126 protein-coding genes and 1 pseudogene are annotated in these 163,755 nt (G+C 51.4%); 64 read left to right on the top strand and 63 right to left on the bottom strand.

What is annotated here, in order from left to right:
• Positions 1 to 184: 184 nt before the first annotated feature.
• Positions 185 to 1,309: pseudogene (locus EHT25_RS26320) on the bottom strand (IS3 family transposase).
• Between the two features lie 137 nt (positions 1,310 to 1,446).
• On the opposite strand from EHT25_RS26320, the gene EHT25_RS26315 reads away from it, so the two are divergent.
• Entirely contained in the window at positions 1,447 to 1,905 is a 459-nt protein-coding gene (locus EHT25_RS26315) for a DUF6896 domain-containing protein (protein WP_374756173.1), read from the top strand.
• Positions 1,906 to 2,078: 173 nt separating this feature from the next.
• On the opposite strand, the gene EHT25_RS26310 is transcribed toward EHT25_RS26315, so the two are convergent.
• On the bottom strand, positions 2,079 to 2,615 hold the full coding sequence (locus EHT25_RS26310; protein ID WP_124878212.1) for a hypothetical protein: 537 nt from the start codon (positions 2,613 to 2,615) through the stop codon (positions 2,079 to 2,081).
• A 112-nt stretch (positions 2,616 to 2,727) separates the two neighbouring features.
• On the bottom strand, positions 2,728 to 3,108 hold the full coding sequence (locus EHT25_RS26305) for a hypothetical protein (protein WP_124878210.1): 381 nt from the start codon (positions 3,106 to 3,108) through the stop codon (positions 2,728 to 2,730).
• 99 nt (positions 3,109 to 3,207) lie between these two features.
• Here EHT25_RS26305 and EHT25_RS26300 point away from each other — a divergent pair, with 99 nt between their 5' ends.
• On the top strand, positions 3,208 to 3,411 hold the full coding sequence (locus EHT25_RS26300) for a hypothetical protein (RefSeq protein ID WP_124878209.1): 204 nt from the start codon (positions 3,208 to 3,210) through the stop codon (positions 3,409 to 3,411).
• Positions 3,412 to 3,424: 13 nt separating this feature from the next.
• On the opposite strand, the gene EHT25_RS26295 is transcribed toward EHT25_RS26300, so the two are convergent.
• From EHT25_RS26295 to EHT25_RS26285, 3 genes are all read right to left on the bottom strand, one after another.
• On the bottom strand, positions 3,425 to 4,033 hold the full coding sequence (locus EHT25_RS26295; protein WP_124878208.1) for a hypothetical protein: 609 nt from the start codon (positions 4,031 to 4,033) through the stop codon (positions 3,425 to 3,427).
• Positions 4,034 to 4,504: 471 nt separating this feature from the next.
• On the bottom strand, positions 4,505 to 4,753 hold the full coding sequence (locus EHT25_RS26290; RefSeq protein WP_124878207.1) for a hypothetical protein: 249 nt from the start codon (positions 4,751 to 4,753) through the stop codon (positions 4,505 to 4,507).
• A 151-nt stretch (positions 4,754 to 4,904) separates the two neighbouring features.
• Complete coding sequence (locus EHT25_RS26285) at positions 4,905 to 5,561, bottom strand: DNRLRE domain-containing protein (RefSeq protein ID WP_124878206.1); 657 nt, start codon at positions 5,559 to 5,561, stop codon at positions 4,905 to 4,907.
• A 104-nt stretch (positions 5,562 to 5,665) separates the two neighbouring features.
• On the opposite strand from EHT25_RS26285, the gene EHT25_RS32815 reads away from it, so the two are divergent.
• Complete coding sequence (locus tag EHT25_RS32815; protein WP_185731498.1) at positions 5,666 to 5,842, top strand: hypothetical protein; 177 nt, start codon at positions 5,666 to 5,668, stop codon at positions 5,840 to 5,842.
• Entirely contained in the window at positions 5,839 to 6,033 is a 195-nt protein-coding gene (locus EHT25_RS26280; RefSeq protein ID WP_124878204.1) for a hypothetical protein, read from the top strand. Before EHT25_RS32815 ends, EHT25_RS26280 begins: the two co-directional genes overlap by 4 nt.
• A gap of 228 nt (positions 6,034 to 6,261) precedes the next feature.
• Here EHT25_RS26280 and EHT25_RS26275 read toward each other — a convergent pair whose 3' ends face one another.
• Positions 6,262 to 8,373 carry an outer membrane protein assembly factor BamB family protein gene (locus EHT25_RS26275; protein ID WP_124878202.1) on the bottom strand — a complete coding sequence of 704 codons (2,112 nt, stop codon included), beginning with the start codon at positions 8,371 to 8,373 and terminating at the stop codon, positions 6,262 to 6,264.
• 414 nt (positions 8,374 to 8,787) lie between these two features.
• Between EHT25_RS26275 and EHT25_RS26270 the strand changes: the two genes are divergently transcribed.
• The 4 genes from EHT25_RS26270 to EHT25_RS26255 all read left to right on the top strand — a co-directional run bounded on the left by EHT25_RS26270 (position 8,788) and on the right by EHT25_RS26255 (position 13,778).
• On the top strand, positions 8,788 to 11,229 hold the full coding sequence (locus tag EHT25_RS26270) for an ABC transporter permease (protein ID WP_124878200.1): 2,442 nt from the start codon (positions 8,788 to 8,790) through the stop codon (positions 11,227 to 11,229).
• 206 nt (positions 11,230 to 11,435) lie between these two features.
• A complete protein-coding gene (locus EHT25_RS26265) occupies positions 11,436 to 11,801 on the top strand; it encodes a VOC family protein (RefSeq protein ID WP_124878198.1) in 366 nt (121 codons plus the stop codon).
• A gap of 273 nt (positions 11,802 to 12,074) precedes the next feature.
• On the top strand, positions 12,075 to 12,710 hold the full coding sequence (locus EHT25_RS26260; RefSeq protein WP_124878196.1) for a peroxiredoxin: 636 nt from the start codon (positions 12,075 to 12,077) through the stop codon (positions 12,708 to 12,710).
• Positions 12,711 to 13,115: 405 nt separating this feature from the next.
• The gene (locus EHT25_RS26255; RefSeq protein WP_124878194.1) at positions 13,116 to 13,778 is read left to right on the top strand and encodes a response regulator; all 663 of its coding nucleotides are present in this window, start codon (positions 13,116 to 13,118) and stop codon (positions 13,776 to 13,778) included.
• Positions 13,779 to 13,874: 96 nt separating this feature from the next.
• On the opposite strand, the gene EHT25_RS32810 is transcribed toward EHT25_RS26255, so the two are convergent.
• The 3 genes from EHT25_RS32810 to EHT25_RS26240 all read right to left on the bottom strand — a co-directional run bounded on the left by EHT25_RS32810 (position 13,875) and on the right by EHT25_RS26240 (position 16,493).
• Complete coding sequence (locus tag EHT25_RS32810; protein WP_185731497.1) at positions 13,875 to 14,609, bottom strand: caspase family protein; 735 nt, start codon at positions 14,607 to 14,609, stop codon at positions 13,875 to 13,877.
• A 469-nt stretch (positions 14,610 to 15,078) separates the two neighbouring features.
• The gene (locus tag EHT25_RS26245; RefSeq protein WP_124878190.1) at positions 15,079 to 16,023 is read right to left on the bottom strand and encodes a hypothetical protein; all 945 of its coding nucleotides are present in this window, start codon (positions 16,021 to 16,023) and stop codon (positions 15,079 to 15,081) included.
• Positions 16,023 to 16,493, bottom strand: a complete 471-nt coding sequence (locus EHT25_RS26240; RefSeq protein ID WP_124878188.1) for a hypothetical protein — start codon at positions 16,491 to 16,493, stop codon at positions 16,023 to 16,025. The genes EHT25_RS26245 and EHT25_RS26240 overlap by 1 nt, the downstream gene beginning before the upstream one ends.
• Positions 16,494 to 16,749: 256 nt before the next feature.
• Between EHT25_RS26240 and EHT25_RS26235 the strand changes: the two genes are divergently transcribed.
• Positions 16,750 to 18,726 carry a sensor histidine kinase gene (locus EHT25_RS26235; protein ID WP_185731496.1) on the top strand — a complete coding sequence of 659 codons (1,977 nt, stop codon included), beginning with the start codon at positions 16,750 to 16,752 and terminating at the stop codon, positions 18,724 to 18,726.
• A 9-nt stretch (positions 18,727 to 18,735) separates the two neighbouring features.
• On the opposite strand, the gene EHT25_RS26230 is transcribed toward EHT25_RS26235, so the two are convergent.
• Positions 18,736 to 19,434 carry a LuxR C-terminal-related transcriptional regulator gene (locus tag EHT25_RS26230; RefSeq protein WP_185731495.1) on the bottom strand — a complete coding sequence of 233 codons (699 nt, stop codon included), beginning with the start codon at positions 19,432 to 19,434 and terminating at the stop codon, positions 18,736 to 18,738.
• A 73-nt stretch (positions 19,435 to 19,507) separates the two neighbouring features.
• Between EHT25_RS26230 and EHT25_RS26225 the strand changes: the two genes are divergently transcribed.
• From EHT25_RS26225 to EHT25_RS26210, 5 genes are all read left to right on the top strand, one after another.
• Positions 19,508 to 20,116, top strand: coding sequence for a hypothetical protein (locus tag EHT25_RS26225; RefSeq protein ID WP_124878182.1), 609 nt, complete (start codon positions 19,508 to 19,510; stop codon positions 20,114 to 20,116).
• A gap of 88 nt (positions 20,117 to 20,204) precedes the next feature.
• Complete coding sequence (locus tag EHT25_RS26220; protein ID WP_124878180.1) at positions 20,205 to 20,870, top strand: sigma-70 RNA polymerase sigma factor region 4 domain-containing protein; 666 nt, start codon at positions 20,205 to 20,207, stop codon at positions 20,868 to 20,870.
• A complete protein-coding gene (locus EHT25_RS26215) occupies positions 20,858 to 21,733 on the top strand; it encodes a hypothetical protein (protein ID WP_124878178.1) in 876 nt (291 codons plus the stop codon). The genes EHT25_RS26220 and EHT25_RS26215 overlap by 13 nt, the downstream gene beginning before the upstream one ends.
• On the top strand, positions 21,730 to 21,852 hold the full coding sequence (locus EHT25_RS33320) for a hypothetical protein (protein WP_262707855.1): 123 nt from the start codon (positions 21,730 to 21,732) through the stop codon (positions 21,850 to 21,852). The genes EHT25_RS26215 and EHT25_RS33320 overlap by 4 nt, the downstream gene beginning before the upstream one ends.
• A gap of 12 nt (positions 21,853 to 21,864) precedes the next feature.
• On the top strand, positions 21,865 to 23,352 hold the full coding sequence (locus tag EHT25_RS26210; protein ID WP_124878176.1) for a C1 family peptidase: 1,488 nt from the start codon (positions 21,865 to 21,867) through the stop codon (positions 23,350 to 23,352).
• 39 nt (positions 23,353 to 23,391) lie between these two features.
• Here EHT25_RS26210 and EHT25_RS26205 read toward each other — a convergent pair whose 3' ends face one another.
• Entirely contained in the window at positions 23,392 to 24,171 is a 780-nt protein-coding gene (locus EHT25_RS26205; RefSeq protein WP_124878174.1) for a hypothetical protein, read from the bottom strand.
• 280 nt (positions 24,172 to 24,451) lie between these two features.
• On the opposite strand from EHT25_RS26205, the gene EHT25_RS26200 reads away from it, so the two are divergent.
• The 9 genes from EHT25_RS26200 to EHT25_RS26160 all read left to right on the top strand — a co-directional run bounded on the left by EHT25_RS26200 (position 24,452) and on the right by EHT25_RS26160 (position 39,138).
• On the top strand, positions 24,452 to 24,946 hold the full coding sequence (locus tag EHT25_RS26200) for a hypothetical protein (protein ID WP_124878172.1): 495 nt from the start codon (positions 24,452 to 24,454) through the stop codon (positions 24,944 to 24,946).
• A gap of 14 nt (positions 24,947 to 24,960) precedes the next feature.
• Positions 24,961 to 28,107, top strand: a complete 3,147-nt coding sequence (locus EHT25_RS26195; RefSeq protein WP_124878170.1) for a virulence factor SrfB — start codon at positions 24,961 to 24,963, stop codon at positions 28,105 to 28,107.
• A gap of 3 nt (positions 28,108 to 28,110) precedes the next feature.
• On the top strand, positions 28,111 to 28,986 hold the full coding sequence (locus tag EHT25_RS26190; protein WP_124878168.1) for a hypothetical protein: 876 nt from the start codon (positions 28,111 to 28,113) through the stop codon (positions 28,984 to 28,986).
• 63 nt (positions 28,987 to 29,049) lie between these two features.
• Positions 29,050 to 31,857, top strand: a complete 2,808-nt coding sequence (locus EHT25_RS26185; protein WP_124878166.1) for a virulence factor SrfC family protein — start codon at positions 29,050 to 29,052, stop codon at positions 31,855 to 31,857.
• A gap of 20 nt (positions 31,858 to 31,877) precedes the next feature.
• Positions 31,878 to 34,073: a S8 family serine peptidase gene (locus tag EHT25_RS26180; protein WP_124878164.1), complete on the top strand. Its 2,196-nt coding sequence runs from the start codon at positions 31,878 to 31,880 to the stop codon at positions 34,071 to 34,073.
• On the top strand, positions 34,070 to 35,479 hold the full coding sequence (locus EHT25_RS26175; protein WP_124878162.1) for a carboxypeptidase-like regulatory domain-containing protein: 1,410 nt from the start codon (positions 34,070 to 34,072) through the stop codon (positions 35,477 to 35,479). Before EHT25_RS26180 ends, EHT25_RS26175 begins: the two co-directional genes overlap by 4 nt.
• 87 nt (positions 35,480 to 35,566) lie before the next feature.
• Positions 35,567 to 37,198 carry a hypothetical protein gene (locus EHT25_RS26170; RefSeq protein WP_124878160.1) on the top strand — a complete coding sequence of 544 codons (1,632 nt, stop codon included), beginning with the start codon at positions 35,567 to 35,569 and terminating at the stop codon, positions 37,196 to 37,198.
• Positions 37,199 to 37,296: 98 nt separating this feature from the next.
• On the top strand, positions 37,297 to 38,358 hold the full coding sequence (locus EHT25_RS26165; RefSeq protein WP_124878159.1) for a hypothetical protein: 1,062 nt from the start codon (positions 37,297 to 37,299) through the stop codon (positions 38,356 to 38,358).
• Between the two features lie 180 nt (positions 38,359 to 38,538).
• Complete coding sequence (locus EHT25_RS26160; protein ID WP_124878158.1) at positions 38,539 to 39,138, top strand: hypothetical protein; 600 nt, start codon at positions 38,539 to 38,541, stop codon at positions 39,136 to 39,138.
• 85 nt (positions 39,139 to 39,223) lie between these two features.
• Here the strand turns inward: EHT25_RS26160 and EHT25_RS26155 are convergent, their stop codons facing one another.
• From EHT25_RS26155 to EHT25_RS26070, 18 genes are all read right to left on the bottom strand, one after another.
• Positions 39,224 to 40,486, bottom strand: a complete 1,263-nt coding sequence (locus EHT25_RS26155; RefSeq protein WP_124878157.1) for a caspase family protein — start codon at positions 40,484 to 40,486, stop codon at positions 39,224 to 39,226.
• Positions 40,487 to 40,505: 19 nt separating this feature from the next.
• Complete coding sequence (locus tag EHT25_RS26150) at positions 40,506 to 42,257, bottom strand: M48 family metallopeptidase (protein ID WP_124878155.1); 1,752 nt, start codon at positions 42,255 to 42,257, stop codon at positions 40,506 to 40,508.
• A 53-nt stretch (positions 42,258 to 42,310) separates the two neighbouring features.
• Positions 42,311 to 43,813 carry a DUF4384 domain-containing protein gene (locus EHT25_RS26145; protein WP_124878153.1) on the bottom strand — a complete coding sequence of 501 codons (1,503 nt, stop codon included), beginning with the start codon at positions 43,811 to 43,813 and terminating at the stop codon, positions 42,311 to 42,313.
• A gap of 19 nt (positions 43,814 to 43,832) precedes the next feature.
• Positions 43,833 to 45,404: a caspase family protein gene (locus EHT25_RS26140; RefSeq protein WP_124878151.1), complete on the bottom strand. Its 1,572-nt coding sequence runs from the start codon at positions 45,402 to 45,404 to the stop codon at positions 43,833 to 43,835.
• Positions 45,401 to 46,420 carry a hypothetical protein gene (locus tag EHT25_RS26135; RefSeq protein ID WP_124878149.1) on the bottom strand — a complete coding sequence of 340 codons (1,020 nt, stop codon included), beginning with the start codon at positions 46,418 to 46,420 and terminating at the stop codon, positions 45,401 to 45,403. The genes EHT25_RS26140 and EHT25_RS26135 overlap by 4 nt, the downstream gene beginning before the upstream one ends.
• A 10-nt stretch (positions 46,421 to 46,430) precedes the next feature.
• Positions 46,431 to 47,432, bottom strand: coding sequence for a hypothetical protein (locus EHT25_RS26130; RefSeq protein ID WP_124878147.1), 1,002 nt, complete (start codon positions 47,430 to 47,432; stop codon positions 46,431 to 46,433).
• A 10-nt stretch (positions 47,433 to 47,442) separates the two neighbouring features.
• On the bottom strand, positions 47,443 to 48,069 hold the full coding sequence (locus EHT25_RS26125; protein ID WP_124878145.1) for a hypothetical protein: 627 nt from the start codon (positions 48,067 to 48,069) through the stop codon (positions 47,443 to 47,445).
• 23 nt (positions 48,070 to 48,092) lie between these two features.
• Entirely contained in the window at positions 48,093 to 48,728 is a 636-nt protein-coding gene (locus EHT25_RS26120; protein WP_124878143.1) for a hypothetical protein, read from the bottom strand.
• Positions 48,729 to 48,757: 29 nt separating this feature from the next.
• Positions 48,758 to 49,984 carry a caspase family protein gene (locus tag EHT25_RS26115; RefSeq protein ID WP_124878141.1) on the bottom strand — a complete coding sequence of 409 codons (1,227 nt, stop codon included), beginning with the start codon at positions 49,982 to 49,984 and terminating at the stop codon, positions 48,758 to 48,760.
• 788 nt (positions 49,985 to 50,772) lie between these two features.
• Positions 50,773 to 52,329: a RagB/SusD family nutrient uptake outer membrane protein gene (locus EHT25_RS26110; RefSeq protein WP_124878139.1), complete on the bottom strand. Its 1,557-nt coding sequence runs from the start codon at positions 52,327 to 52,329 to the stop codon at positions 50,773 to 50,775.
• Between the two features lie 172 nt (positions 52,330 to 52,501).
• The gene (locus tag EHT25_RS26105) at positions 52,502 to 55,717 is read right to left on the bottom strand and encodes a SusC/RagA family TonB-linked outer membrane protein (RefSeq protein WP_124878137.1); all 3,216 of its coding nucleotides are present in this window, start codon (positions 55,715 to 55,717) and stop codon (positions 52,502 to 52,504) included.
• Between the two features lie 708 nt (positions 55,718 to 56,425).
• Positions 56,426 to 59,515: a leucine-rich repeat domain-containing protein gene (locus tag EHT25_RS33585; RefSeq protein WP_124878135.1), complete on the bottom strand. Its 3,090-nt coding sequence runs from the start codon at positions 59,513 to 59,515 to the stop codon at positions 56,426 to 56,428.
• 489 nt (positions 59,516 to 60,004) lie between these two features.
• Positions 60,005 to 60,532: a hypothetical protein gene (locus tag EHT25_RS26095; RefSeq protein WP_124878134.1), complete on the bottom strand. Its 528-nt coding sequence runs from the start codon at positions 60,530 to 60,532 to the stop codon at positions 60,005 to 60,007.
• 48 nt (positions 60,533 to 60,580) lie between these two features.
• Positions 60,581 to 61,540, bottom strand: coding sequence for an MBL fold metallo-hydrolase (locus EHT25_RS26090; RefSeq protein WP_124878132.1), 960 nt, complete (start codon positions 61,538 to 61,540; stop codon positions 60,581 to 60,583).
• A gap of 47 nt (positions 61,541 to 61,587) precedes the next feature.
• Positions 61,588 to 62,433 carry a serine/threonine-protein kinase gene (locus tag EHT25_RS26085; protein ID WP_124878130.1) on the bottom strand — a complete coding sequence of 282 codons (846 nt, stop codon included), beginning with the start codon at positions 62,431 to 62,433 and terminating at the stop codon, positions 61,588 to 61,590.
• 30 nt (positions 62,434 to 62,463) lie between these two features.
• Complete coding sequence (locus EHT25_RS26080) at positions 62,464 to 64,245, bottom strand: ABC transporter ATP-binding protein (protein ID WP_124878128.1); 1,782 nt, start codon at positions 64,243 to 64,245, stop codon at positions 62,464 to 62,466.
• Complete coding sequence (locus EHT25_RS26075; RefSeq protein WP_124878126.1) at positions 64,245 to 65,573, bottom strand: hypothetical protein; 1,329 nt, start codon at positions 65,571 to 65,573, stop codon at positions 64,245 to 64,247. Before EHT25_RS26075 ends, EHT25_RS26080 begins: the two co-directional genes overlap by 1 nt.
• Before the next feature lie 355 nt (positions 65,574 to 65,928).
• On the bottom strand, positions 65,929 to 66,252 hold the full coding sequence (locus EHT25_RS26070) for a hypothetical protein (RefSeq protein WP_124878124.1): 324 nt from the start codon (positions 66,250 to 66,252) through the stop codon (positions 65,929 to 65,931).
• Positions 66,253 to 67,147: 895 nt separating this feature from the next.
• Between EHT25_RS26070 and EHT25_RS26065 the strand changes: the two genes are divergently transcribed.
• On the top strand, positions 67,148 to 67,795 hold the full coding sequence (locus EHT25_RS26065) for a sugar transferase (RefSeq protein WP_124878122.1): 648 nt from the start codon (positions 67,148 to 67,150) through the stop codon (positions 67,793 to 67,795).
• A gap of 122 nt (positions 67,796 to 67,917) precedes the next feature.
• Positions 67,918 to 68,274 (top strand): LytR/AlgR family response regulator transcription factor, encoded by a 357-nt coding sequence (locus EHT25_RS26060; RefSeq protein WP_124878120.1) that lies wholly within the window; start codon positions 67,918 to 67,920, stop codon positions 68,272 to 68,274.
• Between the two features lie 178 nt (positions 68,275 to 68,452).
• On the opposite strand, the gene EHT25_RS32805 is transcribed toward EHT25_RS26060, so the two are convergent.
• The gene (locus tag EHT25_RS32805) at positions 68,453 to 68,599 is read right to left on the bottom strand and encodes a hypothetical protein (RefSeq protein ID WP_185731493.1); all 147 of its coding nucleotides are present in this window, start codon (positions 68,597 to 68,599) and stop codon (positions 68,453 to 68,455) included.
• A gap of 62 nt (positions 68,600 to 68,661) precedes the next feature.
• Here EHT25_RS32805 and EHT25_RS26055 point away from each other — a divergent pair, with 62 nt between their 5' ends.
• Positions 68,662 to 70,620, top strand: a complete 1,959-nt coding sequence (locus EHT25_RS26055; RefSeq protein ID WP_124878118.1) for a heparinase II/III family protein — start codon at positions 68,662 to 68,664, stop codon at positions 70,618 to 70,620.
• 702 nt (positions 70,621 to 71,322) lie between these two features.
• Here EHT25_RS26055 and EHT25_RS26050 read toward each other — a convergent pair.
• The 6 genes from EHT25_RS26050 to pyrR form a co-directional block, all read right to left on the bottom strand.
• The gene (locus EHT25_RS26050; RefSeq protein ID WP_124878116.1) at positions 71,323 to 77,286 is read right to left on the bottom strand and encodes a putative Ig domain-containing protein; all 5,964 of its coding nucleotides are present in this window, start codon (positions 77,284 to 77,286) and stop codon (positions 71,323 to 71,325) included.
• 889 nt (positions 77,287 to 78,175) lie between these two features.
• On the bottom strand, positions 78,176 to 78,655 hold the full coding sequence (locus EHT25_RS26045; protein ID WP_124878114.1) for a group II truncated hemoglobin: 480 nt from the start codon (positions 78,653 to 78,655) through the stop codon (positions 78,176 to 78,178).
• A 42-nt stretch (positions 78,656 to 78,697) separates the two neighbouring features.
• Complete coding sequence (locus EHT25_RS26040) at positions 78,698 to 79,420, bottom strand: LytR/AlgR family response regulator transcription factor (RefSeq protein ID WP_124878112.1); 723 nt, start codon at positions 79,418 to 79,420, stop codon at positions 78,698 to 78,700.
• Positions 79,421 to 79,423: 3 nt separating this feature from the next.
• Complete coding sequence (locus EHT25_RS26035; protein WP_124878110.1) at positions 79,424 to 80,554, bottom strand: sensor histidine kinase; 1,131 nt, start codon at positions 80,552 to 80,554, stop codon at positions 79,424 to 79,426.
• 978 nt (positions 80,555 to 81,532) lie between these two features.
• Entirely contained in the window at positions 81,533 to 81,898 is a 366-nt protein-coding gene (locus EHT25_RS26030; protein ID WP_124878109.1) for a DUF1304 domain-containing protein, read from the bottom strand.
• A 24-nt stretch (positions 81,899 to 81,922) separates the two neighbouring features.
• A complete protein-coding gene (gene pyrR / locus EHT25_RS26025) occupies positions 81,923 to 82,462 on the bottom strand; it encodes a bifunctional pyr operon transcriptional regulator/uracil phosphoribosyltransferase PyrR (protein ID WP_124878108.1) in 540 nt (179 codons plus the stop codon).
• Between the two features lie 119 nt (positions 82,463 to 82,581).
• Here pyrR and pth point away from each other — a divergent pair, with 119 nt between their 5' ends.
• Positions 82,582 to 83,142, top strand: a complete 561-nt coding sequence (gene pth, locus EHT25_RS26020) for an aminoacyl-tRNA hydrolase (RefSeq protein ID WP_124878107.1) — start codon at positions 82,582 to 82,584, stop codon at positions 83,140 to 83,142.
• A gap of 549 nt (positions 83,143 to 83,691) precedes the next feature.
• On the opposite strand, the gene metG is transcribed toward pth, so the two are convergent.
• On the bottom strand, positions 83,692 to 85,773 hold the full coding sequence (gene metG / locus EHT25_RS26015; RefSeq protein ID WP_124878263.1) for a methionine--tRNA ligase: 2,082 nt from the start codon (positions 85,771 to 85,773) through the stop codon (positions 83,692 to 83,694).
• A gap of 143 nt (positions 85,774 to 85,916) precedes the next feature.
• Between metG and EHT25_RS26010 the strand changes: the two genes are divergently transcribed.
• The 5 genes from EHT25_RS26010 to EHT25_RS25990 all read left to right on the top strand — a co-directional run bounded on the left by EHT25_RS26010 (position 85,917) and on the right by EHT25_RS25990 (position 91,046).
• Positions 85,917 to 87,020, top strand: coding sequence for an AAA family ATPase (locus tag EHT25_RS26010; protein ID WP_229311794.1), 1,104 nt, complete (start codon positions 85,917 to 85,919; stop codon positions 87,018 to 87,020).
• The gene (locus tag EHT25_RS26005) at positions 87,013 to 87,513 is read left to right on the top strand and encodes a hypothetical protein (protein ID WP_124878259.1); all 501 of its coding nucleotides are present in this window, start codon (positions 87,013 to 87,015) and stop codon (positions 87,511 to 87,513) included. Before EHT25_RS26010 ends, EHT25_RS26005 begins: the two co-directional genes overlap by 8 nt.
• Positions 87,494 to 88,525: an SDR family NAD(P)-dependent oxidoreductase gene (locus EHT25_RS26000; RefSeq protein ID WP_124878106.1), complete on the top strand. Its 1,032-nt coding sequence runs from the start codon at positions 87,494 to 87,496 to the stop codon at positions 88,523 to 88,525. The genes EHT25_RS26005 and EHT25_RS26000 overlap by 20 nt, the downstream gene beginning before the upstream one ends.
• Positions 88,526 to 88,707: 182 nt before the next feature.
• A complete protein-coding gene (locus EHT25_RS25995; RefSeq protein WP_124878257.1) occupies positions 88,708 to 90,111 on the top strand; it encodes a tetratricopeptide repeat protein in 1,404 nt (467 codons plus the stop codon).
• A 101-nt stretch (positions 90,112 to 90,212) separates the two neighbouring features.
• Entirely contained in the window at positions 90,213 to 91,046 is an 834-nt protein-coding gene (locus EHT25_RS25990) for an RHS repeat protein (protein ID WP_124878105.1), read from the top strand.
• A gap of 3 nt (positions 91,047 to 91,049) precedes the next feature.
• Here EHT25_RS25990 and EHT25_RS25985 read toward each other — a convergent pair whose 3' ends face one another.
• Complete coding sequence (locus tag EHT25_RS25985) at positions 91,050 to 91,916, bottom strand: mechanosensitive ion channel family protein (protein ID WP_124878104.1); 867 nt, start codon at positions 91,914 to 91,916, stop codon at positions 91,050 to 91,052.
• Between the two features lie 82 nt (positions 91,917 to 91,998).
• Positions 91,999 to 92,997 carry a glycosyltransferase family 9 protein gene (locus tag EHT25_RS25980; protein ID WP_124878103.1) on the bottom strand — a complete coding sequence of 333 codons (999 nt, stop codon included), beginning with the start codon at positions 92,995 to 92,997 and terminating at the stop codon, positions 91,999 to 92,001.
• 329 nt (positions 92,998 to 93,326) lie between these two features.
• On the opposite strand from EHT25_RS25980, the gene EHT25_RS25975 reads away from it, so the two are divergent.
• From EHT25_RS25975 to EHT25_RS25965, 3 genes are read left to right on the top strand one after another with little or no spacing between them, the layout of a single operon-like run.
• Positions 93,327 to 93,653: a PadR family transcriptional regulator gene (locus EHT25_RS25975; RefSeq protein WP_124878102.1), complete on the top strand. Its 327-nt coding sequence runs from the start codon at positions 93,327 to 93,329 to the stop codon at positions 93,651 to 93,653.
• Positions 93,650 to 96,367, top strand: coding sequence for an ABC transporter permease (locus tag EHT25_RS25970; protein WP_221622335.1), 2,718 nt, complete (start codon positions 93,650 to 93,652; stop codon positions 96,365 to 96,367). The genes EHT25_RS25975 and EHT25_RS25970 overlap by 4 nt, the downstream gene beginning before the upstream one ends.
• 15 nt (positions 96,368 to 96,382) lie before the next feature.
• Positions 96,383 to 96,730, top strand: a complete 348-nt coding sequence (locus tag EHT25_RS25965) for a hypothetical protein (protein ID WP_124878101.1) — start codon at positions 96,383 to 96,385, stop codon at positions 96,728 to 96,730.
• 44 nt (positions 96,731 to 96,774) lie between these two features.
• Here the strand turns inward: EHT25_RS25965 and EHT25_RS25960 are convergent, their stop codons facing one another.
• Complete coding sequence (locus EHT25_RS25960) at positions 96,775 to 97,395, bottom strand: hypothetical protein (RefSeq protein WP_124878100.1); 621 nt, start codon at positions 97,393 to 97,395, stop codon at positions 96,775 to 96,777.
• A gap of 123 nt (positions 97,396 to 97,518) precedes the next feature.
• Here EHT25_RS25960 and EHT25_RS25955 point away from each other — a divergent pair, with 123 nt between their 5' ends.
• From EHT25_RS25955 to EHT25_RS25935, 5 genes are all read left to right on the top strand, one after another.
• Complete coding sequence (locus tag EHT25_RS25955) at positions 97,519 to 98,766, top strand: M16 family metallopeptidase (protein WP_124878099.1); 1,248 nt, start codon at positions 97,519 to 97,521, stop codon at positions 98,764 to 98,766.
• Between the two features lie 137 nt (positions 98,767 to 98,903).
• Positions 98,904 to 99,569, top strand: a complete 666-nt coding sequence (locus EHT25_RS25950; RefSeq protein ID WP_124878098.1) for an O-methyltransferase — start codon at positions 98,904 to 98,906, stop codon at positions 99,567 to 99,569.
• Positions 99,570 to 99,575: 6 nt separating this feature from the next.
• Positions 99,576 to 101,873 carry a LysM peptidoglycan-binding domain-containing protein gene (locus EHT25_RS25945; protein ID WP_124878097.1) on the top strand — a complete coding sequence of 766 codons (2,298 nt, stop codon included), beginning with the start codon at positions 99,576 to 99,578 and terminating at the stop codon, positions 101,871 to 101,873.
• A gap of 12 nt (positions 101,874 to 101,885) precedes the next feature.
• Complete coding sequence (locus EHT25_RS25940) at positions 101,886 to 102,449, top strand: DUF3109 family protein (protein WP_124878096.1); 564 nt, start codon at positions 101,886 to 101,888, stop codon at positions 102,447 to 102,449.
• Between the two features lie 15 nt (positions 102,450 to 102,464).
• The gene (locus tag EHT25_RS25935) at positions 102,465 to 102,791 is read left to right on the top strand and encodes an MGMT family protein (RefSeq protein WP_124878095.1); all 327 of its coding nucleotides are present in this window, start codon (positions 102,465 to 102,467) and stop codon (positions 102,789 to 102,791) included.
• Positions 102,792 to 102,799: 8 nt separating this feature from the next.
• Here the strand turns inward: EHT25_RS25935 and EHT25_RS25930 are convergent, their stop codons facing one another.
• From EHT25_RS25930 to EHT25_RS25915, 4 genes are all read right to left on the bottom strand, one after another.
• Positions 102,800 to 103,279 carry a response regulator gene (locus EHT25_RS25930; protein ID WP_124878094.1) on the bottom strand — a complete coding sequence of 160 codons (480 nt, stop codon included), beginning with the start codon at positions 103,277 to 103,279 and terminating at the stop codon, positions 102,800 to 102,802.
• Between the two features lie 198 nt (positions 103,280 to 103,477).
• A complete protein-coding gene (gene mtgA / locus EHT25_RS25925; RefSeq protein WP_124878093.1) occupies positions 103,478 to 104,278 on the bottom strand; it encodes a monofunctional biosynthetic peptidoglycan transglycosylase in 801 nt (266 codons plus the stop codon).
• Between the two features lie 77 nt (positions 104,279 to 104,355).
• Positions 104,356 to 105,504, bottom strand: coding sequence for a radical SAM family heme chaperone HemW (hemW, locus tag EHT25_RS25920; RefSeq protein ID WP_124878092.1), 1,149 nt, complete (start codon positions 105,502 to 105,504; stop codon positions 104,356 to 104,358).
• A gap of 57 nt (positions 105,505 to 105,561) precedes the next feature.
• Positions 105,562 to 106,014: a GNAT family N-acetyltransferase gene (locus EHT25_RS25915; RefSeq protein ID WP_124878091.1), complete on the bottom strand. Its 453-nt coding sequence runs from the start codon at positions 106,012 to 106,014 to the stop codon at positions 105,562 to 105,564.
• Between the two features lie 348 nt (positions 106,015 to 106,362).
• On the opposite strand from EHT25_RS25915, the gene EHT25_RS32800 reads away from it, so the two are divergent.
• Positions 106,363 to 106,773 (top strand): DoxX family protein, encoded by a 411-nt coding sequence (locus EHT25_RS32800; protein WP_185731492.1) that lies wholly within the window; start codon positions 106,363 to 106,365, stop codon positions 106,771 to 106,773.
• Here EHT25_RS32800 and EHT25_RS25905 read toward each other — a convergent pair.
• The 3 genes from EHT25_RS25905 to EHT25_RS25895 form a co-directional block, all read right to left on the bottom strand.
• Complete coding sequence (locus tag EHT25_RS25905) at positions 106,770 to 107,570, bottom strand: PhzF family protein (protein WP_185731491.1); 801 nt, start codon at positions 107,568 to 107,570, stop codon at positions 106,770 to 106,772. The genes EHT25_RS32800 and EHT25_RS25905 overlap by 4 nt on opposite strands.
• A gap of 15 nt (positions 107,571 to 107,585) precedes the next feature.
• Positions 107,586 to 108,272, bottom strand: coding sequence for a hexitol phosphatase HxpB (hxpB, locus tag EHT25_RS25900; RefSeq protein WP_124878089.1), 687 nt, complete (start codon positions 108,270 to 108,272; stop codon positions 107,586 to 107,588).
• Between the two features lie 136 nt (positions 108,273 to 108,408).
• Entirely contained in the window at positions 108,409 to 108,696 is a 288-nt protein-coding gene (locus tag EHT25_RS25895) for a YciI family protein (protein ID WP_124878088.1), read from the bottom strand.
• Between the two features lie 133 nt (positions 108,697 to 108,829).
• On the opposite strand from EHT25_RS25895, the gene EHT25_RS25890 reads away from it, so the two are divergent.
• The 3 genes from EHT25_RS25890 to EHT25_RS25880 all read left to right on the top strand — a co-directional run bounded on the left by EHT25_RS25890 (position 108,830) and on the right by EHT25_RS25880 (position 113,105).
• The gene (locus tag EHT25_RS25890) at positions 108,830 to 111,319 is read left to right on the top strand and encodes a S9 family peptidase (protein ID WP_124878087.1); all 2,490 of its coding nucleotides are present in this window, start codon (positions 108,830 to 108,832) and stop codon (positions 111,317 to 111,319) included.
• A gap of 105 nt (positions 111,320 to 111,424) precedes the next feature.
• Complete coding sequence (locus tag EHT25_RS25885) at positions 111,425 to 112,648, top strand: lipase family protein (RefSeq protein ID WP_124878086.1); 1,224 nt, start codon at positions 111,425 to 111,427, stop codon at positions 112,646 to 112,648.
• A 127-nt stretch (positions 112,649 to 112,775) separates the two neighbouring features.
• Positions 112,776 to 113,105, top strand: coding sequence for a hypothetical protein (locus EHT25_RS25880; RefSeq protein ID WP_124878085.1), 330 nt, complete (start codon positions 112,776 to 112,778; stop codon positions 113,103 to 113,105).
• Between the two features lie 99 nt (positions 113,106 to 113,204).
• On the opposite strand, the gene EHT25_RS25875 is transcribed toward EHT25_RS25880, so the two are convergent.
• Positions 113,205 to 114,338, bottom strand: a complete 1,134-nt coding sequence (locus EHT25_RS25875; protein ID WP_124878084.1) for an endo-1,4-beta-xylanase — start codon at positions 114,336 to 114,338, stop codon at positions 113,205 to 113,207.
• Positions 114,339 to 114,489: 151 nt separating this feature from the next.
• On the bottom strand, positions 114,490 to 115,668 hold the full coding sequence (locus tag EHT25_RS25870) for an aldose epimerase family protein (RefSeq protein WP_124878083.1): 1,179 nt from the start codon (positions 115,666 to 115,668) through the stop codon (positions 114,490 to 114,492).
• A 231-nt stretch (positions 115,669 to 115,899) separates the two neighbouring features.
• On the opposite strand from EHT25_RS25870, the gene EHT25_RS25865 reads away from it, so the two are divergent.
• Positions 115,900 to 116,907: an FHA domain-containing protein gene (locus tag EHT25_RS25865; protein WP_124878082.1), complete on the top strand. Its 1,008-nt coding sequence runs from the start codon at positions 115,900 to 115,902 to the stop codon at positions 116,905 to 116,907.
• Here EHT25_RS25865 and EHT25_RS33045 read toward each other — a convergent pair.
• On the bottom strand, positions 116,898 to 117,053 hold the full coding sequence (locus tag EHT25_RS33045; protein WP_221622334.1) for a hypothetical protein: 156 nt from the start codon (positions 117,051 to 117,053) through the stop codon (positions 116,898 to 116,900). The genes EHT25_RS25865 and EHT25_RS33045 overlap by 10 nt on opposite strands.
• Between EHT25_RS33045 and EHT25_RS25860 the strand changes: the two genes are divergently transcribed.
• From EHT25_RS25860 to EHT25_RS25830, 7 genes are all read left to right on the top strand, one after another.
• Entirely contained in the window at positions 117,053 to 118,471 is a 1,419-nt protein-coding gene (locus tag EHT25_RS25860) for a PP2C family protein-serine/threonine phosphatase (RefSeq protein ID WP_124878081.1), read from the top strand. The genes EHT25_RS33045 and EHT25_RS25860 overlap by 1 nt on opposite strands.
• A complete protein-coding gene (locus EHT25_RS25855; RefSeq protein ID WP_124878080.1) occupies positions 118,471 to 120,054 on the top strand; it encodes a serine/threonine protein kinase in 1,584 nt (527 codons plus the stop codon). Before EHT25_RS25860 ends, EHT25_RS25855 begins: the two co-directional genes overlap by 1 nt.
• Before the next feature lie 4 nt (positions 120,055 to 120,058).
• Entirely contained in the window at positions 120,059 to 121,345 is a 1,287-nt protein-coding gene (locus tag EHT25_RS25850) for a serine/threonine protein kinase (protein WP_124878079.1), read from the top strand.
• Positions 121,346 to 121,361: 16 nt separating this feature from the next.
• Entirely contained in the window at positions 121,362 to 125,345 is a 3,984-nt protein-coding gene (locus EHT25_RS25845; protein ID WP_124878078.1) for an FtsW/RodA/SpoVE family cell cycle protein, read from the top strand.
• 20 nt (positions 125,346 to 125,365) lie between these two features.
• Positions 125,366 to 126,265 (top strand): FHA domain-containing protein, encoded by a 900-nt coding sequence (locus EHT25_RS25840; RefSeq protein WP_124878077.1) that lies wholly within the window; start codon positions 125,366 to 125,368, stop codon positions 126,263 to 126,265.
• 2 nt (positions 126,266 to 126,267) lie between these two features.
• Positions 126,268 to 126,516: a MoaD/ThiS family protein gene (locus EHT25_RS25835; RefSeq protein ID WP_124878076.1), complete on the top strand. Its 249-nt coding sequence runs from the start codon at positions 126,268 to 126,270 to the stop codon at positions 126,514 to 126,516.
• Between the two features lie 108 nt (positions 126,517 to 126,624).
• Positions 126,625 to 127,035, top strand: coding sequence for a molybdenum cofactor biosynthesis protein MoaE (locus EHT25_RS25830; protein WP_124878075.1), 411 nt, complete (start codon positions 126,625 to 126,627; stop codon positions 127,033 to 127,035).
• Between the two features lie 60 nt (positions 127,036 to 127,095).
• Here the strand turns inward: EHT25_RS25830 and EHT25_RS25825 are convergent, their stop codons facing one another.
• Complete coding sequence (locus tag EHT25_RS25825) at positions 127,096 to 128,265, bottom strand: endonuclease/exonuclease/phosphatase family protein (RefSeq protein ID WP_124878074.1); 1,170 nt, start codon at positions 128,263 to 128,265, stop codon at positions 127,096 to 127,098.
• Positions 128,266 to 128,508: 243 nt separating this feature from the next.
• On the opposite strand from EHT25_RS25825, the gene rimP reads away from it, so the two are divergent.
• From rimP to EHT25_RS25795, 6 genes are all read left to right on the top strand, one after another.
• Positions 128,509 to 128,988, top strand: a complete 480-nt coding sequence (gene rimP / locus EHT25_RS25820) for a ribosome maturation factor RimP (RefSeq protein WP_124878073.1) — start codon at positions 128,509 to 128,511, stop codon at positions 128,986 to 128,988.
• 105 nt (positions 128,989 to 129,093) lie between these two features.
• Entirely contained in the window at positions 129,094 to 130,338 is a 1,245-nt protein-coding gene (nusA, locus tag EHT25_RS25815; protein ID WP_124878072.1) for a transcription termination factor NusA, read from the top strand.
• A gap of 122 nt (positions 130,339 to 130,460) precedes the next feature.
• Positions 130,461 to 133,826 (top strand): translation initiation factor IF-2, encoded by a 3,366-nt coding sequence (gene infB, locus EHT25_RS25810; RefSeq protein ID WP_229311793.1) that lies wholly within the window; start codon positions 130,461 to 130,463, stop codon positions 133,824 to 133,826.
• A 79-nt stretch (positions 133,827 to 133,905) separates the two neighbouring features.
• Entirely contained in the window at positions 133,906 to 134,619 is a 714-nt protein-coding gene (locus tag EHT25_RS25805) for a metallophosphoesterase (RefSeq protein ID WP_124878070.1), read from the top strand.
• 118 nt (positions 134,620 to 134,737) lie between these two features.
• Entirely contained in the window at positions 134,738 to 136,813 is a 2,076-nt protein-coding gene (locus tag EHT25_RS25800) for a BatA domain-containing protein (protein WP_124878069.1), read from the top strand.
• A 35-nt stretch (positions 136,814 to 136,848) separates the two neighbouring features.
• Positions 136,849 to 137,460, top strand: coding sequence for a Uma2 family endonuclease (locus tag EHT25_RS25795; RefSeq protein ID WP_124878068.1), 612 nt, complete (start codon positions 136,849 to 136,851; stop codon positions 137,458 to 137,460).
• Between the two features lie 3 nt (positions 137,461 to 137,463).
• Here EHT25_RS25795 and EHT25_RS25790 read toward each other — a convergent pair whose 3' ends face one another.
• Both EHT25_RS25790 and fmt read right to left on the bottom strand, forming a co-directional pair.
• Entirely contained in the window at positions 137,464 to 137,958 is a 495-nt protein-coding gene (locus EHT25_RS25790) for a dihydrofolate reductase (RefSeq protein WP_124878067.1), read from the bottom strand.
• Between the two features lie 3 nt (positions 137,959 to 137,961).
• On the bottom strand, positions 137,962 to 138,888 hold the full coding sequence (gene fmt / locus EHT25_RS25785) for a methionyl-tRNA formyltransferase (RefSeq protein ID WP_262707854.1): 927 nt from the start codon (positions 138,886 to 138,888) through the stop codon (positions 137,962 to 137,964).
• A 296-nt stretch (positions 138,889 to 139,184) separates the two neighbouring features.
• Here fmt and greA point away from each other — a divergent pair, with 296 nt between their 5' ends.
• Positions 139,185 to 139,658, top strand: a complete 474-nt coding sequence (gene greA, locus EHT25_RS25780) for a transcription elongation factor GreA (protein ID WP_124878065.1) — start codon at positions 139,185 to 139,187, stop codon at positions 139,656 to 139,658.
• 81 nt (positions 139,659 to 139,739) lie between these two features.
• Positions 139,740 to 140,129 carry an HIT family protein gene (locus EHT25_RS25775; RefSeq protein ID WP_124878064.1) on the top strand — a complete coding sequence of 130 codons (390 nt, stop codon included), beginning with the start codon at positions 139,740 to 139,742 and terminating at the stop codon, positions 140,127 to 140,129.
• Positions 140,130 to 140,131: 2 nt separating this feature from the next.
• On the opposite strand, the gene EHT25_RS25770 is transcribed toward EHT25_RS25775, so the two are convergent.
• The 3 genes from EHT25_RS25770 to EHT25_RS25760 all read right to left on the bottom strand — a co-directional run bounded on the left by EHT25_RS25770 (position 140,132) and on the right by EHT25_RS25760 (position 144,373).
• Positions 140,132 to 141,130, bottom strand: a complete 999-nt coding sequence (locus EHT25_RS25770) for an NAD(P)H-dependent glycerol-3-phosphate dehydrogenase (protein WP_124878063.1) — start codon at positions 141,128 to 141,130, stop codon at positions 140,132 to 140,134.
• Positions 141,131 to 141,313: 183 nt separating this feature from the next.
• Positions 141,314 to 142,735, bottom strand: a complete 1,422-nt coding sequence (locus EHT25_RS25765) for an efflux RND transporter periplasmic adaptor subunit (protein ID WP_124878062.1) — start codon at positions 142,733 to 142,735, stop codon at positions 141,314 to 141,316.
• 123 nt (positions 142,736 to 142,858) lie between these two features.
• Entirely contained in the window at positions 142,859 to 144,373 is a 1,515-nt protein-coding gene (locus EHT25_RS25760; protein WP_124878061.1) for a TolC family protein, read from the bottom strand.
• A 67-nt stretch (positions 144,374 to 144,440) separates the two neighbouring features.
• On the opposite strand from EHT25_RS25760, the gene EHT25_RS25755 reads away from it, so the two are divergent.
• Complete coding sequence (locus tag EHT25_RS25755) at positions 144,441 to 145,262, top strand: aminotransferase class IV (RefSeq protein ID WP_124878060.1); 822 nt, start codon at positions 144,441 to 144,443, stop codon at positions 145,260 to 145,262.
• 7 nt (positions 145,263 to 145,269) lie between these two features.
• Here the strand turns inward: EHT25_RS25755 and EHT25_RS25750 are convergent, their stop codons facing one another.
• A complete protein-coding gene (locus EHT25_RS25750) occupies positions 145,270 to 145,959 on the bottom strand; it encodes an ABC transporter ATP-binding protein (RefSeq protein WP_124878059.1) in 690 nt (229 codons plus the stop codon).
• A gap of 38 nt (positions 145,960 to 145,997) precedes the next feature.
• Here EHT25_RS25750 and EHT25_RS25745 point away from each other — a divergent pair, with 38 nt between their 5' ends.
• Positions 145,998 to 146,444: a hypothetical protein gene (locus tag EHT25_RS25745; protein WP_124878058.1), complete on the top strand. Its 447-nt coding sequence runs from the start codon at positions 145,998 to 146,000 to the stop codon at positions 146,442 to 146,444.
• Between the two features lie 43 nt (positions 146,445 to 146,487).
• Here EHT25_RS25745 and EHT25_RS25740 read toward each other — a convergent pair whose 3' ends face one another.
• Both EHT25_RS25740 and EHT25_RS25735 read right to left on the bottom strand, forming a co-directional pair.
• Positions 146,488 to 148,872, bottom strand: coding sequence for an ABC transporter permease (locus EHT25_RS25740; protein ID WP_124878057.1), 2,385 nt, complete (start codon positions 148,870 to 148,872; stop codon positions 146,488 to 146,490).
• A gap of 218 nt (positions 148,873 to 149,090) precedes the next feature.
• Complete coding sequence (locus EHT25_RS25735; RefSeq protein ID WP_124878056.1) at positions 149,091 to 150,134, bottom strand: DUF4097 family beta strand repeat-containing protein; 1,044 nt, start codon at positions 150,132 to 150,134, stop codon at positions 149,091 to 149,093.
• A 473-nt stretch (positions 150,135 to 150,607) separates the two neighbouring features.
• On the opposite strand from EHT25_RS25735, the gene EHT25_RS25730 reads away from it, so the two are divergent.
• A complete protein-coding gene (locus tag EHT25_RS25730) occupies positions 150,608 to 151,309 on the top strand; it encodes a LytR/AlgR family response regulator transcription factor (RefSeq protein WP_124878055.1) in 702 nt (233 codons plus the stop codon).
• A 33-nt stretch (positions 151,310 to 151,342) separates the two neighbouring features.
• Here the strand turns inward: EHT25_RS25730 and EHT25_RS25725 are convergent, their stop codons facing one another.
• From EHT25_RS25725 to EHT25_RS25715, 3 genes are all read right to left on the bottom strand, one after another.
• Positions 151,343 to 153,769 (bottom strand): ABC transporter permease, encoded by a 2,427-nt coding sequence (locus tag EHT25_RS25725; protein ID WP_124878054.1) that lies wholly within the window; start codon positions 153,767 to 153,769, stop codon positions 151,343 to 151,345.
• Between the two features lie 93 nt (positions 153,770 to 153,862).
• The gene (locus EHT25_RS25720; protein WP_124878053.1) at positions 153,863 to 156,256 is read right to left on the bottom strand and encodes an ABC transporter permease; all 2,394 of its coding nucleotides are present in this window, start codon (positions 156,254 to 156,256) and stop codon (positions 153,863 to 153,865) included.
• A gap of 96 nt (positions 156,257 to 156,352) precedes the next feature.
• Entirely contained in the window at positions 156,353 to 158,737 is a 2,385-nt protein-coding gene (locus EHT25_RS25715; protein ID WP_124878052.1) for an ABC transporter permease, read from the bottom strand.
• A gap of 499 nt (positions 158,738 to 159,236) precedes the next feature.
• Here EHT25_RS25715 and EHT25_RS25710 point away from each other — a divergent pair.
• A partial coding sequence (locus EHT25_RS25710) for a beta strand repeat-containing protein (RefSeq protein ID WP_148095907.1) occupies positions 159,237 to 163,755 on the top strand: 4,519 nt, incomplete at its 3' end.

Raw genomic sequence — 163,755 nt, 5'->3', positions numbered from 1 at the left:
ATCTACCTAAATGCACATCATAATTTTTTTCTCCTATCCATTAACATGAAGTTAGTTACTGAATCACTGTTGAAGAAATTGCATTTATTCAACAACACCTAATTGGTATTTAGTAAAGAAATCGTCCGAATCACAACTTATTAACCACTCGTTTATTTGACTCACTTTGTAAGTACCCCTAATTTCAGACAGTAGCAATTAGAGTTTCTTCATTTTCAAGCACCCTGTTTTTCCACTCTTCGGGCGTGAGATTATCCAGTGATTCATGAGGTCGTCTTAGGTTATATTCTTCCATCCAGTCGCTAGTCAATTGCCTTACCTGATCAAGATCAAAAAATAGATACGCATCCAAAACCGTTTCCCGATATAGCCGATTGAACCGTTCAACATATCCATTCTGCATCGGTTTGCCGGGTTGGATGTACTGAATCTCAATCTCTTTACCCTTACACCAAAGCTCAAAATCACCGGAAGTAAACTCCGGGCCATTGTCAGTTCGAATCGTCTTGGGCTTTCCTCGTTCTTTAATCACCCGTTCCAAAGTTCGGATGATCCTTTTGGCGGAAAGAGAAGTGTCAATCTCGATCGCCAGCACCTCCCGTGTACAGTCGTCGATGACGTTGAACGTCCGGAATTTGCGGTTACCCACCATCGTATCACCGCACGGGCGGCCCCGTCATAAAATCCATACTCCAGCTACTATTAATGACGGTCTGTTGTTGCAGCGGATGCTTCACACGAACTGGCAGTCTGCGTTTGCCCTTCCGTTTTCTATTCAGTTTGAGCAGTTTGTAAATCCTATACACCTTTTTATGATTCCAGGATTTACCAGATCGTCGGATATAGGCAAACAATTTCCGAAACCCGTACGAAGGATGGGCAAAAGCCAGATCCTGCAACACCTCAATCACAGCCGTATCGTCCTTCTTAGTGCTGTAATAGAATTGCGAACGCGGTAAAGACACTAGCTGACAGGCCCTGCTCACGGGAATAGCTTGCTCACGAACAATCTCTTCGGCTAATTGCCTTTTGGTGGCAGGGCCCAGCCTTTTTTTGTGAATAGGTCCTTTAGGATTTGATTGTCCATCGCCAAATCGGCATACATTTTCTTTAAGCGAGCGTTCTCTTCTTCGAGGTCTTTGAGCCGTTTGACATCGGAAGCCTCCATGCCCCCATACTTGCTTTTCCAGTTGTAAAAAGTGGCTTCGGAAATGCCATGTTCGCGGCAAATTTCCTTAGTAGGGATGCCATTTTCCTGCTGCTTGAGGATCTTGACAATTTGGGATTCAGTAAATCGGGTCTTTTTCATAGGATCAGTTTAAAATTAGCATTTTTCTCTAATTCTAAACTGTCCGAATTTTAGGGACACTTACAACTTGCTTACAGTTGGTATTTAGGTAACTTGGGCAACATAATTCACACTTAGACAACAAGATTTTTATATAAATGGGTAGCGAGCAAACTTTACTTTACGACCTTATTTTACTTTATCGGAGTAAGCTAGCGTTGGCAATATCCTATCTAAACGAAAAATCTATGCACAGTAAAGGTTTTCAAGCTAAGTCTCGGACTGGTTTTTTAGATTTAAATGGTAAAATTCCTTATTTTTTTCATGGTAAAGGGTGTACGATTACTGTAGATGGAGGTATAAGCTTAAGTATAGATTTTGATGTAAAGGGAAGATGTGATGGATTTACAACTCATATTTTAGAATCTTACCTCTATTTCAATAGAAGCCTTGAAAGTAAGTTTTCTAGCATTAACGATTTTGCAAAAATTCAAGCACTTTTGAAAGAGTTGGAAAAAGATGGTTTCGTATTAAGCAAGGAATATTATTTGTTGGGGCCAATGTATGTATTGCCAAATGATTTTTTTGCTGATCAACCACTATCTTGGGTTCAATAAGAATTTAATATTTTTGGACAATTCTAGCTATATCCTGCCAGTAGCTTGCTGCCTTATTATTATTTAAATCACTTTACATAAAGTTAGTTATCAAACCACTACAGGAGAAATACAATTTCTTCAGCAACTCCTCATTGGTATTTAGTAAATCAAACGTCCCAATCATTAACCACTCATCTTTTGGAGGTAAATAATTGCTGTTCTTGGGGAGTCCAATGCCGAATGATATATGCTTTAAATTTCCGTTCTTGAAAGAACTTCTGAATAACTTCCAAAGCCCGATTCGTAATTGTATCCGAGGGCGACTTGATACAAGTAAAATAGTTTCGGTAGTTGGTCGAATCCAAATTCCTGTATTCTGATTTCAGAAAATCCGGAAGGCTATCTAAATCAATGTTTTGAATATCCGCTTGGGTCAAATCCAGGTGCATGGGAATAGTTGGATTATCGTGAACCGAAGCTGCATTTTCATCAACCCGATGCACGAAAACGGATGACTGGCCCATCAGGATAATATTAATCCTACCATAAAAAGGAGTTGGTGGTGGTGGTGGCTCATTAGGGTCGATAACCGCAGGAGGTTTTTCCGTCTCAATCATGTAATAGATAGTTTTTCCCTTTTCTTCACGGTTGGAACAAGAATTTATGCTCAGAAAAGCGATCACAATCGTCAGGTGTGTAAACAATTTGCGCGAGTAAACTTGTGCCATGAATTCCAGTTGGAATATAACTTTAGGGTTACTGGTTAAATAAGTTTAGATAAAAGCTAAATGCCAACCAAATTTTAATCAATCAAACCTCCCAATTTCTAAAGCGAAACTGTTAATCTTCATCTATCATCCACTGAGATAAGTCTTCAACTGGTCTTGGTAGCCTGCCTTCTAACCACTCAACCAGTAAGGCAGGAGTGAAGGCCTTGTCGGTTGTCTCAATTACCCAAGATAGAAAATTTTCCGGCCCACCATTTAAGTAGGGAGCTGGCGAAACAGGAAAGAATACGGTTGGTAGACGTTCATTTAATGATAAATAATTACACACACAACCGATCTCTTGTACGACTTGCCAGGCAAGTGCATGTCTTATATCAATTCGAAACTTTGCCCACCAGAGACTATTATCGTTAAATCCAAAACTGATAGATTTCCCAATGGCTGGAACCCTATAAAGATAGTTTTCTAGCATTTTCAAGGTTGTGTCGTCCATCCCCATTTTTAGTTTTTATGCACAATATATGTAAGAAATATTAGCATGCTATAATATCACCTGTTCACAAAACGTCCGAAAAAATGGCAAAGCAATGAAATGGCTGTTCTGGAAACAAAGTTTCAGGATTGGGCGAACCGGTTAAAAATCATTAGCGACGAAATCGGAAAGGAAATGCAGAGAATTAACGACGAACATCCGTATGGAGGGATTGAGGATGTAGGCTGGAAAGTTGATGAAGCCCTTGAAATGATTGAAGTAACGTGCGGTGTGAAGCCGAAAAAAATTAAGAAGTCAAAATAACGTCCGAATACTGTCAATTGATAGTTAATGACATATCATCATAAAATGCAGTTCCTGTCGTCTTGGGAAGATAAATCAGATCAGCATATACCGCGTAGAGATCTTTGGGTGCCGAATCACAAGTAAGCGTGTATTCTGTAAACTCCTTGGAACCTGTAATGGAAACCTTGCCTTCTGTAGATGACTTGAAATTGGTTACCACGGTACCGTTAATATACCAAAAACCCCCAAAAAGGATGGATATACCATTCCCTTGAATATTAGCCGTTTTAATTTTGACTTTCAGGGTCAACTTAGCTCCCTCTTTAATGGGGACATCCCGGGTATAAACAACCCGTTCCAGAACCTGGTAAGTAGAGTCGCTTTTTACGGCCTCACAACTGACTTTAATCGAATGAACAGGTGACGTAGCCGCTTCAGTTGAATAATCGACGGTATAGCTAGTGGGATTCGTTTTTGAATTTTTAAGGGTGGCTGAATACCACAGTGGAAACGGATTGACTTCAAAATCACCATTGGTAAGTACATTAGCCGGTGCTTGGGGCTGGGCATTATCCTTTTTGCACCCATTAAAAAAAATAAAAAGGAACGCTAAGGATACGGCTAAACGAAAAGAGTTCATGGCGGCTTACAGAGTAAGATGTGATAAAATCAAATGTATTAAAAGTAAATAAAACGTCCAATCCATGACAATAAAGGAGCAATGCGACAAACTCGCTGAGCAAATCTATAAGCAACTCACAACCCATATTCCGGGGAAGTGAGGACCATCTTGGGATAAATACGACGATCAGCGGATAATTAACGAAGTCTCTCAGCAGATTTCCGATGTGGCACGAAATGCCTATGTAGCCGGTAGTAATTCAGTGAAAATCAATTAACGAAATCGTCCGAAAAACAGAACCCGGCGAAAAACCGGGCTGTCCATCTACCAATCTCTATTATGAAGCATGCTTCCAACGCAAAATTACCTTTTTCATTTTTTTTGAATTGATACGATCCTACGATTTTTCCGCACTATTATTCCATTATTAATTGTCCCAATCATTAACCACTCGTTTTATGTTCGTATAAATCCATAAAACGGAGAGACCTATTTATTCGAATTGTGAATTCGATTTTGAATGGTCTGCCAGATTCGCTTTTCCACTTCTTTCTTACCGGTGTTAAGTGAATCCAGACTGTGTTGATCAAACCATGAATCTACAATTTCTTTCTCTTGGCTACTTGCAGAGCCTTCTAGATACTTATCCAGAAGGGATAACAGGTCCTCAGGTTTAATTTTTGTATTACCCATAAACGCTTTGCGGGTCGACTGATGTAAATCGACATCAATTTGCATTTGATGGCAAATCTACTACATGGATAGTTGAATAACTACAAACGTAGTAATAAAATATCTTAAAATACATTGATCCAACAAACCTCCGTTTATTAACTCCACGTTTTTCGTAATGCAAGCTAATCAGCTTCAAGGCCGAATAGGTCAGCACTTACTTTGCAATATAATTGATTTCAAGCTTGGGATGTAAGGCTGCATTTGGATGATCACTCGATGCTATAAAGGTTACTTTGAAAAGTTCTTCTAATTGATGTCTCATGAAAAATCCATAACTGGTCGCTTTATTGTCAACCATATCCTGCACCAGCTTCGTAACATCGATAACATAGTCCTGAGTCGGAGATGTAGCAGCTGGCACTGCAACCTGATTGACGGTTGTACTCTGCGGTTGTGTGTTCCAAGTAACAGTGCTTTCATCCCAAAGCGAAGTCGTTCTTTGTATAAAAAAGGCATTATCGCCAATATGCCCGGGGTATCCTGGATACCGGTAGGGAGAAGTCGGATTAAAATATAAATATATATAAGCCTGTTGTATCGTGGAATTTTCCGGAATGCTACCTAAGTCAAATTGGACCACAGATCGGCTAATTGGATCAAGGGGAACAGGTTTTTCAGTGTGTACAGCAGAGAAAAAAAGGTCTTCTTCATTTCCATACTTAGCATTGGGAGACCCATTGGAAAAAAGAGCATCCTGACCTTTGGCTGCATCCGGTTGAAGTACCAGATGTGTAATGGGTAGGTGATCCTGCATGCAAGCCTGCAAACTGAGGGCAAGTACTATTGTTGTTAGTTTAAAAAAGCACTTCATAAGCGTTGAGTTTGTCTGATAAATAGTAATGATAATGGTTCACTGGCACATCGACAAACTTAGGTATGACTATATTGAAATAAGTCAAAAAAAATCTCCGAATAATGCCCGACACTATCAATCAGCAATTTGTGCACATCAACGCCAGGCTTCGAGCAAAAGAGCGTTTGATGGAAGAAATGAAGAATAAACACCTGGCGGCTGAAAATCGGCTGCAAAAAGAAATTGATAATTTATTCAAAGAGTGGGAACGTCTTAAAAAACTAAATGAGGAACAATGACAACGGAGGAACGAGCAACCGACCACATGAAGAGTCTGGACAAGCAGATTCTCGAAAGTAGCGCAACTGAAAAGGAGAAAGCCGCCATGCGTTCAGTCCTGAGCAAACTCCACGGCAACCTGAGCAAAGTTTATGAGCAGGGTTTCAATAAATGCCGACGGGCATTCGAGCGAAAAGGTCACTATCTATAATCTAGGGTTTCCTTTAGTCGCATGGTAAAAGTGTTGCGTTTAGTACCTTGCGATTCTTGATCGCCCGATGAATGAGATAGCGGAAAGATAGAGTTTTTATAATAAAGTCAGAATGAGTTAACTTATTTTAAGGGTTACTTCGTTCAGGTAAGGATCGCGATTCCCCGTCTGCCGGTTTTTACGGCAGCCTGCGGTACCTCATGAAATCGCAAACAACTTTTGAACTGCTTACGGCAACGCAAACGCCACATACCGGTCCCCCGACTTCGTTTTGAGTTTGCCCCCCCCGCAGGCAATCACAACGTATTGCTTGCCATTGACGGCGTACGTACTCGGCGAAGCATACCCGGCAGCGGGCAGCTTGGCGCGCCAGCATTCACGCCCCGTTTTTCGGTCGAAAGCCCGAATCAGTTCGTCGCGGGAAGAAGCGATGAAGAGCAAACCGCCCGCCGTGACGGCCGGGGCACCATAGTTGTCGGTACCGGTCGGAGGAATGCCCTTGGCCACCAGTTCGGGGTACTCGCCCAGTGGAACTTGCCAGCGGTGTTCGCCTGTATTCAGGTCGATCGCCGTCAAAGTGCCCCAGGGTGGGCGGCTTACGGGGTATCCGGCCCGGTCGTACCAGCGGGTAAATCCGGTATGGTGGTAGGGCGAGGTATTCAGATTGGCGTTGCCGGCACTGGCGACGGACGTTGTTTTACCGAATAAAAAATCCACAATGGCCTTGCGCTCACCCTCTTTCAGGTGGGTAAAGGCTGGCATCATGCCCTGCCCTTTGGCCAGAACCTGAGCCACAGAGGTCTCGTTGCGTTTTTGGGAAATGCTGATCAGGGCCGGATAGCTACCGTCGTGACTGCCTTCGCGGTTTGGTCCGTGGCAGGTGGCACAATGAGTTTGATAGAGTTGGCTACCGCTGCGGTTACCGGATCCGACTGATAACGGACCGGTTTTAGACGGAACCAGCGCCATAGTAACCGGAATTTGCTTGGAGGGAACGTACATAATTCCGGCTTCGTCCACTGCTGCCCCGCCCCATTGCGCGCCCCCATCGGTACCGGGAAAAAACACGGTACGATTGGGACTCAGGGGAAGGGGAATGAACTCCTTCCCTGTTTGCCAGCGCCGGAGCTGGGCCACTATCGTGTCGCGGTCGGTTACAAAATCGTTAATATCACTTTCAAGAAACGATTGCCGGGTAAACGGCGCGGGTTTCAGGGGAATCGGCTGGGTGGGCCAGGCTTTTTCTCCCGGAACGCTGGAAGCGGGCATGGGGCGTTCCTCAATTGGAAACAACGGCTTCCCCGTCACCCGGTCGAAGACAAACAGGAAACCCTGTTTGGATAAAACCGAAACGGCATCCACTTTTTTCCCGTCATGAACGACGGTGAATAAATTGGGCGGAGCCGGAATATCGCGGTCCCAGATGTCGTGATGGATCGTCTGAAAATGCCAGAGCCGCTTGCCGGTAGCCGCGTCGAGGGCAATGAGGCTGTTGCCAAACAGATTCTGGCCGGGCCGGGTACTGCCGTATAAATCGAAGGCCGCCGTTCCCGTGGGTACATATACGATGCCGCGTTGCCGGTCGATGGCCATGCCCATCCAGTTGTTGGCTCCTCCGAAGTTGAGGTGGCCATCTTTCGGCCAGGTGTCGGCCCCATACTCGCCGGGATGGGGAATGGTGTGGAACGTCCAGACGATCCGCCCCGTGCGCAGGTCGTAGGCGCGCACATCTCCGGGCAGGGCAGGAGCAATCTCCGACACCCGATGGCCCATGATGAGCAGATTTTTATACACCACGCCCGGCGTGTTGCTCACCACGTATTCGTCGGCTCCGGGTCGATCAAGGCCCTCTTTTAAGTTGATTTTTCCACCTTTCCCGAAACTCGATACCGGTTTTCCCGTTCGGGCGTCGAGGGCGTAGAGCAGCGAGCCGTAGGCGAAGAAAATTCGGGACTCCCGACCATCGGTCCAATAGGTAACGCCCCGGCTATTCATGGCAAAGGTATCGTCGGTAAAGTTTGTTTTCCAAAGCTCCTTACCCGTGGCCGCATCGAGCGCAAAAGCCTGCGACCCCGCCGAAACACCGTACAGGACACCACCGATGATGAGCGGATTGCACTGAATCTGGGTATTGTTTTTGAGCGTATCGACTCCGCCGGAAGCATACTCCCAGGCGACCTTTAAACCCACAACGTTGCTGGGAGTTAGCTGCGTAAGTGTCGAAAAATGGTTGCGATCAGGCCCGCCGTTGTATTCGGGCCAATCCGTGGTGACGGGTTTTTCGGTCAGGCTGAGCAGACCAACGGTCAGGAGCAGGGCTGGGAAGGTGAACCGTTTCATGAACAGGTTTAGAGGGAGGTACAAATAAACACAAAGTTGTCGAAAGTTATGGTGTGGACTATACTGAAATAGCCTTTCAAGGCCAGGGTCTAATTATTTCCGCACACTCTCGTATTGCAAGCCGTCATTATTCAAGGCCGGAAGGGGGTATTTATGGCTATCTAGCTGATATTCAAATTAAAGTGCCTATTAAAATCTGACTAAAAACTCTCCAGTCTCAAATGAGTCAATCCGTGCTTAACGCCAACGCCCTCACTCCTTCGTCCCATTTTTTGCCCCATTCACCCCATTTTTTCATTCTTCCCGTACTCGCCCGGTATTTTGCCGTAGATTACTCGTGCCTGCTTTGAAACGCCCTGCGTTTTTCGGAAGGTCGTTTCAAACCCAATTTATTGACCTTTAATCAACCGGACCATGATCGGAAGCTACCTCAAAACATCGAGACGCAACTTACTGCATAACAAGCTCTTCTCGTCCATCAATGTAATTGGTTTAGCCATCAGTATGTCCGTTGGATTGCTGCTAATCGCGTTCGTTCTCGACATGCATTCGTATGACAAATTCCACAAAAATGGCGAGCGAATCTATCGCATTACGAATGTTGTAACCGAAAATAGTAAACAAAGCCGATCGCAGTCCGGCAGCAAGTTTGCGACTACTTCGATAAAAACCGGTAAGCTGATCCGGCAGAAAGTGACCGGCATTGAAGACGTGGCGATTCTGCGCACCGACTTTTCGCAGGACGCGAAGATTGGCGACACCAGTTTCCCGATCAAGGGTTTCTGGGCAGATCCGTCCCTATTCAAAATCTTCACCTTTCCGATGCTGGCAGGCAATCCCGAAACAGCCCTGAAAGCGCCTTACTCGATCGTTCTGACGGAAACGACCGCCAAAAAACTATTCGGCCGCGAAGATGCACTGGGCAAAGTAATCCGATTCGATACACTCGACTATCAGGTGACCGGCGTCATGCAGGATGTTCCCTTTTTTTCGCACCTCACTTTCGAAGCGTTGGTATCGCTGTCGACAGCCGAGCAACTCAACCGGAATAACGACGATTTCGAAAAGTGGACCAACATGTCGTCGAACTTCGTGTACGTTCTGCTGCCCGAAACCGCCGACATCGCGTCCATCCAATCGCAACTGGGTGCCATTGCCAGGGAGGAAAACCGGGTCGACGAAACCACCAAAATCCGGCTCGAGCTTCTTCCTTTATCCACTATCGTGGTCGGCGAAAACTTCCGTGCCTCGGAGGGCGGGCCCGGTTCCGTAGGTCCCCACATGTCTCCGGTGGTGCTTTGGATACTCGGCGGATTGGCACTCATTGTGATTCTGTCGGCGTGTTTTAACTACACCAATCTTTCAATGGCAAGAGCCATGCGACGCTTTAAGGAAGTAGGGATTCGCAAAGCGATCGGTGCCGGAAAAAGCCAGGTATGGCAACAATTCCTGGCCGAAGCCATCATGATCTCCCTGACCGCGCTTTTTCTTTCGTTTTTCCTGTTTCTCCTTTTAAGGCCGATGGTGATCCATCTCGCGCCGGAGATGCAGCGCACGGTGAAGCTCGAGCTTACGCCGGTTATGGTCCTAACCTTTCTGCTCTTTTCGGTTACCGTGGGGGGTGTGGCCGGTTTGCTGCCCGCCCTGTTCTTTTCGAAAGTCAGCGCGATCAGTGCGCTCCGGAATGTATCGACGGTAAAAGTGTTCAAACACCTCACCCTCCGTCGTGCCCTGGTGGTGGTCCAGTATACGCTCACGCTGATCTTTATCACCACAACGGCCATCGGCTATGTGCAGTATAAAAACATCCTGGCTTTCGATTTGGGATTCAATACCGAAAACATCCTGAACATTGATATGCAGGGAAATAAACCCGATGCGTTTCTCAAAGAGCTGAGCGAGATGCCGGACGTAAAGGGCGTATCCCGGTCATTGATCGTCACCAGCGTCGGAAATGCCTGGGGCGGATTTATTAAGTACAAAGATTCGCGCGACTCGGCCCTGGTCATGACCAACCACGTCGACGAAAACTACCTTTCTCTGCACGAACACAAGCTCCTTGCCGGAGGAAATTTCAGAACACGACCCACGACTGCCAGCGCTTCAACCGAACTGATCGTTAACCAGCAGTTCTTAAAACGATTTAACATTGCGGGCGGTGACCCTCAGAAAGCAATCGGGGCCGTGGTTTCGTTCAGTAGTTTCCGCGTAAAGGAACGCAAGATGACCCTTGTTGGCGTCATGAAAGACTTTCACTATGGCAAGGTCGACAACCTCATCCAGCCGACCGCATTCCTGGCCTGGACCCCCGAAGACCGGGCAGTCCTTAATGCCAAAATACAGAGTGCTGACCTGCTATCCACCCGAGCCAGGATCGAGTCCGCCTGGAAGAAAATCGATCGGATTCACCCCTTTAAAGCCGAATTCTTTGATGAATCGATCGAAGAAGCCTACAGTGAATTTTCCATCCTGATCAAGATTATTGGCTTTCTGTCCATTCTTGCCATTTCGATCGCATCGATGGGCTTGTTCGGCATGGTTGCCTACACCACCGAAACCCGGCTGAAAGAAATCAGCATCCGCAAAGTGATGGGGGCCAGTTCCGGTAACCTGATCTACTTGCTGAGCCGCGGTTTTCTCGTCCAGCTTTCCATCTCGGCCCTCATCGCGCTGCCGATAACGTACCTTTTCTTCGAAAATTGGGTGCTTACCAATTTCCCGTATCACACACCGGTGCGGATCGTCGAGTTGTTTGTCGGTTTACTGGTGGTGTTGCTGATTGCGTTTCTGATGATCGGATCGCAGACGATGAAAGCCGCCCGAAGCAATCCGGCGGAAGTCCTGAAAAGTGAATAAGCGTGATTAGTAGCCGTTTGCATTGGACCATAATGCTGCCGTTCTGCCCAGTGACACAGCCCATTCGCTACGCTCAGGTTGGCGAAACTCAAGTTGAAAACCGGTTTTAGATTTATCGTTTACGGTTTCAGAAAACCGCAATAATCTCCTTATATTCACGCAAGTACCGTAGAAACAGGGAGATGCCAGGCTATTTTAACGCGTGAATGATGAAATTTACCAAACTGGTTCCCAACGTGTTTTACCACGATATTCACGACGGTTTAAACTTATTTGTCAACTGCCTCGGGTTTTCGATTGAGCACGATGAACTAGCTACTGTTCATCCATTTTGCGTCATTGGAAAAGATGGATTGCGTATCAACCTGTTTGAAAACGGAGCCTTCGCTCAGGAACATCATCCCGAATTTAGGTTAGAAACCGACAACATCGAAGAGGTGTACCAAACCGTTGCCTCCAATTACCCCGAATTTCTTCATCCCAACCTGAATAAAATCACGCTTCGGCCCTGGGGAGCGCGGGAATTTGCGGTGATGGATAAGCAACTGGGCGTTATTATTCAACAATGGTAAATCGTAAAACAACGCATTTGAACCTGCCTGAACGTATACTTATAGGGGTTACATTTTGAGATCGTGCAATTTCCCAGACAAGCCAGTTGGGGCGTTTTTTGGGTTAAAACCCGCGCGTTGGGAGAAATTTGATAGTGATTGGGAGAAATTTGATAGCCGAATCGCGGGGAATCGGCCAGCTTTGTGAGCAACTTATTACCCGCCCGAAAAACCGGACAAGGCAGGTAATAAAACCGGTCATTCATTCTTAATCATTACTAAACCAATCCAATTATGGCACTCCGATTAGGCGACATTGCACCCGATTTTACCGCACAATCCACCGAAGGAACCATCCATTTTTACGAATGGCTGGGCAATTCCTGGGGCATGATTTTCTCCCATCCGGCCGATTTCACCCCCGTCTGTACCACGGAATTGGGCCGTACGGCTTCGTTGAAAAGCGAATTTGAAAAACGGGGCGTCAAGGTCATCGCCGTCAGCGTTGATCCGCTGGAATCCCATTCCGAATGGATCAAAGATATCAATGAAACGCAGCAGACGACCGTCAATTTCCCGATGATTGCCGACCAGGATCGCCAGGTGGCGGAGCTGTACGACATGATTCACCCGAACGCCAGCGAGAAGGCAACGGTGCGCTCGGTGTTTGTGATTGGCCCGGACAAAAAAGTGAAGCTAACGCTGACGTATCCGGCATCGACGGGCCGCAATTTCAACGAAATTCTGCGCGTCATCGATTCGCTGCAGCTGACGGCAAATTACCAGGTGGCGACGCCCGCCGACTGGCAGGCCGGGGAGGATTGCATCGTCGTTCCGGCGGTGAGTACGGAAGATGCCATCAAGAAGTTTCCGAAAGGCGTTACAATTGTTAAACCGTACCTGCGGACGACCCCTCAGCCCAATCTGTAACGGCCAGACGGCGGTTTTAAACCCGCCGGGGAGTAATCATCAAACCCACATCTTTATCAAAGGCTTTGTAACATTTAGGCTGTTCGTTAAACGCCTGGAAAGTGCCGGTTCGCTGGTCAACTTCCGGGCGTTTGTCATTTCACCCGGTGCTAATCCGCAGAACGCAGGCGGGTGTTCGCACGTTTCTGCCGGTAACGGGCAGCGAACCCAGTCACCGATAAAATCCCCTTTTCCCGGAGCCTTGCCCACCACACCGTCCCCCTCCCATCCGGTTTTGCCGACGGGCAGACAAAACCGTTCCCAAAAGTGATAGCGAATGACCCATTTTTGACAGGGTCTTAACGGTAGGAAGCCGACCTTTGAATCATCCAAAACGGACAACTCAACCAAACTTAACCCCTGTACATGAAAACAAAAGTGCTCCTGGTGGATGAAAAAGCCGAGCTGGAAGGATTCTTCCGGCGGCATTTCCACCAAGCAATCCGGAACGGTTCGTACGAGTTTGTCTTTGTCACAACGGCTGGCCAGGCCCTGCAACTACTGGAAGAACAAGCTGATATTGATGTGTTGCTGACCAATCTGAGCGGTCTTTCACTGCTGGACTACCTGCCCCGCATCAACCCGATTGTGCGTACGGTTGTTTTCAACGCCAACGGGGATGTAACGACGGTTCGAAAGGCCATGAACCACGGCGCTTTTGCCCTCCTGACCACTCCACTTAATTTTCAGGAGCTGAAAGCGACCATCGACAAAGCCCGGCAATATGCCCACCAATTGCGGGAAACCCAGGAACTGATGCAGGTCGATGCCCACAAAACCCACTTTTTCAGTCACCTCACCCACGAATTGCAATCGCCCCTGTCGCTGCTGGTGTCGACCGTGAACCGGCTTTTCGAAACCGCCGATTTACCGCTCACGCAACCTCTGCTCGCGGTGCGTCGCAACGCCCGTCAGCTCCTGCGCGCCATCAACGAGCTGGAAGCCATTGCCCAACAGGAAAGTCTGAAGATAGAACTGATCGGCCGGGACGGAATTTTATCCGGTTTTACCGAGCAGCTGGCGGAGTGATACAAGGTTTTTGCAGGTTGAGTTTCACCCCCCTAAAAGCCTTTCACAACCAATGTAACAGGCTTTTAGGGCGGTTTTTACACCCTTTCACTTCCGTTAAAAAATCAATTTTGTCCGCAGACTCGAGGTCTGGAAAGGGCGCTGGGCGTTGCCGGTCAGGGTCAGCACTTCGTTGGTCGTGTCCTGAAAAATATCGTCGAACCGTTCGCCTTTTCGCAGGTATTTCAGGAGAGCTGTGGTGAAAGTTCCGTTGCGGCCCACGCCATTCCGCGCCACGCTGCCCGGCGCCGTTGCATACCCGATGAAGAGGTTATCGATCCGGGCCTGCGCCAGATCAATGGTTTTAAAACCGCGGTCTACTTCCCCCCGGCTCCAGCTGCGGAACGGGTTTTCGCGGCAGGCATCCAGCAAAACAATGCTGTTTTTGGCACCCAGTTCCCGAAACTCGTCGAGCACCCGGCTCACCGGAAAGGCTTCGTAGCGCACGTCGTCTTTCTGCTCCAGTTTGGCGCCGGTCGGAATCATGTAGTTTTCACCGGCAACTTCAATCCCGTGTCCGGCGTAAAAAAACAGGGCTGCATCCGCCCCTTTGGCCTGACGATTAAATTGCTGAAACGCCTTCTCAAAGCTCTGTTTATCCGCCAGATCTTCGTGCCGGGTCACTGTAAAACCCAGAGACTGCAGTCGCTCCGCAATGTCGCGGGCATCGTTGAGCGGTCGACCGCCCAACGCCAGGCCTTCCGAATAACCGGAATTCCCAACGATAAACGCGTAGCGTTTTTTTGAAATGGAAGGTATTAAAACCGGTTGAGTCGTAGATGCCGCTGTCACTTGGTTTCCATTCTGGACAGAATGGTCTTCTTTCCTTTCGGAGTAAGAAGTGTAGGATCTGTCAACATAGGTTTTTTTATTCCAGAACGACGGTTTTTTATCAAGAAAAACCGAGATGGGTTTCATTTCACCCAAATTTGCTCTTTCAAAGACGTATTCAAGGGTAAAATATCCTTCTGTACGAACAACAATAACGGGATCAAACCCCCTTGCCTTGATATGTAACTTATATTTCCCAAAACTATCAGTTGTAGTATTATTCAGAGCTCCTTTTTCTATAATGGACACACCCGACATAGGAGTTTTATCTCGATAACTATAAACCGTACCCGTAACCGTAATATCCTGAGCATTTAACACACGCTGGCCGAAAACCACTGTCACCAAAAACAGTAAACAAAAGCGTATCATTTTGTTAGAATCGTAAAAATCTCCCGAATCGTTAATACAGTACAGTTTATGCAAGGTACTAATTCACAAAAGCTTGCGGAGGAGAATACCGCATCTTTTTGTCAGTACCGTAGCGCTTCACCCACAAATCATGCGGCAGCACATCCAGAATCAGGTGCAGGTGCCGGGCTTCCATGTTATCGGCATCGCCGTGGCCGAGCCAGAAGCCGAAATCAAACGAGCCCTGATTGTTGTTGGTGTCGGTCGCGGTGCCCCTCAGGAGCGTGCCCCGGTCGTAGACACACTGGCAGCCGGAATAAGCGCCCTTGCCCCGGTAGGAGTTATTAAAACCGTGGTACACCCAGGAATTGGGCCATTCGCGAACCCAGCCGTTGCCGTTCCGATCGGTGTCGCCATCTCCCGGTTCTTTCAACGGACACTGGTTGAACTGGTTGCGGTTCACGTGGTGAAATTGCTTCAGGACAAAAATCCGCACCTCGTACTGCGCACTGTTGTTGTCGACCTCCTTGTCGTTGATGTCCAGAAGCAACTCGCCTGTCGACTTGCTCAGGAAGTAATCGCCCGCTACGTAATTGGTCAGGCCATCGTCCGTGATCATCCGGTCTTTCGACACCATAAAGATGTTTTTTACCGTCTCATCGTAACTCTGGAACAGCTTCCGGCAACTGCCACTTCCGGGACCAATCTGCCACATCAGTGCCCCGTGCTGCACGGAAGCGCGCTTATTGTACCCATTATTGAGGCTCTCGGGAAGACCGACCGCATAGGTGGACCCGTAAAAAAAGCCGACCCGGATTTTGCCTAAGGCTTCAATGTAAACATAATCGTCGAACCCAACCTGAATACCGGTTCTAAAGGGTTGTTTCAGATTCCCCGGAACCGATACGGTTTTCGCCACAAAATAGCTGTCTGGTGATTGTGCTACGGCTTTTTTTGCTCCCGTCACCAAAAAGGCAAGCAGGAGACAGCCAATCGTTTTGACTATAAACGGTACGGTTTTCATCAGTTTCCTTTGCTCAATTCATCTGCTGCTACATTGATCAGCGTACCGATCATCAGCCCCTGCAAATCGTGCCCCAGGGCGCAATCGTTCACCCGTTCCATCTGGTATTGCGGGTTGGTCCCGTCCCGGTTGACGTACAGGTATCCCCTGGCTTCGACCTGGCACTCGTCGCAGATCCAGCACCCCCGCCCCATCCAGGTGGAGGTCATGTCGATCGTGTACCGCTGCGTGTCCGGATCGTAGCTCCAGTCGTTGGTTCTGGCCCGAAACTCCCGGCCCGTATTGGGGTAATACTGGTTCATCAAAAGACCGGCAAACTGAGCTGAAAAAGCACTGGCTTCCTGGTAACTGCCCTGATAAACCGGCTCTCCGCTGCCGTTGGGAAAATTACAGGCGAACAACAAAAGCAGGCTCAACACGCTGATAGCCGAAATTCCGGTTGGGATTCGAAAGGTGAATAGTGATTTCATGGCGGAAATGGGATTGATGATTGGCCGCTTCACCCGAAGCGTTTGTCCATCTATTCCGTTTCTGATCGAAGGTTATCAGTCCTCTTTAAAAAATACGCTTGAACTACGTCAAAAGCGGTTTTTAAAAAAATACCCACTTTCTGCTATTTTGGCTCCAGCCAGCCATGATTTTAGGTCGTTTAGTTGGATTGAATAGCAATTTCTGCGTAAACTTCTGGCAGCCAAAGACGTAGAAATGCTTTTTCGCACCAATCGTATGCCCTTCCGGTTCCTCTTTTTAGTTTTTTTTGCCGGTATCTGTGGTACCAGTCTCTACGCCCGTCCCCCAATTTTGCTTTCTCCCTCCGCTTCAAAATACGTCATTGGCCAGCAGGTCGATTACCTGACCGACACCCTCGGAAAACTGACGATCGACGAGGTGCGGAATCCGGCCCGGGAGCGGTTTTTCAAACCCGGTTTGCAGACCGTGCCGAACATGGTTTTTTCAAACAGCAGCTACTGGTTCCGGTTTCAGGTTTCGAACCGTGACTTCCGGCCCGACAGCCGGTATCTGTTTGAAATTGGCTTCGGCAATATTAAAGAAATCAACCTCTACCTGGTGGACAGCAAAGGAAAGACCACGGTTTTTCGGGCGGGCGATCAACTGGGCCGGGCCAGCCGTCCTATTTCCTTCAATACGTACGTTTTTCAGTTGCCGCTTCAGCCCGGCGAATTGTATACGGCCTACCTGCACATCAATAACCGGAAGCTGCACAGCTATTTTCCGCTCATCATCTGGGAAGAAAAGCGGTTTCAGGACTACGCCCAGCCAGCCTCACTCCTGTGGGGATTTTACTGGGGAACCCTGTGTCTGATGTTTCTTTACCACGTTGTCATCTGGTTATTTACGCACATTCGCAGCTATCTGTACCTGGCTTTGTATCTGCTGTCGTATATGTTTTACGAAGCCTGCCGGGGCAGCAACCTCGGTCCGCGCTACCTCTGGCCCGATTCGGTCTGGCTCGCCGAACACGGTCTGGGGCTCTTTTCGGCGGGTGTTTTCCTGACATTCATTATCTTTTATGCCCAGGCACTGAACCTGCGGAAAGCGACACCCCGCCTGTATTACGCCCTCTGGATTCTGTGCGGAATCAGTATTGTGCTGGTGGTCGTCAACCTGCTCGAACTGTTTCCCCTGTCTCTTCAGCTCATCGCCCTGGTCAGTTCCTGCCCGCTGGTGGTCGGCATGTTTGTGGCCGGTTTGCTGACCTGGCGGCAAGGCCAGACCGCCAGCCGGTTTTACGTCATTGCTTCGATGTGCTACGCCCTGGGCTTTACGTTTTTTGTCCTCAATCGGGTGGGCATTATTCCCGGAACCGGTTTTTTGATTCACTATTCCCAAAACATCGGTTCATTGTTCGAATTTACGTTCATGTCGGTCGGTCTGGCCGCTTACATCCGCAACGAACGCTGGGCCCGGCGATTAACGGAACGCCAGCGCGAAATCGAAGCCCTGGCGGCTTATGAACAGCAACTCCGCAAAAAAATCGAAATGGAAGAAGCCCTCATTGCCGGGCAGATTCAGGAACGGCGACGGGTGGCCGACGAACTCCACGACCAGTTGGGCAGCGTTCTTTTCAGTATCCGGACCCGACTGAGCGAGTTGAGCAATTCCGAAAAACCGCCCACCATCGACCGGCCCGCCCTGCATTCCTTACTCCAATCCATTCAGGATGCCTACGATGGGATTCGGCTGATTGCCCACAACTTCTGGCCCGACGAACTCGAAGAACGGGGCCTGGGCAGCAGCCTGCAACAACTGACGAGTAGTTTGAACCGGGCCGGAAAAACCAGCTTCGTGTTGCAATTGAGCGGTCTTGAGGAACAACTCCACCGGCTGGCTAAATTTCACATTTACTGCGTGTGCCTGGAGTTGGTGACCAACATTCTGAAACATGCCCAGGCCAGCGAAGCCACGATCCGGTTTACGGCCGACGATGCCCGTCAATTTCTGAAACTGAGTGTGCGGGACGATGGCACCGGTTTTGAACCGGAACAATTTCCGCAGGGAAAAGGCATCCGCAGCATTCACGAACGGGTGGAGCAAATGAACGGCACCCTCGCCATCTCGAATCTGCCCGACGAAGGCGGCACCTGGGTGCAGATTAAAATACCGATGGCCACAAGCCCTGAATTCCCTACCCCGGCCCTCGGCTACCAGCTCACCGGGCCGGTAGTTGTTCCGGCCCGGTGAAAAACCGGCTTACACCAATCCGTTCCGAATGGCAAAATTGGCCAGTCCAACGATGCTTTTCACCTTCAGTTTCTGGATCATATTCCGCCGGTGGGTATCCACCGTGGCTTCGCTGATATTCAGTTTGTCCGCAATTTCGGCGGTGGTAAACTCCTGGGCAATCAGCCGCAGTACTTCAATCTCGCGGGATGTCAGCTGGCGGATTTGCTCCGGCTGTTTTTCTTCCTGCGAATCGACGAATGTACGCAGAACCTCCTGGCTCATGTACGGCCGGTCGTCGCGCATCACTTCGTGGATTGCTTTCCGCACCAGATCAACATCCTGACTTTTAAAGAGATACCCCGAAACCCCCAACCGAACGGCGGCATGAATGTCTTTGGCATCTTCGGACATGCTCAGAATAATAACCCGGGTTTTGGGGGCAATGGAGCGTACCTGCACGGCAAACTCCAACCCGCTAATCCCCCGGCGCATCCGCAGATCGGCAATCGCCACGTCGACGATCGGTTCTTTACTCGTTCCGTTTCTCATGAACTGCAGGGCTTCTTCCCCGTTGGTAAAAACCGCTTCAATCTCAATCTGAGGGTCGTCGCGCAATAGACTCAAAAGACCGTCGATCACCACCTTATGATCATCGAGCAGCAATACCTTGATTTTGTCTTTCACCAGAATAATGTAAGGTAGGAGCTTGGTAGAGGGATTTTTCAAAAATACGTAATCAGGTTGATAACTTCTTGTGCCGAACGCAATAGATGGATGAAAATTTAAACCATCTGCGATCATGTTACAGACGTTTTTGCTTCAAAGTCCGGCCGATCATCAGCTTTTCATCGACACGTATCGGCAACGTAGTCAGGGAATTACCGTTGATCTGGCCTTCCTGAAAAACACGACGGTTCGGGTCTTTCAACACAGCGATCAGCCCGGCGAATGGATTGCGGGGTATTTTGTCAATGATCAGCGGCCCCACCGGTATTTCTCGGTCATACCCGCCGAAATCAAAGCCCAGATGCTGGAAGACAACGGCATTTCGGAAGATGACGTAGCCGAAATCGGGGCCATCTGGATGGACGTCAAAGCGCTGGGGCGGCTGGGGCGCTGGCAGGTCTATCTGTTCATGCTGGCCGATGCCTACTCGACCAACCGGTCCTACATCGTCGGCGGAACGGTTCACGCCCAGATCCGGGATTTCCAGATGCAGGTCGTCAAACACCCGCTTTTCGAGGGCAAAGTCGAGTTGTCGGGACAGGTCCAGCAGATTTGGGAATACTACGCCAACCGCGAAGAAATCTGGTTCGACTTCCTCAATTTCACGGTGCCGGAAATGCGTCGACACGTTTCCCGCGAAACTGTTCGGCTGGAGCCATCACCCTATCGTCAAAGTGCCTGATATGAAAAGTTTATAAACTACAAATGGTCAGATGGAGAGATTTTAGTAGTTTTAACTGCTACTTGACCTCCATCTTATCATCTGTTCTATGTCTAATCCGCCACGGAAGCCCTCTCCCCCAGCCTCTGTTGACCCTTGCAAATACCTCGACGATCATCCTGAGGAATTCTGTAAATCACTTACCCTGACCAATCCCCGGATCGATACGTCCTGGGACTGCCTGACCAAGCGGCTGTACAAGTTTTTCGAGAAATACGCACAGAGCTACGGCACCAGCACGGAAGACGTCCAGGATTTAATTCAGGAGACCCTGATCCAGTTCATGATGGATATTTCCACGAGCAAATTCAGGTGCCTGGGTTACAAACCCATTGGCTACGTCGGGCGGATTTGTCTGAATAAATGGAAGTCGTGGTGGAAAAAAAAGAAGAAAGAACTACCTAACCAAGTACCCTGGGATATGCTTTTCAGTGAATTCAACGATGGTTCCAGCCTGGAGCCCGGGATGCCCATCAAAGAAGATGAGGAAGAAGATTGCAGCCGGATTGCAGCCCAAAAAGCCTTTAATGAACTCACGCCCGGTCAACAGAAACTGATGTGGGCACACTATGTAGAAGACATGAAACTGAATGATTTTGAAAAAATGGAAGATAAAGCCGACGGTTTCGGAAAATTGCTCCACCACCGCGCCAAAAAAAAATTCGCCGAGCTCTTCAGGAAATATTACAACGACTGTCAATCATGGAAGAACTGACGGAGCAACAGCACGACGACATCGCGGCTTACCTGTCTGACCAGATGACTTCCGCGCAAAAAACCGTATTTGAGGAGCAACTAAGCCAGAATCCAGCCCTGCAGGAGGAACTGGAACTTCAGCAACGAATCAGGCGCGGGATGCAATTTTTATCGTTCGAGAAGGAGGCCGCAGCGATGTTTGCCCGGGTCAAGAAAGAAGTCGAACAGGAATCGGTACAGGAGGATAAGCAGGAGGAAGAGGAAGTTGAAGAGAAGCCACTGGTCATCATCGTGGTTCGACCGTTGTGGAAACGCCCCGCTTTCTGGTGGGCTGCGGCCACGGTTGTGCTGCTCCTCGGCCTGTTCTGGAAGTTATATACCGACGATATTCCGGGGGGTACCGGCACGCCCATTGCCCAGAAGGATTCGACGAAAAAACCGCCGGTGTCGACGGATACCACCAAACCGGATAACCCAACCCCATCGCCCACTCCGCCAACCGATCCCGGACTTTTGCTGGCCGACGCGTTCTTCTCGCCGACGCCCAAAGCCAATCCCGCCCCCGTCGATTTACCCGTAGAAACCGACGCCGGAACCACGCCCGACTCGGTGATCATTGCGCAGGACTCGGTAGCCGTCGTTCAGGGAATTGAGTTGCTCCGGCAAAAACAGGAACGCAAAGCCATCGGTATGCTGGAAAAAACCGTCGTGGAAGGGTATCCCGGCCACTGGCGGGCCTGCGCGGAATGGTACCTGAGCCTGGCCTATCTGCGGGATCGCCAGTCGGCCAAAGCCCTCCCGATCCTGACCCGCATCGTCCGAACCGACGGCCATCCGTATCAGCAGGAAGCCCGTCAGCTTCGTAACCGGTTGAAAAAATGAAACGGTTTGTCGTCCGACATACACTCCTGGTTTCGCCGGCGGTCCAGCAAAAGCGGCTGGCGCTGGTCCAGACGACGCAGGATGTGAGCATGCTCCGAGATGATTTTTATTTCCGTTAACCCGCACTGCCCATGAAGCTGATTTGTGTTGTATTCGGTCTGTTGTTCAGTCTGCCGCTGTTTGCGCAGGAGGAGTTTACCTACGGACTCATTATGGACGACGAGAGCTACCTGCGCATTCCGGCCAAACCCCCGGTTATTCAAAAGCGGGGCCTGCGGCAATTACCGCCCAGCCTCTCCTACGAAGCCTATTGCCCGCGCCCGCTCGATCAGGGAAAGCACGGCACCTGCCTGGCGATTGCGCTGGGGTATTACCTGCGGACCATCATGGAAGCCCGCCGGCTCGATCTGAAAAACCCAGCGGAAATCAACAAACTGGCGTTTTCGCCGACCTACCTCTACGAAGAAGCCAAACTCCAGAACGATCCTTATTGCCAGAAAGGATTGCCCATCGATTCGGCGACGAACGTGATCCGGAACCTCGGCATCATTCCCTACAGCGCGCTGGGCTATCCGGCTTGTAGTCAGGCCAATATCCGCAAATTCCGTTCGCAGGCGAAAAACTACCGGGTGGCGGAGTCGCAGCGGTTTTTCCGACTCGACGATCCGGTGACTGAAAAGGTGAGTAAATTAAAAAATACGCTGACGGAAGGGCTGCCGGTGGTAATCAGCATGCTGGTGCCGCCTTCCTTTTTCCAGTTAAAAACCGCACTCTGGGAGCCTAAAGACGCCGACGTTGCGCTGTTGAAAACCCGATTAGGGGAATTGCAGGCCAGTGGGAAATCGGGAATGGGCCACGCCATCTGCGTATTGGGATACGATGATCAGAAATTTGGTGGGGCTTTTCGCATCGTCAACAGCCAGGGAACGGGCTGGGGCGATAAGGGTTTTGGCTGGGTGAAGTACAACGACCTGGCCACGTTTACCCGCTACGGCGTGCAACTCTACCAACCCATGACCGAAACCGCTACCTACCAGATCGGCGGGTTCAAGGCCGATGTATCGTTTGAACAGGTAGGTCGGGGCGACATGCCACTTCACTTCGACGAAGCGGCCTCCAAAACCGCTGGTATGCTGGTGTATCGCATGGACAAGCCCAATGTGTCGGGCGACAAATTCAAGTTTCTGATCAACAACGACCGCCAGGCTTATCTGTTTGCCTTCGGAACCGACGAGCGTCCGAACAGCGACCTGCCCCAGCTTTTTCCCTACAGCGAAAACCGCCCGGATGGCATGGTCGTCGATTTCAGTCCGTTGATGCCCGCCAACGCCACTGTGGCCTACCCGCCCACCAGCGCCATCGAACTCGACTCCAACACCGGAACCGATTATTTCCTGCTCCTGTTTGCCAACCACCCGGTCGAAACCAGCCGGATCAGCCAGGCTTTTCAGCGAGCCACGGGTGGCAGTGTGCCCGAACGGCTTCGGAAAACCCTGCTTCCGGAAAAACCGATCGATTATGCCCGCATCCGGTACGAATCCAACCGGATTGCATTCACCGTCGAACCCGGTGCTTCGGGCAACCTGGTTCCGGTACTGATCCTGATCGATCACCGTTAAAAAGTCGCCAGCCGCGGGGATCGGCTGGCGACTTTTCGGTTATAATTGGGGAGCTCGCACCGCTTTTTTACAGCGGGGATCGCCGGGCTCCAGCGGTTTCTGTCTTTGAATTCTCCCCTGCCGATCGTACACTTCTTCGACACATCGGCCTCCCCGATTTACTACATAAGGAATACCGGGTTTAAATGGTGGCGGACCGGGCTTGTGAGTCTCTGGTTGTGGACAGTCGGGGCTGTTCGCTTTCTTAAGTTTCTCAACGTATCCGCCTTTTCCATCGCATACCTGCACATATTGATCACCGCCTTTACAGAACGTCTTCACAACGGTTCCGCTATCACAAACCGGCACACAACTACCGATTTTATCTCCTTTATCAAAACCGCCCTTCCCATCGCATATGATGGCGTATTTAACCTCATTGATACAGGTATCTTTTCCCGCAACAACGGTGCCCTGTTCGCAGAATTTCTGAAACGGATAAAGCCAGTAAATAAGTCCGGCAATTAACACCAGCAAAATCACAAGTAACCACCCATATTTTCGAAACCAGGATTTTGGTTCCGGCTGACTAACAGGCGGTTTTATCGTCGGTTCAACGGCTTTTGGGGGGGGCGGTGGTGGAACGATCAGTTTTAGTTTCCGCTCACAGGTTGAACAGTAGCTGTCCGTAAAATCCAGCATGGACTGGTTATCGAAATCCGGTGGATGCAACTGGGGCGGCATCGATTTATACGGGCAATTCGTCCGTTTTCCGCATCCTTCCGGCTCAGGCAGGTAATAGGGATTGTATTTCCCGGGTGGGGTTGGTGATCGCTCCATGTAATTATTTTCTGAAAATAATGATAACCTAAAGTGAGTAGGCGGAATAAATCAGCAGTTCGGATAAAACCGGTAGGCCAATATTACACAATCTGCCTAAAAGGTCAGTAATCCATTCGCAAAATCATGAATATCCTTAGAAAGAATCATGGATTATGGTATTGCGCATGAATCCTTATCCGAGCAATTTAGCCGTTTTAAAATTTGATTTAAAGCGGCTGATTATTCCCATAAAATTCATTTTTTTCTATCGTACCCAGAATTAAAACGCGATCATTTTATGCCACAGATTATCTGGGAGCAACCCGCCCAAAATCTCAAAAAAGTCACCCTCACTTTTCCGCCACACAATCAGCAGTTTGATCTGGTTCAGGAGGAAATTATCAATCAGCTCGCCGGGAGTGCGGGTAAATCCGTTCGTATTCACTGGGATGCCAATCTGTATGAGGCTGATTTTACCAACCTGCAATCCGTTCCGCAAAAAATCGGTATTCCGCTCCGGAAAACCGCCGGTTCCGGGTCGTTTCCAACGGGGGATGTCTGTACCATTGAGCAAAACGGTCAGTGGCTGAGCATCGACGGCTGGCAGCCGCAACAGCAGTACATCCGTCTGAAACGGTTGAACAGCACCCCTCCTCCCCCGATTGCTGAAAACAAAATCTGCAAAAATGTGGTGGATGGCCAGGCCTGCAACTCGCTGAACCGGCTGGATGCTGTCGTTTGCCGCAAATGCGGATCAGGTGCCCATTTTGAAACCGTTTACCGACCCAATTAAACCGACCTATCCCGATGAAAACGGTTTCCCTGATCGCCAATTCCGGCATCCAGTTTGTAGAAATTCCCCTCAACCTCGGTGATGCGAGTGCCGCTTCCAAACTCCGCTTTGAGTATGCCGAACGCGAAGACCCCGAAAACGACCGGGTCTATCTGCTCAATCCTTACCTGCTCGAAAACGGGCGCTACGTCAGTCGGCTGGATTTGAACGCCGAAGCCTTCCGCCCCGACCGCTCCATCGACGAGAGCCGGATCCGGCCCGAGAATCTGAATTACATTCGGGAAGATCACATCATCAATCTGCAGGGCCGCAATGCTCTCGACATTCTGGAGGACGCTTTTCTGCCGCTGCCGTATTTCCGGACGGATCATTATGACCCCGGAAAACTGATGCCCGGCCCGCAATCCTGGGCACGGATGTATCTCGGCCGAGTCAGTTCGCAGGAAAAAGCCGAGGGGAGTCCGTATACGCACAAACTGATTCTGCTGTTTGATACGCACTGCGACGACAAATACGATCCCCGACTTAACCACACCTATTACGTCGTACCGGATTCCAGCGATCCGGAAGGCGGCAACACCCGGTTCAAATGCGCGACCCATGAAGATACCAACGGTTTTTTCCTGTCGCAGAAACGCATCACCGACTGGCTGGAAGAAGTCATCACGAAGCGAAAGAGCCGGATTCCGCGCCAGCTGACCAGCGAACCGCACCACCTGCTGCACCTGGGTTTGTATATGACGTTGCTCAAACTGATCGATCAGGCCGGGGGCTGGCCCGTCATAACGCTGCAAAAGGATGCGCTGGGTCGGAGCATCGACGTCAATCTGGTACTGGATGTTGGCAACTCCCGCACCTGCGGACTGGTGCTGGAAAGCAGCTCCCGCGAGCGCGACGCCGAACTGGCCCTCACGGACGCCCGGCGGTTGAAAATCCGCGAACTTCGCAATCCAACCCACAGCAGCAACAAACCGTTTGAGATGAAGCTGGCCTTCATGGAAGCCTCGTTTGGCAAGAAGGAAGGACTGACCGATGATTTTCTGTTCCGCTGGCCCAGCATGGTCCGGGTAGGTGCCGAAGCGAGTCGCAACGGAATTATTTTTGGGGATAGCCAGGCGGCCAATGACCAGTACGACATGACGTTTTCCAGCCCGAAGCGGTATTTGTGGGATACGAAAAAACGCGAAAAGCCCTGGGGTTATTTTCCGGAACAGGCCGAACTGATGCAAAATTCAGCGTCCAGTCTGCCGCTGGCCAATCTGTTTACGAGCGAAGGGTTGCTGGTCGATAAAGCCAATAAGCAGGCGCAGGCCAACGGGCCCGGGCTCATTTACCGGGGAGGTCAGAATCCACTGTACGCCCGGAGTGCGCTGATGACGTTCGCCCTGACGGAAATCCTGCTCCAGACCCTGAGCTACATCAATAGTTTCGAGTTTCGGAATGAGCGGGGCGAAGCCGGGGTGCCGCGCCGGTTGCGCCGGATTGTGCTGACCTGCCCCACCGCCATGCCCAAAACCGAGCGGGTGAAACTCCGCGAATGCGCCTACGATGCGCTTCAGGCACTGCGGACCTATTACGGCGATAAATACAACCTGATTTCGCCCGATCTCGAGATCATTCCCGACTATGAAAAACTGGCCGAAAACGATCCGGGCGTCGACCGCATTCCGAAGAACCTGAAAGACATGCGGGAAAATCACGACCCCGTCCGGCTGCGAACCAGCTGGGGGTACGACGAAGCGACCTGCAGCCAGCTGGTGTTTATGTACAACGAGATTGTACACCGGTTTGGGCCCGAAAATGCGCCCCGGTTTTTTGAAACGATGGGTCGTCGCCGGAGCGAAGACCTCGATCCAACCCGCAAATCCCTGATGGTCGCCAGCGTCGACATTGGCGGAGGTACGACGGACCTGATGATCGGGCATTACGAATACGAACCGGGTGCCACCACCAGTCTCTACCAGAACCCGGTTTTCTGGGAAGGCTTCAACCTGGCCGGTGACCACATCATCAAGAAACTGATTGAAGAGTGCGTTCTCCCGCAAATTGCCCAGGAAGCCAAACGGCTGGGTTGCGGGCGCGCCGGGCAAGTCTTGTATTCGCTTTTCGGACCTTTCCAGAGCACGGATACCGAATCGAAACGCACGCTGAAAAAGCATTTTGCCAATCAGGTGGCCACGGTGATCGCGCAGGGCATGCTGGAGCAGATCACGACGCATCCCGACGAAATCCGGCAGGTGGCTTTCGATGAGTTTTTTCAGGAACACGAAGCTCCGATTCCGAGTGTGTTGCAGTACGTCAACGACGGTTTCCGGCGCGAAGGTGCCACGGGTTTCGACATTCGGCTGATGAGCTGGGAGGTTTCGCCGGAAGAGATCAATCAGAAGGCCATCCGCAACGTGATCGGCACGATGCTCCGCGACCTCTGCGGGATCATTTCACAATACCAGTGCGACTACATTCTGCTGTCGGGCCGCCCCTCGACCCTGCCGGTAATTCTGGATCTGTTTCTGGAAAACATGGCGGTTTCGCCCGACCGCATCATCCCGATGAACCGCATCCGGGTGGCCACGAGCGAGAAGTTCTGGTATCCGTTCAGCGATCCGCACGAATACACCATCAAAGATCCCAAAACCTGCGTTTCGGTGGGAGCCGCCATCGCCCTGCTGTCGGAACTGGGTCACCTGAACGGTTTTCGGCTCGACACGCGCCTGCTGGCTTCCCGGATGACCTCCACGGCCGATTACATCGGGTTGTTGACGGACGGCCAGACGCCCCGCATCAAAAACGAGCATGTCGTGGCCGTTCCCGACGATTCGTCCATTGAACCGGTTGACGAAATCGAACTGACCGGTGCCAAAGACACCTTCCTCGGCATGCGGCAAATGGCTACGGATCAGTGGATTGCCACGCCGTTGTACAAAATCGAATTCGACAGCGAACGCGCCCGGACCCTGCTCATGCCCAAACTCCCGCTCAAGGTCCGGATCGCCCGGCCAAGTCTGCGCGACAAGGAAGGGCTCATTTTGCGGAATAACCTGACGGTGCTGGATCCGCAGACGGGCAAGGACATTCCGGCCCTGAAACTGTCGGTTTGTACGCTCACCGATCCGCATGGATACTGGCTCGATACGGGAAACTTTTACCTGAATCTGTACTAGGCCATGATCCCGCAGTCAGCCTCCACGCCTTCCGACCCGTTGGCAACTCCGCTCGATCAGTTACTCAATCACCTCCGCGACCTGCTGGGTCCGGAGGTGATTACGCGTCTGCGGCAAAACCCGAACCTGGTCTTGCCGTATGCCGACGAAACCGGTTCGGACAGCGACTGGCTTCGTCGCGGATTGCAAACCATTTTGTCGACGGAAGATATCAAAACCGTTGGCGATCGGGTGGGCCAAATCACCCGGGACCTGCAACGTCCGTTGCTACAGTCCATTGAAAATCTTCACTGGGAGCAGCAAGAGCAAAAACTGGCTTTCCAGCAGCTTGCTGAGCAAAAACAGACCGCCGAAACCGCCCGGGAACAGGCTGAGATCGAAGGATTCCGGTTGCGGAAAGAAGTGGCCAACCGACTTCCGACGGAGCAATTTGTCCGGCTGTTTTTCAGTCGGTCCGATGAAACCGGCATCCGTAACCTGCTCCTCGAAGCCGCCGACTCGCCCACCCCCGACCTGCCCGCCTTTCTGACGGGTTTTGTGGGCGGCTGGAATCACCTGCGAATGAACGAAACTGCCCCCGCTGAGTCTCCGCTGGATGCGGTTCGGCAGCGGCATCAGGCCCTCAGCAAGCTCCTGGAATCCATAGCGGGGCTCTACATTCCCCAGCGCCGGACGCTGTTGGATCAGGTGGCCCAGTGGGCGTCGGATCGCTTTGACGATTATGTTTTTGTCTCCCCCGAAGAAACCCGGCAGGTCGATCCGGCCATCCACAACCTGGCCGGTTTGGAGGGACATACCGTCCGCGAAGGCCGGTCGTTTGCTGTCATCCGGCGACAGTCGCGGACGGTCGTGATCTACGCCGACATTATTACCGAATAAACAGTGATAACCTGACGACCCTTTCAGGAATAGATTAACGAACCAGCTCGAAACCCATACAATATGTTCCCTTCTCTCTCTCAGGAAAGCAAACAGTTACAGGAAATCATTCGGCGCGGTACCGAATGGCTGACGCAATACGAAGAACCCGAAAAACGGCTGAGCACGATCGATGAGTTAGGAAAACTCCGCCGACGGGCCAAAAAACTGGAGCAAGCTGCCAAAATGCGCCCCGCCCTCGCCATGATGGGCATCAGCCAGGTTGGAAAATCATATCTGGTAGCCGGTGTCGCCCGCACGCCCGAACAGACCACCTTACAGATCGAATCGGCGGGCATCCCGTCCGAAACCGTTCGGCAGATCATTGGCCACAACGGCCCCATCAGTTTCATTGACGACATCAATCCGGTGGGTGGCGGCACGGAAGCCACCGGCGTGGTGACGCGGTTTACGACCAACCACCAGAACAACGAGGGCGGTTATCTGCTGCGGTTGCTGAGCCAGTCGGACATTGTCAAAACCATGGCCATCGGCTATCAGTACAACATCATCAACTCCAAATACCCCGAAAAGCTCACGTTTGAGCAACTGGATCAACGGCTGAACCAGCTGGAATCGCTGCGCCAGCCCGCCAAACAGGGCGGTATGCAGGAAGATGACGTGCTGGATTTGCGCGATTACCTGGCCAGCTATTTTCAGGGCATGGACCTGATCGGTACGCTGCGCCGGTATTCGTACTGGGAAAAAGTGGCGGTTATTGCCCCTTTCATTCGCCCCGGCGACCGCTGGCTGATTTTCGCACCGCTCTGGCACGAAGACTCGTTCATGACCAATCTGTTCAACAAACTCACGCAGGGACTGGTTGAACTGGGTTTTGAAACCGAAGGTTGGGTGGGGCTGGAAGCTGTTGCTCCGCAAAAACAAACGATTGTCGATGTGATGCGGCTGTATGAAATGGACGACGCCACTAGCCTGACCAACACGGTGACAGTTACAACCCGGGACAAAAAGCGGGTCTCGCTGAGCCGGAGCGTACTGACCGGTTTAACGTCGGAGCTGGTGCTGCCGCTGCCCAAATCCGTTGAAGAACACCCGCAACGCCGGTTTTTACAACACGCTGACATTCTGGACTTTCCCGGTGCTCGCAGCATGGAAGGCTCTCCGGAAAATGTGTTCCAGCAGGAAACGGAAGTCGCCAAAAAAATGGACCCGTTTCTGCGCGGAAAAGTTTTTTACCTGTTCAATGCCTACAACGATTCGTTCGGGATCAGCAGCCTGCTGTTCTGCATGCACAACATGCAGTCGGAAGTAAAAGGCACCCTCAACATCAACAGCATGATCAGCCAGTGGATCGGCCGAAACGTGGGACGCTCGGCCGAAGAGCGCGACAAACGCGAACGAACGCTGAACGGCCTGGTTCCGCAGGAGTTTCGGGTGGGCGTCGATCGCATCAATCCGTTTTTTCTGGTGCTGACCAAGATCAACGTGGAGATTGATGAATGCAACCCCAACCGGGTTGGTCAGACGGATCAGTATGACCACATCTGGGAAAAACGGCTGGACCGGTTTTTCGACAAGGAATTCGACAAGGTTTCGACCGATAAATGGACCCGAAGCTGGAACGGTGCCAGCAACGGGTTCAAGAACACGTTCATGATTCGCGACCCCAGCTATTGCCGGGTATCGTATCAGGTGGTGGAAGGCGTTGAAGCTTACAATCCACGCTACGAACCGGCTTTTGCGGATATGGCCCGGTCGTTTACGAACAGCGACCACATTGTCCGGCATTTTCACGATCCGATGACGGCCTGGACCGAAGCGACGCAACCGGGCCGGAACGGCATCGATTACCTGCTGAAATACCTGCTGCCAGCCTGTCATCCGGCTATTAAAATGGAGCAGATCCGGGACGCACTTCAGGTGGTCCGGCAGGAAACCGGTGCGGCTTTGTGCCATCACTACGAGGGCGGTTCGGTCGAGGAAAAACTCATCAAAGCGCGGGAACGCCGGGATCTGCTGCGCAAACCGATAGGGCGCCTGATTCGCGAAAAAAAATTCGGACGGTTTCTGGCTTCGCTGACGGTGGCCGAACAGTTTGTCAACGGAAAAGATAACAGCCTCTGGGACCGTGAACTGGTCCGCCAGGTGATGAGTCAGCCGGATTTGTTCCTGCAACAGATCGAATCAACGCAGGCCGTTCGCGAGCAATCGAACGAATCCGCCGATCTCGACCGGTTTCTGGATGACCTGTTAAATTTTGAATCGGTCAGCGACTTGCTCCCCCCCCAGGAACCACCGGGAGCGGTTTTGGCGACGCGTTACGCTGAAACGCTGCTCGGCCAATGGATCTCGCAGCTAAAAGACCTGCGCACCGACCGCCAATTTCAGAGCCGGTTCGGCCTGGCCGAGAACGAAGTCAAAACGCTGCTCGACGAAATCGAGCGGAGTCTGGAACGGGATGAGTTAAAGCTGCGGCTGGCCGGGGAAGTCAGCCCGTACATCCAGCAATCCGACAGCCTCGAAATGGTGGTAGCGCTAAGCCGGGCGGCCATTAACGAGTTCGTCAATACGCTCGGATGGTCGCGGGTCAGTACGGACGACAAGCTCAGCAACAAGGCCATGTACCAGTCGGCGCCGAACGTTGCCAGCCCCATCTACGACGGCCAACTGGCGGAGGTTCCGGCGAAGGATCAGCTGATTCCTACCGTCGACGATCCGGCCCGGTCGTTCTACAGCCAGTGGTTCAGCGGTTTTGATAAATCGTTCGAGTACAATGTCCTGCGCGAAGCCAACCTGTCCGATCCCGAAAAAGCCCGCGTCAACGGATTGCTCGATGTGATCATTAAAGAGCTTGGTTTCCAGTGTCAATAACCGGTTAGCCTGTCATTCTCATGCCCGCCCACTACCCCATTTTCAGTACGTTTCTATCCGCCTACCGACCCGTAATCTGGCTGGCCCAACCGGTTTATACGCGTTATAACCAACTCCGGGATTTGCTGCGCAGCCACCTCGGAAACGAGTATGCGCAACTGCTGGCGGAACCGCTCATTCCACCGCCCAACGAGCGTATGCGCACCGAGGCTCAGTGGTATTCCGACCGGTTTCAGCAGGGAACGCCCCTGTCCAGCCTGCCAGCGCCCGATCGGGTTCGCATCAGCCAGTTGCTCGACAGCCAGCTTTCGGCCATTCGCGACCTGGCCGATAAACTCGAAAAATCGACGCAGCAGGAAACCCAGCAGGTGGGAACACTGCTGCGGCTGTCCATCGAAGTGCCGGGCCCCGAATGCGTGCTGACCAATGGCGATCAGGCCGTTCTGGTGCTTTGGGGGTTCGAATCGGATCGCAGTCGGCAGGAGCGGTTTCGGGTGAATCAATACCTGAAACACCAGATTCCCGAACCGCCGGTGGTGCCGCCGGTGGTCAATACTCCCTTAAAGTCGGAGGCCACTCCCCCGCCCGTTCCGGTTTTGCCCGTGGAAAAAAAGGACGAAAAAAAACCGCCGTGGTGGAAACCCCGCTGGTTCTGGTGGCGTCGGCAATCCGACGGATCGTTCGGTTGCGGCTGCTTCGGATGGTTGCTGGGCTTATTGCTGCTTCTGTTGTTGCTGGCGTTGGCCTACTGGTTCTGGCCCGTTGGCTGGGGTTTGCCGGGTTGGTTGCCGGGGCGTGACGAACGAGTCGATATACCGGTAAACGGGCGGACCATCAGCCCGAACCTTCCCGATCGTCCGCAGGGAGTGATTGCGCCGGTCGATACGACCCAGATCATCACCAATCCAACCGACTCGCTGCATCGACCGGTAGTGGGCAATCGGCTGAATATTTTCCTGAAAAAAGAGGTTCATCTGGTGGCTTTCGTCGACAAAGTCAAAGGCCAGTATCCCGATAAAGAGCTGGAGGTTGTCGCTTTTGACACCACGCTGAATGCGTTGCAGATTCAGATTCCAACCAGCCAGCGGGAAGTCTGGCGGGGCCGCTTTCAGAAAATGCCGGAAGTATACCTGGTTTTTGACGAAAATCTGTTTCAGACGAGTGCACTTCCCAATGATCCCGACCTGGCCAATAAAACCAAAAACTGGTATTTCGGAGCTATTGGTGCGTTTAAAGCCTGGGACATTACGCGTGGTTCGGATCAGGTGCTGGTAGCGGTTTTGGATGGCGGTTTTGACACGGGGCATCCCGAACTGCAGAACCAGCTTGTGCAGACCCGAAATATGACCACCGAGTCGGGAAAAATCAATCTGGACAGCCCCATCGGCGGGCGGCACGGCACCCACGTGGCGGCTACGGTGGCCGGACGGGCCGGAAACAACGCCGGAACGTCGGGTATTGCGCCCAATTGCCGGGTGATGGCGGTCCAGGTGGGGTCCGATAAGCCCAGTTTGCTGGCCGTTGTTTTTGGCCTTCAGTATGCGATCAAGAACGGTGCGAAAGTCATTAGTTTATCCCTCGGCAGCCATATTCCCACCGCGACCGCCACGAAACTGGCGGCTCTTCCCGAAGCCGACCAGAATGCCTTTCTGGCCACGTACCAGCAAAGTCCGGCCTACCAAACCGAGCTCCGGGTCTACGAAACCATTTTTGGCGAAGCCACCCGCAATGGCATTTCCATCGTGAAAGCAACCGGTAACGAAGCTATTCCGGCCGGTTTCGACCCCATGAACAACACCCCTTACACCATCAATGTATCGGCCGATGGGATACCGGATCAACATGGTCTCGTTCAGCGCGCGCCTTTCAGCAATTACGGTGTATTATCGACGGTTTCGGCACCGGGGGTTCAGATTTACAACGCAGTGCCCGGCGGACAATATGACTACATGAGCGGTACCAGCATGGCCACCCCGATTGTCGCCGGGGGGGTCGCCCTGATGTATTCGCTGCGCCCCGATCTCTCACCGGATCGCATCCGGACCATTCTGGTCGAAACCGGAAATCCGCACGTGGGTAATCCGGACAAACCGATCGGCCCCTTCATTCAGTTGGATAAAGCCCTGGAAGCGTGCCGGCTGGAGCCTAAAGATGTCTGCGCTGCTACCCTCGACAGTTTGAAAAGGGAGATTACTAAACTGAAACATCAGCCATGAGTCGGCAACTGATCGCCGTTACGTCAACGGACCGCTTGCGCCCCGTGTTTGGTTCCGGAATCGGCGAAGGAGTCAAACGGTATCAGACCCTGCGGGATTTGCTGGAAGTGGCTCAAATCCACGCGGTTTTCGCCGAACCCGTCATCGAAACCGGGCAGATTCGCTGGTTTAGCGAACTGCCCGGACCGATTCTGCCGTACCGGGAATTGTCGCCCGACTGGCAGGAAAAAGCCCGGGCCGTTTTGCGTTACTATGCCGACCTGGCGGTTGCGCAGCTGGAACGCTACCACGAAGCCGACGCCCTGCGCCGACTGCTGGACGAGTGCCTTGAAATTCCGAACGATACGGGCTTGTATCTGGTTGGCAAACGACCGGTTTTAACGTCCTGGGGGTTCCTGAGCAGCGACTTCAACCCCGCCCGGGGGCTGGTTCATAAACTAACGCGGCAGTCGGTTCCGCCACGAATGATGCTGAATGCCAAAGTCGTACGGGCTGCCGATCATTCTCCCATCGCGGATGCTGTGGTTTCGCTGCAACACGGTGGACAGACCTACGACCTGACCACAAATGCCGACGGGAATGTCAGTTTTCAGCACATCGTCCCGATCGATCCGCTGACGTTTCAGGTTGAAGCAACCGCCCCGACTTTTGCCGCGGCCTCGACCACGCTCACCGCCGGACGAACCGTTGCCGAACTCATTTTCGACGGTTTTTATCCCCTCATTACCACGCTGGTGTTGCAACCGCAGCTGGACGAATACGATTTTCCCCTGCAACTGGTCGATCTCGAAACCCAAAAACCGGTCAGCGGAGCCACCGTCCGAATCACAACGGCCCATTCTGACACCACTCAGCGGAGCCTGGAAACCGGTCGGGTTTTGTTTCCAGCGGTGGTGGTTCGTCGGGACGAAAAAGCGGTCGTGTACGTAACACATCCGGATTATGCCGATGAACGGGTGGAACTGGAAACCGGTGAGGACAGCCCCGTCATTGCGTTGAATCCGGCCGGACTGCGGGGACGACGGGGGGCTTTCAGCGTCAATCTCCGCTGGTTTTCGACCGACGACCTGGATTTGTTCGTCACCGACCCGGGCAACAATCTTCTTAGTTACCAGGACCGCGAAGTTCACTTCAAAGACTTTACGGGCATCCTCGATCTGGACGCCAATGCCGATGCGACCACCGCCACGAACGACCCGCAGGAAAATGCTTACTGGGAAAAAGCACATCCGGGGTTCTACACCATCGAAGTCCTGTTTTACAAACGCCGTTCGCCCAAAGGAAAACCGGTCCCTTTCGAGATTACGGTTCAGCACGGCAACCAGCAAACGACGTTCGAACGGGAAGCCTGGCAGGAAGGAGAACGCGTTTTTGTCGACCGTTTTGTGCTCCGGCCTCTTGGCTAAAATTCCGTGATAACCTTTTCCACCGGTTGGAATAGATAGACATCCGGGCCGCCAAACGCCTGTTAAATCATCCGAAAGCATTCTGATATGAAACGTGAGTTACTAACTACGCCCCTGAAACGCATCCGTCCCGTTTTTTTTAACGTTGGGGAAAATGTCAAACGCTACGAACAGGTTCGCGGATTGTTTGTCGAAGGCCACGACCGGCTGTTTGCGGAACCCGTAATTACCGGTGCCGGTCGCGACGAAATCACCTGGTATGGTGACTATCCCGGCGACTACCGCACGCTGGCTTCATATCCGGCCGAAGAGCAGCAGCACTTGTTGCCCGTGCTGAACGAACAGGTCAATTTCCTGTTTCGGGACATTATCCGGTATGTAAAAAAAGGCAGCGGGCAATACGATCGGGGCAGTTACCGGAATTTGCGCCAAAGTGTCGAAAGTTTTCTGGAAGTGCCATCGACGGAACATATTCTGGTTTTCAACACGCCCCAGGGCCCCCGGTTTACGCTGACCAACTGGGGGTTCACGTACGAGCAGGAGAAGCCCGAACGCAACATCATCCGAAAACTCATTCCGTTTGGCGTCACTCCCGTGGTGCTGCAGGCTACGTACCGTTTTACCAACCAAATAGCCGCCAATGAGCCTTTGCTGGTGGAATTTGAAGAACGGAAGCGCACCCTCACCACCAACGAAAATGGAATGGCAACGATCGTGGACGTTCCGTATTTATGCGAAATCACGGTTTATCAACACGACGCCAAGGGCCAGCAGGTCAACCGGCAGCCGGTGTTCGTCGATGAACGAAATCCGGCGGAACCGTATCCGGTTTTGCTGGAGCGGCTGCCCTTTCCGATGCTTTTCCGGGTGGTCGACCAGCGCGGTCGCACGGTTCCCAGACACACAGTACGGCTCGATTACCAGGGCATGCAGCTCCCCGTGCAGGCCGACGAAAACGGCAAAGTGAACCTGAACGGCACGTATTACGGTGAAAGTGTGGCTTGCTACGATGCGGTAGACAAAAAAATACCACTCGTTAAAACCCACCTGCACGAGCGGAGCCAGGTCGAATACCTGATCCCGGTTTTTATTCCCGATCCGCTGAAACCCATCAAGCGCGGTTTTGGTTGCCTGGGTCTGCTACTGCTGCTGGCGGCTTTGCTGGTGGCCGGGCTGGTGGCGTATTATTATTTCGCTAAAAACGAAAAACCAATCTCGCAGAATCAGTTACAGAACGCCTTAAAACGCCACAAACGGACGCCAAGACCGCTATCACCCGTGATGGCAACGGATACCGCCGAAAGCGCTGTACCGGATTCATCGGCCGTGGTTGAACCAGATACGCTGAGTGAATCTGACCTGGAAGTGCACGACGACATTCCGATTGCCCAATGCAACGGCGGGCAGGATGGTCAGAGTTACCCCAGCAATGAGATTAAGGTGATTACCGCCGAATATGACCTTGGAAAAGAAGGCACCAGCTTCGTGTTTGACTATTACACGGATGCCGTTCCGGATCAGATCGAGGTTTTCGATGGGCGCAAAGCCGACATCGACGATGACACCAAACCGCTGTTTTCGTACTATGGCAGTACCTGGTTCGATACCTGGTCGAGCCGACCCATCCAGCAGATTATCAAGCCCAAAAGCCGGTATGTAACGGTTCGGGTTACGGGCCAGACCATCTGGAATTACAAGGTCAACTGCCCTTCGAATTGACTCTTCTCTCCCAATCATCAATCGGGCTCACGCCTAAAAACCGTGGGCCCGATCTGAACCCGTTTCCTACCTCATTATTCATTCTATACATCATGTTTATGAAACCAGGATCAGCCCTTCGCTCGGTTCTTCTTTCCGGCTTTTTTTTATCCGTTCTATTGATGGGCGGCTATGAGGTCGTCGGCCAAAAACTAGTCTGTAACTGCCCAGATATCCGGGACACGTATCCGAGCAATTCGAACGCCCATTTCTACGACGTCAGTGGGCCGGTGATCTGCAATAAACGCCAGAAAGGTTGCACCGTCGATTTTGTTTTTCAAACGCTTCTGAGCAGTGTTTCATTTGCGGGGCCCACCGAGCAAACCATGGAAGTGGTCGACTGTGGAACATACACCGTGCACATCCCGATTCTGGGCGATGGAGATATTACCGTCAAATTAAATAAGCCGACGTACACATTAACGAATTACACCCGTTCAAATCACCCGCTCCACCCCGGAAAAGTAGACCGGCAGGTGGTGGCAAAACCCAATGGGGATATTATTGTTCAGTCCATCGGCCGGGGAACCGGCCCCTTCCCCGGCCCCAACGAATGGGGAGCCTCTACGCTCTGGAGCAGTGTCTGTGAGGATCTTCGAACGGAAGTGCAACGCCAGCTTTCGGTCGCGAACATCACCTCATTTACGGCCACAACCTCCGATGTGATGCCGACGGGACAACAGGTGGCCGCCGGCGATCTGGTGCTGGTTGAAATAACCGATCGGGCCTCACTGGGCTTTTTTACGCAAAACATTCCCCCAACCGGAATGCCAACGGGTCGGCAGATCTACAACAAACCGCAATACGCCCAGTTGAATCACGGTGTCGTGCTGGTCAGGCTGGGTCAGAGCTACTATCCCTGCGTCCGAAAACCGTACTCCAATTTGCTGGCGGCTCCGGACCGGTCGACGCTGGCGAATTTCGATCAGCCCGACGGCACTGTCTTTCTGGCCACCCAAGCGGGTCAGTTGGGGCTGGAACTCAACGACAAAGAAACCGAAAACAACTGGGGCGCCTACTCCGTTGCGATCAACATCATTCCGTTTTCGATTCACCAGGGCCGAACACTGCAATCGGCATTAGCCAACTATTTACGCAGTTTCAATCCCGGTCCGCATTAAACCGTTCGGTGTACGCCCGTTGAACCGCGTACTCTTTCCTACAAAGCTACCTGGCGGATTCTCTTCCAGCCGCAGCCCCAGAAATGCTGTGAGCCTGGCTATCCTTTGCCCAACGCATCGCGGGTCGATCAGAAAGGGAGTAAAGGCAATCATTCCACAATTTCTTAAACAACCATACACATGAAAACCAAACCATTTTTACTCGCATCAATTTGTTTTTTGCTTTTGGGTATTGTCTCTTGTGAAACAAAATCTGGTGAACAAACGGAAAGTACTACAGCCGACAATTCAGTGACAATAGCGTCAGATACTGCTATGGCTGTGGACGACTCTTACGCTGCGGAAGCTGCTGCCCTAGCCGAAAAAAGAAGAATCGCCGAGGTTCTGAAACAGGAAAGGAAGGACTTCCGAATGAAGCAGGCACAACGGTTTATGGATGATTTGACCAGTGAGTACATGAAAAAGCTGGCGCCGGGTTCGGGCGAACAGCCCCAAACCACAATAACCGTTGACTCCTATAACGAGGATACCGAAACACTAAAACTCCTTACAACCTCATCGTTTCTTGCCTGCGTGCGCGGAGATGGCTGCCCGACGAAAGAATCCCATGAATTTACGGGCGAAATCGTCATCATGGGCGATACGGGCAAACTTGACTATTATTTAGCGTCAAAGAATTCCGTTTTGGAGCAATCCGAGACCTACAGCAAGTTCTGGAACGATTTTGGCAACTGGCTCGCCCAAAAAATCGTAGAAGAAAATTCCAAATCTCAGGAGTGAAACGGACAAAAATGTGCCCCGCTCACGGGCGGGGCACATTTGATTTTCTTCCATCCCGAACCTCACCACCGATCAGCGCATTGAGTTACTTGTCGAGCTTCTTCAAAATCTCCTCCAGCCGCAGGATCAGCGAGGGCAATTCGCTCCGGGCCTGTGCCACCAGTTGCTGCGGTTCTTTACTCAATTTGACAACAATCTGATACCGGCGAATGATTTCCGTCGTGCTGTTTTTGACCCAACGGGTGTCCTGCTGAAAACTCGCCTGACAACGTGGTGGCATTTCGGCACTTTCGTAGAAAAGCATTTTATTCAGGGAATCGTAGAAGTTCTTCTGGTTTTTATAAAAGGTGTCAAAGGTTTTTGCAAACTGGGCCGCGTTGTCCGTACTGATTTCCTCATCCATTTTGCGCAGAAACGGCAAATCTTCCCGGATTCCCGCCAGAGCGGTTTCGTTGACGTAGCTATCCACGGGCGGGCAGGGACCATCTCCCGGCGGTGGCGGAGGGGGCGGAGGATTATCATTCCCATTGCCCTTGAAAGGTACGATGGCCATGATATGCTGCGGATTCTGCTTCTGGTTATTTTTGACGGCGGCCGCTTCGGTCTGTTCGGTCGTCATTTTAACAACACTCTCCCAGGACGGCATTCCTTTTGCCGTAACGCCCAGTAAGTTATCGAATGTCGTGTGCAGGGATACCCCCAGCCAGCCCCCTTTCGGATCGCTGAACGAGAACTGATTGCGCTTGCAACTGCTCATGATCAAACTCCCGGCGTAATTCCGAAACAGCCATTTGTACTTGGCCGGATCGGGCGTGACCGGTTTCATCGGAATGGCTTCCCGCTTGCTGGTCACCGGTGGATCATCGTTCCGTTCCTTATTACAGGCTTCGCCGATCACCAGCGCCAGCCGGGGGTGTTTGGCCCGAATCTGCTCATAAACCGCCATCAGGTTGCGCGAACTGGTTTCGAGCGTGGCCCGGTCGGCCCCGGCATTGCCAAAAATCAGGGACGGATACTCGTTTGTGCGATTGTTCCAGCCGTGCCCAATGAAGTAAAAAAGGACAACATCGTCATTTCCGACGTTCAGAGAAGCCAGTTTCTGATCCAGTTCGGCGGCCCGGCAGCGGTTTCCGCTATACGTCGACATCTCCAGCGCCAGCCCGGCGTATTGAGCCGCGTGTGGGCCAAAATCGTTCGTCAGGTAATTATAGGTTTTCCGGTTCGCTTCGCCGAGACTCGTATCGTCGGTATCGGCAAAAACAATAAAATGCAGCTTCGCCTGCCCGTGGGCCCGAAGGCCCAACAGACAGACAAAACTCACAAGCGATAGATAACAAATAAAGCGCATCACGGTGTTGGGGTTAGAATCATTTAGGTTTTACGAAAGATTTCCCGCCGGGTTTGCTTTTCGGAGTTTTGAGTGGCTTGGGGGGTTTAGGTCCATTGCTTCCGGATCCGGGCGGAGTAGAGGTCGGTACGGGCGTTGAAGCGGGCGCCGTTATCTTCGACTGAATGTTTTTAAACTCGCTCTCGCCGGTCGACAGTTTCTCAAAATCCTTGAAGGCAAAAGCCGTCGATAGCAGGAAGTTGACGTGGTTATACCGGTCGCGGGAACGCGGGTGAGACGCATAGACCGACTCCCCTTTTTTAGCCGCCACATTCCGGAACATCATTAATGCGAAATCCTGTTTTCGCATTGATTGACCCATTGCAGCCATTTTTTTTGCCCGATCGTTATTGTCCGCTCGTTGCTCACCGGTACTCGATGCATTCATCGCAAATTGCAGGGCTTCGGCTTCGATGGGCGATTCAATATCGTTTTTTTCTTCCCGCGCCAGTTTATCCCATATCTTGGCAGCCTCGCGAGGATCATACCCAGCGTTGAACATGTACTGCAAACCGATCCGGTCAGCCTGGGTTTCCTGATTCCGATCATAGCTGCTATACTTCATATCTTTCGCTGCCTGAATCACCTGAGCCGGAATATCGGAGGAAACCTGCGTGCCGAGTGCTACGTTACTAAAATCGGCAAATGCCTGCCAGTCTTTTCCGTTTCGATAACTTTTGGTATGATGCCGCTGGGTCACATGCGCAATTTCATGGCCCAGAATGGCCGCCAGTTGAGCCTCGTTTTCCAGCTGTTTGAGTAGGCCTGTATGCACAATAACCGTCCCATTCGGATAAGCGGATGCATTGAACGAGTCATCGTGAACGAGATAAAACTTAAAATTGATGAAATCGGGGTGTTCAATATCCAGCGATTTCAGGTATTCCGGAATCAGTTTCTGACCAATGTCGTTGACGTACGCAAAGATGTTCCGATCCGTGACAAACCGGAATGAGGTTTCCTTGCCGATCTGCAGAACATCCTTGTTCATCACCATGGCGCGATTCATGGCTCGGCGCATCATCAAATCGTCCTTAGTGATATCAACTGGCCGCATGGTCCCCTTTTTTACAAAAATGACGCCTGTCGTATCACGCCGACCGCGTACCGTCAATTCGGCTCCCAGTTGCATCTGATTAAAGGTGGTGAACGTCTTGTTTTTCCATTCCTCCTCCCCTTTGATCACGGCTCCATTGTCCAGCCGGACTTCATGGCCATCAATTACTGCCCGATTTCCATCCCGGAATTCCAGAATCCCATTGACCTTCGCATTACCAAAATAATCATCATCCAAATAAATTTCTTTGGCCACATTTCGCAGTGAACTCTGGTAATGATCGAAATGGAAATTGATCTCCATCCCTGCCCGAAAAAAAGAACGAGAGATTAAATCCTTCGGTTTTACCGGTTTCCGCTTGTCTTTATTATATGAAACCTTATGCTTCGGAAACAGCGTAGAATCGGTTAGGAAAACGTGGCGATATCGCCCTTCTTCATCATCTTCGGCTAGCACCAGCATGTGATTATAAGGTGGCTTAAACTCGATGATTGTCCCTTTTGCATTCTTATTACGCGGAACATCATCCACCGGTTTGTCTTCAACAACAGGTTGAGGGGCTACCACGGCCGGTTTTTCTTCTTCCTTTTTCTTCTTTTCCCGCTTCTGGGCGAACAGGATAGCTGGCAGCAACAGCAGCAGGGTCATCAGAAACGAATAGCGCAGCATTTTCATACGTGAATGGGTTAGACAGGATAATTAGAAAGTTCGATTCAATAGGCGATTGGTTATTTTTGACTCATCAGGTTTGAACCACGGGTGGTCAGCACAAGCCGCGTTTCTGCCAGTTGCGGAATTCGGGTAAACCCACGATCGACGCACCGCATGTTTTTCAGCGCATCTTTCATCGAACCGACAATGATCTCGGCACCGTGTTCATTTTCTTTGGTTTCGATTGGGCAGAACCGTGAGGTCGAAGCGGCCGCAATCAGCGTTTCCTGACCGAAAGGTGGAATGCATTTGAACTGTTCGGGAAATACGATGTCTTTGTTTTCCTCACCAGCCTTGATTTCAAGATCTTTCCAGAGCATCGCGATTTCGCCGTTGGACTGCACATACACGAGCCGCACGTGGCAGGGCTTATTGGCCCGCACCCGAACCGTCATCGTATCATTTTCCCAGAATTCCAGATTTTTTCGTGTCTTTCCCGAAGCCGTCATCGTCACCAGCAGGGCTTCCGGTTTGGCGGCTTCCGCTGGCGCAGGGGCATCCACGACGATGGCCTGCTGGGTAGCAATGGCCGCATCGTTATCCTCCGGTTTCAGTTTCAGTCCTTTTTGCTGCACCCAGACGGTCGGCAAATCCAGATTGGGTTTGAGTTTGGTCACGCTTTTGTCGGTTCCCACCTCAAAAAGTTCCGCCGTAATTTCGACCTGCCCCCCCCTTTCGCGGTAACTTCCGCGAATGCCCTGCTCCTGGCTCGTTTCGTCGGCCACCACCCGAATTCCCTGATCGGTTTTAAGGCGATGCCGCAGTTCATCGGCTAACTGGTCGGAAAAGGCATTGGTCAGCTGGCTGTTCTCATACGAAAATTTCCGGATCACCACGGCGCGTTTCTTATCAGGCAAGGTTTCAGCGATGCTTTTAGCCAGCCGGTAGGTCGCCCAGCTCAGGCTGCGTTCCCGCTCGCGCAGCGCAATCAGGTTAACTCCGGCCGGAAACGGCACGGCTCTCGCTGGAATGGCGTCCGCCTTTTCGATCCGGACAATCCGGTAATTCTGGGGTTCAAAACCCGTTGCTTCCGGCTTGAAATCGAAGGCAAAATGAATGGCCAGCGGAGTCGTCCGTTTGGTGCGGCTCGTGCCCGGTTTTTCAAACTCCGTCGTTTGCGTCACGTACACAATCAGCACCGGTTTTCCCGTTTTATTCTGACTCAGCACGTATTTCTCCTGATCCAGATTGACTTCGGCATTGCCTTTATAAAGCCGGAATTGCTGCGAATACTGCTCGATCGGGTAGGGTTCGGACGCCAGATCGCTGTACACAAACACATCTTTGCCGAGAAATGACTGCGCAATCAACACCTGTTGTTTGCTGTTGAATTCCCCCTGCGACTGGCAGTAAAAACCGGCTGCGTTCAACGAACTGACGTAATCTTCCAGCGCCGTATGGCAGTGAATAATAAATGACGCACTGTCGCCTTTCGTAAAGTTCTGCTGCGCCGTCGCCAGCTGTAAAGCCGTCAGAATCAACAACAAGGCCCCAGGAACCGTCCGTATAAATCGTTTCATGATTGTCAGTAGACTAGTGTTATAAAATGAGGTATTCAACGGTTCGGTCGATGTATTCGGGTTGTTGGGAAAAACCGCTTTTCTGTGTTTGCTTCACCACTTCGCTGCGCACATCGCGAAACACGTCGTCGATCCGTCTGCCTTTTTTCAGGTGTGTCAGCAAGGCAGACGTATAATAGCCATTCTGATTCGGGCCGTTGCGGGCGGTCGCACCCGGCGCCGTTGCCAGGGCCACGTAGCAGTTACGGATGCGGCTTTCGACGTGGATGGGCCGAAAACCCCGCGCCATCCCCTGGCCGGGTTTGGGTTGTTCGATTCCTTTCGGAAGCGCCACGGACCGGTGTTTTTCCTTATCCGGATTATTCGCTCCAACGGGGGCAACCGTTCCAGCGGGTTTACTAAATGGGTCATCGCGGCAGGCATCGATGATGAAAATGCAATACCGGGGTTCCTGCTTTTGCAGGGCATCGATCAGGTTGGTGACCGAAAATGCCTGTAGTTCAATATCTTCCGCTTTTTTCAGCTGAATGTCAATGGGCAACAGGTAGTTTTCGCCATGATGCTGTACGCCGTGACCCGCATAGAACACGAGCACCACATCGGCTTTACTGGCTTTTGCGTAGAATTCCCGCAGCATTTTTTCGGTGGCATCGCGCGCCAGATCCACCGCCAGCACGGTTTCGAAGCCCAGTTCGGTCAATCGTTTCTCCATGCTCCGGGCATCGTTTGCGGGTTGCCCGTCCAGGCTATTGATGTACTGGTAACCGGAATTGCCCAGCACCAGCGCCACCCGGCGGCCCGTAAAGTTCGACGCGGGCAGGATTGACGCACCGCCCCCCGTCTTCAACTTCTGCTCCAGTTGCCGTTTGCCCACCAGCGCATCGGCAAAATCAGGGTCGCGGTCCAGGGCCTGCTGGTAATACTTCAGAGCCTGCTGCGAATCGCCTTTTTGCTCATACGCTTCGCCCAGATCACAATAGACCCGAAAAAGCTGGCCGTGTTTCAATTGCAGGCTGGTCTGAAAATCGGCAATGGCTACATCAATTTGACCTTTCCGCAACCGCGCCCGCCCCCGGTTTCGGTAGGCATACGGCGATTTTGCATCTAAATCGATGCCTTTTTGCGCGGTAGTTTCGGCTTCATCGAACCGGCCGTGTTTGGTCTGGCAATAGCTCAATCCGCTGTAATAGTCGGCTTTGGCGGGAGCCCGACGGATGGCCTGCTCATAATCCCGGGCGGCCCGGTCGTACTCGCTCAACTGAACGTAGATGTAAGCGCGCTGGGCGTAGTATTTGGCCGGTCCTTCGTTCCGCCGAATGGCCTGCTCGATGTCCTCGAGTGCTTCCCGGTAAGCTTTCACCGTTGGCCCCGAACGCATCACCGCACAACCGTTGTAGGCTTCGGCGGCCGTTGGCCCATCGGGCTGAATCTTCAGTACTTCCTTATAATATGCAAGGGCTTTCTGCGGATCGGTTTCCTGGTCGGCGAGGTCCATCCATTGCTGGGCGGTGCGGGTTGACTGGGCTTGCAGGAACGAAAGACTCAGGCTCACCAAAGCCGCCAGCAGTATCGTATTCCGGAGTGATTTCATCGGGTTTGGCTCGGTTTATTCCAGTTTACGGTTACGTTTGACACCTGCGCCCAGCGGCCCGAATGATGGGACGGAAAAGGAACCGCATCGGTGCGTCGACGCTGGTAGAGTTGCTGATTATCCGCCGAAACCGTAATGCCTTCGAGCAGAATCAACTGACCTACCAGCACATTATCGGGATTCCGGAGAAATTCGTCGCAATATTCCATATCGAACGACTGAACCTGGAAACGGGCCACCGACTCGGTCCGCAGCTTTAACTGCAGGAGTTGATCCAGCGTGAGCGTATCGGTTTTCTCATCAATTCGAACCAAAACCGTGTCCGATCGCATCAATTCCTTCAGGTGCCAGCGGGCTTCGGTGCGCTGGCTCGAATCGGCCAAAAACCGCACGAACCAATGCTGCAGGCGATCGTGGTAGTCCGCCACTTTAGCCAGCGTCAAACCGGGGAGTTCAACCGGCCCGCCAAGCCGACGAATGCTGCGAATAGCCAAATCCCGGTAAGCCGATTTCATAGCTTTGGCCTCCAGCGTCAATACCCACGCATCGCGCAGGTGATGCGGCTGCCGACCTTCGTTCCGAATCCCCGTTAGTTCGACGAAAACCGTTACCTCCAGTTGCACACGGTTCCTTTTTTTGGCCACAACCTGCATCCGGCTGGGGTTAATTTTGAACTGAAAGACATCTTCCCAAAACAGGTTCGAAAAGCCACCAACCCAGTTCCGGGCCGACACCTGAGGAATGGTATGCCGGTAAATGACGGCGGGTTGACGCAGGTCCGGAATCTGGACGGTATCGGCGATAAAGAAACCGGTCAGAGCGGCCTGTCGACGGTTGTTAATTTCCGCCGAATCGACCCGGTTGCTGAGTCGGTTGACCCGGTTTTCCCATCTTTTCAGAAAATTCGTTACTGCCGAATCCATGAGAACGATGCCCGACGGTTTTTGGGGAGTTGCCCAGCCGGTTGCCAGTGAAATCCAGATTCCCAGCAGAATCAATATCAGTGTCTTTTTCATGCGTTCCATCTTAGTCAGACTTTTTAGACAATGCCGCCCAGGTCAGAAACCGGTCAATTGGAGCGGGCAGCGGACTCCGGTATTCGACGCTGTAGAGGTCGGTAATGAGCCAGCCCGCATTCTCCTTTTCCCGGTGAAAATCATTCAGTTTGAGCAACCACCCCCGGCGAACATCCAGGTACAGATTCACCTGCTGGGTTTCCTGCAACGTCAGACTGCCGTCGCGCAACGCCCGGGCCAGCCGGAGCAACGCCGGACTTGGCGGGTAGCCCTCCAGCGTAAAAGCCAGCAGGTTTTCGTGGCTGCGCAGCAATTTGTACAGGTTTAAAAACCGGGTTTCGTGGGTTTCGGAACTGATGTACAGGTGCGGGTTATTGCGTTTGACGGTATCGCTCGTCATCGTATCCGCCTTCGTAATTTTCAGAAAAGCCGCCTGTGCATCGATGATCTTCCAGTCGTGGCCGGACCCAACCCGGTGTTGTTTCAGAAAAAACCGGATCTTATGGGGTGTATTCCGGTACAAAACGGAATACTCTACTTCACCAAATAACTGCATCGAATCTTTGGGTAATAAAACCGCTGCCGTATCGGTTGCCACCGTGGTTACGAAATCGTCGACCAGCGTCTGATAGGCCGGGCTGTACCGACCCGAGCGCAGATTCAGCCGGGGATCTTCTTCGTTAAATAACATCCGTACGTAGCGTTCGCGCGGGTAAGCCAGTCGGCTCAGCGAATCAAATGCCTGGTGGGTTGGTGTTCGCTGGTAGTTGAGCCGGGCCAGGAAATCGTCCACAAACGCAATCCGCTGAATCATAAACGGTTCGGCCGGGCGACTCACCACCGTCAGATACGGTCGGGCCAGTGAATCAGCGGGCCGGCTTTTCAGGGTATCGGCAGCAATGGGCTGCCGGAGCGTATCGGCCGACATCTCCTGCCCGGGCAAAGCCCGCTCAAACTGACGGTAGCTGGTGGAGAGCAACGTCAATCCAACTAAAAAATACCAGATTTTCATGCGGAGCGGTTTAATTGTTGTCCTGTTCCGTCATGGCAACCGTGATATCGCCAAACAGTACCATCCACTGCTTCTCTTTGTAAAAAGGATCTTCCCTGACATTGAGATCGGCGGCAATTTTTTTGGTCGTTTTATCCGCATAAACTGGCTGCGTATTGCCGTTTTTCCAGGCCTTGAATCCCTGGAAGTACTGTCCGGTCGCCCGATACGAGCCATCCGGTTGCTTTTCCCAGTTATTAAGCCGAACCGACTCAAAATTGGTAATTTCCACTCGATCGTAGGACAATGTTTTTATCTTCTCCAGATATTGGCGGATGGGATAGTAGCTGTACTTCCCGGTTCGAATGTTGGAGATTTCAACCATTGGAGGTTTTCCATTCATGGTTGTTTTCTGGAACATCAGCATGGCCTGTCGGATGGCATCGTTCCGTTCTTCGAATGAACGGTTTTTATCCGCAATCACCCCCAGATAGTCTACGAATGCTTTAATCCGGTTTTTAGCCTCATTACCAAAGTCCTCCAGTTGTTGCTGCGTCAGCGTATCCGCACTGGCGGGCGCTTTTTGCATCCCCTGCGCATGGACCGAATGGCAGAATCCCATCAGACTCAGTGCCAGCGATAGAAAAAATGGTTTCATTGGTCGTATCTTGTTTAGTTAGGTTAGTTCTTTTTCACCGGCTGCCGCATAACCGCACTGGAATCCACGGATTTACTCTGAATACTCATTGTCGATTCTCCCGTAAACAAAAGCATCCATTTCTTGCCCCCATAGAAAGGGTCATCCACGGTTTTGAGCTCGGCAGAAATGATTTTCACGGATTCATCTGCCTCAACGGACTTCGTATTTCCGTTTCTCCAGGCCTCAAATTCCAGAAAATACTGCCCGGAAGCCTGATAAGAGCCATCCGCCACCTTTTTCCAGACACTCAATCCAGCCGGCCAGTAGCTTTTGATCTCCACCCGGTCGTAGGAAAGCATCTTTATTTTTTCGAGGTACTGCCGAATGGGTAATCGGGTAATCATCCCGGTTTTGATGTTGGACACTTCGACCGTGGCTTTTTCCGAAAACATGAGCGAAGCCTGCCGGATGGCGTCTTTCCTTTCCTCGTAAGAGCGGTTTTTATTCACAATTACCCCCAGATAATCGACCAAAGTACTGATCCGGTTTTTAGCTTCGCGGCCAAAGCCCTCCAGTTGCTGTTGGGTCAGCGTATCCGAATCGGCGGAAACATTTTCATTGGACCAGGCCGCAGTTGAAGAAACCGTCAGCAGTGTCAGTAGCAAAAATGATTTCATTCGTATCGTGGAATGTGGAATTGATTGAGTTAATTTTTCTTCACCGGTTCCCAGATTTCCTGAACGGCCACTTCGGTATAAAGCTGGCCGGAGGAATCTAATTTGGAAAGCCGTTCCACCACGTTGACCTGCCGGATGCTGGCCGCCAGGGACGAATAGCGGCTCATTAACTGGTCGAGCGGCATTTGCGCAACCTGCGTTGCGTTGACGTAAACTTTCACCCGGGCGTTGTGAACAAAGTATTTGCCGGCCTGCGTTTGCGTTACCGTGCGTACCTTATAGGCGATTGATTCGTCCGTCAGGGTGTTTAAAAAACTGTTGACATCACTGAAATTCGGGCCTTGAGCTGGTGCGGGAGCCGGTTGACCGGAACCGGCTGGCATTGCGGGCGGTGCGACCGGCGTTACTGCAGCAACCGGCTGACCGGCGTTGGAATTCGCCGGGTTGTTCTGAGCAACAACCGCCGGTGCGGGCGGGGTTGCCGCATTGTTGATCAATCCGAGTTCAAAAATCGATTTCTGCCCGGCCAAACGAGCCGCTTTAATGCCCCACATCCGGGTTTGAGTATCTTCGAGCAATTGACTCCACGTCACCTGATTGTTGTAATGACAGGCGTAATCCATCGCTTCCAGAAGGGCCTTGGTATAAAAACTTCCGTCCACTGAAGCGCCCGACACCTGCCCCCGTTTGCTGCTCGTTGCAATAACCCCCCCCTGCTGTTCCAGAAATAACTGCCGGTAAATGGCCGCATCGCACTGCGTCCCTTTCACCATCGAGCGGTCTTTTGGCAGTTTTTCGTCGACTACTTTATTGCAGCAATCGCCAATGGTCAGACAAAACCGGGGTTTCTTTTTCATCAACTCCTGGTGAATCAGCATGAGAGGATAGTTACTTCCGACCGTATCCACCATCATGATCGGGAAATTTCCGTCGTATTTGGTGGTGTTAAAACCGTGTCCGGTGTAGTAAAACACGATAATATCCTCCGGAGCGCAGGTTAACTGATTCACGACCCCCCCGATGTAGTCATTACTGAAATGGTCTTTCGCCAACAGGCGCGGTTTATAGGCATAACCGATGCTTTCGGCAATACGCTTAAACTGTTCGTGCACTTCAACCACATCGTTCTGACAGGCCCGGGCCAGAACTTTGTCTTCGGTAGCACCGACCAGAATGACGTGGAAAGTCGGTTGGGATTGGGCCCGCACAGGCGCCAGGCTGAAAAAACAAACGCAGAGAAGAATGATTGACCGCATAAAGAATTTGATTTTGTACCCATCAATGCCCGAAAGCAACGGAAGGTTATCAGCCCGATTTAAAAAAAATGAGTTTTTTTTGACCGCTGCCGACAGCCTTCCGACCCTACTCGAATAATTCACTTTATATTACTCAAATAGCCCTTTCAGAAACAAGGTAAAAGTAGCTATACCAATTAGGTCAACATATACCCACATGTCAGTATTTCTACTAAGGAAAACCGTACGATTTCCTGTAATCTGCCCCTCCGCTTACGTTCAATTCCTGTAGTTTGGACACAACGAGTCCTCTTTCAGCCAATTTCCTGGCGGTTCAGTCTACATTCTAAATTTGATGAGTCCTACCAATGCATACCCGGCCAACTACTCAATGCTCCGAAGATGCCAACCGCCCATTGTCGTCATTTTTTTTTGCGTTCCATTTTTAATCCTGAAATGAAGCACGGCGATTGATTTGATAGCAAGTGTGTGGAAAATCAAAAACTGGAAACTCAAAAGTACGGCAGAATCGTAAATTGAAGGACAGTTTTAACAAATAAAAAATCACATTTGATACTATTTTAATCGCTATTCGATGGGGCATTCCGGGCAGTATAAATAAAAACCGCCCGGACTTTAATCCGGACGGTTTGCTTTTGCGGCTTCAACCTACTACCAAAAACCGCTTCGCATCGGCAGCCGCAACCAGCCTACTGCGGAAAACACGCATCCATTACCCACAAAAAACCGCACGATCCCAATTGAATGAATCAATTAGAACAGTGCGGTTTTGACTTAAAATCAATTACTTAGTTCGGATAACCCGGATTCTGCGGTTTCAGGTTCGGGTTGTTCAGCATTTCCTGCTTGCCCAGCGGCAGCAGCAAATGTTTTTCCTGCAACGGCTGGTTCGAACTCGGATTTACGTGACCCACAAAGTTGTCAAACCCATTCGTTTTGTCGTTGTACACTTTCCGCAGCCGCACCATGTCGAACCAGGTGATCTGCTCGTAGCTCAGTTCGTGCCACCGCTCCCGCCAAACCGCTTCGCGGAACGTTGCCTGGGTGTAGGTGCCTAAAGCCGGCGTCGTCAGACCCGCCCGATCCCGAACTTTCTTCAGCGCATCGTAAGCCGCCTGCGTCGGAGCGCCCACTTCGTTCTGCGCTTCCGCAAAGATCAGCAGCGTTTCGGCATACCGGATTTGCGGCACGTTCAGGTTGTTCTGACGCGTTCCGGCTACTCCCTGAGTACCGTTGGCCGTCCGGTTGAAATGCTTGAAGATGTAGTTCGCTCCCAGCTCAAACCGGTCTCCACTGCCATTGGTGAAGTAAGTCGAGTAGAAATAGCCCTGATCTTTCGCCCGCAAATCGCCTTTTTCGTAGGAAGCGTAGAATGAGGGCGTTGGCACCGTACTACCCGTTCCGGATGGACCGTTGTACGTCACCGGTTTGAAGTTGGGATACATGTTGTCCATCGGATTTCCGGCCACCAGCGTGTTATACTGCAACTCAAAAAGATGCTCCAGTCGGTTTTCGGTGCTTTCCTTGTGTACATCCTCCAGCGAAGCAAACAGGCCGATTTCGGTGGGATTCGCATTGGCGTAGGTGATGACTTCGAAGGCCTTATCAGCCGCCAGTTTGTAGTGCGTGGCCCCTTTGCTCAGCGGAAAACCGGCCATCGTCAGGTACACTTTCGACAGCAGCGTTTTCACTGCCGCCAGATTCACGCGTCCCGACACATCCGTCCAGGCCAAACCGGCCGCTTCAGCCGCCACCAGATCATCCACGATCAGTTTGTAAACATCTTCCTGCGGAGTCCGTGAAGGTTGGAAGTCTTCCGAAGAAGCCGTTTGCGGCTTGGTAATCAGGGGAATATCACCCCAAAGCCGAACCGCCGTGAAATACGCATTAGCCCGCAAAAACCGGGCTTCTCCCAGAATTTTCTTTTTCTGAGCGTCGTCCATCGGCGTGATGCCCGGCACCTTATCGAGCACCTGGTTGGCCTGCGCGATCACTTTGTAAAGTCCGTTCCAGTAGTTGACCACATGAATCGTGTTGCCATCATGCACCAACCCGTACAGGTTGTTCAAATCGGAATTCTGGGCGGTTTCCGTCGTGGATGTTCCGGTCAGAGCTTCCAGCAATTGCCAGTTCGACGAGAAAATCCCGGCCCCATCGCCCATAAATCGCATGTCGGCGTAGACCGAAGCAATAGCCGCTTCGGCGTGATCGGGAATGGTGTAAAAATTGTCGGGCGTCAGGTTGGAAGGAGCCTGCTCTTTGAGGAAATCCTTGCAACCGACCGGACCCAGCAGAATAGCTCCTAACAGGGCTACTTTGCTTACTTTATTCACTATATGTTTCATTGTAAGAATCGCTTTTTAAAGTACTTAGTATCAACGGGGTAACTTTGCAAATAGGGTTTCGGGCATACGGCGTTCCGTTTTGGGGTTACAGTCGGTTAAAGTAATGAATGCGTCAGCCTACCGAAACGTCGGCCCAGCAAATACCGTAAACGGAAAACCGTCAACCAAAATTTTACAAACCAATCTGCAAACCGAACATATAGGTGGTCGGTTTGGGATAGTTGTGCCAGATCATCCCTTGTGAGAACGCGCTGTTATCATCCCCCTGGTTGGTCGGCGTAACTTCTGGATCACCCACGATCGGATCTTTCACCAGCAGGAAGAAATTCTGTACCGACAGATACGCCCGCAGACGGTTCAGTTTCAATTTATTCGTGATCAGACTCGGGAAGGTGTACCCCAGCAACAGGTTTTTACCGCGCAGGAACGATCCGTCCTTGATCCAGTGGCTGTCCACGTTCGTTACGTAACCCGCCCGCGTGTCGCGGATTTCGGCGATCATCGTATTCTGGTTCGTTGGCGTCCAGGCATTCAACACCGAAGTGTAGCTGTTGGCCAAAGCCTGACGGTCTTCGCTCGGGTGCAGGTTCATCAACATGACTTTGTTGCCGTAGGAGAACTGGGTCTCAAACGTCAAATCGAAGTTCTTGTAGCGGAAGCTGTTGGTGAAGGCACCCCAGCCTTTCGGGCTACCGTTGCCGATGATGCTCCGGTCGGCATCCGTGATGGCTTTGTCACCGTTGACATCCAGGTACTTGATGTCACCCGGCAGAATCGTCAACCCGTTCCGGTAGCTGGTGAATTTGGCGGCTTCTTCGCGCTCGGCTTCGCTCCAGACACCCACGCGGGTCAGACCCCAGAACGAACCGACCGGCTGGCCCACCCGAATCACGTTGGTCGGGTTGGTAAAGTTTGGCCCCCCAACGTTGAAAATATCCGAAGGCGTCGCCAGCGACAATACCTTGTTGCGGTTGAATGAAATGTTGAAGGTCGTGTTCCACTGAAAACCGCCCGCGTCGATGTTCACCGTATTGATGCCCAGTTCAACCCCCTTGTTCTGCATCGAACCCACGTTCCGGCGAATGGTGGCGTAACCGCTCGTACGCGGCACCGGCGCATCCAGCAGCATGTCGGTCGTCTTGCGGTAATAATAGTCCGCTTCGATGTTGATGCGACCTTTCAACAGGCCCAGTTCAACGCCCACGTCGGTCTGAGCGGTTTTTTCCCAACGTAAATCCGGGTTGGCCAACCGGCTGATCCCCGTTCCCGTTACTTTTGTATCGCCGTAAACCGTCGCATAATTGGAACTTAAAAGCGACAGGGAGGTGTACGCCGGAATTTCGGAGTTACCCGTCAAACCGAAGCTGGTCCGAACTTTCAAATTCGAGATCACTGGGTTGCCTTTCAGGAACTCTTCTTCCGATGCCCGCCAGGCCAGTGCCGTCGAAGGGAAGAAGGCAAACTTGTGGTTTTCCCCAAATTTTGAGGAGCCATCCGCCCGACCCGTCACCGTCAACAGGTATTTGTCCATCAGGCTGTAGTTGATCCGGCCGAAGTACGAGTTGAACGCAAACCGCGATGCGCCAGAACCCACACTGGGGTTAGTGGCACCGGCACCGAGGTTGTTGAACCCGAAGTAGTCCGTCGCAAAACCGCTCACACTGGCACTCTGGCTAAACACGTTCGTTTCCTGCCATGAAATCCCCAACAGGGCGTTGATGGCGTGTTTTTCGTTGATCTGCTTGTTGTAGGTCAAATAGTTTTCCAGCGACCAGAACGATTCTTTGCGGTTTGAAGTCGATGCGTTACCATTCCCGCCAATGTTCAGCGTCCGGGTCACCGATTGATTGTTTTCCTGGGTTTGAATGTTGGCTCCCAGAATGGTGCGCATTTCCAGCCCTTTGGCGAAGGTGATGTTGGAGTACATGCTCCCCAGGGTCGTTTGCGTATTCAGGATGTATTTGGTATCCATCAAACGGTGCACTGAGCTCATCGTTCCTTCCGCGTAGGGATAGTCCCGGTTGTTGGCGTAGGTTCCGTCGTCGTATTTCACCGGCAGGAACGGGAAGTCTTCCACGATCTGACGAGCGACGGCATCACCCTGATCCACAATGTTTTCCGACTGGTTGTTGTAGCTCAGCGTGCCCCCGATTTTCAACCACTTTTTGACCTGATCGTCGATCGTAAACCGGCCCGAATACCGTTTCAGATACGAGGTTTTGATCAAGCCCTGATCGTCCCGGTAACCCAATGAGATCGAGTACTGAGTCCGCTCATTACCGCCACTGAAACCCAGCTGGTGGTTTTGCGAGAGTTTGTTCTGAGTCGCTTCTTCCAGCCAGTTCGTATCGTATTTCGGGCTGCCGTCGGAGTTCCACACCCGGGGGTCGGTCCGGCGCAGTTTCGGGTTCAGGTACGCCCATTTGCCAGCGGCCCAGCCGACGGGATCGTATTTGGCCATGTTCGCCCACGCCAGATCCTCCGTTGCAACGTATTGTGCGGAATTCAATACATGCGGGCGATTGGGCCCGATCGTGTTCACGCTGAAATCAACGTTATAGGTTACCTGGCCCTGACCGGATTTGCCCTTTTTGGTCGTCACCAGCACCACGCCGTTGGCACCCCGCGCCCCGTAAATGGCCGTCGAAGAGGCATCTTTCAGAACCTCAACCGATACGATGTCGTTGGGGTTGATGTAGTCGATGGCCGAGCTAAACTGAGCCCCGTTGCCCTGGGGCAGCATCACCCCATCGACCACGTACAACGGGTTGTTCGAGGAGTTGATCGAGCTAAAACCACGTACGCGGATGGTGGTCCGGCCACCGGGGCGACCCGAGTTGGTGTTGACCTGCACACCCGGCATCCGACCCGACAGCGCCTGTTGCAGCGATGGAGCGGGCCGTTCTTTCAGTTCGGCTTCTTTGACCGTTCCGACTGCACCTGTCAAGTCACTTTTCTTGGCCGTACCATACCCGATGACGACGATCTCGTCCAGTACTTTATTGTCGGCTTTCAGGCTGACATCGATCGAGTTACGCCCCCCGACACTGACTTCCTGCGAGAGGTAGCCCACAAACGAATAGACCAGCGTAGCGCCTGATTCGGGCACTTCAATTTTGTACTCACCGTTGGCATCCGTTACGGTACCACGGGTTGTTCCCTTAATAACAATGCTGACCCCCGGCAAAGCCGAGTTGGTTTCGTCGATTACTTTCCCGGTCAGGGTACGGTCCACCAGTGCGGTGGCGAGAGCGGTTTTCGATGTTCCTGAATTAGGAGCCTTCGCAGCGAAGGCGATACTCGTGCAGACAAAAGCCAGTAGGGTTGGGAAAAGGCAAAGTTTCACCATCCTGCTAAGCTGGGCTTGCGGTAGTACGAATTTTATCATAGAGTTTTGAAGGCCGTTACAACGGCGATTGGATTTGGAAATAGAGAATTGGAAAAATGTAAAATTAAAAAATTAAAATATGGTAATTAATTTATGCCATAACACTAGATAGTATTAATGACATTTTAATGAACCTTACATTGGGAGATTTAAAATCAACAGGAATCGCGGACAGCTACGAACGGAGAAGAACAGCCAGGGTTAAACCTCCCGTTGGTATGTGGAGCCTATTGATTTATGCTGGTGAGATGGATGTAATGGCTAAGACCGGAGTCTTTGTAAAATAGTTGCATTTATTACGATTTTTTCGAGCGAGATCTTGAAAAAAGAACAGGCTAAAACGGTCTTAGTGCCATTCAATCGCCATGGATTAACTGCAAATTTTCAATGATTATCCGTAAATCGGGAATGGCTAATTTCAGTTAATTCAGAGTATTATGAAAATTTTTTAAAAATACAGTAGTACTTTTCCGATAATTTTACTTTTTCACCGGTAATTTTTTCCAACCCGGAATCAGCCTCATTTTTTTTCAAAAAAGTTTGAAAACAGCCGGAGATGGGCTGAGAAAACAGAAGAGGTTCAACTCGGAAAGGAACGCATATGACATAAAAAACCTTCCGATTGGTCGTTACGCTACGGATCGGAAGGTTTCGATTTTGGAACCGAGCAGCCAACGTTCGGGCTACTCGGTATGATAGGGCTTCCTGCTACGGTTTCAACACCTTCAGCGTCACCGACTGAGAGCCGCTCGTGGCCCGAAGCAGCAACAGTCCGGGCAACTGGCGACTAATATCCAGGGTTTGCTGCTCGATGGTTCTCATCCGTTCCACCAGCAGCTGCTGCACCAACCGGCCACTGGCATCGGTCAATTCCAGTTTCAGCGATTGGCCTTCCGCGCCCCGGATTTGCACCTCGATCTGGTCTCGTGAAACCGGATTGCCCAGCAAAATCACCTCAAGGCGATCCGGACTTTCGGCCGACAACCGGCCTGAAGGAGCGCATTTCAGGGCTATCGGTGAGCCTTTCAGGAAGTATATACTGTTCTGAACTTTGGCACTGATTTGATGGGTGACGTTGTTTTTGATCCCTGCTGGCGTTGGAAACACGTACCCGTGGTTTCCGTTGCCCTTCTGGGCATCTTTCAAATCCTGGCGATAGTTTTTCGCTTCCATGGTTCCGATGGAAATACCGTCGGAGAAAAACTCCACCATCAACGGTGTATTGGGTTTGGTGCGATCCCAGACCCAACCCCGCATTTCCTGGCAACTCACGACCGATAAATACCCTTCAAATTCACCCGTCACACTGATTGGCGGAGCTGTCGAGCCCGAAGCAACGGTCAAACTGATGCTAACCGGTGTCGTATTCGTACCGTCGCTGGCAGAGTACGTCAACACGTAGGAACCCGCCGTACCGCTGGCTGCCGTGCCACTGATCGTGCGGTTTCCGGCCGTGAAACTCAATCCGACTGGTAAACCGCTTAGGGCATACGTCAGCGATTGGTTTTCGGGATCGGTGAAAGCAGGCAAAACCGTACTGAAAGCATTTCCAATCGTGGCCGATAAAGGCGTTGTTGTTGGAGCAACAGGAAGTTGATTGAGGGCCACTGTCAACGAAATAAACACCTGGGTAGTTGCCTGCTGATTGTCCTTAGCCGAATAAGTCAACGTAAAATTGCCATACATCATCGGTGATCCGATAATGAGACGATCTTGAGCTGTAAAATTCAAACCAAGCGGCAACCCCGTCAGCGTGTACACTAGTGTGCTATTTTCGGGATCGGAAAAAGCCGGTAAGTTCAACCAAAAAAGCTGACCGATGGTTGCCGATAGCGGACTGGTTACGGGCGCAACCGGCGGCAGATTGACCGGCCCTCCGCTGCCCTGACAGGTCAATGCTTTAGGCGGATTTTTCAGCTGAAAATTGCTTCCCGCTACCCGGGCCGTGAGTTGATGCGGCCGCCCATCTTTCAAACTGGCCGGGATCGGGAAGCTGAAGGCGTGTTTTCCGTTTCCTTTGCCCGCGTTGAGCAAGTCCTGCCGAAAATCACCCGCCGGAATCGTGGCAATGACGTTGGCTCCATCCAGAATATCGACGGTAATAACGGTATTGACTTTATCGCGATCCCAGGCCCAGCCCCGGAACGTTTCACAGTCGATGCCGTACACAAAACCGTCGAAATTTCCGGCAGTTGAACCTGCACTGATCACCACCGAAGCGGTTCCGGACGGACTCACGCAACTGCCAACGGTGCAGGTGGCCGAGTAAGCAAACGTACCGACGGCAGCAGTAGGAACCGGAATCGTTGCGCCAGTGCCTTTCGTATTGTTCGGCCCCGCCCAGTTGACCGTTCCGCCCTCACAGCCGGAGACGGTTATTGAAACCGAAGGGGTGTTTTGTAAAACCGGCTGTGAAACACCGGCTGACAACGCCAGCGTGGGAGCTGACATGGTATTGCTGCCTGGCTCATTGTTGCAAAATGCTGTGAAGTTGCCACCACCGGGCAGGCCGGGGTTGTCAGTAAAGTCGATTGTTTGGCCACATAGCGCTTTTAAAGTAACAGGAAAGCAGCCACTTAAGCGGTTTCCCCTTAAATTTATGTATTTAACCTTCGTCAAATTTCCCAAACTGGCCGGAATAGCACCCGTAAATTGGTTGTGATCCAAAGCGAGCGTTTCCAACTTTTCCAAGGTTCCTAACGTAGATGGAATCGTTCCACTGAATTGATTGTAATTCAAACTAATGCTTTGCAGATTTTTCAGATTTAACAATAATGCAGGAAAGTCGCCACTAAACTGGTTTTGTCCAGCATATAGCCGACTTAATTTGGTCAGGTTTTTGAAATTATCGGGGAGCGTTCCAGTCAGTTTGTTACGATTTAAAGCTAGATGCTCAAGAGATGCCATATTTCCCAAGCTACCGGGGAGCGGTCCACTTAATTCGTTATAGTCCAGCGTGAGATACCAAACCTTGATTAGCTTTCCGAAGCTGTCCGGTATTTCTCCACTTAATTTGTTGGTACTTAAACTTAAAAAAGTCAGATTGACAAGATTTCCCAGGCTACTGGGAAGAGTGCCTTCCAACTGGTTTTCGTATAAAGATAGCGATACGAGGTTAGTCAAATTCCCGAAGCTGTCCGGTATTTCTCCACTCAATGCATTGTTACCCAGACTAATTCCTTGCAGCTTGGTTAGATTGCCCAAACTAGTGGGAATAGTGCCCGTTAAGTTGTTATTATAACTATAGAAGTTTACCAGATTGGTCAAGTTCCCAAAACTGCTGGGAATTGGCCCACTCAATTCATTATCGTTCAGCGCAATGTTACTTAGATTGATTAGATTGCCTAAACTCGCGGGTAGACTTCCACTTAATTTGTTATTATCTAGAAAAAGATAAACCAACTTAATCAAGTTACCCAAATTGCCCGGTATTTCTCCACTCAATGTATTGTTATATAAAGAAAGCAAGCGCAGATTAGCCAGATCGCCTATAGTGCCTGGAATTGAACCGATTAAATTGTTATTCTCAAGATTGATGTCAGTAACCCGGTTTTCTTTACAGCTTATTCCATACCACCCACACGGATTATCCGTCGTCAGCCAGTTGGTAGATTTGGTCCAGCCTGGACCATTAGTCGAATTATAAAGATCGGCCAGAGGTGCATAATCAGGATGTGGATCGGCACTAGAAGCCTGCACAGAAGCCGAAGCCAGTAGAACGAAGTTAATTACCAGATAAAAAAATGAATGTCTGGCGACGATGAGCCAGTTTGGTGCATTTTTGTAAAAATGATGCATAAGAGGGTGAAATAGGTTAAAAATAAGTGTACTAGAAAGCGGTTTTCCAGCGTTGAGTAGCAGGTTTTAAATTACATGAGGATACAATGCAAGTGGAAGACACACGCTTCCTACTAACTTTCCGGCTTCGGAATGAAAATGCAAATACGATTTTAGGAAAAGAGAAAGACGTCAACTGAGGTAACGACCAATCCTACTGTACCATTGATGAATGAAGCGCGGATTAATTGCGGGCAATCCGTGTAAATACCGGCCTTTTAAAGGCGGAATAAAACCGGGTAGAGCTAAAAACATGGGGTCAGAGAAACAATAGAAAGGCAGGATTTACATCTCGAATAATGATACAATATACACATTTTAATGCAATCCGGCAAGCCAATACTCCTTAAAAAGTAGCTGAAATAAGAAATAAATAGCATCATTTAGTAGTACAAAACCTATCAACTGCTATCTCTATACGTAGCTATCTTTTGCCAAATTCGTACTCGTTTATTTCTTCACCAACGATAAAATAAACAGCACCAGCCCGCCAATAAACAAAATCGCCGAAAACAAGATGGCGAAAATCAGCAGGAAACCTTTCGAGCCGGTTTTGGGCATCACCAGAAGTTTATCCTTTTCTTTAAACCGGTCGATAGCGGGATTGGTCATCCGGAAATTTCCGGGTTGATCGATCGTAAATTCGGCGATGGGGACCACCCGGTTGCCCGCCATGTCTTTCCGCTGCGACAACAGGTTGACAAAGGCCTGCACCGGAACAGGTTTCCCGGCGGATAAATCGGACAACTGAAGCGGAATATGGGTCGGAATAATGCCGGTAATTGACGGTCGCTTAACCGCAATTTCGTAAGCGCCGGGCTCGTTTAACGAAAAGTCAAAAACCGGTAATTGGGCCGCCCATTCAATTTTGATTTTTGTGTCATACACCGCAATCATTTTCCCGATACTTTTGATAAGCAGGACAGCGCCCGCAATTGCTAGAACAGCAAATAAAAAGGTCGACCAGAGGGGAAACATGACGATGATTACGGTGATTGAAATGATAAAAATGATACCGGTCTTTCGCTAAAAACTGAGCGGTTTGCCCTGTTCGGGAAAGATCAGTTTTACGTTCAGCGCATTCGCTTCCTGAAGCTGTTTCTTGATGGTTGCTTCGTTGGAACCCGCCGGTTTGATGTGCGTGATCACCAACGGAAAACCGCTCAAGGCATTCGCGCCGGTTAATTTACCCAAAGCAGTCAATTCGTGCATGAGCCAGTTGGGCGTCAGGTGACCGTAAAGCTGGTTATCCGGCTGCTCGTTTGGGTACGACACTTCGATGAAAATGGCCTTGAGGGATTTTGACAGTATCAACGGCTGAATAGCCTGCCAGAGCTGCGATAGATTTCTAGACTTTTCGATCAGATCCGGGCCGGTATCACCCAGGTACAGCATATAATTCGGCCCATTTTTGATCAGAAAAGCCGCACTTTGGTACGCCATGCCGTGACTCAGCGGAAACATCCGGACACTCATGCCGGTCGATTCGATGGGCGTTTCGGTGTTCGGTGCCAAAACCGTATAGCGGTATTTGCTCAGCGCCGGGGCGTCGCCTTCGTTGGCGAGGTTGGGCCAGCTTTTCCAGTTGAAGTAATTGTTTTTGAGCACGTCGATGCAGGCCGACATGCCGTAAATCGGCTTTTTAGCGTCTTCCGTCGAATTAATAATCAAACCGGACAGATGATCGAGGTGGGCGTGGCTAATCAGGTAAGCTTTGATGTAGTCCTTCAAAACGGTTTCGGAACCAACTTTAAACGTCTGATTCTGAACAGCTTTTTCAATTCCGGCATGAATCGTTCCGGCATCGAGACAGATGAAGTCATTCGTTCCCTGCGGAGCCAGCAGATACGCCGACAGGTTACTTTCGTCGATACCGCCTTTCACCCCCAGCGGAACCACCTGGAACGAGGTCGTAGGCGGTTTTTGGGCCAGCGTGACAAATCCAATTGGCAGGAAAAATAGCAGGAACAGCGATCGGTGGAACATGCAGCAGGGAATTACACCGCTAAAACTACCGATTTCCTGGCACCAATTCAAGGTTTCACCCGATCCCACCATTTCCGCATCTGCCCGACCCAATCCGGCGAGTCCAGCAGATGCGGATGGCGCAGGGCTTCCACCACTTGTCGGGCCGTAAACCGGCGATCGGGCGAAACCGTCAATAGCTTATCAATCAGCCGTTCGCTGGCTTTCGAGAGCCTGGGATTCAGTTTTTGGGGGGCCACATAATCCGCTTTCTGAATCCGGCGACTGATTTCGCTCAGCGTACTTCCACCAAAGGGAGATTGCCCCGTCAGCATTTCGTACAACAAAACGCCCAGCGCCCAGCAATCGGAAGCCGAACTGCTTTGTCCGGAAAACTGCTCGGGCGCCATCGACCCCGTCGTTCCGATGACGTAACCCTCATGCGTCAGTTTGGGTGAATTGGCAAACCGGGCCAGTCCAAAATCCAGCAGTTTCGCTTTTCCCTGTCGGGCAATTTTGACGTTTCCCGCTTTCAAATCGCGGTGAACGATGCCCCGGTTGTGCAGATAATCCATCGCCGACGCAATCTGCGCCAGTAAATTCCAGGCCACTTCTTCCGATAACGGGCCGCTTTTTTTGATATACTGCTCGATGGTTGGCCCCTCGATGTATTCCAGCACCAGACACGAGAGGTTGTTTTCCACGAAAAACTCGTACACCAGCGCGATGTGCGGATGCCGGAGCGACGCCTGAACGGCGGCTTCGTTCCGAAACCGCTCGGCCTGCTCCACCCGGCTCAGCATTTTGATGGCAACCGTTCGTTGCGTCGCAGTGTGGTAGGCCTGATACACCTCTCCCATCCCGCCCGACCCGACCCATTGGGTCAGCGTATATCCTCGTATCGGCTGATTCATTGTGGTAATAAATTGAAAATAAGTCGTTTACTAACCCAAAACCGTGGCCGCCAGTCGCGTCAGGTTCATCGACCGGGCATTCGAGTCGATGATGTCACGGTACAAACCGCCTTTGCGGTAGAGCGATTCGTGCGTTCCTTCGCCGATTACTTCCCCTTCCTGAAAAACGTAAATCTGGTCGGCGTCCATGATCTGGCTGATGTTGTGCGAAATGATCAACACCGTGCGGTTTTTCTTGATCGCGTCGAGGCTGTCCTTGATTTGCTCGGTCGTAATGGCGTCCAGACTGGCGGTCGGTTCGTCGAGCAGCAAAACCGGCGGGTTTTTCAGGAAAAGCCGGGCGATGGCGATCCGCTGCTGCTGACCACCTGACAACGCCCGGGCTTCGGTCTGGTACCCATTCGGCAACTGCAATACCTGTTCGTGCAAACTGGCCCGGCGGGCGGCCTCCACAACGTCCTCAAACGGAGCATCGAGTTTGCCGTACCGAATATTTTCTTCAATGGTTCCGGCAAAAATGTGGTTTTTCTGAAGAACCAGCCCCACATTTTCCCGAACAAACTCACTGTCGTAGTCCGAGAGCGGCTGCCCATCGAGCAAGACACTGCCCTTTGTCGGATCGTAAAAACCGGCCAGCAGATTCAGCGCCGAGCTTTTCCCGGCTCCCGACAGCCCCACCAAGGCCGTGACTTTGCCCGGTTTCAGTTCAAGGTTGATATGCTTAAGTGCCTGTTTGCCATTCGGATACACAAAATCCACCTGTTGGAGCGCAAAATGACCCTGCCAGGTAGCGGTTTTCAGCGAACCGCGCTGGAGCAGATACGTATTGTTCTCGATCATGTCGAAAAACCCTTCGGCGTAGACCAGCGCTTCGGTGTATTCGTCGTAGATGCGGTGCAGATGCCGAACCGGCGCCGACACGTTGTTGAACAACATGATGTGAAGTAAAATGGCGCCCACGCTCATCTGCCGGTTCAGTACAAAATAGATCGTGACGACAAAAACCAGCACAATGCCCAACTGCTCGGCAACACTCTTCAGGCCGTCGAACAAATAATTGGTGCGGTGGTGGCGGATTTCGTTTTCGGCCAGACGATGGTTGAAATCATGCTGGCGGCCCTGCTCGTAGCCCTCCCGAACGAAGGATTTTACCACAAAAATTGACTCCAGCAAACCGAACAACGCATTGGCTTTGTTTTCCCGGATTTCCTGAATATTTCGGCGAATCTGCTTCTGACGGTGGGTTTGCTCGCGGCTGATGTACGCATAAACCGGCAACACCAGTGTGGCCACGACTCCCACGCCGACGTTCTTGTTATAAATCAGAACCAGCGCAAAGGCGGCATTGGCCAGCATCGGAACAATGTCCACAAACAGGTTTTTGACGGTTTTTGTCAGGCTATCGATGCCTTTGTCGATGCGTTTTTCGAGCTTCCCGGTCTGGTTCTGACCCAGCGCAAAAAACGACAGGTGGTACGAAACAATCCGCTGGATCGTGTAATCGTAGAGGTCAGCGGCCATGCGAAACCGGATGCGGTCGCTCAGGAATTTCTGCCCCAGTTGAACCAGCAGACTCAGTAGTTCTTTTGACAGCAAAATAGCTACCAGCGTGCCAACGACCCAGCTTACGTCCTGTTTATCAATCGGTTTCTTCAACAAATTCTGCACGGTATTGACCGTATGTTCCATCACCAGGGGCGTCACCTGGGCGAGCAGCGCCCCGATGGTCGTTAGCAGGAGCGCCAGTACGAGACTACCCCGGTACGTTCGAACGAACGGCCACAATTTTCGGATCAAAACGAAGGTATTCATCAGATCATCTGGCGGATAAATTCCTGGGTATTCAGTTTGCCGTCGGTTTGGTAATCGTAGAAAAGCTCGGTCATCGACGCAACGATGTGCGGATCTTCGGTTAAAAATGCCGTCAATTTGGTCGCCCGGCCGCTCGTGCTCGAACCACTGCCGAGAATACAGACGCAAAGGCCGCGGTAAATACCCGGTTTGTTTTCGCGGGGTGCACTGATGAAAAGCTGAATGGGCAGCGTCTTGTTAGCCTTCGTTATCCGGATACCCAGTTCCTGCATTTCCCGAATGGCCTGCGTATGTTCGGTATATAACTGATTCACCAGCAAAGCTTTCGGATCAGTCGGCTCGGTGGCCGACGACGGAATTAAAAACCGGTTGTGGTGCGGAACGCTGTCGGTCTGGCTCAGCAGCACGTTACTGCCGGGTCGATAGGTTTCCACAGAAACGTGTTCGTTGATGACTTTGCCGAGGTATTTCAGGAAAGCGTGGCTGGCCCCTTCATTCTGGTCGTTGAGCGTCACAAACTCGACGTGGGCGTCGCTGCCCATATTCTGCAAATAAATGGCGGCTCCTTTCAGCTTATTTTCCACATCCGTGCAGTCGCGCTGCAATCCTTCGGCTTTGCGGGCGTAATCGAACTGGGTGGCATTCCGGAGTTCGTGCGGTTTCAGGTCGGCGTGTTTGGCGACGTAATCCATCCGGAACGGCGCAATGCCTTCCACGCGGGCCGTGTTGGATAGTACCAGCAAATCGTTGCCCTGCGTCTGCGCCGACTCCACCACCCGGCCAATGCCTTTCAGCACCTCGTCGGAGCCTTCCATCAGCAACACTTTTTCGTTGACTTTGCCGCTCACGTCGATCATCAGCGTGTTGAGCGACTGCGTGGCCTGCACCAGCAGATTGGTCTGGGTTTTAATGTGGTCCATTTCCTGCTGATTCAGTCGTTCTTTCAGCCGGTTTGCTTTTTCGGTCGTAACGGTCACATACAAACCGATGAAAATCCCGACGATCCCGCCCAGCAAACCGGCAATATCGAGTTCGCGAATGTATTTATCGATGCCGGGATTGAAGTAGGCCCGAGCGTCCGTCCACTTTCCGGTTGCCGGATCAATCTGGAAATCAGACAAATAATGCGTTGTATCGTGGAAAACGTAATACCATTTCAGCCCCAGCGAAATGAGCAGCGCCAGAAAAGGAATCATGAAAAACGCCGTGAACAACAGCGGGTGATTCCGGATAATGTCGTAGAGAACCGCGAAAAATCCGTCGTTTTTGGGATCGGACTCGGTCGTACGAATCGGTTGGGAGGCAGAAGTAGACGATACAGCTTGCATGTGGGCCTTTGTTTGAATGATTACCTGACAAAGGTCTCGCTTCATGGCCCCGCGTTCAATCCGCAAAGACCTACATTTTGGGTACAGGAAAACCTATAGTTTCGCCGTATAGGTTTGATAGTGAATGAAAAGGAAGGATTTAGTGGCGGAAAATGCGGGGCCGCACGATGGCCATGCTACGGAAAACCGGTCCACTTGGGTGGATTAATCCCCAAACTAAAACCGGGTACCGAAATCCAGAAAGGATGGATGAGGTAAAAAAGAAAACCGTTCGGGATGCGAACGGTTTTTATCTATAGTCTTGGACGAAACTGCCTAACGTCAGTCACGGATAGATGGGCGAAACAGCATACGTTTACCGGCTACCAAATACAACGCCCAGATTACCCATTTTTTTGAAGAGCTTTGCAAAGAATTCCTGAAGCGGACCAAACATCAATTCGGTCCAGCTTACTGAAGACTGACTGTCTTTGCCCAGTACGGTTTTGAGGGTATTGTTCCGGCGTTTGAAATAGACCAGATAATCGTCGTGCACCCGAACAATGGACAACGTATCATTCTTACTCACCTGATTGGTCGTAATCAAGGCGGCCAAATAAGCGCGGGCATCCTCTTCAGTATCAGTATACGTCAGGTTCGTGCTGTTGCCATCGTAATGCACAACGATAAAGTCTTTCATGAGTCGATACGGCGTCTAAAATCGTTGTGCAATATTACATATTACTAAGTATTTGTACGCATTATTTTTTGATAAATTTTACCACTTATTAATAAATTGTTATTAAAAGGTCATTAAAGCCAAACAATGGTTACACCCTGTAATGCATCAGCCGGCTCCAGAGTTAGCTGGAACACTTCCGATAGCTCCCGCTTTGGATTTTTCTTACTAATTCTTCATCTAATTGTCTGTTAATTACCGTAATAATCCTGATCGATATAAGTATCTCCCAGTAAACGGTTAGCCGGTCTTCCATCCCGACACATTACAAAAGCCATCATTTTTGCGAATTATGGGGTAAAACCGCCCTGAAAATGATAGAAATCAGGTAAAGATTGAGCCCGGTTGTAAAATCTAAACTTCTCTTTTATACCTACTCAAATTCTGAACCCAGCATAAGTAGATACACTTGATGTCTGACAATAAGTAATTTATGCATGCTCTTTATGTGTTGCGTTTTTAGCACCTTCCGACAGGTGTCTGAGGTTCCGCACAGGAGGTTGTCTTATTGGGAAATCCTGAAAAACCACTAAATCACTTTCAGTCCGACAAATTGCCCAGGGAGTAAATAAGAATTATTATTGTCTGATAAATAGAAGATATTTTTTGCTCTTGACCCTTCCATTTTACTCTGTTTCCTCAAAAAAGAGCCATTTTTTAATCAATAATGGCAATTTATAGTCCTAAACTCAATCGACATAGTATACCTTTTACAATAAAATCTCTCAAAAGGCTTTATTGTACTGTTGGTTAAATAGCCTGTAAGGATCTAGTTTTAAAATAATGGATTCTGATTTTAGTACAATCGCTAAAATCAGGTCCCAGTATGAATTGACATTTTTACAACTCAACGTTTATGATAAGTCTTGAATCGAGGGTCTATCCCTTACCCTCCCATGCCCGGCCCTCCCGAAAGGAAGCTCAGACGGTTTATACACTGGCAGGAAAACGCTTTTTTGACCTGCTCGTAACCTCACTGGTCACCACGTTGGTTTTGGTTTGGTTAGCCCCACTGATTGCTTTGGCCATTGTCCTGACCTCGCAGGGGCCGGTATTTGTGGTGCAGCTCCGAACGGGTCGAAACGGTCGTCCGTTCCGGCATCTCAAATTTCGCACCACAGCCCCCCTTTTTCAGAACGGCTTCGCCAAACACGAACCCGAAGTAACGGCTATCGGCCGGTTTTTGCGCTCAACCCACCTGGATGAGATACCCAATTTTTTCAATGTGCTGGCCGGGGATATGAGCATTGTCGGCCCACGTCCGCATACGCTTCAGTATGATGCGCAACACTGGACATTGCCCGGTTACCGGGACCGGCATACCGTACGACCGGGAATTACCGGACTCGTTCAAACCCGCATTTATCAGAAAGAAATTTCGGGATTGATTCAAATGCCACATTCGTTTCGCTACGACAGGTGGTACGTCCGCCGGTGCTCTTTACTCCTTGATTTTAAAATATGCTGGTGGGCAATTTCAGGCCGTTTCAAAGCCGCAGGCTAATACATGAGCGGTTACATTATCAATTAACAGACAATAATGTAACTATTAAAATTAAATTAGTAACACAATGGCATAGAGTTTGCTCGCGTTTATGAAAGCTAAGCACTCATCGTTACTTGTTTATGAATACAGCCCGTACCAGCATTAAAGTCAGAGACCGCAGAGGAAGAGCGATCACCATCCCTTCGAAGCAAATCCTCTTTTTTGAAGGCTGGAGCAATTATAGTCGTATTTTTCTTAACAAACAGAACGGTTTCGTGTCCAGTTATACCTTGAAGGAGCAGCAGGAATACCACCCTTCTTTCTGGCGAATTTCGCGCTCACACCTGGTAAATCCGGAACATATCATTCAAATGGATTTGCATGATATGCACAATAGCTGGATCGAATTATCAGACGAAACTAGATTACCGGTCAGCCGCCGGAGGGTAAAATCAATCGTTACCCTGGCCAAATATTTCAGTTTGGTGTTCTCGTAAATATCGATGTTGATTCTTTTTGAATGTTATAGCAAGCCCTTTTAATTAACAGTCAAAGTATCCCTATTTAATTTACTCAACGTTAACAATGAAAAACATGCACGGCCTGGTGACTCGTCGTTTCGCTGGCGAACCCGTTCTTCCAGAAACGATCACCAGGCCCGTTGCAGATTGCCTTTCAAAACCGCTGTGCCTGTCGAACGCTGCCGCAGAACGAATGTTCGCTTGACTGACCCGGTTTTTGCCCATCCGTACTTGTCCCACTATCCGGTTGCCTGATGTCATTTTCCGTGGGATTTCGGGGGTATCCAACGAATGGAAGCATGCGAAAACAGGTTGACAAATTCCTTCTAATTGTCTGTTTATTATTCAACGTGCAATGCAAATATGCTGAATCAGTACCACTGGTTTTACTACCGGCTACGATCCTTATCGACGGCGGAAGTTATCTTCCGGCTACGGCAGTATTTCCAGAAACAGGCGGACAAACAACAGGTTGGCTGGAAAGCCTCCGTTCAGCTTCCAACGTGGCCGGACAGCATTCTATTCATTCAACCGGAGCGTTTTCCGGCGGTAACGTTTTTCCACGAACACAAAATTTTTGAACACTCACTCGATTACAATTATCCGATTGACTGGCATCTCGACATCGGTACCAATAAACGTTTTCCGCTGACTTACGCCAGGGATATCAACCTCCGGAATCCGGCGTATGGCAACGAAAAATATGTCTGGGAAGTCAACCGGTTTCCTTTTCTACCGGCCCTGGCGCTGCGTTACCGACTCACGCCCGATCCGCGCGAACTGAGTCGGCTGGTCGCCATTATTTCGTCCTGGGGAAAAGCAAATCCGTATTTGCTCGGTATCAACTGGTATAACAACCTGGAAGTGAACGTTCGACTGATTAACTGGTTTGTCTGCTGGAATATTCTGGATGCGACCGCGCTGGCGAAGACCGATCCGGTTTTTCAACGTTTTGCCGAATCGACCTGGCTCCCGATTATTTACCAGCATTGCGTTTATAGTCGAACGAATTTGCCTTATCCGTCGGCAGCCAACCACCAGCTCATTGCCAGCTATGCCGGGCTGTTTCTGGCCAGTGCGTTCTGGAATTTTCCGGAATCGGCTACCTGGAATGCCTTTGCCAAAACCGGTCTTGAGCAGGAAATGCAGCGCCAGCACAGCCCCAACGGGGTCAACCGCGAAGAAGCCGCCGACTACATTCAGTTCACGGCCGATCTGTTTCTGTTGACGTACATTACCGGTTTACGAACGAACAATCCGTTTTCGGCGCTGTACGCCAATCAGTTGGAAAATATCTTCTCGTATATCTTTCATTTGCTGGACGAACACGGGAATGTTCCCAATTACGGCGACGAAGGGGGCGGGCGCTTATGGGGTGTTGACGACCCAACGTCGTTCAGTAACTTTCGGTCGCTGCTTACCTCGGCGGCCGTCCTGTTCAGTGATCCGGCTTCCAAGCAGCGGTCCAACGGATTTGACCTCAAAAACCGCCTGCTCTTCGGCGATGAAGGGTTGCGCAAGTTCAATGCCATTTCGGGGCAGGAAACGGCCTTAAACAGCCAGTTTTACCGCTCAGAAGGTCATTATATTCTGCGGAAACAGGAAGCCGACCGGAGCGAAATTTACATTCACTTCAATGCGGCTCCGCTGGGTTTCCCGGTGGCAGCGGCCCACGGTCACGCCGATGCACTGTCGTTTACGATGCAGGTCGATGGCCAGCCTTTTTTTGTGGATTCGGGGACGTATGTCCAGCGGGGCAATTCGGACTGGCGCCGGTATTTTGTCAGCACCCGAGCCCACAATACGGTTTGTATCGATTACCAGAATCAGGCGTTTCAGGACGATCAGTTACGGTGGTTACACCCGTATGCGGTTAGTGTGCTGAAAGCCGAAACCAGCGATAATTGCGACGAAATCATTGCCACTCACAACGGGTATGACTGGTTCGGCTGTTTGCATCAGCGCCGGATTGAGTTCGACAAGTTAAAAAAACGGCTGCTCATCGAGGACCAGATTGAGAACCGACGAGCGGGCAGTCACGTTGTTGAAGTTCTTTTTCACGTTCACCCGACCGTGCGGTTTCGGGCAAAGGGCAAAAATCATTTTGTGCTGTCACACCCGCACACCAAGCGGCTGGTGACGCTGCACATTGATCCGGCCCTCCAGGTAGAAGTTGTAAATGGGCAGATGCAGCCCAATCTGCTGGGCTGGTATTCGCCGGAACTATATCAGAAACAGGCCACCTGCGTTTTCAGGGCGTATCTGACACTCGGGAGCGAAAGGCGGGTCGAATTGCAGCATCAGATTGTGGTACAATCCTGAGCTGTTCAGGTTAAAAACCGTACTCCTATCGGGCAGAAATTGAAGATAGTAACATGGATAGAGTATTTAGAAAAAAACCAGTCAATTGACTGGTTTTTTCTTTTATAACCTGATATTCTCACTATTTAAGGTACCTATTTATGACTCAGTTGCCGTAGATCAGCTTAAATCCTTTGGTAAACATCTGGCGGGCCGTTTCGGGAGAAACGACTAAATATGAATTTTTGTCTCTGGCAATAATCTGGACATTATGCCCTTCCATAAAAAACCGGTTGGCGCAACCAATCGCCTGCGGTAGGTTTGTAAACCAACTGGATGGCAAATGAGTATGTGCCTGACTGGATACCATTCCGTTCGATTTATTCCTGTTAGTATACATTATGTTACTGTTATTGGTAAGACAGTTCAAATATAGAGGACAACAAATGAATTAAGTAATAATACTTATCAATGTTATTATTCGGTAGCAAACTTAATCTCAAAAAAAGGCGCTCATTTGGCTAAAAAAGCCTATTGATAAAAATTCTCAAATAAATTTTCTCATTTTTATCAGACACGTTTGTTACTAAAATTAGTTATTCTTTATTGGGTAATTCAGCCGCTGCTCCGGCCCCTTCCAATGCGTTTAAATTAAAATAGCCTGCCCCCAAAGGGAACAGGCTATTCAGTTAGTCCAGGTTATTGAATTGATCAGTAATACGATTACTCTTTGATTACTTTCAGGGTACGTAGTCGGCCCTCACCCCGTTGAATCTGCAGGAAATAAATGCCCGCTGGTAAACCAAGTGGCTGAACATTCAGGATGGCTTTTCCGGGCTCAAACCGTGTGTTCTGTTCCGAAACCGGCACCTGCCGTCCCGACGGCGACACGATGGCAAAACGATACGGGGCCAGGGGCGTAAGCTGGGTATTGGGTTCATGGGGCAGATTCACCGTGATTTCATCCCTGAATGGGTTCGGATATACACCCCAGACCGCAGGCTCATTATCAGACACAGAGAACTCCGCATTGTCCCGCTTACTTGAGGCTTTCTTGACACTAAATGTGATGAGTCGCGAAACGAGCAAGTTCCCTTTCAGATTCGGATCTTTATAAGCGTTTACACGCAGCGCATAGTCGCCTGGTAACAACAGAATTCCACCATTGTCACCTGCCAACGCCCAGGGCGCAAAATTTTCCGAGAAGGTCAGGTTTTTAGTACCCGTTAATTCAAACTTGACACTTCCAGCTTTCGATTCAACTTCGAAGAAGATGTTGACCATATCCGGCAATGTATTCGACATTAGTACGGTTCCGGTATTCAGATCCTGCATATAGTTCTGTGGCTCCGGCCCCTTCCCTGCTTTATACAGTTTCATAATGATGTTTTCCTTGATCGCCATGTTAAAGGTGGTGGTCACCGACGCCGATTTATTATCGACGGCTTTCACCACGACCATCAGGTTCTGGATCAATAGCGGAGTACCGCTGATGACCCCCGTTGTTTTGTTATAGACGAGCCCGGTGGGTAAATTGGTTACTTCCACCGACGAAACGCTGCCATCCGGATCTGAGAAGTTCTGCTTCCCAATGGTGTAGGAGTACGGAAGGCTGATCGTTGGCGTTTGAGTCGGAATTTCTTTTACCAATATGGGCGGCTGATTCGCCCCCGCAGGTGGTGCATTCACCGTTATTTTAAAGGTAGTCGTTGCCGTCGCACCCTGGTTGTCGGTTGCTTTTACCGTAACCGTCGACACCGCAGCTGTTGTGGGCGTTCCACTGATCACCCGGCTGCTTTGCGTATAGGTTAAACCGGTTGGTAAACCGCTCACCACTTCCACTTTCGCAATCGTGCCATCGGCATCGGCAAACACATTTGCGCCAATTGTATACGTAAAGGCCACACCCACGGTAGCGACCTGATCTGGAATTGTCACGGCCACTGTTGGTGCCTTATTTTCCACCGGTGCCGGATTGACCGTCAACCGGAAGGTGGTCGTCACCCAGGCGCCATCATTGTCGGTTGCTTTTATCGTAACCGTCGTTGTCGAAGGCGCGGTGGGTGTTCCGCTGATCACCCGACTGCTTTGCGTATAGGTCAATCCGTTGGGCAAACCGCCGGTTATTTCCACTTTCGCAATCGTACCATCCGTGTCACTAAATACATTCCCGCCAATGGTGTAGGTAAACAATTGGCCCGCCGTTGCCGTCTGGTTCGGAATCGTCACTGCCACAACGGGCGTGACATTCGGCGCCGGATTCACCGTCAACTTAAAGGTAGTGGTTACCCAACCGCCATCGTTGTCGGTTGCCTTCACCGTAACCGTCGTCGTTGAAGGTGCCGTGGGTGTTCCGCTGATCACGCGCGTGGCTTGCGTATAGGTCAATCCGTTTGGCAAACCGCCGGTTATTTCCACTTTCACAATGGTGCCATCCGTGTCGCCAAATACATTTCCGCCAATGGTATAGGTGAACAGTTGACCCACCGTTGCCGTCTGTTCCGGAATTGTCTGGGCAACAGTTGGGGCAACATTTTCTACCACCGGGGCCGGATTTACGGTCAGCTTAAAGGTAGTGGTTACCCAACCGCCAGCGTTGTCGGTTGCCTTCACCGTAACCGTCGTCGTCGAAGGTGCAGTAGGCGTTCCACTGATCACCCGGCTCACTTGCGTATAGTTCAATCCGGCTGGCAAACCGCTCACTACCTCCACTTTCGCAATGGTGCCATCTGTATCACCAAATACATTCCCGCCAATGGTGTAGGTGAACAGTTGACCGGCAGTAGCGGTTTGACTCGGAATGCTCACCGCTACAAATGGATCCACATTCGGTACATCCGGGGCCGGATTTACGGTCAGCTTAAAGGTAGTCGTTACCCAGCCGCCGTCGTTGTCGGTCGCTTTCACCGTAACCGTCGTCGTCGAAGGTGCCGTGGGTGTTCCACTGATCACGCGCGTGGCTTGCGTATAGTTCAACCCGGCTGGCAAACCGCCGGTTATTTCCACTTTCGCAATGGAGCCATCCGTGTCGCCAAATACATTCCCGCCAATGGTGTAGGTGAACAGTTGACCGGCAGTAGCGGTTTGACTCGGAATGCTCACCGCTACAAATGGATCCACATTCGGTACGTCCGGGGCCGGATTTACGGTCAGCTTAAAGGTTGTCGTCACCCAGCCGCCGTCGTTGTCGGTCGCTTTCACCGTAACCGTCGTCGTCGAAGGTGCCGTGGGTGTTCCGCTGATCAACTGGCTGCTTTGCGTGTAGGCTAATCCGGCCGGCAAACCGCTCAGGACTTCTACTTTCGCAACGGTACCGTCCGTATCCGTAAACACATTCGAGCCGATGGTGTAGGTAAAAAGCTGCCCGGTAGTAGCCGTTTGGTTCGGAATGAGCTGGGCAACTGCAGGAGCCTGATTGACAGATGGGGCGGCATTCACAACGACTCGAAACGTCGTCGAGATCGGTTCACCCTCGTTATCCGTTGCGGTTACTGTCACCGTAGCGGTTTGCGGAGTAGTTGGTATTCCGGAAATGATGCGGTTATTCGGGGTATAGTTCAAACCTGCGGGCAATCCGGACACGGCAACACTCACAATACTGCCATCCGGGTCCGTAAAACCGTTAGCTGGAAGCTGATAACTGAACGTTTGGCCCACCGTCGCCGTCTGATTCGATGGTACCTGAACCACTACCGGCGGCATATTCGGCGCTGGGCGGGGTTGGGCTTCCACCGTGATCCGAAAACTAGTTACCGCCGTCGCGCTCAGCGCATCCGTCGCTTTCACCACCACCGTATACACGCCCGCACTGGTGGGCGTTCCGCTGATCACTTTATTAGCCGATGCATACGACAAACCGTCGGGCAAACCGGTCACCTGAATACTGGCCAGGTTATTATCCGGATCCGTGAAGGTTCCCGCCCCAATCGTAAACGAAAAAGGCTGCCCTTCCCGACCTGATTGGTCGGCAATCGACTGACTCACCACCGGAGGACGGTTTGCCGGAGCTGGCGTCACGACTATCGTCACCAGTGTTGGCGTATAACCGCCAATCCCATCCGACACAATCAGGCTCGCCGTGTAGGTCCCGATCGTACTCGGCGTCCCGCTAAACGTCCGCGTCGCCTGATTGTAACTCAACCCCAGCACGCCCCCCGTCAGCGCATACACCAGCGTTTGACCTTCTTCGTGCGGAAAATCCGGAATGGTGTAGGTGTAAGGGATATTTACGTACGCATACTGAATCGGAATCGGAACGGCCACGGGAGGCTGATTCGCCGGATCGGTCACCTGGGCCGTACTCGACGGACACGTAATCGTTGTCGGGGAACCCTTCAACGAATAATCCGAATTCTCGATCCGCATCGAAATCACGTGCGGTTTGTCATCTTTAATGCTGGCCGGGATGATAAACTGATAGCCGTGGGCACCGTTGCCCTTTTTGGCCGCCACCAGATCCGGCCGGCTAACGTCAGCCATAAACGTCCCAATCAGTCTCGGCCCGTCGAGCACTTCGATCGGCATCGGTGTGTTCGGTAAATTGCGGTCCCAAACCCACCCAAAGATGTCGCCTTCACAGTTGAATTTATCCAGATAGCCTTCAAAATTACCCGTCCGTTTCGTTGGTTGTGTTGCTTCCCGAATTGTTACCTGAAAAAGCGTCGAAGAAATCGCCTGAGCCGGATCAGTCGCCGTGTAGGTCAGCGAATACACCCCTGCCGTCGTTGGTGTGCCACTCATTACATTGGTCTCCGAAGCAAATGTCAGGCCCGGCACCTCTCCTCTCAATTGATGCACCAAAGGCTGATCTTCAGGATCGGTAAACAGTGGTAATGTATACGACATCCCCACGCCAACCTGCCCGATCTGGGCCGCCAGAATAGGGGCCACTGGCGAGCGGTTAGCCGTAGTGGGGTCGGTAACGGTAATGCGAAAACTACCGCTCACGGTTGCTCCCAGATTGTCCTTAGCTAATAACGTCACCAGCGAAGACTCCTGCCGGGTGGGGGTACCGGTCACTTCCCCCGTAGCGCTGACCCATTGCAGGCCCAGCGGCAAACCACTTACGTCGACACTCACGATCGATCCATCGGGATCGGTAAAGGCAGACCCGATCGAATAATTGAAGGGTTGGCCCACGGTCCCCGACTGATCAACCAAAGTCTGACTCAACACGGGCAGGGCATTGATGATCGGGGGTTCATTCCGCAGCAAATCTTCATCCAGTTCAATGCGTACCGGTTTGTTGCCATTCTGGTTATAAAAAGAACTCCAGCGATCCTGGGCAATCGTATAGTTACGAAGGATTTCTGACAGCTTATAGCCCACATTCTTACCATTGACCATAGCGGTTTGCACCGTCGGTACCGGCTGGTTCAACAGGCCGTTATTCACCACCATCGCAATCAGATCGGTGAGTTTGGGCCGGGCGTCTTTCCCTCCGAAATTAGCCAGGGTAATCATTTTGGCACCATGTTCGTAACACTGGGCCACTTGCTGATAGTACTTATCGAGCGATACCGACATGTGGAACATGCCATCGATAGCGTTGATGAGGAAGGCCCCCGGTTTCATGTTGCTCCGAACAATGTCCATCGAAAACCGGTGGTTGTAGTCGGGTCCGTCGTTAAATTTAAGGCCGTCGGCCGACTGACCCAGATTTTTGAAGGCAAACGTTGCCCGTAACCCCGAAATACGGTCCCAAACGCAACCGTGCTGGTTAACCACCACGATGGAAGGGTCAACCCCTTTGACGGTACTGTTGATTTTGTCGATAAAGCTCTTGAGCTGGCGATGGCGAAACACGTACCAGTCTTCCCCCCGGGTTCCGGCGGTCGAAGCATAAGGATTGGCCGGATCGTTGGCTGGAGGTATCACGCGGCTCCACTGACTGAAGTCCGTTCCCCAGCGCTGGTTAAGTTGGGGAAGGCTGAAGCGGGCCTGCAGATACTGGCGGAACGCATCGAGTTCGTACCGGCTGTAGTCGAAAGGTACTACGTATTTACTGCCATTATAAGGATCGTAGACGGGTGAATATTCCGACTCCAGCGCGGGGGAAGAAACCACGGAAAAAAACAGCAGTTGTCCCTGATCCTGAAGATAACGGTAACGATTTACGGTTTCGAGCACGAACGAATTGACGCGTTCGATGACCGGTTTGCTGGAAAAAGTAAACTGGATATTCCCCAGGTTGGTGATCCGGCGGGAACTGTCGGCAGCCTGCATGGTTTCGTGCAGATTCCAGAAGCCACCCAGCCGGGAAGCTTCGCGTCCGACAAAGACGCGCAGGGCAACCTTGAGCCCGAGTCGCTGGGCGGTCTGGACGTGCGAATCGATGACTCCCCAGTTAGGTGCGCTGTCGATGGACGTGTAGACCTGATCCCAGTTGATGGTGATCTCAACGGCGTTACAACCGGTCGAAGCCGAAAACTCAATGCGCTCGTCGTCGATGCGCGGATCGGTTTCGAAGTTAAAAATGGTCAGACCAATGTAGCGCTGTCCATCAATAACGGGGGGCGCCTGACGCAGGTTACGGGGCGAAGGTGAGGGTCGGCCAAGGCCGTCAGCGGGCCCCGCATGGGCCAGCTGAATTCCCGAAATGAGAAGGAATACAAGCTTAAATACATACTCCGTAAAATGAGCTGAAAAGGAAGGCCACGAAATGCGGACAGGTAGATTTGAAACCATAATAACGTTGAGAAATTTTTAATGTGATCCAACAATTGGGCAGTACAAGCTTACCCTTTATTCATTCTCTTTCACTTCACACAAGCAATCATTCTCGCAAAATCAGACTTGTAGCTTTTCGTATCCATACTTTAAAAGATGTCTGATAATTATACAAATGATTGTTTGCAAAATGAATTATGCAAAAGCAATGCCAATGGAATATTTTTGTTATTTTTTGGTATAGTGTATTGAAATTCAACTACTTAAATATCAATAGTGAAAATCTTGAAAATTTTTACGTTAATTTCTAACCTGAAAGTTAGAAAGGTTCGAAATCCTATTTCAAAAACGCCTTAATTCATCATAATATCGAAGTAAATCTGATTTTTACTTCAATATTATAAGGCCGGCCCGGCCTAATTAAAGCCAGGATTAGCGTTCAGGAATTGTTCGGATCGGTAAGCTTGAAACGGCCATTTTTACCGGGGCAAACGTATCAGGCCTTTTGTTAAAAGCTTGTCGTGTTTGTACCAATTACTATCGCGTTTGTACCAAATGGCTGAAAACCGGTCCATTTTTCCAATCAATAGGCCCGCGTAAAAGTGGCTGGAAAGTTTTTGCCATACACGTTATAATAAGTCGTCGTCAGTATAGCAGAAACCGGCTCGCCCATCTATATAAAAACCATGCCATTGTTGCATCACCCGGTTTTTATTCAGGAATAGGTTCGGGCGCAGGAATGCCGTAAAACCGGTCAGCGGTTTTCAGGAGGAGAGCAGCTTAATGAAGTGAAACCAGTGGGCAAGTCGGAACCGGAACCGCTGCATTCGCATAAAAAAGACTACGACCTTTGCCGGTAGCTGGGCTCAGTCGTAGTCTGGTGATTTGGTCAAAAAAGATTGAATGATCAGTCGGGAATATAGGGGCCACCGGTTTCGCCCCACCCCCAAACCGGCATCGCTGCGTCGGTCTGAATCGGGTTGTTGACGGCCGTTGAGTTCAGCACGGCAATCCGGCTGCCCCATTCCAGATATCCTAAAAAAGCCGACCGAAACTCCGGATCGTCGGGCAGACCGATTTCATCCGCCGTTTCGAGCAACAGGCTCATCCAGCGACGACGTTTGGCTTCGTCGAGGTGCTTGCCGAGGTGATGCGCCACCATGCTGGCATGGCTCCCACCGTCGGTTTCCGTATAGTGCTTTGGTCCGCCAAAAACTTCACCAATGAAGTGCGCAACGTGGCTCGCGTGTTCGGGCGACATGTGCCGGAACACGGGTTCAAGCAAGTCGTCTTTCAATACTTTCTGGTAAAAAAGGGTGGTCAGTTGCTCCAGCCGATCGGTTCCGCCGAGCCAGTCGTTTAATGTCGGAATTGCCTTTTCATTCATAGTACCGGAGTCGAATCAGCGGAAGAAATATTGTAATTATTCTTAAAATATCACATTATCGCTGTGGAACGCCTTGAGTGCCTGATATTTATAATTGCGACCCAGCGGAAGCGTTTTTTCGCCGATCAACACCGTAAGTGGTGTAAAACCCGTCACTTTTTCAATCGCGACCAGAAAAGAGCGATGAATCCGGATGAATTTGTTCTCGGGTAATTTCTGCTCTAAATAACTGATTTTCTGGTACGTAATAATCTGCCGGTCGTGCGTTTTTACCCGAACATAATCGCGCAGACTTTCAATATAAAGAATATCTTTCAGGTACACCTTCACCATTTCACGGTCTTCCCGCAGAAAAATATACGCCCGGTCGAAATCGTTGGTCAATGGATTCGCAGCCGCTTCGACACTGGTCGACTGACTACCCTGGTATACTTTACTGATGGACCGCAAAAACCGCTCGAATGTCACCGGTTTTAGCAGGTAATCCACCACATCGAGGTCGTAGGCATCGACGGCATAATCACGGTAAGCGGTGGTCATGATGACCGGCGGGCGGTTTTTGAGCGATTTCAGCAATTCCAGTCCCGAAATCTGCGGCAATTCGATGTCCAGAAACAGCAAATCAACGGTTTTGGATTGCAGAAAGGTAAACGCATCCACCGCGTTGGTGTAACTTCGGATCAGTGTCAGCCCTTCCACCTGCCGGACATACGATTCCAGCAGGTTCAACGCCAGTGGTTCATCTTCAATAATGACACAGTTCATGAGCTAATTCGATAACACTTTTTCGCCTAGTTGCACGCCCGAATCGGTTGATCCCAAACCGGTTGGCTCCAGTTCAATCTTCAAAACCACGAGATACGTATCTTCTTCATTGAACAGTTGCAGGGAATAACGTGCCCCGTAAATAATGTCGAGTCGTTTGCGAACATTCTGCAGGCCAATACCGGAATGGGCTCTCGGAACCGATGCCGCCGGGTCGTTGGCCTTGCTATTTTCGATCTTGAAAATCAGTGCATTATCGTTCGTCAAGACATCGACCCGCACCCAAACACAATCGAGCTGGCGACTCACGCCGTGTTTAAAACTGTTTTCGACAAAAGGAAGGATGATCAGGGGTGCAATCAAAATGCCATCGAGTGGGGCGTAAATATTGAGCGAAACATCCAGCCGGTCGCCATACCGGATCTTTTCCAGCGTGATGTAATTCTCGATATACTGAATTTCCTTCCGAAGCGGCACCTGAGCTAAGTTACTGTCATACAGCATATAGCTCATCAGTTCCGACAGTTTAAAAACGATTTCGGGCGCTTTGGGCGATTGATTGACGGTCAGTGCATACAGGTTGTTGAGCGTGTTGAATAAAAAATGCGGATGAATCTGCGACTTCAGTAGTTTCAGTTCGGCTTCCAGTTTTTCTTTGGCCAGTTGCTGACTTATTTCCCGCAGTTGCTGGTTGGATTGCTGGTCGATATACCCTTTTTTCATCAGGTGAATCGTGGTCGGGATCGACACCATCGCGTAGGTAGCAAAGGTGTAAATCAGCACTTTAGGCCAGAAAAAAACCGGTGCTGCTAAAGCCGTCGGGTAATACAACGGGTAGATGAAATAGTAGGCCATCACCCGCTGAACCATGCCGGTTACGGCCATCGCCAGCAGCAACCACGCCAGAAAATAACCGTATCGTTTGCGGAGCAACAGCTTGTCAATCAGCAGATAAAGCGTAACGTACGTTGCCAGCAGTTTGACCGGCAATTCGATGAGCGAAATGGTAAACCGCTGCTGATAGGAGTCGTCAACACTACCCAGAATCACTCCTTCATACACCAGCAGCAGCAGCCAGAACAGGCCGTGCCAGGCAATTCGGTGGCGAAATAAGAGCTTGAAAAGTGATTCCATTGGGGTCGACGTTTGGACTTCTCTTCCGTAAAACCAGTTAAAGGTACCGATTTGCCTGATCCTGCCCGTCGAAAACCGCTTTTTTTAGACGAACAACATCAACGTCCGACAAACGCCGGATTTGTCCCGCAAACGCAATTCATACGGCTTGACCAGCATCTGTCCGGTTTGCTTCCGTGTTGGCCTAAAAATCCGGTTTTGTAACAAAACCGGCGTTTTTTTAGCAGAAAAAATCAATTTCACCTCCCAGTTCCGAATCAGATGCAACAACTTATGAACTTCCGAAAATTGGCAATGTGTGTATACATGTTGTTCCCTGTCTGTTCCGCCTTCGCGCAAACCGATGCGTATTATCGATCGTATCACTGGCAACTCCACACCGACGCCGTTTCGCAGACGACCGTGGTGGCTTTTTACGACAATCATAACCGGATTATTTATCAGGAAACCTTGCCGGGCAGACACATCCGGCTAACCCGTAAAAACATCCGGCGACTCGACCAAACCTGTAGCCTACTGGCAACCAATCAGTTGGTCGCATCAACGGTTTTACCTGACCAGCTAACGTCCAACGCTTCTTCCACTCAGATGCAACCGACTGCGGAACGGTTTTCACTGCTGGGGAGTTCGGTGCCTGATTCCGTATTCGCCGGTTTTCGAGCCACCGTCGTTCCAACACCTGACGACAAAATTGCGTTGTATTATACGCAGCCCAATGAAAAACCGGTCTCCATTGCACTATTCGATCCAACCGGAAATGCCGTTTATCAGGAAATTAGTAGCCAGCCGAAGTACAAACGCTACCTCGATTTGGGAAATTTGGGGTACGGTGAGTTTCAGTTGATTCTGTCCAACCCGCAGTATCGTTATAGTTACCGCCTGGGCGTTCATTATTCAAACGCCAAAAACCGCCCGGTCTTGTTATCGGCCTATGCCGAACCGCTGAAACAAAAGGAGAAAAAGCCGGTTCCGGAACCGTTAAACGTATTTTTGGATCAGCAGAAACCCAATGGCGACCAGCGCGGGAAGTGCCTGGGTAAAGAAGATCTTTTTATCAGCAGTAACCGTTCCGTAAATACCGGCAACCGCCACACAGGACAGAAAAAATAAGGCGACGTTGTGTTGCCACTGCGGATCACCAATGAAGAATGACCACACCAGACCTGCCGCCAGAAAACCGTTGTACAACCCCTGATTAGCTGCCAGCGACCTGGTGGCCGGAAACAAGTGGGCCGGAAAATTCTTGAAAACTTTCGGCCCGCGGGTTGTCCACGCGAACATTTCGAGCCAGAGAATGTAGACGTGGATCGCGGCCACCAGCCCAATCAGAATTTTAGCAAGCATCGGCGTACGGTTTTTACTTTTAAGTTACTCCATCAACCAAATCCGGTCGGTTTCGGCCCCCTGCTCCGTCCATTCGACCAGCACGCGCTGTGATTCGAGCGTGTTGACGCGTTTGCCAATGTAATCGGGTTTGATCGGCAAATCGCGGTTATACCGGCGGTCGACCAACACCAGAAGTTCGATCGAGCGCGGCCGGCCGAAAGCCGTCATCGCATCCAGTGCGGCCCGCACCATTCGCCCCGTCGATATGACATCATCGACCAGAATCACCTTCTTATTCTCAATTAGAAACGGCACATTCGTCGTGTTGGGGCGCAGGGGCGACTCCCGACGCCGGAAGTCGTCGCGGTAAAAAGTGGCATCCAGATACCCCAGCGGTATTTCTTTCTGCAACGTCCGACTCAGTTCCCGCACGATCCGTTCGGCAAAATAAATGCCGCGCGGCTGCATGCCCAGCACCACCGTTTCGGCGAAACCCTGGTGGTTTTCAATCAGTTCCTGACACAACCGGCTGATAACAATCTCCAGCAATGGGCTGGCCAGGATAAGGCGTTTTTGATTCATGAACGAAAGATAGTAGTCGGTTTTGAGTTTTCGGTTTCCGGCGGGTGTTTTTTGTTGAAAGGTTTCTGCGAACTTTGCACCCGGTAGCCATTGATGGACAACGTAAAAAAAGGTTTTCTATGAAATTTCTCATCACCGGGCTTGGTAACATTGGCCCGGAATATATGCTGACTCGCCACAACGCCGGTTTTATGGTCGTGGATCGGCTGGCGGCTCAATACGGTTTTACATTTTCGATGAATCGACTGGCCTACACAGCCGAATGGCGACACAAGGGTAAAATTATCCACCTGATCAAACCGACGACCTACATGAATTTGAGCGGGCGGGCCGTTAGCTCCTATTTAAAGCAGTTTGCTATTCCGGTCGAAAATTTGCTGGTGATTACGGATGACAAGGATTTGCCGTTCGGAAAACTGCGGCTAAAACCCAAAGGGTCAGCGGGTGGTCATAATGGACTGCGAAGCATCGACGAGGTGCTGGGCACCCAGGAATACGCCCGGCTGCGGTTCGGGATCGGCAATGATTTTTCGAAAGGAAGGCAGGTCGATTTTGTTTTAGGCAAATTTCCGCCGGACGAAATGGAGGTATTACCGCAACATCTGGACCGGGCCGGTGATGCCGTCATTAGTTTCTGTACTTCCGGCCTGCAGCACACGATGAATTTTTTCAACCAATAATAGAACTATTTAAAGATTTTTTCATTTTTTTAAATAAAAATTTCCTTTGGCTAAATTGTGCGATTTGTAGTATTTTGTTTTAAAATACCGCATAAAATGCGTAGAAATGGCGTTGTAATCAACTACAAATCAATACCATACCAAACACCTACAGGTGATCTGGCATAAAATAAAATTTGTACTCTTAAAATTTATTGCGATATTTGTATCGTTCTTCAACAGAGGAACAATTGAACAAAATCAGGAAATTAGTCGTTACTTTAGAATATTCTGATTTTGATTTGTTACTTCTGAAAAGTTGTTACGTCTTAAGTATAGTTCTTTCAGAAAACGAACTGACGGTATAACGAAAAGAAGGTAAGTAATTCAAGAAGAAAAGGTTAAGGGTTTAGGAATAGTCAGTATAAAGCCTCTCGCAATGATCGGGAGGCTTTATCTTTTTGTAGCTGTCTGAACTGGGATTACGCGGATTAAAGGATTAAGAGGAATATAAAAGATTGCGCAGCTAATCCTCTTAATCCTTTAATCCGCGTAATCCCAGTTCAGGACTTATGACACCGTTCCCCCGTTCCAAACCGCCTTGTCCGGTCCGATCAGTGACAGGCTGCCGTCACGGTCTTCGGCCATCAGAATCATTCCCTGCGATTCGAGTCCCATCATTTTGCGCGGAGCCAGATTGGCCAGGAACGTCACCTGAACGCCAATGAGTTTTTCCGGTTCGAAATGTTTGGCAATACCGCTCAGAATCTGGCGCGTGCCGGTTCCATCATCCACTTTCAGCTTCAGGAGTTTATCACTTTTCGGGACGCGTTCGGCTTCCAGAATGGTGCCGATCCGAATGTCCATTTTGGCAAAATCGTCGTACTGAATCGCCGGTTTGGCCTCCGGTACGGTTTTAACAGCCAGTTCGTTCATGCGTTTGGATTCGTGCAGTTTATTGATTTGTTGATTGATCACGTCGTCTTCCAGCTTCTCGAACAGCAAAACCGCTTCGCCCAGGGCATGGCCGTGGGGCAGCAAATCCGGTTTTCCGGCGTTGATCCAGTGAAACGCCGAGCCCGTGGCATCTTTAGCCGAAACCTGATCGGTATTCAGCAATTTCCGTAATCTTTCGGCGGTAAATGGCAGAAACGGTTCGCAAACGATGCTGAGACTGGCCGAAATTTGCAGGGCAATGTTCAGAATGGTATGGACGCGCGTCAAGTCGGTTTTTGCCACTTTCCACGGTTCGGTTTCCGCCAGGTACTTGTTGCCCAGCCGCGCCAGATCCATCAGATACGACAAGGCTTCACGAAACCGGTACTGTTCAATTGCCTGACCGATGCGGTCCGGAAACTGCGCCAGTTCGTCCAAAACCGCCTGATCGGTTTCGGTCAGTTCGCCCCTTGTCGGCACTTTCCCTTCGCAGAATTTCTGCGTGAGCACTACCGCCCGGTTGACGAAATTGCCAAAAATGCCGACCAGTTCGCTGTTGTTGCGGGTCTGAAAATCCTTCCAGGTAAACTCGCTGTCTTTCGTTTCCGGTCCATTGGCCGCCAGAACGTAGCGCAACACGTCCTGCTTGCCCGGCAATTCGTCGAGGTATTCGTGCAGCCAGACCGCCCAGTTCCGCGAGGTCGAAATCTTGTCGCCCTCCAGGTTCATGAACTCGTTGGCGGGCACATTATCCGCCAGAATATAACTTCCTTCGTGCATCAACATCGCCGGAAAAATGATGCAGTGAAACACGATGTTGTCCTTGCCGATGAAATGGACCAGTTTCGTATCCTTGTTGCGCCAGTACAACTCCCAGTCCCGGCCCTGTTGCTCGGCCCATTCCTTCGTCATCGAAATATAACCGATCGGCGCATCGAACCAGACGTACAGGACCTTGCCGTCGGTATCGGGCAGCGGCACCTTGATGCCCCAGTCGAGGTCGCGGGTCATGGCGCGGGGGCGCAAACCTTCTTTCAGCCACGACTGGCACTGGCCCATCACGTTGGTTTTCCACTCCGGATGGCCATTGACGTATTCTTCGATGCGCGGCTGCATCCGATCCAGCGGCAAATACCAGTTTTTGGTTGCTTTCAAAACCGGTTTAGAACCGGATAACATCGAGCGCAGCGGTTCTTTCAACTCCGTGGGACTCAGCGTGGAACCGCAGTTTTCGCACTGGTCACCGTAGGCATTGGGGTTTCCACAAACCGGGCAAACGCCCACGATGTAGCGGTCGGCCAGAAATTGCTTCGCCGATTCGTCGTAATACTGTTCCGTGATTTCTTCCGTGAAATTGCCGGAGTTGTACAGATTCAGGAAAAACTCCCGCGAGGTTTCGTGGTGAATCGGTTTCGACGTCCGCGAATACAGGTCGAACGAAATGCCGAAATCCTCAAACGACCGTTTGATCTGCACGTAATATTTATCCACCACTTCCTGGGGCGTAATGCCCTCTTTCTGAGCGCGAATGGTGATGGGAACGCCGTGTTCGTCGGTGCCGCTGATGAAGGCCACGTCTTTGCCGGTCGCCCGCAGATACCGCACATAAATATCGGCGGGCAGGTAACAACCGGCGAGGTGTCCGATGTGAATCGGTCCGTTGGCGTAAATCAGGGCCGCCGTGACGGTGTATCGTTGCGGATTTTCGAGTGACATGTTGGTCGGTTTACGGTTTTCGGTATTCGGTTCATCGGTCAAACAAAAGTGGGTTCCACCGGGAGACAAATCGAGTACGTCAAACCTAATTTTGGCGCGAAATTAGCAAATCGGCGGCAAAGGTTGTTATGTTTACAAATCGGATGGCCGATCAAAAACCGGTCGACGGACGAATTATGGATAACAATACGGAAAGCACGACGAATTTCCTGAACTGGGTTGACATCAAAAACTTCAAGTCGATCAAGGATTTGCACCTGGACTGCAAACGGGTGAACGTCTTCATCGGCAAGCCGAACGTGGGGAAGTCGAATATTCTGGAAGCGCTGGGGTTGTTGGGGGCGAATTATAGTGATGAAAAATATTTAAACGGATCGATTCGATATGAGGATGTAAGAGACTTATTTACTGATTACAATTTTGATAATTCAATCATAATCAAAACAAACCAACTTACTGCCAGATTAGAGAGAATAGAACAGGGCAAGCCCATAGAAAGCACGATCGAAGATTCTTTCAGCTTAACAAGAGAAAGTGGCTCTTTTAATTACAGAAGTTTTTCACTGGGTAATAAAGGCCAAGTAGAAGCACAAGGAGCGGGACTATTTGATGATCGCAAGGAAAAAGATGATTTTGAAATATACCGTACAAGTCCCGTCAAAAAATATGATTTTATATCCCTAGATTCATTTAAGTATACATTTAGCCAATATCTCCTTCCTCCACACGGTGACAATTTGTATGCTGTTATCAATCGCTACCCTGCCTTGTGGCAAGGATTTAATAATGTTTTCCAAGATCAAAATTTAGAATTTGTGCTTTTAGATCGCGAACAGAGTCTTGCGCTCCAAAAGAAGGAAGGCCCCCGGCTAAAACGGTATCCTTATTTTAGCATTGCCGATACTTTTCGGCGGTACATATTTTATGTAACTGCAATCGAGTCAAATACAGATTCTGTCATTGTTTTTGAGGAGCCAGAAGTTCATTCTTTCCCCCCTTACACGCATGAATTGGCTTACCGAATGATTTACGATGAAAATAATCAATACTTCATCTCCACGCACAGTCCTTATATGCTTCATCCATTCATTGAAAAGATGGATCGCAAAGATTTAAACGTTTTCGTTACCTATTACAAAGATTATCAGACTCATGTGCGGGCATTAACCGAGGAGGAATTTATTGATATTCTGGATTACAGCACAAACGTATTTTTTAACATGAGTAGGTTTGAGCACGATGGGTGAATCGATACGGTTATTTCCAGAATGTCATGCCGATACCGCTTTAATTCGATTCTTAGTTAAAGATGAAGACTTACTGAGACACTCGGCAGGAATTAATGAAGTCGCCAAGAATATGCAGCGATCCATTCAAGAATTTAAGAAGGTGGTTGGTATTGTCGACAATGATAAACACAAGCCACGTTACTTCAGATCATTTTATAAAACCGACGAGAAAAATAGGATATGCTATCTCCACAAACCAGAGTCAAATGAATACCTAATTTTTATCGATAAGGCAATCGAGTCATTCTTATTGTGGAATGCTTCTGAAGTAAACCTTGCCGTTACCAATTACGGTTTTCCAACCGAAGTGAAGCCATTAGGAGACATGTTAAAACGGATAGAAATTGAAACCGACCCCAACTACCTCCAACTCCTCACCGAACTCAAAAACCGCAACGCCCCCGGTTTCATCACCCTCGAAAACATTCTGAATGACTTCCTCACCACCTGATATCACCCTCGTCACCGGCGCCAATGGCCTCATCGGCAGTCACATCATCCGGCGGTATCTCGACGCGGGCCGGAACGTTGCGGCTCTTCGTCGGGCCGACAGCGATCTGAGCCTGGTGAACGATATTAAAAACCGCGTTACCTGGCTCGAAGGCGATATTCTGGACATTCCGGCACTGGAAGAGGCCCTTCTGACGGCCCAGGCTACCGGAACAGTGGATGTCGTGCACGTAGCGGCCATGATTTCGTATTCGCCGAAAGATCGCGACCGGATGGAGAAAGTCAACGTGGAAGGAACCGCCAACGTGGTCAACACCTGTCTGGCCCTGGGCATCCGGAAGCTTGGCTACGTCAGTTCCATAGCCGCGGTGGGTCGCCCGGCCATCAAGGGAGATGCGGCAACCGCAACGCTGGTGATCGATGAAGAGCAGCGCTGGGAGGAATCCCCCCAGAATTCGTTTTATGGCCAAACCAAATACCGGGCGGAACTGGAAGTCTGGCGGGGAAGCGCCGAAGGGCTGGATGTGGTGATGGTCAACCCGGCGCTGGTGCTGGGCGAAGGCGACTGGACCCGGAGCAGCACGCAACTCTTTAAATATGCCTTCGATGAAAAACCATTCTATCCCGCCGGAATCGTGAATCTGGTCGATGTCCGGGATGTGGCCGAAGCGGTTTTTCAGTTGATGCAGAGCGACATTTCCGCCGAACGGTTTATTCTGAGCGCCCAAAGTTTGTCGTACAAGGAATTCCTGGATAAACTGGCGGACGCGCTGGGTAAAAAAAGACCAGGCTTTCGCGTCTCCCCCAAGCTCACGCAATTGCTGTGGCCGCTGGAAGCCGTCCGTTCCTGGTTTACGGGCAAGGCTCCGCTGATTACGCGCGAAACCGCCCGCTCAGCTTCGGGCTCCTACCAGTATAACGGGCAGAAGATCGAAAAACAGCTCCCCTTCCGCTACCGCAAAATCGACGAAACGATTCAGCGGATTTCTGTGTTTTTTAAACAGAAGCAGTGATCCCGGCGCGTGAATCCGATCTAAATTCCTGAGCGCCAATTCATGCGAAAAACCGCTGGAAACCACTGCCTCCTTTTTTTGCCGGAATACTTGCAGAATAGATTATTAGTTGTATATTTCTACTACATTTCCACGCTGAATAGTGGTGTATAGTATATACGTAACCCCTGTACGAAGTGAATATGGAGCAAGAGTTTGAGGAAAGAGAAAGCGAAATAAAGGCCTCGTTACAGCGATTTGAGAGTATGCTGAATGGCTCCGAAAACCAGTTCTTCGATCTGGACGTTTACGAGCAGATGGTCGAACATTACATGGAAGAGGGCGACCTCGAAAAGGCCATGAAAGCTTGCGAAGCCGGACTCGGCAATTTCCCCTACTCGCTGGAATTGATGCTGGACAAAGCCCAGTTATTGGCGACTAACGGTAAGTACGAAACCGCCCTGAACCTGCTCGATAGTGCCGCCCTGTATAATCCCAGCGACCCGGATATCCAGTACATGCAGGGAACCATCAGTAACCTGGCCGGTAATTACGAACAATCCATCGAGATTCTGACGGATTTGCTGGAAAACGCCGATGAGAAGGATGACATCTATTTCCAGATCGGGCAGACTTACCAAAACTGGGGGAAATACGAGCAGGCCATCGAGAATTACAAGACGTCGATCAATTATAATATCAACAACGAAAATTCCCTGTACGAGCTGGCGTTTTGCCTCGATCTGATGGGTGAGTTGGAAAACAGCCTGGATTATTACCAGCAGTTGATCGACCGCGACCCGTATTCGCACAATGCCTGGTATAATATCGGGATTGCCTACAGTAAACTCAGTCGGTATAAAGACGCGGCCGAAGCCTACGATTACGCGACCATCATCAAAGAAGATTTTGCGTCGGCCTACTTTAATCTGGGCAATACCTACATGAACCTGGGCGAATTTGTGAAAGCCGAGGAAGCGTACCGGAATACGCTGAAATACGAAGAAGCAACGCCCGAAACCTATTGTTACCTGGGTGCCAGTCTGGAGAAACAAAACCGCTTCGGCGAAGCCATCACCCGGTACCGCGACGCCGTTCATCTGGACAAGTTGTGGGACGAAGGCTATTACGGCATCGGCATCTGTCTGAGCGAGTTGGGCAAATGGCACGAATCCATCCCTTTTTTGCGGAAGGCACTGAAACTGAATGAAAAAAATGCCGAATACTGGCTTGCGCTGGCCGAAACCGAATACAAATTAGGGAATGGCGTTTCAAGTCTTGAAGCTTTCGAGAAAGCTGTTGAAGCCGATCCAACCAATGTAGATGTCTATTTGCAGTGGTCGCTGGTGCTGTTCGATCAGGGCGATTTTACCCGAGCCTACGAAATCATCGAGATGGGGATTGGAGAACTGCCGCAGGAAGCCGATCTGTATTACCGGGCCGTGATTTACCTCATCCACGCCGGTATGTACCGCGAAGCCCTCGTCAGTCTGGAAGCAGCCTTAACACTCAATTACGACCTACACATTCAGTTGTTCGAGTTTTTCCCGGAACTGGAAAAGCAGAAAGCACTTTATAAGATTATCGAGCAATACCGTAAAAACTAACTGGCGCCCGTCGCCGAAAAAAGCCGCCCTGTTCAGAGTGGCTTTTTTTACGGGCATAGTTTTTGCAATCGACTTGTAAACCCAATCAATACCCCAGCGTTATGCAGAAAAAGTCCCATTTTGTCTTATTCCTCAGCTTTTTAGCCGGATTGGTGCTTGCGCAGCCGGCACTTGCCCAAAATCGACTCAAGAAAATCACTTATACCGACGGAACAACCCGCCAGTTTTTTTACGATGCCGCCGGAAAATTAACCAAAGAAGAACTCACCCGCGAAAAAACCGCTATCAGCCAGATTCAGCACGGCTACAGCCCCGCCGGGAAACTGACTTCCTATTCGATGCGGTATCAGTCGCCCGATGCGCCCTGGAATTACGGGTATGCGGAATACTACAATTACGGTCCGACGGGTCAGTTGAATTCAAAAGAGCGCTATGTGCTTCGCAAAGGGCTCTCGGTAGACCAGCCCGAAAAATCACTTTTTTTCTCGGATTCCCTGATGTACAATGCCACCGGCCAGATTGTGGGTCGTCAGCGCTACACGTATTCTCCCCGGGCCGACATGGGAAGTAATTCACCGATTACACTGACGACCAATCAATACCGGTACGATACGGGTGGAAATCTGATCGAAGAAACCGTGACGACCGTTCCCTTGCAACGGAGTGCAGCTGCCTCATCGCAGACCCGCCGGATTGTGTACGAATATGACAACAAACCCAACCCCTACCGTCTGGCCGATTGCCCGATTTTTGATCAGATGAGCTGGTCGAAAAACAATTGCATCCGGGCGTCTACTTACCTGACCGGCTCCGGTGTTCAGGCCAAACCGGACGTTAGCGAATTCCGTTACGTCTACGATAATAACCTGCCCGTCCGTCGGGTGCAGGCCAGCAACTCGACGGTTCTGGAGCAATACGAATACGAAAAATACTGATTATTAGTCGGTTGACTCTCCGGCTCTTTTTTTCAGATCGTAGGTGTGGGCAGGAAACACCATCAGCACATCGTTCTCGTCGAACGCTTTTTTCACGGCTTTGATGGCTTCGCTGAGTGCTTTGGTGGCGTCGACTTTGGAGGGCTCAATCCAGAACCAGACCAGAAACTGGATCATTTCGAGCGAAACGCCTTTGTAGTGCATTTCAACCGGTTTGTCTTTTCGAATAAACGGCAGCGCTTTCACGGCACTGATCGCGACCTGCTGCGCCTTGCTTAAATCATCAAGGTGCGAAACGCCTGCCGTAAGCTCGATCCGCCGTTGACCCGACCGTGAAAAGTTAATGATGGGTTTCTGAAAAACGTCCTTACTGGGAATCTCAATGGTTTGCCCTGCCGAATTATCGAGCACAATCGAACGGAGTTTGATACTGACCACTTTCCCCTGAAAACCGTTCGTGTTCACCACATCGCCAACTTCGATGGGCCGCTGGAGGGCAATGATCGTCCCCGAAATGAAGTTGGCCGTCAGATCCTGAAACGCAAAACCGATCGCCAGCGCCAGCACTCCGGCACCGGCCAGCAACGACGCTACGGTTTTTTCCAACCCCAAAACGTCCAGCGCAATGAACACGCCAAGCGTCATGATGGCCAATTGCGCCACCGTTCCGGTCAGGTTGATGAGCGATACATTATCACTAAACCGGTGGAAACCCCGCACCACCAACCGCCGAAAATACCGGGAAACTACATTGAACAACAAGATGACCAGCAGCGCCACCGCCAGATTCGGCAGTGAAACGACGGCGGTTTTCACCCACCCTTCCAGGCGCTCGAAAATGAGTCGCACGACTTCTCCTACATTCAGCATAGGCGCAAAATACAACAATTGTTACTGTCTCAGCAGCAATGGCTATGTTTCAAAAGTAAGTCCGGTGTAAAAAATCAAGGCGTTACTTCGGCAGGATTTCCAGTAGTTGCGCCGTCCGAATTCCGTGGGCACACTGAAAATGCCCCAACGGACAGGCTTTGCGCCCGTGCAAACCGCAGGGCCGACAGTCGAGTAATTCTTCGATCTCAACCACATGAGCCTCATCGGCCAGCGGACCAAAGCCAAACTGCGGAATCGTCGAGCAGAAAATGGCGGTTGTGGGCGCATTCACCGCCGACGCCAGGTGCATCGGGGCGGAGTCGTTGACGTAGTTCATTTGTGCCCCTTTCATCAAAACCGCCGATTCCAGAAATGACAGCTTTCCCGATAGATTCACCACGCGGTCGCTATTCACGATTTGACGGATTCGTTCAGCAGCTTCCGAATCGGCCGGTGCACCCAGCAGGTAAACCGTCAACTGCTCCGGAATCTGTTGCAGAAAATCGACCCATTTTTCTTCCGGATATTGCTTGGTAAACCAGACCGAAGTGGGTGCAACACAGATGTAGGGTTTGGTCTGGTACGGTTTGATCCGGATGCTGTCTTGCGTCGATGGATAGAGTTTGGGGTTCAGTGCAGTGCGGTTGGTAAAACCGCTCACCAGTTCTGTATTGCGGTTTATTTCGTGAATATCGGGCGCAATCCGGTGTTCGATACGGTGGGTAAAAAACCGGGAAAACGGATTTTTGCTAAACCCGATTGTTTCGGTCGCTCCCGACAGGGCGGTCAACAATCCCGTGGCCCCAAAGCGCTGCAAATTGATCACTTTATCATAATGACGCGGTCGAATCACCCGAATCAATCGAAGCAAATCCTTGTACTTACCGTTCTTTTTATCCCAGATCAGTATTTCATTCAGATGCGGGTGGTTTTTCAGCAAGCTTTCATTGCCTTTTCGGAGCAAAAAGTCGATGGTGGCGTCCGGAAAATGAAAATGGAGTTTTTCCACCAGCGAAGTGGCCAGAATGACATCGCCGATGAAAGCGGTTTGGACAATCAAAAACCGGTGTGGGTGGTTCATTTAGCAAGTTTCTGGACAGCTTTACAACTCAACAAGTTAATCAATTCAATAGTAGATAAAAAAAACATCGACTCCAAAAGCCCGCAACGCTATTCTAACCTGAAGTCTATCTTTTATCGAAAAACCGGGCGGTTTTGTTCCGGTAACCAATCACTTTATTCTGGGCATTTCATTCCAAACCGGCTGTCCATTACTGAACAAACGCTGTCCGTTTCTGGACACTGTAGTGTCGTTTGACGAACAAAAACCGGCTCGGTTTGGTCGGGAAGACGGTATTGTAATTTTGGCAAGGCATTTGTTTAGCAAATAACAAGAAAATAAAAACAACGATGGGTCGACCGTATCTGGGCGAATTTGAAGAACTGGTATTACTGACCGTTGCGGTGCTGGACGGCGGGGCTTACGGCGTCACGATTGCGGCTGAACTCAAGCAGCGCACCGACCGGATCATCAGCCTGAGCGGAGTACACATTGCCCTGTATCGGCTGGAGGAAAAAGGGTTCGTCAAATCGGAATTAGGAGGAGCTACGGCCGCCCGCGGAGGTCGGCGGAAGCGGTTATTCGGCATTACGGCCGCTGGCAAACAAACGCTGGGCGAAATGCGGCAGGTGCGCAACGAACTCTGGGATTCCATTCCAACCCCTTCCTGGTCGTGAACAGCAATCCGCACCCACCGGCCTGGGCCGATCGTTTGCTGAAAGGCTTCTGCCCGCCTTATCTGCTCGAAGAACTGCTGGGCGATCTGCACGAGCAGTTCGAGGATCACGTTCAGCAAGTCGGTGAATCAAAAGCCCGGCGGTTGTACGTCCTGGAAGTCATCCGATTCTGCCGACCGTATTTTCTGAAACGCCGGGCCGCCCACCTGACCAAACCGGTTTTAAAAACCGCTCAACCCTTTGCATCAACTCGCGATCAACCACCTCATTTTCTCCATCCCGACATGCTCCGTAATTACTTAAAAATCGCCTTTCGCAACCTCTGGAAAAGCAAGGGGTATGCCGCCATCAACGTCGTTGGGCTTTCGGTGGCGTTTTGCATCTGCGTCTTTTTGTTTCTGACCGCTTATCTCCAGTTAACCTACGACTCCTTTCACAAAGATGGCGACCGGATTTTCCAGACCTATTATTTCTCGAATGACCCGGAAAGACCCACCCGAAGTGGAACCATGCCCTTGCCATTGCTGCCTGCCTTAAAAGCCGATTATCCCGAGCTGGAAGCGGCAACCCGGGTCATTGCCGGTCGTAAAAGCCTGGTGGAAGTGAAGGGGAATTATTTCGATAAACTGGTGGTGCAGACCGATGCCGATTTTCTGAAAATCTTTTCTTTTCCGCTAATCCGGGGAAACCGGGCCATTGCACTGCGAGATTTGAGCAGTATCGTCATCAGTGAAAACATGGCGACTGCGTTATTTGGCACCGAAAATCCGATGGGCAAACCCATTGAGGTCGGCAACGATGCGGATAAAAGACAGTATGTTGTAACCGGCGTTATAGGTGACGCACCCAACAACTCGACCATTCAGTACGACGCGTTGGTTCGCCCCGAAAGCTGGCCCGGCTATCAGACCGGGAAAGACGCTTGGGCTTCGAATTCACATGCGGTTTATCTCAAATTACCGCCCCAGATCAACAAAGCAACCTTCGAAAACCGCTTAAAACCGTTCGTTCAAAAGTACTTCCGCGGTAGACTGGACGAACTCCAAAAGAAGGGAGCCAAACCAGATCAGCAGGGCGATGTATTTGCGGTGCGGTTGCAGCATCTTTCCGATATTCATTTCGACCGGGAAATAAGCAGCGGACGGGGCGCGCCCATTGCGCTGGTTTACACGATCCTGGCGATTGCTTTTTTTATTCTGCTGATCGCCTGTATCAACTTTATCAACCTAAGTATCGCCCGGTCGTTCACCCGCGCCCGGGAGATTGGGGTTCGGAAATCGTTGGGGGCGCTTAAAAACCAGCTTTTCGTCCAGATTTGGGGCGAATCAACCCTGCTCTGTCTGGTCGGATTTGGGGTTGGCCTGGTGCTCACCATTCTGCTTCTGCCCCGGTTCAACGCTACTTTCGACGCCAGGCTTAATCTGGATTACATGCTGCAACCCGGTTTTATCGGCCTGATCCTAAGCATATTCCTACTCGTTACGCTGGTAGCCGGAGGGTATCCGGCCTGGCAAATGTCCAAATTCAATGCGGTGGAAGTACTGAAAGGGAAACTATCCATGAAACGACCGGGCATCCTGCGCAACTCACTGATCGTTACCCAATTCGCGATGTCAGCCCTGTTGGCGTGTTGCACCATTATTGCGGCCCAGCAGGTCGATTACCTCCGCGCCCGACCACTCGGTTTTCAGAAGGATCAGGTCATCAGCATTCCCGTAGGCACGCAGGTGAATGGCCGGCAGGTACTCGGACGCTTGCGCAATAAACTGGTTAACGATCCGTCGGTGCTGGCTGTAACCGGCACGAACGTCAACATTGGACGGGGAATGGATCGGGTCAGCTCCCGATCGACGTCCGGTTATACCTACAAAGGCAAAGATGTTACGTCAGATTGGCTGCTGGTCGATTACGATTACCTTAAAACCTTGAATATTAGACCCCTGTCTGGTCGCGATTTTGACCGGGCTTATTCGACCGATTCGCTGAAAAGTGTGATCATCACGGAAAGTCTGGCGAAAATGATGGGCGAAAAGAACCCGGTTGGTCTGTTGCTCGGTGATGATGCCGATTCTACAGATTCCAAACTTCGGATCATTGGGGTCATTCCGGATTTCCATTTGTATTCGCTGGCCGACCAGGCCAGGCCGATTACGATGCACATTTCCAATTCGGAACCCATTCACTACATTTTCGTCCGGGTTACCCCGCAGAGTCTGGCGGGTTCGATGGAGAAGCTGAAAGCCATCTGGCAGGAAGTGGCCCCCCAATCCGAATTTATTGGTTCGTTTATGGACGCCAATGTCGACGCGTGGTACCAAAATGAGGAGCAAATGGCCAAAATCTGTAGTCTGGCGTCCGGAATTGCCATTTTATTGTCCTGCCTGGGATTATTCGCCGTCGCGATGATGGTAATCGAGCAGCGCACGAAAGAAATCGGTATCCGGAAAGTGATGGGTGCCAGCATTCCAAACATCATTGTGGTGCTGTCGCGCGATTTTGTCAAACTGGTAGTAATTGCCCTGCTGGTTGCCATTCCGATTGCCTGGTTTTTGATGAATACGTGGCTGGATAATTACCTGGAGCGGATTCAGATCAGCTTCTGGGTATTCGCCGGAGTTGGTTTATCCGCCATCCTGATCGCCCTGGCGACGGTCAGTTTTCAAACCATTAAAGCTGCGCTGGTGAATCCGGTGAAGAGTTTACGCAGTGAATAAACAAGCCGTTAATCCATGAAAACCATCCTACTTTTCTTCCTGCTCATCATCGCCCCCGCTGCGATGGCCCATACCGTGTTGGAAACCCGGGTAGTCGATAACGGAACCACGCTCTCGATCCGGATTAATGGACATCGAGACGGCCGAAAAATCCAGTTCGACCGAACGTTTGATGTCTCCAGGAAGAACATTCTGGAAAAAGACTTGATCAAATACCGCGCCTTTCAGTCGGTTGGTTTGATGCTGCCTGTCAGCGAAATGCCAGGATTGATCGGATCCATTGTGGGTATACTTGTTTTCACCGGAACGGTTTTGGTGATGCGGTTTCGTCGAATAAAACCGGGCCTACAAAACCCAATTTAAAATTTTCCAGCCCACGGTTTGAACCGTGGGCTGATAAAACCAACTCATCGTCCTTTCAATATGTATTGAACCGAAGCGACTGCCTGAACCGGTTTTCGGCCATAACCCGGAATATACATATCCGGATTGTTCAGATCCGGTTTTTCAAACAGAAATCGGTTAGCCAGAACGCCCAAATCCAGCGTGAAACGTGGCAGTATGTTGACTTTAACTCCGGCCGTAATACCCGCACTGAGTGAATATTGTTCGTTTTTTCCCTCACCTACCAAAGGCGGGCAGGGGCCGATGAAACACTTTATTACTGTTGTCGATTTTTCAGCCTGTTGAAGGTAACCAGCCGTTAGATGAGTGCCCAAAAACAGGCGTAATTGCCCGGTTTTATTCAGAAAAGTTCTTGCACCTATTCGCAGGTAAGCCCCGCCACCTGTTCCTTCCCAATATCGGGAGCTAAAATCATTTTTATCCTTGGCGTAAAAACCGGGCAGCGTGTAGCCACCATGCCCATAAAATTCAAGCACACCCTTCCCGGTTAGCGAGGCATTCAGTTCGATTGTTCGGTTAGCCAATGGTACTGCGTTGAGACCGATCCGAAAGGTATTTGATTGAGCGATCAACTCATCACTCTGAATCAATATTCCGACTAACAGGAGAGCGATTGTCTTCATCGTTGTATTGTGATGAACTATTCTTTGACTAAATTTAGTTCTTTATTCTATACCTGCAACTCCACCAAACCGCCGGTATTGATTGTCATCAGACCCCGTGATGCAAAACAGGGTTGGAAACGAATGGAAGATTACGAAGTTTATACGTTACCGAACGGAATCCGGATTGTTCATAAACAAGTACCGCATACCCAAATTGCCCATTGTGGCATCATGCTCGACATCGGGAGCCGCGACGAACTCCCCCAGCAGGAAGGCCTGGCCCACTTCTGGGAACACATGGCGTTTAAGGGCACCAAAAAGCGTAAATCCTTTCACATCATCAACCGGCTCGAAACCGTCGGGGGCGAATTGAACGCGTACACCACCAAAGAAAAAGTCTGCTTTCACGCGTCGGTTTTGGGCCTGCATTTCGAAAAAGCGACGGAGCTACTGGCCGATATTGCATTTCACTCGGTGTTTCCTGAAAAGCAGATCGAGAAAGAACGCAGCGTGATTCTGGAAGAAATGGCGATGTATTACGACTCGCCGGAAGACGCGCTGCAGGACGATTTCGATCAGGTGGTTTTTAAAAACCACCCGCTGGGCGGCAACATCCTCGGTACGCCCGAAACCGTAAAGTCTTTTACGCGCGAACAACTTCAGCAGTTTATCGGCGAGAATCTGAACACCGAACAGGTGGTTTTTTCGTCGGTGAGCAACATGCCGTTCCGCAAAGTCAAAAAGATTGCGTCTAAATATTTGAGTGACGTTCCGCACCGGACGTCGGAACGGAAACGGCTGGCGCCCGACAATTACGAACCGCAACGCGTAACGGTTGAGCGACCCATTACGCAGGCGCAGTGCGCCATCGGTCGCCCTTCGTATGCGCTGACGGATTCGCGCCGGTTGCCGTTTTTCATGCTGGTCAACCTCCTCGGCGGGCCGGGCATGAACTCGCGGCTGAACATGAATCTGCGTGAAAAATACGGACTGGTTTATTCCGTTGAAGCCAGTTACACCCCGTTTTTGGACACCGGTTTTCTGGGTATTTACTTCGGAACTGATCAGAAACACCTCGATCGCAGCAACGTCCTCATTAGCCGCGAACTCAAAATGCTGCGCGAAAAAACCCTCACGAAACTCCAGCTCCACAACACCAAAGAGCAGTTGATGGGGCAGTTGGCGATGTCGGAAGAAAGCAACCAGAGCTTCATGCTCACGATGGCAAAAAGCATTCTCGATACCGGCAAACTGGATTCGCTGGAAGAAATTTTCAACGAAATCCGTCAGGTCGACGCCGGTTTACTGCAGGATCTGGCCAACGAAATGTTCGACGAAAACCACCTGAGCCACCTGACATTTGTGCCGGAACCGGACGAGGACGAATAACGTCATTCCTTCCTTTTCGTAAACTTTCGCCGGAACAATTATAAAATAGTCCCGACTCATTCCCGTTAACAGAATAGTCGTATTTTTACATAACCACCGGTTTCATTTTCATCTGCCTAAATCCACAGTAACCAGGCATGGATTTTTTGCCACCTGACATTTCAGCTTATTCAGAAGCGCATACCTCGCCCGAAAGCGAACTGCTGCGCCAGCTCAACCGCAACACCCGCGCCCGGATGCTCTATCCCCGGATGTTGTCGGGCCACTTGCAGGGACGAGTCCTCTCGATGCTCTCCCGGATGCTTCGTCCCCGCCGGATTCTCGAAATCGGCACGTTTACCGGTTATTCCGCCCTCTGTCTAGCCGAAGGTCTGACTGACGACGGCGTGTTGATTACCATCGAAAAAGACGACGAACTCGAAACCTTCGCCCGCTCCTACTGGAACCAGTCACCGGTGGGCCATCTCATCGATTTGCGACTGGGAATCGCTACCGAATTAATCCCCGAAATTGACGGTCCGTTCGACCTGGTGTTCATCGACGCCGACAAAGAAAATTATAGTTTGTATTACGACCTGGTTTTCAACAAAGTGCGAACCGGTGGCATTATTTTAGCTGATAATGTATTGTGGAGCGGGAAGGTCGTGCGACCGATTGGGAACGGACGAACCGCAGCCGAACGACGGGCCGACAAAGACACGCAAGCTGTGCTTGATTTTAACCGCAAAGTCAGTGAAGATCCGCGCGTCGAACAGGTTTTGATGCCTGTTCGGGACGGATTAATGATGATTTACAAACGATAACAGCGTATGAAAAAGAAACTATTAACTCTGTCACTCTTTCTTTTCGTCACCCATTTTCCCCTCTTTGCCGGCGATCCCCCGGTTGCGATCGACGTGCCGGAATCCATTCAGTTTGCCGATCTGAACGTGCGCTTCGACGAAAGTGCGCGCCGGATTATCCGACAGGATATAACCTCGCTCATTCAGTCCAACAAGAAATACTGGGAAGCCAAACTCGACCGTGTCGTGCTGTATTTCCCGCTGATCGAGTCGATTTTGGCGGAGGAAGAAGTGCCCATCGATCTGAAATATTTAGCCGTTCAGGAAAGCTCGCTGACGCCCGATGCGGTTTCGGCTTCGGTCGCCGTGGGCTACTGGCAGTTCAAGAAAGAAACCGCTACCGACCACGGCATGCGCGTCGATGACGAAGTGGACGAGCGCAAAAGTATTGTAGCCTCTACGCACGGTGCAGCCCGGTATTTCAAGCGGAACAATACGGTTTACAACAACTGGGTCACCTCACTCTATTCGTATTACCTCGGCACCACCGGTGTGAGCAAACTGATTCCGGCGGAATGGTCCTACGCCAAAGAAATCACACTGGACGACAAAACCGATCGGTACATTCTCCGGTTTTTTGCCCACAAATTTGCCTTCGAAAGTGTGCTGCCGACCTACCGAACCGCCAATCCGATTGCGCTGGTCGAATATCCGTATGGCAGTGGAAAAACCGTCGCTCAGGTTTCGCAGGATTTGAAAATCAGCGATGTAGAGATTCGTAAATACAACCGCTGGATTCTGGGCGACAACATTCCGGACGATAAGGAATACGTGCTGGCCATTCCGGCCACAAGCGAACAGGCAGCTTCCCTGCGGAAACAGCTGCAACGAACCCAACTGGTGAGTCAGGCCAAAGCCCCGGCTGCGGCCAAATTCGACACCGGTTTTCCGGTGTTGCGCAAGGTCAATTATTCCAAGGGAAAACCGGATGTTGTGCTGTACGAAATTAACGGTTTGCCCGGTATTCAGGCACTGGCGGGCGACAATGCCTCCACGCTGGCTAGTAAAGCCCGCATCAGCTTGTCGAGTTTTTTGCGCTACAACGACATGAGTGACCGCGATCCGGTTACAGAAAATGAAGTCTATTACCTGGCCAAGAAAATGCGGAAAGCGGTTGTTCCCCGCCATACGGTTCAGGCGGGCGAATCCACCCAGAGCATTTCGCAGATGTACGGCATCCGGCTGAAAAAGCTGTTGCGCTACAACCGCATGGATCGAACGGATCGCTTACAGGTGGGTCGGGTGATGTGGCTGCGCGAACGTCGTCCGGGCAATAAAGCCGTCGAAATCATCAAAATGCCAACTACGCCCGCGCCTTCTTCGCGACCCATTGCGGGCCAGCCTACAACAACGGACAGCCAGTTGAGCCAGTCAACGAATACGACTCGCCCGGCCAACACTATTCCAAGGAATGCATCGGAGCGAAAAATGTATTCGCCGAAACTGGTCGAATCAAAAGATTCACCGGCCTCTGCGCCTTCGGCTCAGCCAGAGTCACGCGTTGCTACAGCCGCTCCGGCAACCAGTCAACCCATTGACAATCCGACCAGTACCGTAACCAATACGCCGGTTTCGGCGGAACCCGTGAGCGCTCCAACGGTGACTTCGCAAAGCTCCGGCAATACGCAACGGGTGGTGATTGTCCGCCCGGAAAATTCAAATTCGCCCAAATCCGATTGGGATGCAACACCGATGCGAACCAGTTCCGGTACGTCAACGGCCTCGGCGAGACGCCCCAACGAACGCAAACCGGTCGACGCAGGTCAGACTTCCGCACCTGTGACCGCCAGTGCCAGACGTCCGGTAACCGAGTCGCGGGAAGAACCAACCCCAGTCCCCGCTGTTAGCCGTTCCACCCCGGCCGCTACGACGACCCGGTCCAACGGTTCAGGCACCCGCTCGTTTACGCATAAAGTAGAATCAGGCCAAACGTATTACAGCATTTCCCGGCTTTATAATGTGACTGTCGATGAGGTACTCCAATGGAACCGACTGACCCAGAACGATAAACTGGCGGTTGGACAATCGCTCATCATCAAAGGCGAGGGCGGTGAAGTTTCCAGGAGCCCATCCGGTTCGTCGGGCAGTGCCTCCCCAGACCCACAGGTTTCGGAGGAAATTGTTTACCACACGGTGCAGAAGGGCGAAACCATGTTCGGTATTTCCCGAAAATATGGCGTTACGGTTGATCAGATTCAGAACTGGAACCAGCTTTCGGGCGGTGGTGTCAACGTGGGCCAGCAGTTGAAAATCATTAAGAAATAAGGTTCAGAACCGATGATACTCATTGATAATACCTGCATCAGCGACGATGTTGCTGAAAAGTTTTTCGTTTGCAATCTGGAAAAATGCAAGGGTGCCTGTTGCGTTGAAGGTGATCTGGGGGCACCACTGGAAAAATCGGAATTACCGATTCTGGATGAAATTTACCCGTTGGTGAAACCATATCTGATGCCCGAAGGCGTAAAGGCCATCGAGAAACACGGTTTATACGAATCCGACGAAGATGGTGGTTTTGTAACAACGACCATCGAAGGGCGCGAATGTGTGTTTGCAAACTACGACAACCGTGGTATTCTGAAGTGCGGCATCGAAGCGGCTTATAACGACGGAAAAGTTGATTTCAAGAAACCCATTTCGTGCCACCTCTACCCCATTCGAATCACGAAATACGACAGTTTTCACGCCCTCAATTACGACCGCTGGCCCATTTGCAGCCCGGCCTGTGACTTTGGCGAGCAACTGGGCGTTGAAGTGTACAAGTTTCTGAAAGAACCGCTGATCCGCATGTACGGCCAGGCCTGGTATGGCGAGCTTGTCAGGGAAATAGAGGAAAAGTAAACGGCCCCGGCGGTCATGGAACAGCGCGATTATTTTGAAGATGTCTACGACGTAGTTCGGCTCATTCCTGCGGGTCGCGTAACGACCTACGGCGCCATTGCGCGTTACCTGAGTCTACGGGCCGGAGCGCGCATGGTTGGCTGGGCGATGAATGCCGCTCATGGCCGCGATGTACCGGCCCACCGCGTGGTCAACCGCATCGGCGTTTTGTCCGGGAAGCATTTCTTTGGAAATCCAACGGCCATGCAGGATCTGTTAACCGCTGAAGGAATTGAGGTAAAAGACGATCGCGTTGTGAAGTTCTCGGAAGTGCTGTGGGATCCTGCCACCGAATTAGCCTAATCGGAATCTCAAACTAAAGTGGACCAGCGTACGCTGGGAACCTCCAGAAAACAGGCCTGCATGCTGATAACAAGGTGATTATAATCGTCCATCAGATTGGGTTTTTGCAAATAGCCATTTGCCCCCATTTGATAGGCGGTTTGCACCAGATCTTCTTCGATGGAAGTCGACAACATCACAGTTGGAATATGTTTTAACAAATCATTGGATTTGATCGCATTCAGTACTTCAATTCCGCTCATTCGGTGCATATTTACATCTAAGATAATTAATGCACACCGGGCTATTTTTTCAGCAGAATCGCTCCTACCGATCAGGCTTTCCATCAATTGCTCGCCGTCTTCGAATTGAACAATCTGGTGTTTAGCTCCCACATTTTGAAAAGCCCGATGAATAAATTGGCGGTCATCTTCATCGTCATCTACAATAAAAACAGAGATTTTTCGCTGTAGGGAGGGTGAATTTAGTAACCTGTTTGATGATGGCATTTTTGTACGATTCGGTTCAAGTTACGGACAAAATCTTATCTACCGGATATAGAAAAAGCCCGGTTTATGAGTCGATCAAAACGATATTAATCCTAAATTAAAAGAGAGGATCACTAACTTAATTGTAAGAAATGTATGCGTTACAACTATTTTTAATCCGTTTTTATTTAAATTAAAAATACAACTAAATCAACGATCTTACAAATTAGTCAGGTAATTTTGGCCACCCAGATAACGCATTTGGCGGGCAATTTGACGGGTCCGGCGTTGCGTATATGCAGACGGTTTTTTTATGGAAAACAAACGGGGATTGGGTAGTACGGCGGCAATCCGGGCAGCCTCCGTACGGCTGAGCGTTTTAGCCGAATGGCCGTAATAACGCCGGGATGCAGCTTCCACTCCGAACGTAAGCGGACCGGTTTCAGCGACGTTCAGATACACTTCCAGAATGCGTTCTTTGCCCCAGATCAGTTCGATCAGAAATGTAAAATAGACTTCGAGCCCTTTACGGATATAGCTCCGCCCATTCCACAAGAAGACGTTTTTAGCCACCTGCTGAGAAATGGTACTAGCCCCCCGTTGCCGTTTCCGGCGCTGGTTTTCTTTGATGGCGTCCTGAATTTCATCAAAATCGAAGCCCCAATGGCTCGGAAACGCCTGGTCTTCCGACGCAACAACCGCCAGCGCGGCTTCTTTGGAGAGGTCTTCGTAAGGTGTCCAGTTTTTATAAATCTTGCTGTCCTGATCTTCCGATGAAGCCTCAATCTTTCGTGAAATCATCAGCGGTGTAATCGAAACCGGGAGGTACTTCAGCAACACTACCCAGCCAAAGGATGTCAAAAATAAAACAGTGATCAGTTTGGCCACCAACCGAATGGCTCTTTCCAGCCAGGGTCGCTGGCGGATGGCAGAACCCGTACGCGGGGAGCGACCCGGGCGGGATGAAACCGAATGTGGCGGTGTTGAGCGCAAGCGATTAACGGGACGGGAAGTACTCATTAAACGCAAAACTAATGATGAATGATGAGTTATGAACGATGAATTTCATTTGCGGTCGTCAATTCATCATTTATCGTTCATAATTCATCATCCATAAACAGTTCGGCGGCCACACGGTCGGCAAAGAGCTTGCCGGCTGGAGTTAAGGTGAGTACGTGGTTTTCGAGCAAAAGCCAGCCCTGATTCTGTAGCTTTTGCAGTTCAATTCGGCGAAGCACCTGAAAATCAGCCCCTGCCAGATTGGTAAGTTCCCGGAGGTCACACCCCCATTTGGTCCGGATTCCCGTCAATAAATAATCATTGACCTGATCGGCGCGCGACAATTTTTCCACCGTTCCGGGAATTTCGCTCTTTTCAATCGCCCGGATATACTGCGAATTATTGGCAATGTTGTATTGGCGGCTCGGACCGTTGAACGAGTGCGCACTTGGACCAATGCCGAGGTAGGGCCGCCGTTTCCAGTAACTGCTGTTGTGACGCGCTTCCCGGCCCGGCTTGGCAAAATTCGAGATTTCGTACTGCTCGTAGCCGTTCTCTGCCAGCGTTTGCACCAGCTTCGTGAACTGTTCAGCCGCAAATTCATCATCAGCAGCCTGCAAACGCCCTTTTTTGTGCCAGTTACCAAAAACCGTACCGGGTTCGATGGTCAGGCAATACGCCGAAACGTGCGGCACATTCAACGCCATCGCTTTCGCCAAATCCGCCTGCCAAACTGCGTGCGTTTCGGCGGGAACACCGTAGATCAAATCAATCGTCAGATTTTCGAACCCGGTTTCCTGCGCCAGACGCACGCAGTTTTCGGCTTCGGGCGCGGAATGGGGCCGATTCATCAACCGCAAATTGGCCTCGTGAAACGACTGAATGCCAATACTTAACCGGTTTACATACTTCCGAAAAATCCGCAGTGGAACCATCGGATCAGCCTCGGGGCCGATCAGGTCGTCCGGATTAGCCTCAAGCGTTATTTCTGCATCCGGCGAAACCGTATAAAACCGGTGAATCGTTTCAAAAAGTTGATTTAATTCCTGCTCGGCGAGCAGCGACGGAGTTCCACCGCCCAGGTAAATGGTTTCGAGCCGGCGATTGGGCAGGTAATCTTTTTGCAGTTCAATTTCCCGGCAGAGCGCATCGATCAGGGCGGTTTTCTGCTTCAGACTGGTGCTAAAATGAAAGTCGCAGTAATGGCAGGCCTGTTTGCAGAAAGGAATATGGACGTAAAGATGCATTGGCGAAACTACAAATCTGGCGAAGTTCAAGTTCCCGAAGGGCCACTTCGGTATCCATTAAAGTCTCTTTTCCAGGACAATTGTCGTGTGGCTGTTGGCACTGGCGATGGTACCAATGATGTCAAAACCGGAGCGGATGTTGAGAATGAGCATGTCACGCCATTGGTTGCGGGTATGGGTCCGAATGGCCGAAAAGCCGTTGAATCGACACCAGTCATGTTGCTGGTGCATCAATTCGCCCGCGATACCCTGCCGCCGGTAATCCGGACTGACGCAGCCGAGCCAGCTGTAGAAATGGCCGGGTTTACGCTGATAACCCATTTTATACCCAACCACGGCCAGATCGTGGATAGCCAGTACCGTCAGCAGATTGCGGTTTTTCACCTCTTCAAATTCCTGAAGCAGTTCGCCGGCGGTTTGCCCGGTAAAAACACGTTGGTGTAAATGAATAATTGCCTGAAGCGTGGGTTCGGGCGGAAAACCGTTGTAAATTTCATACCGAATTTGCATGGCCCAAAGTTGGCAGAAATCCGGCTGACCTATTTATCCAACGGTCAAAAAAAATGGAGTTACGTTCGGAAAAAGTTATTTTTCAGGGCATTTTTTGCAATGCTTCCCTTTCTTTTTCCATTTTTTACAGCACTTTTTGAAGACACATTCCAGGTCACCCGCAAATGGATTCCGGTCGAATTCCTTGGGCGATTCGGTCAAAAACGAGTATTCAAACGATTTTTCAGTCAATCCGATCATGGCGCTTTCTACATTGCGACCCAAAGATATTGCTTATTTAGAACAAATCCAATCATTGTTTATTCCAAGAATAGTCTGCTCTATACTTTCATTTCCTTTGAATTTTCCATGAAATCAATTTTTACCACCTTAAACCGGTTTCGGCCCTATGCGCCTTTTCTGCTCCGACTGGCGTTTGGCTACCAGCTTATCGACGCAGCCGGGCATACGGCCCTCCACCCCACTGAGGGGATTACGGCCTATGGTAACTGGCTAAAAGATTTGGGGTTTCCGCTTCCGCTGGTCAGCGCGACCTTCTCGGCTTACGCGGAGTTTCTGGGCGGTATTCTGATGATTATCGGGCTTTGGACGCGCTGGGCGGCTTTTTTTCTGCTGATCAATTTTGTGTTTGCCGTTCTGATCGGGCATGTCGCCATCAACGACACCTACAAAAATGCACTCCCCGCCATTAATCTGCTGGCGATGAGTGTCTTTCTGCTTCTAAACGGTCCCGGAAAACCGTCTTTCGATGAACGTTAGAGTTCGAATTCGCCGGTCAGATACAGCTTCACCTGCCCACCAATTTCAACCCGCTCATGCAGTAATTTACACTTCAAAAAACCGCCCCGCTTCGAGATCTGACGCGCCGTGAGTTCGGTTTTACCCAACTTTTCGGCCCAATACGGAATAAGCGTTGTATGGGCAGAACCCGTCACCGGATCTTCGTCGATGCCCGATTGTGGACCAAAAAACCGCGAAACAAAGTCAATCGGGGCATTTCCGGGAGCTGTCACGATGATGCCCCGCGCCGGAATCGTCGCCAGTTCCCGGAAGTCGGGCTGCATGTCCCGGATCTGCTGTTCGTTCTCGAAAACAATCAGATAGTCGGTTTTTCCCTTCAACACCTCGATCGGTTTGAGACCGCCCAAACTGGTTTCCAACGCCGGTGGCTGAATGGCAATGTGCGTGGAATCCGTCGGGAAATCCAGAATCAGCCAATCCTCTTCGCGCCGAACCTTCAAAATACCGCTTCGGGAATCAAAGGAAAGTGTCTCGCCTTCTTCGGTTTTTTCCAGAAAAAACACCACGTAAGCCGACGCCAGCGTAGCGTGTCCGCACAGATCGACCTCCACCGTGGGTGTAAACCAGCGAATGTGATACAACCCCTGTTCGCGGTCGACGGGGACGTAAAAGGCAGTTTCGGCCAGGTTGTTTTCAGCCGCAATGGTCTGCATGGTTTCGTCGGGCAACCATTCGGTCAGCGGACAAACTGCGGCCGGATTACCGCCAAAAAGCTGGTCGGTAAACGCGTCAAGTTGATAAAAGCGGATAGGCATAGTGAGTTTAGGATTTCAGCGGATTGTCGTACTTATGGATAACTGAGTTTCTAATTCCGTCAGTTTCTGTTGATTAAACTGCGTTATTGACGAAATTTTTAGCGTAGCGATGTTGAACTTGGGGTCGTCGAATTCGTAATCGGCCGGAACAGCTACCGTGAGCATGTCGGCCGCATGGGCCGATTTCAGTCCGTTTCCGGAATCTTCAAAGGCGACACAAACTGTTGGTTCAACACCCAGTTTGCGGGCGGTTCCCAGATACACATCCGGATGCGGTTTATTCCGTTTTTCGAGCGTGGCCGAATGCCAGAGCGTGAAATAGGACTGGATATTCAGCCGATCGATCACGGCTTCGATCAGGTGCATGGGCGAGGCCGACGCAATCGCCATCGGAATCCCCCGCTGCCGAAACAGGTCCAGAATTTCCGGTACGCCCGGCATCGGCCCCGCGTGTTTACCGATCTGGTCGTAAGCGCCCTGAATAATTTCCGCGCCTACGTCTTCAATACTGCGATTGTGCCACGGATGCTTCTCATACCAATACCGTACAACCGCGTCAGTCGGTAAACCGGTCGTTCGTTTGCACATCTCGTCGTCCATTTCCAGGCCAACCGTTCGAAATACGTCAATCTCAACTTCCCGCCAATACGGCTCCGAATCGACCAGAAGGCCGTCCATGTCAAATATTGCTGCCTGAATCATTCGTTTTTCTGCGGCATTCGGTATCCGGTTTTTAGTTTACGGCAGGCTGACGCGCTCTTAAATAACGAATTTTGAATACTGAATTTCGAAATGCGTCAGCCACCGAAAACTGTAAACCGTATACCGTCCACCTATTTTAAACCTCCGCCTGTTTAAACGGCTTAATATCAATTCGTTCCCAAACTTTTCCGGTAATGTACACTTCCGACTTCAGCCAGTCGTTCAGTTGCTCGGTTGTGGTAAAATCCAGGAGCATCATCGAACCGATCATCTTTCCGTCGGGATCGAGTAACGCACCACCAAGGATAAACTGGCCCGCTGCTTTCAGTTGGCGGGCTCCTTCGAAGTGCTTCGGACGAACGGCCAGGCGTCGGTCCATGGCCTGATCGTCGGTAAAATCGTAAGCGTGAAGAACGTACAGCATAATTTTTCAATAATACAACAAAAAATAATACCAAAGTGCGGCTAATCAACGCTTGTTTTTGTCCAAATCTAATCCTTTTCCCATTTTCTCGCTAATTTCATCTTTTAAAACCGTGCTAGCCTCACATTCATCAATGAAACAACTATTCATCGGCCTGGGTTGCCTGCTGATTGTCAGCGCAACAGCCCAAACGCCGACCCCGCCCCCCTCCCAACTCACCGTTGAAAAAATCATGCAGGACCCGAAAAGCTGGATCGGAACCTCGCCTTCGGGAATCTTTTGGGCGGAAGATTCCAAAACGATTTACTTCAACTGGAATCCGGTTCAGGCCAAAGGCGATTCGTTGTATAAAATTGTACTTTCCGGCGACCGTAAGCCCGTGAAGGTCAGCCCGGCAGAACGGCAAAAACTATCTCCAGCCACGGGCGGAAGCTACAACCGGGCGCATACCCTGAAACTTTACGAAAAAGACGGCGATTTGTTTCTGCTCGATACCAAACCAGGCAAAACCGGTAGTTTTACCGTACGGCAGCTCACCAATACCGTTGAGCGGGAAAGCAACCCAGTTTTTAGCGGGGATGAGCAGCGGGTGGTTTTCGTCCGGGCGAATAATCTGTTCACGCTTTCGCTGGCCAACGGCGAATTGACGCAGGTAACCAATCTTGATTCCGGAACCAAAAAAGTAACTCCTAAAACCAACGACCAGGAAGCCTGGCTCAAACGCGACCAACTGGCGCTGTTCGACGTGCTGAAAGAGCGGAAAGCCAAAAAGGACGAGGGGGAGAAAATCACCAAAACCGATCAGCCCAAACGCCCGAAACAATTTTATACCGATGGCCGGACCGTCCAGAATCCGCAGCTTAGCCCCGACGGCCGGTTTGTAACGTTTTCGTTGCTGAAATCGGCGCAGGGTGCTAAAACCGCCATTGTGCCGAGCTACGTGACCGAATCCGGTTTTACGGAAGACCTCACCGCCCGTACCAAAGTGGGCGCGCCTTTTTCCAGTTCGGAATTTTATGTCTATGACATTCAGCGCGATACCATTCAGGCCGTTTCGACCAAAACCATTCCGGGTATCACCGATTCGCCGGATTACGCCAAAACCGCCCCCGTTCCGGCTTCCGTTCCCGATGGAACGATAAAACGAGGTCCTTCGGCGGGTGAAATCACGGCCGATACCACCAGGAAAGTAACCAAGCCGGCTAATCGGGCCGTGACGATTTCCGGCCCGATCTGGTCGGAAGACGGGAAAAATGCCGTGGTCACGATCCGTTCCTTCGACAACAAAGACCGCTGGATCATGCTGCTCGACCCGGCTACCCGCCAATTGAAACTCCTCGACCGCCAGCGCGACGAAGCCTGGGTGAGCGGTTTTGGTCCTCAGTCGGGGACGAGTGGTTTTCTGGCGGATCACCAGACCTTCTATTTCCTTTCCGAAGCCGACGGTTATTCCCACGTGTATACTGTCAACGTGGCAACGGGCGAAAAGAAACAGTTGACAAAGGGGAAGTTTGAAGTTCAGCAGATTCAGTTGTCGAAAGACAAAAATTATTTTTACCTGACGACCAACGAGGTACATCCCGGCGAACAGCATTTTTACCGGATGGCCGTCACCGGTGGAGAGCGCACCAAACTCACAACGATGACCGGTGCCAATGATGTAACGCTTTCGCCGGACGAAACGCAACTGGCCGTTCGCTATTCGTATAGCAACAAACCGTGGGAGCTGGTTTTAATGAACCGCCGGGCGGCCCCGAATGAACCATTAACAATGAATACCGGTAAGAAGAAAGCTATTGTTTCGACAACTCCGGTTCAGCTAACGCAATCGTTAACCCCAGAATTTCAGGCGTATCCCTGGCGCGATCCGGCCATTGTTACGATTCCGGCGCGCGACGGACAGACTATTTACGGCCGGCTTTTCAAACCCGCCAAACCGAATGGCAAAGCGGTTCTGTTTGTCCACGGTGCCGGTTATCTGCAAAATGCCCACAAATGGTGGAGCCAGTATTTCCGGGAATACATGTTTCATAACCTGCTGGCCGACAAGGGCTATACGGTTTTGGACGTCGATTACCGGGCCAGTGCGGGCTACGGCCGCGACTGGCGAACGGGCATTTACCGGCACATGGGCGGCAAGGATTTGACCGACAACATCGATGCGGTTCAGTGGCTGGTGAAAGAACACGGTGTCGATGCCAAACGGATCGGTTTGTACGGCGGTTCGTACGGCGGTTTTATTACGCTTATGGCCATGTTTACGACGCCCGAGGTGTTTGCCGCCGGGGCTGCGCTGCGACCGGTAACCGACTGGGCGGCTTATAACCACGGCTACACCGCCAACATCCTGAACGAGCCTTACACCGACACGCTGGCTTACCGGCGCAGTTCGCCGATTTATTTCGCCAACGGCCTGAAAGGGCATTTGCTCATCTGCCACGGCATGGTGGACGTGAACGTTCATTATCAGGACGTTGTGCGGCTGACGCAGCGGCTGATCGAGTTGCGAAAGGAAAATTGGGAAGTAGCATCCTATCCGCTTGAAGACCACGGTTTTGTCGAACCGACCAGTTGGATGGACGAATACAAACGGATATTAAAATTATTTGAAGAACGGCTTTAACCGACACGAACTAAGCCCTTTTCAACGTTGTTAACTATACGGGCGTTTCCGGACCGGAAACGCCCGTTCTTCTACCCTGTTTCTACATAATCTTACCTTTTTCGAATGACGATCAATCGCAAGGAGTTTCTACTGTCACTTCTCCTGGCCGTTACGGTCCTGTTTTCCGGCTGTGATACCGCCAATAAGGGAACGGACGACCCAAAGCCGGAACCTGATACCTACCTGGTTAGTAGCGATGAAGAAGCTTCGCTTACCAAAACACAGTTAGCCGCTCAAATTGGCCAGCAGTTTCCGGCCCAATACCAGAATCTCGTTGCGGTCTTGCTGAAATACGACGTAAAAGTTTATAAACTGGTGTATAACACCAAGTTGCCCGACGGGACAGCGACCAAAGCGTCGGGAGCGATTCTGGTTCCGACATCGACAACCACTATGCCAGCGGTTCCAATGCTCAGCCAGCAGCACGGTACGATTCTGAGCGATACCGACGCACCGTCGAACTTCGGTCCCAACAGTGAAGCGGCTTTTGGCGGCACCCTGTTTGCATCAATTGGCTTCATCATGGTTTGCCCGGATTACATCGGTTACGGCGAATCGAAAGCCATTCCGCACACGTACGAACACCGCGAATCACTGGCAACGGCTTCGCTGGATATGCTTCGGGCGGCCAAAGAGTTTGTGAAAGCCAAATCGATCAAGTGGGATAACCGGCTGTTTCTCAGCGGTTATTCGGAGGGCGGTTTTGCCACGATGTCGTTACAGAAAAAAATTGAAGAAGAGTTTCCGACCGAATTTACGCTGACGGCTTCGAGCATGGGCGCCGGGGCTTATCACAAATCGGCCTTCATGAATTACATCATCAACCAGAAAACCCACGGCATTGCCGCTTACAATCGCCTGTATTTGTGGACGATGATTACGTACAACAACCTGTATAAGCTGAACAAACCGATGAGTTATTACCTGAAAGAACCGTATGCCACGCAGGCCACGCAAAACGGGTACAACGTCACGATCAATACCAGCATCAGTGATATTTTTACCGACAGCTTTAAAAAAGCGGTGAACGACGGTACCGATACCGGTTTTTTGAACGCCATCAAAGACAACGATGTGTACGACTGGAAGCCTAAAACGCCGACTTATCTGTACCACGGAAAATCGGATAACCTGGTGTTCTTTTTCAATACGCAGGATGCTTACGACGCCATGCGGAAACGGGGCGCAACCAACGTCGAGATAAAACCGATTGAGGGAAAAGATCACTCCACGGCTATCATGGATTATTTATTAGGCACGTATGCCTATTTCACAAGTATCCTGTAATCAACCGGTTACACAATCGATTGAACAGAAAATCCTCCCCCGGCGGGAGGATTTTCTGTTTTTATCCCAACAATTCACGATCCACACGGTTTATAGAAGTAGAAACAAAACATTACCAACCAATATCATGAAAAAATTGTGGATTGCCGCTCTGCTGGCCACATTCGGGTTTACAGCAAATGCGCAGACAGTGAAAGAGGAAGCGAAAGAAACCGCGCACCATGCAGGTCAAACCGTAAAAAAAGCGGCTGATGAAGTAGGTGATGAAACCCGCGAAACATCGCAGGAAGTAAAGCAGAAGGCAAAAAAAGCCGGAAAAAAAGTAAAAAAAGCAGCTGACGATGCGGGCGATGAAGTCCGCGAAACCGCGAAAGAAACGAAGCAGGAAGCCCGCGAAGCCAAACGCAAAACCGGGAAGAAAGTAGAAAAAGCGGGTGAGAAGATGCAGGAGAATTAGAAAAGGGAAAAAAGGAGGAGGGGAAGAAAGGAAGAAAGGTCGAACGCAGCTCAAATTTGCTGTTCTCCTTCTCCTTTCCTCCCCTCCTCCTTTTTTCCTTTATTTTTTTCCCGTCATCTTCCTGATGAACGTCGTTTCGGCGGCAATGTAGGGTTGTCCGTTTTCACGGAAAATATCGTGGAACCAGACCGGCGGCTCGGCCGTGTACTGTTTCTGCCACGAATCCCACGGATAAATGGTGTTCGATTTGCCGGACACAAATCCCCAGTTAATCATACCCACGTGCTCGGTTTTGGCAATCGGCAACGAGCCTTCAAATGTGCTTCCCGCCGGACGAGCCATGTATTCCGTACAGATCAGCGGGCGACCGAACTTCTTGAGTTCATTGACGCGCTTCTGAAATTCGGCGGGCGGACCGTAGTTGTGGAACGTGATCACGTCGGAATTCTGCACCAGAAACTTGTTCATCTCATCCATTTTTTCGAGCGACGACCAGTCGCCTTTCCAGGGGCCGGACGTAATGGGCTGCGTCGGTTTCGCTTCGCGCGCCCAGCCAAAACCGGCTTTCACCAGTTCAACGCCCAATTGCGCTTTGTTTGGCAGTTCGGTTTTGATTTTGCCGTTTTTGCCGTAGCTGTTGCTATTTTCGTTGTCCGGTTCATTGACGATATCCCAGGCCAGAATCCGCTTGTCGGCCCGGAAGGTGCCCACCACATCTTTCACGTAGCTCCGCAGGCTTTCCCATTTGGTTTTGTCACTCAGAATGGCCGCACCGGGGCCCTGCACCCAGCCCGAATTATGCCGACCCAAAACCGGGGCGTGTTGCTTGCCCAGCTTGGGTTGCGGGTCCCAGCACGAATCGAACAGCACGAGCATCGGCCGGATTTTGTGTTTGGCGCACAACGCCAGAAATTGGTCGATGCGGTTTTTGAACCCTTTGGCGTCCTGCCGCCACACCATGTCGTGCAGAAAAACCCGCATCGTATTCATGCCCAGGCTTTCGGCGTAGCCCAGTTCCTTGTCGATTCGTTTCGGGTCGAAGCTCTGGGCCTGCCACATTTCCAGTTGATTGATGGCGCTGGCGGGCAGAAAGTTGCTTCCTACCAGCCACGGCTGGCTTTTGTACCAGTCGTTGGCCTGCTTCGGCGTCCACTGCTGCGCGATGGCCCAAAAAGACGACGCACTCAGCAAAACCGCCAACGTAAGCCGTCGAACTAATCGAAGTTGATTCATAAGTGATTGTTCAAAAATTTTATAGAGAATTGGGGGTTGCAACACAGGGTTGATCAGAGGATATCAGGGTTGATCAGGGGAAATTTTAGTAAAAAAAACTCTGATCAACCCTGATATCCTCTGATCAACCCTGTGTTACAACTCAACTAACTTACTTCACCGAAAACCGGTATTCCGTCGTGGTTTTGTAGGTTTCGCCCGGTTTCAGAACCGTTGTTGGGAACTTCGGCTGGTTTGGCGAATCGGGGAAATGTTGCGTTTCCAGGCAGAACGCGTTGCGTTTTTCGTACGGTTTTCCCGCTTTGCCGGTGCGTTTGCCGTTCAGGAAGTTACCGCCGTAGAACTGCACGCCCGGTTCGGTGGTCAGCACATCCATTGAGATACCGGTTTTGGGTGAAGTCACCGTCGCAATCACCCGCGGTTCAGCAGTCTGGCCACCGTTCAGTACGAAATTGTGATCAAAACCGCCCCCGTTTTTCATCTGCTGATCGTCCGAATCCTGCCGATCCCCAATGGCCACCGGTTTCCGCAAATCGAAGGGGGTTCCATCGACCTTCGCCAGTTCGCCCGTCGGAATCAGCGTGGCATCCACCGGCGTGTAGCGATCGGCCTTGATTTCCACGAGGTGGTCGGCCACCGAGCCCGAGCCTTCGCCGTTCAAATTGAAGTAAGCGTGATTGGTCAGATTGACAACGGTTGCCTTGTCGGTAGTCGCCTGGTAATCAATCCGGATTCCGTTATCGTCTGTCAGTGTATACGTTACGTCGACGTTTAACGTACCCGGGTAATTTTCTTCTCCATCCGGCGAGGTGTAGTGGAGTTTCAGCACATTGTTACCCGCTGGCGTCGCATCCCACATTTTGGCGTTGAAGCCTTTTTTGCCGCCGTGCAGCGAGTTGGGGCCGTTGTTGGTCGCCAGTTTATACGTTTTTCCGTCCAGCTTAAATTCCCCTTTGCCAATCCGGTTTCCGTAGCGACCCACCAGCGTTCCGAAGAACGACTCGTTCGCCAGGTAATCGTCGATGCTGCTGTGCCCCAGGTTCACATCCACCAGTTTACCGGTTTTATCCGGCACCAGAATGCTGACGATGCGTCCGCCGTAATTCGTAATGGCGACCTTCATGCCTTTGGAATTGGTCAACACGTATAAATCGTTCTTTTTGCCATCAACGTCTTTCTGAAAACGCGAACGCTCCGGCAAACCGCTCACTGAATCGGCGGTCACTGTACTTGTACTATCCGACATGGTTGAAGATTCTGCTTTGTTTTGGGAGTTATTACAGCCGACCAGCAAGCCCAGCAGGACGGCGGAGAGAAAGTATTGTTTCATAAAAAAGTATTGTAGGATTGGGTTTATAAAACCCGGGTCCGTTCGGTGCGTCAAATCCGAAAGCCGGGCTTCAAATATCAGACTTATTTTGTAAAAACTATAAATCTGGACTGAAAAGGGTGCGATTGGCCTTGTAAACTCCAATTCCTACGCAGTAACTTAGTGATTGGTCAAAAGAAATCTTTTACATTCATCGTTAAAGGTTCAATATCCTTCAACTGGAATTCACTCATGGCAGATCAGCCCAGCGACTGGCTTAGTAAATTAGGAAATCTACTGGTACCGACTTCCCAGCCAACCCGGGTCGATCCGATCGCTACCGTTACCAATACGCGCATTCTGAACGAACTGATTGCGTCGTTCGAAGATTCTTTGCAGCGCGAATCCGTCGGAAAAAGTATGCTGTTCAACGCTCATTTTCTGATTATTCTGCATCCCGATACGTACGAAGCGCGCCAGAATGCCTTCCCGGTAATCGTCAACGAAGCCGTCGACGCTTTTAAAAACCGCATCGAATCGAAGAAAGAGCAGTTTGAAAACATCGTTCCGGTGGCTTCCAGCTGGTATTTCAAGTTTGGGGGCGGTCGCGAGTTCGGGGGCGAGCCCATCGGTCCGGCGGATGTGAAAGTGGTCGGTGCCCTGACCGGTATTTTACCCGGTAATGAACAGGCTCAGTCGGCCGATCGAATTCACGTCACCCGCCGGGTCAAGCAGACCAATCGGTTCGAAAAAGTAGATATTGACTTCAACACCTTCCAGCATATCGACTTTCGGGAACCGGGGGCGTTTGTGGTCAAGTTTCGGTTTGAGATTCCCAAAGCCCCAACGGCACGACCTTCGACCGCAGCTTCTGCACCCCAGCCGGCGCCGGGATTACCGCGCAGCCACGGTGCCGGACTGGCCCAGATCACGCACTACATTGCGGAATTGAACAAGGAAGATTCGTATTTGATGCGCGACCGGGAGATTGTAGTGGCCCGCAAAGAACCCGAAAACCAGCATTTTCCCAATTACCTGTTGCTCGAATCGGCATACGTATCGAACCCCCACGCCCGGATTCGCTACAACGACGAACTACAGCATTTCCAGATCGCTTCCTTCAGCCGAAACGAAACGCGGGTGAACGAACAACTCATTCCCCGCAGCGAACCGGCGAATCCGCACTGGTACACCCTGCCGGATCAGGCTCAGATTTTGCTCAATAGCATGGTCACGTTAACGTTCCAACGTCATGATTGATGCCTTGGTTGTGGTTCTTTTACTGGCTTTTGTGCTGCTGTTGGTGATCCGCCATTTTCGGGATTTACCCCGGTAAAGGCAACAGTTTGTCCGGTCAGCGGTTCTTTAACGAGAGCTGTTCCATTTTTCACGTTTCCCTTTTTCAATGAATTCGTTCCGAATTGCCGGTCAGACTGATGTAGGCCAACGCCGAACCGATAACCAGGATACCTTTATCTGCACACCAATCTGGTCGGAATCCAGCGTGCTGCTGGCCGCGATTGATGGAGTTGGCGGGTATGCCGGGGGCGACCGGGCTGCGGCTATCGCGAAGGAATCGATTGAACAGTATATGGCCACACCCAACGGCGATCCGCTGTCGATGCTGCGCGAAGCCGTCGTTTTTGCCAATAACCAGATCAACAGCCAGCGTGAACAAAACCGCCAGCTGGCGCAAATGTGTTGCGTGTTAACGGCTGCCGTGGCCGACAGTCGCACGAATAAGCTCTATTTTGTGCACGTGGGCGATACCCGCCTGTACCGATACCGCCGGGACATCCTTGAAAAGCTCACCCGCGACCATTCGATGGTGGGCGCGCGGGAAGACGCGGCCGAACTGACGGAAGCCGAAGCCATGCAGCACCCCCGACGGAATGAAATTCTGCGCGACGTTGGCTCCCTGCACCACCGCGTCGATGATCCGGATTTTCTGGAATCGGGCGAGACGGATTTTCTGCCGGACGATCAACTGCTGCTGTGCAGCGATGGCCTGACCGATATGATTACACAGGCCCAGATCCGGAGTGTTCTGGATCAGAACGTGTCCCTCGACGAGCAGGTAACCGCGCTGATTCGTCTGGCCAATGAGCAGGGCGGGAACGATAATATTACGGTAGTGCTGGCCCGGAACGAGACGCCGGTCAACGGGCGTTCCATTCCGCCCGCCCGAAAGTCCATACCAAAACCGGTTTCTGCCCCACCCGTCAGGCCCAACGCGGTTGCCCCAAACCCAAAACCGCCCCAACGCAGTCTGCTGGGCATCTGGATTCTGTTGAGCCTGTTCGTGGTTGGTGGCATCGCTGGGCTGGTTTGGTACAACAATCGGCCTGTCGACGATCTTATCAGTACTGCCGAACTCGTGACGGATGACATGTTTCCGGTAGATTCCTCGGCGGTTGCCCGACTGGACTCCCTGCTGCAAGCCGCTTCCCGAAGCCCCGATCACCAGTTGACATTGCCCGCAGATACGTTCCGACTGACCAAACCGGTCGTACTGAACGATTCCCTGCTTAGCCTCCTGGGTGATCAGCGGCTGACGGTTTTTGTTCCGGCCGACAGTGCGCGAGTACCGCTGGCATTCCGGATCAGTCATTCCGGTCCGGTGCATGTCGAGAACATTGTCATCAGCGGTTTTAAAACCGGCATTGAAACCACTCCCAAAACGAAATTGCAGCTGACAAAGGTGTACTTTCGCAACGTAGATTTGCCGGTTCAGGCGGTTGTTCGCCAGGATACGTTCCGCAATGTCGGTATACAGGTTACTTTACAGAATCAGGCTGATTCATCTAAAACGATACGTCATTAATGTCCACCATCCGGTTTGATACACGGTTTCCGGGCTACGAAGTGCTGAGTGAATTGGGGCGTAGCAACGCCCGCATTCTGAAGGCGCGTCACCTCGCTACGGGTGATCTGGTGGCCATCAAACACTTCGCCCTCAATACTGATGACGAAACCCTCCGCCGGTTTCAGCGGGAATCGTCCATTATGACCAGCATTGCCCACCCCAACGTGGTGAAGGTTCGGGAGGTGCAGCTGGAAGCCGAGCTACCGTACATCGTGATGGAACTGATCGAAGGCGGCAGCCTGAAACAACTCATCGCCGGTCAAAACCGCATCGACATTTCGACCACCATCCGGCTGGGTCTGCAAATGGCAAGTGCATTCAAGGCCATTCACCCGCAGGGAATCGTGCACCGCGACGTAAAACCGGAAAACATTCTGTATCGCCCCCTGCCCAGCGGAGAACTGCATTTTCTGCTGACCGATTTCGGCATTGCCCGGCTGCACGAACAGTCCAATACGCTGACGGGACAATCGCTCATGACGTACGAATATGCATCGCCCGAGCAGTTTAACGACCCCAGGGGCGTTGGTCCGGCCACGGATTACTATTCGCTGGGGGTGGTTTTGTACGAATGCCTGCACGGCAGCGTGCCGTTTGCACTCGACGATCAATCAGGGATTGTGACCTTCATGAACAAAGTGCTGACCGAAGCGCCCCCCGCCCTGACGTTGACCAGTGAAAATCCGACGCTGGATCTGTTTCGGGAATTGCTGGAAGGCTTGTTAAAAAAGAAAGCCAGCGAGCGCCTGAACGATCCGGACGAGCTGACATGGTTACTGAAGCAGTCGGAGCTGAACTTCCTGCGCACGAACCGAACCAGTTCCAAAACTGCACCACCGGCCAGCGTTATTGATTCGGGTAAGACCAGACCCAAACCCGAAGTGCCCGAGGCCGTTCGGCCCGAATCGGGCCCCTTAAAACCAGAACCGGCAAGTCCGGCCCGGCCAAATCCATCGCGAAAACCGTGGGTACTGGCCGTTCTCGTACTGGTTGTGCTGGCGGTTGGCGCGGGTCTCTATTATGCCAATACCGGTTCCATACCGAAACCCATCGCCAATGTACTGCCCCGCAACGATACCACAGCCGCCCTTGCTCCGGCTCAGCAAACGGACGAAGAAACCGCTGCTGTTGAGGAGGATACCATGAATCTTTATCGCGCAAAACAAGCCAAACGGCGTGAGCAGATCCGGGAACAGGTGGCCGCTGCGGGCAGAACCCTGAGCGTCGACGTGCTTGGTTTAAAAGTTGGTTTCTTCGGCGGCATCAAACAGGCCCGGATTCAATTAGAGAACCCCAGCCCGTTTCCGTTTCCGGCGGTGGCCGTTCAGATCAGTTATTTCAAAGATCAGGGCGGGCTGTATAAAACCGAGAAAATCTTCTTTATAAACGTTCCGCCCCACTCCTCACCCGTTCGGTCGGCTCCCGACAGCGACCGGGGAACCCGGATCAGTTGCAAAATTCTGAAATATGATTTGCCGAAAAATCTGGATTCCCTGATGCGCGTGATACCAGCCGCCATCGACTCAACAACCAACGAATGAACCCATGCCAACCGTCAGCGTCAATACGCATTTTCCGGGATACGAAATTATCGGCGAACTGGGCCGCTCGAACGCCCGTGTGCTGAAAGCCCGTCACCTGGCAAGCGGTGATCTGGTGGCCATCAAACACTTCGCCCTCAATACCGACGCCGAAACGCTCCGGCGGTTTCGGCTCGAATCGCAGCTGATGACCGACATTCGCCACCCGAACGTGGTGAGTGTGCGGGAGGTTCAACTGGATATGCCCATGCCTTTTATCGTTATGGAGTGGATCGAGGGCGGTAATTTACGGACGCTGCTGACCGAAAAAGGGCACCTGGAAATACAGACCGTCATCCGGCTGGGCCTGCAAATGGCCGAAGCCTTTCAGGCGATTCATCCGCGCGGAATCATTCACCGCGACATCAAACCGGAAAATATTCTATTTCGGTCTTTGCCGAGTGGCGAACTGCATTTTCTGTTGACGGACTTCGGCGTGGCCCGGTTGCGCGAACAGACGCAAACCATGACCGGTCAATCGCTGATGACGTACGAATATGCCTCCCCCGAGCAGTTCGACAATCCCCGGGGTGTGGATGTAGCCACGGATTACTATTCGCTGGGCGTCGTTTTGTACGAATGTCTGTCGGGCCGGGTGCCGTTCTCGATGGCCGGTAATACCGGTATTGCCACGTTTATGCGGGAAGTTTTGCAGACGCCACCGCCACCGGTTTTTCTGCCAGCGGACCAGTTTCTGCCCCCCAGCCTCAGCACCGTTCTGGACTGGACGCTCACCAAAAACCCGGCCGAGCGGCTGAGCGACGTCAACGAACTGGTGCTGCTGTTCGGTCAGGCGAATGTGGAACAGTTGCAAAACCGCCGACCAACCGGTTTGCGTCCGCCAGTCGTGTCCCGCACAATGGCCGCTCCCCAACCACTGCCACAACCGGATTTGTCCGAACCGGAAGAAGAACCGGCCCGCAGCTTGTCTGGCTGGGGAATTGGTTTGGGCGTTCTGGTTGTTATTCTGATTGGTTTAGCGGTTTTTTATACGTACGAAGGAAAGAAAGACAGGAACGAAACGGTTATTTCGCCAGACTCGACGACGATGGTAACGGACTCGTCGGCAAGGGAACAAATGGAAGAAGACACTGCCACCTCCTCGTCGGACGAACCCGTTGAAAGCGTAATCGATTCAACCCAACTGTACAACAGCCCGGCAACCACGGCCGAACCCAGCGCTCCCACCGCGCCGGAATCGCCCCCGGATTCAACCAAAACCGCCCCCGATTCAACGAAGACGGGTAATTAATTCTCAACACATTTGCATGAAAGTTCCTTCGGTATCGTCGGGTCGTTTGTATTTATTGGGTGCATCGGTCTTATTGCTCCTGTTGGCTATACGTCTGTACATCAACCTGTCTCCCGCGCTGAATCTGGCGAAACAAGCCCTCGTTAACGGACAGGCCGTCCCGTTACAGCCCGGTTTGAAACCAGCCGCGATCCAGCGTTTACTCGACAGCGGCAATTACTACAGCGATCCCGCGGATCGCACCCTGGTGGCCGATTCGTTAGCGCACAAGCTGGGTCAAAATGGGTCGCCCGATAACCTGGGAGCCATTAACAAGCGGTTATTTTCCATTCAGGCACCCGTTGCCTGGCGCAGCCGGATTGGTGGGGCCGACTTTCAAAATCGCCTGCAACTCTCCCGCCAGCAAATGGGGTTCGACTCGGTCTTGTATATCCGCGAACTCAACGATCCAAAACCGTATCCGGCCATTGTCGGCGCGGGCAACGGATCAGCCAGCATTTCGGGGCGGGTTACGCACGCAGAGAAGGATCAACCGATGGCCCGTGTATTGGTCCAGCTCAAAAGTCACCCCGCCACCGCTCAGCCGGATACGCTGCCCGACCGGTTTTCGTACGCCCGAACCGATCCCGACGGGCGGTTTTCCTTTACGGGTTTGACAGCGAATGCAGGCTATAGTGTGGTTGCGCTCAAACCCGGTTTCGAGTTTGGCAGCCGCCGGGGGACGAGCCAATTGACCCGTAATCAATCGTTTACCTTTACGGCCCGCCCGCACCAGATCCGGCTCATCGGCTCCGTCGTTTATAGCCAACTGAAGTCCGATCATGCGTTTATTGTCCGCACGCCAACGGCTTTTACCGTACAATTCTGGATTATCATCACGCTATTTATTGGTGCTTTCTGGGCTGTGCATAGTATCTGGTCCGTTCGGCGGTTTTACGCCGATCCGCTGCTTTTGCCGGTCCTCATGCTGTTAACGGGGATTTCCGTGCTGACGCTGTTGGCCATTCAGGACCCGTTGCAGGATACGCTTTTTGCCTGGCAGACGCTGCAGGGCGTGGCGGCTGGCCTGTTCGGTTTGCTGATTATATCGCAGCTCAACATCGGCCGGTTTTACGCCGACTGGCGGTTCGACGCGCTCTTTGCGTTTTACAACCGCTCTTCCGTGCGTTTATCGGGCTGGACCTGGCTGGTGCTTGCCCTGGGTCTTGCTACCTTGACATTGTTTATTGGTTCGGGGCCGGAAGGCAGTGGCGTCCGGGTCAACCTGTCGGTTTTGGGATTGACGTTCCAGCCGAGTGAAATCACCAAGTACCTCTTGCTGGTTTTCTTTGCCGGTTTTTTTGCCGCCAACGAGCAGAAAATTCGCCAACTGCCCGATTTACGGTGGCGGTTCGCGGTGAGTTTCGGGGCGCTGGCCGGGGCCGGTTTACTCATGCTGCTGTACCTGTTGCTGGGCGATATGGGCCCGGCGCTAGTCGTTTGTTTCACGTTTTTATTGTTCTATAGCATTGCCCGGGGAAACCTGTCGCTCACGCTCGCAACAGGTCTTGGCTATGGGATCGCCTTGTGGCTGCTGCCCGGCTGGCTGGCAACGGTTCTTGGCTTCATTACTCTGATCGGCTATATGTTCTGGCGGGGCGAGGCTCGTTCCAAAACCGCATTGGGTTGGGCCGCATTACTGACGGAAGCACCGGTTTTGCTCCTGATGGTGATCGCTATATTTACATTTGGCGATCAATTGCCTTTTGTCGGAAACCGCCTGGCCGACCGCAAAGCGATCTGGCTGAGCCCGTGGAACAACGATGTCTACGGCGGTGATCACCTGGCGCATAGTTTCTGGACGCTGGCGTCGGGCGGCTGGACGGGGCAGGGTCTGGGAAAGGGTTTTGCGAATGCCATGCCAGCCGCCCATACCGATATGATTCTGCCCAGTGTCGGCGAAGAGTTGGGCGGCCTGGGCGTCATTGCGGTTTTTCTGCTCATGGGCATTCTGCTCCATCGGACGTTTTTACACGCCCGGCGGGCGGGTCAGCCGTTCAGTTTTTTTCTGGTGGCCGGTATTGCCATCGCGACGGGTGTTCAATTTCTCATTATCGCCAGTGGTTCCATCGGTTTGCTGCCGCTCACGGGCATTAGCGTGCCGTTTCTGAGTTACGGCAAGATTTCGCTCATCATCAACCTCATGGCGATGGGTGTCGTGTTCAGTGTGGCACACCGGCCGGGACAGGTCGAGCAACGCGAATACCTCGAAAAAAACTACGACGCCGTGCTGATGGCCGGTATTGCGGGTTTTCTGATCGGCGTAGCGGTTTTGATTGGTCGGTTAATTCCGATTGTGGGCTGGCGTGGGAACGACTACATTGTGCGGCCCGCCCGGGTCATCACCCGCACCGGCGACCCCATTTACAGCTACAATCCCCGGATCGAGCGGCTGACGCGGGTGCTGGCTTCGGGCACAATTTACGACCGAAAGGGCCTGGTGCTGGCTACGAGTTCGCCGGAACGGGTTACGGAGCAATTAGCACGACTGAAGCAAAGCGGTTTGGAGTCGGATCAGGTGAAAAAGATTGCTCAGAAGCGATTGCAACGCTATTATCCCTTCGGCGAACACCTGTTTTTCTGGACGGGCGATTTGAACACGCAATTGTTCTGGGGACAAAGCAACGGGTATTATGCTGAGGCTACGCACTTCAGCGAGTTGCGCGGTTTTAACAGCCGCCCCCGCAAAACCGAGCTTGTTGCCACCAACTACCGGGCCGATCGCTTTAGCCCGACGGTGCAACAAACCCGTACGCTGTCGGTTTATGATTACCGGGAACTGGCACCGGCGTTGCGGGCGGGCATCGACAGCCGCGAAGTCGCCGAGCGAAAAGCGAAAAACCGCGATCTGTCGCTGAGCGTCGACGCCGGTTTGCAAGTGGCTTTGCAGCAATCGCTGGCACAATCGCAATACCGGGACAAACGCCTTTCGGTAGTGGTGCTGGATGCGGCTTCGGGCGATGTTCTGGCATCAGCCATCCATCCCCTGCCCAATCTGAAAACCCCGGAAGCCATGTTGTTATCGGACCGGGAGCGGCTGCAATTGCCCTACCTGGTGACCGAACGGGATCTGGGCATGACCTTCCCGACGGCCCCCGGCTCAACGGCGAAAATTATGACGGCAATGGCCGCTTTTAACAAACTGGGCTCATCGGCCTCGGCGATTCGGTATGCCATTTCGTGTCAGGAAATCATTCGCCGGGGGCCGCGGGAGTCGGAACCCTGTGGCGAATCGGTTGACATGCGAAAGGCCATTGTCCGGTCGAGTAACGTGTATTTCATCCGGCTGGCGAACGATCAGGCGCTGGACAAAGAACTGTCCGATCTTTATCTGGCGACGGGCATGAACGTCGATTACATTGGCGGTTATTCGTTTTCGGATACGCACACGGCTCTGGAAGACCAGCAGATTCGGAAGCACTGGCGCGACTCCTCGTTTGTGGTTCGTCGGAAACTCTACCAAAGTTTGCAGTATCCGAGACGGTATCGCGGTGAGTTTTCGGGGCTGGCCTGGGGACAGGGGCAATTGTCCACAACGCCCGCAGCCCTGGCCCGAATGGCAGGAGCCATTGCCAATAAAGGCATCCTGCAACCCTCGCGCTACGTGGTGTCCCAGGCCGGAAAACCGCGATCGGTCGGAACCGGCAAACCGATCGCCCGCAATCCGGATTACGCGGAACAATTGAAGGAATTCATGATCGAGCAGTCGAACCCGCCGGGACGGAGCAAGATCAGCATTGCGCGGGTGGCCGGAAAAACCGGTACGCCCGAACGGATCGTGCAGGGCGTTCAGGAAAACGACGGCTGGTACGTATTTTTCGCTCCAACGCCCGATGGCCGGTCAAATACCGTCGTAACCGTGCGCATCGAATTGGGTGAATCCTCGGCGGATGCTGTCAATCTGGCGAATACTGTCGTGGCTCCCATCTTAAAACAACGCCGATATTTGGGTAGCTTTTAACCCGCAAACCGACATTATTTATGAGCTTTCTGGAAAATGTGAAGAAACTATTCGGGTTTACACCGGCGGAACCACCAGCCGCAGTGGCTGCGCCGGCCCCCGAAATCAGGCGCGTCGAATCAACGCAGACGGCGCCAAAACCGGTTCGATCCGGCCCCCCTCCTGCTGCCCCGCGCCGGGATCAGCTCCTCCGGTTTATCATCAATAAACTACGGGCGTATCAAAATGAACCGGAAACCGCTCCGATCGGCCTTAAACTCGCGATTCTTTGTCCGACGCCGGAAGACGAAGAATTGTACCGGGTCGTCTTGTGGGCCAGTCAGCCGGGGAAATTTCAACAGGAATTAAACCGGCAACTGGCCGACAATTACATTGTTCTACCCAAAAACTGGCAGTTTGAATACGCCTTTTTTACGGATGAATTGCCAGCCAGTACCTACCGGGAAGGAAACCTGGGGCTACTGGTACTGGACCATTCAAAAACCGGTGCCGTCCCGCTGCTGGCCCGGGTTGTGGCGCTGGTCGGACAAACGGAGCAAGCCGAGTATGTACTCAATTCGGTCCAGAAAACGACGTTTTGCATTGGTCGCGGCCATACGGCCCAAACCACCTCGGGCCGGGTACGAACCAACGACATTGTGATTCTGAACGACGAAGATGCCGGTTTCGATCCGATCAAAGGAGCGGGAAACGGGGCGGTTAGCCGGGCGCACGCAACAATTCAATACAATGCTCCCCAGCGACAGTATGCACTGCTGGTCGATTCGGGCGGGCTGCCCGCCAGCGGCAACAAAACGAAAATCATGCACCCGGACAACACCATCGAACGAGCCGACATTGCCGGAATGGGTTACCCGCTTCGGGATGGCGACCAAATTGAGTTGGGTGGTGAAGTTGTTTTGTTGTTTTCGTATCTTTGAGCATGAGCAATCGAGTTTCTGTTCAACTTTTTGGCATCACCCGCGAGATCGTCGGCACCTCGGCCCTGACGCTCGACCTGCCCAAAACCGGTCAGGTGGGCGAATTATTGTCGAATCTTAAAGAACAATATCCCGCGTTGACCGGCCTTCGGTCGCTGCTGGTGGCCGTCAACGGCGAATACGCCGAATTAAACCAGCCCCTGCACCCCAACGACGAAATTGCCCTGATTCCGCCGGTCAGCGGAGGATAAAATCCGGAATGATGCGTTATGACGGGGCCGCCCGCGCGGTGATCAACGATGAATTAAAAAACCGCTCCTATTCATAATCCATCATTCATAACCCATCATTCCAAACGCATGGTTTCCATTACGACTGAGCCTATCGACATGAACGCGGCCTATCAACACGTTTCGACGGATGCGGCCGGGGCCATTACGTTTTTTTTCGGTACGGTTCGCGACAATACGCAAAACCGCCCCGTCGAACGGCTGGAATACGAAGCCTACGACCGGATGGCATTAGCTAAAATGCAGGAAATTGCCGACGAAGCCGGCCAACGCTGGGACGTCCGGAAATACGCGATCATTCACCGCAAGGGAAATCTGGCGATCGGTGACATAGCGGTTTTGATTGCCGTGGCCACTCCCCACCGCGCCGACGCCTTCGATGCCTGCCGTTACATCATCGACACGCTCAAGCAGCAGGTTCCGATCTGGAAAAAAGAGATTTTCGAAGACGGCCAGGTTTGGGTCGACGCACATCCTTAATTTTTGAATGAACAATGAACCGTAAGCTGATCCTGCGAAGCTGTTCCTTTTTCATTCGATTTAAAAGTCAAACTCAACGTGGGTTCTGGGCGTGCGGTCTTTGCTGTATTCGCGCGGTTTGATGGCGTACTGGGCCATGATGGGATAATGATCGGAGAACTTGACGTCGCGGTACGTGATGAAGTTGAGCGGTTCCAGAAACCGGGCATTGTAGAACTGATTGTCGATGCGGAGAAAACCGGGTGCCTTGTTGTAGCTGAAGCCAAAGCCCCGACCCGCATCCTCAAAGGCATTGCGGAGGATTCGGCGCAGTTTTCCGTACGTATAGCTGTAAGGCGTATCGTTGAAATCTCCGCAGATAATAACCGGATGCGGGCTGTTCCGGTAATGTTCCTCCACGCGAACGATCTGATTGCGACGCATCGTGAACCCTTGACGAAGCTGGCGTAAAACCCCCTGCGTATTTTTTCGGACCCGGCTGGACTCCTTCTCGTTCAGCATACCGCCGACCCGGATTCCCATCGACTGCATGTGCACGCTGATCACCCGAATCGTATCGGCCCCGACCTTAACATCGGCCCAAACCAGGCCATTGAAATTATCAAAAACCTCGTCGCCCCGCTTGACAATCGGGTAGCGGGAAAAAACCGCTACGCCAAAGAATTTGCCCGGACCCTCGCGTTCGGGCGGATGCAGAACTGCGTAGTACGGATAACCGGCTTTTTCCAAACGGCGAATCGTTTTAAAGACCACCGAGTTGTTATCGTTATAAAATTCCTGAAAGCATTTCACATCCGACGGTTCCTTTAACACCCAGTCGATCATGTTGTTGGCTTCGTCCGGGCGCTGGGTATCAACGAGGTCGTATTTGTTAAATCCCATTGCGTTGTAACTCATCACCTGAATCGTCGGTCGTTTCTCCGTAGGGCTGCCCGGTTGACTATACGTCAGTGTCCGTCGCCAGAACGGAATGCCGATTAACATGGTCAAAACCGGAAGCACCGCCCGCCAGGGCCGCACCAGCAGCCAGAATATGATAAAGAACAGATTAACCCCCCACGCAACCGGCAACGAAATCATCAGTACACTGGCCGTCCAGTGACCAATGGGCGTTTCGTAGAGCAGGTAATAAACCAGAAGTGTATACAGAAACAACAACAAGTTCAGCGACCAGAGCAGCGACGAAAAAAACGAAGAAACCAGTACGCCAAGCCTAAGCGAAAATTTCATACAAGCGAATCAGATGGGTGCGGATCTCGCAGACCGACTTTTTTCAGTAACGACAGATGTAGGGCGTAGGAGTACAAAGTTACGAACGTTTGTTCGGAAAATGTCCCATTTAATCAGGCGTAAAAATTGTTACCGGCAGTTCGGAGAATTGATTGGGAATCCATTCATAAAATACTTATCTTTGCAGCACTTATCAGCATTTATGCATGGCAGGGAGTTTTTGACTCCCTTTTTTGTTAATTTATGGATGTAAAGGCGAAAGTCAACGAACTGTTACAGCCGTATCTGAACGAAGATCAGTATTTTGTCGTTGATATCCAGGTATCTCCTTCCCGTACTCGTGCTAAAATAACCGTCTTGCTGGATAGCGATACCGGTATTACTATTGAAGAGTGTGCGGGCATCAGCCGTAAGTTGGGCAACCAACTGGAAGAACTGGAAGTATTTGACAGCCAGCCTTTTACCCTGGAAGTATCATCACCCGGCGTCGATGAACCCCTGGTTTTCAAACGACAATACCTGAAAAATATAGGTCGGGAGGTGGAAGTGTTACTGAACGACGGTCAGACGCGCAATGGGAAACTGGAGAGTGTCGGTGAAGATCAGATTGTGATCATCGAAAAACCGCTCAAGAAGCCGAAAAAGAACGATCCGCCGATTGAACCAGTGGTCATCCCGTTTACGGATATTAAGAAAAGTACAATACAAGTTTCATTCAAATAAAGAAGTATCGGTTTCTAAGTAGCGTTTTCAGTTCGTTGTTTCTGTTTATTCTGACTGGAAACCTGCAACTGAAAACCCTAAACTGAAAAACTGACAACTGAAATTATGGATAGCGGAATACTCATTGAGTCGTTTGCAGACTTTGCACGGTCGAAAAACATCGATCGCCCGACCATGATCAAAATTCTGGAAGACGTCTTCCGGACAATGATTCGCAAAAAATACGGTACTGACGAAAACTTTGACGTGATCATCAACGCCGAAAGCGGTGACCTCGAAATGTGGCGTACCCGCGAGATTGTGGACGACAATTCGGAAGATATCTGGGATTATGACAAAATTCCGCTGGCCGAAGCCCGCAAGATTCAGGCCGACTTTGAAGTGGGTGAAGAAGTAGCCGAGGAAGTGAAGCTGGAGGATTTTGGCCGTCGCGTGGTACAAACTGCCCGTCAGACACTGATTCAGAAAATCAAGGACCTGGAAAAAGAGATCCTGTACGATAAATATAAAAACCAGGTTGGTGATTTACTGAATGCGGAAGTCTACCAATTGCTTAAAAATGAAGTAATTTTGCTCGATAACGAAGGCAATGAAATCAGCCTTCCGAAAGGGGAACAGATTCCGAAAGACCGCTACCGGAAAGGCGAAACCACGAAGGCCGTCGTTCACCGCGTTGAAATGATCAATGGTACGCCCAAGATCGTTTTGTCGCGGACATCACCGGTTTTTCTGGAGCGTTTGTTCGAAAACGAAATTCCGGAGATTTACGACGGACTGATTTCCATTCGCCGGATCGTTCGCGAGCCGGGTGAGCGGGCCAAAGTTGCCGTTGAATCGTACGACGACCGGATCGATCCGGTGGGTGCCTGCGTCGGGATGAAAGGATCGCGGATTCACAGTATTGTTCGCGAACTGGGTAACGAAAACATTGACGTTATTAACTATACCGATAACTTTGAACTGCTGATCAGTCGGGCGTTGAGTCCGGCCAAAATCAGTACGATGAACGTGGATCGGGAAGCCAAACGCGTTTCGGTTTTCCTGAAACCTGATCAGGTTTCACTGGCTATCGGAAAAGGTGGTCAGAACATTAAACTGGCCGGTCGGCTGGTGGGTATGGAAATCGACGTATTCCGGGATGTTGAAGGGCAGGAAGATGATGAAGACGTCGATCTGTCTGAATTCAACGACGAAATCGATAACTGGATGATCGAAGAGTTGCGCCGGGTTGGTTTGGATACCGCCAAGAGCGTACTCGCCCGTTCGAAAGAAGAACTTGTCCGGATGACGGATCTGGAGGAAGATACGGTTGAAGAGATTCTGGCTATTTTACGCCAGGAATTTGAATAAAAATGATGGACTATTAATGCTGAGCGATGAATTAAGTCGATCCATTCATCGTTCATTAGTTATAGCGTATCATTTAAATGCTTTTTTCATTCTAACCCATTTGTATGGCAGAAGATAAATCCATGCGCCTTAGCCAAGTGGCAAAAATACTCGGAGTAGGTTCGTCTACTGTGGTGAGTCGTCTTTCTGCCAAAGGGATTAAGGTTGATAGTAACCCCAACGGCAAAATTTCTACGGATCAGGTGGAAATTTTGGCGAAAGAATTTGGTAACACTGAACTGTTGAATGGCGGAGCTGCCCGTAAACCGGCTCCCGAGACTTTTGTGCCCGAACCCAAGCGTCGGGACGACGATGATCTGCCGCAATATTTTCGCAATGAGCCCGCCCGGCCATCCCAGCCGGTGTCACCTCAGCCGATTGCCGAGCTCATCGTTCCAAAACCCGTACCCGCACCGGTTCAGGAAGTACCGAAACCGCAGCCGGTTGTACAGCCACAACCCGTTGTAGCAGAGAAAGTTACAGCGCCGGAACCAAGCCCATCGAAACCCGAACCGGCTCCACAACCCGTACCAGTTGAAGCGCGCCAGCCGACGACGCCGGTCGAACCCCGCGAGACTCCGGCCCCGGCTCCCAAGCCAGAAGCCGTAACTCCCGAACCCGTTGTTGAGAAAAAACCGGAACCCATTCAGCCAGTGGCGGTAGCACCGGTTGAGCCCCCACGCCCAATCGAAACACCTCAGGTTGAAACACGTCCGCAAGTGACCTCACCGGAAATTAAAGAACCCGCCCAACCGGAAATCTCTACGCCCCGATTACCGGGACTGACGGTTTTGGGTAAAATTGATTTAGAGAGGAAGCCCTCTTCGCAACGGTCCAACGACCCGAATGCGCGTCAGCAACAGCCGAACCGGGGCGACCAACGAACGAATGGCCCACGACCCGATCAGCGGCCGGATAACCGGCAGGGGCAACAACCGAACCGGAATGACGGCTCACGCGACCGACGTCCGGATCGTCCCGGCGACAATCGCCAGGGCACTCCTCAGGGGCAGGGACAGGGTGGAAACCGCCCGGATCGCGACCGGAACCGTCCACAGGACAACCGGGGGCAGCAACCACCGCGACCGGTTGAACCGCAGCCACGGCCCGTCGCTCCCCGGATGGAAGAAGCTCCTCGTCCTGAACCAATCGTTGAACTGCCGGATGAGCCGATTGAAACCATCCGCGCCCGTGGTGAACAACTGCGTGGTCTGACGGTTTTAGGAACCATCGAACTGCCGTCGGAACGCGCCAAGAAACAGAATGGGCCGGTAGCCTCAACGGATGAACGTGATAAAAAACGGAAACGGAAACGGCTGCGTCGTGACCCGGTGAGTGGCCCAGCGACAGCCGGGGCGGCTCAACCGCAAGGACAGGGCGGAGCTCCACGAAACCGGGAACGGGATGCGACCAATCCGCCAAACCGCAATCAGCAACCGGGTCAGGCGAATAAACCGGCCGCGGGAACTGCCGCAGGTTCCGGAACAGCCAATAAAGGAAAAGCCGGAGCCCGGGGTGGTACACGCGACCGCCGGGAAGAACCGACCCAACGCGAAGTAAAAGATTCGATCAAGGCGACTCAGGCCCGGATGACCGGTAACAAACCGAACCGGGGCGCCGACCGTCGCCGGGATCGCCGTCAGGAACGCGCCGAACGGGAACGCGAACGGCTTGACCTGGAAAACGAAGAAGCAAAAATTCTGAAAGTAACCGAGTTCGTATCCGCAAACGACCTGGCGTCGCTGATGGATGTTTCAGTGAACGAAGTTATTGCGACCTGTATGAGCCTGGGGATGTTCGTATCCATCAACCAGCGCCTTGATGCAGAAGCCATTACGGTGATTGCCGATGAATTCGATTTTGAAGTTCAATTTGTATCGGCTGAAGAAGAGATCGAATCAGGTCTGGTGGAAGAACCGGATGCGGAAGAAGATCTGGTACACCGCGCCCCGATTGTGACCATTATGGGTCACGTCGACCACGGTAAAACGTCGCTGCTCGACTACATTCGCCGGACCCGCGTTGCGGCTGGTGAAGCCGGGGGGATTACGCAGCACATTGGTGCCTACAGCGTGAAAACCACGGACGACCGCATGATTACCTTCCTCGATACACCGGGTCACGAAGCCTTTACGGCCATGCGGGCACGGGGTGCGAAGGTAACCGACGTTGTTATTATCGTGATTGCTGCGGACGACAGTGTCATGCCGCAAACGCGCGAAGCGATCAACCACGCGCAGGTTGCAGGGGTGCCGATTGTGTTTGCCTTCAGTAAGGTCGATAAACCGGGTGCCAATACGGAAAAAGTGCGGGAAGAACTGTCTCAGATGAACATGCTCGTTGAAGAATGGGGTGGTAAATATCAGACACAGGAGATTTCCTCCAAATCCGGTTTGGGGATTTCGGAATTGCTCGAAAAAGTCTTGCTCGAGGCCGAATTACTTGATCTCAAAGCCAATCCGAACAAACGGGCAACCGGTACGGTTATTGAAGCCGAGCTGGACAAAGGCCGGGGTTATGTAACGACGATGCTCGTACAAACCGGTACGCTTAAACAAGGGGATATCGTTCTGGTAGGTGCCCACTTCGGTCGGATTCGCGCCATGACCGACGACATTGGCCAGCGCTTGAAAGAAGCCGGCCCATCGACGCCAGTGCAGATTCTTGGTCTGCCGGGCGCTCCGCAGTCGGGAGATAAGTTCAACGTCATGGAAACGGAGCGTGAAGCCCGCGAAATTGCCAACAAACGGGAGCAATTGTTGCGCGAGCAGAATCTCCGAACCCGCAAGCATATTACGCTGGAAGAAATTGGTCGCCGGAAAGCGATTGGTAACTTCAAAGAGCTGAACGTGATCGTGAAAGGTGACGTAGACGGTTCGGTAGAAGCCCTCTCGGATTCGCTGTTGCAACTTTCGACGGAAGAAGTTCAGGTCAATATCATCCACAAAGCCGTGGGTCAGATTTCCGAATCGGATATTCTGCTGGCGTCAGCGTCGGATGCGATCATCGTCGGCTTCCAGGTACGGCCTTCGGTCAGTGCCCGCCGGTTGGCCGAACAGGAGCAGATCGAAATCCGCTTGTACTCGATCATTTACGATGCGATCAACGAGATTCGGGATGCTATGGAAGGTCTGTTGGCCCCAACAACCGAAGAAGTTATCATCGGTAACATCGAAGTTCGCGATGTCTTCAAGATCAGCCGCGTCGGTACGGTTGCCGGTTGTATGGTAACGGAAGGAATCATCAAACGGAACAACAAAGTTCGTGTTGTCCGCGACTTCATCGTGGTGCATACCGGCGAAATCAGCGCCCTGAAACGCTACAAGGAAGATGTCAACGAAGTTCGCTTTGGCTATGAGTGCGGTCTGAGCATCAAAAATTTCAACGATATTCAGGTCGGTGATACGATCGAAAGTTTCGAATTGAAAGAAGTGAAGCGGACGCTGTAAGCCATCACTGCGTTTGGTAAATATAAAAAGCCTTTGCTGCAACCCGTGGCAAAGGCTTTTTCAATATATTGGTAGCTCTATGAAAATTATCACCATACCAGATCTTCACGGGCGCAATAGCTGGCTTCAGGTTGATGTCGATCAATACGACAAGGTGATCTTTTTGGGTGATTATACCGATAGCTACGACCTGAGTGACGATATTATTTTAGATAACCTGCAACAAATTATCCGGCTCAAATGTCATTACCCGGATAAAATTGTCTTGTTGATCGGTAACCACGATGCGCAGTATATGCATTTCCCGCATTACCGCTGCTCCGGTTTTCGGCCGTCGATGCAACCCGCGCTGAGTAAGCTTTTTAGAGATCACATTCGTTTGTTTCAGATTGCCTATCAGGAAGATGAGTACCTGTTTACCCACGCAGGCGTATCAAACCGCTGGCTGGCTCATTTACCAAAGGGCAATGGAAGCCAAAATCTGGACCTAAATTTGCAGTCGCTGCATCAACTGGCCGATTTGATGAACGAAATGCATCAGGATCGAATGATGCGAACGACTTTGTTCGATGTTAGTTACCTGCGAGGGGGCTATGATGAAGCCGGTGGACCCGTTTGGGCTGACAAACGGGAAACCTCGGGCGATTACCTGTGGGGGGTGCATCAGGTTGTTGGTCATTCGCCCGTTCCGGCCTTTACGACGATCGGCGACGAAACCGGTTCCATCACCTATACGGATGTTTTACAGACCCAGGAAGCTTTTTACACGATTGAAACCGCCGTTCTGAAATAGTCTTTCGCGGATTGTTCCGTGTAAATCTGAGCGATCCGTATTATCTTGCTAAATTCATCATAGCCAGAACAACATTGTTTTATTTGGCCGTTATTAAAGAAAATAATCGCTACAGCGAATGAGTTTTCTATATCCTACCTTTCTGTTTGGGCTGCTGGCGGTTTCGGTCCCTGTTGCCATACATTTATTTAATTTTCGCCGGACGCGCCGGGTATTTTTTACCAACGTCGCCCTGTTAAAAACCGTCCAGACCGAAACCAAATCGTTTCGGCGGTTGAAACATTATCTGATCCTGCTCTTTCGGACGTTATTCGTAATTTGCCTGGTGCTGGCCTTTGCGCAGCCATTTCTGCCCAGTAAAAGTAAATTGGGCCTGTCGCGAACGGGTTTGACGAGTTTGTATCTCGACAACTCATACAGCATGCAGAATGAGGCCAATGAAAAGCGGTATCTGGATATTGCGACCAGTAAGCTGGACCAGTTGTTAGGCTTGTTCCGCAACGCGACTTCCCTGCAATTGGTTACCAACGACTTTAGCAGTCAGGAGCAAACCGTTGGAACCGCCGAAGCCCTGCGCGACCGGGTAACGACCATCCGGTTTGCCCATACGCCCCGCTCCTTACCCGACGTGTACCGTCGACAACTTAACCTGCTGGCGTCGCACAACCCAAGCGGTCCCAATCAGTTATTCTGGTTCTCCGATTTTCAGAAAAGCACCGCCGGTGATCTTTCCAGAATGAAAATCGACACCACCAACCGCCTTTTTCTGGTGCCGCTGGAAACCCAACCCACCAAAAACGTTTTCGTCGATTCGGTCTGGCTGAGTACCCCATTCATTCGGGAAATGCAGAATAACACGCTCAACGTCCGCGTCCGGAACAGTGGAGATGAATCCGTTCGCAATTTCCCAATCAAGCTTTTTATCGACCAGACGCAGGTTTCAACGGCATCCGTCACCCTACCGGGCAAAGGAGCCGCAACGGCCACGCTCAATTTTAATGTTACCCAGAAAGGTTTCCGCCGGGGGCGCATCACATTCGAGGATTACCCGATTACGTTCGATAACGAATATTACTTTGTCATTCAGGCATCGCCATCCATCCGGGTACTTCATTTGTATGACCAGAAAACGGAAGCGAATTACATCGAGAATGTCTACGGCAACGACAGCCTGTTTGTCCGCCGGAGCTTCAGCGCACAAAACGTGGACGTCGGTCAATTAAAAACCGCCGATCTGGTGGTGCTGGAAGGGGTCAATCAGGTCAGTGGGACGCTGCGAAGCGAACTGGAGCGGTTTGTGCGGCAGGGTGGCAGCCTGGTTATTATTCCTCCCTCGACACCGGATGCCGCCACCTGGTCGCCATTTTTTGCGGGATTGGGTGTCGGCGGTTTACAAACGCAGGCTCCCCCCCTGCCCCCGCAACAACCGCTTTCGCCCCCCAACCGCCAGAACCCGTTCTTCCGCGATATTTTTGAGCAAACCAATCAGCAAGGTATTGAAAATCTGCCCAATGCGGTTCCGGTCTGGCAATGGCGGGTTGTGGGTGAGCGGTTATTGACCCTCCGCAACGGCGTTCCTTTCCTGACGCAATCCAGAGCCGGTGGCTCAACGAGCGGACAGGTATATATTTTTGGCAGTCCTTTAAATACCGAATACGGAAACCTGGCACAACACGCCTTGTTTGTGCCCATCATGTACAAAATTGCGGCACTGAGCGTTCGGCCCGAGCGGACCGCGTATTCGTTCGATGACAACACCATCGAAGTGCCGGTTGCGAATGCATCGCCCAACGCAGTGTATAAACTGAAGCGCGACAAACTGGAGATCATTCCGGTTCAGCGCGTCAACGGGCAGCAGTTGCTGATGGAACTTCCGAAAAGCAATCAGCTCAACGACGGCCAGCAACTGGCGTCGGGGTATTATGAGTTGCAATTGAACGGAAAAACCGAGAAGTTACTGGCCTTCAACCACGGAAACCGGGAGTCGCAGATGGAGTTTTACAAACCCGACGAGCTTCGGCGGATTTTTGCCGGTCAGCCCAATGTAGAGATTTTCGACAGCATTCAGGACGACGATTTTGTGGAAGAACTGCGTCAGCAAAATCTGGGAACCAACCTCTGGAAGTATTTTGTGATTGCCGCGCTGGTTTTTTTACTGGCCGAAGTGGCGGTGATTCGGTTTATGAAGGGATAAATTGATATATTTGATTGAACACAACTGTTGGTTCTATGAAACTGACTCTGCCGATTGAAACCATAAATTTGCCGTCTGGTACGGATTTGGCCGACCGTCTTCGCTCGATGACCGATGATGAGTTCTACCATTTCTGTCAGGAAAATCCGGATGTTAAATTTGAGCGTGATTCCAACGGGAACATTGAAATTATGGCACTTACTGGCGGAGAAACAGGTCGCAGAAATACCAAATTGACTTCCCGTTTGGACATCTGGTCGGACGAAACACAACGGGGACTCGTTTTCGATTCATCGACCGGCTTCAAATTACCCAATGGTGCAGACCGTTCGCCCGACGTTGCCTGGGTTAGCCAGCAACAGTGGAACCGACTGACACCGGAACAACGGCGAAAATTTCCGCCACTTTGCCCCGAATTTTTGGTTGAATTAATGAGCGAGACCGACGTTTTGCGAATGGCGGAAGACAAGATGCGCGAATACATCGACAACGGTTGCCGCCTGGCCTGGCTGATCGATCCGAAAGCGGAAACCGCCCGAATCTACCATGCCGACGGTTCCGTTCAGGTTGTTCAGGGGTTTGATAACGTGCTGTCCGGCGAAAACACCTTGCCCGGTTTTACATTTAATCTCAGCTTGTTACGCTAAAAACTACGGTTTTCGCTCCCAAACCACAAAATCAAAAGCCACTGCGTGCCGGTCATCGGCTGGGTGAGGGCGTCGGCTGATTTCCCGCCAGCCGGTTTTATCAAAATCCGGAAACCGGGCGTCTCCTTCATACGAAGCTTTCACTTCCGTCAGATAAAGTCGGTCGGCAGACCCAATGGCCTGACGGTAGATTTCGGCCCCACCAATGACAAAGGCTTCGGCAATACCGGTTTTTCGGGCTTCTTCAATCGCTTTTTCCAGTGAATCGACCACCACAGCGCCTTCGGGCTGAAACGCCGGATTTCGGGTAATGACCACGTTCAGGCGGTTTGGCAGCGGTTTTCCCAGCGATTCGAACGTTTTCCGGCCCATCAAAATCGGATGGGCCGAAGTCGTTTGTTTGAAATACTTAAAATCGTCGGGCAAGTGCCAGACCAAATCATTATCCTGACCAATAACGCCGTTTTCGGCCACCGCAGCAATTAAACTAATCAGCATCGTTTAGATTTTATTCCCCCGAAAATATTCTTCAACCGTCATTTTTCGCTTCCCTTCGGCCTGCAATTCATCCACCGACAGCCAGCCATCTGCGGCTTTGATCAGCAACGTCTTTTTGCCGTCTGACCAGGCTTCACCCGGCTCGGCAGGGATCGGTGAATGGTCGGAAAACGAAACTGCATATATCTTGTAAATCTTGTTGTTAATCTTCGTCCAGGCCGTTGGATAGGGCGACATGCCCCGCACAAAATTCCGCACGGCTTTGGCGGGTTGAAACCAGTTGATCTCGCAGGTTTCCCGGTGAATTTTTGGGGCTAATTTCAATTCGCCAACCTGAGGTTGCGGTTTTCGTGGATACTCCCCCGCTTCAATCGCCCGAACGGTTTTCAGGACCAATGCAGCGCCTTTTTCCATCAACCGGTCATGCAGCGTTCCGGCCGAATCATCCGGATGAATGGGCTCGGTTTCCTGAAAAATCATCTGCCCGGTATCAATCTCTTTTTCAATAAAGAACGTGGTCGCTCCGGTTTCTTTCTCGCCGTTAATGACCGCCCAATTGATGGGAGCCGCCCCCCGGTATTGCGGCAACAACGATGCGTGCAAATTGAACGTACCAATTCGGGGCATGGCCCAAACGACTTCCGGCAACATCCGAAACGCAACGACTACCTGTAAATCAGCCTGATAGCTTTGCAATTTTTCCAGAAAATCAGGATCACGCAGTTTTTCCGGCTGCAAAACCGGTATGCCAGCCGCCACGGCGGCCCGTTTCACTGGTGACTCGGTGAGTTGTTGTCCCCGCCCCGAAGGTCGGTCGGGAGCCGTCACCACAGCCACCACCTGACAGCCGTCTTCCAGCAGTTTACTCAGGCTGGCCACCGCAAAATCGGGCGTGCCCATAAATACTATGCGAAAAGAATCACTTCCCAAAACTGTAACTAGTTATTTGCTCGAATTGCTGATTGGGGCGTTGGGAGAATGCCACGGAATTGTTATTTTTGTCTTCCTGAGTTCCACTATGGTTAGTCGAACAGCTATACATACAATTCCGCAGAAAGGCTCCTGACGCTTCCTACAAAGAAACAAGATTTTGTATGGAGAACGGTCAGCGAACCGTTCTTTTCTTTTTTGTGGCCAGTTACCCTCTGATAATCGGCCACAGTGGGATTGATTGGCTCTTGGGGTAGCGAAACCAAAGGCAACGAAAATTATAGAGTAGATGTAACATGGGTAAAATTTCGTATTACACTGAAGAAGGTCTAAACCGGCTCAAAGCCGAACTGAATGATCTGAAAACCAAGGGACGGAGCGATATGTCCCGCCAGATTGCGGAAGCGCGCGATAAGGGCGACCTGAGCGAAAATGCCGAGTATGACGCGGCAAAGGATGCGCAGGGTTTGCTGGAGATGAAGATTTCCAAAATGGAAGAAATTGTTTCCAACGCCCGGCTGCTGGACGAATCGTCGATTGATGCTTCGCTCGTATCCGTATTATCGACGGTGAAAATTAAAAACCGGAAAAATGGCGCTACGATGACGTATACGCTGGTTTCGGAAGAGGAAGCGGATTTGAAACTGGGCCGGATTTCGGTTGGCTCCCCCATTGGAAAAGGGTTGCTGGGTAAAAAAGTCGGTGACACCACCGAAATTAAAGTCCCTGCGGGCACCATTGAGTTTGAAGTACTTGAAATCGGACGATAGTTTTTTAGATGAACAATGAACAATGAATAGCTGGTTCTCAGCGCCTTTCATTGTTCATTGTTCTTTGTTCATTTAACGCCTATGTCTTCCATCTTCTCCCGCATCGTCAGTGGTGAAATACCGGCGTATAAAATTGCCGAAACCGACGATTATCTGTCCTTTCTCGATGTGTTTCCAGCCGCAAAAGGGCACACACTGGTCATTCCTAAAAAAGAAATCGATTACCTGTTTGACCTTGATGACGACCTGTACGCCGGACTGATGAAGTTTGCCAAACAGATCGCGCCTGCCATCGAAAAAGCCGTTCCCTGCAAACGCATTGGGGTGGCCGTCGTTGGCCTGGAAGTGCCTCATGCCCATGTTCACCTGATCCCGTTGAACAGCATGGCGGATATGAATTTCAATAACAAGTTGAAACTGAGTCCGGAAGAATTCATGGAAATAGCTACCCAAATCCGGAGCTTTCTCTGATACTATTTCAGGACGGTTTTCAACGCATTCGTTGCCAAAACCGGTGACGTTTTTTCGTATAAAACCGTATACACCATCTCCATAATCGGCATCAGAACGCCGTGTTGCCGGTTAATTTCGTGAATACTTTTTACGGCGTAATACCCTTCCGCAATCATATTCATTTCCATTTGGGCCGACTGCACGCTGTAGCCGCGGCCAATCAAATGCCCGAACGTTCGGTTCCGGCTGAAGGGCGAATACGCCGTGACGAGCAAATCCCCCAAATAGGCCGACGCGCTCAAATCGCGCGGCATTGGATATACTTTATCGACAAACCGCCGGATTTCCTGCATGGCGTTGGAGACTAAAACCGCCTGGAAATTATCGCCATAGCCCAACCCGTGCGTCATTCCGCAAGCCAGCGCAATGATGTTTTTCATCACGGCGCAATATTCAACACCGTAAATATCATCGAGCGGAGACGTCTGAACGAAACGCCCGTTAAGAAACTGAGCTACCTCCGAAGCAAACGCCAGATCCCGCGACGCAATGGTCAGATAGGATTGTTTTTCAAGGGCTACTTCTTCGGCATGACAGGGCCCGGCAATTACCGCAATCCGATCAGCTGGAACCTCAAAGGTTTGTTCGGCCCAATCAGTGATCAACTGATTCTTTTCAGGAATCATGCCTTTAATGGCCGAAATGATGCTTTTCCCAACGAGTTGGGCCGGTTTTACACCTTGCAACGCATCGCCAATAAAAGCCGCCGGAACCGCCAGAATAATGTACTGACTGTCGCTCAAAGCATCTTTGATTTTCGTGCACACCCGAACCTTGCGCGGGCTGATCTGCACATCGCTCAGGTAACTGGGATTGTGATGGAATTTTTTGATATGACCGGCATCGCGCTGACTCCGCAACCACCAGCGAATGTGATTGTTCCCTTCCGACAAAATTTTAATAATCGCAGTGGCCCAGCTGCCACCGCCCACGACGGTAATCCGAGCGGGTTGATTCATAATTGTAAAGAGAAAAGACTTGAGAACAAAGAAAAAAGACTTTTGACTGCCAAATAGTTACGTCTCTATTCTCTGGTCTTTTCTCTTTTGTCTAAGTAATTGAAGCCGCAAAATACAAAAAACGCCTGCACCTTTTAACAGGGCAGGCGTTTTCATATGCTCTATCAGAATTCCCGGTTGTTGTTACTGGTCGGTTTTTTCCGGTTTTTTGTCTTTAGACGGATCATGTTTAACTACCGGATCGCCATCTTTCAAGCGTTTCGAGACTGCGATAAACGGCCCGGACACAACCTCCTCGCCCGCTTTCAGTCCCGATTTAACCTCGATATTTTCAAAGTCGCTGATCCCGGTTTTTACTTCCCGCTGAACGACTTTGCCGTTCTGATGGACAAACACAATTTCTTTGACTTCCTCCTTCTTCGCCGGGGCCTGATTAGCCGGTTTTTCGCCGTTGTTGTTATTGTTATTATCGTCGTTCGGGTTGCGGTTCATGGCTTCCTGAGCGGCTCCCCGGGTGGTTACGGCGGCAATCGGAACGGCTAAAACGCCCGGACGACGGTCGGTGATGACTTCGACAGAAGCCGTCATCCCCGGTTTGAGTGGGTAAGTACGCTTGGCCCGCTTCGCCATTAAATCCTTGTACGAACTGTTCAGCACTTTGATCCGAACCTCGAACTCGGTTACGGCATCCGTCGACATACTCGACGTGGAACCCGTTGCACCACTGGCGGCCAGACCGTTGGCGGTATTGGCAATTTCGGTCACAATGCCTTTAAATTTCCGACCGGTTGTCGAATACGAGTCGACGTCGATGTCCGCCGTATCGCCCAGGCTCACCCGAACGATGTCGTTTTCGTTGACGTTCACCCGCACTTCCATGTTGTTGAGGTTGGCAATCCGGAGCATTTCCGTACCCGCCATCTGCGATGTTCCCACGACGCGTTCGCCCAACTCGACATTGAGTTTGGAAACCGTACCGTTGACCGGCGCGTAAATCGTGGTTTTACGAAGGTTTTCAGTGGCATCGCGCAAACCAGCTTCGGCACCGGCGACGTTGAATTCAGCGGCTTTGATGTTGGCTTCCGTCGACTCTATTTCCTGCTGTGCTACGTTGTAATCGGCTTCGATCTGCTCGAAATCCGAAGCCGAAATTACTTTGTCGGCCAGCAGTTTCTTATTCCGTTCGTAATTCGCTTTTGACCGGATCAGTCGCGCCCGGCCCTGAGCAGCTAACGCCTTGGTTTGCAGATACTGAGCCCGGCTGGAGTTGACTGTGGCGCGGGCGCGGGCTAAGAGAGATTCGTAGTTATCGGGGCGAATTTTAAGCAATAACTGCCCTTGTTTCACCGAATCGCCTTCGGCAACGTATAAAGCAATAATTTCTCCTGAAACGTCCGGACTGATTTTAACCTCCACTTCCGGTTGCACCCGACCCGAAGCACTCACCCGTTCGATGATGTCTACTTTTTTAACTGCGGTAAAATCAACTTCCGCCGGTTTAGCTTTACCAATCAGGCCGGTTTGCTTGGCGGCTACCAATCCGCCTACCAACAGAATAACAATACCACCGAGTATCCACCAGATGCGGTTTGATTTACGTTTCATAGGAGATGAACAATGAACAATGAATAATGAATATGATTACCGGCGAACCGGAATGAACAAGCGGGTAATTTACTGGTTACAAACGAGCCCGCAAATTATTCATTTTTCATTGTTCATTATTCATTAAAATGACAACGGTTTATTTTGGTAAAAATCTAGAATCTTGGTTCTGAATACGTAATCGAACTTGGCCTGCACCAGATTGGCGCGCGAACGATCCAGATTGTTTTTGGCAATGTTGTAATCGACGGAGTTCAGCGCTCCGGCATTAAACCGGCTTTCAGCTGCCTGGAACGCCTTCACTAACGACTCAACCTGAATCTGCGTTGACCGGTACCGATTGGAAGCCGCCAGCATATTGGTATAGGCGGTTTCGATATTCTGGCGGAGGGTCAATCGGGTATTATCCGCAGTAATCTCCGAGGTTTTCTGGTTAATGGTTGCGTTGGTAATCCGGTTACGAGCCACAAACCGGCCGAAAATCGGAACGTTCAGGTTCAGTGAAGCCCCTCGGTTCAGGTTGTTGTTCAATTGCTCACCATACGTAAAATTCTGATAGGTGTAGGCAGGATTGACAACCCCAATAGTTGATGTAACGCCATTCATCACGACCGTCAGCGGAACCAGTGTTGTGCCATTTTCAAACTGTTTCTGTCGACCCACGCTCGAATACAATGTGCTGATACTTCCGCTCAAAGTCAATGTCGGAAACAATTGAGCTTTAGCTACTTTTACCCCTTCGGCATCACTTCGTACCCGTAGTTCAGCGGCTTTCACGTCCGGCATAAACTGGAGCGCCGTTTCGTAAACCGCCTGTGCAGTAGCCGAATAGGGTTCCAATGTTGGATCATCCAACTGGTATCTTTCTACTTCCAGGCTACCGGGTGTGGGAGCACCACTATTTCCGGCTGGCAGGTTCATAGCTTGCAACAAGGCCAGTTTTGCCAGATCCAGGTTATTCTGGGCATTGACAACAGTCAATTCATCGTTGGCAACCTGGGCGCGGAGGTCGTAAAGCTGTGCTTCGGCCAGCGTACCGGCATTCACTAATTTGGTAGTACGATCCAGTTGCCCACGGGTTGTTTCAACTTGACGACGGGCAATATCGAGTTGCTCCTGATACGTCAGTACATTCAGGTAATTCTGTACGACTAAAATCGAAACATTATTCTGAATGGCCTTTAAATTCATCTGAGTTGATTGCAGAAATAAGTCATTCTGCCTAATCGTCTTTTGCAGCGCCAAACCGTTGAATACCGTTACCTGCCCCGAAAGCTGATAGTTATTGGATGTTACCGACGACTCCACAAATTCGTTGGTTGCCGGGTTGATGTTCCGGCCAGAACTGAATGATTGACTTCCAAAACCGTTTATACTCGGCAAAAGATTTAATTTCGACTGGCGCAATTGCAGCGCGCTTCCCTGCACGTTCAATTCTCCCTGCTTGATTTGCAGGTTATTCTGCAATGCAATATCGATACATTGCCGTAACGAATACCGTTGGGACGCCGGAGCCGTCTGACCGCTCTGCACGGTTGTCTGGGCATTCGTTGCATTGACGATAAGCCCCAGTAGCGATGCCAGGATCGTAACCTTAAACCGGATCACCGGGCTGTTGTAAATAGTAAATCGCTTCATGGTTGTTCAATGTTACAAAGTATCTTGCGTACTGATGAATTATTTTAGATAAACGGTGAAAATACAAATGAACGTGGTTTTAAACGGGGATGTACAGTCGGAAGAGGCCATTTGTCTTACGCCAAACGACCGGGCATTCCAATACGGTGACGGCTTGTTTGAAACCATCCGGTACGAGCAAAACGAAGTCCGGTTCTGGCCGGATCATTACGACCGGATCACCCGCGGCATGGACGCCTTTTCGCTCCGGCTACCGGCCCAATTCGACCGGGATTTACTGCTTTCCCAAATTCTGGACCTTCTCAAAATCAATAATCTGCTCCATCAACCGGCACGCATCAAACTCCAGGTCTGGCGGCAGCCCGGTGGCCTGTACACGCCGACCAGTTCTCAGGCCAATTTCCTGATTACCGCCCGGTCCGGCTCGGACTTTGCCGTCACGGAAAAACCGGTGGTTGGCGTTTTCGATGCCTTCCGGTTATCGCCCTCAGCGGTTTCGGCCTACAAAACGCTGAACGCCTTGCCATACGTGCTGGCCGGAATTGCCAAACAAAAGCACAACGCCGACGACATGATTTTGCTGGACACCCACGGGCATTTAGCCGAATGCATTGCCTCAAACCTCTTCTGGATAACTGATAACCAACTCTTTACGCCAGCTCTCGAAAGTGGTTGCATCGACGGAATTCTGCGTCGGCAACTGCTTCGCTTGGCCCCGCAACACGGTTTTTCGATTCACCAGGGGCTTTTTTTGCCCGACGTTCTCGCCAGAGTGGATGCCGTTCTTTGTACCAATGTCAGCGGAATCCAGTGGATTCGGCAAATCGGTGAAACAACGTTTGATAAATCGCCCCAAAACCGGCTTCAAGCGGTTTTCGCGAATTTATAAAGTTGCGTTATTCCCGCTCGACCGAAACCGGGAAGGATTCCAGCCAGCCGTCTTTCAACCGCAAAATCCGGTTTCCATATTCCGCATTTACTTCCGAGTGCGTCACCTGAACGATGGTTACGCCATCTTCTTTATTCAGTTTTTTGAACAGCTCCATAATCTCCTTCGCGTGGTCGGAGTGCAGGTTTCCGGTGGGTTCATCGGCAAAAATCACCTTGGGTTCAGACGCAACGGCGCGGGCAATCCCGACCAGTTGCTGCTGCCCGCCCGATAACTGCGTCGGGAAAAGGTCTTTTTTGGCCACCATGTTAAACCGGTCGAGCAATTCGGCCACCCGGCTTTTCCGTTCCGACGACGACAAGCCTTTGTACAACAGGGGCGTTTCGATGTTTTCATACACCGTCAGCTCATCGATCAGGTGATAAGCCTGAAAAACAAAACCGATGTAATTGCGGTGCAATTCCGTCCGACGTTTCTCCGACAGTTTCTGTACCGGCTGGTCAAAAAACAGGTACTCTCCTTCCGAGGGTTCTTCCAGCATTCCCAGGATGTGCAGCAGCGTGGATTTACCCGATCCCGACGGCCCCATGATGGAAACAAATTCGCCTTCGTTGATGTCGAGGGAGATGTTACGAAGCACGTATGTCTTACCGAAACCGGCGGGGTAGTACTTGGAAACGTTATGTAGTGAAATCATAATTGGGTATATTTGAAAAACTGTAAATCCATTTAACTATGTATTACACAGGTGATGATGTTCCGTTTCTCGCCCGTGAAAAAATGGGTACCAATGCTCCGAAACAACATCAACGGGTTATTGGTAAACTGATGTTGGGATTAGGTTCTCTCTTCTACTCCGAAAAAACAATCCCTTTTGAGCCGTTTGTTGAAACAATGCTTGACGAGGGAAAAAGCAGCCCGACACCTGACCTTTTACTCTATGACAACGGAACGGATCAAACGCCCGTTATAATTGAAATATGCCATTCGGCTGGTTTACAAAATGATATTGAAAAAGTCATTTGGCTTACGGACAAAAATAACTACGGCATTCGCGAAGCCTTTGTTTACAATTACAAAACCTTGCAGTGGCTTCGATACCGCAAAGGCGACGCTGGCCTGACGACAGAATCTTCTTATTCGGAAATCCTCCAGATCAACCTCAACGACTTTTTAGAATGATAGATGATAAATTATCAATCTATTGGTGCCATCATTCGCTAACCTACTCACTCCGTAAACTATCCGCCGGATTCGACAACGCGGCCCGGTAGGTTCGGAAACCGATGGTTAGCCCGCCGAGGCCCAGCAACAGGCCGATGCAACCGCCCAGTGTTTCAAAACCGATCGAAACGTGGTAGGCAAAATTAATCAGAAAAGCCATTCCGGCCAGATACCCCAACGGGATTGCAATTGCGCCCGCAATGAGCAGTAATTTAACAAAATCCCAGGATAACAGCCAGATGATCTGCCGAACCTCTGCGCCCATCACTTTCCGGATGCCCACCTCCTTGACGCGGGTTTCGGTCGTATACGTAACCATTCCCAGCAGGCCCAGGCAGGCAATGGAAAAGGCCAGCGCCGTCAATAAACCCATGAAATTCACATCGTCTTCGTGACTGTGCCGCTTATAGAGAAAATCGCTGTACCACTCGCCCGCAAATGGCTCGCGCGGGTTCAAACTTTTCCAGACGCGCTGCACGCCGGCCAGCGTGGCGTCGGTAGTTCCCTCGGCAATCCGGACATTGGCATACCGAAACCGCTTGGGCTGGTATTTCAGAATCAGGGGCTTGATGGGCCAGTTAAAGGTGGTAAACCGGAAATCTTTGATGACCCCGGCAATCTGCACTTCCGTGCTATCGTTTAGCCAGAGCGATTGACCCACTACCTCCCGTGGATTGCCCATCCGGAAAGCTTTAACGGCTTCTTCATTGACCAGCACAAACCGCCCCAACGAACCTTCTCCGATCGTATCCGCAGCCATTTCCGGCAAATTCTGGCCCGCCAGCAACGTCAGGTCCATATTGTCGATAAAATGCGGATCGATGGCCGTTGTAAAAGCGACAACCGAATCGCCACCGGATTTCTGCCGACGTACTCTCCGAAGATCACCACCGTGGCTGCCGAACAGTTCCGAGGTTGCCGATACGCGTTCGACGCCCGGAATCCGGTTTAATTCATTCGCCAGCCGTTGGTAGGGAACGTTGTTCAGAGGAATATTCAAAATGCGTTCACTCCGAAAACCGTAGTCCGCCGTCGCCATGTAATGCTGTTGACGCGCCATCGACACCAGCGCGATCATGGCAATCAGGGCGATGGCAAACTGCGCCACAATCAACGACTTACGCAATGTGATGCCTTTGAAAACTTTCAGACCGGTCTGGCTTCGCAATACCTGCGCCGGCCGGAAACCGGATAACACCCGTGCCGGGACGAATCCCGCCAGCAAACCGGTCAAAACGCTGAACCCGACAAAAACCGCCCAGAGCTTTGTGTTCAATTTCACCCCTCCGATCAGCCACTGCTGCACGAATGGCATCGGTTCGATCAGCATCAGGAGCAAATAGGCGACTCCCAACGCGAAGAGCGACAACACCACTGATTCGGACATAAACTGCCCCATCAACTGCCAGCGTACGGCTCCGGACACTTTCCGGATACCAACTTCGCGGGCGCGACTCAGCGAGCGGGCCAGCGTGAGGTTGACGTAATTGAAAACCGCCAGCAACAGCGTTAGCAATCCAACGGCCATTTCGGTAGCCAGTTTGCCCCAGGTTTGCTCCCAGGTTCCCATTTCCAGATCTTCACGGGAAGGTGAAAGCCTGGTCATGGACTGCGCCCGAAAGGTGTATCCTTTCTCGGACTTAAAGCGAATGTCTTTGGTCGCCCGCGCGGCAATGGTCGGCAGGACTTTTTCCAATTGGGCAACCGTCGCCCCTTTTTTCAGCAAAACATACGTATAACCGTTTGTGTATTGTTTCCAATCGGTTTGCAGCTGTTTCCGGTTTTCCGTCAAAAGTGTCGGCATCGAGATCACCAGCCCGAAGCGAAGGTGTGAGCGGGTTGGAAGTTCCTTGAATACACCCGTGATCGTTATTGAACCAAATTCTTTGGTATGAATGACCTTACCAATCGGGTTCGACAGGCCGAAAAATTTCTCCGCCGTTTGGGGTGTCAAAACCGCCGTATGGGGTTCTGTGGCCGGTTGCCCGGTCGCCAGTTTATAACCTAAAATAGTAAAAAAGCCCGGATCGACAGCGCAGTAATAGTCTCCCAGCTTTTTCTGATCAACGGTAAATTCGGCGTATTCCCGAATTACCCGGGTGGTTTTCTCCACAAAACCGTACTCCCGCTTCAAACCATCGGCCAGTGGCAGGGGCGTGGTGGCAAATGCCGCAGTCTGGTTGTCATTGCTGGTGACATCGGTCAGAATCCGGTACGTCCGATCAGCATTCGGGTGAAAATTCCCGTAGTCAAAGGCACCTTTGATGTCGATCAGCGCCAACAGACACACCATGATTCCGGATGCCAAACCGACGATGTTAATGAAGGAAAACAGTTTGTGTTTCCAGAGATTGCGAAAAGCGATGACGACGTAATTGCGAAACATGCGGTTGTCAGATGGACGGAATGCTTACCAAAGACTCAAGGCTTATGCCAGAAAAACAAAAGGCTGGTAATTAACCGAATAGGCACATTAAAAACAAAAGAGTGTCCGTCACCGGACACTCTTTTGTTCACAAACGGACAGGAAGAAGTTAAGAATTAAGAGTAAAGAGTTGGCTGGCGCACATAAGCATGCGTCAGCCAACTCTTTACTCTTAACTCCTAATATCTGTTTACGCGTACGCTGCCGCTGCCGGCTGAAATGCGGACGGGCACACCACCTCCGTTCAGGCGACCCCGAACGCGGTCTTTTTCAACGGTTCCGTCGAATTTGCTCAGGGGAATATCGACCCGGTTTCCGGACAGATCGAGGTCGATGCCCTGGTCGAGGGGCAATTTCACATTCACACTGCCCGGACCGCCCGACAGCCGGACGTATTCGCCCAGTTTCGTAATTTCAACGTCCATACCGCCACCGCTGGTACTGGCTTCGACACTGCCCGAAATGCCGGACAACCGAACCGATCCGCCACTGGTACCGGCTACCAATTCGCCTTTGACGCCATCACCTCTGACGCTGCCGCCACTGGTGCGGGCGTTTACCTTACCACTCAGATTGGCCAGGTGAACGCTGCCACCCGAGGTCCGTAAATCCAGGTTACCGTCTGAATCTTCGGCGTGGATCGAACCGCCACTGGTCGACAGATCGATGTCTTTGCGGCAATGATCGAGGTGAATGCTACCGCCCGAGGTCCGGCCTTTGATCAGTCCTTCGACACCGGTCAGGTGCAGACTTCCTCCGCTGGTTCCGAAGTTCTGGCTCCCTACCAGATTGCTCAGGCGGATGCTACCCCCGCTGGTGTGCAGATCGGTCGCGAAATTCTTGGGCGTATATACTTTGAACGAAATATTGATCGAGCGTTTCCAGTCCCAGTTGTCGTTCCTTTTCCGTTTAGCGGTTGCAACAACGGTATTGTTTTCAACACCCAGTTTGATCTCGTATTCTTTCAGGCGCTCGTCGATTTCGTCCTTGGAAAGTTTATTACTCGGCCAGTTGTTGCCCCGAACGTACATTTCCACTTTCACACCACTCGACTGGCTTCCTTCCACCGAAATGCTACCGCCGGAAGTCTCTACCTGGACGGTGTTCAGGCTGCCGGTGAAGTTTTTGGTATCGTAGGGCGTTTCGTCTTTGTCCTGAGCGATGCTTGGGTAGGAAAAGGCAAGGGCGGCTAGAGCGGTTAATAGGAAAGATGAACGTTTCATGGTATTTGTCTTGTGAGATTAATTGAGAGTTTGCAGAAAAGATGCAGAATGCACTACCGGAGTTGCATGACTCCGGCTTATTTAGGTTGGCAAAGAATATACCAAAAGACCTAATCTGTTTTATTTCAGTAGATTAACAAATAACCCCAGTAAAAAATTGTCCGGGATCGGACGGATTAAAACTCCGGTTTTCGGATATAGCGGTTTTGTCCAGATCGGATGGGCCTCTTTTTGACGGTTATTCTGAATATGATAAAAAAATAATCTGTAACGGTTTTTTAACTAAGTAGCACAAAATCGCTTTTTCTACCCATGAACAGAACTTTTAAGCCCATAAACAGATAAAATGAATGAACTACAGAACCGCAATACAACAGTGTACCATACGCCATTGTAACGAAATCGACTACCTTTAGACTGGCTTACAACCGGATTTCGGATTACCGAACTGACTGCTAACGACTTGTTGATATATGAATCAACGCCAATGCCTCATCGTTGAAGACTCTGCCGCAGCCGTTGCGGTTTTGGAGGAGTATATGTCCCGGGTTCCCTTTTTTTTACCGCCCGATGTGTGTAAGTCAGTGGCTGAAGCGATGGTTCTGCTCCAGACCAAAAAATACGATCTGATTTTTCTGGATATGCACCTTCCAGACCTGATGGGTCTTGAGCTGTTACGCGGTTTTCCGGAACCGCTTCCGGTTATCGTCACATCCGCTCACCCGGATTTTGCCGTGGATAGTTTTGACCTGAACGTTGCCGATTACCTGGTCAAACCGTTTACACTGATCCGGTTTATGAAGGCCGTAAACCGGGCGTTAAATGTCCGGTGTGCGTCGGTCGACCCGCTTGACCCGCCCTATACGTTTCTGAAAGCGGGCCATACCGTCCAGCGTTTCGATTATAACGATATCGATTACCTGCAGGCTTACGGCGTCTACTGCAAGATTGTCAACCAGCAGAAAGTAACGGCCGTCAACGAAACCATCTCCAGTTTGGAAGCGATTCTTCCCAGCCAGTTATTTCTGCGGATTCACAAATCGTACATCGTCAATCTGGCTAAAATTACCAGTTATTCGTTTCGGCAGATTACGCTCGGCACCACCCAAATTCCCATCGGAGCCGCCTATCGGGATAATTTCCAGGGTTTTCTGACTTCCCTCGGTAACCGATAAAGAGGGCGGTTTTAGCGTTTCAAAAAATAAACCTCATTCGCTCCGCAAACTCTTCACCGGATTCGTCAGCGCGGCTTTGATCGACTGAAAACTGACCGTCGCAAACGCAATCACGACGGCAACCAGGCCCGCCAGCGCGAATACCCACCACGGCACGTCGATTTTATACGCAAAATCCTGCAACCACTGGTTCATGCCGTACCAGGCGATTGGTGTGGCAATCAGGATGGCAATCAGAACTAAGCGCAGGAAATCCTTCGACAACAACCCGACAATGCTCGCCGTTGTGGCACCCAGCACCTTCCGAACCCCGATTTCCTTGGTGCGCTGCTCGGCCATGAAAGCCGCCAGCCCGAACAGGCCCAGACAGGCAATTAGAATGGCCAGCACCGAGAACGTCAGCACGATCTGGCCGACGCGCTGCTCGGCGCGGTACATGGTATCAAAGCTATCATCCAGAAAGGAATACGTAAAGGGCATTCCGGGTGCCATCTGCTTCCACCGTGCTTCAATCTGGTTGACCAGTGCCGGTATATCCCGGCTACTGAGCCGGAACGATACCGCGCCTTGATTCGGGTTTAACATCAAGGCCACCGAACCGATATTCTGCCGCAGGGATTCAAAATGAAAGTTTTTCACGACACCAATAATCGTGTACGTTTTGAAGACTTTTCCTTCGTCGTCCAGCATCCGCCAAACCCGTTTTCCGATGGGATCTTTAAAGCCGAAAACCTTCACGGCGGTTTCATTCAAAATGATTCCGGTTGAATCGGCACCGAACTCACGCGAGAAATTCCGGCCTTCTTTTAGTTCCATGCCCAAGGTCGGGATGTAATCAAAATCGACACCCCACTGCTGCGTCGAAACCGCTTTGCTCTGATCAACCTGACCTTCCGGAAACAGCGGACTGTCGCTCCGGTTTGAGGGTACGGGCAAATAGCCGGACACGGAGCCGTTCACCACACCGGGCAGTTTCCGCACTTCGTCTTTGAAAGCCTGGGTCTGTTTTCCCAGCGCGTAGGCTTCGTTGATGGTCAGCACCTGATTGCGGTTGAAACCCACTTTGGTCGTCTGAATAAAATGGATCTGGCGATAAACCACCATTGTGCCGACAATCAGAATAACTGACATCATGAACTGGAAAACCACCAGCCCGCTCCGCAAACCGGCACTTTTCAGCCCCAGGTTGATTTTGCCTTTCAACACACTAATGGGTCGGAACGACGACAGGAAAAAGGCCGGATAACTCCCTGCCAGCAAACCGACTCCCAACGGCAGGGCGAGCAAAACCGGCAGAAACTGCGGAACAAACAGGTTGTCGATGGTCAGTTGCTTGCTTGAAATGTCATTGAAAAAGGGCAACGTCAGCGCCACGATCACCAGCGCCAGCAGCATCGACAGAAGAGCCATCAGCACGGATTCGGTCATAAACTGCCCGATCAATTGCCTTTGCACCGATCCCAGCACTTTCCGGACGCCCACTTCTTTCGCCCGGTTGGCCGAGCGGGCCGTCGAGAGATTCATGAAATTGATGCAGGCAATCAACAAAATAAAAACCGCCACCGCCGAAAAGGTGTAAACGTACTGAATGTCACTGTTGGGGGCCAGTTCGATGTTCTGTTTGGAGTGCAGGTGAATGTCGGTCATCGGAATGAGTGAGTAGTCGATCCGGTTCCCGGATTTGCGCAACTGGTCGATCGTTGTGCCAACAAACTCCTGAGCCTGTGGCCCCACGTATTTCTGAATAACGGTTTCAAGATTCCGGCTAAAGCGCTTTGGATCAACCCCTTCTTTCAGGAGAATGTAGGTTTGATGGTTATTGCTGAGCCATCTTCCCCACTCATAATTGTCGCTCCGCATGCAGACAAAAAAATCGGTACGGAAATGGGAGTTGGTCGGCATGTCGCGCATGACAGCCGTCACCCGGTACGAAAACTCATTGTCGAACAGCAGCGTTTTTCCGATTGGGTTCTGATTCCCAAAATGCCGTTTGGCCGCCGATTCACTGATCACCACCGTATTGGGTTCGACCAGCGCCCGTTTCGGATTGCCGACTACCAGCGGCAGCGTAAATACATCGAACAACGTCGAATCGGCATAAATGATGTCATTTTCCCGCAGGTTGTTCGGTTGCCCCGTCTGCTTGACGAGAAACGTCCCCCGCCCGTGTAGCCGGACGAAGTTTTCGACCTGCGGATAATCTTTCAGTAACGTCGGCCCCATCGGGTCGGGCGATGTGGCCATGTGCATATCGTTGCCGCCAAATTTGATGTCGGTATTGATCCGGTAAATCCGATCCGCTTTTTCATTGTAGCGGTCGTAGCGCAATTCGTCAACGACATAAAGCGTGATCAACAGGCAGCAGGCCAAACCGGTAGCCAGCCCAAAGATGTTGATGAATGTAAACCCGCGCTGTTTGCGAAGGTTCCGGAGGGCGATTTTGAGGTAGTTTTTTAACATAGAAGGAAAAAGGATTAAAGGATGAGAGGAGGACTGGATGAAGGAGTTTGATTCATATCTTTTCCTTTCATCCTTTCCTCCCTTTCTCCTTTTTTATTCCGAACGAAGTGACTTCACCGGATTCGTATTCACGGCTTTGAAAACCTGTAAATTGACGGTGACCAGCGTGACCAAAACCGCTGCTACTCCGGCAACGACAAACAGAATCGCGCTTTGGTCGGTGCGGTAAGCAAAACCATTGAGCCAGCGGTTCATCAGGTACCACGCCAGCGGGCTGGCAATCACGAAGGCAATCACGACCAGCTTGATAAATTCGCGGGACAGCAGGTACAGCAACGATCCGGTTTCGGCACCCAGCACCCGGCGAATCCCGATTTCCTTCCGGCGTTGCTCGGCCGTAAAAGCCGCCAGCCCGAACAAGCCCAAAACCGCAATGAACAACGCCAACACCGTAAAGTGGCTGAACATCGTCGCAAAGGCCTGTTCGCTGCGGTATAGTTTTCCGAAATCCGCATCCATAAAACTGTAGTCATACGGTGTTTCGGGATTGACCTGTTTCCACGTTTTTTCGATAAACGCCAGCGTTTCCGGCGCATTGGCGGTGTTGATTTTAACCGCCAGTTGGTTGTTATTTTTGTTGTAGAGCATAAACAACGGCTCCACTTTATGTCGGATCGTGGCGAAATGAAAATCTTTGACCAATCCAACCACCGTATAAGGAGTCGCATCCGTTGGATTGGGGCCGGAGGGCAGCCGAACGATTTTGCCGATCGGTTCTTTCCAGCCCAGCATCCGCGCCATTTCTTCGTTGATCACCATTGACGAAGCCGAATCCGCCGGAAAATCCAGCGAAAAATTGCGTCCTTTCAGGATATGCATGCCCATCGTTGGCACAAATGATTCATCGACCGCCATTACGCTGGCGATGTAATTCGTGGTCGACGGTTTTCCTTCCGGCACAAAGGTCGTGCGACCCAGTTGCTGTCCCATTCGGTTGCTGGTAGTGCCGGTAGCAATAATGTTCGGATTTTGTTTCAGTTCGGTCTGCAACGTTCGGGCGCGGGCCGAAGCCTGCTGGCCTTTGAATGGAATGGAAATGAGCTGCTCACGGCTAAAACCGAGGTCTTTACTCTGAATGTAGTTCATCTGCCGAAAAACCACTCCCGTTCCGACCATCAGCGCAATGGAAATCGTAAACTGAATCACCACCAGCGACTGCCGGAGCCGAATACCGCTATCGGTATTTTTGAAAGCACCTTTCAGCACCACCACCGGACGGAATTTCGATAGAACAAAAGCCGGATAACTCCCCGAAACCAGGCCCAGCAGCAACACAAAACCGATTATTCCCGAAAGGGCCAGCGGGTTCAGCAAGGATTGCAGGGTAGCATTCCGCTGGTAAATACCGTTCAGAACCGGCAACAGCACTACCGCCAGTCCAACCGCCAGCACCGCCGAAATGACCGTCACAACGATCGATTCCAGCAAATGCTGCCAGATCAGTTGCGTCCGAACGGCGCCGGCTACTTTGCGCAAACCGACTTCCTTCGCCCTTCCGGTGGCGTGGGCCGTCACCAGATTCATGAAATTGACCGCGGCCAGTAACACCACCAGCAGGGCAATCGTGCCCAGTACATACAGATTGGCCGCATCGGTTTTGTTGGCGTTGTGTTCGAAAAGAATCTCGCCCGAGTTGAGGTGTACGTCTTTCAAATACTGCAAGGTCGGGACAAAAAACGCGTACCCCTGGTTCTTATCCGCCACCTGCTTGAGCTTCGGAATGATCGTGTTCAGGTCGCGATGCCGATCCAGCAGCAGGTAACTGTAGACGCTGATGCCGTTGAAGGACGTCAGAAACCGGGCAAAATTCGTATCGCCTTTCGCCGGAACCAGCGAGCGGAGCATGTCAAACCGCAGGTGCGAGTTCGTCGGCGGATCGGCCATAACGGCTTTGACCTGCAGATCCAGCGTACCGGTTTTGACGAATTTTCCGACCGGGTTTTCGGACCCAAACAGTTTTTTCGCCAGGGTCTCGGTCAGAATGACGGTTTCCGGCTCGTCCAGAATCCCCTTCGTCGAACCGGTCAATACCTTGTAGTCAAAGAGTTCAAAGAAAGAACTTTCGGTGCGCAACGTTCCTTCGGAACTAATCAATTTGTCGCCCACTTTGAGCGAAATCCGCCCCTGATCCGAAATCCGGACGCTGTTGACCACTTCGGGCAAATCGCGTGTGATGGCCGGAGCCAAACCGGGGTAGCTTACCCCGACCAGCTTACTCTTGACGCCCTCGGCCTGATCGATGGTCAGAACCCGCACAATCCGGTCTTTCTTGGTATTAAAACCGTCGTACGAAAAATCCTCGTAGACAAACAAAGCGATCAAAATGCCAGCCGCGAGGCCCACGGCTAGTCCGGCAATTTTGATCACGGAATAAAACCGGTTTTTGGTCAGATTCCGTAAGGCGATTTTGAGGTAGTTGTTGAACATAAGAATGGAAGTAGGGAGAAAAGGAAGAAAGGAGGCAGGTAGTATGGAATTCAGGTTTTAGCTTTTTCCCTTTACTCCTCTCCTCCCATCCTCCCTTTATTCACTCCGAAGTGACTTCACGGGATTGGCGATAGCGGCTTTGACGGACTGGTAGACCACGGTGATCCAGCAGATCAGGAGCGTGATGACACAGGCGGCCACAAATACCCCGACGCCAATGCTGGTTTTGTACGGAAAATGCTGCAGCCAGCGATCCATCGAATACCAGGCCACCGGGATGGCGATGGGAAACGAGAACAATACCAGTTTCGTAAAGTCTTTCGAAAGCAGCAGTACGACACTTGACACCGACGCACCCATCACCTTCCGGACGCCGATTTCCTTGACGCGTTGCTCGGTCGTGAAGGTCGCCAGACCGAACAGACCCAGGCAGGCAATCAGGATGGTCAGGGCGGAGAACGCCGTAAAAATCCGGCCACGCAGTTCATCAGCCCGGTAGGCCGATTCGAAATCCTGATCCAGAAACCGGTATTCGAACAACTTGTCCGGGTAGGTTTCACGCCATTTCTGGCCGATAAATTCGATCGCTTTGTCGGCGTTTTTCGCGTCGATTTTAATGTGCATCACACCATTATTCGGGCGGTACAGCATGATCATCGGTTCGATGGGGCTGTAGAGCGACTGCTGGTGGAAATCCTTCACCACGCCCACGACCTTTGCTTCCGGTGGAGCGGGCTGACCCGCCTGCGGCAATCCACCCAACAGCACCTTTTTGCCGATCGGTTCTTTCCAGCCCATGCGTTTGACAGCCGCCTGATTCACCAGCACGCCGTTGCTCGTATCGGCCGGAATTTTATCCGAAAAATCACGGCCATTGACGACCTTCATTCCCATCGTTTGCAGGTAATCGTGATCGATGCCCATCGGTCGGAAGCCCATTTCTTTCAAACCGGTGTTGGATTCAACGCCAAAAATAATCCGCCCGCCAATGTTGCTGGTGGGCGAGGACGCTGTGGCTACGCTCCGAATGTTCGGATTATCTAAAAGTGTTTTTCGCAACGCGTTATACCGTTCGCGGGGCTGACGATCCTGGTAATCAATCGTTAACACCTGCTCCCGGTTGTATCCCAGATCCTTGTCCCGCATGTAATTCAACTGGTCGTAAACGATCCAGGTACAGATGAGCATGATCAGCGAAATGGCGAACTGAATCACCACCAGCGTTTTCCGGAAAAAACTGCCGCCTTTGGCGTTGAACGAGCCCTTCAAAACCGTTGCCGGTTCAAACGAAGACAGATAGAAAGCCGGGTAGCTCCCGCTGACAAAACCGGTAAACCCAATTATCGCCAGGGAAATCAGAATGAATTGCGGCTGCAGCAACTCCCGAAACTGGATTTCCTTACCCGAAACCGTATTGAAAAACGGCAGCAGTAATGCCACCAAAATCAGGCTTAATGCTAACGCCAGAACCGTCATCAACACCGACTCCGTCAGGAACTGCCCCATCAGCGCGCTCCGGAGCGATCCCATCACTTTCCGCAGCCCAACCTCCTTGGACCGTTTGGCCGAGCGGGCGGTGGCGAGGTTCATGTAATTGATGCTGGCCAGCAGTAACATAAAGAAGGCAACCGCACTGAAAATGTAGACGTAACTGATGTCGCCACCCGCTTCTCCATCCATTTTTGAATACAGGTGAATGCTCGTCAGCGGCTGCAACCGATACGTGATCTTGATACCCATCCGCTTGAAGATCGACGCCATGTTTTTATCGTACAACTGCGGAAACTTGCTTTCCAGGATTTGCGTATCGAAGTTTTTCGGCAAAACCAGGTAGCTGAGGATGTAAAAACCGCCCCAACCGTCGGCCCGACGCTGATTCGGGTTTAACGACATCAGTGCGTTAAAGGTGAAATGGGAATTCCGCGGCACATCTTCAATCACGCCCGTCACCTGATAGGATGTCGTGTCGTTGGTTTGCAGCGTCTGGCCCAGCGCCTTACCGTCACCGAAAAATTTCCGGGCGGTTTTCTCGGTCAGCACCACACTGCCGGGTCGGGCCAATGCCGTTTTGGGGTCGCCTTCGATAAATTTATGGGTAAACACGTCGAACACCGTGGAGTCGGCTGCGTAGACATCTTCTTCGTAAAACCGCTTCTCGCCCTTTCGGAAAGGCACCCGACCGTTGGAAAAAAAACGCACGTAGTTTTGCACGAAGGGATAATCCTGCTTCAGCGATTTGGCCAGTGGTGGCTGTGTGCTTGTCCAGTTGTTGATCTTATCCGGCTCGGTGATGTACGAAACGATGCGGTAGATCTGATCTGCTTTCTGATGATAACGGTCATAGCTCAGCTCATCAGTCACATAAAGCAGCAGCAACAGGCCGCAGGTGACGCCGATGGTCAGTCCCAGAATATTGATCAGGCTGTAGAACTTGTCCTTCAGAATATTCCGCCAGGCAATGGTCAGGTAGTTTCGTAGCATAGGGTCAACAAGAGAGAGCGGTTAGGTTAAACGGAATGATCAACATTCATGCCGCACCAGAAAACTCACTGATTTTCAGCCAATTACCAGATGAATTTACATTACTTTGTCCGAAATCGTACAAACCGCTGTCCGTGGATGAACAGAGTCCGTACCGGGCAACGGTTTCGATGAACAGAAACGCAAGGCGCAACGACACGCCGACCTAATCCTTTGGGGTTTGGGAGACAATTTAAAAGCGTATTGGACCTAAGCGGGCAAACTGGCGAAAATGAGCAAAAGAATGTCGGATTTGGACTAATGGAATTGGTGGTAACAAATCAGTTTTGTAGCTGAATTACGTGTTCCGTTTTCAACCTTTTTCGATCGTGTAATACAGCCCGGTATTTTCAGACTCTTCTACATTTTTCAGTCCTGCCCGACATCCTTGTATCTGCCCATGTTGGGCAAGATTGCCTGAACCGTTCCTGGATTGATTTACTTCTTTTACAACCTTACTATGAGAACTAAACCTTTACGATTTCTCTGGTTGCTTCTTGCAGCCATCGGGCTGCTTGGCCAAACAGGGATTCAGGCCCGAACCTTTTCCTACACTAATCCTAACCCAGGTTTGCTCAAAACCGTCGCTCCTCCGAACATAACCACCCAGCCGGTTTCGCAGACGGTGTGCAGTACCAGTCCGGCTAGTTTCTCGGTTGCCGCCACCAATGCGACGGGTTACCGGTGGCAAGTGTCCTACGACAACACCTTCAACTTCCCTTCAAATCTGGGCAATACCGGGGTTTACAGTGGTGCCGATACGCCGGTGTTGACGATCTCCTCGGTCGAGAATCTGAATGGGTCCTATTTCCGGTGTGTCGTAACCAACGGCGGTGAATCCACCAACTCGGACGGGGTGTTGCTGACGGTGACGACGTTACCCACGGCGACGATTTTTTATTCCAATCCGCTTTTCTGTAGCCTTGATGGCAATCAGACAGGAATAAACCGGTCGGGCATTGGCGGAACCGGCGGAACCTACAGCAGCAGTCCTTCGAGTTTGTCGCTCACCAGCAATTTTGGTCAGGTAACACCCGGGAGCAGTACGCCGGGAAGTTACACCGTCACCTACACGATACCAGCGCGCGGAGGTTGTCCGGTAGTGACGGCCACGACCACGTTGACGATAACGGCCGCGCCGACCATTACGGGCAACGCGGTCATCCAGCCCACCTGTGCCACGCCCACCGGGACGATCAGCGTGACGGCAACCGGCAGCGGTACCATCGAGTATTCTCGGAACGGATCGGATTGGCAAACCAGTGGCAGCTTTAGTGAGTTAGCGCCGGGCGAATACACGATTCGGGTTCGGTCGTCGGACAACCTTACCTGTGGTCGAAACATAACGTTCACCCTGAATGCGGCAACGGCGCCTGTGGTGAGCAATCCTACGGTAACGACGGCGTCAACCGGGTCGGCTTTCAGCCAGAATTTCACGGTTCCGGGCGGTACAGGACCTTACAGTTATTCACTGGCGAGTGGTACCCTGCCCACGGGTTTGACGTTGGCAACGACGGGCATTCTGTCGGGAACACCAACGCAGGGGGGCAACTTCACGATTACCGTTCGGGCAACAGGCAGCAACGGGTGTTCGGGCGTCGGACCATCGTATGTTCTGGATGTAACCGCCATACCGGCCGTCGTGATCAATACCGGACCGGTTTCGCAATCGGTTTGCAGCACCAACCCGGCTAGTTTCTCGGTAGACGCCACTAATGCTACCACCTATCAGTGGCAGCGATCTGCTGACAATACGTTCAATTTTCCCAGCATTCTCTCCAATTCGGGTGTCTACAGTGGCACCGATACGCCGGTATTGACCATCTCGTCGATTTCGGGAATGACCGGCTACTACTTCCGCTGCGTGGTCAGCAACTCTGGAGGTTCTGTGAACTCGAATGGGGCTATGCTGACGGTGACGACGCTCCCAACGGCCACCATATTCTATTCCAGTCCGCTCCTCTGTACCGTAGGTGGCTCGCAGGGATTAGTGACACGCTCGGGGAACAACAGCAACGGCGGAGTCTACAGCAGCAATCCCTCGAGTTTGTCGATCACCAGCAATACCGGAATCGTAACGCCCGGCAGCAGTACACCGGGAAGTTATACGGTAACCTATACCGTAGCGGCCAGTGGGGGCTGTCCGGTGGTGACCGCCACAACCACCTTGACGGTGACAGCCCCGCCGACGTCGGCGGGCAGTTCGACTACCCAGCCCACCTGTGCCATTCCAACGGGAACAATCAGCGTAACGGCCACCGGCAGCGGTACCATCGACTATTCGCGGAATGGTACCGACTGGCAGTCGAGTGGCTTTTTCAGCGGGTTAGATCCGGGTTCGTACGTCATTCGGTTGCGCTCGTCGGACAACCCCACCTGTACGCGGAATCTGGGCTTTACGATCAATGCGGTTCCTGCGGGGCCCACCGTGAGCAATCCCGCTGTGACAACGGCGACCGTAGGTGCGGGGTTCAGCCGAAACTTCACGGCGGCAAGCGGCATGACACCTTACAGTTATTCGGTGGCGAGTGGTTCCCTGCCGAATGGCGTAACCCTGTCCACGACGGGCGTTTTATCGGGGACGGCCACCGAGAGCGGCAGTTTCACGATCACGGTTCGGGCAACGGGCAGTAACGGCTGTTCGGGTGTTGGGTCGGCGTATATACTCACCGTTGGTGATGCCCCCTCCGCCGATCTGTTCATCAACAAAACCGATGGCGTTGCGAGTGTCATTCCCGGCGTTCCGACCACCTACACGATTACCGTTGGCAATGCCGGGCCGCAGGCCGTCACCGGAGCCACGGTAACCGATATTTTTCCCGTATCCATCACCTCGGTAGCCTGGACCGCAACGTTCTCTGGCGGGGCTTCGGGAACGGCTTCGGGAACCGGGAACATCAACCAGTCCGTAGCAATGCCCGTGGGGAGTTCGGTGACCTATCAGGCGGTTTGTGCCACCAATCCGGCTTCCACGGGCATGTTGACCAATACCGCAACGGTTACTTCGCCCGGTGGTATTACGGACCCTAATCCCGATAACAGCAGTGCAACGGATGTCAATGCGCTGACTCCTGAGGCTGATTTAACATTTTCGCTTTCCGGTAGCCCCAATCCGGTTGCAGCGGGCAATCGCCTTACGTATACGGGTCAGGCCAGCAATAATGGGCCAAGCACGGCTGGTTCCGTACAGGTGTCGATTCCGCTTTCGACCAGCATCACCTTCTTTTCGCTGAGTGCGCCGGGGGGCTGGAGTTGTACCACGCCGTCGGTGGGAACTACCGGTACGGTTTCCTGTAGTCAGGCCAGTTTTCCAACCGGTGGTACCGCCAGTTTTACGCTGGTTGTGACAACCGCACCGGGTTCGGCGGGCAGTACCCTGATCACCTCGGCAACGATTTCGTCTGGTACGACGGACGGGAATCCGAACAACAATGGGGCTTCGGTCAATACGCCGATTGTTTCGGGCAACGCCAATCTATCGAACCTGACCTTAAATCCGGGGAGCCTGTCTACGGCTTTTTTTGCGAGCGTCGTCAATTATTCAGCCACGGTGGGCAATAGCACAAGCAACCTGACCGTAACGCCCACTGCGGAAAACAGCAACGCGACGATTCTGGTGCGGGTCAATGGCGGGAGTTATAGTCCCGTAACCAGTGGTACGGCTTCCGATCCGCTGGCACTTACAGTGGGCACCAACCCCATCGACGTGCAGGTGACGGCGGAGGATGGCGTGACGACCAAGACTTACCAGATAATCGTTACCCGGGGCATAGAAACACCCCTTATCAGCACCCAGCCGGTTTCGCAGACGGTGTGCAGTTCCAGCCCGGTGAGTTTCTCAGTCAGTGCGGAAAATGCAACCAGTTACCGGTGGCAGCGGTCCAACGACAACACGTTCAATTTCCCTTCAAATCTGGGCAATTCGGGTGTTTACAGCGGAGCCGACACGCCCATGCTGACAATCTCGTCGGTTTCAGGGCTGGACGGCCAGTATTTCCGCTGCGTGGTGAGCAATGAAGGGGGGAGCACCAACTCGGATGCGATACGGTTGACTGTGACCACATTGCCTACTGCGGTTATTAGCTATAACAATACGGTATTTTGCAACAACACCGATGCTGTGGGCCTGGTCACCCGCTCGGGGATTGGGGGCAACGGAGGAACCTACAGCAGTAACCCATCGAGCCTTTCGATTAACCCCAGTTCGGGGACGGTCATTCCCGCGTACAGTCCAGCGGGAAGTTATACGATTACCTATACCGTCCCAGCCAGTAGCGGCTGTCCGGTTGTTACCGCCACCACGGCGTTAACGGTGGTGGCACCGCCAACCTTGACCGGGAGCACGGTTACGCATCCGACCTGTACGACATCGACGGGAATCATCAGTTTGAGTGCGACCGGCAGCGGCACCATTGAATATTCCCGCAACGGCACAGACTGGCAATCCAGCGGAACCTTCAGCAATCTCGATCCAGGTTCGTACGTGATCCAGGTGCGTTCCTCGATCAACCCCACCTGTACACTAAACCTGACCTTTTCAATTAACGAAATTCCATCAGCCCCCTCGGCAGTGATCACCCCTTCGAGTGCGACGCTGACCTGCGCCAGTCCGGCACTGAGTCTGACGGCCAGCGGAGGCAGCACCTACCGCTGGGAAGACTCCTCGACCAACCCCATACGCGCCATCACCAGTGCGGGAACGTATTCGGTGACGGTGACGGCGGGCAACGGTTGTACGGCTGCGGCCAATGTGGTCATTGAGGAAGATCGTCAAGCTCCCTCGGCCGTGATCAGCCCTTCCAGCGCGACACTGACCTGCGCCAGTCCGGCACTGAGTCTGACGGCCAGCGGAGGCAGCACCTACCGCTGGGAGGACTCCTCGACCAACCCCATGCGCACCATCACCAGTGCGGGAACGTATTCGGTGACGGTGACGGCGGGCAACGGTTGTACGGCTGCGGCCAATGTGGTCATTGAGG

The sequence above is a fragment of the Larkinella rosea genome, assembly GCF_003858635.1.
In the GTDB taxonomy this organism is placed as follows: Bacteria; Bacteroidota; Bacteroidia; order Cytophagales; family Spirosomataceae; genus Larkinella; species Larkinella rosea.
The sequence above is the reverse complement of the archived record's forward strand: the minus strand, read 5'-3'. Positions and strand labels throughout refer to the sequence as shown.

Excerpts from the sequence above, each read along its gene's own strand:
- EHT25_RS26315 (WP_374756173.1), top strand. The coding sequence starts at position 1,447 with ATGGGTAGCGAGCAAACTTTACTTTACGACCTTATTTTACTTTATCGG.
- EHT25_RS26310 (WP_124878212.1), bottom strand. The coding sequence starts at position 2,615 with ATGGCACAAGTTTACTCGCGCAAATTGTTTACACACCTGACGATTGTG.
- EHT25_RS26305 (WP_124878210.1), bottom strand. The coding sequence starts at position 3,108 with ATGGACGACACAACCTTGAAAATGCTAGAAAACTATCTTTATAGGGTT.
- EHT25_RS26300 (WP_124878209.1), top strand. The coding sequence starts at position 3,208 with ATGGCTGTTCTGGAAACAAAGTTTCAGGATTGGGCGAACCGGTTAAAA.
- EHT25_RS26295 (WP_124878208.1), bottom strand. The coding sequence starts at position 4,033 with ATGAACTCTTTTCGTTTAGCCGTATCCTTAGCGTTCCTTTTTATTTTT.
- EHT25_RS26290 (WP_124878207.1), bottom strand. The coding sequence starts at position 4,753 with ATGCAAATTGATGTCGATTTACATCAGTCGACCCGCAAAGCGTTTATG.
- EHT25_RS26285 (WP_124878206.1), bottom strand. The coding sequence starts at position 5,561 with ATGAAGTGCTTTTTTAAACTAACAACAATAGTACTTGCCCTCAGTTTG.
- EHT25_RS32815 (WP_185731498.1), top strand. The coding sequence starts at position 5,666 with ATGCCCGACACTATCAATCAGCAATTTGTGCACATCAACGCCAGGCTT.
- EHT25_RS26280 (WP_124878204.1), top strand. The coding sequence starts at position 5,839 with ATGACAACGGAGGAACGAGCAACCGACCACATGAAGAGTCTGGACAAG.
- EHT25_RS26275 (WP_124878202.1), bottom strand. The coding sequence starts at position 8,373 with ATGAAACGGTTCACCTTCCCAGCCCTGCTCCTGACCGTTGGTCTGCTC.
- EHT25_RS26270 (WP_124878200.1), top strand. The coding sequence starts at position 8,788 with ATGATCGGAAGCTACCTCAAAACATCGAGACGCAACTTACTGCATAAC.
- EHT25_RS26265 (WP_124878198.1), top strand. The coding sequence starts at position 11,436 with ATGATGAAATTTACCAAACTGGTTCCCAACGTGTTTTACCACGATATT.
- EHT25_RS26260 (WP_124878196.1), top strand. The coding sequence starts at position 12,075 with ATGGCACTCCGATTAGGCGACATTGCACCCGATTTTACCGCACAATCC.
- EHT25_RS26255 (WP_124878194.1), top strand. The coding sequence starts at position 13,116 with ATGAAAACAAAAGTGCTCCTGGTGGATGAAAAAGCCGAGCTGGAAGGA.
- EHT25_RS26245 (WP_124878190.1), bottom strand. The coding sequence starts at position 16,023 with ATGAAAACCGTACCGTTTATAGTCAAAACGATTGGCTGTCTCCTGCTT.
- EHT25_RS26240 (WP_124878188.1), bottom strand. The coding sequence starts at position 16,493 with ATGAAATCACTATTCACCTTTCGAATCCCAACCGGAATTTCGGCTATC.
- EHT25_RS26235 (WP_185731496.1), top strand. The coding sequence starts at position 16,750 with ATGCCCTTCCGGTTCCTCTTTTTAGTTTTTTTTGCCGGTATCTGTGGT.
- EHT25_RS26225 (WP_124878182.1), top strand. The coding sequence starts at position 19,508 with ATGTTACAGACGTTTTTGCTTCAAAGTCCGGCCGATCATCAGCTTTTC.
- EHT25_RS26220 (WP_124878180.1), top strand. The coding sequence starts at position 20,205 with ATGTCTAATCCGCCACGGAAGCCCTCTCCCCCAGCCTCTGTTGACCCT.
- EHT25_RS26215 (WP_124878178.1), top strand. The coding sequence starts at position 20,858 with ATGGAAGAACTGACGGAGCAACAGCACGACGACATCGCGGCTTACCTG.
- EHT25_RS33320 (WP_262707855.1), top strand. The coding sequence starts at position 21,730 with ATGAAACGGTTTGTCGTCCGACATACACTCCTGGTTTCGCCGGCGGTC.
- EHT25_RS26210 (WP_124878176.1), top strand. The coding sequence starts at position 21,865 with ATGAAGCTGATTTGTGTTGTATTCGGTCTGTTGTTCAGTCTGCCGCTG.
- EHT25_RS26205 (WP_124878174.1), bottom strand. The coding sequence starts at position 24,171 with ATGGAGCGATCACCAACCCCACCCGGGAAATACAATCCCTATTACCTG.
- EHT25_RS26200 (WP_124878172.1), top strand. The coding sequence starts at position 24,452 with ATGCCACAGATTATCTGGGAGCAACCCGCCCAAAATCTCAAAAAAGTC.
- EHT25_RS26195 (WP_124878170.1), top strand. The coding sequence starts at position 24,961 with ATGAAAACGGTTTCCCTGATCGCCAATTCCGGCATCCAGTTTGTAGAA.
- EHT25_RS26190 (WP_124878168.1), top strand. The coding sequence starts at position 28,111 with ATGATCCCGCAGTCAGCCTCCACGCCTTCCGACCCGTTGGCAACTCCG.
- EHT25_RS26185 (WP_124878166.1), top strand. The coding sequence starts at position 29,050 with ATGTTCCCTTCTCTCTCTCAGGAAAGCAAACAGTTACAGGAAATCATT.
- EHT25_RS26180 (WP_124878164.1), top strand. The coding sequence starts at position 31,878 with ATGCCCGCCCACTACCCCATTTTCAGTACGTTTCTATCCGCCTACCGA.
- EHT25_RS26175 (WP_124878162.1), top strand. The coding sequence starts at position 34,070 with ATGAGTCGGCAACTGATCGCCGTTACGTCAACGGACCGCTTGCGCCCC.
- EHT25_RS26170 (WP_124878160.1), top strand. The coding sequence starts at position 35,567 with ATGAAACGTGAGTTACTAACTACGCCCCTGAAACGCATCCGTCCCGTT.
- EHT25_RS26165 (WP_124878159.1), top strand. The coding sequence starts at position 37,297 with ATGAAACCAGGATCAGCCCTTCGCTCGGTTCTTCTTTCCGGCTTTTTT.
- EHT25_RS26160 (WP_124878158.1), top strand. The coding sequence starts at position 38,539 with ATGAAAACCAAACCATTTTTACTCGCATCAATTTGTTTTTTGCTTTTG.
- EHT25_RS26155 (WP_124878157.1), bottom strand. The coding sequence starts at position 40,486 with ATGCGCTTTATTTGTTATCTATCGCTTGTGAGTTTTGTCTGTCTGTTG.
- EHT25_RS26150 (WP_124878155.1), bottom strand. The coding sequence starts at position 42,257 with ATGAAAATGCTGCGCTATTCGTTTCTGATGACCCTGCTGCTGTTGCTG.
- EHT25_RS26145 (WP_124878153.1), bottom strand. The coding sequence starts at position 43,813 with ATGAAACGATTTATACGGACGGTTCCTGGGGCCTTGTTGTTGATTCTG.
- EHT25_RS26140 (WP_124878151.1), bottom strand. The coding sequence starts at position 45,404 with ATGAAATCACTCCGGAATACGATACTGCTGGCGGCTTTGGTGAGCCTG.
- EHT25_RS26135 (WP_124878149.1), bottom strand. The coding sequence starts at position 46,420 with ATGAAAAAGACACTGATATTGATTCTGCTGGGAATCTGGATTTCACTG.
- EHT25_RS26130 (WP_124878147.1), bottom strand. The coding sequence starts at position 47,432 with ATGAAAATCTGGTATTTTTTAGTTGGATTGACGTTGCTCTCCACCAGC.
- EHT25_RS26125 (WP_124878145.1), bottom strand. The coding sequence starts at position 48,069 with ATGAAACCATTTTTTCTATCGCTGGCACTGAGTCTGATGGGATTCTGC.
- EHT25_RS26120 (WP_124878143.1), bottom strand. The coding sequence starts at position 48,728 with ATGAAATCATTTTTGCTACTGACACTGCTGACGGTTTCTTCAACTGCG.
- EHT25_RS26115 (WP_124878141.1), bottom strand. The coding sequence starts at position 49,984 with ATGCGGTCAATCATTCTTCTCTGCGTTTGTTTTTTCAGCCTGGCGCCT.
- EHT25_RS26110 (WP_124878139.1), bottom strand. The coding sequence starts at position 52,329 with ATGAAACATATAGTGAATAAAGTAAGCAAAGTAGCCCTGTTAGGAGCT.
- EHT25_RS26105 (WP_124878137.1), bottom strand. The coding sequence starts at position 55,717 with ATGATAAAATTCGTACTACCGCAAGCCCAGCTTAGCAGGATGGTGAAA.
- EHT25_RS33585 (WP_124878135.1), bottom strand. The coding sequence starts at position 59,515 with ATGCATCATTTTTACAAAAATGCACCAAACTGGCTCATCGTCGCCAGA.
- EHT25_RS26095 (WP_124878134.1), bottom strand. The coding sequence starts at position 60,532 with ATGTTTCCCCTCTGGTCGACCTTTTTATTTGCTGTTCTAGCAATTGCG.
- EHT25_RS26090 (WP_124878132.1), bottom strand. The coding sequence starts at position 61,540 with ATGTTCCACCGATCGCTGTTCCTGCTATTTTTCCTGCCAATTGGATTT.
- EHT25_RS26085 (WP_124878130.1), bottom strand. The coding sequence starts at position 62,433 with ATGAATCAGCCGATACGAGGATATACGCTGACCCAATGGGTCGGGTCG.
- EHT25_RS26080 (WP_124878128.1), bottom strand. The coding sequence starts at position 64,245 with ATGAATACCTTCGTTTTGATCCGAAAATTGTGGCCGTTCGTTCGAACG.
- EHT25_RS26075 (WP_124878126.1), bottom strand. The coding sequence starts at position 65,573 with ATGCAAGCTGTATCGTCTACTTCTGCCTCCCAACCGATTCGTACGACC.
- EHT25_RS26070 (WP_124878124.1), bottom strand. The coding sequence starts at position 66,252 with ATGAAAGACTTTATCGTTGTGCATTACGATGGCAACAGCACGAACCTG.
- EHT25_RS26065 (WP_124878122.1), top strand. The coding sequence starts at position 67,148 with ATGATAAGTCTTGAATCGAGGGTCTATCCCTTACCCTCCCATGCCCGG.
- EHT25_RS26060 (WP_124878120.1), top strand. The coding sequence starts at position 67,918 with ATGAATACAGCCCGTACCAGCATTAAAGTCAGAGACCGCAGAGGAAGA.
- EHT25_RS32805 (WP_185731493.1), bottom strand. The coding sequence starts at position 68,599 with ATGCTTCCATTCGTTGGATACCCCCGAAATCCCACGGAAAATGACATC.
- EHT25_RS26055 (WP_124878118.1), top strand. The coding sequence starts at position 68,662 with ATGCTGAATCAGTACCACTGGTTTTACTACCGGCTACGATCCTTATCG.
- EHT25_RS26050 (WP_124878116.1), bottom strand. The coding sequence starts at position 77,286 with ATGGTTTCAAATCTACCTGTCCGCATTTCGTGGCCTTCCTTTTCAGCT.
- EHT25_RS26045 (WP_124878114.1), bottom strand. The coding sequence starts at position 78,655 with ATGAATGAAAAGGCAATTCCGACATTAAACGACTGGCTCGGCGGAACC.
- EHT25_RS26040 (WP_124878112.1), bottom strand. The coding sequence starts at position 79,420 with ATGAACTGTGTCATTATTGAAGATGAACCACTGGCGTTGAACCTGCTG.
- EHT25_RS26035 (WP_124878110.1), bottom strand. The coding sequence starts at position 80,554 with ATGGAATCACTTTTCAAGCTCTTATTTCGCCACCGAATTGCCTGGCAC.
- EHT25_RS26030 (WP_124878109.1), bottom strand. The coding sequence starts at position 81,898 with ATGCTTGCTAAAATTCTGATTGGGCTGGTGGCCGCGATCCACGTCTAC.
- pyrR (WP_124878108.1), bottom strand. The coding sequence starts at position 82,462 with ATGAATCAAAAACGCCTTATCCTGGCCAGCCCATTGCTGGAGATTGTT.
- pth (WP_124878107.1), top strand. The coding sequence starts at position 82,582 with ATGAAATTTCTCATCACCGGGCTTGGTAACATTGGCCCGGAATATATG.
- metG (WP_124878263.1), bottom strand. The coding sequence starts at position 85,773 with ATGTCACTCGAAAATCCGCAACGATACACCGTCACGGCGGCCCTGATT.
- EHT25_RS26010 (WP_229311794.1), top strand. The coding sequence starts at position 85,917 with ATGGCCGATCAAAAACCGGTCGACGGACGAATTATGGATAACAATACG.
- EHT25_RS26005 (WP_124878259.1), top strand. The coding sequence starts at position 87,013 with ATGGGTGAATCGATACGGTTATTTCCAGAATGTCATGCCGATACCGCT.
- EHT25_RS26000 (WP_124878106.1), top strand. The coding sequence starts at position 87,494 with ATGACTTCCTCACCACCTGATATCACCCTCGTCACCGGCGCCAATGGC.
- EHT25_RS25995 (WP_124878257.1), top strand. The coding sequence starts at position 88,708 with ATGGAGCAAGAGTTTGAGGAAAGAGAAAGCGAAATAAAGGCCTCGTTA.
- EHT25_RS25990 (WP_124878105.1), top strand. The coding sequence starts at position 90,213 with ATGCAGAAAAAGTCCCATTTTGTCTTATTCCTCAGCTTTTTAGCCGGA.
- EHT25_RS25985 (WP_124878104.1), bottom strand. The coding sequence starts at position 91,916 with ATGCTGAATGTAGGAGAAGTCGTGCGACTCATTTTCGAGCGCCTGGAA.
- EHT25_RS25980 (WP_124878103.1), bottom strand. The coding sequence starts at position 92,997 with ATGAACCACCCACACCGGTTTTTGATTGTCCAAACCGCTTTCATCGGC.
- EHT25_RS25975 (WP_124878102.1), top strand. The coding sequence starts at position 93,327 with ATGGGTCGACCGTATCTGGGCGAATTTGAAGAACTGGTATTACTGACC.
- EHT25_RS25965 (WP_124878101.1), top strand. The coding sequence starts at position 96,383 with ATGAAAACCATCCTACTTTTCTTCCTGCTCATCATCGCCCCCGCTGCG.
- EHT25_RS25960 (WP_124878100.1), bottom strand. The coding sequence starts at position 97,395 with ATGAAGACAATCGCTCTCCTGTTAGTCGGAATATTGATTCAGAGTGAT.
- EHT25_RS25955 (WP_124878099.1), top strand. The coding sequence starts at position 97,519 with ATGGAAGATTACGAAGTTTATACGTTACCGAACGGAATCCGGATTGTT.
- EHT25_RS25950 (WP_124878098.1), top strand. The coding sequence starts at position 98,904 with ATGGATTTTTTGCCACCTGACATTTCAGCTTATTCAGAAGCGCATACC.
- EHT25_RS25945 (WP_124878097.1), top strand. The coding sequence starts at position 99,576 with ATGAAAAAGAAACTATTAACTCTGTCACTCTTTCTTTTCGTCACCCAT.
- EHT25_RS25940 (WP_124878096.1), top strand. The coding sequence starts at position 101,886 with ATGATACTCATTGATAATACCTGCATCAGCGACGATGTTGCTGAAAAG.
- EHT25_RS25935 (WP_124878095.1), top strand. The coding sequence starts at position 102,465 with ATGGAACAGCGCGATTATTTTGAAGATGTCTACGACGTAGTTCGGCTC.
- EHT25_RS25930 (WP_124878094.1), bottom strand. The coding sequence starts at position 103,279 with ATGCCATCATCAAACAGGTTACTAAATTCACCCTCCCTACAGCGAAAA.
- mtgA (WP_124878093.1), bottom strand. The coding sequence starts at position 104,278 with ATGAGTACTTCCCGTCCCGTTAATCGCTTGCGCTCAACACCGCCACAT.
- hemW (WP_124878092.1), bottom strand. The coding sequence starts at position 105,504 with ATGCATCTTTACGTCCATATTCCTTTCTGCAAACAGGCCTGCCATTAC.
- EHT25_RS25915 (WP_124878091.1), bottom strand. The coding sequence starts at position 106,014 with ATGCAAATTCGGTATGAAATTTACAACGGTTTTCCGCCCGAACCCACG.
- EHT25_RS32800 (WP_185731492.1), top strand. The coding sequence starts at position 106,363 with ATGAAATCAATTTTTACCACCTTAAACCGGTTTCGGCCCTATGCGCCT.
- EHT25_RS25905 (WP_185731491.1), bottom strand. The coding sequence starts at position 107,570 with ATGCCTATCCGCTTTTATCAACTTGACGCGTTTACCGACCAGCTTTTT.
- hxpB (WP_124878089.1), bottom strand. The coding sequence starts at position 108,272 with ATGATTCAGGCAGCAATATTTGACATGGACGGCCTTCTGGTCGATTCG.
- EHT25_RS25895 (WP_124878088.1), bottom strand. The coding sequence starts at position 108,696 with ATGCTGTACGTTCTTCACGCTTACGATTTTACCGACGATCAGGCCATG.
- EHT25_RS25890 (WP_124878087.1), top strand. The coding sequence starts at position 108,830 with ATGAAACAACTATTCATCGGCCTGGGTTGCCTGCTGATTGTCAGCGCA.
- EHT25_RS25885 (WP_124878086.1), top strand. The coding sequence starts at position 111,425 with ATGACGATCAATCGCAAGGAGTTTCTACTGTCACTTCTCCTGGCCGTT.
- EHT25_RS25880 (WP_124878085.1), top strand. The coding sequence starts at position 112,776 with ATGAAAAAATTGTGGATTGCCGCTCTGCTGGCCACATTCGGGTTTACA.
- EHT25_RS25875 (WP_124878084.1), bottom strand. The coding sequence starts at position 114,338 with ATGAATCAACTTCGATTAGTTCGACGGCTTACGTTGGCGGTTTTGCTG.
- EHT25_RS25870 (WP_124878083.1), bottom strand. The coding sequence starts at position 115,668 with ATGAAACAATACTTTCTCTCCGCCGTCCTGCTGGGCTTGCTGGTCGGC.
- EHT25_RS25865 (WP_124878082.1), top strand. The coding sequence starts at position 115,900 with ATGGCAGATCAGCCCAGCGACTGGCTTAGTAAATTAGGAAATCTACTG.
- EHT25_RS25860 (WP_124878081.1), top strand. The coding sequence starts at position 117,053 with ATGAATTCGTTCCGAATTGCCGGTCAGACTGATGTAGGCCAACGCCGA.
- EHT25_RS25855 (WP_124878080.1), top strand. The coding sequence starts at position 118,471 with ATGTCCACCATCCGGTTTGATACACGGTTTCCGGGCTACGAAGTGCTG.
- EHT25_RS25850 (WP_124878079.1), top strand. The coding sequence starts at position 120,059 with ATGCCAACCGTCAGCGTCAATACGCATTTTCCGGGATACGAAATTATC.
- EHT25_RS25845 (WP_124878078.1), top strand. The coding sequence starts at position 121,362 with ATGAAAGTTCCTTCGGTATCGTCGGGTCGTTTGTATTTATTGGGTGCA.
- EHT25_RS25840 (WP_124878077.1), top strand. The coding sequence starts at position 125,366 with ATGAGCTTTCTGGAAAATGTGAAGAAACTATTCGGGTTTACACCGGCG.
- EHT25_RS25835 (WP_124878076.1), top strand. The coding sequence starts at position 126,268 with ATGAGCAATCGAGTTTCTGTTCAACTTTTTGGCATCACCCGCGAGATC.
- EHT25_RS25830 (WP_124878075.1), top strand. The coding sequence starts at position 126,625 with ATGGTTTCCATTACGACTGAGCCTATCGACATGAACGCGGCCTATCAA.
- EHT25_RS25825 (WP_124878074.1), bottom strand. The coding sequence starts at position 128,265 with ATGAAATTTTCGCTTAGGCTTGGCGTACTGGTTTCTTCGTTTTTTTCG.
- rimP (WP_124878073.1), top strand. The coding sequence starts at position 128,509 with ATGGATGTAAAGGCGAAAGTCAACGAACTGTTACAGCCGTATCTGAAC.
- nusA (WP_124878072.1), top strand. The coding sequence starts at position 129,094 with ATGGATAGCGGAATACTCATTGAGTCGTTTGCAGACTTTGCACGGTCG.
- infB (WP_229311793.1), top strand. The coding sequence starts at position 130,461 with ATGCGCCTTAGCCAAGTGGCAAAAATACTCGGAGTAGGTTCGTCTACT.
- EHT25_RS25805 (WP_124878070.1), top strand. The coding sequence starts at position 133,906 with ATGAAAATTATCACCATACCAGATCTTCACGGGCGCAATAGCTGGCTT.
- EHT25_RS25800 (WP_124878069.1), top strand. The coding sequence starts at position 134,738 with ATGAGTTTTCTATATCCTACCTTTCTGTTTGGGCTGCTGGCGGTTTCG.
- EHT25_RS25795 (WP_124878068.1), top strand. The coding sequence starts at position 136,849 with ATGAAACTGACTCTGCCGATTGAAACCATAAATTTGCCGTCTGGTACG.
- EHT25_RS25790 (WP_124878067.1), bottom strand. The coding sequence starts at position 137,958 with ATGCTGATTAGTTTAATTGCTGCGGTGGCCGAAAACGGCGTTATTGGT.
- greA (WP_124878065.1), top strand. The coding sequence starts at position 139,185 with ATGGGTAAAATTTCGTATTACACTGAAGAAGGTCTAAACCGGCTCAAA.
- EHT25_RS25775 (WP_124878064.1), top strand. The coding sequence starts at position 139,740 with ATGTCTTCCATCTTCTCCCGCATCGTCAGTGGTGAAATACCGGCGTAT.
- EHT25_RS25770 (WP_124878063.1), bottom strand. The coding sequence starts at position 141,130 with ATGAATCAACCCGCTCGGATTACCGTCGTGGGCGGTGGCAGCTGGGCC.
- EHT25_RS25765 (WP_124878062.1), bottom strand. The coding sequence starts at position 142,735 with ATGAAACGTAAATCAAACCGCATCTGGTGGATACTCGGTGGTATTGTT.
- EHT25_RS25760 (WP_124878061.1), bottom strand. The coding sequence starts at position 144,373 with ATGAAGCGATTTACTATTTACAACAGCCCGGTGATCCGGTTTAAGGTT.
- EHT25_RS25755 (WP_124878060.1), top strand. The coding sequence starts at position 144,441 with ATGAACGTGGTTTTAAACGGGGATGTACAGTCGGAAGAGGCCATTTGT.
- EHT25_RS25750 (WP_124878059.1), bottom strand. The coding sequence starts at position 145,959 with ATGATTTCACTACATAACGTTTCCAAGTACTACCCCGCCGGTTTCGGT.
- EHT25_RS25745 (WP_124878058.1), top strand. The coding sequence starts at position 145,998 with ATGTATTACACAGGTGATGATGTTCCGTTTCTCGCCCGTGAAAAAATG.
- EHT25_RS25740 (WP_124878057.1), bottom strand. The coding sequence starts at position 148,872 with ATGTTTCGCAATTACGTCGTCATCGCTTTTCGCAATCTCTGGAAACAC.
- EHT25_RS25735 (WP_124878056.1), bottom strand. The coding sequence starts at position 150,134 with ATGAAACGTTCATCTTTCCTATTAACCGCTCTAGCCGCCCTTGCCTTT.
- EHT25_RS25730 (WP_124878055.1), top strand. The coding sequence starts at position 150,608 with ATGAATCAACGCCAATGCCTCATCGTTGAAGACTCTGCCGCAGCCGTT.
- EHT25_RS25725 (WP_124878054.1), bottom strand. The coding sequence starts at position 153,769 with ATGTTAAAAAACTACCTCAAAATCGCCCTCCGGAACCTTCGCAAACAG.
- EHT25_RS25720 (WP_124878053.1), bottom strand. The coding sequence starts at position 156,256 with ATGTTCAACAACTACCTCAAAATCGCCTTACGGAATCTGACCAAAAAC.
- EHT25_RS25715 (WP_124878052.1), bottom strand. The coding sequence starts at position 158,737 with ATGCTACGAAACTACCTGACCATTGCCTGGCGGAATATTCTGAAGGAC.